At 60.7% G+C, this 228,139-nt stretch carries 206 protein-coding genes, 5 pseudogenes and 1 riboswitch; of the genes and pseudogenes, 112 read left to right on the top strand and 99 right to left on the bottom strand.

Annotated features, from left to right (window positions below):
* The first annotated feature begins 42 nt into the window (after positions 1 to 42).
* Positions 43 to 1,407 carry a TIGR00366 family protein gene (locus FFS45_RS05270; RefSeq protein WP_137953649.1) on the top strand — a complete coding sequence of 455 codons (1,365 nt, stop codon included), beginning with the start codon at positions 43 to 45 and terminating at the stop codon, positions 1,405 to 1,407.
* Between the two features lie 108 nt (positions 1,408 to 1,515).
* On the top strand, positions 1,516 to 2,835 hold the full coding sequence (locus FFS45_RS05265; RefSeq protein ID WP_137953648.1) for a 2-hydroxycarboxylate transporter family protein: 1,320 nt from the start codon (positions 1,516 to 1,518) through the stop codon (positions 2,833 to 2,835).
* 68 nt (positions 2,836 to 2,903) lie between these two features.
* Here the strand turns inward: FFS45_RS05265 and gcvA are convergent, their stop codons facing one another.
* On the bottom strand, positions 2,904 to 3,791 hold the full coding sequence (gene gcvA, locus FFS45_RS05260; RefSeq protein WP_137953647.1) for a transcriptional regulator GcvA: 888 nt from the start codon (positions 3,789 to 3,791) through the stop codon (positions 2,904 to 2,906).
* A gap of 235 nt (positions 3,792 to 4,026) precedes the next feature.
* Between gcvA and FFS45_RS05255 the strand changes: the two genes are divergently transcribed.
* Entirely contained in the window at positions 4,027 to 4,920 is an 894-nt protein-coding gene (locus tag FFS45_RS05255) for an alpha/beta hydrolase (protein ID WP_137953646.1), read from the top strand.
* A 64-nt stretch (positions 4,921 to 4,984) separates the two neighbouring features.
* Positions 4,985 to 5,746 (top strand): SDR family oxidoreductase, encoded by a 762-nt coding sequence (locus tag FFS45_RS05250; RefSeq protein WP_137953645.1) that lies wholly within the window; start codon positions 4,985 to 4,987, stop codon positions 5,744 to 5,746.
* A 78-nt stretch (positions 5,747 to 5,824) separates the two neighbouring features.
* Here the strand turns inward: FFS45_RS05250 and FFS45_RS05245 are convergent, their stop codons facing one another.
* Both FFS45_RS05245 and FFS45_RS05240 read right to left on the bottom strand, forming a co-directional pair.
* Positions 5,825 to 6,187, bottom strand: a complete 363-nt coding sequence (locus FFS45_RS05245; protein WP_137953644.1) for a translation initiation factor Sui1 — start codon at positions 6,185 to 6,187, stop codon at positions 5,825 to 5,827.
* Between the two features lie 42 nt (positions 6,188 to 6,229).
* Positions 6,230 to 7,192: a helix-turn-helix domain-containing protein gene (locus tag FFS45_RS05240; RefSeq protein ID WP_137953643.1), complete on the bottom strand. Its 963-nt coding sequence runs from the start codon at positions 7,190 to 7,192 to the stop codon at positions 6,230 to 6,232.
* A 98-nt stretch (positions 7,193 to 7,290) separates the two neighbouring features.
* On the opposite strand from FFS45_RS05240, the gene FFS45_RS05235 reads away from it, so the two are divergent.
* From FFS45_RS05235 to FFS45_RS05220, 4 genes are all read left to right on the top strand, one after another.
* Positions 7,291 to 8,007, top strand: coding sequence for a GNAT family N-acetyltransferase (locus tag FFS45_RS05235; protein WP_137953642.1), 717 nt, complete (start codon positions 7,291 to 7,293; stop codon positions 8,005 to 8,007).
* A gap of 121 nt (positions 8,008 to 8,128) precedes the next feature.
* Positions 8,129 to 8,737 (top strand): TetR/AcrR family transcriptional regulator, encoded by a 609-nt coding sequence (locus FFS45_RS05230; protein ID WP_137953641.1) that lies wholly within the window; start codon positions 8,129 to 8,131, stop codon positions 8,735 to 8,737.
* 118 nt (positions 8,738 to 8,855) lie between these two features.
* The gene (locus FFS45_RS05225; protein ID WP_137953640.1) at positions 8,856 to 9,665 is read left to right on the top strand and encodes an oxidoreductase; all 810 of its coding nucleotides are present in this window, start codon (positions 8,856 to 8,858) and stop codon (positions 9,663 to 9,665) included.
* A gap of 49 nt (positions 9,666 to 9,714) precedes the next feature.
* On the top strand, positions 9,715 to 10,716 hold the full coding sequence (locus FFS45_RS05220; protein ID WP_137953761.1) for an NADP-dependent oxidoreductase: 1,002 nt from the start codon (positions 9,715 to 9,717) through the stop codon (positions 10,714 to 10,716).
* Between the two features lie 206 nt (positions 10,717 to 10,922).
* Here FFS45_RS05220 and FFS45_RS05215 read toward each other — a convergent pair whose 3' ends face one another.
* The 5 genes from FFS45_RS05215 to FFS45_RS05195 all read right to left on the bottom strand — a co-directional run bounded on the left by FFS45_RS05215 (position 10,923) and on the right by FFS45_RS05195 (position 15,658).
* The gene (locus FFS45_RS05215; RefSeq protein WP_249362644.1) at positions 10,923 to 11,873 is read right to left on the bottom strand and encodes an SDR family oxidoreductase; all 951 of its coding nucleotides are present in this window, start codon (positions 11,871 to 11,873) and stop codon (positions 10,923 to 10,925) included.
* A gap of 149 nt (positions 11,874 to 12,022) precedes the next feature.
* Positions 12,023 to 13,543 carry a hypothetical protein gene (locus FFS45_RS05210; RefSeq protein WP_137953639.1) on the bottom strand — a complete coding sequence of 507 codons (1,521 nt, stop codon included), beginning with the start codon at positions 13,541 to 13,543 and terminating at the stop codon, positions 12,023 to 12,025.
* 1 nt (position 13,544) lies between these two features.
* Positions 13,545 to 14,441 (bottom strand): ABC transporter ATP-binding protein, encoded by an 897-nt coding sequence (locus FFS45_RS05205; RefSeq protein WP_137953638.1) that lies wholly within the window; start codon positions 14,439 to 14,441, stop codon positions 13,545 to 13,547.
* Positions 14,431 to 14,835, bottom strand: coding sequence for a GntR family transcriptional regulator (locus FFS45_RS05200; protein WP_212745701.1), 405 nt, complete (start codon positions 14,833 to 14,835; stop codon positions 14,431 to 14,433). Before FFS45_RS05200 ends, FFS45_RS05205 begins: the two co-directional genes overlap by 11 nt.
* Before the next feature lie 490 nt (positions 14,836 to 15,325).
* A complete protein-coding gene (locus FFS45_RS05195) occupies positions 15,326 to 15,658 on the bottom strand; it encodes a hypothetical protein (RefSeq protein WP_137953637.1) in 333 nt (110 codons plus the stop codon).
* On the opposite strand from FFS45_RS05195, the gene FFS45_RS05190 reads away from it, so the two are divergent.
* Complete coding sequence (locus FFS45_RS05190) at positions 15,642 to 15,866, top strand: hypothetical protein (RefSeq protein WP_137953636.1); 225 nt, start codon at positions 15,642 to 15,644, stop codon at positions 15,864 to 15,866. The two genes, FFS45_RS05195 and FFS45_RS05190, sit on opposite strands and share 17 nt — an antisense overlap.
* Positions 15,867 to 16,338: 472 nt before the next feature.
* Here the strand turns inward: FFS45_RS05190 and FFS45_RS05185 are convergent, their stop codons facing one another.
* On the bottom strand, positions 16,339 to 17,247 hold the full coding sequence (locus FFS45_RS05185) for a LysR family transcriptional regulator (protein WP_137953635.1): 909 nt from the start codon (positions 17,245 to 17,247) through the stop codon (positions 16,339 to 16,341).
* A 156-nt stretch (positions 17,248 to 17,403) separates the two neighbouring features.
* Here FFS45_RS05185 and FFS45_RS42255 point away from each other — a divergent pair.
* The 6 genes and pseudogenes from FFS45_RS42255 to FFS45_RS05155 all read left to right on the top strand — a co-directional run.
* Positions 17,404 to 17,493 (top strand): annotated as a pseudogene (locus FFS45_RS42255) (epoxyqueuosine reductase QueH); the annotation flags it as partial.
* 456 nt (positions 17,494 to 17,949) lie between these two features.
* Positions 17,950 to 18,933, top strand: a complete 984-nt coding sequence (locus FFS45_RS05175; protein WP_137953634.1) for a DUF1852 domain-containing protein — start codon at positions 17,950 to 17,952, stop codon at positions 18,931 to 18,933.
* A gap of 26 nt (positions 18,934 to 18,959) precedes the next feature.
* A complete protein-coding gene (locus FFS45_RS05170; protein WP_171029570.1) occupies positions 18,960 to 19,988 on the top strand; it encodes a methionine synthase in 1,029 nt (342 codons plus the stop codon).
* A gap of 189 nt (positions 19,989 to 20,177) precedes the next feature.
* Positions 20,178 to 20,687, top strand: coding sequence for a flavin reductase family protein (locus FFS45_RS05165; protein WP_137953633.1), 510 nt, complete (start codon positions 20,178 to 20,180; stop codon positions 20,685 to 20,687).
* A gap of 147 nt (positions 20,688 to 20,834) precedes the next feature.
* Positions 20,835 to 22,289: a methylenetetrahydrofolate reductase C-terminal domain-containing protein gene (locus FFS45_RS05160; RefSeq protein WP_137953632.1), complete on the top strand. Its 1,455-nt coding sequence runs from the start codon at positions 20,835 to 20,837 to the stop codon at positions 22,287 to 22,289.
* 339 nt (positions 22,290 to 22,628) lie between these two features.
* A complete protein-coding gene (locus FFS45_RS05155) occupies positions 22,629 to 23,519 on the top strand; it encodes a hypothetical protein (protein WP_137953631.1) in 891 nt (296 codons plus the stop codon).
* A 63-nt stretch (positions 23,520 to 23,582) separates the two neighbouring features.
* On the opposite strand, the gene FFS45_RS05150 is transcribed toward FFS45_RS05155, so the two are convergent.
* The 6 genes from FFS45_RS05150 to FFS45_RS05125 form a co-directional block, all read right to left on the bottom strand.
* Positions 23,583 to 24,560 (bottom strand): zinc-binding alcohol dehydrogenase family protein, encoded by a 978-nt coding sequence (locus FFS45_RS05150; RefSeq protein ID WP_137953630.1) that lies wholly within the window; start codon positions 24,558 to 24,560, stop codon positions 23,583 to 23,585.
* A 58-nt stretch (positions 24,561 to 24,618) separates the two neighbouring features.
* A complete protein-coding gene (locus FFS45_RS05145) occupies positions 24,619 to 25,143 on the bottom strand; it encodes a nuclear transport factor 2 family protein (protein ID WP_137953629.1) in 525 nt (174 codons plus the stop codon).
* Between the two features lie 99 nt (positions 25,144 to 25,242).
* Positions 25,243 to 26,991 carry an FAD-dependent oxidoreductase gene (locus FFS45_RS05140; protein WP_249362643.1) on the bottom strand — a complete coding sequence of 583 codons (1,749 nt, stop codon included), beginning with the start codon at positions 26,989 to 26,991 and terminating at the stop codon, positions 25,243 to 25,245.
* Between the two features lie 17 nt (positions 26,992 to 27,008).
* Entirely contained in the window at positions 27,009 to 27,401 is a 393-nt protein-coding gene (locus FFS45_RS05135) for an SgcJ/EcaC family oxidoreductase (protein WP_137953627.1), read from the bottom strand.
* Between the two features lie 107 nt (positions 27,402 to 27,508).
* Entirely contained in the window at positions 27,509 to 29,044 is a 1,536-nt protein-coding gene (locus tag FFS45_RS05130) for a GMC oxidoreductase (protein WP_137953626.1), read from the bottom strand.
* Positions 29,045 to 29,161: 117 nt separating this feature from the next.
* Complete coding sequence (locus FFS45_RS05125) at positions 29,162 to 30,103, bottom strand: LysR family transcriptional regulator (protein WP_137953625.1); 942 nt, start codon at positions 30,101 to 30,103, stop codon at positions 29,162 to 29,164.
* A 238-nt stretch (positions 30,104 to 30,341) separates the two neighbouring features.
* Between FFS45_RS05125 and FFS45_RS05120 the strand changes: the two genes are divergently transcribed.
* Positions 30,342 to 31,253, top strand: coding sequence for a LysR family transcriptional regulator (locus tag FFS45_RS05120; protein WP_171029569.1), 912 nt, complete (start codon positions 30,342 to 30,344; stop codon positions 31,251 to 31,253).
* Here FFS45_RS05120 and FFS45_RS05115 read toward each other — a convergent pair.
* Both FFS45_RS05115 and FFS45_RS05110 read right to left on the bottom strand, forming a co-directional pair.
* Positions 31,198 to 32,166, bottom strand: coding sequence for a LysR family transcriptional regulator (locus FFS45_RS05115; RefSeq protein ID WP_137953623.1), 969 nt, complete (start codon positions 32,164 to 32,166; stop codon positions 31,198 to 31,200). The genes FFS45_RS05120 and FFS45_RS05115 overlap by 56 nt on opposite strands.
* A 69-nt stretch (positions 32,167 to 32,235) precedes the next feature.
* Positions 32,236 to 33,447, bottom strand: a complete 1,212-nt coding sequence (locus FFS45_RS05110; protein WP_137953622.1) for an MFS transporter — start codon at positions 33,445 to 33,447, stop codon at positions 32,236 to 32,238.
* Positions 33,448 to 33,671: 224 nt separating this feature from the next.
* Here FFS45_RS05110 and FFS45_RS05105 point away from each other — a divergent pair, with 224 nt between their 5' ends.
* The 4 genes from FFS45_RS05105 (at position 33,672) to FFS45_RS05090 (ending at position 36,797) form a co-directional block, all read left to right on the top strand.
* A complete protein-coding gene (locus FFS45_RS05105) occupies positions 33,672 to 34,154 on the top strand; it encodes a cupin domain-containing protein (protein ID WP_349292309.1) in 483 nt (160 codons plus the stop codon).
* Between the two features lie 281 nt (positions 34,155 to 34,435).
* On the top strand, positions 34,436 to 35,182 hold the full coding sequence (locus FFS45_RS05100) for an SDR family oxidoreductase (RefSeq protein ID WP_137953621.1): 747 nt from the start codon (positions 34,436 to 34,438) through the stop codon (positions 35,180 to 35,182).
* Between the two features lie 153 nt (positions 35,183 to 35,335).
* Positions 35,336 to 36,190 carry a DJ-1/PfpI family protein gene (locus FFS45_RS05095; protein ID WP_137953620.1) on the top strand — a complete coding sequence of 285 codons (855 nt, stop codon included), beginning with the start codon at positions 35,336 to 35,338 and terminating at the stop codon, positions 36,188 to 36,190.
* Positions 36,191 to 36,314: 124 nt separating this feature from the next.
* Positions 36,315 to 36,797 carry a DUF4440 domain-containing protein gene (locus FFS45_RS05090; protein WP_137953619.1) on the top strand — a complete coding sequence of 161 codons (483 nt, stop codon included), beginning with the start codon at positions 36,315 to 36,317 and terminating at the stop codon, positions 36,795 to 36,797.
* Between the two features lie 92 nt (positions 36,798 to 36,889).
* Here FFS45_RS05090 and FFS45_RS05085 read toward each other — a convergent pair whose 3' ends face one another.
* Both FFS45_RS05085 and FFS45_RS05080 read right to left on the bottom strand, forming a co-directional pair.
* On the bottom strand, positions 36,890 to 37,837 hold the full coding sequence (locus FFS45_RS05085) for a helix-turn-helix domain-containing protein (RefSeq protein ID WP_137953756.1): 948 nt from the start codon (positions 37,835 to 37,837) through the stop codon (positions 36,890 to 36,892).
* 512 nt (positions 37,838 to 38,349) lie between these two features.
* Entirely contained in the window at positions 38,350 to 39,282 is a 933-nt protein-coding gene (locus tag FFS45_RS05080) for a LysR family transcriptional regulator (protein ID WP_137953618.1), read from the bottom strand.
* Positions 39,283 to 39,496: 214 nt separating this feature from the next.
* Here FFS45_RS05080 and FFS45_RS05075 point away from each other — a divergent pair.
* From FFS45_RS05075 to FFS45_RS05065, 3 genes and pseudogenes are all read left to right on the top strand, one after another.
* A pseudogene (locus FFS45_RS05075) lies at positions 39,497 to 40,273 on the top strand (putative hydro-lyase); the annotation flags it as partial.
* A 164-nt stretch (positions 40,274 to 40,437) separates the two neighbouring features.
* Positions 40,438 to 41,745 carry an MFS transporter gene (locus FFS45_RS05070; RefSeq protein ID WP_137953616.1) on the top strand — a complete coding sequence of 436 codons (1,308 nt, stop codon included), beginning with the start codon at positions 40,438 to 40,440 and terminating at the stop codon, positions 41,743 to 41,745.
* A 50-nt stretch (positions 41,746 to 41,795) separates the two neighbouring features.
* Positions 41,796 to 45,428 (top strand): hydantoinase B/oxoprolinase family protein, encoded by a 3,633-nt coding sequence (locus tag FFS45_RS05065; RefSeq protein ID WP_137953615.1) that lies wholly within the window; start codon positions 41,796 to 41,798, stop codon positions 45,426 to 45,428.
* A 492-nt stretch (positions 45,429 to 45,920) separates the two neighbouring features.
* Here FFS45_RS05065 and FFS45_RS05060 read toward each other — a convergent pair whose 3' ends face one another.
* From FFS45_RS05060 to FFS45_RS05050, 3 genes are all read right to left on the bottom strand, one after another.
* Positions 45,921 to 46,715, bottom strand: a complete 795-nt coding sequence (locus FFS45_RS05060; RefSeq protein ID WP_137953614.1) for a hypothetical protein — start codon at positions 46,713 to 46,715, stop codon at positions 45,921 to 45,923.
* Positions 46,716 to 47,246: 531 nt separating this feature from the next.
* The gene (locus tag FFS45_RS05055; protein ID WP_137953613.1) at positions 47,247 to 47,846 is read right to left on the bottom strand and encodes an NADPH-dependent F420 reductase; all 600 of its coding nucleotides are present in this window, start codon (positions 47,844 to 47,846) and stop codon (positions 47,247 to 47,249) included.
* Positions 47,847 to 48,014: 168 nt separating this feature from the next.
* Positions 48,015 to 48,749, bottom strand: a complete 735-nt coding sequence (locus FFS45_RS05050) for an SDR family oxidoreductase (protein WP_137953612.1) — start codon at positions 48,747 to 48,749, stop codon at positions 48,015 to 48,017.
* A gap of 133 nt (positions 48,750 to 48,882) precedes the next feature.
* Here FFS45_RS05050 and FFS45_RS05045 point away from each other — a divergent pair, with 133 nt between their 5' ends.
* Positions 48,883 to 49,458 (top strand): TetR/AcrR family transcriptional regulator, encoded by a 576-nt coding sequence (locus tag FFS45_RS05045; protein WP_137953611.1) that lies wholly within the window; start codon positions 48,883 to 48,885, stop codon positions 49,456 to 49,458.
* A 186-nt stretch (positions 49,459 to 49,644) separates the two neighbouring features.
* On the opposite strand, the gene FFS45_RS05040 is transcribed toward FFS45_RS05045, so the two are convergent.
* Entirely contained in the window at positions 49,645 to 50,112 is a 468-nt protein-coding gene (locus tag FFS45_RS05040) for an Lrp/AsnC family transcriptional regulator (protein WP_137953610.1), read from the bottom strand.
* Between the two features lie 147 nt (positions 50,113 to 50,259).
* On the opposite strand from FFS45_RS05040, the gene FFS45_RS05035 reads away from it, so the two are divergent.
* Positions 50,260 to 51,462: a PLP-dependent aminotransferase family protein gene (locus FFS45_RS05035; RefSeq protein WP_137953609.1), complete on the top strand. Its 1,203-nt coding sequence runs from the start codon at positions 50,260 to 50,262 to the stop codon at positions 51,460 to 51,462.
* 43 nt (positions 51,463 to 51,505) lie between these two features.
* Here the strand turns inward: FFS45_RS05035 and FFS45_RS05030 are convergent, their stop codons facing one another.
* On the bottom strand, positions 51,506 to 52,918 hold the full coding sequence (locus FFS45_RS05030) for an aldehyde dehydrogenase family protein (protein ID WP_137953755.1): 1,413 nt from the start codon (positions 52,916 to 52,918) through the stop codon (positions 51,506 to 51,508).
* A 100-nt stretch (positions 52,919 to 53,018) separates the two neighbouring features.
* Here FFS45_RS05030 and FFS45_RS05025 point away from each other — a divergent pair, with 100 nt between their 5' ends.
* On the top strand, positions 53,019 to 53,918 hold the full coding sequence (locus FFS45_RS05025) for a LysR family transcriptional regulator (protein ID WP_137953608.1): 900 nt from the start codon (positions 53,019 to 53,021) through the stop codon (positions 53,916 to 53,918).
* Positions 53,919 to 54,034: 116 nt separating this feature from the next.
* The gene (locus FFS45_RS05020) at positions 54,035 to 55,552 is read left to right on the top strand and encodes a diguanylate cyclase (protein ID WP_137953607.1); all 1,518 of its coding nucleotides are present in this window, start codon (positions 54,035 to 54,037) and stop codon (positions 55,550 to 55,552) included.
* 173 nt (positions 55,553 to 55,725) lie between these two features.
* On the opposite strand, the gene FFS45_RS05015 is transcribed toward FFS45_RS05020, so the two are convergent.
* Positions 55,726 to 56,526, bottom strand: a complete 801-nt coding sequence (locus FFS45_RS05015; RefSeq protein WP_137953606.1) for an alpha/beta hydrolase — start codon at positions 56,524 to 56,526, stop codon at positions 55,726 to 55,728.
* Positions 56,527 to 56,890: 364 nt separating this feature from the next.
* On the opposite strand from FFS45_RS05015, the gene FFS45_RS05010 reads away from it, so the two are divergent.
* The 4 genes from FFS45_RS05010 to FFS45_RS04995 all read left to right on the top strand — a co-directional run bounded on the left by FFS45_RS05010 (position 56,891) and on the right by FFS45_RS04995 (position 60,521).
* A complete protein-coding gene (locus FFS45_RS05010; RefSeq protein ID WP_137953605.1) occupies positions 56,891 to 57,568 on the top strand; it encodes a GntR family transcriptional regulator in 678 nt (225 codons plus the stop codon).
* A 53-nt stretch (positions 57,569 to 57,621) separates the two neighbouring features.
* Positions 57,622 to 58,905, top strand: coding sequence for a dicarboxylate/amino acid:cation symporter (locus FFS45_RS05005; protein ID WP_249362641.1), 1,284 nt, complete (start codon positions 57,622 to 57,624; stop codon positions 58,903 to 58,905).
* Positions 58,902 to 59,927, top strand: coding sequence for a GntG family PLP-dependent aldolase (locus tag FFS45_RS05000; protein ID WP_137953604.1), 1,026 nt, complete (start codon positions 58,902 to 58,904; stop codon positions 59,925 to 59,927). Before FFS45_RS05005 ends, FFS45_RS05000 begins: the two co-directional genes overlap by 4 nt.
* A gap of 138 nt (positions 59,928 to 60,065) precedes the next feature.
* The gene (locus FFS45_RS04995; protein WP_212745700.1) at positions 60,066 to 60,521 is read left to right on the top strand and encodes a hypothetical protein; all 456 of its coding nucleotides are present in this window, start codon (positions 60,066 to 60,068) and stop codon (positions 60,519 to 60,521) included.
* 170 nt (positions 60,522 to 60,691) lie between these two features.
* Here the strand turns inward: FFS45_RS04995 and FFS45_RS04990 are convergent, their stop codons facing one another.
* From FFS45_RS04990 to FFS45_RS04980, 3 genes are all read right to left on the bottom strand, one after another.
* Positions 60,692 to 61,318: a LysE family translocator gene (locus FFS45_RS04990; RefSeq protein ID WP_137953603.1), complete on the bottom strand. Its 627-nt coding sequence runs from the start codon at positions 61,316 to 61,318 to the stop codon at positions 60,692 to 60,694.
* A 124-nt stretch (positions 61,319 to 61,442) separates the two neighbouring features.
* Entirely contained in the window at positions 61,443 to 62,165 is a 723-nt protein-coding gene (locus FFS45_RS04985; RefSeq protein ID WP_137953602.1) for a site-2 protease family protein, read from the bottom strand.
* An 8-nt stretch (positions 62,166 to 62,173) separates the two neighbouring features.
* The gene (locus FFS45_RS04980) at positions 62,174 to 63,091 is read right to left on the bottom strand and encodes a DUF2167 domain-containing protein (protein ID WP_249362640.1); all 918 of its coding nucleotides are present in this window, start codon (positions 63,089 to 63,091) and stop codon (positions 62,174 to 62,176) included.
* Positions 63,092 to 63,509: 418 nt separating this feature from the next.
* Between FFS45_RS04980 and FFS45_RS04975 the strand changes: the two genes are divergently transcribed.
* Complete coding sequence (locus tag FFS45_RS04975; RefSeq protein WP_137953601.1) at positions 63,510 to 65,213, top strand: methyl-accepting chemotaxis protein; 1,704 nt, start codon at positions 63,510 to 63,512, stop codon at positions 65,211 to 65,213.
* Between the two features lie 489 nt (positions 65,214 to 65,702).
* Positions 65,703 to 66,272, top strand: coding sequence for a hypothetical protein (locus FFS45_RS04970; RefSeq protein ID WP_137953600.1), 570 nt, complete (start codon positions 65,703 to 65,705; stop codon positions 66,270 to 66,272).
* 37 nt (positions 66,273 to 66,309) lie between these two features.
* Here FFS45_RS04970 and FFS45_RS04965 read toward each other — a convergent pair whose 3' ends face one another.
* Positions 66,310 to 66,585, bottom strand: coding sequence for a DUF1427 family protein (locus FFS45_RS04965; RefSeq protein ID WP_137953599.1), 276 nt, complete (start codon positions 66,583 to 66,585; stop codon positions 66,310 to 66,312).
* A gap of 290 nt (positions 66,586 to 66,875) precedes the next feature.
* Here FFS45_RS04965 and FFS45_RS04960 point away from each other — a divergent pair, with 290 nt between their 5' ends.
* Complete coding sequence (locus tag FFS45_RS04960) at positions 66,876 to 67,562, top strand: hydrolase (RefSeq protein WP_137953598.1); 687 nt, start codon at positions 66,876 to 66,878, stop codon at positions 67,560 to 67,562.
* Positions 67,563 to 67,603: 41 nt separating this feature from the next.
* On the opposite strand, the gene FFS45_RS04955 is transcribed toward FFS45_RS04960, so the two are convergent.
* A complete protein-coding gene (locus tag FFS45_RS04955; RefSeq protein WP_137953597.1) occupies positions 67,604 to 68,524 on the bottom strand; it encodes a LysR family transcriptional regulator in 921 nt (306 codons plus the stop codon).
* A gap of 103 nt (positions 68,525 to 68,627) precedes the next feature.
* Between FFS45_RS04955 and FFS45_RS04950 the strand changes: the two genes are divergently transcribed.
* The 4 genes from FFS45_RS04950 to FFS45_RS04935 all read left to right on the top strand — a co-directional run bounded on the left by FFS45_RS04950 (position 68,628) and on the right by FFS45_RS04935 (position 73,273).
* Positions 68,628 to 68,795 carry a DUF1427 family protein gene (locus FFS45_RS04950; RefSeq protein WP_137953596.1) on the top strand — a complete coding sequence of 56 codons (168 nt, stop codon included), beginning with the start codon at positions 68,628 to 68,630 and terminating at the stop codon, positions 68,793 to 68,795.
* Positions 68,796 to 68,814: 19 nt separating this feature from the next.
* Positions 68,815 to 70,707, top strand: coding sequence for an amidohydrolase (locus FFS45_RS04945; RefSeq protein ID WP_137953595.1), 1,893 nt, complete (start codon positions 68,815 to 68,817; stop codon positions 70,705 to 70,707).
* Positions 70,708 to 70,776: 69 nt separating this feature from the next.
* Entirely contained in the window at positions 70,777 to 71,679 is a 903-nt protein-coding gene (locus FFS45_RS04940; protein WP_137953594.1) for a glyoxalase, read from the top strand.
* 88 nt (positions 71,680 to 71,767) lie between these two features.
* Positions 71,768 to 73,273: an alginate export family protein gene (locus tag FFS45_RS04935; protein WP_249362638.1), complete on the top strand. Its 1,506-nt coding sequence runs from the start codon at positions 71,768 to 71,770 to the stop codon at positions 73,271 to 73,273.
* Between the two features lie 73 nt (positions 73,274 to 73,346).
* On the opposite strand, the pseudogene FFS45_RS42250 reads toward FFS45_RS04935, so the two are convergent.
* Positions 73,347 to 73,502, bottom strand: a pseudogene (locus FFS45_RS42250) (VOC family protein); the annotation flags it as partial.
* 149 nt (positions 73,503 to 73,651) lie between these two features.
* Between FFS45_RS42250 and FFS45_RS04925 the strand changes: the two are divergent.
* From FFS45_RS04925 to FFS45_RS04915, 3 genes are all read left to right on the top strand, one after another.
* Positions 73,652 to 74,023 carry a hypothetical protein gene (locus tag FFS45_RS04925; RefSeq protein ID WP_137953592.1) on the top strand — a complete coding sequence of 124 codons (372 nt, stop codon included), beginning with the start codon at positions 73,652 to 73,654 and terminating at the stop codon, positions 74,021 to 74,023.
* A gap of 379 nt (positions 74,024 to 74,402) precedes the next feature.
* Entirely contained in the window at positions 74,403 to 74,681 is a 279-nt protein-coding gene (locus tag FFS45_RS04920; protein ID WP_137953591.1) for a metal-sensing transcriptional repressor, read from the top strand.
* A 9-nt stretch (positions 74,682 to 74,690) separates the two neighbouring features.
* Entirely contained in the window at positions 74,691 to 75,758 is a 1,068-nt protein-coding gene (locus tag FFS45_RS04915; protein WP_137953590.1) for a hypothetical protein, read from the top strand.
* A gap of 87 nt (positions 75,759 to 75,845) precedes the next feature.
* Here the strand turns inward: FFS45_RS04915 and FFS45_RS04910 are convergent, their stop codons facing one another.
* The gene (locus FFS45_RS04910; RefSeq protein WP_137953589.1) at positions 75,846 to 76,484 is read right to left on the bottom strand and encodes an XRE family transcriptional regulator; all 639 of its coding nucleotides are present in this window, start codon (positions 76,482 to 76,484) and stop codon (positions 75,846 to 75,848) included.
* Positions 76,485 to 76,589: 105 nt separating this feature from the next.
* On the opposite strand from FFS45_RS04910, the gene FFS45_RS04905 reads away from it, so the two are divergent.
* Genes FFS45_RS04905 through FFS45_RS04890 form a run of 4 tightly spaced genes read left to right on the top strand, consistent with a single transcriptional unit; the run spans position 76,590 to position 81,086 of the window.
* Positions 76,590 to 77,885, top strand: coding sequence for an MFS transporter (locus FFS45_RS04905; protein ID WP_137953588.1), 1,296 nt, complete (start codon positions 76,590 to 76,592; stop codon positions 77,883 to 77,885).
* 24 nt (positions 77,886 to 77,909) lie between these two features.
* Positions 77,910 to 79,436, top strand: coding sequence for an amidase family protein (locus tag FFS45_RS04900; RefSeq protein ID WP_137953587.1), 1,527 nt, complete (start codon positions 77,910 to 77,912; stop codon positions 79,434 to 79,436).
* 3 nt (positions 79,437 to 79,439) lie between these two features.
* The gene (locus FFS45_RS04895; protein WP_137953586.1) at positions 79,440 to 79,793 is read left to right on the top strand and encodes a RidA family protein; all 354 of its coding nucleotides are present in this window, start codon (positions 79,440 to 79,442) and stop codon (positions 79,791 to 79,793) included.
* A gap of 54 nt (positions 79,794 to 79,847) precedes the next feature.
* Complete coding sequence (locus FFS45_RS04890) at positions 79,848 to 81,086, top strand: FAD-binding oxidoreductase (RefSeq protein WP_137953585.1); 1,239 nt, start codon at positions 79,848 to 79,850, stop codon at positions 81,084 to 81,086.
* Between the two features lie 79 nt (positions 81,087 to 81,165).
* Here FFS45_RS04890 and FFS45_RS42880 read toward each other — a convergent pair whose 3' ends face one another.
* Together FFS45_RS42880 and FFS45_RS04880 are read right to left on the bottom strand one after the other, a co-directional pair.
* Positions 81,166 to 82,122, bottom strand: coding sequence for a GNAT family N-acetyltransferase (locus FFS45_RS42880; RefSeq protein ID WP_212745699.1), 957 nt, complete (start codon positions 82,120 to 82,122; stop codon positions 81,166 to 81,168).
* A 107-nt stretch (positions 82,123 to 82,229) separates the two neighbouring features.
* On the bottom strand, positions 82,230 to 83,201 hold the full coding sequence (locus FFS45_RS04880) for an SDR family NAD(P)-dependent oxidoreductase (protein WP_137953750.1): 972 nt from the start codon (positions 83,199 to 83,201) through the stop codon (positions 82,230 to 82,232).
* A gap of 102 nt (positions 83,202 to 83,303) precedes the next feature.
* On the opposite strand from FFS45_RS04880, the gene FFS45_RS04875 reads away from it, so the two are divergent.
* Positions 83,304 to 84,239, top strand: coding sequence for an AraC family transcriptional regulator (locus tag FFS45_RS04875; protein ID WP_137953584.1), 936 nt, complete (start codon positions 83,304 to 83,306; stop codon positions 84,237 to 84,239).
* A 38-nt stretch (positions 84,240 to 84,277) separates the two neighbouring features.
* Here FFS45_RS04875 and FFS45_RS04870 read toward each other — a convergent pair whose 3' ends face one another.
* Complete coding sequence (locus FFS45_RS04870) at positions 84,278 to 85,708, bottom strand: amidase family protein (RefSeq protein WP_137953583.1); 1,431 nt, start codon at positions 85,706 to 85,708, stop codon at positions 84,278 to 84,280.
* Positions 85,709 to 85,806: 98 nt separating this feature from the next.
* Here FFS45_RS04870 and FFS45_RS04865 point away from each other — a divergent pair, with 98 nt between their 5' ends.
* Both FFS45_RS04865 and FFS45_RS04860 read left to right on the top strand, forming a co-directional pair.
* Complete coding sequence (locus FFS45_RS04865) at positions 85,807 to 86,610, top strand: AraC family transcriptional regulator (RefSeq protein WP_137953582.1); 804 nt, start codon at positions 85,807 to 85,809, stop codon at positions 86,608 to 86,610.
* Positions 86,611 to 86,627: 17 nt separating this feature from the next.
* Complete coding sequence (locus FFS45_RS04860; RefSeq protein WP_137953581.1) at positions 86,628 to 87,659, top strand: 2-dehydropantoate 2-reductase; 1,032 nt, start codon at positions 86,628 to 86,630, stop codon at positions 87,657 to 87,659.
* Between the two features lie 300 nt (positions 87,660 to 87,959).
* Here the strand turns inward: FFS45_RS04860 and FFS45_RS04855 are convergent, their stop codons facing one another.
* From FFS45_RS04855 to FFS45_RS04845, 3 genes are all read right to left on the bottom strand, one after another.
* On the bottom strand, positions 87,960 to 88,718 hold the full coding sequence (locus FFS45_RS04855; protein WP_137953580.1) for a glucose 1-dehydrogenase: 759 nt from the start codon (positions 88,716 to 88,718) through the stop codon (positions 87,960 to 87,962).
* 197 nt (positions 88,719 to 88,915) lie between these two features.
* Positions 88,916 to 89,776 (bottom strand): class I SAM-dependent methyltransferase, encoded by an 861-nt coding sequence (locus tag FFS45_RS04850; protein WP_137953579.1) that lies wholly within the window; start codon positions 89,774 to 89,776, stop codon positions 88,916 to 88,918.
* A gap of 121 nt (positions 89,777 to 89,897) precedes the next feature.
* Positions 89,898 to 90,206 (bottom strand): hypothetical protein, encoded by a 309-nt coding sequence (locus FFS45_RS04845; RefSeq protein WP_137953578.1) that lies wholly within the window; start codon positions 90,204 to 90,206, stop codon positions 89,898 to 89,900.
* Between the two features lie 331 nt (positions 90,207 to 90,537).
* On the opposite strand from FFS45_RS04845, the gene FFS45_RS04840 reads away from it, so the two are divergent.
* From FFS45_RS04840 to FFS45_RS04820, 5 genes are all read left to right on the top strand, one after another.
* On the top strand, positions 90,538 to 90,831 hold the full coding sequence (locus FFS45_RS04840) for a GYD domain-containing protein (RefSeq protein WP_137953577.1): 294 nt from the start codon (positions 90,538 to 90,540) through the stop codon (positions 90,829 to 90,831).
* Between the two features lie 416 nt (positions 90,832 to 91,247).
* Positions 91,248 to 92,759 carry a sugar ABC transporter ATP-binding protein gene (locus FFS45_RS04835; RefSeq protein WP_137953576.1) on the top strand — a complete coding sequence of 504 codons (1,512 nt, stop codon included), beginning with the start codon at positions 91,248 to 91,250 and terminating at the stop codon, positions 92,757 to 92,759.
* Between the two features lie 19 nt (positions 92,760 to 92,778).
* Positions 92,779 to 93,804: an ABC transporter permease gene (locus FFS45_RS04830; RefSeq protein WP_137953575.1), complete on the top strand. Its 1,026-nt coding sequence runs from the start codon at positions 92,779 to 92,781 to the stop codon at positions 93,802 to 93,804.
* A 144-nt stretch (positions 93,805 to 93,948) separates the two neighbouring features.
* The gene (locus FFS45_RS04825) at positions 93,949 to 94,890 is read left to right on the top strand and encodes an ABC transporter substrate-binding protein (protein WP_137953574.1); all 942 of its coding nucleotides are present in this window, start codon (positions 93,949 to 93,951) and stop codon (positions 94,888 to 94,890) included.
* 114 nt (positions 94,891 to 95,004) lie between these two features.
* Positions 95,005 to 96,303, top strand: a complete 1,299-nt coding sequence (locus FFS45_RS04820; protein WP_137953573.1) for an L-fuconate dehydratase — start codon at positions 95,005 to 95,007, stop codon at positions 96,301 to 96,303.
* Between the two features lie 64 nt (positions 96,304 to 96,367).
* Here FFS45_RS04820 and FFS45_RS04815 read toward each other — a convergent pair whose 3' ends face one another.
* Positions 96,368 to 97,093, bottom strand: a complete 726-nt coding sequence (locus FFS45_RS04815; RefSeq protein ID WP_212745698.1) for an SDR family oxidoreductase — start codon at positions 97,091 to 97,093, stop codon at positions 96,368 to 96,370.
* A 100-nt stretch (positions 97,094 to 97,193) separates the two neighbouring features.
* Entirely contained in the window at positions 97,194 to 98,087 is an 894-nt protein-coding gene (locus FFS45_RS04810) for an SDR family oxidoreductase (RefSeq protein WP_137953572.1), read from the bottom strand.
* 102 nt (positions 98,088 to 98,189) lie between these two features.
* Here FFS45_RS04810 and FFS45_RS04805 point away from each other — a divergent pair, with 102 nt between their 5' ends.
* Positions 98,190 to 99,029: a helix-turn-helix transcriptional regulator gene (locus FFS45_RS04805; protein WP_137953571.1), complete on the top strand. Its 840-nt coding sequence runs from the start codon at positions 98,190 to 98,192 to the stop codon at positions 99,027 to 99,029.
* Positions 99,030 to 99,072: 43 nt separating this feature from the next.
* Here the strand turns inward: FFS45_RS04805 and FFS45_RS04800 are convergent, their stop codons facing one another.
* The 6 genes from FFS45_RS04800 to FFS45_RS04775 form a co-directional block, all read right to left on the bottom strand.
* The gene (locus FFS45_RS04800) at positions 99,073 to 99,699 is read right to left on the bottom strand and encodes a nucleoside/nucleotide kinase family protein (RefSeq protein WP_137953570.1); all 627 of its coding nucleotides are present in this window, start codon (positions 99,697 to 99,699) and stop codon (positions 99,073 to 99,075) included.
* Between the two features lie 95 nt (positions 99,700 to 99,794).
* Entirely contained in the window at positions 99,795 to 100,670 is an 876-nt protein-coding gene (locus FFS45_RS04795) for a sugar phosphate isomerase/epimerase family protein (protein WP_137953569.1), read from the bottom strand.
* Positions 100,667 to 101,695, bottom strand: coding sequence for an ABC transporter permease (locus FFS45_RS04790; protein ID WP_137953568.1), 1,029 nt, complete (start codon positions 101,693 to 101,695; stop codon positions 100,667 to 100,669). The genes FFS45_RS04795 and FFS45_RS04790 overlap by 4 nt, the downstream gene beginning before the upstream one ends.
* Positions 101,692 to 102,705, bottom strand: coding sequence for an ABC transporter permease (locus FFS45_RS04785; protein WP_137953567.1), 1,014 nt, complete (start codon positions 102,703 to 102,705; stop codon positions 101,692 to 101,694). The genes FFS45_RS04790 and FFS45_RS04785 overlap by 4 nt, the downstream gene beginning before the upstream one ends.
* Positions 102,698 to 104,266 carry a sugar ABC transporter ATP-binding protein gene (locus FFS45_RS04780; protein WP_137953566.1) on the bottom strand — a complete coding sequence of 523 codons (1,569 nt, stop codon included), beginning with the start codon at positions 104,264 to 104,266 and terminating at the stop codon, positions 102,698 to 102,700. The genes FFS45_RS04785 and FFS45_RS04780 overlap by 8 nt, the downstream gene beginning before the upstream one ends.
* 119 nt (positions 104,267 to 104,385) lie before the next feature.
* Complete coding sequence (locus FFS45_RS04775; protein WP_137953565.1) at positions 104,386 to 105,378, bottom strand: substrate-binding domain-containing protein; 993 nt, start codon at positions 105,376 to 105,378, stop codon at positions 104,386 to 104,388.
* Positions 105,379 to 105,624: 246 nt separating this feature from the next.
* On the opposite strand from FFS45_RS04775, the gene FFS45_RS04770 reads away from it, so the two are divergent.
* A complete protein-coding gene (locus tag FFS45_RS04770; protein WP_137953564.1) occupies positions 105,625 to 106,683 on the top strand; it encodes a LacI family DNA-binding transcriptional regulator in 1,059 nt (352 codons plus the stop codon).
* Here FFS45_RS04770 and FFS45_RS04765 read toward each other — a convergent pair.
* The 4 genes from FFS45_RS04765 to FFS45_RS04750 form a co-directional block, all read right to left on the bottom strand.
* Complete coding sequence (locus FFS45_RS04765) at positions 106,637 to 106,933, bottom strand: hypothetical protein (protein WP_137953563.1); 297 nt, start codon at positions 106,931 to 106,933, stop codon at positions 106,637 to 106,639. The genes FFS45_RS04770 and FFS45_RS04765 overlap by 47 nt on opposite strands.
* A gap of 217 nt (positions 106,934 to 107,150) precedes the next feature.
* A complete protein-coding gene (locus FFS45_RS04760; RefSeq protein ID WP_249362636.1) occupies positions 107,151 to 108,674 on the bottom strand; it encodes an efflux transporter outer membrane subunit in 1,524 nt (507 codons plus the stop codon).
* Positions 108,671 to 109,882: an efflux RND transporter periplasmic adaptor subunit gene (locus tag FFS45_RS04755; RefSeq protein ID WP_137953562.1), complete on the bottom strand. Its 1,212-nt coding sequence runs from the start codon at positions 109,880 to 109,882 to the stop codon at positions 108,671 to 108,673. Before FFS45_RS04755 ends, FFS45_RS04760 begins: the two co-directional genes overlap by 4 nt.
* 77 nt (positions 109,883 to 109,959) lie before the next feature.
* A complete protein-coding gene (locus FFS45_RS04750) occupies positions 109,960 to 113,190 on the bottom strand; it encodes an efflux RND transporter permease subunit (protein WP_137953561.1) in 3,231 nt (1,076 codons plus the stop codon).
* Positions 113,191 to 113,422: 232 nt separating this feature from the next.
* Here FFS45_RS04750 and FFS45_RS04745 point away from each other — a divergent pair, with 232 nt between their 5' ends.
* Together FFS45_RS04745 and FFS45_RS04740 are read left to right on the top strand one after the other, a co-directional pair.
* A complete protein-coding gene (locus tag FFS45_RS04745; RefSeq protein ID WP_137953560.1) occupies positions 113,423 to 114,097 on the top strand; it encodes a heavy metal response regulator transcription factor in 675 nt (224 codons plus the stop codon).
* Positions 114,094 to 115,485, top strand: a complete 1,392-nt coding sequence (locus FFS45_RS04740; protein ID WP_249362634.1) for a heavy metal sensor histidine kinase — start codon at positions 114,094 to 114,096, stop codon at positions 115,483 to 115,485. The genes FFS45_RS04745 and FFS45_RS04740 overlap by 4 nt, the downstream gene beginning before the upstream one ends.
* A 16-nt stretch (positions 115,486 to 115,501) precedes the next feature.
* On the opposite strand, the gene FFS45_RS04735 is transcribed toward FFS45_RS04740, so the two are convergent.
* Entirely contained in the window at positions 115,502 to 115,798 is a 297-nt protein-coding gene (locus tag FFS45_RS04735; protein WP_137953559.1) for a DUF4148 domain-containing protein, read from the bottom strand.
* Between the two features lie 263 nt (positions 115,799 to 116,061).
* On the opposite strand from FFS45_RS04735, the gene FFS45_RS04730 reads away from it, so the two are divergent.
* A complete protein-coding gene (locus FFS45_RS04730) occupies positions 116,062 to 116,463 on the top strand; it encodes a hypothetical protein (protein WP_137953558.1) in 402 nt (133 codons plus the stop codon).
* 27 nt (positions 116,464 to 116,490) lie between these two features.
* On the opposite strand, the gene FFS45_RS04725 is transcribed toward FFS45_RS04730, so the two are convergent.
* Both FFS45_RS04725 and FFS45_RS04720 read right to left on the bottom strand, forming a co-directional pair.
* Positions 116,491 to 116,790, bottom strand: a complete 300-nt coding sequence (locus FFS45_RS04725) for a helix-turn-helix domain-containing protein (RefSeq protein ID WP_137953557.1) — start codon at positions 116,788 to 116,790, stop codon at positions 116,491 to 116,493.
* A gap of 72 nt (positions 116,791 to 116,862) precedes the next feature.
* Positions 116,863 to 117,438: an AraC family transcriptional regulator gene (locus tag FFS45_RS04720; protein WP_137953556.1), complete on the bottom strand. Its 576-nt coding sequence runs from the start codon at positions 117,436 to 117,438 to the stop codon at positions 116,863 to 116,865.
* 337 nt (positions 117,439 to 117,775) lie between these two features.
* Here FFS45_RS04720 and FFS45_RS04715 point away from each other — a divergent pair, with 337 nt between their 5' ends.
* Together FFS45_RS04715 and mug are read left to right on the top strand one after the other, a co-directional pair.
* The gene (locus FFS45_RS04715; protein WP_137953555.1) at positions 117,776 to 118,747 is read left to right on the top strand and encodes a GlxA family transcriptional regulator; all 972 of its coding nucleotides are present in this window, start codon (positions 117,776 to 117,778) and stop codon (positions 118,745 to 118,747) included.
* A 53-nt stretch (positions 118,748 to 118,800) separates the two neighbouring features.
* On the top strand, positions 118,801 to 119,331 hold the full coding sequence (mug, locus tag FFS45_RS04710; RefSeq protein ID WP_249362632.1) for a G/U mismatch-specific DNA glycosylase: 531 nt from the start codon (positions 118,801 to 118,803) through the stop codon (positions 119,329 to 119,331).
* Here mug and FFS45_RS04705 read toward each other — a convergent pair.
* The gene (locus tag FFS45_RS04705) at positions 119,292 to 120,224 is read right to left on the bottom strand and encodes a LysR family transcriptional regulator (protein WP_137953553.1); all 933 of its coding nucleotides are present in this window, start codon (positions 120,222 to 120,224) and stop codon (positions 119,292 to 119,294) included. The two genes, mug and FFS45_RS04705, sit on opposite strands and share 40 nt — an antisense overlap.
* Before the next feature lie 259 nt (positions 120,225 to 120,483).
* Between FFS45_RS04705 and FFS45_RS04700 the strand changes: the two genes are divergently transcribed.
* The 4 genes from FFS45_RS04700 to FFS45_RS04685 all read left to right on the top strand — a co-directional run bounded on the left by FFS45_RS04700 (position 120,484) and on the right by FFS45_RS04685 (position 125,536).
* Positions 120,484 to 121,158: an antibiotic biosynthesis monooxygenase gene (locus FFS45_RS04700; RefSeq protein ID WP_137953552.1), complete on the top strand. Its 675-nt coding sequence runs from the start codon at positions 120,484 to 120,486 to the stop codon at positions 121,156 to 121,158.
* A 105-nt stretch (positions 121,159 to 121,263) separates the two neighbouring features.
* On the top strand, positions 121,264 to 122,919 hold the full coding sequence (locus FFS45_RS04695) for an MFS transporter (protein WP_137953551.1): 1,656 nt from the start codon (positions 121,264 to 121,266) through the stop codon (positions 122,917 to 122,919).
* Between the two features lie 2 nt (positions 122,920 to 122,921).
* On the top strand, positions 122,922 to 123,998 hold the full coding sequence (locus FFS45_RS04690) for an HlyD family secretion protein (RefSeq protein ID WP_137953550.1): 1,077 nt from the start codon (positions 122,922 to 122,924) through the stop codon (positions 123,996 to 123,998).
* On the top strand, positions 123,995 to 125,536 hold the full coding sequence (locus FFS45_RS04685) for an efflux transporter outer membrane subunit (RefSeq protein ID WP_137953549.1): 1,542 nt from the start codon (positions 123,995 to 123,997) through the stop codon (positions 125,534 to 125,536). The genes FFS45_RS04690 and FFS45_RS04685 overlap by 4 nt, the downstream gene beginning before the upstream one ends.
* Before the next feature lie 73 nt (positions 125,537 to 125,609).
* Here FFS45_RS04685 and FFS45_RS04680 read toward each other — a convergent pair whose 3' ends face one another.
* Positions 125,610 to 126,182 (bottom strand): lipid-binding SYLF domain-containing protein, encoded by a 573-nt coding sequence (locus FFS45_RS04680; protein ID WP_249362630.1) that lies wholly within the window; start codon positions 126,180 to 126,182, stop codon positions 125,610 to 125,612.
* A gap of 465 nt (positions 126,183 to 126,647) precedes the next feature.
* Here FFS45_RS04680 and FFS45_RS04675 point away from each other — a divergent pair, with 465 nt between their 5' ends.
* Together FFS45_RS04675 and FFS45_RS04670 are read left to right on the top strand one after the other, a co-directional pair.
* A complete protein-coding gene (locus tag FFS45_RS04675) occupies positions 126,648 to 126,908 on the top strand; it encodes a hypothetical protein (RefSeq protein ID WP_137953548.1) in 261 nt (86 codons plus the stop codon).
* A 136-nt stretch (positions 126,909 to 127,044) separates the two neighbouring features.
* Entirely contained in the window at positions 127,045 to 127,572 is a 528-nt protein-coding gene (locus FFS45_RS04670; protein ID WP_137953547.1) for a hypothetical protein, read from the top strand.
* A 41-nt stretch (positions 127,573 to 127,613) separates the two neighbouring features.
* On the opposite strand, the gene FFS45_RS04665 is transcribed toward FFS45_RS04670, so the two are convergent.
* Positions 127,614 to 128,069: a MerR family transcriptional regulator gene (locus tag FFS45_RS04665; RefSeq protein WP_137953546.1), complete on the bottom strand. Its 456-nt coding sequence runs from the start codon at positions 128,067 to 128,069 to the stop codon at positions 127,614 to 127,616.
* Between the two features lie 71 nt (positions 128,070 to 128,140).
* Here FFS45_RS04665 and FFS45_RS04660 point away from each other — a divergent pair, with 71 nt between their 5' ends.
* Positions 128,141 to 129,376 carry an NADH:flavin oxidoreductase/NADH oxidase family protein gene (locus FFS45_RS04660; protein ID WP_137953545.1) on the top strand — a complete coding sequence of 412 codons (1,236 nt, stop codon included), beginning with the start codon at positions 128,141 to 128,143 and terminating at the stop codon, positions 129,374 to 129,376.
* A gap of 79 nt (positions 129,377 to 129,455) precedes the next feature.
* Here FFS45_RS04660 and FFS45_RS04655 read toward each other — a convergent pair whose 3' ends face one another.
* Positions 129,456 to 130,355 carry a LysR family transcriptional regulator gene (locus tag FFS45_RS04655; RefSeq protein ID WP_137953544.1) on the bottom strand — a complete coding sequence of 300 codons (900 nt, stop codon included), beginning with the start codon at positions 130,353 to 130,355 and terminating at the stop codon, positions 129,456 to 129,458.
* A gap of 91 nt (positions 130,356 to 130,446) precedes the next feature.
* Here FFS45_RS04655 and FFS45_RS04650 point away from each other — a divergent pair.
* Together FFS45_RS04650 and FFS45_RS04645 are read left to right on the top strand one after the other, a co-directional pair.
* Positions 130,447 to 131,412: pseudogene (locus tag FFS45_RS04650) on the top strand (D-2-hydroxyacid dehydrogenase family protein); the annotation flags it as partial.
* Positions 131,413 to 131,976: 564 nt separating this feature from the next.
* Entirely contained in the window at positions 131,977 to 132,669 is a 693-nt protein-coding gene (locus FFS45_RS04645) for an aspartyl/asparaginyl beta-hydroxylase domain-containing protein (RefSeq protein WP_137953745.1), read from the top strand.
* Positions 132,670 to 132,737: 68 nt separating this feature from the next.
* Here FFS45_RS04645 and FFS45_RS04640 read toward each other — a convergent pair whose 3' ends face one another.
* The 3 genes from FFS45_RS04640 to FFS45_RS04630 all read right to left on the bottom strand — a co-directional run bounded on the left by FFS45_RS04640 (position 132,738) and on the right by FFS45_RS04630 (position 135,337).
* On the bottom strand, positions 132,738 to 133,646 hold the full coding sequence (locus tag FFS45_RS04640) for a proline dehydrogenase family protein (protein WP_137953744.1): 909 nt from the start codon (positions 133,644 to 133,646) through the stop codon (positions 132,738 to 132,740).
* Positions 133,647 to 133,981: 335 nt separating this feature from the next.
* The gene (locus FFS45_RS04635; RefSeq protein WP_137953542.1) at positions 133,982 to 134,365 is read right to left on the bottom strand and encodes a nuclear transport factor 2 family protein; all 384 of its coding nucleotides are present in this window, start codon (positions 134,363 to 134,365) and stop codon (positions 133,982 to 133,984) included.
* 30 nt (positions 134,366 to 134,395) lie between these two features.
* On the bottom strand, positions 134,396 to 135,337 hold the full coding sequence (locus FFS45_RS04630) for an aldo/keto reductase (protein ID WP_137953541.1): 942 nt from the start codon (positions 135,335 to 135,337) through the stop codon (positions 134,396 to 134,398).
* A 262-nt stretch (positions 135,338 to 135,599) separates the two neighbouring features.
* On the opposite strand from FFS45_RS04630, the gene FFS45_RS04625 reads away from it, so the two are divergent.
* Complete coding sequence (locus tag FFS45_RS04625) at positions 135,600 to 137,129, top strand: FAD-dependent monooxygenase (protein ID WP_137953540.1); 1,530 nt, start codon at positions 135,600 to 135,602, stop codon at positions 137,127 to 137,129.
* On the opposite strand, the gene FFS45_RS04620 is transcribed toward FFS45_RS04625, so the two are convergent.
* The 3 genes and pseudogenes from FFS45_RS04620 to FFS45_RS04610 form a co-directional block, all read right to left on the bottom strand.
* On the bottom strand, positions 137,093 to 138,568 hold the full coding sequence (locus FFS45_RS04620) for an efflux transporter outer membrane subunit (RefSeq protein ID WP_137953539.1): 1,476 nt from the start codon (positions 138,566 to 138,568) through the stop codon (positions 137,093 to 137,095). The genes FFS45_RS04625 and FFS45_RS04620 overlap by 37 nt on opposite strands.
* Positions 138,569 to 138,598: 30 nt before the next feature.
* A pseudogene (locus FFS45_RS04615) lies at positions 138,599 to 140,179 on the bottom strand (DHA2 family efflux MFS transporter permease subunit).
* Positions 140,176 to 141,264, bottom strand: coding sequence for an HlyD family secretion protein (locus tag FFS45_RS04610; RefSeq protein WP_137953538.1), 1,089 nt, complete (start codon positions 141,262 to 141,264; stop codon positions 140,176 to 140,178). The pseudogene FFS45_RS04615 and the gene FFS45_RS04610 overlap by 4 nt, the downstream one beginning before the upstream one ends.
* Positions 141,265 to 141,470: 206 nt before the next feature.
* On the opposite strand from FFS45_RS04610, the gene FFS45_RS04605 reads away from it, so the two are divergent.
* The gene (locus FFS45_RS04605; protein WP_137953537.1) at positions 141,471 to 142,007 is read left to right on the top strand and encodes a MarR family winged helix-turn-helix transcriptional regulator; all 537 of its coding nucleotides are present in this window, start codon (positions 141,471 to 141,473) and stop codon (positions 142,005 to 142,007) included.
* A gap of 87 nt (positions 142,008 to 142,094) precedes the next feature.
* Here the strand turns inward: FFS45_RS04605 and FFS45_RS04600 are convergent, their stop codons facing one another.
* The 3 genes from FFS45_RS04600 to FFS45_RS04590 form a co-directional block, all read right to left on the bottom strand.
* Positions 142,095 to 142,643, bottom strand: a complete 549-nt coding sequence (locus tag FFS45_RS04600; RefSeq protein WP_137953536.1) for a GNAT family protein — start codon at positions 142,641 to 142,643, stop codon at positions 142,095 to 142,097.
* Between the two features lie 43 nt (positions 142,644 to 142,686).
* Entirely contained in the window at positions 142,687 to 142,935 is a 249-nt protein-coding gene (locus tag FFS45_RS04595; RefSeq protein ID WP_137953535.1) for a hypothetical protein, read from the bottom strand.
* A 153-nt stretch (positions 142,936 to 143,088) separates the two neighbouring features.
* Entirely contained in the window at positions 143,089 to 144,480 is a 1,392-nt protein-coding gene (locus FFS45_RS04590) for an FAD-binding oxidoreductase (protein ID WP_137953534.1), read from the bottom strand.
* Between the two features lie 747 nt (positions 144,481 to 145,227).
* On the opposite strand from FFS45_RS04590, the gene FFS45_RS04585 reads away from it, so the two are divergent.
* Complete coding sequence (locus FFS45_RS04585) at positions 145,228 to 145,821, top strand: hypothetical protein (RefSeq protein ID WP_137953533.1); 594 nt, start codon at positions 145,228 to 145,230, stop codon at positions 145,819 to 145,821.
* A gap of 96 nt (positions 145,822 to 145,917) precedes the next feature.
* Here the strand turns inward: FFS45_RS04585 and FFS45_RS04580 are convergent, their stop codons facing one another.
* Positions 145,918 to 146,313, bottom strand: a complete 396-nt coding sequence (locus FFS45_RS04580; protein WP_137953532.1) for a MerR family transcriptional regulator — start codon at positions 146,311 to 146,313, stop codon at positions 145,918 to 145,920.
* An 86-nt stretch (positions 146,314 to 146,399) separates the two neighbouring features.
* Between FFS45_RS04580 and FFS45_RS04575 the strand changes: the two genes are divergently transcribed.
* A complete protein-coding gene (locus tag FFS45_RS04575; RefSeq protein WP_137953531.1) occupies positions 146,400 to 147,308 on the top strand; it encodes an alpha/beta hydrolase in 909 nt (302 codons plus the stop codon).
* A gap of 37 nt (positions 147,309 to 147,345) precedes the next feature.
* On the opposite strand, the gene FFS45_RS04570 is transcribed toward FFS45_RS04575, so the two are convergent.
* Positions 147,346 to 148,281, bottom strand: a complete 936-nt coding sequence (locus FFS45_RS04570) for a LysR family transcriptional regulator (protein ID WP_137953530.1) — start codon at positions 148,279 to 148,281, stop codon at positions 147,346 to 147,348.
* A gap of 120 nt (positions 148,282 to 148,401) precedes the next feature.
* On the opposite strand from FFS45_RS04570, the gene FFS45_RS04565 reads away from it, so the two are divergent.
* Positions 148,402 to 149,259 (top strand): oxidoreductase, encoded by an 858-nt coding sequence (locus FFS45_RS04565; protein WP_137953529.1) that lies wholly within the window; start codon positions 148,402 to 148,404, stop codon positions 149,257 to 149,259.
* 165 nt (positions 149,260 to 149,424) lie between these two features.
* A complete protein-coding gene (locus FFS45_RS04560; protein WP_137953528.1) occupies positions 149,425 to 150,294 on the top strand; it encodes an AraC family transcriptional regulator in 870 nt (289 codons plus the stop codon).
* A 65-nt stretch (positions 150,295 to 150,359) separates the two neighbouring features.
* On the opposite strand, the gene FFS45_RS04555 is transcribed toward FFS45_RS04560, so the two are convergent.
* From FFS45_RS04555 to FFS45_RS04540, 4 genes are all read right to left on the bottom strand, one after another.
* Entirely contained in the window at positions 150,360 to 150,785 is a 426-nt protein-coding gene (locus FFS45_RS04555) for a hypothetical protein (RefSeq protein ID WP_137953527.1), read from the bottom strand.
* Between the two features lie 49 nt (positions 150,786 to 150,834).
* Positions 150,835 to 151,800, bottom strand: a complete 966-nt coding sequence (locus FFS45_RS04550) for a porin family protein (protein WP_137953743.1) — start codon at positions 151,798 to 151,800, stop codon at positions 150,835 to 150,837.
* Between the two features lie 531 nt (positions 151,801 to 152,331).
* Positions 152,332 to 153,066 (bottom strand): hypothetical protein, encoded by a 735-nt coding sequence (locus FFS45_RS42095; RefSeq protein WP_212745697.1) that lies wholly within the window; start codon positions 153,064 to 153,066, stop codon positions 152,332 to 152,334.
* Positions 153,063 to 153,923 carry a DUF2092 domain-containing protein gene (locus FFS45_RS04540; RefSeq protein WP_137953525.1) on the bottom strand — a complete coding sequence of 287 codons (861 nt, stop codon included), beginning with the start codon at positions 153,921 to 153,923 and terminating at the stop codon, positions 153,063 to 153,065. The genes FFS45_RS42095 and FFS45_RS04540 overlap by 4 nt, the downstream gene beginning before the upstream one ends.
* 673 nt (positions 153,924 to 154,596) lie before the next feature.
* On the opposite strand from FFS45_RS04540, the gene FFS45_RS04535 reads away from it, so the two are divergent.
* Positions 154,597 to 155,001 (top strand): helix-turn-helix domain-containing protein, encoded by a 405-nt coding sequence (locus FFS45_RS04535; protein ID WP_137953524.1) that lies wholly within the window; start codon positions 154,597 to 154,599, stop codon positions 154,999 to 155,001.
* 155 nt (positions 155,002 to 155,156) lie between these two features.
* On the opposite strand, the gene FFS45_RS04530 is transcribed toward FFS45_RS04535, so the two are convergent.
* Positions 155,157 to 155,441, bottom strand: a complete 285-nt coding sequence (locus FFS45_RS04530; RefSeq protein ID WP_249362628.1) for a hypothetical protein — start codon at positions 155,439 to 155,441, stop codon at positions 155,157 to 155,159.
* A gap of 578 nt (positions 155,442 to 156,019) precedes the next feature.
* On the opposite strand from FFS45_RS04530, the gene FFS45_RS04525 reads away from it, so the two are divergent.
* The 5 genes from FFS45_RS04525 (at position 156,020) to FFS45_RS04505 (ending at position 160,492) form a co-directional block, all read left to right on the top strand.
* Positions 156,020 to 156,427, top strand: a complete 408-nt coding sequence (locus tag FFS45_RS04525) for a hypothetical protein (protein ID WP_137953523.1) — start codon at positions 156,020 to 156,022, stop codon at positions 156,425 to 156,427.
* Positions 156,428 to 156,849: 422 nt separating this feature from the next.
* Positions 156,850 to 157,503: an NAD(P)H-dependent oxidoreductase gene (locus tag FFS45_RS04520; protein WP_137953522.1), complete on the top strand. Its 654-nt coding sequence runs from the start codon at positions 156,850 to 156,852 to the stop codon at positions 157,501 to 157,503.
* 317 nt (positions 157,504 to 157,820) lie between these two features.
* Entirely contained in the window at positions 157,821 to 158,039 is a 219-nt protein-coding gene (locus FFS45_RS04515) for an HlyU family transcriptional regulator (protein WP_137953521.1), read from the top strand.
* Between the two features lie 207 nt (positions 158,040 to 158,246).
* The gene (gene iaaH, locus FFS45_RS04510; protein ID WP_137953520.1) at positions 158,247 to 159,698 is read left to right on the top strand and encodes an indoleacetamide hydrolase; all 1,452 of its coding nucleotides are present in this window, start codon (positions 158,247 to 158,249) and stop codon (positions 159,696 to 159,698) included.
* 50 nt (positions 159,699 to 159,748) lie between these two features.
* Entirely contained in the window at positions 159,749 to 160,492 is a 744-nt protein-coding gene (locus tag FFS45_RS04505; RefSeq protein ID WP_249362626.1) for a CDP-diacylglycerol diphosphatase, read from the top strand.
* Between the two features lie 3 nt (positions 160,493 to 160,495).
* Here FFS45_RS04505 and FFS45_RS04500 read toward each other — a convergent pair whose 3' ends face one another.
* Positions 160,496 to 160,990, bottom strand: coding sequence for a MarR family transcriptional regulator (locus FFS45_RS04500; protein ID WP_137953518.1), 495 nt, complete (start codon positions 160,988 to 160,990; stop codon positions 160,496 to 160,498).
* Between the two features lie 210 nt (positions 160,991 to 161,200).
* Here FFS45_RS04500 and FFS45_RS04495 point away from each other — a divergent pair, with 210 nt between their 5' ends.
* Entirely contained in the window at positions 161,201 to 162,169 is a 969-nt protein-coding gene (locus tag FFS45_RS04495) for a fatty acid desaturase (RefSeq protein ID WP_137953741.1), read from the top strand.
* A gap of 6 nt (positions 162,170 to 162,175) precedes the next feature.
* On the opposite strand, the gene FFS45_RS04490 is transcribed toward FFS45_RS04495, so the two are convergent.
* From FFS45_RS04490 to FFS45_RS04475, 4 genes are all read right to left on the bottom strand, one after another.
* Complete coding sequence (locus tag FFS45_RS04490) at positions 162,176 to 162,724, bottom strand: hypothetical protein (RefSeq protein WP_137953517.1); 549 nt, start codon at positions 162,722 to 162,724, stop codon at positions 162,176 to 162,178.
* Entirely contained in the window at positions 162,711 to 164,390 is a 1,680-nt protein-coding gene (locus FFS45_RS04485; RefSeq protein WP_137953516.1) for a hypothetical protein, read from the bottom strand. The genes FFS45_RS04490 and FFS45_RS04485 overlap by 14 nt, the downstream gene beginning before the upstream one ends.
* A gap of 170 nt (positions 164,391 to 164,560) precedes the next feature.
* Positions 164,561 to 166,327, bottom strand: a complete 1,767-nt coding sequence (locus tag FFS45_RS04480) for a hypothetical protein (protein WP_137953515.1) — start codon at positions 166,325 to 166,327, stop codon at positions 164,561 to 164,563.
* Positions 166,324 to 167,637, bottom strand: a complete 1,314-nt coding sequence (locus tag FFS45_RS04475; protein ID WP_137953514.1) for a hypothetical protein — start codon at positions 167,635 to 167,637, stop codon at positions 166,324 to 166,326. The genes FFS45_RS04480 and FFS45_RS04475 overlap by 4 nt, the downstream gene beginning before the upstream one ends.
* Positions 167,638 to 168,230: 593 nt before the next feature.
* On the opposite strand from FFS45_RS04475, the gene FFS45_RS04470 reads away from it, so the two are divergent.
* The 4 genes from FFS45_RS04470 (at position 168,231) to FFS45_RS04455 (ending at position 172,889) form a co-directional block, all read left to right on the top strand.
* Entirely contained in the window at positions 168,231 to 169,232 is a 1,002-nt protein-coding gene (locus FFS45_RS04470) for a hypothetical protein (protein WP_137953513.1), read from the top strand.
* Between the two features lie 667 nt (positions 169,233 to 169,899).
* Positions 169,900 to 170,664, top strand: coding sequence for a hypothetical protein (locus FFS45_RS04465; RefSeq protein ID WP_137953740.1), 765 nt, complete (start codon positions 169,900 to 169,902; stop codon positions 170,662 to 170,664).
* A gap of 67 nt (positions 170,665 to 170,731) precedes the next feature.
* Positions 170,732 to 171,334: a hypothetical protein gene (locus FFS45_RS04460; RefSeq protein WP_137953512.1), complete on the top strand. Its 603-nt coding sequence runs from the start codon at positions 170,732 to 170,734 to the stop codon at positions 171,332 to 171,334.
* Positions 171,335 to 171,431: 97 nt separating this feature from the next.
* Positions 171,432 to 172,889 carry a DUF1254 domain-containing protein gene (locus FFS45_RS04455; RefSeq protein ID WP_137953511.1) on the top strand — a complete coding sequence of 486 codons (1,458 nt, stop codon included), beginning with the start codon at positions 171,432 to 171,434 and terminating at the stop codon, positions 172,887 to 172,889.
* 16 nt (positions 172,890 to 172,905) lie between these two features.
* On the opposite strand, the gene FFS45_RS04450 is transcribed toward FFS45_RS04455, so the two are convergent.
* From FFS45_RS04450 to FFS45_RS04435, 4 genes are read right to left on the bottom strand one after another with little or no spacing between them, the layout of a single operon-like run.
* Positions 172,906 to 173,913 carry a xylose isomerase gene (locus tag FFS45_RS04450; RefSeq protein ID WP_137953510.1) on the bottom strand — a complete coding sequence of 336 codons (1,008 nt, stop codon included), beginning with the start codon at positions 173,911 to 173,913 and terminating at the stop codon, positions 172,906 to 172,908.
* A gap of 31 nt (positions 173,914 to 173,944) precedes the next feature.
* On the bottom strand, positions 173,945 to 175,183 hold the full coding sequence (locus FFS45_RS04445; RefSeq protein WP_137953509.1) for an FAD-dependent oxidoreductase: 1,239 nt from the start codon (positions 175,181 to 175,183) through the stop codon (positions 173,945 to 173,947).
* A gap of 2 nt (positions 175,184 to 175,185) precedes the next feature.
* Positions 175,186 to 175,515 (bottom strand): non-heme iron oxygenase ferredoxin subunit, encoded by a 330-nt coding sequence (locus FFS45_RS04440; RefSeq protein ID WP_137953508.1) that lies wholly within the window; start codon positions 175,513 to 175,515, stop codon positions 175,186 to 175,188.
* Between the two features lie 26 nt (positions 175,516 to 175,541).
* Positions 175,542 to 176,597 carry a fatty acid desaturase gene (locus tag FFS45_RS04435; protein WP_249362624.1) on the bottom strand — a complete coding sequence of 352 codons (1,056 nt, stop codon included), beginning with the start codon at positions 176,595 to 176,597 and terminating at the stop codon, positions 175,542 to 175,544.
* Between the two features lie 227 nt (positions 176,598 to 176,824).
* Between FFS45_RS04435 and FFS45_RS04430 the strand changes: the two genes are divergently transcribed.
* Together FFS45_RS04430 and FFS45_RS04425 are read left to right on the top strand one after the other, a co-directional pair.
* The gene (locus FFS45_RS04430) at positions 176,825 to 177,895 is read left to right on the top strand and encodes a LacI family DNA-binding transcriptional regulator (RefSeq protein ID WP_137953507.1); all 1,071 of its coding nucleotides are present in this window, start codon (positions 176,825 to 176,827) and stop codon (positions 177,893 to 177,895) included.
* A gap of 74 nt (positions 177,896 to 177,969) precedes the next feature.
* Positions 177,970 to 178,761: a PhnD/SsuA/transferrin family substrate-binding protein gene (locus tag FFS45_RS04425; protein WP_137953506.1), complete on the top strand. Its 792-nt coding sequence runs from the start codon at positions 177,970 to 177,972 to the stop codon at positions 178,759 to 178,761.
* Positions 178,762 to 178,777: 16 nt separating this feature from the next.
* Here FFS45_RS04425 and FFS45_RS04420 read toward each other — a convergent pair whose 3' ends face one another.
* The 4 genes from FFS45_RS04420 to FFS45_RS04405 form a co-directional block, all read right to left on the bottom strand.
* On the bottom strand, positions 178,778 to 180,799 hold the full coding sequence (locus FFS45_RS04420; protein ID WP_137953505.1) for an acetyl/propionyl/methylcrotonyl-CoA carboxylase subunit alpha: 2,022 nt from the start codon (positions 180,797 to 180,799) through the stop codon (positions 178,778 to 178,780).
* Positions 180,800 to 180,872: 73 nt separating this feature from the next.
* Positions 180,873 to 181,658, bottom strand: coding sequence for an enoyl-CoA hydratase/isomerase family protein (locus FFS45_RS04415; RefSeq protein ID WP_137953504.1), 786 nt, complete (start codon positions 181,656 to 181,658; stop codon positions 180,873 to 180,875).
* A gap of 33 nt (positions 181,659 to 181,691) precedes the next feature.
* The gene (locus FFS45_RS04410; RefSeq protein ID WP_137953503.1) at positions 181,692 to 183,299 is read right to left on the bottom strand and encodes a carboxyl transferase domain-containing protein; all 1,608 of its coding nucleotides are present in this window, start codon (positions 183,297 to 183,299) and stop codon (positions 181,692 to 181,694) included.
* 83 nt (positions 183,300 to 183,382) lie between these two features.
* Positions 183,383 to 184,564 carry an isovaleryl-CoA dehydrogenase gene (locus tag FFS45_RS04405; protein WP_137953502.1) on the bottom strand — a complete coding sequence of 394 codons (1,182 nt, stop codon included), beginning with the start codon at positions 184,562 to 184,564 and terminating at the stop codon, positions 183,383 to 183,385.
* A gap of 214 nt (positions 184,565 to 184,778) precedes the next feature.
* Between FFS45_RS04405 and FFS45_RS04400 the strand changes: the two genes are divergently transcribed.
* Positions 184,779 to 185,543 carry a TetR/AcrR family transcriptional regulator gene (locus FFS45_RS04400; RefSeq protein ID WP_137953501.1) on the top strand — a complete coding sequence of 255 codons (765 nt, stop codon included), beginning with the start codon at positions 184,779 to 184,781 and terminating at the stop codon, positions 185,541 to 185,543.
* Here FFS45_RS04400 and FFS45_RS04395 read toward each other — a convergent pair.
* Entirely contained in the window at positions 185,519 to 186,691 is a 1,173-nt protein-coding gene (locus FFS45_RS04395) for a 4-hydroxybenzoate 3-monooxygenase (protein WP_137953500.1), read from the bottom strand. The two genes, FFS45_RS04400 and FFS45_RS04395, sit on opposite strands and share 25 nt — an antisense overlap.
* 275 nt (positions 186,692 to 186,966) lie before the next feature.
* Between FFS45_RS04395 and FFS45_RS04390 the strand changes: the two genes are divergently transcribed.
* The 9 genes from FFS45_RS04390 to FFS45_RS04350 all read left to right on the top strand — a co-directional run bounded on the left by FFS45_RS04390 (position 186,967) and on the right by FFS45_RS04350 (position 196,040).
* A complete protein-coding gene (locus FFS45_RS04390; RefSeq protein ID WP_137953499.1) occupies positions 186,967 to 187,782 on the top strand; it encodes a DUF72 domain-containing protein in 816 nt (271 codons plus the stop codon).
* 37 nt (positions 187,783 to 187,819) lie between these two features.
* Entirely contained in the window at positions 187,820 to 188,728 is a 909-nt protein-coding gene (locus FFS45_RS04385; RefSeq protein ID WP_137953498.1) for a LysR family transcriptional regulator, read from the top strand.
* A gap of 139 nt (positions 188,729 to 188,867) precedes the next feature.
* Positions 188,868 to 189,302 (top strand): MarR family transcriptional regulator, encoded by a 435-nt coding sequence (locus FFS45_RS04380; protein WP_137953497.1) that lies wholly within the window; start codon positions 188,868 to 188,870, stop codon positions 189,300 to 189,302.
* A gap of 130 nt (positions 189,303 to 189,432) precedes the next feature.
* A complete protein-coding gene (locus FFS45_RS04375; protein ID WP_137953738.1) occupies positions 189,433 to 190,941 on the top strand; it encodes an efflux transporter outer membrane subunit in 1,509 nt (502 codons plus the stop codon).
* Between the two features lie 65 nt (positions 190,942 to 191,006).
* Positions 191,007 to 192,167 carry an HlyD family efflux transporter periplasmic adaptor subunit gene (locus FFS45_RS04370; protein ID WP_137953496.1) on the top strand — a complete coding sequence of 387 codons (1,161 nt, stop codon included), beginning with the start codon at positions 191,007 to 191,009 and terminating at the stop codon, positions 192,165 to 192,167.
* A gap of 87 nt (positions 192,168 to 192,254) precedes the next feature.
* On the top strand, positions 192,255 to 193,811 hold the full coding sequence (locus FFS45_RS04365) for a DHA2 family efflux MFS transporter permease subunit (protein ID WP_137953495.1): 1,557 nt from the start codon (positions 192,255 to 192,257) through the stop codon (positions 193,809 to 193,811).
* 333 nt (positions 193,812 to 194,144) lie between these two features.
* The gene (locus FFS45_RS04360; RefSeq protein WP_249362622.1) at positions 194,145 to 194,807 is read left to right on the top strand and encodes a DUF3331 domain-containing protein; all 663 of its coding nucleotides are present in this window, start codon (positions 194,145 to 194,147) and stop codon (positions 194,805 to 194,807) included.
* Positions 194,808 to 195,076: 269 nt separating this feature from the next.
* Entirely contained in the window at positions 195,077 to 195,472 is a 396-nt protein-coding gene (locus FFS45_RS04355) for a DUF427 domain-containing protein (protein WP_137953494.1), read from the top strand.
* A 73-nt stretch (positions 195,473 to 195,545) separates the two neighbouring features.
* On the top strand, positions 195,546 to 196,040 hold the full coding sequence (locus FFS45_RS04350) for a DUF3237 domain-containing protein (protein ID WP_137953493.1): 495 nt from the start codon (positions 195,546 to 195,548) through the stop codon (positions 196,038 to 196,040).
* A 32-nt stretch (positions 196,041 to 196,072) separates the two neighbouring features.
* On the opposite strand, the gene FFS45_RS04345 is transcribed toward FFS45_RS04350, so the two are convergent.
* The 3 genes from FFS45_RS04345 to FFS45_RS04335 all read right to left on the bottom strand — a co-directional run bounded on the left by FFS45_RS04345 (position 196,073) and on the right by FFS45_RS04335 (position 198,399).
* Complete coding sequence (locus FFS45_RS04345; protein ID WP_137953492.1) at positions 196,073 to 196,828, bottom strand: SDR family NAD(P)-dependent oxidoreductase; 756 nt, start codon at positions 196,826 to 196,828, stop codon at positions 196,073 to 196,075.
* Positions 196,829 to 196,886: 58 nt separating this feature from the next.
* Positions 196,887 to 197,288: a nuclear transport factor 2 family protein gene (locus FFS45_RS04340; protein WP_137953491.1), complete on the bottom strand. Its 402-nt coding sequence runs from the start codon at positions 197,286 to 197,288 to the stop codon at positions 196,887 to 196,889.
* A 181-nt stretch (positions 197,289 to 197,469) separates the two neighbouring features.
* Positions 197,470 to 198,399 (bottom strand): LysR family transcriptional regulator, encoded by a 930-nt coding sequence (locus tag FFS45_RS04335; protein ID WP_137953490.1) that lies wholly within the window; start codon positions 198,397 to 198,399, stop codon positions 197,470 to 197,472.
* Positions 198,400 to 198,693: 294 nt separating this feature from the next.
* A riboswitch (glycine riboswitch) is annotated at positions 198,694 to 198,807 on the top strand.
* A 41-nt stretch (positions 198,808 to 198,848) separates the two neighbouring features.
* Between FFS45_RS04335 and FFS45_RS04330 the strand changes: the two genes are divergently transcribed.
* The 3 genes from FFS45_RS04330 to FFS45_RS04320 all read left to right on the top strand — a co-directional run bounded on the left by FFS45_RS04330 (position 198,849) and on the right by FFS45_RS04320 (position 202,022).
* Positions 198,849 to 200,081, top strand: coding sequence for a D-amino acid dehydrogenase (locus FFS45_RS04330; RefSeq protein ID WP_137953489.1), 1,233 nt, complete (start codon positions 198,849 to 198,851; stop codon positions 200,079 to 200,081).
* 142 nt (positions 200,082 to 200,223) lie between these two features.
* Positions 200,224 to 200,757, top strand: a complete 534-nt coding sequence (locus tag FFS45_RS04325) for a MarR family winged helix-turn-helix transcriptional regulator (protein WP_137953488.1) — start codon at positions 200,224 to 200,226, stop codon at positions 200,755 to 200,757.
* On the top strand, positions 200,754 to 202,022 hold the full coding sequence (locus FFS45_RS04320) for an MFS transporter (RefSeq protein ID WP_137953487.1): 1,269 nt from the start codon (positions 200,754 to 200,756) through the stop codon (positions 202,020 to 202,022). The genes FFS45_RS04325 and FFS45_RS04320 overlap by 4 nt, the downstream gene beginning before the upstream one ends.
* A 31-nt stretch (positions 202,023 to 202,053) precedes the next feature.
* Here the strand turns inward: FFS45_RS04320 and speB are convergent, their stop codons facing one another.
* From speB to FFS45_RS04305, 3 genes are all read right to left on the bottom strand, one after another.
* Complete coding sequence (speB, locus tag FFS45_RS04315; RefSeq protein WP_137953486.1) at positions 202,054 to 203,019, bottom strand: agmatinase; 966 nt, start codon at positions 203,017 to 203,019, stop codon at positions 202,054 to 202,056.
* A gap of 132 nt (positions 203,020 to 203,151) precedes the next feature.
* Positions 203,152 to 204,639 carry an aldehyde dehydrogenase gene (locus FFS45_RS04310; RefSeq protein WP_137953485.1) on the bottom strand — a complete coding sequence of 496 codons (1,488 nt, stop codon included), beginning with the start codon at positions 204,637 to 204,639 and terminating at the stop codon, positions 203,152 to 203,154.
* A gap of 91 nt (positions 204,640 to 204,730) precedes the next feature.
* Positions 204,731 to 205,282, bottom strand: coding sequence for a cupin domain-containing protein (locus FFS45_RS04305; RefSeq protein WP_137953484.1), 552 nt, complete (start codon positions 205,280 to 205,282; stop codon positions 204,731 to 204,733).
* A 452-nt stretch (positions 205,283 to 205,734) separates the two neighbouring features.
* On the opposite strand from FFS45_RS04305, the gene FFS45_RS42235 reads away from it, so the two are divergent.
* The 11 genes from FFS45_RS42235 (at position 205,735) to FFS45_RS04250 (ending at position 218,631) form a co-directional block, all read left to right on the top strand.
* The gene (locus FFS45_RS42235) at positions 205,735 to 205,938 is read left to right on the top strand and encodes a hypothetical protein (RefSeq protein ID WP_090683315.1); all 204 of its coding nucleotides are present in this window, start codon (positions 205,735 to 205,737) and stop codon (positions 205,936 to 205,938) included.
* Between the two features lie 300 nt (positions 205,939 to 206,238).
* Positions 206,239 to 207,033: a gamma-glutamyl-gamma-aminobutyrate hydrolase family protein gene (locus tag FFS45_RS04295; RefSeq protein ID WP_137953483.1), complete on the top strand. Its 795-nt coding sequence runs from the start codon at positions 206,239 to 206,241 to the stop codon at positions 207,031 to 207,033.
* Positions 207,034 to 207,064: 31 nt separating this feature from the next.
* Positions 207,065 to 208,399 carry a glutamine synthetase family protein gene (locus tag FFS45_RS04290; RefSeq protein ID WP_137953482.1) on the top strand — a complete coding sequence of 445 codons (1,335 nt, stop codon included), beginning with the start codon at positions 207,065 to 207,067 and terminating at the stop codon, positions 208,397 to 208,399.
* Positions 208,400 to 208,434: 35 nt separating this feature from the next.
* Complete coding sequence (locus FFS45_RS04285; RefSeq protein ID WP_137953481.1) at positions 208,435 to 209,871, top strand: aspartate aminotransferase family protein; 1,437 nt, start codon at positions 208,435 to 208,437, stop codon at positions 209,869 to 209,871.
* 76 nt (positions 209,872 to 209,947) lie between these two features.
* On the top strand, positions 209,948 to 211,081 hold the full coding sequence (locus FFS45_RS04280; RefSeq protein ID WP_137953480.1) for a polyamine ABC transporter substrate-binding protein: 1,134 nt from the start codon (positions 209,948 to 209,950) through the stop codon (positions 211,079 to 211,081).
* A gap of 202 nt (positions 211,082 to 211,283) precedes the next feature.
* Positions 211,284 to 212,453, top strand: coding sequence for a polyamine ABC transporter ATP-binding protein (gene potA / locus FFS45_RS04275; protein WP_137953479.1), 1,170 nt, complete (start codon positions 211,284 to 211,286; stop codon positions 212,451 to 212,453).
* Complete coding sequence (locus FFS45_RS04270) at positions 212,450 to 213,421, top strand: ABC transporter permease subunit (RefSeq protein WP_137953478.1); 972 nt, start codon at positions 212,450 to 212,452, stop codon at positions 213,419 to 213,421. Before potA ends, FFS45_RS04270 begins: the two co-directional genes overlap by 4 nt.
* Complete coding sequence (locus FFS45_RS04265) at positions 213,418 to 214,326, top strand: ABC transporter permease subunit (RefSeq protein ID WP_137953477.1); 909 nt, start codon at positions 213,418 to 213,420, stop codon at positions 214,324 to 214,326. The genes FFS45_RS04270 and FFS45_RS04265 overlap by 4 nt, the downstream gene beginning before the upstream one ends.
* A 37-nt stretch (positions 214,327 to 214,363) precedes the next feature.
* Entirely contained in the window at positions 214,364 to 215,947 is a 1,584-nt protein-coding gene (locus FFS45_RS04260) for a DUF3138 family protein (RefSeq protein ID WP_137953476.1), read from the top strand.
* A 69-nt stretch (positions 215,948 to 216,016) separates the two neighbouring features.
* Complete coding sequence (locus FFS45_RS04255) at positions 216,017 to 217,327, top strand: FAD-binding oxidoreductase (protein ID WP_137953475.1); 1,311 nt, start codon at positions 216,017 to 216,019, stop codon at positions 217,325 to 217,327.
* Positions 217,327 to 218,631, top strand: a complete 1,305-nt coding sequence (locus tag FFS45_RS04250; protein ID WP_137953474.1) for an FAD-binding oxidoreductase — start codon at positions 217,327 to 217,329, stop codon at positions 218,629 to 218,631. Before FFS45_RS04255 ends, FFS45_RS04250 begins: the two co-directional genes overlap by 1 nt.
* Before the next feature lie 8 nt (positions 218,632 to 218,639).
* On the opposite strand, the gene FFS45_RS04245 is transcribed toward FFS45_RS04250, so the two are convergent.
* From FFS45_RS04245 to FFS45_RS04220, 6 genes are all read right to left on the bottom strand, one after another.
* Complete coding sequence (locus FFS45_RS04245; RefSeq protein ID WP_137953473.1) at positions 218,640 to 219,575, bottom strand: DUF4231 domain-containing protein; 936 nt, start codon at positions 219,573 to 219,575, stop codon at positions 218,640 to 218,642.
* Positions 219,576 to 219,711: 136 nt separating this feature from the next.
* Positions 219,712 to 224,004, bottom strand: a complete 4,293-nt coding sequence (locus FFS45_RS04240; RefSeq protein ID WP_137953472.1) for an AAA family ATPase — start codon at positions 224,002 to 224,004, stop codon at positions 219,712 to 219,714.
* Positions 223,973 to 225,436: a toll/interleukin-1 receptor domain-containing protein gene (locus FFS45_RS04235; RefSeq protein ID WP_171029566.1), complete on the bottom strand. Its 1,464-nt coding sequence runs from the start codon at positions 225,434 to 225,436 to the stop codon at positions 223,973 to 223,975. The genes FFS45_RS04240 and FFS45_RS04235 overlap by 32 nt, the downstream gene beginning before the upstream one ends.
* Positions 225,437 to 225,580: 144 nt before the next feature.
* Complete coding sequence (locus FFS45_RS04230) at positions 225,581 to 225,916, bottom strand: hypothetical protein (RefSeq protein WP_137953470.1); 336 nt, start codon at positions 225,914 to 225,916, stop codon at positions 225,581 to 225,583.
* A gap of 10 nt (positions 225,917 to 225,926) precedes the next feature.
* The gene (locus FFS45_RS04225) at positions 225,927 to 227,243 is read right to left on the bottom strand and encodes a hypothetical protein (RefSeq protein ID WP_137953469.1); all 1,317 of its coding nucleotides are present in this window, start codon (positions 227,241 to 227,243) and stop codon (positions 225,927 to 225,929) included.
* Between the two features lie 524 nt (positions 227,244 to 227,767).
* Positions 227,768 to 228,139: TetR/AcrR family transcriptional regulator (locus tag FFS45_RS04220; RefSeq protein ID WP_137953468.1), on the bottom strand; the 372-nt coding region annotated here is incomplete at its 5' end.

Genomic DNA, 228,139 nt, shown 5'->3' with positions numbered 1-228,139 from the left:
CGCACAGAACGCGCACTTCACGAAACTATCCGGAGACACCTGATGAAACCCGCGGCCGCTGCCCCAACCGTACGCAAGACGCGCTTCACCGAAGCGACGATCCGGTTTTTCGAGCGGACGATCCCTGACCCGTTCGTCCTCGCGATCCTGATTACCGTCGTGGTCGCGGTGCTGTCGGCGGCATTCGCGCCGCATGCCTCGGCGGCTCATCTGATTGGCGGCTGGTACAAGGGCTTCTTCGATATTCTGACCTTCGCGTTTCAGATCACACTGGTGCTGGTGACAGGTCATGCGTTCGCGCACGCGCCGCTCGTGCAGCGCATGTTCAAGGCGCTCGTGTCGATTGCGCGCACGCCTGTGCAAGCTGCAGCGCTCACGTTCGTTCTCGTCGCAGTCGCCTCATTCTGCAACTGGGGACTGGGGCTCGTCGTCAGCGCATTGCTCGCACGTGAAGTGGCCAAGCGCATGCGTGTGGACTTCGCGTGGATCGTCGCCGCGGGTTTCTCAGGCTGGGTCGTATGGGCCAGCGGCATTTCCAGTTCGATCGCACTCGCGCAATCCACGCCGGGCAGCGCGATGAACGTCGTGCAGAAGCTGACAGGCCAGGTGCTGCCGTTCAGCAGCACCGTGTTCACCAGCTTCAACCTCGTGCCGACCATCATCGTGCTGATCGCGATGCCGTTCGTGTTCGCATGGCTCAAGCCATCCGATGAGGACGCAGTGGTGCTCGACACCCAGAAGCATCCCGACGCGCCGACGCCCGAACGCCCCACCGGCAAGCTGAGCTTCGCGCGCTGGATCGAACATTCATGGCTCGGCAGTGCGTTTATCGGTTTGGCGGGGATCGCGCTTCTGGTGCTGGTGCGCACCGGGAATCTGCCGTTTTCAGGCGTAAACGCGGTGATCTTCGTGATGTTCATTGCCGGCGTGATCCTGCATGGCTACCCGCTGGCCTACGCAGACGCCGTCAAGAATGCGGCCAGGCAGACCGGCTCGATGATGCTGCAATACCCGCTCTACGGCGGGATCATGGGGATGATGGATGCGACCGGATTGCCGGACGTGATCTCGCATTTCTTCATCGCCATATCGAATGCGCACACGCTGCCGTTCTGGAGCTACGTGTGTTCGCTGATCGTCACGTTCTTCATTCCGAGTGGCGGCGGTCACTGGGCCGTGCAAGGACCGTTCGTGGTGCCCGCTGCGATTGCGCTGCACGCGTCGGTGCCGGCGACCACGATGGCCGTCGCGATGGGCGAACAGGTGTCGAACATGCTGCAGCCCTTCTGGGCCGCGCCGGTCGTGGCCATGGCCGGCATCGGCGTGCAGCGCGTGCTCGGCTTCACCGCGATGACCTTCGTCGTGGCTGCGCTCGTCTACGGCGCCGCATTGCTGTTCCTTGTCTGACGATCAGCAGCGCACGCCGCGACCACCCAAATGAACGGAGACGATTCGATGAAAGCAGTCAGCACGCAGCCTGTCCCGCATGAGCCGAATACCTCGCAGGAAAGAGCAATGAATTCGCCGTCCGGCCATACAAGCCTGAAGGATCGCTGGTGGGCGGTGTTCGATGCGCGTATCGGCTCGTTACCCGTGCCCGTCTACTTTGTGCTGCTCGCGGTACTCGCTGCCATGACGCTGCGCGGCAAGCTCGCGTCCGACCTGCCCACCGGTATCGCGCTCGTCGCAGTCGGCGGCTTCACGTGCGCCGAACTCGCGAAGCGCATTCCGTGGATTCGCCACATCGGTGCGACGTCGATCTTCGCGGCCTTCATCCCGTCCATGCTGGCGTATTACAAGCTGATGCCGACGCCCATCATCAAAGCCGTCACCGACTTCACCAGGACATCGAATTTCCTCTATCTCTTCATCGCGGCGATCATCGTCGGCAGTGTGCTGAGCATGGACCGCCGGACCTTGATCAAAGGCTTCGTGCGCATCTTCGTTCCGGTGGCGGCGGGTTCCGTTGCCGCGGCATGCGTCGGCACCGGCGTAGGCGTCGCGCTCGGCATGGACCTTCGGCACGCGCTGTTCATGGTTGTGGTGCCGATCATGGCCGGCGGCGTCGGCGAAGGCGCACTGCCGTTGTCGGCAGGCTATGCGCAGATTATGGGCGTTCAGCAGGGACCGCTGTTCGCGCAGGCGCTGTCTGCCGTGATGCTCGGCAATATCGCGGCCATCTGCTGCGCCGGCCTGTTGAGCTATCTTGCCACGCACCGGCCGGCGTGGACCGGCAACGGCCGGCTGACCGTTGCGGACCACCCCGGCGACGAGACGTTGCACCATGCGCCACAGTCATTCGAATTCGACGTGAGTTCGGTAGCGGCCGCCGGTGCGACGGCGATTGCGCTGTATCTGCTCGGCGTGCTCAGTCAGCAACTTTTCGGCTGGCCTGCGCCGGTGGTCATGCTGATTCTGGTCGTTGCAGCACAACTGTTCCAGGTCGTGTCGCCGCGCGTTCGCGGTGGCGCGCGCTTCATGTATGGCTTTTTCTCGACCGCCGTCACGTATCCGCTGATGTTCGCGATCAGCGTCGCGATGACGCCATGGGGCGAAATCGTCACGGCGTTTCACTGGGTCAACATCGTTACAGCGGTTTCAACGGTCTTGACGCTCGTCGTGAGCGGCTTTGTCGTCGGCAAGCTGGTCGGCATGTATCCCGTCGAGGCCGCGATCGTCAACGCGACACACAGCGGCCTGGGCGGCACTGGCGATGTCGCGATTCTGACCGCCGCCAATCGAATGGAACTGATGCCGTTCGCGCAGATTGCGACGCGCATCGGCGGCGCCGTCACGGTGATGGTGGCGCTCGCCGCCTTTGCATGGGTTCACTGACTTCGTGCGAAACAGCAGTGCCTATCGGGCGCTCAGTGAACTCGCATCCAGGCGGTAACCTCCGTTTATCAACCCATCCCCTCGCGCTTGAGCCATGAACGGAACAGCACGACCCGTTCATCGCCAGTCTTCCCGTTTGGAACGTAAGTGCAATAGCTGCGCGACGGTAAGCGAGGACCGGCAAACGGCGCGACAAGCCGGCCAGAGGCGAGATCGTCGGATACCAGCGCCGTCGGTCCCATCGCAATGCCGATTCCATCGATGGCGGCCTGCAAGCTCAGATAGAAGTGGTCGAAGGTCAATGTGGCGGCCGGTCTCAGGGCGGGAAGCTGTGCGCTCGCCAGCCAGTCGGGCCAAAGCCGCGGAAGACTCGAGGTATGCAGCAACGTGTGTTGCCGCAAGTCATCGGGCAATCGAAGCGGCACTCGCTGCAAAAGCGCCGGGCTACAGACCGGAAGCCGCTCTTCGGACAGGAAAGGCAGCATCGAGTAGCCGTAGAACGTGTCCGGGCCACCCCGGATGACGATGTCATAGTCTTCTTTCAGACTCTCCAGCGGCTCGTTCGATGTCTCCACGTTGACATCCACGTCGGGATGCCCGGCGCGGAATTTCGCCAGTCTCGGCACCAGCCAGCGCAATGTGAATGTCGCGGGCGCGTTCACGGACAATCTCTGAGAGACCGTTTCGGACACGCCATATCTCGCGGTTGCCTGCGAGAGCTGCTCGAACACGGGGCCGATCTTCTCCAGATAGGCCTTCGCCGCCGGAGTCAGCGTCACGCGCCGGTTGTGCCGTTCAAACAGGGATGCCCCAAGCCACTCCTCGAGCAGGCGCACCTGCTGGCTCACCGCACCGTGCGTCACATGCAACTCTGCGGCGGCTTCCTTGAAGCTGCCAAGCCGGCCCGCCGCCTCGAAGGCTCGCAAGGCATTGAGCGGGGGCAATACCCGTTTCATTCGCAATAGTTTATCTAACGCAATTCGTCAATTTATCTGGTTTGCCGCACGGCTACAAGATAGATATTCTTCTTGCCGCACCATTGATGACGTCCCCCGCTCACTTTTCGGCCCGAAACCCGCATGCTCGTTTATACCGGCGGCATCGTGCTCTTCGCTGACTAACGCAGATTCGCTAATTGGCGAGAATCCGCAGCCGAAAGCGGCCGGACGATTTCATGCAAAGGAGGACTCCATGCTTAAACGTATTGCAACCGGCCTGCTCGACATCGCCTATGACGAACAGGGCGATGCCGACGGATGGCCGGTCGTTCTGCTACACGGTTTCCCATACGACATCCATGCCTATGAGGACGTGGCCCCACGCCTGGTATCCCAAGGCGCCCGCGTCATCACCCCGTATCTTCGGGGATACGGGCCTACGCGCTTCCTTGCGCCCACGACACTTCGCTCAGGGCAGCAGGCGGCGCTTGGGGCAGACCTGTTAGCACTGCTCGATGCACTTCAGATTGACCGGGCCATACTCGGCGGCTACGACTGGGGCGGCCGGGCGGCATGCATCGTGGCAGCGCTCTACCCGTCGAGAGCTCGGGGACTGGTCTCTGTCAACGGCTACAACATCCAGAACATTGCCACCGCCTTGCAGCCAGCCGCCCCCGACAAGGAATACCGGATGTGGTACCAGTACTACCTTCATGGCGAGCGTGGCCGCGCTGGATTGACTGAAAGCCGGCGCGAGTTCTGTCGTCTCTTATGGTCGCTATGGTCGCCGACCTGGCGCTTTGACGGCGACACCTACGCGCGCTCGGCAGCGGCGTTCGACAACCCCGATTTCGTCGAGGTAGTCGTCCATTCTTACCGGCACCGTTTCGGACTGGTCGACGGCGATCCCCAGTTTGACGATATCGAGCGCCGCCTGTCCGCCATGCCGTCGATCACCGTGCCCACGATCACGCTCGAGGGGGACGCCGATGGCGTCTCGCCACCCGGGGGAAGACAGGCGAACTCAAAGCGCTTCACTGGACGCCATGAGAACCGCGTCGTGCCGAATGCGGGTCACAATCTTCCGCAGGAGGCGCCAGAAGCATTCACCGATGCAATTCTCGACATCAATGCATGGGCCGGTTAACGCTCCGGACATGGAGCGATGGCCACCGCAGCTGTTATCCCACCCCTACATGGAGGTTCGCTAAATGAATACCGTCTCGCAGGCCCCGCTCATTCTGATAACGGGCGGAGGCCGTGGCGTAGGCGCGGCAACTGCGCGGCTGGCTGCCGCAGACGGTTACGATGTCGCCATAAGCTTCGTCTCCAACGAATCTGCCGCGCTTGCAGTGGCGGCGGATGTGGAAGCGGTCGGGCGCCGGGCTTTACCCGTGCGCGCCGATAGCGCGAATCCGGAACAGGTCGCCCAGCTATTCGCCGCGATCGACCGGGAGTTCGGCCGGATCGATGTACTGGTGAACAACGCCGCGGTACTTGCGCGGCAGTCCCGGCTGGAGGACCTCGAATTTGAACGGATGCAGCGTATCTTCGCGGTCAACGCGATCGGCCCTATCCTCTGTGCACAGCAGGCGGTGAAGCGGATGTCCCGACGTTACAACGGTCAAGGCGGCTCCGTGATCAACATCTCGTCGGCATCGGCCAGGCTCGGCAGTCCTAATGAATATGTCGACTACGCTGCATCGAAGGGCGCCGTCGAAACATTCACTACCGGTTTTGCCAAAGAAGTCGCGCGGGATGGCATACGCGTCAACTGCATTCGCCCCGGGCACATCTACACGGACATGCATGCCAGCGGCGGAGAGCCGGGACGGGTGGATCGCGTCAAGGACTCGATCCCCATGGGAAGAGGCGGTCAGCCTGAAGAAGTTGCGCGGGCAATCCTGTGGCTGGCCAGTGCCGAGGCGTCCTTTATCACCGGCACGTTCCTCGATGTCACTGGCGGCAAGTGAGCGACGAGCTGCGACGATGAAGGCTGCGCTGCGCGGAAACGGCATTGGACGCGGCGTATCCGCCATTCATTGAGAGGATCAGCCTCCGGCCCGCTTCGCCTTGTGGCCATACTTGTTGAGCGCTTCGACGATTCGCTCGCCGTGGTCGCCCTGCACTTCAATCACGCCATCCTTGACGGTTCCGCCAGAACCGCAGAGCGTTCGCAATTGCTTGCCCAATGAGGCCAAGGCGAGAGGATCGAGTGCCAGCCCTTTCACGACCGTCACGCTCTTCCCGCCTCGGCCTTTAGTCTCGCGAGAGACTCGCGCCACGCCGTCACCTGCCGGGGGCTTTGCGGCAACCGTCTTGCAGATGCATTCCGCGAGCGTCTGCCGGCATTCGGGACACATCCGGCCACCATCGGTGGAGTAAACAAGGCCGCCTTTGGGACTACTCTTCATGATTGGCTTACTCAAAGAAATACAGATTCGGGTTCTTGACGATCAACTGGAGCGGAGTTCGCGTACCCCTCGACCGAGTCTGCGGCGAAGCAACGTTCGTAACGTTGCGCCGTCTGCATAGCCCACTTCGGCGGCAATCGAATCCAGATCCATTGAGCTTGTTTCGATAAGATGCCTGGCACGCTCGACCCGCCGATCCTGAAAGTACGACAAGGGAGATTGACCGAGTACGGCTTCGGCGCGCCTTTGCAACGTCCTCGGACTCGTTGCGAGCTCATGGGTGGCCTCCTGCAGCGAGAACCCGGTGGCCAGATTGGCGCGCGTCCATCGCTCGAATCGTTCGATGAGCGGATCGCTATGCGCCAGGTGGTCGGGAATAATGTACGGCGCCTGAGACACCCGCCCGTCCACCAGCATGTATCGCGCCACTAACGTGGCCAGTTCAGGGCTCGCTTGCCGAATGAGCCAAAGCACGAGATCCAGATGCCCCATCGCCGCGCCCGCTGTCACAAACGGTCCCGACGGGACGAGCATGCGGTCCCTGTCGAGGCGAACCTCGGGGTAGCGGATTCGAAATAGCGGGCTGAGCCACCAGGTCGTGGTCGCCTCCGCCCCGTCGAGCAGGCCCGATTCCGCGAGAAGGAAGGTGCCGATGCACGCGGCGGCGATTCGCACGCCTTGTTGCCGCCAATGGTGCAACTGAGCGCCGGCATCCCGTACGGCCGGACGTTCGAGACACTCCACCAGACCCTCAGGCGTTGCGGCACTGATCGCTGGCATGACGATCCAGTCGGGCGGCGGCATGGTACGCGCCTTCTTTACGACGACGCTCATGCCAAGGCCCGTTTTGATCCGGGTTCGCAGGCCGACCAGTTCGACCTCGAATGGCGGCGGCTCACCGGGATGCGCAACCGCGGACAGCCGGTTCGCCATCCTGAGGGCATCGAGCACCACGGCCATGCCCGTATCGAACACGCCATCGAGAGAAAACACAAGGATACGCATGGCGTAAATGATGCGAAAAATGTCATTTGCGATGCTACTTCTGCGGGGAGTTTAAGTCTATGCTCCGGGGCAGAAAACGTTCAACGCAGGAGCAAGCAATGTCTGAAGCAGCAGCAGGAAAAGATGTCGGTGGTACCCATCCGCTCGACCACGTGGTATGGAACGCGCTCACCAGCAAGCAGAGTCGCTTTGCGCTCGGGGATGACCGGGCAGTTCGGTTTCCGGCCGCCATCGCACCCTTTGCCGCCGTGGCCGATCCTGGTTCGGCGTCTTTCGAAGCCTTGCACGGACTGATCGGGGCGCAAGGTCCGGTTGCGTTGGTCACCGCGGACAAGGTCGTGCCGCCGGCTGGCTTCTCCGCGATCAGGCAGACGACGCTGCTTCAGATGATCTGGCAAGGCAAGCCCGACCCGGCAAATACATGGGAACACGTCAGGCTCGCCGAGGGCGATGTGCCGGAGATGATCGCCCTCACCAGCGCAACGCAGCCCGGCCCCTTCGGGCCGCGCACCATCGAACTCGGTGATTATCTTGGCGCGCGCAGGGAGGGCAAGCTGGCCGCAATGGCGGGCGAACGCATGAGGCTCGACGGATATACGGAAATCAGCGCCGTGTGCGTGGATGCCGCATTTCGGGGGCAAGGCCACGCGGGTGGGCTGATGAAGCTGCTGATAGCGGCAATCAGCGCGCGCGGCGAAACGCCCTTCCTGCACGTTCTCACATCGAACCACTCCGCCATCAAGCTCTACCGGACCTTGGGCTTTGTGGAACGTCGTGAGATGCATCTCACGGTGCTCGGAAAGGCGAAAGCGTAGCTGGGGGACCGGGGGCGGCGATGCTGGACCAGGGCGGCACGCAACTGGTAGCGCCCGCCCCTTATCAGCCGTTGCATGCCGCGTAGGCAGATGTGCCAAGCAAATTGCGCCAAACTGGTATATGATGACCATCATGCAAAAGTCATCATTCAATCGGAAACCTGCCAGCCGCAAGGAGATCACGCACGAGCGCATCGTCGAGGTTGCCGCGCGCGCGATCCGGCGCAGCGGCTACGACGGAACGGGTGTGGCCGACATCATGAAGGAGGCCGGCCTGACACACGGCGGCTTCTACGCGCACTTTCCGTCACGCGAGGCACTGCTTGCTGAAGCGGCTGACCGTGCAGGCGCGGAGTCGGTGGCCCTGTCGGAGCAAATCGCCGCCTCTGTGCCACAGGAGCAGGCATTGCCGTCGATGGTGCGCGCCTACCTGTCGAAGGAGCACCGTGAAGGCATAGAGACAGGCTGCCCGGTCTCCGCCCTTGGCTCGGAAATGCCGCGCCAGGCACCAGTCGTAAGGCGCGCGGCCACGCGCCGCATCAAGGAGATGATCGATGTCGTGGCGCGTCAATTGCCTGATTGGGGTCAACCGGGCGCGCATGAACAGGCGCTGATGATGGTTGCCACCATGGTCGGCACCATGGTGCTGGCGCGCGCCGTTGACGACCCCAAACTCTCGGATGGTTTTCTTGAAGCTGCATTGAAAAAATACGCGCCCACCGGGGAGTAAATCCGCTTATCCGGTGTGCGCTTTTGTTGGATCAAAAATATGATGAACATCATATTTTTTGTAGAAAATGCTTGGCTAACCATGTAAAGACATTCCTCACTAAGGGAAAACACAGACTATGAAAAGCGGAATAGCCCTCGTTACGGGCGCCTCATCAGGCATCGGCGAAGCCACGGCAAACCGCCTTAGCAAGGCCGGGTACAAGGTCTACGGAACTAGCCGGCGCGGCGCACAAGCCGGCCAGCGAACGTTCGAGATGCTGCCGCTTGACGTGACTAGCGATGCATCGGTCGAAGCGGCCGTCGAGGAAGTGTTGCGCCTGCACGGTCGCATCGACTTGCTGGTGAACAACGCTGGCTTCGGAGTCGCCCCTGCTGCTGCCGAAGAAAGTTCGCTTGAGCAGGCCCGTGCGATCTTCGATACCAATTTCTTCGGGATTGTCCGCATGACCCGTGCCGTGCTGCCCCATATGCGGCAACAAGGTCGCGGCCGCATCATTAACATCGGCTCGGTACTGGGTTTCCTGCCCATGCCTTATATGGCGCTGTATTGCGCCACCAAGCACGCGGTAGCGGGCTATTCGGAGTCACTCGATCACGAGCTGCGCACGATGGGCATCCGGGTATCGGTCATTGAGCCCGCCTACATCAGGACGGCGTTCGACGCGAACCTCATGGCGCCCGACGCTCCCCTCGACGCTTACCGCAAGGTGCGCACAGCCGTGGACAAGCGAGTCAAGGAAGTGGTCGAGAGCGCTGACGGCCCCGAGGTTGTGGCCGAAACCGTATTGCGGGCCGTGCTCGCGGCTCGGCCGAAACTTCGCTACGCGGCGGGAGGACTCGCCGGCCGTCTCCGGTTGCTACGCAGATTTGCGCCTGCGGGACTGGTGGACACCGGCATTCGCAAAGATCTGCGTCTCACAACATAGACGCTATTACTTCACACAACGAGCAACCGACAAGGAACAACGAACCATGATGAAGGCATTCGTCGTCGATCGATATGGACGCAAAAATGGCATACGAGCCGGCGATATGCCGGTCCCGGAACCGGGTGAGGACGACGTGTTGATCCAGATTCACGCAGCTGGCGTGAACCCGCTCGATGCGAAGATCAGGGACGGAGAGTTCAAGCTGATTTTGCCCTATCGCTTGCCACTGATTCTGGGCAACGACCTGGCCGGAACCGTTGTCCGCGTCGGAACACGCGTGCGGCGCCTGAAGCCGGGCGATGAGGTGTATGCGCGGCCGCCCAAAGATCGGATCGGCACTTTCGCGGAATTCATCGCGATCAGGGAGGACGCCGTGGCGCTCAAGCCCAAAGCGCTCAGTATGGAAAAAGCGGCTTCAATCCCGTTGGTAGGCTTGACTGCGTGGCAGGCTCTGGTCGAGCGAGCACAACTGAAGAAGGGGCAGAAAGTGCTCATACATGCCGGCTCGGGCGGCGTGGGCACCTTTGCCATTCAACTGGCGAAGCATCTGGGCGCGACCGTCGCCACAACAGCGGGCGCCGCAAATACCGGATTGATGAAGCAGCTCGGTGCGGACATTGTCATCGATTACAGGAAGGACGACTTTGCCGCTGTGTTGAAAGACTACGACGTGGTGCTGGATACGCAAGGCGGAAATACGCTCGAAAAATCACTGCAAGTGCTCAAGCCGGGTGGCAAGCTCATCGGAATCGCCGGTCCGCCGGATCCTGATTTTGCAAGGCAGATGGGTGCGTCGTGGTTTCTGAAAACGGTGATGCGCTTTCTAAGCTATCGCATCCGAAAAGCGGCGAAACGTCGCGACATCACCTATTCATTCCTGTTTATGCGTGCCGACGGAGACCAGTTAGCTCAGATTGCCAGGCTCGTCGACGCCGGTGCGATAAAGCCTGTGATCGATCGGACATTCCCGTTCGAAGCAACGGCGGACGCATTGACTTACGTTGAAACGGGACGTGCGAAGGGGAAGGTTGTTATCAAGGTGCGATAGAAGGACGGAACTCCGTCTGTTTCCTCGTAAAGGCAATGGCGCTTGTTCGACGCGAGCTTGTTGCAGCGTACAGCGCCAACTGTCTGTTGGCAGGACGAAACTGATTCCTCACTGAATCGCCTTTCCTGATTCACTTCCCCGACTGCCTGTCAGGTCCGGCCCAAGCTAATACAGCTTACACGTCAGCGACTTCGGGACGCGAAATCTCAGTGCGCTACGAAGCCACCGTCAACCGGCAATGCTACGCCGACAATCAGGCTCGCACCGGGGCTGCATAACCAGAGCACCGTCGCAGCGACTTCCTCGGGCTTGCCCATGCGACCGATAGGCTGATCTTTAAGGAATATCTTCATCGCCTCCGGATCAATCCCGTCGCCCATTGGCGTGTCGATGCACCCTGGGCATACCGCGTTCACGCGTATGCCTTGCGCCGCAACGTCCAGAGCCGCGCTCTTGGAGAGTCCAATCACTCCGTGCTTACTGGCATGGTAGGCTGCGCGCCCCGGCAAACCGACCAGGCCACCGAGCGACGAGCAATTCACAATCGCGCCGCTGCCCTGCCTCTTCATCTGCAGCAGTTCGTGCTTCATGAAGGTCCATATACCGCGCAGGTTTACTGCCTGCACTTCGTCGTAACCATCGGCCGACTCCGCGGACATCTCGCACATCGGGCCCAGAATACCGGCGTTGTTGTAGGCCATGTCGAGGCGACCGTACTCAGCGACGGTCCGATCGACCGCAGCCTTAGCCTGTGCTTCATCAGACACGTCGCACACGATCGCGATCGCCCTATGCCCGGAGGCGGTCAACGTCGCGGTCGCGGCATTCAGCTTCTCTGCATTCCGGTCCACCAGCGCGACAGCCGCACCCGCTTCGGCGAACGCCTTTGCGGTCGCCAGTCCCATTCCCGAACTGGCACCCGTAACCAGTGCGACCTGACCTTTGAAATCGTAAGTGGGGTTCATATGAGTTCTCTTGGGGCATGATGTCATTGTCAGAACATGCCGTTGAGCGTCAAGCCATGAGGCAGTCGCGATGCAAAACGACGTCCGGGAATTGCTTTGACAGAGTTGATAGTGCGCGTGGTCGAACTGTAGCGACCGGGTCGCGATCTGACTATCCGGCAAAAAGCGCAAAGACTCATGAATCCAGTTCATGAGTATGGCGCTTCAGCTCAAACGCATCTGTCCGCTGTACGGTGCGTAGTTGCGGGTTGAGCGTCTAGTCTGACTTCTGGACAAACAGGCTCTCGCCCTTCCACAAAAAACCGATCGTTTTTCCGACCGTATGACCCGCACATGCGTCATCACGAGGCGGCCGAGCCCGTCAAATCCGTAAGCCTCACCTCGGGAAGGACAACTGTCTGGGTGAAGTGACCCACTACCTTATAGGTCGTCAGGGCAAGCGGCCGAATACCGGCACCATTCGCCGCAGGGAGTTCCACCACCAACTGGCCGGGGCCGGTCAGAGCCGCCGTATTCAGGCCCCACTGCGTAGATGTCGTCGAACATCCTGTTTGCCGCACGCCGATCGAAGCACCGGCGGGATCGAGCACCGTTGCTGCGATGCACTTTGAGCTATTAGTGGCCGGAAAACAATAGAGGTCAACGACCTGGTCATTGATGGGATTGAGCCGTGTTTCACATACACCGAAACCAGCAACCTTTTGTGGGGCGCCAAAAAGCAGCGTGGCTTGAATGGTTGTGGCTGGGGCATAGGAGCTCAGTAGATAGGTCAGAGACAACCGCACCGGCGTGTTCTTGAATTTCTCGAATACGTCACTCGGCAGATTGACCGCTTGATAGTTCGATTTGTGGCCATTGCTTGCGCCGTCGAAGATGTCGCGCAGGACATTGCTGACCTGATGAGGCGGATAGCCGGACGCGAGCGATATGGTGTCGTGATATAACGGCCTGCCGTCGCCGCTGGCGATACTAAGGACAACGTTATTGATGGTGACGATACGGTTCGGATCGACCGCCACCTTAAGCGGAACGTAGATGACGGGGCCCATGAACTGCTGGGCTTTGCCAATCACATCGGCCTTGGACTGGTCATCGAACGACAGGCGGATCGGGCTGGTCGTCGCCACTTTGCCATCATCAATGACGCGTTGGATCACGTAGCCGGCTATTTTCGGCGTAAACATCACCGCAATCGCACAAATTGTTGCCACGGCGAAGACGCCACGCGAAGTCGCCGTGTTCCGGCGGCCGTACTGCAGGTAAAGGATGAGCGTGCCTGCAATGACAAGGATAGCCAGGAGCGCCAGTTGGACAGGCCAGTTGCCAAGGTCAGTCATCTCGCCGTTGGTCACGATGAAACCGGCAATCCATGCTAGAAAGATCACGAAAACGATGCCTGCCGCCTGCGGCCAGCTAGCCGTGATCGTACCGACGGCCAATGCGGGTAGACCGACACAGATGAATACGACGAGCGCCGTATAGGCCGACGCACCAATCGCCGGCAGCGCATCTAGCCCGTGCATAAGACCAACGCCAAGATCGAAAACAAAGGTCGGCAATAGAGTCACAAGGGCAGCGAAAGCAATCTTATCCAGCGCGAGGTCGCTTCGACGGATCGGCCGGATCAACCAGTCGTCATTATTCGACACGACGGGGTCGCTCTGTACGACCAAAATGATAGCGAGGCCTGCCACGCCAGAGAACGCGAGATCGATGAGTGCGTGTGGCAACAGCATTTGCAGCGGCTGGGCGAAAATCCCCATTTGCAGGATTATCCCGGCCGACGCGATCTTCAGGGCCAACACCGCCGCTACGTACGGCCAATGCAGTCTCAGATCTTTTTTCAAAATATGCAGCCACATATCATCTCCCCTTTATTTGTTCGGCCCGCGCGAACGCAGTAAATATCGACCTTAAGTCCAGCGGCTCGGCCTGAACGAACCTGACGTCGCCGAATACAGCGGCGATTTCAGACGCCAGCCGGTCTTCAGCAAACGCCGTATGCACAAAACTTAGAACATTGCCCGACGTGCCGGTATCGATCCATGTCTTGGGCAAAATATCGGGGGGACGTGCCGGCGATTGCAACGTGACGCGAATCAGGCGAACGCGCGCGTTCAAGGCCTCGATCGAGTCTTCGAACAGCAGGCGACCCTGGTCAAGAAAACCGACGTCGCTAACGAAACCCTCGATTTCGTTCAGTTCGTGCGACGAGATGAAGATAGTGAGGTCTTCGCCATGTCTCAGCACGCTTTCGACCAGGTCGTCGCGTACCAGCGGGTCCAGGCCGCTGAACGGTTCATCGAGCACCAGCAGCTTTGGTTTGAAGGCCAGGGCCGCGACAAGCGCGACCTTGATACGCATACCATGTGAAAGGCTTCGGATTTTGCGGTCCACCGGCAGCTTGAACCGCGCCAACACGGTTCTTTCGAGCGTCTCGTCCCAATTCGGATAAAACGGCCTCAGGTAGTCGAGATAGGCACCTACGGTCATTTGCCCAGGAAGCACCTGGCTCTCCGAAACATAGCCGATCTGGCTAAAGTGGTAGCTTGTCAGTTCACGTGATGGCGTCCCCATCAATGTGAGCTCTCCCCGTGTCGGCGCCAGAATGTTCAGCATCATCTTGATGGTGGTCGTTTTGCCCGCGCCATTGGCGCCAATCAGCGCATAGACGCTCCCCTCCGCGACCGAGAAACTCAAGCCACTGAGCGCCTCATTCAGGCCGAAGCGCTTCTCGATATTCCGGGCCTCAATCATCATTTTGTGTTCCCCGCGCTATGTCGATCCGGTTCCAGCGTTCAATGATGGCGCCGAGCAATTCCTCCTGCGTCAGGCCGACGCGACGTGCGCCAACCACCAGTGCCTCGACTTCGTGGCCCAGCAACTGCGCCTTTTCGCCCGGGCGCGCCTGGGGCGGCTCGCAGACGATTGTCCCGATCCCCGGCCGCGCCTCCAGCCAGCCTTCGTGGACCAGGTGCTGGACGATCTTGTGAGCCGTGTTTGGGTGAATTTTCAGGTCTGCCGCCAACGCCCTCACCGACGGAAACTCCTGTCCGGGCAGGTATTCGCCGCTGATGAAGGCGCGCTTGGCGGCGAAAACCACGGCGTCGAATATCGACTGACCCGATTGCGGTTTGTAATCGAATAGTGTCATATTCATAATGTGACACACGGTACACCAAGGCGTCAACGGAAATTCATCGTTGTCATGGAGGTCGTTTTTGGTCTGCTCGCATGGGGCGGGAAGCGGTCGAGTCTGCTGGCACTCGTGACCAATGCTTCAAAACGATTAGAAGGATGTTTGATCGTCCTGAACGCAAGCATTGAGGATCGCACGCGCCTCAGGTAGGCGAGGTTTTTAAAAGTAGAAACCGGCCGGTTTGAAACTGCAGTTCTGTTATCGGGCTGAAGCTCGGTTGGGCGATACCAGCAGACGGTGGGAACAGATCAAATTGTCCATGATCTTCATCGCGGCGCCGAAGGTCGGCTGTTGGGCGGGCGCTGCCTGACGCGGCCGGCTCAGCTCGACCCGTTTCGACCATTCCGCTTTACCTAAAACGGTCGCTCAAAACATGATCGGTGCGCCGCCGCAAGGCGGGTACACGGTTACACCCCAGATGCACGTAAAGCGCGCGGCTCATCGATTACATCTGATTATCAGGTTGGACCGCAAAGATCGATGGAAAGGGAACGGTAAAAGCAAATTCGTATCCCGTCGCAGCGGTAGTTTTGTCAGTGATATTCATCCCCGGCGTTCCCTTCTCAAAGATGGCGAAGCGCCAAAGTGAACCGACCGAACGACAACGCACTTCATGTATATCTTGCTCGACTGCAGCGCCGTCATACATAAACCCCGGGCGAATGTGGCGAGCAAATGAGGCGCAATCGAACAAACTAACATTTAACGGAGGCTTCTTATCTGAGTACTCGACAACGAGGTTGCCACTCGTTCCGTCAGCGTTGAATGAAGTCGTCATACGGGAAAATCCAGCCCTGCTTTTTACAGACTCCACCACCTTAAAAGATCCTTCCATTTCTCGTGAGAAGGAAACGGCCGAAGGCGTTCTTGCAAAAGGAGGCACTGTGCATGCTGTGATGGAAACGCACATCGAAACAAGGAGAACCACTTTCAGGGATTTTAACTTTGATTTAATCATTTTCAGTTTGATGACTAAAGGCGCGTGAAGAATGGAGCATGTTTATAAACACCGCGTGATTCGAAACCGCCCCCCGTTCATACTATCGGCCACACCTGCTTTTTCTTGAGCGGGTGTAGTGCCTCGAATGTGGGGACGCAAACTTGGGTTCTGCCCGCTTGTGAACTGATTCGGTCTGTTCAACTCGACTCGTTGTGGTTACTCGCATTGTTCGAAGCGGCTTAAAAGCGCACGGCCAACGTCGCTTGTTGGCCAGATTGCCGCCCGATGTTGCCGGCAAAAGTCGACCCACAGCGATCACCCATGCGACGTTTCAGTATCGCCGCTTTGGGCCGTCACTGCGGACGTTCATTGCCGCCTTATCCGCAACGCCTCAAACGATGATGGTTGGTCGCTGGCCCAAAGCGTTGAACCGGTACGTCCGGTCTTTCGTGGGTTTGTACAGCGCGCGATAGAGTTGGGTGCGACGCCTGCGCCCAGTGCCGCCAGGTCCACAGTGGTCAGCGCCGTACGCGCGGTGCCTGCCAGTTCGACTCGTGCGCGAACTCGACGAATGAATTCAGATAATCGACCACCGCATCGTCCTCGCGCGTGCCGAGGAAAATCTGCTTGGCGATGCCGTCCTTGCCGAGCTTTACGGTCGCGAGCGGCATGCGGTCCGCGTATTCTTCCGCGAGCCATTTAGGCAGCGCCGCCACGCCACGGTGGCTCGCGACCATCTGCAGCATGATGTCCGTCGTCTCGATCGTTTTGTGCCGTCGCGGAATGATGCCGGCGGGGCGTAGAAACTGGTTGTAGATGTCAAGCCGGTCGGTTTCCACGGGATAGGTAATGAGCGTTTCGTCGATCAGTTGTTCCGGTTTCAAATAGCGCTCACCTGCCAGCCGATGATTTTCCGCGACCACCAGCACCTGCTCGTAGTCGAACACCGGCTCGAAACGCAGGCCGGGGCGGTTGAGCGGATCGGGCGTCACCAGCACGTCGATGTCGTAACCGATCAGCGCGCCGATCCCACCAAACTGGAAGCGCTGCTTCACATCCACGTCCACATCGGGAAATCGCGCCAGATACGGTGAAACGACCTTGAGCAGCCACTGATAGCACGGCGCGCATTCCATGCCGATGCGCAGGGTGCCGCGCTCGCCCGCCGCGTACTGCTTCATGCGCTCCTCGGCGAGTTCGAACTGGGGCAAAAGCCGCTCGGCGAGCGAGAGCAGATACTGGCCGGCCTGCGTAGGGCGCAGGCTGCGCCCCTCGCGGTGCCAGATCGGGGTGCCGAGCTGCTGCTCGACCTTCTTGACCGTGTGGCTCAACGCCGATTGCGTAAGAAAAAGCGACTCCGCGGCCGCGGTGAGTGAGCCCTGACGGGCCACTTCGCGAACGATGACGAGATGAACGCGCTCGAGCATGGAAATGGATAAACCAGACAAGAATGAAGGAATCTAATGGACGGATAAAATAATGCCATTTTTCTTCATTGACGATAAGCCCTAAGATCGCTCCAACGTCTGAACGTTCTGCTCCGGGGAAGCCATGGTGGCGCCGGGCTTCGGCTTCACGATCTTTTTTATAACCCGAATATTCATCCGCTCAAGGAATACGAACTGCGCAAGGATGAAAAGATCCGCTTCGCTGAAAAGTTTGGCATCGCGTGGGCAGCGGCCGGGAACGCATCCAGTTGGGCGTGAAGTTCTACGGGGATGACGGTTCTGCATCGGAATCCTGAGCTCGCCATCTGTATCCGGATAAACAAGCCGAACGGCTTGAAGACACCGTATTCGGGCGAAACCGGCGCCGCGCTGCGTAACGTCCGGGGCATCTCCCAAATCGCCGCGGCGCCCTCCCCGTCACAGTTGACCGCCAGATTCGCTCCGAAGCGAGCGAACCGTCCTATCCCACAAGGTATTCGCCAAGCTCGCTCCGTGACCTAGCCTCCAGGCTATCGGCCAGGTCAAATCCGCAGGCAAGTCAACACGGACCGCATGCCATGAAAATATCTAATGGTTTCATGAAATCAATTCACTTTTATTCATGAATGACCTCGCATAAAATTCCGAAAAAGCAAGAAGTATTTGCTGACTTCATTTCAGAAATCAGGTTGCCAGATCACAATGAGTAAAGATTTTACATTTGCCATTAAAAGCATTTGTTTCGATGAAGACTATCGTCCTTCAGACAACACGCGCATCACAACCAATTTTGCCAACCTGGCTAGAGGAAACAGCCGCCAGGAGAACTTGCGCAACACCTTCAGGATGATTGACAATCGTTTCAATGCCCTGGCGCATTGGGATAACCCTAAAGGCGACCGCTATACCGTCAAACTTGAAATCATTTCTGTTGAGATGAATATTGATGGTGAGAGCAGTGGCAATACCCTCCCTTTGATCGAAATATTGAAAACGAGTATTTTTGATAAAAAAACCAACGAACTCATTGAGGGCATTGCAGGGAATAATTTCTCCTCCTACGTGCGAGATTATGACTTTAGCGTGCTATTGCTGGAGCACAACAAGAACCAGTCAGATTTCAGCACTCCAGAAAATTTTGGAGACCTGCATGGAAAGCTGTTTAAGTGCTTCGTGAATTCAAGCGCTTACAAGGATAACTTCAAGAAGCCGCCCGTCATATGCCTCAGTGTTTCGAGCAGCAGAACCTATCGTCGGACTGAAAATCAGCATCCTGTATTAGGCGTTGAGTATGAGCAGGATGAGTATTCGTTAACTGACGAATATTTCAAAAAAATGGGGCTGAAGGTTCGCTATTTCATGCCTCCGAATAGTGCTGCGCCTTTGGCTTTTTATTTTTCCGGCGACCTGCTTGGCGATTATGCCAATCTTGAGCTTATCGGCACCATCAGCACGATGGATACCTTCCAGAAGATTTATCGCCCTGAGATTTACAATGCGAATTCAGCAGCAGGAAAGTCCTATCAGCCAAGTTTGAAGCATGAGGATTTTTCGCTAACCCGGATTGTTTACGATCGAGAAGAACGTAGCCGGCTGGCTATTGAGCAGGGAAGGTTTGTTGAAGAGCAGTTTATCAAACCATATCAGGCTGTTCTTGAGCAGTGGTCTGCTAACTACGCTCTTTGACTAACCCAAACGCAAGGTCATCTATTGTGAAAAAATTGCTACCCACTTCAACTGCCGGCAGCTTGCCTAAACCCTCATGGCTCGCAGAACCCGAGAAACTTTGGTCACCGTGGAAATTGCAGGATGAGGGACTGATTGAGGGCAAACAGGATGCCTTGCGTTTGTCACTGCAAGAACAACAGCACGCAGGCATTGATATTGTCAGCGATGGCGAACAAACGCGTCAGCATTTTGTGACCACGTTTATCGAGCACCTGGACGGCGTCGATTTCGAGAACCGCAAGACCGTCAGAATTCGTGATCGCTATGATGCAAGCGTACCGACGGTCGTTGGTGCTGTTGCTCGCCGGAAACCGGTCTTTGTCGAAGATGCCAAGTTCTTGCGTCAGCAAACGAAGCAACCCATCAAATGGGCCCTGCCCGGTCCCATGACGATGATCGATACGCTTTATGACGATCATTATAAAAGCCGCGAAAAGCTGGCCTGGGAATTCGCCAAAATCCTCAATCAGGAAGCCAGAGAACTGGAGGCGGCTGGCGTTGATATCATCCAGTTTGACGAACCCGCATTCAATGTGTTCTTCGATGAGGTGAATGAGTGGGGCGTTGCCACGCTGGAAAAGGCGATCGAAGGGCTTAAGTGCGAAACGGCTGTCCATATTTGCTATGGCTATGGCATCAAGGCCAACACAGACTGGAAGAAGACGCTGGGGTCGGAGTGGCGGCAGTATGAAGAAGCTTTCCCCAAGCTGCAAAAGTCCAGTATCGGCATGGTCTCACTGGAATGCCACAACTCTCACGTTCCGATGGAACTCATCGAGCTTATTCGCGGCAAGAAAGTGATGGTGGGGGCCATTGACGTGGCTAGCAATACGGTTGAAACGCCCGAGGAAGTCGCCAATACCCTGCGAAAAGCGCTCCAGTTTGTCGATGCGGACAAGCTCTATCCTTGCACCAACTGCGGCATGGCTCCCTTGTCTCGCGCAATAGCGAAAGGCAAGCTGGAAGCCTTGAGTGCAGGCGCAGAAATCGTCCGAAGCGAACTCTCGATCTAATTCTGGGGCGGAAATGGCCGTCGTGAGCTGCTCGCGACGGCCAAACGCGGAGAATTGAGTGGGCGAATGGGTCAGTTTTGACCGATGGTTCGCTTTCAACATTGGCAAAGGCCGAAGTCAGTCAACCTTCCCCGACTACTTCAGGCCTTCCTTAACACTCTCGAGCTGCACCCAGTACCAATCCTTACTATGTCACTTTCCAGTACCGCTATCGAGCCATTGAGCTTTCGCGAAGCGCTTGGGCACTACGCATCCGGTATCACGGTGATTACGTCACACATTGATGGCGAGCCGATTGGCTTCACTTGCCAGTCGTTCTATAGCGTGTCGATGAGCCCGCCGCTGGTCTCATTCAGCGTAATGTCCAGTTCGGCCAGCTATCCCAAGATTCGCCAGGCAGGTCGATTCGTGGTCAATATCCTGTCAGATGACCAAGTCAAGATTTCCAACCAATTCGCTCGGCGAGGCACGGACAAGTGGCACGGAGTCGAATGGCAGGAATCGCCGCTGGGTAATCCGATCATTGTCGGCAGTCTTCACTGGCTTGATTGCGAAATTTACGCAGAGCACGCCGCAGGCGATCACCTGATCGTGATTGGTGAAGTGAAAGCGTTAAACCTGCAAGAAGCCGCTGCGACGCAGCCATTGCTATATTTCAAAGGGCAATATCGCAACATCGCCGCGCATAGCGCGGTTTGAGCGTTGACCTCGGCTGGGCGCCCGCGCAATTGTTCTTCTGCTATACCGCCCCATCTGCTGCTGGCTATCATCGCAGTCGTTGCTCTGCACTATCACCAAGAGGCTGCGGCAACGACGCCCCTCTGATTTACACGGTATCGAGCTGTCTTGAGTTCATTGAAACAGGCGCTGAACGAAGGACGCTTCGTCTGCGTGCTTGAGGTCGTTCCTCAACAGTCCTCCTCGCGCTTAGCCGCGCTTGAGCAAATCGTGCAACGCGCTCACCTGGCAAGCTGGCCGTTACTGCCAGCCTTCGCCGATCGTGTCGGCCTGCACTCGGACTTGAGCCCCTTGGAAGGCGCTGGAGCATTGGGAAATCCGGCCTCATCCTTGCTGCACTTTTCCGGCAAGGATCGCGAGCGTGCAGACTTGCTGCTCCAGATGGAGTCGATGAAGGCCCGTGGTCTGGAGCAATTGTTGCTGCTCAGTGGTGATCGCTTGCCAGGCCACCATCCCGGTCAGGCACCCGTGCGCTATCTGGAGTCGGTACCCGCGCTGCAGATTGCCCGTGAACACTGCCCGGACTGGCTGTTGGGCGCTGCGTTGAACCCGTTCAAATACCGCGAAGAAGAAGGCGGCGCACAGTATCTGAAGGCGCAGAAAAAGCTTTTGGCTGGCGCTGATTTCCTTACCCTGCAACTGGGTTTTGACGCCACCAAACATATTGAAGCCCAGACCTGGATGCGCGCTCAGGTTCGTATGAAACCCATGCTGGCCTGTGTAATGAGGCTGACCGAGAAACGCGCCGCGGTTCTGCAGGCCGTCCCCGGCATCGTCATTACCGAATCCATGCGCGAGCTGTTGGCCAGGGAGCAGCAGGTATCGCAGGCCTATGCCGGCGCGCGAAGCCTTGAGCGCCTGGCGCTGCAGATAGTGGGCCTGCAATTGATGGGCTATGCCGGTGTTCATGTGTCTGGGATGCATACGCTAGATGAACTGCTTTCGTTGGAACAGGCAATCACCGAGCAGCGGGATAGCATAGCCTCACTGACCGATTGGGCCGAACGATGGCACGCAAGTTGGCAAATGCCTGGTGCGCCCCAGGTATGCTTCGCTCCCGAAATCGGCGCATGGGAAATGGGGCAATCCGATGTCACCGCCACCCGCCGGGAGCGCCTGGGATACACGCTGCTCTCCACGGTACATGACCAGTTCTTCAGTCGCACGGGATGGCTCAGCAGAGCCTTTGGCTGGAGCGTGACGCGGCCGATCTGGAAGGTCGGCATGGCTGCGCATGCGCTGCATGCTGTCGAGCGGACGGTCAAAAGGCCACTGGTCGGCTGTGATACCTGCGGCCGCTGCCGTTTGCAGGACACCCTCTACGTATGCCCCGAAACCTGCCCCAAAGGCCTGGCGAACGGCCCCTGTGGCGGTACCCGGCTCAATCGTTGCGAATTTGGCGACCGTGAGTGCGTGCACAGTGTCAAATACCGGATTGCCAAATCTGCCAATCAGTTACCTGTGCTGGCGCAGACATTGATTCCTTGCATCGAAGCGGGCAACAGGCACCGCAGCTCCTGGCCTGAATGGTTCGAGCCAGAAAATTCGATGCCAGAGCGCTAAATCGAACCCCAGAGAATGATAGCTGGCCAGGCACCATTGGACCCCAGCGGGTAGCCCAGACTGATAATTAAGGCCGCCGCAATACCAAGAGTGATCGCTACCCCGACCCACCATTTGATGGATTTATGTAGTGCCACTTTGGCTACGGCGCCAGGATACGCCTGACCACAGCGGCAAGATACTGATCGAATGCCCGCAGTAGCTTTTACGGCCCCCGTGGAATAAAACCTGAAGCCTCGGCGTTCTGGATGAATCGACCACCATCGTCGAGCGCTGACCGATTTCCGGTATCAAACTGGCAACGCGCGGCGTTTGAGATTTCGAGGAGCATCGAGGCAAATGGCATTCACTGATATACAGCCGCTCGACTACTACTACGCACACGGCTACAAGGTTATGAATCCGTTCTACCGGATCATGGCAGCTCACCCTCAGTACAAGTATCTGGTGGACCGGGCAATCGGCAATGGAAATGACGCTGCGGTGAATAGCGTCATCACAAAGGTGCTGATGGATCTAAAGAATGCAGCCGATCCCAAGGGCTGGGACTTGATGCAACTCGACGAGACAACGATGGCCGCGATTTTGGGAGGCGATGCCATTATCGAACACCGCGAGTTGGTAAAGCACCTCGAACCCGGCGTAGCCGCGCCCTCAGAACGCGAAATAATGCAAGGGTACCGGCAGCAAGTGTCGAACAGATTGTCCCAACTGGTCGATTTGCTGGAAGACACGAGAGAGGCGCTTATATCGAAGCCGCGGCCCGAGTGCTCGTGGGTCATCCGTGGCGACTCGCGTGGGATGACCCAATATCTGAAGACGCAGGGAATCGAGTTTCCGGCGGACGTGGCTCCGTCCGGTCATTGCTATCGCTTCGGCAAAGACTGGCAAACCAACCAGTTCTTTTCAACGAGTACCGGCGATACGCTGGCTTCTCTTGCGCAGCGCGCGCTCGTGTGGATCATCCAGATCGACCCCAAGAGAACCAGTGGGCGTGAAGGAGGCGCCTATTTGTCGGAGAAAGAGGTGCTCTTCCCGTACGAGGTTCGATTGCACCTCGAGTGTGGAATCGATGTGGCCTCCGAAGACGATATCGGCAAACTGGACCTCAATGCATTTGGCCAGAAAGAAAAGGAGCTTCGCGCCAAATTGTTGACGGTGTATCAGGCGAACAAGTCATCGTGGCCGGCTAACAGAGCACGGTTCCTGGTAGCCCGGGAGTCGTATTAGGTGGAATAGCCTTGACTAAATCTGACAGTAGTCGGTCGCTCCCTAACGACGGCCGGTAAACATTCACACCAGCACCACAATCTTCCCCCCGCCCCGGTTCTCCTCCATAGCGCGATGCGCCTCCACGATCTGCGCCAGCGGATACACACTGCCAACAGGAAGCCGCAGCGTTCCGCCCTCCACCTGCTCCAGCAGCTTCGTGTACGGCGTGCTCATAAAGTCGGCCACGCCGCCATCATAGGTGGTCAGCCGCACCGTGCTCGGAATCGCCTCCATCGGGCTGAAGTCGTCGAACGACCATTTATTGCCCACCATCCCCATCATGCAGACCACACCCTGCGGCTTCGCGCAACGCAACGAGTCCAACAGCGTAGTAGTGCCGATCAGCTCCAGCACCTTGTCGACGCCGCCCGGCGACACCTCATGCAACTGCTCGGCGATGGCGCCTGAATCGACAAGCACCTGATCAGCGCCATTCTCACGCAGCGCGTCGCCTTTCGCTGGATTGCGCGTCGTTGAGATCACGAACGCTCCGCGTTGTTTCGCGATCGCCGCCGCCGCGAGCCCCACCGAGGTCGTCCCGCCTCGCAGTAGCAGACGCTCCCCGCTCTCGAGCGACAACGCCTTGAACAGTGCCCCCCACGCGGTTTGCAGCATCTCGGGCATCGCGCCGAGAACGTCCCATGGCAAGCTGCTCTCGATCTTCTGGACCTGGACGGCCGGGACGCACGTATATTCAGCGTAGCTGCCGTCGAACTGGCGCCCCATCCCGCCCATCGCGGTAAAGACCTTGTCCCCCTTCTCGAATTCGCCGCCCGGTGCGTCCTCGACGGTGCCCGCCGCCTCGATGCCGAGCACCCGTGGAAACCGCACCCCGGGCGATAGCCCCTGACGGGTAAACAGCTCGGACCGGTTGAGTCCGAACGCCCTGACCCGAATCAGGACCTCGCCCCGCTTCGGCGACGGTATTGGACGCTGCTCCAGCTTGAGCACGTCCGGGCCGCCCGCCTCATGAATCACCGCCGCCTTCATCGTCGACATCGCAATCCTCCGTCCATGCAGTTGCACGCCGGTGCGCGAAAAGCCGCTTCGCACGCCATCAGCCTTCCCCCTGCTTCGGGTCGGTGTTGAACGTATACAGCACGATCTTCCACGCACCGTCAATCTTGCGCAGCACGAATACCTCGCGATTGTAATCCGTCACCTTCTTCCCGTTCTCGATGACCGCGGCGCCCACGTGATGATGCGTGCGCACCACAGCCGTGTCGCCATAGACGCTGATCGCATCATAGGAAAATTGAGTCGAGAAATTCGCAATCCTGAACAGTGCGTCGTAGCCGGCAACCCTCTGCTCGCGGGTGGCATAGGTACGCTTGTTGTTCCACTCGGCCACGCTATCGTCCGCGAACAGCCCGACGATCGTGTTCGTGTCCTTGCCGTTGAGCGCATCCTGGTAGCGGTTCACGACGTCGTACACTTCGTGCTGCACGGCGCTCATCGTGGGATCAGACGAGTATGGGATGCTGTCTTCCGCTGCCGCAGCAAGCGGCGCCGACGAACACAGCACGAACGATGCGGCAACGAAAACACTCGCCGCATAGCCAACGATAACACGATGCTTCATGATTCACTCCTCCAGACAACGGTTGAAACGATGCGCGCGCCGGGGCTTCACGCACCAGGGAAAACTTGGGACCGCCCGGTCGCGGCGGGTGTGGTGTGTCTATCGCGCGCTGTCGCGCGTAGCGGCGAGGAAATCATGAACGTGCGCGACTACCGCCGCGCCTTCGCCGGCGGCGGCCGCAACGCGCTTGATCGAAGCGGAACGCACATCGCCGATCGCAAACACGCCTTGCACGCTCGTCTCGAGCGCTGCGCGATCGAGACCGGTGCGCGCCTGAAGCGAGGGCCCCGTCAGCACGAAACCCTTCTCGTCGGTCGCCACGCCACAGTCGTGCAGCCACGACGCGTTCGGCGTCGCGCCTGTGAAGAAGAAGAGATGCGCGGTCTTCAACGTATGCACGCCATCCGGCCCGGAACAACGCACGCCCTTGATCGACCCGCACCGTTGTTCGACGCCGCTCACCTGGGTCCGCGTGTGCAGTGTGACGTTCGGTAACGCGTCTATCCGCTCGATCAGGTAGCGCGACATGCTCGCTTCGAGGCCTTCGCCCCTGACCAGCACATGAACGTGCGCGACCCGCGATGCGAGATACACGATCGCCTGTCCCGCCGAGTTGCCACCGCCGACGAGGACGACTTCCTTACCCTTGCAAAGCTCCGCCTCGACCGGCGAAGCCCAGTAGTAGACCCCGCGTCTGGCGAACGCTTCGAGCCCGTCGATATGCGGCTTGCGGTACGTCGCACCGGTCGCGATCACCACGGTGTGGCATTGCACGCGGGCGCCGCTGTCGAGCGTGAGCACGCGCGGGGAGGATGCGCAGTCGAGCGAGCGGACGCGTGCAGGGATCACGATATGTGCGCCGAACTTCTGCGCCTGCACGAATGCGCGGGCCGCCAATGCCTGCCCGGTAATGCCCGTGGGAAAGCCGAGATAGTTTTCGATGCGCATGCTGGCTCCGGCTTGCCCGCCGGGCGCGCAAGCATCGAATACCGCGACCGAGAGGCCTTCGGAGGCCGCATAGACTGCGGTGGCAAGCCCCGATGGCCCCGCGCCGACAACAGCGACGTCGTACACACGTTCGGCATCAAAATGTGCCAGCCAGCCGAGCTCGGACGCGAGCTGCGCTTCACTTGGCGCGCGCAGCACGGTGCCGTCAGGGCAGATAACGAGCGGCAGATCCTGCTCGGATTGCATCAAGCGACGCAGCCACGCCGCGCTTTCAGGGGTATCGAACGCATCGATCACCGCATGCGGATGCGAGTTGCGCGCGAGGAATTCCTGCAACGCGACGACGCGAACATCGTCCGCGCGCCCGACGATGACCGGACCGCTGCCACCCTCGATCAAGCGCGCGCGGCGCAGGATCATCGAGCGCGTCAGCCGTTCTCCGAGCTCGGCATGGTCGATCAGCAGCTTGCGCAGCCGTTCGGGCGGAATGAGGATGGCCGTCACGTCGTCGATAGCGTACACGTCGACAAGGGACGGACATCCCGACAACTGACCGATCTCGCCTATGGTGTGCATCGGCGTCTGCTCGACCAGCACCCGCGTACGGCCGAGGCCATCGCGGCGGGACACGTGCGCGCGCCCCGCGAGCAACACGAACATCCCGGGCATCGCCTTACCGGTCTCCGCCATCCGTGTGCCCGCAGGATAGAACAGGACCCGGCCGTAGCGGTGCATTCTCTGCACATCGGAATCGGATAGCAGCGGATGCAACTGATGGTCCCGGCAAGTCGGGGGGTCGGGCATCGTCGCGAGCCCCTCGTGCTGCTCGCTGGCAAACGCCGCATACGCACCCTGCACAATCGATGCATTCGGGACGCTTCGTTCAAGTGACGTAACCATGATTAAATCCCTCGCCATCAGGCAGGATTGATCGTCGAGAACGCGTAACGCGCGATCTTCCAGGTTCCGCCCGCCTTCCGGAACAGGAACAGCTCCTGGTTCGCCTCGGCCTTGCTCGCACCTGTTGCATGGATCTTTACGGTGCCCGCCGAGTTGGTCCGCGCCAGCACCCAGCTTTCGCCGATCTGCTGGATCTCCTGTACCGCGAATTTCACCGTGAGCTGAATCGCCCCGAACACCGTGTCGTACGCTTGCCGGATCGCCTCTGCTCCGACGCTCGACGGAAAGTTCTGCGGCATAAACACGCCGTCGTCTGCGTAAAGGCGCATCACCGCCTCGGTATCCGAAGTATTGAGCGCCGTCTCGTATTGCTTCAGCACCTGGTCGACCGCTTTCTCTTCTGCGTTCATTTCAGTTTCTCCGTATATCGTGGATGACTTGATACATTAAGTACTACAAAACATAATCAATAGATATTCGTCTTCGCTACGTTGTGAAATCCGTCACGCCACCGAGCTCAGTCGTAGTAGCGTTCGGCGATGTGTTCTGCCACGGCGATTGTTGTCACGTTGGTGGCAACCGAGATCGCGTCCGGGAAAATCGATGCATCGACCACGCGCAGCCCTTCCGTGCCGTGAACGCGGCCCTCGGGATCCACCACGGCATGCGGGTCGCCGGCCAAGCCCATTGGCGCGGTCGAGGTCGGGTGGTGATAGGTATCGAGTGTCGCCATGATCGAAGCGATTATCTGCTCGTCGCTCTCGGCCGCCGTGCCGGGGGCGAGCTCCGTTTCAATCAGTGTCGCGAGCGGTTCGGTACGGCCGATCCGCCGCGCGAGCTTCACGCCTTCGAGCAGGCGCGCCCGGTCGCCCGGCGCTACAAGAAAGTTCAGATCGATGCGCGGCGCCGCTTGCGGATCACGACTCGCGAGGCGCAACGAGCCGGTCGACTCGGGGCGCGTCAGCGCGACCGCCAGCACGAAGCCGATGCCAGTCGGGCTCTGGTCGTGCGGAAACAGATGTGTCGCCGTGATGTGCAGGTCAAGCTCGCCCGGTTTCGCCGCCGAACTATGGGTCCACAGCTTCGCGCCGATCGCCGGCGACTGCCTGCCGATCCGCTCCGGCCGCGCCGCGTACGCGTTGTAGTAGAACGGATGATCCTTGAGCCGCTGGCCCACAGGCAGATCCGCGATCAGCGGGATCGACAGCGCACGCAGCTCCGCGCCCGGGCCGATGCCCGAACGCAGCAGGATTGCCGCGCTGCCATAAGTGCCCGCGCACAGGATCACTTCGCGTGCGTGGATTTCCTCCCCGTCCGCGAGCCGCACGCCCACGGCGCGCCCGTTGTCGAACACCACCTTGTCGACGAGCACGTGGTCACGAATATGCAGGTTATCGCGCGCCCTCACGCGGTCGCCGAGGTACGCCATGCCGGTGTTCACCCTGACGCCGTTGACGATGTTCATCGGATACGGGCCGACACCGTGCGGGTCCGAGCAGTCGAAGTCGTCGATCAGGCGGTAGCCGTGCTCGAGCGTGGCGTCGATGAACGCCTGCTGCATCGGCGTCGTTTCGCTGCGCGTCAACTGGCGCACGGGCAGCGGCCCGTCGTGGCCGTGCAGCGCCGTGCAACCGGCGTCACGCCGCTCGAGGCGCTTGAACGACGGCAGCATGTCCTCGTAACGCCAGCCCGGCAGATTCCAGTTCGCGAAGTCCTGCGGTCTTGCGCGGATGGCGACCGCGCCGTTGACCGCCGAGCTGCCGCCCAGCACCTTGCCGCGGATCGCGTTGACCGGATGACCGATATAGCCGGCGTCACTCCGGAATCCCCAGTCGTGGTCCGCGTCGCCGCCCACGGTATCGCTGCTCGCGATCACGTGCGGATAGGACCACGCCGGATAGGCCGGTCCCGCCTCGAGCAGCAGCACAGAGCGGCGTATGCGCTCGCTCAGGCGCGAAGCCATCACCGCGCCTGCCGAACCGCCGCCCACGATCAAGACGTCGGCAACCTGCGCGCTGCCTCGCGAACCGTTGAATGCGTCGGAATGGTGCATGGTGAACTCCGTGCGGGATCTGCTGATGTCCTGAACGATAGTCGCCGCAGCCCGCGCGCAACAGGTAGCGCGCGCCGAATCCGAAGTTCGGTTCCGGCGAACACCGCGATGACGCTATCAGCCCGCGGCGTGCTCGCCGATCAGTCCCGCCTTGACCAGCTCGACGTCCCAGCGTGAAGGATGGCCGATCTCGTCAGCCAGAAAATCGATGAGCACGTGAATCTTCGGCGGTGTGCGTACGGTCTTGCGATAGACAGCCGAAATTTGTCCGCCTGAAGGGGAATACCCTTGCAGCACCGCGACAAGCTCGCCTGCGAGCATCGGTTCCGCAGCAAGGAAAGTCGGCAGGATCGCGAGACCGAGCCCCGCTCGCGCACCTTCGAGCAGCAGATGCCCGGAGTCCGTGCGCATGCGCGTGCCGATACGGAACGACTGGCGTCTGCCGTCAAGCGGCAGGCTCCACATGCCGTTCGGCTCGCGGTTGTAATAGATGAGACCGTCGTGTTGAGCGAGCTCGCAGGGATGCGCAGGCGTGCCCTGCCGCTCCAGATAGGCCGGGCTCGCGCAGATCAGATGCCGGTTCACCGTGATGGTCCGTGCCACCAGACTGGAGTCCGATAGCTCGCCCATACGGATCGCCATGTCGTATTGGCCGTCCTGCAGGCTGACGACGCGATCCTGCGCCTCCACGTCGAGGCACAGGTCGGGATGCATTGCCGCGAATTTCGACAATATCGGCCCGAGGTGGCGTGTCATGAAGGCCATCGGCACGGCAATGCGGAATGTGCCGCGCAGGCCAGACTGCGCGTCCTGTACCGACTCCTCCGCGCGCTCCACGTCTTCGAGCACGCGCGACGCGCTTTCGTAGAACAGCACGCCAGCCTGCGTCATGCGCAGCGGACGACCGCGTTCGAGCAGCGCGCATCCGAGCCGCTTCTCCAACTGCTGGATGCGCTCGCTCACGATCGACTTGGTCGTACCCAGCCGTCGCGCGGCTTCCGAGAAGCTCGCTGCGTCCACCACCGTCACGAACGTGGTCATGTCGGTGAATTTGTTCATACGGATTCCTCAAAGCGCGTCATGCGGTCCGGCACTGGCCCGCATTGTCCGATGATGCGAACGGTATCGCAGCATCTCTGTCCCTGTTAGAGGAAGGAAACGGAAATCTGTTTTCCATTTCCGGGAAGATACAGCAATCGAAGCACCAGCCCGCGCGCTACCAGCCCCTCAAGAACCGCCGTTGCTTGTTGCCGGCGCGGCGATGGCGCACAATGAATTTTCCATTTATGGAAAAACGATGGCCGATCTCAACGCGCTGGTCGTCTTCGCCAGAGTCGTCGATGCGGGCAGCTTCTCCGAGGCTGCGCGCCGCCTCGACATGCCGGTCTCGACCGTGAGCCGCCGCATCGCCGATCTCGAGCAGGCGCTAGGCGTGCGCCTGCTCGAACGCTCCACGCGCCGGTTGCAGCTCACCGAACTGGGACGCGAAGTGTACGAGCATGCCGCGCGTACGGCTCAACTCGGCGCGGCGATCGAAAGCGTCGTGTCCGACCGGCTTTCCGACATCTCCGGGGTACTTCGGCTATCGTCTCCGCCCAGCATCGCCGATACGCTGTTGACGCCGCTCGTCATCGCGTTTCAGAAGCGCTACCCGAATGTGCGCATCCAGATTCTCGTCACCGATCGCCATGTCGATCACATCGCCGACGGTGTCGATCTCGTCCTGCGCGTCGGCGCGCTGCGCGACTCTTCACTGGTGGCAAGGCGGCTCATCGCTTACCGGCACCGGCTTGTCGCAACCCCTGACTATCTGCGCGGCAGCAAGCCGCCGAAAGAGCCACGCGATCTGCTCGGGCACCGGCTGCTCACCTTCTCGCAGTGGAAGCCGGAGAGCGTGTGGAACTTTGTGCATCGCAACGGCCGGGGTAAGGAGACGCTTACCTTCCAGCCGCACTTCAGCATCAACGACTTCGCCGGCCTCGCGCCTGCGCTGCTGACGTGCGGCGGTATCGGCGAGTTGCCGCCGCTCGTGCGGCCTGATCTCGTGCGCGAAGGCAAGCTCGTCGAGGTCATGCCTCACTGGCATCTGCAGACATTCAATCTTTCGCTCGTCCATCTCGGCAACCGGCATATATCAAAGCCATGCCGGCTGTTCAAGGATTTCGCCATTCAGATGGCGCCTTCGCAATTTCCGGATCTGCCGGAATAAAACCGGCCGGCAACGAGGCGAAGAGACCCGGCACCATCTGCGCGGCAAAGTCCCGGAAGATGCGAACCTGCCGCGGCAGATAGCGATCCCGCAGGTTGGCAATGGTCAGATCAAACACCGGCAGATGCCAGTCCGGCATCACCTCGACAAGCAGCCCTTTGCGCATCAGCTCGGGCTGCACAATGGGCGGCAGCTCGCCGATGCCATCCCCTTCCAGCAGCGCAACGACGATACCGGTGTAATCGTTCATCGCGATGGCCGGTTGAAAGGAAAGCGTTTCGGTATCCAGGCCATTCGCGTGCACGAAGCGCCAGCTATAGTCCGGCCGCCAGAACGAAAACGCGAACAGCCGGTGCTGCAGAAGATCTCGCGGTGTTTGCGGCGCCTCGCAGCGGGCCAGATAGGCTGGACTCGCGACCAACTGGTGCCGATACGTCAGCAGTTTGCGCGCATCGAGCGTCGGATCGGTGAAGGTGCCCACCTTGAGCGCGATATCGACGTCCTCCGCGATCTGGTCGACAATGCGCTCCGTGACGAACGCCTGCACCCGCACCTTCGGATACGCCTGCTGAAATGCACCGACGACCGGCACGACCAGCGAGTCGGAGATGCTGGGCGGCGCACACAGCCTGAGAACACCGGACACTTCCGGCAGCCGGTTGGAGATGACGTTGTCCACCGCCTCGCTAACCTCGGCGGTATGCCGTGCGAACTCGAATACCTCGGCGCCGAGATCGGTCAGCCGCAGATGATGCGTCGAGCGTTCGAGCAGGCGCACGCCAAGCTGATTCTCCAGTTCGGAGATGCGGCGGCTCACGGTCGAAATCGGCATCTTCAGACGCCGCGCGGCTTCAGAAAAGCTGCTGGCCTCGACAACCTTGGTGAATATCAGCAGGGCGTTCAGGTCTTTCATCACCGCTCCTCCCCCGCTTCTGTTTCGAGAATGCCGTTCCGGCGACTGGACGGGACGCGGCCTCGGATTTCACGCGGCCGACGCCGTGCTATCTAACGTAGGCCTGCGGCGCATGAGAATCAAGAGCAGAACCAACGCGGTTGCGGAGCACAGAATAGCGACCTCTAACAAGGCAGCGTCGCCGAACCTCGTTAACAGTGCAATGAAAAGTGGCGGTGAGGCGGCGCAAATCACGTTAAGAGGGAGCGCGATATGCGATGCCGCCAAGGCGTAATCCGCCTTGTCATAAAACACCAGGGGTATCGTTGCGCGTGCAACTGCGAATGCTCCGCTGCCCAAACCGTAGAGAACCACGAACACCGCAATGGCATGATGCGAACCGTGGTCCAGCATGAGCAGTACCATCGACAGCGAGAGAACAATGCCCGCAAAAATACCTGTCGATATTCCATCCCACCTTGCGCCGCCGAGAAAATCGACCGCACGCGCCCCCACCCGGATGACACCGAGCGCAGAGCCAAAGGCAACAGCTTGATTTGCCGGCAACCCCAAGGCCTTGAGCAACTCGATAAATATTGCGCTGAACCCGAATGTGACGAACGCATTCAATGTAATCGCTATCGCGATCAGGTAGAACGTGCCTGTCCGAGCAGGCGCGCGAGGCGTTGCTTCAGCGGTCTGTTGTGGAGATTGATTGTGCGGTGCTACAGACGCCGGAAGTCCAAACACGTGAAGCGGGAGGGATATCAACGCCATCGTTGCCGCGTAAATCGCACAGACCCCATGCCATCCAACCACCTTCTCGAGAAGCGATGCGACTGGCCAGAAAACACTGCTCGACAGTCCCGTAATCAGCATCAGGCCGCCGATCGCGCGTTTTGCACCCGGGCCGGCAAGCTCGTTGAGCATGATATAGGCAGCTGTCGAGAGCGTCGCGCTACCTGCCGTTCCTAGCACCACCCAGCCGGAGAAGTACAACAAAGGCCCACGACATACGGCAAGCAACAGGAAACCGAGGGCAAACAGAATGGTGCCGCCGATCATGACGCGCCTCGCACCAAACCGGGCAAAGACCTTGGCCAAAACTGGAGCCCACAGCCCCATGAGCACATAAAGTACAGAGTTGGCTGCGAAGACGGATGAAATGTCCATCTTCAGGTCGCTGGCTATCTGCCTTCCGACGATTGATGGCAAACCTACGGTTCCCCAGCCGATTACCTGCGTGACAGACAGTACGGAAAGTGGAATCGCAATCTTTTTGTCAGGGAAACGTATGCGCATCGACTGTCCGTGGTCGGAAGGGATCGAAACTGGTGTTGTATTTTAGCGAAGAGGCCATTCCAACTAGCCGTTATTCCTCCACTTGTACGGGGGGAATAAAAAGCCTGGGGTGCGCGTTATGTCATTGTCCCATTCACTTGACGATGTCACGAGGCCGTAGGCTCGTCTTGGCAAACTGGGAAGCATGATGATTCCGCCGTTCAAGGCCCACCCCGCCGCGATAAGTGACTTGCGTTCGACAATGCAGCGTTATCTGGAGAATTGATGAATACCCGTGCACACAAGCCCCTCCCCCCACCTGCCAGCTTGTGCAAGCAGGCCCGGAGTTCGAGGGCAAACAAGGACTCACCTACGCCGTCGGCATCTCAGCGGAAACCGTGGGATCGAAGCATGTACATCTTCAGCTAGCAACAATTCCGCCCGGTGGCCGCGCCAAAGCGCATCTCCACGCGGAGCATGAAACCGCTATCTACCAGCTGAGCGGTGTCTCGGGGTGCTGGTATGGCGAACGACTGGAACAACATGCGGTGGTTCGAGCCGGGGACTTTTTTTATATTCCCGCAGGGGTACCGCATGTTCCGTACAACGCGAGCCCGGATGAGCCTTGCGTTGCGGTTATCGCCCGAACGGATCCCAACGAACAGGAAAGCGTCACGATGCGGCCGGATCTTGACGCCCTGGTTCCCTGGGCCGGCGTTACGCCGTGACTGCTCCAGATCGGCTGACTGTCTGGCTCAGCCTGGCAACCGCAGAGCGGCGGCGGACGGCATTGTGCGGGATTTGTACAGACGTGCGATGCCGCCACTAAACGCCGAGATGCGTTAGTCATCAGTACAAGTTGAGTGGCGTTTTTTGAGGGTTATAAGACCTTTGAGCCATTTGCTTCACGTTCCATACTTCGTGTGGAAGATCATGCTGCGGAAAGCGCACAAACGCCATTGCGTTTTGAAGCTTCGGCCTGGTCAATAACACGTAAAAGGAATAGAAGATGAGGCTCAAGAACAAGTCAGCTTTAATCACGGGTGGTACCAGTGGCATCGGTCTTGCAACCGCGAAGCTGTTCATTGCAGAAGGTGCCCGAGTTGCGGTTACTGGCCGCGACAATGCCGTGTTTGAGCGTGTGAAGGCCGAGCTTGGCGAGAATGCGCTCGTTCTCAAGGGCGACGTACGTTCGATCACGGACATGCGAGCGATTGCCGCTGAGGTAAAAGAGAAGTTCGGCGGCCTGGATGCCGTGTTCGCCAACGCTGGCTGGGCTTTCCCATCGGCAGTCAACGACATCGATAACGATCTCTATAACGAGATCATGGACATCAACGTCAAGGGCGTGGTGTTCACGCTTCAAGCTGTGCTGCCATACTTGCGAGAAGGTTCATCAGTTATCCTAAATACATCATTTGTCGCGCAGACCGGCAAGCATGGCATCTCGTTGACTGCTGCGGCGAAGGCTGCCGTGCGATCGCTTGCCCGCAGTTGGTCCTACGAGTTTCTCGACCGGAAGATCCGCTTTAACGCGATCGCTCCCGGCGCGATCAATACGCCTCTGATCACCAAGTGGGGCATGCCCGACGAATGGGTACGCGACCGTAAGGCCGAATTCGCCAAAGCTATTCCGGTGGGCCACATGGGCAAGGCCGAGGACATTGCCAACGCGGCACTCTATCTCGCTAGCGACGAATCCTCCTACGTTGTCGGCACCGAACTGATCGTCGACGGCGGCGCCTCGCAGCTTTAAGCCTGCGATTCCCGCTTCCAGAGCCCTACACGTCATCCGGGCTCATCCACATCTTGATCTCACGTCCACCACGTTGTTCGTCGTGGTGGTATTTCAATCTGGCCCAGCCTGGTTGCGCTCGCAGAGGGGGCCGAAGTGCAAGGAGAAATTATCTTGACCGACAGTAGCGAAAGCAATGCTTCCGGAGAGCAACTCACCAGAGCAGGTCGTTCGCGCCGCGATGTTCTCAAGTTTGGAAGCGTCGCCACCCTCGGCGCCGTCCTGGGTGGTGGAGCCCTGCTTGGGCATGCCACTCCCGTTTTTGCGCAGACCGGCAGCGAGGGGGCACTTGCCCCGAATGATCCCCTCAATATTTTGATCGTCAATTACGATGGAGGCACACTTCTCGACTTCGCCGGTCCCAGCGAGATTTTCCACCGGCTACCGAATACGAACGTTCGCTACGCGAGCCTCAATGGAGGCAACGTGACCCTCGAATTTGGAGTCGTGTATGGCAAGACTGAACGGCTGGCCGATATCGAGAAAACAGACATGATCCTGGTCCCCGGCGGGTCCAATTTGACAGCGCCGATGCAACCAGAGTATCAAGCGCAGATCCGGCGTCTGGCAGAAAGCGCCAAACACGTTACGTCGGTTTGCAACGGATCACTTGTGCTCGCCGCAACGGGCGTTCTCAAGGGTAAGCGCAGCGCCTGCCATTGGGCCTTCGTCAACAAGCTGTCCGAATACGGCGCCATTCCCGTTCCCGATCGCTTCGTAGAAGACGACAACGGCCGGTTCATGAGCGGCGGCGGCGTGACGGCGGGCATCGACTTCGCACTCCGCGTTGCAGCGAAGCTACGCGGTCAACAGGCCGCTGAATTCACACAACTCGTGATCGAATATGATCCCGCTCCGCCGTTCCACTCCGGTCATCCCAGAGACGCGCGGCCGGAAATAATCGCGATGGCCGACAAAGAATTGCCCGGTGCATCCAGAGGGCTCGCACGAATCCCAGGCGTTCTCTGAAACGCTTGCGAGCAACGTGTGCGGCCATCCGCTGGCCTCGATGCAGGCCGCAGCCGACATGGCCTCCTCCACCTGCGCATTTGGCGCAGCCCTTTCAATTTAAGCCAGGATCAGGAATCACTCGATGCAACAAATCCGTCTTTGTGCTGCTGCTCTTGCAGCCTGCGTCTCCTTTTTCATGTTTACGGGGCCGGCCACTGCCGGTGATTCGCAACGTCCGCCCGAAGCGGCCATCAAAGCCGAAAACGCGCGATGGGCGGATGCCTTTGGACGAGGGGACTACGAGGCGATAGGTCACCTCTATACAAACGATGGCACACTCTTGCCACCTGGAGGCGACAAGGTAACGGGGAGTAGCGCGATCACCGGCTACTTCACCAAGGGATATGCCGGATCCAAGCCTGACACTGTATCGTTCAGCAATTACGAGTTCTACGGTAATGATCGAATCGTGACCGAGGTTTCGGATGCGGAGATTCGTGACCCGGGTGGAAAGCTCAAATTCCGCGGTAAGCAGATTCTCATCTTTCTGAAGCAGGGCGACGCCTGGAAGTTGCACCGCGACATCTGGAATGATTACGCAGCCCTAAAAACTGACGGTCATTGATCGTCCGGCGAAATAGATAGTCGCGTACCGAAAGCGCCACCGGGCCATTAGACGGACGTTGGCCAGACAGCGCGCTGATCGGCGGCGGCCGATCAGCGCGCTCCGTTAGATCGGCTCTCGCGTCGGATCGCTTGCGGTGGGTGCCCATGCAGTTTGATGAAGGCCCTCCGCATCCGTTCTGGATCCGTGAATCCCACGGCCAGGGCAATCTGTTCGATCGGTTCGCTACCGCCCTGCAGGCGCAGCCTCGCAGCTTCGACTCGCAAGCGCTCGACCGCCTTGGCAGGTGTTTCACCGGTTTCACGGCGAAAAGCTCGTCCGAACTGTCGCAAACTCAATCTTGCGGCGTCGGCAAGTCGTTCGACAGGTAGCGCTTCAGCCAGATGTTCCCTGGCAAAATTCAGGGCGATGCGGATACGATCCGATTCCGGCTCCATCTGCGACATGGCAGAGAATTGAGACTGACCTCCTGGCCGACGATACGGAACAACCAAAAGCCTGGAAACAGCGCGCGCAATCTCCGCGCCCATGTCTTTTTCAATCATGCCGAGCGCCAGATCTATTCCGGAAGCGATGCCCGCCGACGTCCAGATGCGGCCATCCACGATATAGATACTATCGCCCTCGACCCTGATGCGAGGGAAGCACGACTGCAATAGAGCAGCGTATCGCCAGTGCGTCGTCGCTCTCAAGCCATCCAGCAAGCCGGTTTCCGCAAGCAGAAACGCCCCGGTACACACGCTTGCCACCCGCGAGGCCCTGACTCCCAATTTCCTGGCAGCGGCGATGTTCTCCGGCGTCTGCATCGGATCTATATCACCGCCCACGAAAACAACGGTGTCAAACGTACGCCTTCCGATCGGCTTTGTCTCGATCGAAAGGGCGGTATTGCCAGGAACCGGGCCTCCGGACTCCGAGATTACATGAAGATCATATGGAGTATGGCCAGCGGCTGTGATCACCTGATTGAACGCGGAAAGTGGTCCACCAAGATCAAGAGCATCGTGGCCACGGCAAACGAAGAATCCAATTCGATGCATGACGAAGTCGTTCGCTGAAAACCCCAGAAAGGCGCATTTTACGGGGAACCCTCGAATAGTGCCATTTGACCTGAAATGAGGGAAAAATGTCATTTACGCCCTCATCAAATACCCGTACAGCCGATGCCCGGAACAGCGCAGGCAAGTCATACAGATCGAAGAGGTGGACGTTCATTCTGAACGTCAGCGTAGCTACCACGCGCTTATTGGCTGCAAGAATTGCGTTCGCAAAGTCCGACAAAAATACAGAATAAGTGGGATCAAAACCAGAGGCCTGTAGTGTCTTCCGCGTCGATCGACGCTCTATCGACGAGAACTTCCATTGTCGACCCGCTGCTGCCATTCGCGCCGTTCGGGTCCAAGGGCAGATATCCGAGCGAAGCGGTCGTATAAATGACACTAATCCAGCAATGGCGAGCGGCGCTCGTGGGCGCATAGCGCCGTATTTGACACACTGATCCGCAGGGTCATACTATCGCATCTCCTCAACGGATGTCGGCAAGGACCCAGTTTTACAAGCGCTCAATCAAGCGCCGATCCTCCAACTCGCAATACCCATGACATGCCGCACGCGCCGCGTTCGCCGCGCCGTGTACGAGCAACGGTGCATCCGCGCGGCGTGACATCGACACCACGATGGACGGCGGCGAAGGCTGCAACGGCAACTCCACCACCTCGCCGCGGGCGATCAGATCGTCGACAAAGAGACGCGGAATCGCCGCCACGCCAAACCCATCGCGCACGAGTCGCACGATCACCGAAATCGACGGGGAGCCCGTGATGCGCGTATCCGAGAGCGGCACGCCATTGGCGAGCGCCAGCTTGCCGACGATGTCCTCCAGCGCGCGATGCGGCGCCGTTCCGCGCCCGAACGTCAGGATCGGATGACGCAGCACGCGTTTCGCGAGCCCGCTGCGCGAGAGCGGCAACAGACCCGCGCGCGCTACCCAGTGCACCGGATAGTTCGCGAGCGCGTCGCACACCACGGATTCCTCGTCGCTGCCTTCCACGCGAATGATGAGATCGAGTTCGCCCGCTATCAGCCGCCGCTGCAAAACAACGCTCACGTCCACCGCCAGCTCGACTTCGAGTTGCGGGAAGTCGTCCGCGAGACGCCGCATGTAATCGGCGAGCCAGCTATGCACGACCGTCTCGATCACGCCGAGCCGCAGTTTGCCGCGCATCGCGCCTTCATGTGACGCGGCGGCCTGCAACTGGCGCGTCGCTTCCACCACGGCCTTCGCATAGCCCAGCAGATATTCGCCGTTCGCCGTAAGCCGGAAATCACGGCTCTCGCGATCGACGAGTGTGGTCCGCAATTCGTCTTCCAACGCTTTCAGACGCTGCGAGATCGCCGCGGGCGTGGCGTGCAAAGCTGTCGCCGTGGTGCGAAAACTGCGCAGCTTGGCCAGCGTGACGAAGGTTTCGAGAAAGCGCGTGTTCATAGGCCGAAGGTGGCAAAAGCGACTGGGAGAACTGCTCCAAAAAACTCATCGTGATTCGGGAAAACCCGTGATTTCGTTAAGAAATTCTATTCACTTTTCGCAAATAAAACTAGTTGGCGTCATATTTTCTTCTTTTCTATGCTTTGTCTGAGCGCACAAACATCGCACGCCGCCCTTAAAGGCGACCCAGAGCCACCCGCACGAGCACGCTGACACCATGACGCCATTCGAATTCCGCCAAGCCGTACGCCATCGCGACTTCCGCGGCCCGACGGCCGGCCATTGCGGCGACTACGCGCAAGCCAATCTCGCGATCCTGCCGGCCGCGTACGCGCACGATTTCCTGCGCTTCTGTCATGCGAATCCGAAGCCGTGTCCATTGCTCGGCGTGGGCGAGCCCGGCGACTTCCGCGTGCCGGTGCTCGGCCGCGACATCGATATCCGCACCGATGTTCCGGCCTACAACGTCTATCGGGATGGCGAGTTGAGCGCATGCGTCGAATCGATCGAAGCACACTGGCAGGACGATTTCGTCGTGTTCGCCATCGGCTGCTCGTTCTCGTTCGAACACATGCTCGCGAAGGAAGGCATCGGACTGCGCCACGTTGAAGAAGGCCGAAACGTGCCGATGTATCGCACGAACATTCCGAACCAGCGCGCCGGTGTGTTCGGCGGCGAACTCGTCGTGTCGATGCGTCCGCTCCGCGGCGCCGACGCGATCCGCGCCGTGCAGATCACGAGCCGCTTTCCGGGCGTGCACGGCGCACCCGTGCATATCGGCGATCCGGCGGAACTCGGTATTGCCGATCTCGCGCGCCCCGAGTTCGGCGATGCGGTGACGATCCACCCGGGCGAACTGCCGGTCTACTGGGCCTGCGGTGTGACGCCGCAAACCGCGTTGATGGCCGCGAAGCTACCGCTCGCCATCGCCCACGCGCCGGGACATATGTTGATGACGGACATCACCAACGCATCGCTGGCCATCTTCTGACCGTTCCTGCGTCGCGCGTGGCCTGACACCGTGCGGCCGGGCCACAACCCAATCACAGCATCCCGAAGCCATCCGGCGGCCAATCGGCCCGGAGGGAAAGACGCATCCCTAAGCTTTTGCGTGGCTTCGCTCGTTACTCATGCGTCTATTCACAGGAGCAGCAGATGGACAGCAAGACACTCACGGCAAGCGTCGACGATGCCACCAACATGACAGCAGCGGCAGACAGTCCGCAGCTTTCCTGGTACGCGGAAGCCGGTCCGCGCGCACGCCGCGCGTTCTGGAGCTGCAAGGTCGGCTATATGCTCGACGGCATGGACACGCAGATGCTGTCCTTCGTTATTCCGACGCTCGTGGCCACCTGGGGCATCTCGCTTGCCGACGCCGGCTTCATCGGCACGATGACGCTGCTTTCGTCCGCGCTGGGCGGTTGGATCGCGGGGATACTCTCCGATCGCATCGGCCGCGTACGCACGTTGCAACTCACCGTGCTGTGGTTCGCGGTGTTCACGGCGTTGTGCGGTCTCGCACAAAACTACGGCCAGCTGCTCGCCGCTCGCGCGCTCATGGGCTTTGGCTTCGGCGGCGAATGGACGGCGGGCGCCGTGCTGATCGGCGAGGTGATCCGCGCACGCGATCGCGGCAAGGCGGTCGGTCTCGTGCAATCCGGCTGGGCGCTCGGCTGGGGCATGGCCGCCCTGCTCTACGCCGTGCTGTTCTCCGTGATGGCGCCTGAAATCGCGTGGCGCGCGTTGTTCCTGATCGGGCTCGTGCCGGCGCTCCTCGTGCTCTTCATTCGCCGATACGTGAAAGAACCCGAAGTATTCGAGCAAGCGAAGGTTGCGCAGCAGGACGCGCAGGACACACCCCGCTTCACCGAAATCTTCGCACCCCGGCTGCTTTCGACAACGCTGCGCGCCGCACTCCTCACCACTGGCGCACAAGGCGGCTACTACGCGATCACGACATGGCTGCCGACGTACCTCAAGACCGAACGACATCTCACGGTGCTGGGCACAGGCGGCTATCTGGCGATGATCATCGCCGGTTCGTATACGGGTTATCTGTGCAGCGCGTGGCTCACGGACCGCATCGGCCGCAAGCCGAACTTCATCCTGTTCGCGCTCGGCTCGATGGCGATTGCTTTCGCGTACACCTCGTTGCCGTTCACGAATGCGTCGATGCTGTGGCTCGGCTTTCCGCTTGGCTTCTTTGCGTCGGGCATTTTCTCGGGCATGGGCGCATTCCTCACCGAACTCTTTCCGACCCGCGTACGCGGCTCAGGCCAGGGCTTTTGCTACAACGTCGGCCGCGCGATCGGGGCGCTGTTCCCCGTGCTGATCGGCGCCCTGTCGAGCCGGTTTGGCCTTGGCACGAGCATCGGGATATTCGCGGTAGCCGCATACGGCGTGCTGATCATCGCCGCGCTCACGTTGCCCGAAACGCGCGGCCGCGAACTCGAATCGGCCTGATTCGCCTCTCTCGCATCTCTTACACCTTTCGCATCAAAGACCTCGACACCATGACGCACGATCACAGCTCCGATGTTTGCACGCCGTCCCGCTGGCAGTTCTGGATAGACCGCGGAGGCACCTTTACCGATATCGTCGCGCGCCGCCCGGACGGCACGCTCACTACGCACAAGCTGCTCTCTGAAAACCCGGAGCAGTATCGCGATGCGGCCGTCGCAGGGATTCGTCATCTGCTCGGGTTGCAAGCCGGTGAAGCGATCACCCCGCACGACGTCGAAATGGTCAAGATGGGGACAACGGTCGCGACTAACGCCTTGCTCGAACGCAAGGGCGAACCGGTCGCGCTCGTCACCACACGCGGCTTTCGCGATGTGTTGCGAATCGCGTATCAGAACCGCCCGCGCCTCTTCGATCTCGACATCGCCTTGCCGGAAGCGCTCTATGAGCGCGTAGTCGAAATCGACGAACGCGTCAGCGCGCAAGGCGAAGTCGTTGCGCCACTCGATTGCGTTGCGGCAGAACGCGCACTGCGCGAAGTTTACGACGCGGGGATTCGCGCGCTCGCCATCGTGCTGATTCACGGGTATCGGCACACGTCGCATGAACGTGAGCTGGCCGATCTGGCACGTCGTATCGGCTTCACGCAGATCTCCGTGTCGCACGAAGTTTCGCCGCTGATGAAAATGGTCTCCCGCGGCGATACGACCGTCGTGGACGCGTATCTGTCGCCGATCCTGCGGCGTTACGTCGATCAGGTTGCGCACGAAATGCCCGGCGTGAACCTGCAGTTCATGCAGAGCAGCGGCGGACTGACACGCGCCGATGTCTTCCAGGGCAAGGACGCAATTCTTTCCGGTCCGGCGGGTGGCATCGTCGGTATGGTGCGCGCGGCGCAGGCGGCGGGCTTCGAGCGCGTGATCGGCTTCGACATGGGCGGCACGTCCACGGACGTCTCGCACTTCAACGGCGAGTTCGAGCGCGTGTTCGAAACCCAGGTAGCCGGCGTACGCATGCGCGCGCCGATGATGAGCATACACACGGTAGCGGCTGGCGGCGGTTCGGTGCTCGGCTTCGACGGCGCGCGGCTGCGTGTCGGCCCCGACTCGGCAGGCGCGAATCCCGGCCCCGCCGCGTACCGGCGCGGCGGCCCGCTCGCGGTCACCGACTGCAACGTGATGCTCGGCAAGATCCAGCCCGACTATTTCCCGCGCGTGTTCGGTCCGCATGCAAACGAGCCGCTGGATCGCGATATCGTCGCGCAACGCTTTCAGGCGCTTGCTGACGAGATTTTCACGGCGACGGGGCAGCGCCGCACGCCCGAAGAACTCGCGGAAGGCTATCTGGAGATCGCCATCGGCAGCATGGCGAACGCGATCAAGAAAATTTCCGTGCAGCGCGGCCATGACGTCTCGCAGTACGTGCTGACGACGTTCGGCGGCGCAGGCGGTCAGCACGCCTGCGGGGTGGCCGACGCGCTCGGCATGACGCGCGTGTTCGCGCATCCGCTCGCAGGCGTGCTCTCCGCGTACGGCATGGGGCTCGCGGATCAAACCGCCATGCGCGAACGGGCGCTGGAAATCAGGCTCGACGCAGCCTCGCTGCCAACCCTCGAAGCCGCACTCGATGCCCTCGCGGACGACGCCACTCGCTCCCTGCTCGAACAGAGCGTCGACGCGGCGCGCATCACGACCGAGCGGCGTGTGCATCTGCGTTATCAAGGCACCGATTCGTCGCTTGCCGTGCCCGCGGGCAGCGTCGACGCAATGCGCGCCGCGTTCGAAGCGGCGTATCGGCAACGCTACGCGTTCCTGATGGCGGATACGCCCCTCATCGCGGAACTTGCGTCCGTCGAAGCCATTGGTCATTCCGATGCGCCCGTCGATGCAGGCAACCTGTCGCCGCGCGCGGCAGACGACGCGCTTCGTGCGCAGACGGTCGTGCGCCTCTATTCGGGGGGCGCGTGGCACGACGCGTCGCTCTACCAGCGCGACACGCTGTGCGCCGGCGACACGATAGATGGCCCGGCGATCATCGCTGAAAAGAACGGCACCACCGTGGTCGAGCCGGGCTGGCAAGCCGTTCTGACCACACAGGGCAACGTGGTCATGACGCGTGTACAACCGCTGCCCACTCGCCGTTCGATCGGCACCGAGGCCGACCCCGTGCGCCTCGAAATCTTCAACAACCTGTTTATGTCGATTGCCGAGCAAATGGGTTTGCGCCTGCAAAACACGGCGTATTCGGTCAACATCAAGGAGCGTCTAGACTTCTCGTGCGCGATCTTCGACGACGCAGGAAGCCTGATCGCCAACGCCCCGCACATGCCGGTGCATCTCGGCTCGATGGGCGAGAGCATCAAGACGGTGATCGAGCGCAATCGCGGCGCGATGCGCGACGGCGACGTGTTCATGCTGAACGACCCGTATCACGGAGGCACACACTTACCCGACGTGACCGTCATTACGCCCGTGTTCGCGGACGGTTCGTCCGAGCCGCTCTTTTACGTCGGCTCGCGCGGTCATCATGCGGATATCGGCGGCATTACGCCAGGCTCGATGCCGGCGGCCTCCTCGCATATCGAAGAAGAAGGCGTCCTGATCGACAACTGGCAGCTCGTCTCGGCGGCCGTGCTGCGCGATGCCGACACGCGCGCGCTGCTCGCGTCCGGTCGCTATCCCGCGCGCAACATCGCGCAGAACATGGCCGATCTACGCGCGCAGATCGCAGCGAACCAGAAAGGCGTGGACGAGTTGCGTCGCATGGTCGCGCAATTCGGCCGAGACGTGGTGCTCGCCTTCATGCGTCACGTGCAGGACAACGCGGAGGAAGCGGTGCGCCGCGTGATCGGCGCGCTCAAGGACGGCAGCTATCGCTACGAACTCGACAATGGCGCGGTGATCGAGGTCGCGATTCGTGTCGATGCCGCGACGCGCAGCGCCACGGTCGATTTCAGCGGCACGTCTGCGCAGTTGCCCAATAACTTTAACGCGCCGAAGGCGGTCTGCATGGCGGCGGTGCTCTATGTGTTCCGTACGCTAGTTGGCGACGATATCCCGCTCAACGCAGGTTGCCTCAGGCCGCTGTCGGTAATCGTTCCCGACCGCTCGATGCTCAATCCGGTGTATCCGGCGGCGGTGGTATCGGGTAACGTGGAAACGTCGTCCGCAATCACCAATGCGCTGTATGGCGCGCTCGGTATCGTGGCATCGAGCCAAGGGACGATGAACAACTTCACCTTCGGCGACGCCCGCTACCAGTACTACGAAACGATTGCGGGCGGCAGCGGCGCGGGCAACGGTTTCAGCGGCGTCGATGCTGTGCAGACACACATGACCAACTCGCGCCTGACCGATCCCGAGGTGCTTGAATGGCGCTACCCGGTGCGGCTCGAATCGCATGTGATCCGCGCGGAATCGGGTGGCGCGGGACGCTGGCGTGGAGGTAACGGTGCGATCCGGCGCATTCGCTTTCTCACGCCGATGACGGCGTCGATTCTGTCGAATAACCGCATTCATGCGCCTTTCGGCGCGGGTGGCGGACGGGCGGGAAGATGCGGCAGCAATCGCGTCGAGCGCGTGGACGGTCAGATCGTCGCTTTAGGTCATATCGCGAGCGTCGAGATGGAGGCGGGAGATGTGTTCGTGGTGGAAACGCCGGGGGGCGGCGGTTTCGGGGAAGTTTAACTCCCATACAGCGAGGCCTGCGTCCAACCTGGGCTCGTCGTGCCACACTGGTATGGTTGACCGGCCAGCCGAGGGTAGGACGCCTCCCAGAAGTAAAGCAGCCGTTCGAGGGTCCCGGGCGCCGCCAGTGCGAACGGCCGTTCATGGCCGAACCCGGCCCGGCGGCGATCGGCTCAGGTCGACCCGGACCCCCCCAAAAAGCAGCTTTGTGAACGTCCGCTCTTCGACGGACATAGGACGCTTGGCAACGGACGACCTCGTGACAGAACCGGATAAGCGCGACGTCTCGCGAGTTAAGGTCGAAAATGGCGGCTACGTGCCGATAGTGTGACAGGAGGCGAATTTCTCGCCTGTCGGATCAGCGACGCCATTCGATTGCCGGAACACTCTACGGCAAGCGGAGAGCGCCTGGCCATTGCCTTTGACCAGGATCAGAGTCGCATCCAGAGCGTCGAAAATAGCACGTTGCCCGGGATTCCCGTTTGCGGACCATTATTTGCCGTCTGAGCCTTTCACGAGTTTCTCAGACAATTTGAAGAGCTTAGGTGGCAAGAGTCGCTCCGCTGCCCCGAGGAGAATTCCGAAGACAAGCGCAGCGAGCACATTCGTATGGATAGCTTTCGTTGAGAAATCACTATCCCCGACCGACACTTTAATCCAACCCTGGTCGAACACTATTCCAAAAAATAGGATCGAAATGCCGTAGAAAACAAGCTTTGCCCACGCTGGCCCAAGGTCAGCCTTTGGGGTGATCAGGTTTTCATACGTTGGTGTGACATTGCGCGATAACGTCGAGAACAAAAGTCCAATCATTCCTCCGCAAAGTAGCATTCGCAGTGCATAAATCGACACTCTTACTTCCGGGTCGTCCTCGCGGCGCATCGCGAAGAAGGCCACAAGAAGGATCAGCACAATGGCAATCGCTGTAGCAAGTAAATAATTTCCGAGATATGCGTTACGTAGACGGTTGCCTGCTTTGCGCACAATAGCTTCCCTCATGTTCTCCAGATCATCGAGTCCCTCCGGGTTGAAGCTCTGCGGGCTAAAGGTCCCCTGTGCAAGCAACAGGACAATATCGAAACGACCATCGAGTTCCGTTGGATCCTTCTCAAAGGCAAATCTCAGTACACCGGTAAAGTCTTCGAATTCGTTGCGTGCCTTGAGCTGATCTTTCGGTTTATCGCCTTGCCATTCTGGCGCCGGATAAAAATAGATGTGATGAGGAGCGTTCGGAGTGCCATTCCGACCGTCACAACGCGCGGCCCTAAACGCCGATTGAGCTGGCATGGCAATGAGCGCTACAAAGCACGTCCGCACCCGGGGCAGACTCCCGGGGTCGGACCTAGAAATTGCATGCCCGTTGGCAAACGCTCGCGGGCCAGGTTACGAATCATCTCACTGCTATTGACCGCTTCGACCAGAACAGCGTCCAACGCGCCCAGTTCGGCCTGCAGGGCTTCCAACTCTGGATCAAGCCTCCTGTCCATTGATAACGTATCCAGCCGCGATTTTATGGCGCTAAGGCGTGGAGGCAACATGGCTTTCTCCTTTGAATTGTCTTCCTTCGTTTAACTCACCTGGAAAATAATAGTTCAGCCGTCTTGCACAAATGGGAAAAGAACATAGGTGCTTTCCCGGGGTGATTCTCGAAAGCCTAGCCCGAACGAGACGTATCCCGATTTGCCGCAGTTCGGGAATAGTCCGCTTTAGCTGCTAAGACAGACGTTTGAAGAGTCCGAGAAAATGGTAGCTCCTGGCCGACTACAAGCCTGCCGCGGCAGACCGCGATCCATCCTGAGCCGTCATTCGGGTCACCAGCTACCTGAACCTGACGAGATCTTTAAAGATCAGTTCACCCCAGCTATTGCCCCTGGCCTGCACCAGCGCACCGCCATCCTTAAGCGGTCCTAGTGCAACCGGCGCGAAACCGAGTTGTTCGGCCAACGCCGCGACCGGTGCCACCGCGGTTTCGTCATCGCTCGAGAGAAACACCACGCGGCTGCCGCCATTCACGTTTGGATCAGCGGCCAGAACGGCAGCCGGCAAATGGTTAAAGCCCTTGACGAACCTCGCGCCGGTAAACGCTTTGCCGACCACTGCGGACGACGGCAGACCACCCAGGTCTGCAACGGGAACACCGTAAGCATTGGTCGCATCGATAATCGTCTTGCCCTGCCAGGTCGCGATCTGCTTCGCGACTTCGCGATGTTCCCAGAACGGAACCGCGAGGAAGATCGTGTCGGACTCGATTGCCTCCTGCCGTGTCCTGGGGACAACGGAGGGGCCGATCGCTCGTGCCTGCTGCATCAACGCCTCGGGCGGGCGCCGGCTGGCGACGGTCACATTGATGTTCTTTCGTGCAAACGCACGGGCGAGGGCCTGACCTATTGCGCCAAAGCCAATAATCGAATAGCTCATACGAACTCTCCATTCGAGGGGGGATCAACCGCGGACTCATGTCACAACACCCGCTGGACAATCATCTAAATCAACCCCGCCCATTAATTAGGATTACATATTTAACAGCGGATACCGAATCGTCTCTGTCAAGCTAAAAGCCCCCGCTACACGCCTTTCGGCATGATTTCAGATGGCCGAGAAACCGCCGTCGACCGACAACTCCACCCCATTCACGAAGCTCGAATCGTCTGAAGCAAGAAACAGCGCGGCCGCCGCAATTTCCTCAGGACGACCCATCTTTCCCCGCGGGATCAGGGACTCGAACATCTGCTTCGCCTGTTCGTCGAGAATCTGGTCCTGCATCGGTGTGGCGATCGGCCCCGGGCTCAGCACGTTCACCCGGATATTCCTGCCCTTCAGCTCGTTAAGCCAGGTGCGTGCGAATGAGCGCAACGCTGCCTTGCTCGCCGCGTACACGCCGTAACCAGGAAAACCTTTCACCGAAGCAACTGACCCGGTCATGAAGATCGATCCGCCATCGTTGAACAGCGGCAACGCCTTCTGAACCGTGAACAGCGTGCCGCGCGCATTCAGGCCGAAGGTTGCATCGAAGTGCTGCTCGGTAATCTCGCCTAGTGGGACGGATTCGCCAATGCCAGCGCTCGCGTACAGAATGTCAATCTTGCCCTTTTCGCGTTTGACCGTATCGAACAGGCGATCGAGGTCGTCGAGACTGGCCGCGTCGCCGCGCACGCCGGTCACGTTCCGGCCAATCAGCTCGACAGCCTCGTCGAGCACCTCCTGCCTCCGGCCCGTGATGAAAACGTACGCACCTTCCTCAACGAACCGCTTCGCGCTCGCCAGCGCCATGCCGCTCGATCCGCCCGTGATGACCGCAACCTTACCCTCAAGCTTTCCCATGACATCATCTCCTTTCGTGGTGTCGGACAGCGTCTCTGTTCCCATTCGGACAAATCCGCTGTATCTTGTGGATCAGTGATCCACATCCCGATTGGCAATATATGGATCACTGATCCATTTGTCAAGGAAACCCATGCGAGCCGATGCCAGAAAAAATTACAGCCACCTGCTTGCAGTCGCGCGAGACGTCGTCGCCGAGCATGGCGCGGACGCGTCAATGCGAGACATCTCCCGCCGGGCCGACGTCGGTCTGGCCACACTGCTGCGTCACTTCCCGACGCGAGAAGCGCTGTTCGAAGCGTTGCTGTGTACGAATCTGGACGCGCTGACACAGAAGGCACGCGAACTCGAAACGTCGAGTCCGCCGGGCGAAGCGCTCGTGTCCTGGTTTCGCGAAGGGGTAGCATTCGTCCACAGCTACAGTGGCGTTGTGGCCTTGATGGTGAGCGCCCATTCAGACCCGGAGTCCGCGCTTTATGCTTCATGCGCAACGGTGCACTCGGCGGGAGAGCGGCTACTGCTCCGTGCTCAGGCCGAGGGAACGGCGCGTGCCGATATGGATGGGGTCGACCTGTTCGCCCTGATGTCGTCGCTCGGCTGGCTCGTCGACCAACCCTCGTTCGCGCCGCGGGCCGATCATCTTTTTGACATTATCGCGGGCGCCATCCTGACAAATCGGTCGAGCGACGATGTCAAGAAAGCCACATAGCAGAGTGCGGCTGGTCATGTCGGGGGATTTGAGCGACTGTTGTTGAAGGCGATGAGACGTTGAAGCGGCTGGTATCGTACTACCCAGCGACCGCACATGGCCGAACCCAGCCCGACAGCGACCGGCTCAGTTCGACCCGCTACGAAACCCTCAGGATTGCTTGAAACAATCGACCAACTCCATCTGCTATTTCAACGGCAGCCGGCTCCCCCCTTGCCCATGTGAAGTCAACTGCAATTGCCGGCACACGATCGCGCTACTGGTCTCCAGAATGCCGCAGGCACTACGCAATTCCTCGATTATCCGGTTGAGGTGTTCCGGGTCCGAACACGCCACGCGAAGTCTCGCGTCGAACGTCCCCGTAAGAACCGTACCCTCAAGAACACTGTCCATGCGCTGGATCGATTTCTCGAAGGCCGCCATGGTAGTTCCGGGCTGCAAGCGTACGTCGATGAAGGCTTGCAGACTGAGACCCATCGCGACCGCAGGTATTTCGATCGAGAACCTGGAAATCACGCCGGTTTCCACCAGTCGTTGCACCCGCTCGGCCGTCGCGTTGGCACTCAGGTTCGCCACTTCGCCAAGTTCACGGAAGCTGATGCGGCTGTTTCCCGCAAGAGCACTGAGGATTCGTCGGTCGCGGTCGTCGAGCACGGGGGTTCCTTGCGAATTTATCGGTCATTTTCACTTTTAACAGATTTTAATCACAAAGTTTGCCCGACAGCCGCGATAACAAATGGAGTCACGATAACTTGTAGAGAATTCAAGCAAGCCGAGAATCGAACCCTGCGAGGCCAAATAATGTCGCACACGAATCCGCTGTCGCGCCTGTCCACCCGTCTGGAACCGTCAGGTATCCGGAAACTCGAGCAACTGGCCAAAGACGTGCCTGGCCTCATTTCGTTGGGGCCAGGGCAACCCGATAGCACGCTCTTCCCTTCCGCCGAGATTTTCAGCGCGTTAAGCGTTGTGTTCGACAATCCGGGCACAGCCGCACGCGCTTTGCAGTACGGCCAGTCTCAGGGCAATCCGGAACTGCTGGAGCTTTTAGCGCAGCACATGCTCGACCGGGGTGTCACATGTAACGCGTCGAACATCCTTGTGACCGCGGGCGCCCAGCAGGCAATCGACCTGATTACCCAGTTGCTCGTAGACGATGGAGACTCCGTACTGGTCCAGCCCAACACCTATCCCGGCGCATTGCAGGTGTTTCGAGCCCGTGGCGCAAAAATCGCATCGCTCGCGGATCAAGATGACTTGATGCGCGGGAGCGACGCGAAGTGTATTTATGCCATGACCGATTTCCAGAATCCCACTGGCGAGATTCTCAGCGTGGACGAGCGCGCGACGCTCCTGGCCACTGCACGCCGGTGTGCCACGTATCTGGTTGAAGACAGCCCGTATCGTGAGATCAGATTTTCGGACCGAGTCCTTCCGCCTACACTTCTCGAGATGGATTGCGGCAACGCATCGCCCGATACAGGAAGAACACTGTTTATCGGTTCATTTTCCAAGATCATTGCCCCGGGACTTCGGGTCGGCTGGATTGTGGGTCCGGCAAACGTTATCTCGCTGCTAACGCTCCTGCGGCAAGGCAGCGATCTCCAACCGAGCACGCTCTCGCAGGAGATTGTGGTCAATCTGCTCAAGCGCGGGATAGACGGGCACGTGGCGCGCGTTCGACGGCGATACCAGGAGCGGCGCGATGCAATGCTCGACGCATTGCGAAGACACCTGGTTCCGTACGCGAGGTGGAACGCGCCAGAGGGCGGATTCTTTGTATGGGTACAACCAAGCGTCCCGATAGATGCACGAGCGCTGCTGGACACAGCGATTGAGAACGGAGTTGCGTATGTGCCCGGCTCGGAATTTCACCATGACGCACATGGCTCGTCGCATCTTCGTCTGAGCTTTTCGACCGCAGATCCTCAGCTCATGGACGAAGCAATTCGCCGCCTTGCCGACACCATCGCCGCCGTACTCAGAAGCAAAACTTCTGATTGAATCACGCCCATCATTTTCCCTGCGCTCGCTGCGCAGAAGCTGGTCAGCTCACTACTGCGCGCGGTTCGAGAAACGCATCGAGCCCGAAAGCGCCGTTCTCGCGCCCGATGCCCGATTGCTTGCAGCCGCCAAAGGGGGCCAGCGGCTCGAACGGTGCAGAATTGATGGTGACCCGTCCTGTCTGAAGCCGTGCAGCGACCCGCTTTGCACGATCGACATCGGACGAGAACACATAGGATGCCAGCCCGTAGTCCGTGTCGTTGGCGATTCGAATCGCGTCTTCCTCATCGGTATAGGGAATGACACACAGAACCGGGCCGAAGATTTCCTCGCGTGCGATCCGCATCTGGTTGGTCGCCCTGAACACTGTCGGCCGCACAAACCAGCCGCGTTCCAACCCATCGGGCCTGCCCTCGCCGCCGATCAGCAGCGTCGCGCCTTCCTCCTGGCCTAGGCGAATATAGGACTGAATGCGCTGCCACTGCTTCTCGCTCACCATAGGGCCGACCTGCACCCTGGATTCGGTCGAAGCACCGACTTCCAGGCTCCCGACCAGCGCCTTTAAGCGGGCGAGTATGTCGTCCAGCCGGCTGCGCGGTGCGAGGATGCGGGTTCCCGCGATACAGGCCTGCCCGCTATTGGCGAAACCATAAGCCACCGCGAGAGGAAGCGCGGCGTCGAGGTCCGCATCCGGCAGGATGATTTGCGGACTCTTGCCACCCAACTCCAGCGTCACCCGCTTGAAGGTCTGCGCCGCAGCGGTCAAGATCGCACGCCCGGTCGCGGTCGAGCCGGTGAAGCTGATTTTTGCGACGTCCGGATGGTTGCTGAGTGCGGCGCCTACGACATTGCCATAACCGTTGACGGCGTTGAATACGCCCTCCGGCAGGCCGGCCTCGTGCATCGCTTCCAACATGACCTGCGTCTGGATCGCACTCATCTCGGATGGCTTGACCACGATCGTCGATCCTGCAGCCAGCGCAGTGGCAACCTTGGACGCAATAAACGGAACGTTGTAATTCCACGGAATAATGGCGGCAGCCACGCCAAGCGGCTCCATCGTGACCTCAGCGTTGCCGACAGTGCGGCGGAAGTCGTAGGTCTCCACAGTCTTTGCCATGTCCTCGAAGATCATGGTGATGTGGCGCAACGCAAAACCGATGAAATCTTGTGGCGCGCCATATTCCTCGGCGATGGCTGCGGCGAGAGCGTCGGCACGTGCCGCAACCGCATCACGGATGCGACGCAGCATTGCGGCACGCTCGGCGGGCGTCGTACGCGCCATCGCCGGGAAAGCCCGCTTCGCCGCTGCAACAGCAGCATTAACGTCTTCCGCATCGCCAAGGCGAACCTCGCCGATCTGCTCTTCGGTAGCAGGATTGAAAAGCGGCGCTCGTTCGTGGCCGTGCGGTGTGACAAACGCACCGTCAATATAGATCTTGTCGATGATACGCATGACATTGCTCCCTCTATTGGTTCGGGAGGCCATTATGTGCGTTACCCTTTGATCTGATAACCATACTGCAACCGGACATACTGATGAGGAGAATCGATCAATGAGCAAGGCAACCCTGGCCGAACTTGAGGCGGTTTCCGCAGTGGCCCGCTGTGGCGGATTTCGTGCGGCTGCGCGGGAACTGGCTGTGTCTTCGTCGGCGCTCAGCCACGCCATCGCCGAGCTGGAGAATCGCCTTGACGTGCGACTGTTCAATCGCACAACGCGCAGCGTTGCGCTGACCGAGGCAGGTGAGCGATTCGTAGCGGAAATCGCCCCAGCGCTCGCAGCGATTGATAGCGCACTGGAAAATATGGGCGAAAGCAGCACGGAGATATCGGGGCTGCTTCGCATCAACACGTTCCGCGCTGCGAGTCAGATGCTGCTGCCGTTATTCCTCGACTATATGAGGCGCCACCCGCACGTCGAACTGGAAATTGCCACCGAGGAGGCGCTTGTCGACGTACTGGGCCAAGGTTTCGATGCAGGCATCCGTTTTGGCGACACGGTGCCGCCCGACATGATCGCCGTCCCGATCACATCGACAATGCGCGCGGTCGTAGTAGGAGCGCCCGCCTACTTCGCGGGGCGCGATCGGCCCGCCGTCCCGGCCGACCTGATGCGGCATCGATGTATTCGCGGTCGCATGCCAACGGGAAAACTCTACCGTTGGGGCTTCGAAAAGCGGAGTCAGGCTGTGTTGATTGACGCGCCCGGCCCCCTGACGCTCGACGAGTCCGGCCTGATCCTCGAGGCGGCGCTGGAAGGAGCCGGATTGGCCTATGTTCCCGAGCCGTCGGTCACGGAGCATATTTCGTCAGGACGGCTCGAGTCCGTACTGGAGGACTGGACGCCGCCCTATCCAGGCCTGTCGCTCTACTTCGCTGGACGGCGGCATATCCCTGCCCGATTGCGCGCGCTGATTGACCTGATCCGCGAACAAGGACACGCTCTCGACTAGCATAATGATGTGGGAGCGAGGCGAATTGCCGCCGCAAGAAACCTGTCCGGTTTTCAAGTTGGCAATTGGCTTTCTGAATACTTCCGTATGCCCTTCCGAGATCCGGGATCTGAACCGTGCGCCAATCAACGAAACTGAAACATCTCGCGCTGTTCGCTGTCTCTTTCGTGATCCTGCATTTGATACGCATGCTGGCGTTTTCCGCACAGGCCACAGCCGTTAGCTATCCGTTTTTACTGCTGGCACCGTCGATAGCGTTAGCCTGCTCATGCTGGCGAGCCTTCACCGAGAGAGACGAGTCGCGCTCACACTGGGTGTTGTTCAGTGCCGGACTGTTTTTGTGGACATTCGGTATGTTCCTCAGTGCATGGGAGGACATTTTTCAACACGCTCCGCTAAGCGCCGCGTGGTTCTCCGATTTTTCCTTCTTCATCTACGGCGTGCCAGTTCTACTCGCCATCTCTTTGGCTTCAACGAAACAACGCATTCCCTTCCTCGTATGGATGGATGCAGCTCAGGCACTGCTAGCCGGCTTCCTCGCGTACGTCAGCATCTTTTCCGTGATGCCGTTTTCGGATGCCCCGCCCGCGCCAGCCGAAGTTTCAACCCTTGTTCTGACCTATAACGTCGAAAACGTCGTCCTCGCGATTGCCGCGAGCTTACGTCTGTTTGCCGAGCCGCGCGGTCCGCAGCGCCGGTTCTATGCGATCCTGTTTTGCTTTCTGTGGATCTATGCGGTAACGGCCTGGGTATATAACAGTTGGGTTGCGGTGTCCAGCGGGGCCTCCAGCATGGACGTACTCGTCGATCTGCCGTTTCTCGTCCTCGCTGTTGCGATTGTGATGCCGCATCCGCAACGCGATGCAGCCAAGGCTGTATCGCGCCAGCCCACTCTATCGTTGCTCATAGAGAACGTCAGTCCGATGTTCTATACGCTGGCTTTGCTTGCGCTTAGCATCTCACTTACGGGCCGGCACTTCTACGTGGCAATCGTGGGGATATTGACGGCTCTGATCGCCTACGTTACCCGTTCGATACTGCTGCAACTGCGTTACGTCCTTGCGCAACGCCAGCTTGATGAAGCGGGAGATCGCCTCCAGCAGATGGCACTCACCGACGCATTGACTCATACGGCCAATCGCCGCCGCTTTGACGAAACGTTAGTACTCGAATGGAATCGCGCCATTCACAATCGGCATCCACTTGCACTGCTGCTGATCGACATTGATTACTTCAAGATCCTAAACGACCGCTACGGCCATCCCGCAGGAGACCGTTGCCTGATCTCCGTGGCGCGCGTGCTTCAATCCGCGCTACCTCGGAGCGGCGATCTGCTCGCCCGCTACGGTGGAGAGGAGTTCGCGGCGATTCTGCCTTCGACCGACGAAACCGGCGCACGAGTCGTGGCCGTCGCGATGCAGGAAGCACTTCGCTTGCTTGAAATCCCCAATGACACCGCGACGGGACCCTTTGTCACGATTAGCGTGGGAATTGCCGTGAGCGATACGCCGCGAGTCAGCACGGCCGGGATCATCGAGCTTGCCGATCAGGCGCTCTATCGGGCAAAACAGCACGGCCGCAATCGCATCGAATTGACTGCCGAGCGCGATTTCTTGTGCAATGGCGCACGGTAGTTCTCGTCAAAGCGGTTCAGCCCAGGCGCCCACCTTCCCCTTTTGCTGAACTGGTAGCGTTGGCGGGTCTTAAGATCAGCCTGACGGGGAGTAAGCGCAACTCCCCGCCGGCCGAATATTGTCGAGCCCGGGCCCGAATATGTCCGCTCGCAGCTTGCCTTCGGCCATTCAGGTCAAATAGCTTTGCGCTTCAAGAAGCTCTCGATAACGGTTGCAAAGTATGGCGGGCACTCCTGCATCGGGTAATGACCGCAGTTAGGAATAACGTGCAGTTCTGCATTCGGGTGCCACGCAAGAAAGGTGCGCTCCATTGCCTCCGAATCGATCCCGGGATCCTTGTCACCGACAATGACCAAATAGGGTGTTTCAAGGCCCCGAACGTCATCGACGAAGTTAGCCGTGACCAGCATTTCGAGGTATCGCTCCCGGCAGCCAGGCGCCACCGTGTCGCGGTTTTGCCGCACCTTGCGATCAGCCCATCCATCGGAAAGCCGCCCCCCAGTGACGAATCTGAACAGCCGGCGAAGCGCGTCGTCGTCTTCTATCGTGCTGGCAAAGAAAGCTCGAGCCTCGGGGCTCAACCGATTTCCAGCAGCAGAAACGGGACAGACGGCGATCGCACTCGAGATGCGAGACGGAGCGTCTGCAGCGATGCGTTGTGTGATCATCCCGGTCATCGAGTGGCCGACTATGTGGAAGCGCGTCCAACCGAGCTGGTCGGCGAGCAAGAGGCAATCGGCGGCAATCTCCTCTATCGTGAATTCGCCGGCCAATTCGATGGATTGCCCGTAGCCACGCAAATCGACAAAAACATATGTGAACGCGAGGCTATCGAGCCAGGGCATGACTCCATCGTAGCTGGAGTGGTCGCCGAGCCAGTCATGCATGACCAGGACGCGAATAGGGCCATTGCCATACTGCACATATCCGAGGCTGGCGTCAGATCCTGAGCGGATTTCAACGGGTGCTTTCATTCCAAGGTTCCATTGGGATTGTAGGAACCAAAACGAAACGCCCTCCCGGCGAACCGGGAGGGCGTTTTGAAAGTGGCCCCATCCTATCAATCACTTGAACGCGGGTCAATAGGCGGGCGCGCCGATGGGCGCCTGGCCGGACTACGGCGCCAACACACGCGCCTCCGCGCCATACTGACAAGTGTCCTGCCAAGACGCGGTTCCGACTTCATTCGCAATCAAAACTTAGCCACAGCGAAGCGGCTCGCAACCGTGCGGCTGCTTTGCGCCGGGTCGCCACTGGCCCCAAGCGATCCGTCACAAGAATGCAAAAAACATCAAAAAAGCCTTGCAGGCCAGTTTTTGTCATGCTGGTATACCAGCTATGAACCAGACGCAAACCAGTGAATCCGACGAACCATACGAGCGCCTTCGCGCGTTGATCGTCAATGGCTCGCTTCGCCCCGGCGAAGCGCTTTCCGAACGCAGTCTTGCTGAGCGGTTGCAGGTTGGCCGCACGCCAATTCGCGAGGCAGTCAAATGGCTCGCGCGCGATGGCCTGCTCGAAATCGTGCCGATGCGCGGCACGTTCGTGCGTGAGATGTCGGTAGGCGATCTGCGCGAAATCCATGAAATGCGGATTGCGCTGGAGGGAATGGCCGCATTCCTCGCAGCCCGCCGCGGCTCATGCGCTTCGCTTGATGACACAGCCGCGCGCCTGGAGGCGCTCGCCGAGGGGATCGCGGCAGAACAGGCGCTCGACGTCGACGAAGCGCAAAGCATTGGCTGGGCGTTCCACGAAGCCATGTTCGAATGCGCCGACAATCAGCGCCTGCGACAGGCCTACCAGAACTTACGCGCTCAGAGCGGGCTCGCACTGCGGCGCGTTGAACGCTATAGCGTCGAGCGGACCAGAGAGGCGGTGCTCGAACACCTTGAGATTTGCACGGCCATCAAGGCTGGCGATGGCGAGCAGGCGCGCCGTCTCGTCTATGCGCACCTCGAGCGGGCGTTGCAGATTCGCCTGAAGTTCCTTGCGCACCTGGGCGAGGAGCGGACGTAACCCCGCTCGCACAAACTTACCACCTGCCGTCACGCGGTTCCGGGAGAATAACCATGCAATTGCAGCACGGTCGTCGAAGAATCCCTTTGCCTGTCCAGATGCTCCTCGGGCTTGTGCTGGGGTGCGCTGTCGGGTTTCTGTTTCCGCATTTCGCCAAGACGCTCGAACCTATCGGAACGGCATTCGTGCAGGCGATCAAGATGATTGTCGTGCCGCTGGTGTTCACAGCAATTACGCTCGGAATCTACCAGATGGGCAATCAGGCCCGCTCGCTCGGGCGGGTATCGGCGATCAGCCTGGGCTACTTCTTTGTGGCGACGGTGCTCTCCATCTTCGTCGGCCTGGCGCTCAACGCGCTGTTTCATCCCGGCCTCGGCGCGAACCTCGCCGCAGCAGCCAAACCCGGCAAGGTCATCGCAACCAGCGTGGACTGGACGAAGTTCTTTCTCGACATGATCCCGAGCAACATCGTGGCCGCGATGTCCGGTGGCAATCTTCTGCCCGTGCTGTTCTTCGCGGTGCTTCTCGGGCTCGCGCTCGCCTCGCTGGGCGCCCGCGCAAAGCCACTGATCGACGTACTCGACGCGTTGATGGGTGCCGTCTTCAAGGTAACCGACTGGATCATTTCGCTCTCGCCGATCGCCATCTTCGCGATTATCTCGTGGCTGTTCGCCACCCAGGGACTGGCGACACTGCTTTCGCTTGTCAAGCTGGTGGGTGTGATGTACCTCGGCCTTGCGGTGCTTCTCGTGTTTTTCGCTGTCATTCTGAAGGCGATCGGCGAAAATCCGCTGCAAGTGACCCGCCAGATCAGTGAGCCTGTGCTGCTCGCGTTTGCGACCCGCTCGTCGGAAGCGAGCCTGCCGGTGCATATGGAGAAGCTCGTCGAAATGGGCGTGCCGAAAGCAGTAGCATCGGTGGTGCTACCGCTCGGCTACGCATTCAATCGCGACGGCTCCATCATGTACTTTGCGCTCGCAGTCGGTTTTCTGGCTGACGCGTATCGGATTCCGCTCGACTGGCACACGCTGCTGTCTATCGTGATCGTTACTACGCTCGCGAGCAAGGGCAGCGCAAACGTGCCGTCGGGCGGCCTAGTGGCCGTTGCAATGGTGCTGACCACGATTGGGGTTCCGGTTGAAGCGCTCGCCATCATCGCAGGCGTTGATGCGTTTCTTGACATGGGCCGTACTGCGATCAACGTTTACAGCAACACAGTGGCCGTCAAGTTAGTGATGAAACTGGCACATGTTGCCTATGAGCAGCCAGAGACCGTTCGCATACCTGAACAAAGCGCGCCCGAGAGCGGGGCCACCAATCCCAGGGGACTAGCATGATCGATCTGCGCAGCGATACGGTGACGCGCCCCACTGACGCGATGTGGGACGCCATGCGCAACGCGTCGCTCGGCGACGATACGCTGGAGGGAGACGCGACTGTCCAGGCGCTGGAACAGGAAGCAGCAACATTGCTGGGTAAGGAGGATGCGCTCTTCGTATGCAGCGGCACGATGGGCAATGCCATCGCCACGCTGGTCCACGCACATCGCGGCGGTGAAGCCGTGCTGGACCAGGACGCCCACATGGCCAACTCGGAGGGCGGCGGTGTCTCGCGCCTCGCGGGCCTGTTCTGCCGCACGGTTGCCTCGCGCCGCGGGGAAATGGACCTGCAGATATTGAGCAATAGCATCCGCGGCGGATACTCGCGCTACGGCGAGCCGACTGCGATGGTGGCGATCGAGACAAGCCACAATGCGGCAGGCGGCTGCGTTCAGAGTCTCAACTATCTGGCGCAGGTGGCCGGCGTTGCACGTAAGCGAGGCGCCGCGGTCCATCTGGACGGAGCCCGTCTGTTCAACGCGGCGGTCGCTCTAGGTATTGATGCCCGCGATATTGCGCAGTACGGAGATAGCGTCACGTTTTGCCTGTCAAAGGGGCTAAGCGCTCCAATGGGCTCAATCTTGCTCGGCTCTCATGAATTCATCGAGCGCGCGCGAACCTTTCGGCGAACGATTGGCGGCGGACTGAGGCAAGCGGGCATTATGGCTGCCGCCGGTCTGGTCGCGCTAAGGACGATGCCTGCCAGGCTCGCGGAGGATCATCGGCGCACGTTGCTGCTTTGGGAGCGCCTACGGAATACTGCGCTAGTGGAAGTTGACCGATATCCGCCTCAGACCAATATTTTGCGGCTGAAGGTACCGGACGGCAAAGCGGAAAGCCACGTGCGGCAGCTTGCGCTTCACGGCATTGCAATTCGCGCGAGTGGTCCATATGCGCTGCGTCTTGTGGTTCACCGGCATATCGACGACGCAGCGATTGACGCGGTAAGCAATGCGTTTGAGGCACTGGCGGCAGGGTGAAGCTTTGCTTTGCGCGGGACATGGCGGCATACATCGTCGCGTTGCCGTAGTCGTGCTGTGTCTTGCAATGCGAAAAGGATTCGAGCCCCGATGTGCCGGTGCATCGGGCTGCGATTCGACGCGGAACGGCCCTCCGCAGTGATGGTTACGATCAGTTTCGGTCTGGTAAGCTGGGCGCAACTCCTCTCTATGAGCGTCAGAATGCGCCGTGCATCGATTGTCATTCGCACGCTATTCGCACTATGCCTCCTTGCTGCAACCTTCAATCATGCCCGTGCCATTCTGCAGCATGGCATGCTTTGGGACTATGGCTACGGAAGCAAGATTGCCCTTACCAGCCGGGTATACTGGGCTATGCTAACTATTCTTGATCCGCTTGCCGCCGTTCTGTTGTTCGTTAAACCGAGGGTGGGCATCGGGTTAACCGTTGCGATCATCGTGAGCGACGTAATCCATAACACGTACTATGTCGCGGCGAACGATCAGTGGCTTGCACCATTCTATTTGGCCCAAGTCGGATTCCTCGTGATTGTGCTGGGTCTCGCACCGGTCGCAGCGAAGGCGGCTCCATCTCGACGTCAAGCGCCGGTTTGACAGACTGCCGTAAATCACGTCCTCCTCATTGATTGCTCACACTCTTGGTCAATAAGGTCCGGAGAGGTGACGGATGGCGACAACTGACCGTCCACTGTCGGACGCGCTCGCCAGGAGACGGCCCCGGCGCGATCATTCAACTCTCCGGGGAACAGCCATTGACCAACGGTTTATCGATGTTGAGTAGCGACTTTCAATCCCAGTGTGATAAAGATGCTACCTACGATCTTCCCTTGCCAACGACTAATCCATGACAGACGCCTCGCAACTCGACCTAATGAACGTATCGAAAGTGCGATCAGCGTCGTATACAACGAACTCAACACGACAAAAATAAGCCCCAGAATCGCGAACTGCAAAAACACAGACCCTCTTTCAGGATGCACAAATTGAGGCATGAAGGCGAGGAAGAATAGCGCGGTCTTAGGGTTGAGGACTTCCGCCGGCACGGCTTGCAAGAAAGCCTTTCCAGGCGTGACGGCGGCGACCTTCGGCAACGAAGCGTCCCCCTGCTTTTCAAGGATCGCACGAATGCCGAGATAGATTAGATACGCCGCTCCGATGAACTTGACTGCGTTAAACGCGAGTGCAGAAGTCATCAGCACCGCCGACAGACCGACTGCGGCAAAGACGGTATGCACAAAGTCTCCCGTCGCTATACCGAGGCCTGTCATGATCCCAGTCCTGCGGCCAGCCTGAACAGTACGACTGAGTACGAGAAGTACTGCAGGACCCGGAATGAGGAACAGCCCCAGAACGACAGCAACAAACGTGCTCAGCGTGGAAAGGTCGAACATTGCGGCTCCTGCCTTAAGGTAAGGACACGACGATTGTCATCCATCTGGATTCAGATGTCGAATGTCCGTTTTAGCCGTCCGTTGCCGCAGACCTAATCGGTTCCGTCAAATTGTCATGTAGCGGCTAACCCCGGTGAACCGCCGCCAACATGTCATGGACGCCAAAAGTCATCAACGAGAGAAACGCCAGCAACCCCAGGTAATAGAACGCGTAGGTCAGCTTCACCGAGGTGGCCACTTCGTAGTAGCGGACGTTTTCCGGATCGCGCGGATCATAGTGCCAAGCCCGCTTTAATTGCGGGATCGCGAGAATCGCCATTACTATCAGGAGTGGGCTGGGATGATATAGAAACAGCGCAATCAACACCGGAACGCCAGCAAACCAGATGCGCGGAGACAAAACCGCCGTAATCCTGCCACCGTCAAACGGCGACAGCGGAATCAGATTGAAGAGATTCAGGAAGAATCCCGCGTAGGACAGTGCAAGCAGCAAGCCGTTATCGGCATGACGTGCGGCGAAATAGCAAACGAGCGCACCCACCGTACCCAACAGCGGCCCCGCCAAACCGACATAGGCTTCCGTCTCAGCGTCGTGTGGCAACTCCTTGAGCTGAATCCAGGCGCCCACGAACGGTACGAACGTCGGCAAACTCACGGCAAGACCACGCTGCCGCGCCGCGAGGTAGTGTCCTGCTTCGTGGACGAATAACAGCGCGACGAAGCCCGCCGCAAATCGCCATCCGTAGAAAACGGCATACACCGCAATCGACAACAGCATTGAGCCAGTTGTCATTAGCACCTTGCCCAGCTTCAATCCGCCGAGCAGTAACACGAGTAATTTGCCCATGACGATCCTTAGCGGGGCTCCTGGCGACCCTGCGGCGACGCCGCCTTGCGCTTGCCAAAGCGTCTGACGACGGCCGCCACCATGATCGAGATAACGGCACCGAGCTTTGAGAATTTCGCGGCAAACGCGATAAGCATAGCGATCAGGCCAAGCTTCTTGGCCGCAACACCGACGACCAGTGCGGCAAGGCCGTACTCGGCGACCCGGTCGGTGAACTTGTCGAAATCGGCGTAGCGCTTGCCCGGAACATAGTCGATGTCTGCAAGCAGCGCATTCGCAATGGCCTTGTCGGCCGCAAACGAGCTCAGGCGCGAAGCCACTGTCAACTCAAGGTGGCCATCGCGGCCTAGCGCCACTGTCTGGTAGTTCACCGCCTGATGTGCGTCGTCATCGGGCCCATCTTCTTTGCGCACAATGGCTCCCCATACCAGACGGTGCGTCGCCGCATCGTAGGTGGGCGCCTCTGCCCACCCGCGTACCTCAAGCTGGGGAAAACCGTGTGCCTTGCGTGCAGCATTGGATTGCGTGACGCTTTCCGTCAGCCTCCGGAGCATCTCATCGGCCTTCCAGTGTTGCGCATCGTCGTCGCGTATGTAGCCATCCTTTGTGAACATGACGATGGCAACCCAGTTGCCATCCTCCTCCGCCGGGGTGACCATGCCGACGAGCCTTCTGTCATCGACCGTTTGCCCCATTGATCGCAGCAAGCGAGCTGCTGCGGCTGCTGGCACAAACTTGTCGCCCGCCGGGAGCGCAAGCGTAGCCTCGTCGAATATCTGGATGTTGCGCGGACCTGACAATGCGGCTTTATCGAACTCTTCGGAGGCCGCCTTAAACTCCGCCTTCGCCGAATCAGCTTGCGCGTTTGCAAAAGAAGCCATCAACAATGCGAACAGACAAAATCCAACCCTGGCAAATGCTTTCACATGCCCTCTTTATTCATCTAATTGAAATTTATGTTCTTTCGCCCCCGCCGATCGACAAACTACCGTTCGCGACCGGTTGCGAAAATGCTTCAAGACTATCTGAAACAGTCTGTTTTTGGCAATTGATCAGACGCGCGCCTGCGCCACGCGAACATCTCTTCATGGCCGTCGCCCGCCCGTTGCGGTCGGCTTAGTTATAAATCGTCACTCTCGGGGTATGCCCTCCCCTAAAGCTCGCCAATCCATAGCCGATATAACCATGATGGCTAAGTCCCGCAGATATTGAAATGATTTTGAAAACTGACGGACGCCGGCCGCGCACCGCCGTAGCTTCCAATAAGCTATAGATCCCTTGGCGATCCGGCCCGGCGCGAGTTTTACCCGCTCATGACATGTTCAATGGAAGGATTCCATAGGTATGAAACTGTCTTTTGCCCAGAAGCTATGGTTGCCGCTCATCCTCAGCCTGCTATGTCTTGCCGGAATATCGGTCTACGACGCCTACCAGACGAGGGAAACGCGGCTCGAAGAGCGCAAGGCGGACCTGAGACACGCGTCGGAGGTCGCGCTGAGTGTCGTCAAGATGTATGGCGATGAGGTGACTGCCGGAACCTTGCCAGAAGCAGAAGCCCAGAAGCGGGCCATGGACAGCATCCGGCATATCCGCTACGGCGAAGACGGCTATTTCGTCCTCTCCAATTCACAGCCGATCGCCCTGATGCATCCGACGAAGCCCTCGTACGATGGCAAAGATGTCAGCGACTTCAAGGACGCAAACGGCGTCTACGTGTACAAAGAGATGGTCGCTGTGGTCAAGCGCGACGGCAAGGGTTTTACTGCGTATTCCGCTCAGAGGCCGGGTGCCACCGAAGCCTCGCCCAAGATCTCTTACGTCGTAGCGTATCAGCCTTGGGATTGGATTCTCAGCACGGGGGCTTATGTCGACGACATTGATGCGGCATTCCGCTCGACCTTGTACCGCAGCCTTGGAATTCTGCTGCTCATCGCAGCGGCCCTGTCGGGTGTGGTGGTACAGCTCAACCGCGGCATTCTGCGCTCATTGGGCGGCGACCCGTCGTACGCCGCCGAAATTGCTAACCAGATTGCCAGCAACGATCTGACTGCCGTCGTGAAGACCGCGCCGGCCGATCGTTCGAGCCTGCTGTTTTCAATGAAGCGCATGCAGGAGCAACTCACGCATACGATCGGCACAATCAAGGTCTCGGCCGATTCGATTGCCACTGCCACGCACCAGATTGCGGCGGGCAACCAGGATCTGTCGCAGCGCACTGAAGAGCAGGCCGCCTCGCTCGAGGAAACCGCATCCAGCATGGAGCAACTGACCTCGACCGTCACCCAGAATGCCGACAATGCCAGTCAGGCCAATCAGCTCGCAGCACAGGCTGCCCAGGTGGCGGAACAAGGCGGTACGGTGGTGTCACGCGTGGTGGAAACAATGGAGGGCATCAACGCCAGTTCGGACAAGATTGCGAACATTGTCGGCATCATCGAGGGTATCGCCTTCCAGACCAATATCCTGGCGCTGAACGCGGCTGTGGAAGCCGCACGGGCAGGCGAACAGGGGCGCGGCTTCGCGGTGGTCGCCTCGGAAGTGCGTTCGCTGGCGCAGCGTTCCTCGGCGGCAGCCAAAGAGATCAAGGAACTGATCCACGATTCCGTGGAGCGGGTCCGGACCGGCGCCGGCCATGTGCAGGAAGCCGGCTCGAAGATGAGCGAGATCACTCGCGAAATCAGGCGCGTGACCGACATCATGGGGGAAATTACCGCCGCCTCGCAGGAACAGAGCAAGGGCATCGGCCAGGTCAGCCAGGCTGTCACGCAGATGGACGAAGTCACGCAACAGAACGCGGCCCTGGTCGAACAGGCGGCGGCCGCCGCGAGTTCGCTCGAATCGCAGGCAGCCGACCTGAAAGCGTCCGTCTCGATGTTCAGGCTGGACGCCTCGCGCAGCGCCGAAGCGAGCCGCCCTGCCGCGCAAACACGCAGCGCTGCGACTCCGGCGCGCGCCAGAGCTCCTGTCACGCCAGCCCCGAAGCGGCCCGCATCGCAAACCGTTCGGGAAGTGGAAACCGCCGGCGCCGGCGAATGGGACAGCTTTTAGACGCAGTCATAAGCCCATCGCAGTCGTGCGCTACCCGGCGGTAGCGCACGGTGCCCATCACACGGTGCTGAATGCGCCTGCCTTTTGTCCGATATTTATCCGGCAGCCGTGAATATCGTGGATTAAACTATTTTTTGCTATGCGACCTTAAAGCGTAGCCGACTCACGAAGTCACAATTGCGCGGGCTTTCGTGCACTCCTTCCGCACGTGCCCACCGGCACCGGGCGAAAAATAACCGCCTGGTGAAGCGTTTCGCCATTCATTTACTTGGCCCACGCCTGAGCTTTCGCGCCTCGTACCCCGGAACAACCGGCCGCACCGACGGCCCCTCATTCGCTCATCGCTTGCTCCGCAAACAGCGGTGGCCGGATGTTCCTGTGGCCAATTTTTATTTTGCCTGTTTGAACTGAACGCCTGGTCCCGCCAGGCGATAGCTCCGCTTGCGGGCTGTGATGTTAAGCGCCTGATTCGGTAACAAGGAGATAACCATGAAGATCAAGCATTTGAGCATCTTGTCAGTCACCGCCGTTGCTCTTCTCTCGCTCAGTGGTTCCGCGCAGGCCGCCGCTGGCCTTTGCTCGAACGCAACGCTAAAAGGACCCTATGGATTTAGCGGCCACGGAGAAATTCTTGGACTGCTGGGCCCGGATAATCAGGTTCATGCGTTCGCCTCCCCGTCGATCCTCGATGACGTCGCTCTGGTGACGTTCGATGGCGCGGGCCATTTTTCACGGACCGATTACGGGGTGATCGGCGGGCTGCCGAAAGGCGGGCAGACTACATTCAATCCGGATCAGACTGGAACCTACACGGTGAACCCCGATTGCACCGGCACCATGCAGATCACATACACCGCCGGCGGTCCCGTTCCGGCCGGCGTCGAGACCGACCTGCAAATCGTCGTCGCTGACGACGGGACGCTCATCGAATCGGTTGTCTCCAAGGCGATCAGCGTATCAGGCACGACCCCGGACGGCGTAACGTGTCCACCGTATTGCCAGCAAGGAGTGCAGGAAAGATTTGAGGGCAAAAAGGTCTTGGTCTACGGCTTCCGTTAGCCGAATCCCCATCTATCGCAGTACGCAGACCGCCCCGTCACGGCGACCGCTGATCTTGCGTTGCAGCATCAGGGAGTTTGCCTCCCGGCAGCCGGCCGAACATGTGCTGGCTGCATTTCGCCTCGCGCCACGCAGCGTTGAGTTTATTCCCCTCCATCATCCGTCGCGCGAGCGGCAGGATCTGCTCGCCGGCCAGCATGCCGAGCAGGCCGAGCAGCGCAATGGTCGGCGGCGCCGGCGAATGCACACCGATCACGCCGTAGATGGTACCGGCAAGAATGCCGGCGAGCAGCGAAAGGACATACGGTTTCATGGCAGGCATCTCGGGTTGACAATGAAAATGCAGACCGGCAGCGAACAGCGTATCGTCAAAACTGTGGGAAGCGTAGCAGGTCCACATGAAAAGCAGAAGGCTAGACCACCGCTTTCTCACACCGCTTTTTGGAATCGAATCGATTCCGTTTTTTGGATGGTCGCATCGCCTGATTGTGTATTTAATTACGTCGCGTCAGATGACGGTCCGACGCAACGCATATCGAGCGCCTCCCGCTTGCGCGAACGAGGCACGCTCACCCCTGCACTCCTCAAAGGATGACACGCGCCATGAGCAATCCGAAGCTTGAAGTACTCACTCCCCAGAACAGCCAGTTGATCTTTATCGATCAGCAGCCGCAGATGGCTTTCGGTGTGCAGTCAATCGACCGGCAGACGCTGAAGAACAATGTCGTCGGGCTCGCGAAGGCCGGCAAGGCATTCAACATCCCGACCACCATTACGACGGTTGAAACAGAGAGTTTCTCGGGCTTCACCTATCCCGAGCTGCTCGACGTGTTCCCGGATTCGAAGCTGCTTGAACGCACCTCGATGAATTCATGGGACGACCAGAAGGTTCGCGACGCGCTCGCCGCGAACCGCAGAAAGAAAGTGATCGTGTCCGGCCTGTGGACGGAGGTCTGCAACACGACGTTCGCACTGTCCGCGATGCTCGAAGGCGGCTACGAGATCTACATGGTGGCCGATGCCTCGGGCGGCACGTCGAAGGACGCGCATGACTATGCGATGCAGCGCATGGTGCAGGCCGGCGCGGTTCCGGTCACGTGGCAGCAGGTTGTGCTCGAGTGGCAGCGCGACTGGGCGCACCGCGAGACCTACGACGCGGTCATGGCGCTGGTGAAGGAGCACTCGGGTGCGTACGGCATGGGTGTCGACTACGCCTACACAATGGTGCACAAGGCGCCGCAACGCACCGCGGCGCCGCACGAGGCGCTCGCAGCCGTACCGGCCAAATAGGCGCGGCGTATGCGGTCCGCCGCGCCGTACCCGATGTATGCTCAACGTTCGGAGGCAGCCCAGGGCACATGGGCAAAATGGCCCGCGAAATAGTCGAGCAGCACGGTCACGCGCGCGGCCCGCAGCATGCCGGGCGGCGTGACGAGATTGACGTTGATGTCGGCGATCTTCCAGTCGCGCATCACTTCCTCAAGCTCGCCGCGCTGCAACGCGTCCCACACCACGAACTCCGGCTGGAGAGCCAGGCCGTGCCCGGCAATCAGTGCCGGCATGATCACTTCGGCATTGTTCGTACGGATGCGGCCACGCACCTGTGCCCCGGATTCCTCGCCCGTCACGTGATGGAAGCGCCAGTACCCCGGCGTCGGCAGGTTGGTGTAGATCAGGCTCGCGTGCGCTTCGAGATCGCGCGGATGATCAGGCCGGCCGTGCCGCTCGAGGTACAAAGGCGACGCGACGAGCGGCCGGCGCACTGCGCAAAGCTTGCGCGAGCGCAGCGAAGAATCGGTCAGCTCGGCGATCCGGATCGCAACGTCGAAGCCGCCGGACACGATGTCGACGATGTGATCGGTGAGCACGAGGTCAATGTCGACCTTCGGATAACGATCGAGAAACGCGGGCAGCAACGGCGACAGATGCTGCAGGCCGAACGACATGGGCGCATTCACGCGCACCAGTCCGTGCGGCTCGAGCGCCTGCGCAGACGCTTCGCTCTCGATCAGTTCGGCATCGGCGAGCAGGCGGATCGCGCGGTCGCGCAGCAGTTCGCCCGTCGGCGTGAGCGAAAGCTTGCGCGAGGTCCGGTACAGTAGCATCGCGCCGAGCCGCTGTTCAAGACGGGCAATCGCTTTCGAAACCGTCGGTTGGGATACACCGAGCAGTTCGGCGGCTTTCGCGAACGAGCCAGCCTCGGCGACGCGCGCAAACGTGGCCCAGGCTTCGAGATCGGGAAGGGTTGACATGGTCGGAATGAAGTAGTCCAAATGGATGCGGAAAGAACGGCAAGCGCGATGTGCCGCGCGTAAACGGTGACGGGCATTCCAGTCCCGTCCGGAGACGGATCGCATGGAATCTTATCTACTTTCGTTGGGCGCCGGCGTACTGATCGGCGTTGTGTACAGCGCGATCAGGGTGCGCTCGCCTGCCCCGCCCCTGATCGCCCTCGTTGGCCTGCTCGGCATGTTGATCGGCGCGCAGGCCATTCCCTCCATCAAGCAATGGTTCGGCTTCTAGCCGTCATGAGGATACGCGCATGAACGACATTGATACTCTACCCGACCTGATTCTGCATAACGGACGCTTCACCACACTCGACCGTTCGAACCCGATCGCGAGCGCCGTGGCAATCGCCGGCGGCCGCTTCCTGGCCGTCGGCAGCGACGCCGACGTGATGCCGCTCGCCGGCCGCACGACGCAAGTCGTCGATCTGCAGGGCAAGCCCGTGCTGCCAGGCCTGATCGACAACCACTGCCACCTTATCCGCGGCGGTCTGAACTACAACATGGAACTGCGCTGGGACGGCGTACGCTCGCTCGCCGTCGCGATGGAAATGCTGAAGCGGCAGGTAGCGATCACGCCCGCGCCGCAATGGGTACGCGTGGTCGGCGGCTTCACCGAGCATCAGTTTGCGGAAAAGCGGCTGCCGACGATCGACGAACTCAACGCAGCGGCGCCCGATACGCCAGTCTTCATCCTGCATCTGTACGACCGTGCGCTGCTGAATGCGGCCGCGTTGCGCGTCGTCGGCTACACAAAGGATACGCCCGAGCCGCCCGGCGGCACGATTCTACGCGACCGTGCGGGCCATCCGACGGGCCTGCTGCTGGCGAATCCGAACGCGACGATCCTGTACGCGACGCTCGCCAAGGGACCGAAGCTGCCGCCCGAGTATCAGTACAACTCGACGCGTCACTTCATGCGCGAACTCAACCGCCTCGGCGTGACGGGTGTGATCGACGCTGGTGGCGGTTCGCAGAATTATCCTGACGATTACGAGGTTGTCCGCAAGCTGCACGAAGCGGGCGAGATGACGGTGCGCGTTGCATACAACCTGTTCACGCAGAAGCCGAAGGGCGAGAAGGAGGACTTCGTGAACTGGACGCGCAGCGTCAAGTACCACGACGGTACCGACTATTTCCGCCAGAACGGTGCAGGCGAAATGCTGGTCTACTCGGCGGCGGATTTCGAGGACTTCCGCGTCGCGCGTCCGGACATGCCGCCGCAGATGGAAGGTGAACTCGAAAGCGTCGTGCGCGTGCTCGCGCAAAACCGCTGGCCGTGGCGCCTGCATGCAACCTACGATGAAACGATCAGCCGCGCGCTCGACGTGTTCGAGCGCGTCGACAAGGACATTCCGCTCGCCGGCCTCAACTGGTTCTTCGATCACGCGGAAACGATCTCCGAGCGTTCGATGGACCGCATCGCGGCGCTCGGCGGCGGCGTCGCCGTGCAGCACCGGATGGCCTATCAGGGCGAGTACTTCATCGAGCGTTACGGTGCGAAGGCGGCCGAAGCCACGCCGCCGGTCGCGAAGATGCTCGAAAAGGGCCTCAAGGTATCGGCCGGCACGGACGCAACGCGCGTCGCCTCGTACAACCCATGGGTATCGCTCGCGTGGCTGGTGGCGGGGAGAACGGTCGGGGGCCTGCGCCTGTATCCGCAGCGCAATCTGCTGGACCGCGACACCGCGCTGCGCATGTGGACCGAGTACGTCACGTGGTTCTCAAACGAGGAAGGCAGGAAGGGGCGCATCGAGGTCGGGCAGCTCGCCGACCTGGTGGTCCCGGACCGCGACTTCTTTGCGTGTGCCGAGGACGATATCGCCGACACGACCGCGTTGCTCACGGTGGTCGGCGGCAAGATCGTCTGGGGCGCGGGGCCGTTTGCGAGCTACGACACACCGGTGCCGCCCGCGATGCCGGACTGGTCGCCGGTGCGCGAGTATGGCGGCTATGGGGGCTGGGGCGCGACGCGGCAAGAAGGCGCACCGTTGCAACGTGCAGCGGCGGCAGCCGCGGCATGCGGCTGCGCGAACGCATGCGACGTACACGGACATGGGCATGCGAGCACATGGGGCCGCGCGTTGCCGACCTCGGATGCACAGGGCTTCTGGGGTGCACTCGGCTGTTCCTGCTGGGCCATCTGAAAGCACGCGGCCGGCAGCGGCCGCGTGTGAGCGACACGAACTTAACTAAAACCACAAGGAAAACTTGCCATGAAAGCCCTTCGCTCGATACTGCTCGCCGCGACTATCGCGGGTAGCGTTGCCGTTCCACTGACGTCGTTCGCGAAGCTGCCCGCGACGGCCTCCCTCGCCGTCGGTCCGCAGTACGACACAACCCACGTGTACGTTGCGCCGGAAGATTTCGATCGCTTCACCGACAGCTTCGCCGCAACGTTCGGCGGCAGCAAATCGCAACAGGGTGTGTTCCAGGTCACGCCGACACCGAGCCAGACGATGTCGCAACTCGTGTTCACGCCCGCTGGCACGATCTCGGTGTTCGGCTTCAAGACGCCCGTGCCCTATCCGTTCGGCGCGGAACGCACGGGCTACCTCGTCACCGACATGGACGCGGCAATCAAGGCCGCGCGGGCACACGGCGCGGACGTGATCGTCGAGACATTCCCGGACCCGATCGGGCGCGATGCGATCATCACATGGCCGGGCGGCGTGAACATGCAGCTCTACTGGCATACCAAGGCGCCGCACTACGACTCACTGCAGACCGTGCCCGAGAATCGCGTGTACGTGTCGCCGGAAAGCGTCGACAAGCTGGTCCGCGACTACGTCGCGTTCTCGCACGGCAAAGTCGTGTCCGACGTGCACGACGCGCCGGGCATCGAGATCGGCCGGCCAAACGATACATATCGCCGGGTACGTATCGAGTCGGGGTTCGGCAAGATGACGGTGCTCGCAACGGACGGCCACCTGCCCTACCCGTTCGGGCGCGAGATGACCGGCTATGAAGTGGCGAATCTCGAAGAGACGCTAGACAAAGCGAAGACGGCCGGCGTGACCGTTCTCGTGCCGCCGTTCACGTCGGACGGCCGCGCAGCGGCAATCGTCCAGTTCCCGGGCGGCTATGTCGCGGAGATTCACGCGAACGCAGCACAATGAAGTGCGAGGACACGCGCATCGCACCCGGCTTGCACGGCATCGGTTTTGGGACATTGCTCTTGAGCGCTAGCGCGTAATGCTGTCTGCCATGAGACTCCGCCCGCGGACCCGCAAGGCCGCGGGCGTCCCGGTCGTCACGGCCGTATTGCTGACGCTCGCGAGCACCGTGTTTGCTGCACCTGACCCAGAACCCGCGAGTGATACCGGCGGGGCCGCCGGTGCGACGCCTGCCGCGGCTGGTGGTGCAACCACGGACGACGGCGCCGAACCGGCCGCATGCAGCGTGAAGCGCCCCACCGTGATGTTCAATCGCTGGCAGGAAGACTGGTCGGTACTGGCCTACCCATGCGTGCCGCATGCACCGCTCGACGGTTTGAAGTACGTTCCGCTGGGTGACAATCCGAAGTCGTGGCTGTCGCTCGGCGCGAACCTGCGCGAGCGTATCGAATCCAGTAACGCGCCGCTGTTCGGCATCGGTTCTGCGCAGTCCAACACGTACCTGATTCAGCGCGCTGAGGTCGACGCGGACGCGCATCTCGCCGAGCATTGGCAGTTTTTCGTGCAGATCGAGGATGCACGCGCGTACAGCAAGAACGTCGTCACGCCCGTCGACAAGAATCCACTCGACCTCGAACAGGCGTTCGTCGCTTACGTGCAGGCACTTGGTGACGGCACGCTGAAGTTGCGCGTCGGCCGTCAGGAGATGGCGTTCGACCTGCAGCGTTTCATCGCGGTGCGCGACGGCCCGAACGTCCGTCAGGCGTTTGACGCAGTCTGGGCCGATTACGAATACCATCAATGGCGCTTCATCGGCTACGCGACGCAGCCCGTGCAGAACCGCAGCGTGTCCGCGTTCGACGATGTCTCGAACCGCGATCTCACGTTCAGCGGCGTGCGCTTCGAACGCAAGTCGGTAGGACCGGGCGACCTGTCAGGCTACTGGTCACGCTACAACCGCACGAACGCGCACTTTCTCGACGCCAGCGGCACCGAGCATCGCGACGTCTGGGATCTGCGCTACAGCGGCGTGCAGCAACACTTCGACTGGGATGTCGAATCGATGCTGCAGACGGGTACGGTCGGCAACGATACGATCGGCGCGTGGGCCGTCGGCTCGATTGCGGGTTACCGGTTCGCCATGCCGTGGTCGCCGCGCATCGCGCTGCAGCTCGACGCGGCATCGGGCGACAGGAATCCGCACGATGGCCGGGTCGGCACCTTCAATCCGCTGTTTCCGAACGGCTACTACTTCACGCTCGCCGGCTACACCGGCTATTCGAATCTGATTCACCTCAAACCGTCGATTACGCTGGCGCCTACGACGAACCTTGTGCTGCTCGGCGCGCTCGGTCTTCAGTGGCGCGAGACGACCGGCGATGCCGTCTATCAGCAAGGCAGCCAGGCCGTGCCGGGCACCGCTGGCAAGGGCAACCTGTGGACCGGGATGTATGTGCAGTTGCGCGCGGACTGGACGATCGCAGCGAACCTGATCGGCTCGGTCGAAGCTGTGCACTTCCAGGTTGGAAACTCGATCCAGCAAGCGGGTGGCCACAATGCCGACTATGCTGGCGTCGAACTCAAGTATGGCTGGTAGGGATGCCGATATGGCGCGCTCAACGTTCGGCATGAGAGGCGGCCTGGCCTCTCATGTCCGCCCAATTGAATACTTAGGCTTCGGGTTGGTGGCAAACCGCTTCGATGTTGTGCCCGTCCGGACCAATCACAAACGCCGCATAGTAGTTCGCGTGGTAGCGCGGGCGCAGACCAGGCGCACCATTGTCTTTGCCGCCCGCCTCCAGAGCCCCGCGATAGAAAGCTTCGACGAACGACGGGGCCGCAATTCGACACCGTTCGTATACATCCTTTATCAGGAAACTCGCACTCTTTACAAAGGATTTAGGTTAAGGCCGATATGATCGCTCCGCCTGACGAAGCTGGGCTTTAGTCAGGCGTTATTGTCAGGAGCGAAATCATGTTTGAAATCGGAAAAGAATATTCCCGGGAAGATATTCATAGTGTGACAGGTGGATGCAAGCAGGCTTTCCTGCCCATAAAAGGTGGCAAGGTAGTCGCCGCGCGATTGCGTCAGGATCTTAATCCTTACGCCCCGGACGTCATTGTTTGCGACAGTAGCGCGGCGGCACGCGCGGCTGGGCGAACGCTTGCGCGTCAAGTCGACCCTATACCTGTTTTTGTGCGCACCGCATCCGATCGATTTCGCTATATGGGTGAGTACGTCACGGATGAATCGCTTACCGCACCGCTCGACTACGAAAAGTACATCAAGAACAGTGGCTTTACACTAGGCCAGATCTCTCGCGTACTGAAGATGAAGCGTCGGTAACTCAACACGCTTCCTGCGCTGAGCCATTCGTGTCCGGTCGATCGCTGCTGCTGGCGCCGACCGGACACTTCAGGCAATAAGTCTATCCGGTACCGGCTATAGCCTTCCAGAGAGAGCCCTGGCCCCCCCGCGCGGCACCATAGCCAGCGCGAAAGTCATTCGACGATACCCAGCCCGTTGCAACCGTTTCCTGCTGAAGGAGCGGCAGTACCACGCGGCCGCCACTTCAAACGACCTTTTGCCAGTTTCGACTCAAGGCGTTCGTCCCGCTCACGATCCGAAAGAACTTCAACGCCTGCGCATCCCCCCATAGGGGATAGATACCACCAGGCCTTATATGCCTTGTTGACATTACCTATCCCCCTGGATAGGATACGCCATGGACAAAAAAACTCTCCACAAATCGCATCCCGACATCGTGCTTCGCCTGAAGCGTGCCGAGGGCCATCTGCGTAGCACGATCGCCATGATCGAGGCGGGTCGGAATTGTGTCGAAGTCGCGCAACAGCTTCACGCAATCGAGAAGGCCGTCACTAACGCCAAGAAGGCACTTATTCACGACCATGTGGACCACTGTCTTGATGCGCAGTCCGGCTCCGACGCCGCGGCTGCCAAAGCGGCACTCGCGGAATTCAAGGCAATCAGCAAGTATCTTTAGGATCTTCCGATGGGTTTTCTTTCTTTCCAGCAGCTAGAGACAGGCTCGGCTGCTCTGTTGGTCGGCGCCGTCCTGGTCGTCGGTGTCTTGCATACCATCGTTCCAGACCATTGGGTTCCCATCACGCTCATTGCGCGCCAGCGAGAATGGACCAAGGGGCAAACCGCACGCGCTGCACTCCAGGCCGGGACGGGGCACGTCATCACGACCCTTATCCTTGCCGCCATCGTATGGCTCGCGGGTGTCGCTGTCGCAGCGAAGTTCGGTCACTGGGTCGATACGATTTCGAGCATCGCGCTCGTTGCCTTTGGGCTATGGATTGCGATTTCCTCATGGTATGAACTGCGCTCGGGCGATGGGTACGGACATAGCCACGGTCCTCACGGACATACTCACGATTTTTCGCATCTCGCTGGAGCCAACAACTCTGCCGATTCTATTCATGGCCCCGAGTTGCAGCGAATGTACGGGGAACACGGCGTTCTCGAACTGTCCATCTACGAGTTCGGGCAGCCACCGCGTTTCCGACTTACCGCGACGCGGCCACAGACGGTCGAGACCTTGACGGTCGAAACCCTCCGGGAAGACGGTAGCCGCCTGACCTTTCCATTCCAACGACGCGGTGCATACTGGGAATCGCTGGACGACATCCCTGAACCGCACGGATTTGACGTCAATGTCACTGTCGGCCACGAAGGTCACACACACTCATATCAAACCGCTTTTGCTGAACATGAGCATCATCACGGTGACCATGACCATCACGAGCACAACGACCAAACGACTGTAAAGAAAACCTCGTCGCGAACCGCGTTACTGTTGATTCTGGGTTCTTCGCCAATGGTGGAAGGCATCCCGGCATTCTTCGCGGCTGGGAAGTACGGGTTGAGCCTTATCCTGGTCATGGCGCTCGTCTTTGCGGCGAGCACTATCCTGACCTATGTTCTGCTCTGCGTCTATTCGGCAGCCAGCCTGCAGCGCGTGAAGTTTGGTGCTCTCGAACGTTACGGCGAGGTTCTTAGCGGCGCTTTCATCGCTGCGGTCGGCCTGACTTTCTGGGTCTTTCCAATTTTGTAAAAGACGGACTTTCGGTCCGGGCGGTCAAAGGCTGCCCAAGGCGATGCGCTCACCAGAGAACGTCTTCATCCTTGCAGGCCCGTCGTACTAAATTGCTCCGTTTGGCCGTTCGTTGTCCGTATCAACGCAGCAGACCAGTACTTCCGCGTCGGCGTCGCCCACACTGATGTACACGTGGCCGACCGAACTGTCGAAGTAGAGGCTATCACCAGGGCTCAGTTTGAACACCTTGCCGTTCTCGAAGCGCAGTTCCAGCACGCCAGCAAGCAGAAAGACGAACTCTTCACCCGCATGACGGATGTAATCGGGAAAGTCTGCCAATGCACGCGCGCGCACGTGCGCGCGCATTGGCACCATGCGCTTACCCGTGAGGTCGTTCGCCAACATGCCGTACTCGTAGTTGGGCGTGTCGTAAATCATCTGCTTGCCGGAAGCCGTGAACGAGGGTTTCATTGGACTCACGGATGCACGCTTCGGCCGTCCAAAGACCGCATCCAGGTCAAGTTTCAGCGTGTGTGCGAGCGCTGCAAACTTGTCGTAGGTCAACGCAATATCGCCGCGCTCCCCCTTCGAGATGGTCGACACCGCAATGCCGGATTGCTCGGACAATTGCGCCAGCGTCAGCCCGCGCGCCTTGCGGGCGCTGCGAAGGCGCGCGCCGACAACCCGGTGATCGATCTGCGGCGGCATGGCGGCTAAAGAGTCGGCAGCGACTGTTTTTGGCATGGGGTTGAATCCAGACACGAGCTAGAGCGGGTTTTTTCGTATACGAGAATTTATTTTTTCTCGTATATGATAACTCACGTCAATCCACCCATCTGGGGAGCGCATGTGTCAACCCTCGCACTAGACAAGGCAAGCCTTTCCAGACGGCAGGTGATCGTCGCGACGACCCTCGGGACCGCGCTCGAATTCTACGATTTCACCATTTACAGCTTTTTCGCAATCCAGATTGGCCAGCTATTTTTTCCGGGCGCGTCGCCGGTCAATCAGTTCCTGCTGTCGATCGGCGTATTCGGCGTCGGCTTCGTCGTGCGGCCGCTCGGCGGAATCGTGATCGGTGCATACGCGGATCGTGCCGGCCGCAAGAAAGCGATGGTGCTCACGATCATGCTGATGGCGCTCAGTTGCGCGCTGATCGCCGGCGCGCCAACCTACGCGGTGGCGGGAATCGCGGCGCCGTTCATCGTACTTGCCGCGCGGCTGATCCAGGGTTTCGCCGCGGGCGGCGAATTTGGTCCGGGCACGACACTGCTCGTCGAATACGCGACCGATAACACACGCGCCTACTTTGCCAGCTGGAATTTCGCCGCAACCGCGCTCGGGCTGGCGCTCGGCGCCTTCGTCGCGACACTCGTGAATGTCTCGTTGCCGAAGGAAGCCGTGCTCGAATGGGGCTGGCGCTTGCCGTTCCTGCTTGGCATCGTTGCCGCGCCGGTCGGCATGCTGATCCGCCGGCGCCTGGAAGAAACGCTGACTCACAAGCGCGAGCTTTCATCTGAGAAGAGGCCGGCCAGCGGCGCGCTCAAGGCTGCCCTCACTACCCATCTGAAGCTCACGATCCTCGGCACCTTTGCGGAATTGGGCGGCTCGGTGTCGGTGTACATCACCGCGTTCTTTTTGCCGAGCCACGCGGTGCGCACGCTGCATCTCTCGCCAACGGCGGCGGTCGTCTCGGGGATTGTCAGTTCGCTGACGCTTTTTGCCGCCGCGCCACTCGCCGGCCGCCTCGCGGACCGCGTAAGCCGCAAGCACGTGCTCGTGACATCGCGGATCGTCCTGCTGCTGTCGGTCTATCCGGCCTTTGCGCTGCTCGGCGCTTACCCTTCGATGCTGACGCTTTGCCTGGTCTCTGCATTTCTCGCAATCTTCGTCGCCGGACAGATTGTGCCGGTGCTCGTGATGATCCCCGAACTCTTTCCGAGGGAGGTGCGCGCGACCGGCATTGCGTTGACCTACGTCGTAAGCGCGTCTTTTTTCGGCGGCTTCTCACCTTTCATCGCGAGCTGGATCGTCGCGCAAACCGGCAATCCGCTCGCGCCCGCATGGTACGTGGCGGCGGCCTGCGCGGTGTCGCTCGTGCCGGTGATCTGGCTGCGCGACCGAACCGGCCAAGCGCTCGATTAAACCTTGCCAGGAGAACATCCAGTCATGAACGAACCCACCGATCTGGTCAGCCATAGTGCCGTCGAATTACGCCGCATGATCGGGGCGAAGGAGATCTCGCCGGTAGAACTGCTCGACGCCTGTATCGCACGCATCGAGGCCATCAACCCGGCCGTGAACGCCGTGACGGCCACCTGTTTCGACGCGGCGCGCAAAGCCGCGAAGGACGCGGAGCGCGCTGTATTGAACGGCGAGCCACTTGGCCTGCTGCACGGCCTGCCGCTCGGTGTGAAGGATCTTGAGGATACGGCGGGTCTTCTCACCACCTACGGCTCACCGATGTCGCGCGGCAATGTGCCTTCGCGCGATGTCGTGCTGGTCGAGCGCCTGCGCGCGGCCGGCGCGATCCTTGTGGCAAAGACCAACGTGCCGGAACTCGGCGCGGGCGCCAACACGCGCAACCCGGTGTGGGGCGCGACCGGCAATCCGTTTAATCCGGAACTGAACGCGGGCGGCTCGTCAGGCGGATCTGCGGCCGCGCTCGCCTGCGACATGCTGCCGGTCTGCACCGGCTCGGACACCGGCGGCTCGCTGCGCATTCCGGCATCGAAATGCGCTGTGGTCGGCTTCCGGCCTTCCGCGGGACTCGTGCCCAATTCGCGGCGCCTGCTCGGCTGGGCGCCAATCTCGGTCGTCGGGCCGATGGGCCGCACCGTCGCCGAAGCCGCGTTGCAACTGGCTGCAACCGCCGGACTCTCGACGGCCGATCCGCTCAGCTACGAAGTCGATCCGCTTTCGTTTGCGATGCCCGCGCCGCTGGACCTGTCGTCACTGCGCGTGGGCTACACCGAGGACTTCGGCAGTTGCGATGTCGACGACGCGATCCGCGCCACGTTCCGCTCGCGCATCGCGGCAATCGCCCCGATGGTCCACACGTGCGAGGCGGTGAGTTTCGATCTCGGCGACGTGCATCGCTGCTTCGATGTGATTCGCGCGGAGAGCTTCGTCGCCGGACTGCGCGATGCGTATGAGCGCGACCCGAGCATGCTCGGACCCAACACTCGCGCGAACTACGAGATGGGCGCGAAGATGACGCTCGCGGACAGCGCGTGGGCGCAAACGGAACAGACGCGTATTTTCAGGCGTTTTCAGGCCGCATTCGAACGCTACGACGTGATTCTCTCGCCGACCACGCCCGTCTCGCCGTTCCCATGGCAGGAACTGTACGCGGCGCAGATCAACGGACGTGCTCAGGAAAACTATTACCGCTGGCTCGCCCTCACCTATGTCGTCACACTGACAACACACCCCGCGCTCACGTTACCCTGCGGCGTCGATCAGGCCGGCATGCCGTTCGGCTTGCAGATTGTCGGTCCGTTTCATGGCGACCGCAGGACGCTCTCGGTAGCGCACGCGTTTGAAAGGGCGTTCGATGCCGTGCCCGCACTGCGCCGCCCGCGTCCCGATCTTACGAAGCTCACGCAGCCGACGCCATCGCTCAGGTCGATTGTCACTGCGCCCCCCATCCTTGACTCCACCGGTGAAATTGGTGCCGGTATTTCGACGGTTTAAATCATGTCCAGTGAAATCAAACGCCTCCAAACCAATGCCCGCATGAGCCAGGTCGTGATCGCCAACGGCATCGTGCACCTGGCGGGACAGGTTCCCGACACGGCCGGCGCGTCGATCACCGTGCAGGCAACGGAAATCCTCACGCGTATCGACACGCTGCTCGCATCGGCCGGCGTCGACAAGACGCGCCTCATCACGGCCAATATCTGGCTAAGCGACCCGAAACACTTCGACGAATTCAACGCTGTGTGGGACGCATGGGTGCCGGCAGGCGCCGCACCGACCCGTGCATGCGTGCAGGCGTTGCTGATGAAGCCCGGCCTCGATGTCGAAGTGGCCGTGACAGCGCTATCGTGAGCGCGGAAATCATCCGGCGCATATCGTGACCAGCGCGGTCAGAGGCAAGCAAATATGGCAAACAGATTCGATACCGTCGTGCTCGGTGGCGGCATTGTGGGCGTGTCGATCGCCGTGCATCTGCAGCAGCGCGGTCAGTCGGTTGCGCTCGTCGACCGCAAGCGCCCGGGCAACGAAACATCGCTCGGCAATGCAGGGCTGATCCAGCGCGAGGGCGTCTATCCCTACGCGTTTCCGCGTGGGCTTGCCACATTGATGCGATACGCGCGCAACCGCTCGCTTGATGTGCGCTATCACCCACGGGCGATGCCTACGTTCGCGCCATTTCTCTACCGCTACTGGCATCACTCGCATCCCGCGCGTCACGCAGCCATTGCGCGTTCATATGCGACGCTGATCGAACATTGCGTAAGCGAGCATCGCACGCTAGCCGCAGCCGCCGGTGCGAGCGCATTGATCCGCCGGTCGGGCTGGATGAAGGTGTTTCGCAGCGCCGCGACGCAGGACGAGGAAACGCGCACGGCGCAGCGCTGGAACGATGAATTTGGCGTCGCGTTCGAGTCGCTCGACGCCGCGCAATTGCGGCAGATCGAGCCGGGGCTTCGAGGATCGTTGCTGGGCGCCTTGCACTATACGGCCTCCGATTCGGTTAGCGACCCTAATGCTCTCGTTACCGCGTATGCGCGTCATTTCGAGCAGCTCGGCGGACAGTTTCTGATCGGCGATGCAGAGACGCTCGAACCAGGCTGGAAAGTCAGCACGGAACGAGGCTTGATCGATGCGCACTCCGCCGTGGTCGCAATGGGCCCGTGGTCCGACGTGGTCAGCACGAAGCTCGGTTACCGGTTGCCGCTCGCGGTCAAGCGCGGCTATCACATGCACTACGCGGCCGACGGCGATACGCGCCTCAATCATCCGGTGCTCGATGTCGAGAACGGTTATCTGATTACGCCGATGGCGCGCGGCATCCGGCTCACGACCGGTGTCGAGCTGGGGCATCGGGACTCGCCCAGGACGCCGCATCAGCTTGCAGCCGTCGAACCGATTGCACGCGAGCTTTTCCCGCTCGGCGCGCGTGTTGATGACGAGCCGTGGCTGGGCCGCCGTCCGTGCACGCCCGACATGATGCCGATCATTGGCCCGGCAAAGCGGCATAAGGACCTGTGGTTCGCGTTCGGCCACGCTCATCATGGCCTGACGCTCGGGCCGATAACGGGGCGCATGGTTGCGGAGATGATGACGGGCTCGGAGGTCATTGTCGATCCGTCGCCGTTTCGCGTCGACCGGTTCTAGTGGAGGCTGCCACCGGCCTGCCTGAAGGCTGGTGGCTAACGCATTTTGAGCCGGCAACGAAGGGGATATAGGACGGGTCTCAGCCTGCGATATGTTTCTGCATGAACACACTCAGCGGGTCGTTCGCGTAATGGCCAAACGGTCCCCGGCGCTCGTAGCCGGCTGAGGCATACAAAGCCAGCGCCTCATGTTGGTACGGCCCGGTTTCGAGCTTGAGCAACTGACAGCCCGAACCTATGGCCCGAGACTCGAGCAGCGCCAGGAGTTTCCTTGCGACGCCTTGCCCTCGACCGGAAGGACTGACATACATGCGTTTGAGTTCGCCAAATTCAGGGCCGAGGACTATCCCCCCACAGCCGATTGCCCTGCCCGTACCATCCCTCGCAACGGCAAACAGCACATTGGCTCGTTCCAACGACGCGAGGTCAAGGCTGTGCCTGCTCTCTGGCGGGTACAGCGTGTCCTGATAGGCGTCCAGCTCAGCAATGAGGGCGATCACGTCAGGTTGATCGGGAGATTCGAAGTCGATAGCCACGGCTGAAGACGCACATCGGTCGAACCGGTACAGCGTCGCATTGCACTCGTCTATGCGCAGCGAGTGGACGGCATATTTTCCGCCGGACACAAGTGGGACAGCCTTTGCCCAGAATGCAGCGGCTCCCAGGTTTTCCTTGACATGCCATATTTGCCAACGGCCGGGGAATTTGCCCAGCAAATCGGACACGACCTGCGTTCCCACGCCTAGACCGCGATAACGCCGCGCTACGAAAAAGTAGCCGATATTGTGCTGTGCCCCTTCGACATGAACCTCGTCGTCGACGATCACGAAGCCGGCAATTTGATCGTCCACGAGAATGAGAAGTGGAATCGTCTTTGGACTCGAAAGATACTCAAGCTTCGGACGGATAGCGAAGAATCCGTCTTCTGCAAACGAAAGCGGTATCCACTCGCTGAAGTCATAGTTGTAGAACTGCATCAGGTTCACGATGAGCGGGTGATCCGATGTCTCAGCCTGCTTCAATTCGATTTTTGGCATGTGAAAACTCGATACGGACTGCGTGTGAGCTGCTCAAAGGAGGCAGCAGCGCAGATTGTCGACGATTCATCCTCCAATGTCGAATGTCCGAAATTGGCTGCACACCGTCAGCTAAACCGTTCACCGACCATCTCTTCACTCTTTGTCCAGAGCGCCTGAGCGTTCTCCGGATTCACCGCGTACGCCGCGACGCCGGGACTCATCGGATCAGGACTCCCTTGAACGATCTTCGATACCTGGCAGTCCTCGCAGTAGCGGCCGCCGATTTCCTCGCTCCCGGCAACGAAAGCAGCCCACACGGAGGTCGCCGCCCCTTGGGGGATTGTCTTGAACCGGAAAGGCGGTCGCCCTTCAGCGGCCAACTGGGCATTCATATGTTCCAGGAAATTGTCGAGCTCATCAGCTTGCATATGACGGTCGAGTTCGGTCCTGATCACACCCGGATGCACCGCGGCCGCCCGAACGCCGCGTGCCCGATGCCGGCGATCAAACTCCACGGCGAACAGGATATTGGCAGTCTTCGAGCGGCCATACGCGATCCGCGGATCGTACGGCGTGCGCTCGAAATTGGGATCATCGAGGTCGACATCCGCGTTGCGGTGGCCTGTGGATGCCAGAACCACCAGGCGTCCACCCGGCGCAATCAGCGATGCTATGCGATTCACAAAAGCGAAATGTCCGAGATGATTGCTGCCGAACTGCGTCTCGAAACCATCGACGGTATGCCCGAACGGCGTCCGCATCACACCGGCATTGGCGATAACGACATCGAAGGACTGCCCCTCGGCGAGCAGCGCATCAGCACAAGCGCGCACGCTCGCAAGCGAGGCGAGATCCAACTGGACCAGCGCGAGTCCGCCGCCGTTCGCGGCCTGCGCCTGGATCCCGGCAGTCGCCCGCTCTGCCTTGGCGAGATCGCGTGCGGTACCGACAACCTGCGCTCCGTGCGCGGCCAGGGCGCGAGCCGTCTCTACCCCGAGGCCTGCCGATACGCCCGTGACAAGCACGCGCTTGCCGCCGAGATCCACGTTCAAAAGCACATCATCCGTAGTGGACGTCGTCCCGAATCGTTCTGTCATTGCAACTCCTTCACTAATTGGCTGGTTGTGCGCCAGCATAGCGAGCCTGATTCAGACGTAGAATGCCTAGAAATCTCTAATACATGTGCAATAGTCTGACCCATGAATCCCGAACCCCTCTCCGACATGCTCCAGTTACTGGGTGCCGAATCCGTCCTGGCCGGAGTGCTGATAGCCGGCGGCGCCTGGTCGATCGGTTATCCCCCGCCGGATCGAATCAAGTTCTGGGGTGTCGTGAAGGGACGCTGCTGGCTGCGAATGGACGATGACGGCACCGTCATTCCGCTTCAGGCCGGCGACGTGCTGCTGATATTGCGATCGGCGCCCATGACATTGGCGACTGATTTCGCTGCTGCGAGCGTCAGCATCGACGAGCTACTCTCCCGGGCAAAAGGCGAAGTCTGCAGGATCGGCGACGGCGACGACTTCATGTTGCTCGGCGGCACGGTCATGCTGGATTCGCGCGGCCGCTCGCTGCTGTTCGACGCATTGCCCCCAACGATCCACGTCAACGGCGGCGCAGCACAGGGCGAGCCGCTGCGCTGGATTCTCGATCAACTGATGAGGGAGGGAGTCAATCGTCTACCTGGCGCCGGCGCCGCGTCGACCCAGCTCGTCCAGCTCATGTTTATCCATATCCTCCGCGCCCATTTGCAGCAACAGGGTTCGATAGCCCCGGGCTGGCTGCGCCTCGCCGGCGACCGGCGTTTTGCGTCGGTGCTCGCCTTGATGCACGAACAGCCGGGCAAGGACTGGAGTCTTCTCGAACTGGCGAAGGCCGCGGGCATGTCGCGCGCGACCTTCGCGCTTCATTTCAAGGCGGCCGCCGGCGTTGGCCCATTCGGCTATCTGACCGAGTGGCGCATGCGCCTGGCAGAGCGCGCCCTTTGCCAGGACGATGTGTCGATCGCGAGGCTTGCGGAATCGCTCGGCTACGCGAGCGAGAGCGCCTTCAGCCATGCGTTCAAGCGCGTCACCGGTCGCGCACCCAAATGGGTTCGCCGCAAGAAGGACGCTGCTGAAAGCATGTCAAACTGATATTGAGCGAGCCGGATTCCATTCCCAACTCCCGAGCCTCAACCCGCAATCCCGGGCCGGCGTTGCGCCCAGGGCACTGCCTCTTCTAGTTGCGCCGCGAGTTGCAGAAGCGTCATCTCGTCACCATAGCGCCCGACAAAGTGCGCGCCAATCGGCAGACCGGCCTCGTTCCAGTGAAGCGGCAGATTGATCGCGGGCTGTCCCGTCACGTTCTGCATCGCGGTGTACTGCACGTAATCGATCAACGGCGCAAAGGCCTTCTCAGGATCGCGCTCGTCCAGATCGAAGGTGCCAAGCCTCACCGGCGGCGAGCCCAAGGTCGAACTGAGCCATACGTCGTAATGCTGGTGGAATGTTGCGGTCTGACGGGCCGCGAGTTGCATGGCGCCTTTGGCGAGCAGATACTTGCTCGCCGTGATGCGCTTGCCGGCTTCGTAAAGCCCCCAGGTGAGCCCTTCGAAGCGATCGGCGGACGGCGTCTGTCCGCTCAGGTGCGCGATGTGATCGATGCCCGCGGCGAGATGACCGGCCCAGAACGTCATGAAGGCCGGGATGAGCGCTACCACATTAAGATCTGGCGTCGCTTCTTCGACGATATGGCCGAGGCTTTCGCATAACCTCGCAGCGTGTTCGATCGCGGCGACGCAATCGGGGGGCAGCGAGCGTCCGTCGATCTTTTTCGTCGAGAAGGCGATGCGCAGCCGTTTCGGCCTGGTTGCCATTGCGGCGAGATACGACAGTGGAGGTTCCGGCGCCCAATAAGGATCGCCTTCAATGCATCCGGCCGTCGCATCGAGCGCCGCCGCGGTATCGCGCACACTGCGTGATACGACATGATCGTTGGCGAGACCATCGAGCACGTCGCCGAAATCGGGCGCATAGCTCATCCTCCCACGAGTCGGCTTGAGACCGACCAGCCCGCAGCACGACGCTGGTACACGGATCGAGCCGCCGCCATCGTTGGCATGGGCAAGCGGCACGATGCGCGCCGCGACGGCGGCAGCCGCGCCGCCCGACGAACCGCCCGGCGAGTATTCGAGATTCCAGGGGTTGCGCGCAGGCCCATAAAGCCTGGATTCCGTGGTCGGCACGAGGCCGAACTCGGAAACGTTGGTCTTGCCGAGAATAACCAGCCCCGCGGCCTTGTAGCGAGCTGTCAGCAGCGAGTCGTGCGCGCCGGGAAACGGCGGCACGAAGCGCGCGGCGAGGCGCGTGGGCATGCCCTCGGCGAAGCCGAAGATGTCCTTGAGCAGGAACGGAACGCCCGCAAACACGCCTTTGGGCAAGGCGCCCTGAGCCGTGGCGCGCGCTCGTTCGTAGTCCTGGAACACCACGCAGTTGAGTTTGGGGTTGAGCGTTTCCGCGCGGCTGATCGCTTCCTCGACCAGTTCGGAGGGTTTGACGTCCTTGTTTCGCACCAGTTCGGCGAGACCCAGCCCGTCGTATTCGGCATACTCTTTGATCGTCATGATGCTGTTCTCCGCGTTTGCTTAAACTTCGGTTTCAGCGTCACCTCATGTGCAATCGAAATTCGCACCCAGGTTTAGCGCTCAAGACATGAGCATGCATGCGGCAATACACAGCGAACTTGAATAAACTGGCTGACATGTCTCCAACTCCGTTTCATCTCTATGTCTGGCCGCAGCGTCTGCTGATGCTGGCGCCCGCCTACGCGTCTGCCCAGCATCGGCACCATGTTGCGCAAATTGGTTTCGGTCTGGATGGGCCGGTCGTCTATGAGTCCCCGCAAACCGGCCCGCTCCGCGCGGATCTCCTCCTCGTCCCGCCGGACACCTTGCATGCGCATCCCGCGTTCGGGGCCACGGCGGTGCTGTACCTGGAGCCCGAAAGCAGTGAGTGGGCGCGTTTTCCCGGCCGCGAGAGTCCCGTTGTGGTCTCCCTGCCTTTCAATCCGCAACTGCGTTCCTTCGCTCGCTGCGCCGCCGCCGGAGACACTGTTGCGGCGCAGTGGATAGTGGACACTTTGCTGGGACAGGCGGCGAACAGCGGCTCGAGCGACGATGAACTGGTCTCGCAGGTTTGCGCGCTAATCGGGCAGCGTCTGGACGGCCCGATCACCCTGGCGGCGCTGGCGAATGCTGTGCACCGCTCTCCCAGCCGGCTGGCGCACCGTTTTCGCGAAGCGACTGGCGTGCCGTTGCGGCGCTATGTCTTATGGCGCCGTTTGCGCACGGCGGTGGAGGTGACCATGCGTGGAGCGAGCTTGACCGACGCAGCTCATGTGGCGGGATTCGCGGACTCGGCCCACCTGTCGCGAACCTTTCGCTCTACCTTCGGTATTGCCCCGTCGTTTATGTTCGAGCGTAGCCGCTTTAGTGTTACGTTCTGCGAATCAACTGCAAACAACTAATCACCCCGGAAAACGGTATGGCAAAAATCTGTATCTACGGCGCGGGTTCCATTGGCTGCTATGTCGGCGGACGGCTTCTTGCGGGAGGCAGCGACGTCGGTTTTATTGGGCGTGCACGCATTGCCGACCAGTTGCGCAGTAAAGGCCTGACACTCTCTGACTACACCGATCGCCGCTGGTCCGTGCCGCCGGAGCGGATAGAGGTGTCTACAGATGCGGCAGCCGCAGCAGCAGCCGATCTCGTGCTCGTCACTGTCAAGTCGGCAGCGACACTGACGGCTGCGGCCGAACTGGCGAACCTGCTTCGCCCCGACACCATCGTCGTGAGCTTCCAGAACGGCATCGGCAATACCGAGGTGCTGCGCGCCGCACTGCCTCACAACCCGGTGCTGGAAGGCATGGTGCCGTTCAATGTGGTCGAACGCGCCCCTGGCGCATTTCATCAAGGCTCAGCGGGCGAGCTGGAAATCAGGTATTCGCCTGCGATGCAACCATTTGCCGAAGAATTCAGAAAGGCAGGCCTGCCCCTCATCCAGCACGCGGACATGTTACCGGTGCAGTGGGCGAAACTGCTGCTCAATCTCAACAATGCCATCAACGCGCTGTCGAACCGCCCGTTGAAGGAGGAACTCTCGCAACGGGCCTACCGGATTTGCCTCGCCGTGGCACAGAGAGAAGCGCTTGCGCTGCTGAAGCGGGCCAACCTACGACCGGCCAGACTGACCCCGCTTCCACCCGCCTTGATACCGCTCGTACTCGGCGTTCCCGACGCATGGTTCGAGCGGCTGGGCCGCAAGATGCTGACGATCGATCCGCTTGCGCGTTCGTCGATGTCCGACGATCTGGCTGCGGGACGCGCCACAGAAATCGACTGGATAAATGGCGAAGTTGTGCGCCTCGCCCAACGCCTCGGGCGCAAGGCGCCAGTGAACCAACGGTTATGCGAACTCGTGCGGGAAGCCGAACGAAGCGACGTGCGGCCATCATGGTCGGGCGAGGCGCTGCTGGCTGAGGTTCGGGCTGCAGCGGGTGCTTCGTCGGGGCAATAACCGTCATACCCCTTCAACCCGTCCACACCTCATGAACCGAAGTCTGAAACACACCGCCATTCATTGGGCCACCTCCTGCCACATGAATCGCGTCCGCGATCACCGCTGCGCCCATGCCATTTCGCTGCGCGGCAGCGATAGTGGCGGCGCGCCGGCCCAGTGCCCAGCAAGGCTGGCGCCTCCACTGCACGCGGCGAGTTCAAGAAATCCACGTCTGGGCAGTCTCATCGCTCACCTCGCACCTTGCGCGATCCGGTGATCGTACTACCAGCACACGTGGCTACGTCGATGAGGGATTCGCTAGCCTTGAACCGAATAGCCGCCATCCACCGGAATGACGGCGCCGGTCACGAAATCGCACGCGCTGGAGCACAGTGCCACCGCAATGCCAGCCAGATCTTGCGGTTTGCCCCAACGGCCCTGAGGCGTGCGGCTCAGCACGGCGTGTTCGAGATCGGGGAAAAGCCGCTTGGCTTCGGCGGTCAGTTCCGTTTCAATCCAGCCGGGCAGCAATGTGTTGACCTGGATATTATGCGGCGCCCACTCGACCGCCCAAGCCTTGCCGAGTTGCACGATGCCGCCTTTGCTCGCCGCATACGCCGATCCGTAGGTCGTGCCGAACAGCGACAGCATCGAACCGATATTGACGATCTTGCCCCCGCCGGCGCGCACCAACGCGCCATGAATTGCTTGCGCACAAAAGTGCGCACCGCTCAGGTTCGTATCCACGATGCGATGCCAGTCTTCGACCGTTAGCTCATGCCCTTGCTTGCGGATATTCATTCCCGCGTTGTTCACGAGGATATGCAAACTGCCGAAGTGCCGCTCCGCCTGTTCGATGGCCTCGACACACTCGCCATGCTTCGTAATGTCGGCTTGAATAAACCGGCCGTTTGAACTGCCGCCCGGCAATGCTGCGAGTGCCCTGCGGCCCTTCTCAGCGTCGCGTCCGAGCAGAGCGACGCGCGCGCCGGCCGCCACCATGCCTTGGGCTATGCCAAACCCGATGCCACTTGCACCGCCAGTGACAACGGCCACCTTGCCCGTCAGATCGAACATGTCTGTCTCCGATTGAAATTAGCGTGATGAACTTCGCGTAAGCGTAGCCTGAACCATCGGGCACGTTAAGCGAGCTCTTCACGATATTTTCGAAGACTCGACGCGAGTTTTGGGAATGTTTTGGGGTGCCCCTGGCGAAAGCGCGAGCACCGTGCCGCGTTCACCAACGGAAGCAGCCCATGGAAATGCTCGGGCAACTACGTACTTGCCACCAGCAGTTCCTCCGCATTGCCCGGTGGGCGCAAACCGTCTGTTCTGCCAACGAAGTAGCGCTGCGTCAGGTCCGCTGCCGAAACATGACGTACCTCTCCAAAGCCCGCCTCGCGAGCCAGCGCCAATATCTCCTGCGGCGTAAAGAAGCTGAGGAACGGCGTCCCGCTCGCGCGTGCGCCCTTCTCCGCCATCTCCAGCGCGGGACGCACCTCAGGGTCCGCCAGTTCCAGCGGAAGCAGGAACGTCATGGCGAGCGTCGATCCCGGCGCAAGCGATGCGACCTCGCGTAAGCTGGCCGCGTTCGCCTCCTTCGTGAGATACATGCTGACGCCCGTGGAGACCACGATTGCCGGCTTGCTGTTGTCGAAGCCGGCAGTTACAAGCCCCTCTTGCCAGGAGCCGCCCGCCTCGAAGTCGACCGGCACGAAACGCAGCCAGTCCGGCACGCCGAAACCGAGTTCGATCAGGCGCTGGCGTTTCCATGCCTGTGGGCCCGGCTGGTCGACCTCGAACACCTTGAGATGGGAGGCCAACTCCGGCCGGCGCTGGGCGAAGCTATCGAGACCGGCGCCGAGGATCACGTACTGGCTCAGCCCGCGGCATGCTTGCTCCACAACCAGATCCTCGATGAAGCGCGCACGAGCCACGATCGAGGCGCGAAAGGGACGCGTGAACTGCGGGTCCATGTCGCCGCGTTGGCGCCAGCCTTCATCCGGGGATAGCAGCTTAAGGCCGATTCTGTCGTCCAGCACATGCGGCGCAGGATCGGCCTCCGTATGTAAAGCTCGCCACAGGGCGACTCGTGCCGCGGTGCTCTCGGGTGCAACATCTTGCTTGCCGGTCATGACTCTCCCAATTCTCGCCTTTCAGGTCTGTGGCGCTTTCCTGGCATCTTTGCACATCGCATCGCACTCCATATTAACTGTTCCGAGCATGTGCCGAGCAACAACACTTTCTGACGATCGCTCAAACAGCCGGCAGATCATCAATGCATTTTTCGACGTGGCCATCCGGAACGTCCGTGTCGATCCCGTCGCGGCCATTCGTGTGGGCAACAGCCTTGATCTTCGGCCCCAGAAATCGTCTGCCGCCGAGAGTAAAAACGGACCAGACCACATCCCCGGCATGGATCGCATTGACTGCTTCAGCCACCTCGACGATTGCGGGTGGCGCCGACCACTCGTTCGTCTTCGGATCGATAAGCGCCCAGCGCACATGCGTGACGCGGTCGCTTGCGGGGTCAATGCGTACGCCATCAATCGCATACGTAGCCATTTCACCTCCCTCGTTCTCGAACAGAAATCGAAGCCGTGTAACTCATCATACTTCTACGAGTGCGCTTTCGTTTCCAGCGCAAGTCGTAATGCGACGGTATTGCTTTGAAACAGGTTATCAGATTCGGCGAGCCTGTCCGTGTGTTCGGCGCCTGGTGCACGGCGCAGCGCGAACGCGCCGGAACGAAGCTGGCAAACATCCCATCGGGCGCGATGCCCATTGCCTAAAATCTAAAGGCGCACGAAACGGTCCTGCAAACAGCCCGCTACGACGCTCGTGGTATCGCTCGGTGTATGAATACCGCCACGTTTCAATCGCAAGGAGAATCGTCATGGCAACTTATGTGGTTCTTTCACAATTCACGGATCAAGGCATCCGCACCATCAAGAACAGCCCGCAACGGGCCAGTCAAACAGCGGAATTGGCGAAGAGTTTCGGCTGCGAGATGAAGCAGATCTATTGGACAATGGGCCAATACGACATTGTCTCAGTCGTCGAAGCCCCCGACGAGCAAAGCTTCGCGGCATTCGGCTTTGCGATCGGCGCCGCAGGCAATATCCGTACTCAGACGCTGCGCGCTTTTAACCATAGCGAAGTCGGCGCGATTCTGGGCAAGCTGTCATAGAGCACGCGGCGAGCATGCGAACTGCTTCCTGGAGGCCGGCGAAAGAAAACGAATAAGCAGACGAATAGAGAGAAACTCAGACAAAACCTCAGACAGAAACGCAGACAGAAAAGCGGGGCACGCACCCGCCGGCAAAACGCCTTCAATAGCAAATAGTGGGAAACCAGCACAAAACAGGTTCACATACGATGAACAGGTTTACCTATGATATTAGGGAATGCCTAATTGAGGCGTTGCCGTCCGGCGACGTAAAATCGTGGCACATCGGTTTGGGGGGCACCAGGCATGTGTCTGGCTTCTCGTTGCGATTTCCGCCGCACTCTGCGGCGACACCCGGCGTCTCACCCGGCGTCCATTTACCCCGCATCTCGCGCTGAGGTTCGCGGTCGCAGGGGCATTGTCGTTCACTGCGCGCCATGACCCCACTCATTTCCGTCAAAAAGCTCAGCAAGAGCTTTCCCGGCGTGAGGGCGCTTCACGAAGTCCAGTTCGACCTCATGGCGGGTGAAGTCCACGCGCTAATGGGCGAAAACGGCGCCGGCAAATCGACGCTGATGAAAATCCTTGCCGGTGTCTACACCCGCGATTCCGGCGAATTCCTCTATGACGGCCAGCCGGTGGCGTTCGCAAGCCCGCGCGAGGCGCAGGCCGTGGGCGTATGCATCATTCATCAGGAACTCCAGTTGATGAACCATCTGAGCGTCGCCCAGAATATGTTCATCGGCCGCGAACCGCGTGGACGCCTTGGCGTGTTCCTCGACGAAGACCAGCTCAATGCGCAGGCACGCGACATCCTGGCCCGCATGCATGTGAATCTCGACCCGCGCGCCGTGGTCGGCACGCTGACCGTCGCCCGGCAGCAGATGGTGGAGATCGCCAAGGCCCTGTCCTTCGATTCGCGCGTCCTGATCATGGACGAGCCCACCTCGGCGCTCAACGACGCCGAAATTGCCGAGCTTTTCCGCATCATCGGGGAGTTGAGAAGCCGGGGCGTCGGCATCATCTACATCTCCCACAAGATGGATGAGCTGAAGCAGATTGCCGACCGCGTCACGGTGTTGCGCGACGGCGAATATGTGGCCACCGTCACCGCAAAGGACACCAGCGTCGAAGCGATCATCGGCATGATGGTCGGGCGAACCCTCGCCGACGTCGAGCCTTCGCACGGCGCCCCGGAAAAAGGCGAGGTCGCGCTCGAAGTCAGCAATCTGAACGCCGGTCCGCTCGTCAGAGATGTGAGTTTTGCATTGCACAAAGGCGAGATATTGGGCTTTGCCGGCCTGATGGGCGCGGGCCGCACCGAGGTCGCCCGCGCGGTGTTCGGGGCTGACCCGGTCGAATCCGGCGAAATCGTGGTGAAAGGCGTGAAGGCGACCATCAGGCGACCGAGCGACGCGGTGGCGCGCGGTATCGGCTACCTCTCGGAAGACCGCAAGCGCTTTGGCCTCGCCACCGGCATGGACGTCGAATCGAACATCGTGATGTCCAACCTGCGCAAATTCCTCTCGCTCAATTTCTTCTTGCGCCGCGTCCAGATGCGCCGGACCGCCTCGCATTTCATCAAGTTGCTGGCCATTCGCACGCCTTCGGCGACGCAGCAGGTGCGGCTTCTTTCGGGCGGCAACCAGCAGAAGATCGTGATTGCGAAATGGCTCGAGCGCGACTGCGACGTGCTGTTCTTCGACGAGCCGACGCGCGGCATCGATGTCGGCGCCAAGAGCGAGATCTACAAGCTGCTGCGCTCGCTCGCCGCGCAAGGCAAGGCGATCGTCATGATCTCGTCGGAGTTGCCCGAAATCCTGCGCATGAGCGACCGTATCGTGGTGATGTGCGAGGGCCGCATCACCGGCGAGCTTTCGGCACAGGAAGCCACGCAGGAACGCATCATGCATCTGGCCACGCAGCGCGAAACCCTAAAAGCGGCATGAACCTCACGAGGTCCGTTTCATGACACTGCCATCGGATACATCGGCACTGGGTAACAAGGAAAGATCTTCGGGACTGCGGGAGCGAATTTTTGCGCCGGCCGCCCTGCAAAAGCTGCTCGCCTTCGGCAGCCTGATCCTGCTGCTGGTGTTTTTCAGCTTCGCGTCGCCCGCTTTCATGCAGATGGACAACATGCTCGGCATTCTGCAGGCGACAGCGGTCAACGGCGTGCTGGCGATTGCCTGCACCTTCGTCATCATCACCGGCGGCATCGACCTGTCCGTCGGCACTTTGATGACCTTTACGGCGGTCATCTGCGGCGTGTTTCTGACTTACTGGCATTTGCCGATGTGGACCGGCGTGCTCGCCGCGATTGGCACCGGCGCGCTCTGCGGAACCGTTTCGGGCACCCTCACGGCGAAAATGAAAATCCCGCCGTTCATCGCCACGCTGGGCATGATGATGCTGCTAAAGGGGCTTTCGCTGGTCGTCTCGGCCGACAAGCCGATCTATTTCACCGACACCGAAAACTTCTTCATGATCTCGCAGGATTCGCTGATCGGTTATGTGCTGCCGAGCGTGCCCATTCCGAACGCGGTCCTGATCCTGTTTTTCCTGGCGGTGGTGAGTTCGATCACGCTCAATCGCACGGCGCTCGGCCGCTATACGTTTGCGCTCGGCAGCAACGAAGAAGCCGTGCGCCTGTCCGGTGTGAACGTCGACCGCTGGAAGATCGCCATTTATGCGCTGGGCGGCGCCATTTGCGGCATCGCCGGGCTGCTGATTGCCTCGCGGCTGAATTCGGCCCAGCCCGCGCTCGGGCAAGGCTATGAACTCGAAGCGATCGCCGCCGTGGTGATTGGCGGCACGTCGCTGAGCGGCGGTTCGGGCACGATTCTCGGCACGATCATCGGCGCGTTCATCATGAGCGTGCTGACCAACGGCCTGCGCATCCTGTCCGTCGCTCAGGAATGGCAGATCGTCGTGACCGGTCTCATCATCATTCTTGCGGTCTATGCGGATATTTTGCGGCGCAGGAAAAGCTGACTTCACGCGGGAGACGCGCAAGCGAGGAATCGCGCTCAGGTTTCAAGCTCATGCTTCAAGCTCATGGTTCAAGAAAAGGGAGCGCCATAGGCTCCCCCAACAACGGCTGAAGGTTGAATGGCCCACCTTAGGAGGAGATACCCCATGTTGAAAAGAAAACTTATCGGCGTCGTGCTCGGCGTCGGCGCGCTCGTTGGCGGCACAAGCGTTACGCTCGCGGACGAACCCTACATCCCGCTCATCTCGAAGGGCTTCCAGCACCAGTTCTGGCAAGCCGTGAAAGCCGGCGCCGAGCAGTCGGCGAAGGACCATAACGTCAGGATCTCCTTCGAGGGTCCGGAAACCGAGGCTATGGTCGACAAGCAGATCGACATGCTCTCGGCCGCGCTCGCCAAGAAGCCTCAGGCGCTCGGCATCGCGGCACTCGACAGCAAGGCGGCGATTCCGCTATTGCGGCGGGCGCAGTCCGAAAAAATCCCCGTCATCGCCTTCGACTCAGGCGTCGATAGCGACATTCCGCTGACGACCTGCGCCACCGACAACCTGGCCGCGGCCGCCCTCGCCGCCGACAAGATGGCCGAAGCAATCGGCGACTCAGGTGAAGTCGGCCTGATCGTGCACGACCAGACGAGCCGCACCGGCGTCGATCGACGTGACGGCTTCCTCAACGAAATAAAGGCCAAGCATCCGAACATCAAGATCGTCTCGGTGCAGTATGGCGGCGGTGACCACCTGAAGTCGGCGGAAATCGCCAAGACGATGATTCAGGCCAACCCCAACCTGAAGGGCATTTTCGGCTCAAATGAAGGTTCGGCGGAAGGCGCGGCAATCGGCGTCAAGGAATCGGGCAAGAAGCTGGTCCTGATCGGCTACGACTCAGGCAAGGAGCAAAAAGAGGACATCACGTCGGGCCTGATGTATGGCGCGATCACGCAGAACCCGATCGGCATCGGCAAATGCGTGGTCGACTCCGCGGTGAAGGCGATGAAAGGCGAGACGCTGCCCAAGAAAGTCGACACTGGCTTCTACTGGTACGACAAGAGCAATATCACCGATCCGAAGATTGCCGCCGTGCTCTACGATTAACCGCTGCTGCCGCTACAGTGTAATAAGTGAGGCGGGGCCGCGGCGCCTTTGAGCGCCACGGCCCGCCTCGTGCATAGCCGCATGCCGTTAGCAGTCGCCCCGGAGGGTGCCCAGATGACCACGATCACAAGGCTGTCGGTTCGCGATATCCGGTTTCCGACCTCACGGTCGCTCGACGGCTCCGATGCGATGAACGCCGCACCGGACTACTCCGCCACTTACGTCACGCTCGAAACCGATTCGCCACACTCGCTGACGGGCCACGGCCTTACCTTCACGATTGGGCGCGGCAACGAGATCTGCGTGACGGCGGCACAGGCGCTTGCTCCGCTTGTGGTCGGTAAAACGCTCGAAGAGATCGCCGCCAACATGGGTGCGTTCTGGCGCGCACTAACCTCGGATAGCCAGTTGCGCTGGATTGGCCCGGACAAGGGTGCGATTCATCTGGCGACGGCGGCGGTCGTGAATGCAGCCTGGGACCTGTGGGCGAAAGCGCAAGGCAAACCGGTGTGGAAGCTGCTGGTCGACATGAGCCCCGAAGAACTCGTGCGGTGTCTCGACTTCCGTTACGTGACCGATGCGATCACACCACAGGAAGCCATTGCCATGCTGCGCCGCCATGCCAGCACACGGAGCGAGCGCGAGCAGGAAATGCTGGCACACGGCTATCCGGCCTACACGACATCGGCCGGTTGGCTCGGCTACGACGACGACAAGATCCGCCGGCTCGCACGCGAAGGCGTCGCGCAGGGCTGGACACACTTCAAGCAGAAAGTGGGTGGCAATCTTCAGGAGGATATGCGCCGGGCCCGCATCCTGCGCGAAGAAATCGGCGCAGACCGCAAGCTGATGATGGATGCAAACCAGGTGTGGGATGTCGACGAAGCCATCGCGAACATGCGCTGCCTGGCCGAATTCGACCCGTGGTGGATCGAGGAACCCACGAGTCCCGACGACATTCTCGGCCACGCGGCGATCCGGCAGCGGCTACATCCGGTCGGCGTCGCCACCGGCGAGCATTGCCAAAACCGCGTGATGTTCAAGCAGTTGCTGCAAGCGCATGCCATCGACTTTTGCCAGGTGGATAGCTGCCGCCTGGGCGGCCTCAACGAGGTGATCGTCGTTTTGCTGATGGCGGCGAAATACGGCGTACCGGTGTGTCCGCATGCGGGCGGCGTCGGTCTGTGCGAGTATGTCCAGCATATTTCGCTGTTCGACTATATCTGCGTGTCGGCCTCGCTGGAAAACCGCGTGCTCGAATACGTGGACCATCTGCATGAACACTTCGTCGACCCTGTCGTGATTCGCAACGGCCGTTACATGCCGCCGCAGCGTCCCGGCTATAGCATCGAAATGCATGCGGCCTCGCTCGATCAGCATCGCTTTCCGGATGGTCCTGTCTGGAAACCCTAATCCGGCGGCCTTGAAACAGCGTGCATCGAGCCGCTGCCGTTAAGGCGTGGCGGCATCGCACGACTCAGACCACCAGCCCACCACCATCGACGGGCAAGATCTGCCCAGTCGCATAGCCGTTGAGCATCAGATACACATATGCCTTCGCGGCCTCCTGCGGCGTCGCGCCCCGCGGCACGGGCAGAGGCTCCACCATCGACTGCAACATGGCCGAGGGCATCTGCTTCACGTGCTCGGTCAGCACGAGGCCCGGGCATACGGCGTTGACGCGCACCGGCATGAGATCCACCGCGAGACCGCGCGCAAGATGCTCGATGGCACCCCCAAAAGCCGTCGCCATGGGAGCGCCTTTGCGCGGCCGGTGCGCGAGCATGCCGCTCGTCAGCGTAATCGAGCCGTCCTGGGCAATTGTGCGGCAGCCGTGTTTGACCACCGCGAGCACGCCCCAGAAGCGGACGTCGAGGAGTTGCCGTGCCTGCGCCAGGTCAAGGTCGCGGGAGGATACGAACATCGGTCCGCCCCAGTCTCCGGCCGTGATCGCCAGATGATCGAATGCACCCAACTCGTCGAAGAAACCGGCGACGCCAGCCTCGTCGCGCAGATCGACGGTGCTGCCGGTCGCACCCGGCAGGCGCTCGAGCGCGGCCTTGACCTTCGCCGCATTGCTCGAGGCGACCACCACCGCAGCGCCCTGTAAACGCACCAGCTCGGCAACCGCAAAGCCGATTCCCGACGTGCCGCCAATCACCACTACGCGCTTTCCTTCCAGGGACATCGCGGGATCAGTCATTCCTGCTCTCCCATACGGTTGAGGACCGTTCACCGACCGCCGTGATGGCGGTCCTGCCCACGCCGACGGTTAGGCTTGCCAGGTATTTCCCTACCGGACATCACGCAGGCACGTAATAACCAGGCTGAGCGATGTCGCTCAGAAGATCCGGCCCGTCTGCCTGCCAGCCCAGCAGTTCCTGCGTCCGTTGACTGGAGGCGGGAACGTCCATGCCCACGAACATGCCGAACCAGCCGAAATGCTCGCCGACCTCCTCGGGGTGTTTGCTGACGACCGGCACGTTCAGTTGGCGGCCGATCACCTCGGCGATCTCCCTGAACGGCACCCCCTCTTCGGCGACCGCGTGATATCGCGCTCCGGCCTCACCCTTTTCCAGGGCGAGACGGAACAGATGAGCCGCATTGAGACGATGCACGGCGGGCCAGCGGTTGAGCCCATCTCCGACGTAAGCCGAGACGCCTTTCTCGCGTGCAATGGCGATCAGCCTCGGCACGAAGCCATGGTCGCCTTCGCCGTGCACCGAGGGTGCAAGGCGCACCGCACTGGCACGCAGGCCGCGCGCCGCCAGCGCGGTGGCCACCTCTTCCGGCGCACGAGGAAACGCAGGGTTAGGAGCGCGGACATCTTCCTCGTTCGCGACGCGGCCCGGCGTCAGAAGCGCGACCCCGGAGGTCACAATCAGCGGCCGGCTGGAGCCTTCGAGCGCGTCGCCCAGAGCCTCGAGGGCGCGCCGTTCCGTCGCGGCGTTCTCGGCAAATTTCGAAAAATCGTGGTTGAAGGCCGTATGGATCACCCCGTCCGCCGCAAGCGCACCGCGGCGCAGGCCGTCGATATCTTCGAGCGTGCCGCGATGCACCTGCGCCCCCGCTGCGGCAAGCGACGCCGCCCCTGCCTCCGAGCGCGCAAGACCGAGTACCTGGTGCCCCGCATCGAGCAATTCCCTGACGACTGCAGAACCGACGAAGCCGGTTGCACCGGTCACAAAAACTTTCATGGAAACTCTCCTGATCCCAAGTGGACAGGAGCGATTCTTGGCGCGTACTCTATACGGGTAAAGTAGTGACGTTATACAGGTATACCGACTAACAGGGTACGCATGCCGGACGAGAACGAAAATCTGCTTGGAGCCTACCTCAGGGATCGCCGCACGAAGCTAGACCCCGCGGCCTTCGGCTTTGAGTCGACGCGCCGGCGCACACCGGGGCTGCGGCGCGAGGAAGTCGCGCAGCGCGCCAACGTCAGCGCAACCTGGTACACGTGGCTTGAGCAAGGTCGTGGCGGGGCGCCATCGGCTGAAGTGCTCGACCGCATCTCACGCGCGTTGCTGTTGACAGAAGTCGAACGCGAGCATCTGTTCCTGCTTGGCCTCGGCCGTCCGCCCGAGGTCCGCTATGAGGCACGGGACACGGTTACGCCGCGGCTCCAGCGCATACTCGACGTGCTGGAGCCCAGTCCTGCGTTAATCAAGACCGCCACGTGGGACGTCGTCGCATGGAACCGCGCCGCTTCCGCGACGCTGATCGACTATGACGCGCTGCCGCCCGGGCAACGCAACATCCTGCGCCAGGTCTTTTGCGACCCGCGCATCCGCGCCGCCCAATTCGATTGGGAAAGCGCCGCCCGCTTTGTGGTGGGATCGTTCCGGGTAGATGCCGCACGCGCCGGCGCCACGGGCCAGGTGGCCGCGCTCGTTGAGGAACTGTGCCGGGTGAGCCCGGAATTCGCAGCACTGTGGCGCGATCATGACGTGCGGGCGCCCGGCGAAGGCGTGAAGCATCTCCGGCATCCGATCGCCGGGACGATTGCCTTCGAATATTCGGCCTTCGCCGTCGACGGCCGGCCCGATCTCAGCATGGTGATCTACAACCCAGCAACGCCGGCCGATGCCGAGCGGGTGAGTTCGCTGATCCGGGCGCGCTCTAAACCAGAAGCGTGATGCGTGCGGGCGTCCGATTTATTCGCCTACTGCCTGCGCCTTCTCACAGCCCCCGGAACACCAGGTCGGCGCGCGCTCGCGTGGATTCGATCAGCGCTGCGTTAACCTCGTCGGTATGCTGAACCCAGCTTCTCGCCGCGGCTTCATCGCGGCCAAACTGCACATGGCGGTAAACAAGGCGCTGCCTGCGCACTTCCGGATCGAGATCGACATACCACGCTTCGTCGAGCAGCGGCCGGACGGACTTCCAGTGGCCGCGATCGAGCAGCAGATAGTTGCCCTCGGTAATCACCAGTGGCACATCCGGCGTGACGGCAATCGCTCCGGCCACGGGTTCTTCAATCTCGCGCCGAAACGTGGGAGCGTAAATCACCTCGTCGTCGCGCTGCGCACGCAGACGGTCCAGCAATGCAACGTAACCCGCGCTGTCGAAGGTATCTTCAGCGCCTTTACGGGAAGCGCGGCCCAGACGTTCGAGTTCGACATTGGCAAGATGAAATCCGTCCATCGGCACAACAACTGCACGGCCGGGTAGCGCTTCGAGAATGGCCTGCGCCAGCGTCGATTTGCCGGCGCCCGGCGCTCCGGTCAACCCAAGGATGCGGCGTTTTCCGCCAGCGATAAGCTGTTCTAGTCTGGACAAGAAATGATGTTCGATCATCGGGACCATCTGGTTTGTATGGGTTAGTTGTTTCCAGCACGCAGCAGGCAGCAAGCGCCGCCCGCCTCGCCCAGGCAGATTGGCGGCGCATCCCTCTGCTGCTTCTAATGATGCGCCCTCGCCTTGGCCGCGGCGTTGATCCCTCCTGCGATAAAGCTTCGCGCATGAGTGGCCAGGTCCATGCCGTCGTCCCACAGGTTACGCCAGATCGCGAGCGCATTGGACAATTGCTCGTTCACCACCGTCGATGAAAAGCTCTCGAACGTGATCACGCCCTGGTAGTCGATCATCGCAAGCGCATGGAAGAACTGCGCAAAATCGATAGTGCCCGAGCCCAGATAACCCCGGTTGCTTTCGCCTATATGGACATAGCCGAGACGTTTTCCGCAGGCCAGAACCGGCTGCATGAAATCGGACTCCTCAATATTCATGTGATACGTATCGAGGTGCACGACGACATTGGGCGCTCCCACCTCGTCCAGCATCGCGAGCGCTTGCGAGGCAGTATTGAGCAGATTGCTCTCGTAGCGGTTCACCACCTCGAGACCCAGTGTGATATTTCTCTTGAGCGCAAAGTCAGCCACGCGCTTGAGCGCATCGACCGCGTTGCGGCGTCCTTGCGCGGTAAGCGGCGCGGCATACTTCCCCATCGCACCGTAGAGGATGCCGCCGAAATAATTGCCGCCGAGTTCGGCGGTAATGCCGATACCTTCCTCCAGCAGCGACAGCCCACGTGCAACAGAAGCCGGATCGTCGCTGGACACGTCCGCATCGAAAGTCAGGCCGCGTGAGCAACCCAGTTTCAACCCGTGCTCCTGCAGGAGATCACGAGTGAGCCCGAGGTCCATCACCTTCGGCCCATGTAACGACAGTTCGACGAGGTCGAAGCCGGCCGCTTTGGTCTGACTGATCACCTTGCGGGTCGACTCCGGCGTCAGATCGCCGGACCATACCAATGCATGAACCCCTAGCGTATTCATTGAGTGACTCCTCCTGATGCGGTCACGCGTGTGCGGACCATGGACTGAAAAGAGCCGTGCGCCCAAGCCCAGCGGATGAGCATGACGGCAAGCAGAAACACACCCCACAAGGCGGTGGCCAGGTGCTGGCTGGCGCCGAGCAGGTTGAGGCCCGAGGCGATCACCTGCAGGATGACCAGCGCAATCACCACGGGCACCACGCGTCCGAACCCGCCGAACGGGTCGACGCGTCCGAGGAAACATGCGAGCACGGAAATCAGCAGGAACGCCTCGCCATGCCCAACCCGCACCGAGTTAAAGCTGGCGAGCATCACGACGCCCGCGACACCGCACATCAGGCCCGAGAGCATATAGATCCGGGTGACCGCACGCGTAGTCGGGATGCCCGAATAGCGGGTCGCCTCAAGGTTCGAGCCGATCATGCGGGTCGCAAAGCCGAGCCGGGTACGCGTCATGACCACATGCCAGAGCACCGCGCAGGCGGCGAAAATCCACAACGGCACAGGAACGCCCAGGATCAGCCCGTTGCCCATCGTCAGCACAAACGGTGGAAAGCCCGAGATGTCGCCGCCGTGGGTAAGAAACTCACCGAGCCCGCGCAGGAAGATCATCATCGACAGGGAGACCAGAATCGGGCTCGCGCCAGTGCGCGCGATGATGGCGCCCATGACCCATCCGGAGGCGGCGCCCGTAGCCAGCGCAGCGGCGATTCCTGATGCGATAGCGCCTGCGCCGGCGTTCACCCCGCCGTGCGAATGCAACACCCAGGCCATGGCGAGGCCGGCAATATTCGCAGTAAAGGTCACCGCCAGGTTGAAGCCGCCGGAAACCAGCGGCATCAGCATGGCCAGCGTGAACAGCCCGAGTTCCGGCAGTTGAAAGGCCACTGAGACAAAGGTGTCCGGAGAGAAAAAGTGCGGCGCCGCCAGGCTCATGCCCGCGACCACGAACACGAGAAATCCGAGCAGGCCGAGCACGTCGGCAGGCACGTGTGGCACAAACGGGCGTTGCGAGGACGATTTCATGGCGAGACCTTTGGGCGTTGCGGCGTGAAGCGCGATTCGACCAGCCGGGCGAAGCCTCCACTCGACAAGGTGATGGCGCTCAGGATGATGGCGCCGATAATCATCTTGAACGCGTAAGGCGAGATTCCAAGCAGGTTCAGACCATTGGCGGTAATCGCGGTAAGCATGATGCCGAGAATGGCGCCGAGGATCGTGCCGCGCCCTCCCCCCAGTCGCGCGCCGCCAAGCACCACCGCTGCGAGAACTTCGAGTTCACGTCCGTAGAGCGCATTGGGCACGACTTCCTGGACATAGTGAGCCTGCATCAGGCCCGCCACGCCGGCCATCATGCCGAGCCAGCCGAACGCCACGTAATGCATGGTGCCGAGGTTAATACCGACGCGACGGGCTGCCTCCGGGTTGTCGCCCATCGCATAGAGTTGCCGCCCGGTGGTCGTGCGCCGGAGCAAAAACCACGTGGCGAGGACCATGACGGCCATCACTGCAACCGGCAGCGCGAGATCGGCGACACCGCTGGCGGTCTTCACCTGTATAAGAGAGACCCGGTTCATCCACCAGTCAGGCAGATCGTAGATCGACACCCCGCCCGTGAGGAACATCAGGCCGCCGAAAAATATGTTGAAGGTAGCGATGGTTACTACAATCGAGACGATCCGGAAGCGGTAAATGAAGGTGGCGTTGATGGCCCCGAGCAGAAAGCCGAAGCCAGCGGCTGCGATAAAGCCGATCACCCAGTTGCCGCCGCCAAGGTGCATGACCGTCAGCGCAGTCAGGTACTGAACCACCGATGCGCCAACCGCAAACGAGATGTCGATCCCACCCGCGATCAGCACCACCAGCAATCCGACTGCGAAGATGATGTTCACCGCGCTCTGGTTGAGCAGGTCGAACAGGTTGGGCAGAGTCAGGAAGGTGGAAGTCGACACGCTGAGGCCGATCACCATCACGGCGATGACGAGAATCAGCAAGGCCTCGGTCGTACCGATTCCCCATTTGCGCAAGTCAGGCATGGATGTCTCGCTCAATCTGCTCGATGGTTGTAGCGCCCGGCACGTATTGCGCCACGAAGCGGCCGTTGCGCATATGCAGGATACGGTCGGCGTTGAAATAGACCTCTGGGATCTCGTCGGAGATCAGCAGGATGGCCATGCCTTGTTCGGCGAGTGTGTGGATGATCGCGAAGATGCCCGCGCGGGCGCCCACGTCCACCCCTACCGTAGGCGAGTCGAGAATCAGCAGCTTCGGGTTGGTTGCGAGCCACTTGGCGAGCACAATGCGCTGCTGGTTGCCGCCGGAGAGTGTCGACACCGCATCGTCGGGCGTGCCGATCTTGACCGCGAGTTTCCCGATCCAGCCGCGAATCAGATCGTCCCGTTTGCCCGGTGCGATCAGATGGGCGGCGTCCAGCAGGTCGTCCAGTACCGCAGCCACGGTGTTGTCGCCAATGGATTGTTGCTGCACCAGCCCGAGCTGAAGACGATCCTCGGACACATAGGCAATGCCGGCCCGGATCGCGTCGCGGTTGCCGCGCAGTGACAACGGCTTGCCATCGAGCGTGATGACGCCCGCATCCGGCCGCGTCATTCCGAACAGCGACAGCGCAAGCTCCGTGCGCCCTGCGCCCAGCCGGCCGGTTACGCCAAGAATCTCACCTCGCTTTACGCTGAACGACAGCGAGTCATATTCACCGCGTCGCGACAGCCCTTCGACTTGCAGCACGACGGGCGCAGCCGACAGATCCGTCGTGCGCACCGCATAGTCGAAGGTGCGCCCGGTCATGAGCTCCGTGAGGCGCGTTTGCGTCATGCCGGCGGTCGGGAAAGTGCCGACGAACTGCCCATCGCGCAGCACCGTCACGCGCGTACAAACGTCGAGCACCTCCGCAAGCCGGTGGCTGACGAAGACGACGGCAATTCCGTCCGCCGAGAGGCGGCGGACAATCTTCAGGAGTGCTTCCGTCTCGGCGTGACTGAGCGACGCCGTCGGCTCATCCATGAATACGAGGCGTGCCTCGGCCACCAGTGCGCGGGCAATCGCCACCACCTGGCGCTGGGCAATCGACAGCGAGCGCACGGACCGATTGAGGTCTATATCCACGCCCAGCCGCTCAAGGATGCGCCGCGCCGCAATTTTCATCTGGCGGTAGTTGACGAGCCGCGGACGCGGGCCCAGGTTCTGCTCGAAGGCGATATTCTCCGCCACCGTCATCTCGGGAAACAGCGCGAGGTCTTGCCAGATCACCTGAATGCCGAGTTCCCGCGCCTTCGCCGGGTCCAGCCCTTCGATCGACTGGCCATCCATCAGCATCACGGCGTCCGGCTCCGGCTGATAGACGCCGCTGATGACCTTGATAAGGGTGCTCTTGCCGCAGCCGTTTTCGCCGGCGAGGCATAGCACCTCTCCTGGCATGACTTCGAACTTCACCGCCTGCAATGCTTTGACGCCGCCGAATACCTTGGAGATATTGTCGAGCTTAAGCAACGCGGCGCGGCCGGTGCCGGAGACGAGCGCGGCATCGCTCGTGCGGTCTCGCTCGGGCGCGAGGCGAGCCGTGGAAGCGGATGGATTCATGGGAACACTCCAATGCTGCGGGCAAAGCGAGGCGATCCGATACACGTTCTATCGGCCAGTGAAGGGCGCGCGCTTGCGGCCCTTCACGCCCCTTCACGCCCTGCCCGATCGCGTCACGCTCAAAGACCCGACTTGGCGAGAGCGTCAACGGTATTCGCGTTGAGATCCACCAGTTGGTCGACGATCAGGTTATGACCAACGGGATGAACGACACCGAGACCCGGGATATTCGTGCCGTCCTTGATCGGCTGGCCCTTCGCCACCATCGTCCCCAAGGTCACGAACACTTCGCCCGCCTGTTCCGGGTTCCACATATAGCCACCGGTCAGGATGCCATCGTGCACAAGACGCTTGCCCTGCCCCGGCGAGAAGGGTCCCAGTACGACGACCTTCCCTTGCGCGTGATTTTCTGCCACGGCGCGCGCCGCCCCAATCGGGCCCTGGCTGCCGAAGGCAAGAATGCCCTTCAGGTCGGGATGAGCCCGCATCAAATCGAGCGCAGTCTGACGCGAAGCGTCGACGTTCTCCGCTACGCCGTAGCGGTCGCCGACCAGTTTCATGTCGGGATCGTTGGCCTTGAGATAAGCGATGGCAGCGTCGGCCCATGCGTTGTGCAACGGCACCGTGAGCGAGCCGACAAAGACCGCGTACTCGCCCTTGCCGCCAAGCGCGGTGGCGAGGCGCTTCGCGTAGGCTTCGCCGAAGCCCTTGACCGAAGCAAGCTCAAAGTCCCAGTCCGCATTCTCCTGCTTCGGAGACTCGTGCGTGATGACCTTGATGCCCGCCGCCCGCGCACGCTGCAACACCGGCTCCAGCACCTGGGCATCGTTCGGCACCACACCGATCACATCCACGTGCTGCGCGATCAGGTCTTCAATGGCCCGCACCTGCAACGCCGGGTCCGCACTGGTCGGGCCGACCATGAAGGCTTTCACGCCCAGTTGATCCGCCTGCTTCTTGATCCCTGCCTCCATGGCGTTGAACCAGGGAATGCCGCCGATCTTGACGACAACACCGATCACGGGATGGTCAGGCGAAGCCAGCGCTGCGCCCGTGCTGATCGCAAACGCGACGACGCCTGCGCACAACGTGCGCACAAAACTCTTTGACATGTCTCCTCCGCTGGAGCGCTGGCAGCCGGCACCAGTCGTCCAAGTAGGTTTTGGAAAATTCGCTGCCCGCTCGGTGCTGTACTTTGCTGATTCATTTGCTGAATCCATTCAGCAATCGAGTGAGAGAAATGCTGAATCCATTCAGCAAATGCGTCAACTCAGTGAATACCCTAGGCTGGCTTTCTGCGGCGAAAGGACTACCTTCTGCGCAGCGTGAACAAAAGTGCTTTTTGGAGTGAACCGCAGATGGCCCGTACCAACCCGAACCGCAAGTCCACGATCTACGACATCGCGAAGGCGACCGGTTCTTCAATCTCCGCGGTAAGCATGGTGCTGAACGGCACCTGGGCGCGCTACCGGATCAAGGAGGAAACGGCTAACCGGATCCTCGCCAGCGCCGAGCAACTGGGCTACAACGTCAACATGAAGGCCCGCGGGCTGCGGCTGTCCCGCTCGGGTCTGGCCGGCATGATTCTTCCGCACTACCGCAACCGCTTTTTCGCCGGGCTGGTCGAGAATTTCGAGGACTACGCGAGAAGCCGGGGCCTGTGCCCCATCGTCGTCAGCACCCAACGCGATCCGGCCGTGGAACTGAGCGTGACGGAGACGCTCATCTCGCAACAGGTCGAGCTGTTGTTCATTGCCGGCGTGCGCAATCCGACACCGCTCAATGACCGGTGTGCATCGGCGGGTATTCCCTGCATCAATGTCGATCTGCCTGGGCCGGCTGCGCCGTCCGTCGTGTCGGACAATCGCGGCGGCGCGCGTGCGCTGACCGACGTGTTGATGGACAAGATGACGGCGCGCGGCGCCTCTGCGGACGAGCTGCTCTTTCTGGGCGGCGTCGTGGACGAGTATGCGACGGATATGCGTATCGCCGGATACCGCGACGCCTTCGCGGCGCGCGGCATCACTCCGGCAGCCGACGCCGTTGACTGCTTCGGCTATGACGCGTCGTCTGCACGGCGCGCGCTGGCGCGCCGCTATGAGAGCCTGGGGCGCCTCCCCGCCGGCCTGCTGATGAATTCGATCACCGCGTTTGAGGGCCTGGTTCAGTTCGCGTCGAGCTTGCCGCGCGACGCCTGGCAGTCGAGCGTTGTGGGGTGCTTCGACTGGGACCCGTTTGCCGCGCACCTGCCGTTCGAAGTGACAATGATGCGTCAGGATGTGCGCAAGATCATTGCGGAGGCTTTCGCCCTGGCTGACGCGCAAGACACCGCGGCTCACCCGCTTGTGATCGTGCCGACGGGCTTTGGGCCTATGTCCGGCGAGGACGATCGAACCGTCGAACCCAGCGTTGCGTGAAGACACCGAGGAAGGACGCGTAGCGATGCAACAAGGTTGAGAGAAATGCGGCGTGGGCCACGAGTCTTGTGAGCACTACGACACCCGCAATCGCCACCACGGTTGCTGCGCGAAATGCCGGCAACGCGAACACGTCTTCTGAAACGCCAAACAGACTGATTGCCAGCAGCGCCATGACTTCTATCGCCATAGCAGCGCATGACGCTGTCAGCAGATAGACGCGGAGCGTTTTGATCGTGGATGATTGCATGGCGCAACTCGTCGATATGGATGGACGGAAATATCGAAGGCGCTTTCACCGTTCTGACATCTTCAACCTTGTAATAGTTCGAATCCGGTTTACTCCCCCGGCGGCACCCATGGCAATCTGTTTCAGCGCGCCGCCAAGGGAATTCTCCCTGTCGAAGATGACGATTTGATTGGCGGCGTAATTAGCAATGTGATTAGCTGCGGCGTCGGGCCAGGCATCACCAGATGCCGCCCAATGCTTTCACCAGCAACACGCTCGCGTCCATCTGCCGGCGCGAAAGATCGACCGCCGTGCGCTCGTTCGCCAACGCCGTACTCTGCGCGGCGACCACCTCCAGATAGCCCACCGTTCCGATGCGGTACTGGTCGAGTTCGAGCTGCAAGGTCTTCCTGGCCGATGCAACCGCCTCGTTCTGCTTGCTGACCTCCTGCTGAAGGATGCGCAAGGATGCGAGGTTGTCTTCGACTTCCTGAAAGGCTGTCAGCACGGTTTGGCGATAGTCCGCCGCACTCGCGTCGTATTGCGCCTTAGCCTTCGCGGTCATCGCTTCACGCCGGCCGCCGTCGAACAGCGTGCCGATCAGGGCCGGTCCAATGGTCCACATCCGCGACGGCGCAGTGAGCCAGTTCGTCAGCGTCGAACTTCCTATGCCGCCGGTGGCCGACAGCACCAGGTCCGGGTAAAACGCGGACTGGGCGATGCCGATCTGGTCGTTGGCAGCGGCCGCACGGCGTTCCGCAGCGGCGATATCGGGCCGCCGCTCCAGCAGTTCGGAGGGCACGCCCACGGGAATCGCCGGCGGCGTGAAGTCCGTCACGGCCGGCGGCAACGAGAACGTCGAGGCGGGAACACCGGTCAGCGTGGCAATGGCGTGCTCGTATTGCGCGCGGGCAACGCCCAGATCGATATCCTGCGCTTCGGTGGACTGCAACTGCGTCTGGGCCTGGGTGACGTCAGCCTGCGACGACACGCCAACGGTAAAGCGGCTTTGCGTCAGATCGAGCGTCTGCTGATAGTCCTTGACGGTCTGGTCGAGCAGGCGCTTCGACGCATCGAGTCCACGCAGGTTGAAGTAATCAACCGCAAGTTCGGCCTGCACGCCAAGCCGCACGCTTTCGAGATCGGCGGCGCTGGCTTGCGCACCGGCGCGCGCCGCGTCGTTCTCGTGCGCGATTCTGCCCCACAGATCCGGCTCCCAGCTCGCATCGAGCGCGACAGCATAGTCGTTGTACGACTTGCCGGCGGTCCCCTGATGGCCGATCACGTTTGCGGAATCGTGCTCGCGGGTTGCGCTCGCCCCCGCGCCTATCGTCGGAAGATAAGCGGCGTGAGCCGATTGCACCATCGCGCGCGCCTCCTGAAGCTGCGCAACCGCCTTCTGGACTGTCTGGTTCGAGACGCTCACGCTTGCTTCGAGCGTGTTCAGTTCGGAATCGCCGAAGCGCGTCCACCACGCGCCGCGCGGCTTGCTATCGGCGGGCGCGGCGCTGGTCCAGCCAGGGGCTGCCTGTGCGGGCGCGGCCGGCCCGGTGGTTGAATTGGCAGCGCTTGTCGAGAGCACGCCGGCGCCAGACGCCCCGCCGTTTTCCTTATAAGCCGTCGGCACCCTCACGGCGGGTCGCACATAGGCCGGCCCGATCGAGCAACCGGTCATGCCCAGCAAAGCCGCCGCGCAGACGGCGCCGAGCAGTGGCGCTCGGGTTAAGCGCCATGGCATACGCCCAGGTTGGCCAGGTTTCATGAGTGGCTCCCCGCGGCGCTTGCCGTCGCTGCCGACGAACTGGCAACCTTCACAGCCTGACCGTTCGTAATCGAGTCGGACGGATTGAGGACCACCCGGTCGGTCGCGACCAGACCTGAAGCCACTTCGATACGCGTGCCGAAGTCACGGCCCGGCTTGATGGTCTTCAGCAGCACCTTGTTCTGCGCATCCACGGTGGCCACCTGCAAGCCCTCCGGCCGGTACAACAGCGTGTTCACTGGCAGCGACAAGCCCGGCTGAGCGGCTTTCACGGACAGATGCACTTGCCCATACGACCCTGGCAGCACCGCCCCATTCGCGTTAGGCACGTCAACTTCGATGCGCAGCGTGCGCGTAACCGCATTGATGGCCCCCGCATTGCGCACCACCGTTCCCGGCAGACACTTGCCGGGGCTTTGCGAGACTTCGAGGCAGGCCGAGGTGCCGTCCAGCGAGGCGCCTACGTTGTCCTGCGGCACGTCGGCATAGACGCGCAGCACACCCGTCTGCGCCAGATCGAACAGCTCTTTCGCCGGACCGCCCGCGCTACCCGCGTCGATCAACGCGCCGACGTCGATGTTGCGCGCGGTAATCACGCCGTCGAACGGCGCATAAACCTTCTCATAGGACTGCATCTGCGCGAGGCGAGCCACGTTCGCTTGCGCCGCGAGAAACGCCGCGTGCTTCGCCTTCGCGTCGCTGTCTTTCATGTCCGTATCCTGCTGCGAGACCGCGTGCGTCTGCACCAGTTGTTGCCAGCGCGCCGCGCTTACCTGGGCAAACTGATCGTTCGCCTGCGCCTGCTGTTCATCGGCGCGCGCCTGGCCCAGCGCGGCGTCCACCTCGGGCGCATCGATCGTTGCCAGCAGTTGCCCGGCTTTCACATGGGCGCCGATATCGGCGTACCAGGCCTTCAGATAACCATTGGTGCGCGCGAAAATCGGCGTCTGCTGATACGCCTCGATGTCGCCCGGCAACACCAGCGTCTGGTCGGGCGGCGCGACGGCGGGCTGCGTGACCTGCACGGTGGGTACCGCGAGCGCCGCGGTCTGCTGTTGCAGCGCGGCGCTCGCATTGAGTCGCGGCACGATGGCCACCGCGAGCACGACGGCGAGGCCGGCTGCGATCAAAACGACACGCACGGCGCCGCTGCTGCGCTGTGGTGCGGGCGGGCTGTCCGGCGCGGACTGGGGAGATTGAGTGGACATGCGGCGTACTCCGGTCAATTCAGGTCAGATCAGGTTATGGACGCTCGGCGGCGAGACGAGACGAAACGCCGCGCCGCTTATTTGAGAAGATCGAGTTCGGCTTGCGTGAGACCGCGTGGAGCACGCTTCGCGAGCCAGCCATGCACTACCGAGAAGACGACGGGCAGGAACATCAGCGTCGCCACCGTGCCGATCATCAGACCGCCGATGACCGCACGGCCAAGCGGCGCATTCTGCTCACCGCCGTCGCCCATGCCGAGGGCCATCGGCACCATGCCGATCATCATGGCGAGCGCTGTCATGAGCACCGGACGGAAGCGCCCGGCGCCAGCCGCGAGCGCCGCCTGCAGCGGCGCCATGCCTTGCGCCAGCCGCTCGCGTGCAAAGCTCACCACAAGAATGCTGTTGGCCGTCGCCACGCCGATACACATCATGGCGCCGGTCAACGCCGGCACGCTCAGCGTGGTGTGCGTCAGGAACAGCATCCAGACGATGCCGGCCATGGCGCCCGGCAGACCGCAGATGATCACGAGCGGATCGATCCACGACTGGAAATTGATCACCATCAGCAGGTACACGAGCAGCACCGCGAAGGCGATACCCTCCAGCAAACCGCTGAACGAGCTCTGCATGGTCTGGACCTGGCCGCGAATCACCACCCGGGCACCGCGCGGCAAGTTCGCTTTAGCGGCGTCGACGATGCGCGAGACGTCCGATGCCACTCCGCCCAGATCGCGCCCCTGCACGGAGCCGTAGATATCGATCACCGGTTGCACGTTGTAGTGCGTCACCACCGCCTGCTGCGTCGTGCGCGAGAACGTGCCGAGCGAGCCAAGAATGCCGTCGACGCCGCCCGCGTTGCTGCCCGAGCCGCCGGTGCCCGGCGTGAACGTCGCGCTCAGCGGAATATTGGCCAGCGCCTGCAGCGAGTTGACGTCGTACTGCGGAATCTCCGTCATCACCGGATAGCTCACACCATTCTGCGGATTGAGCCAGAAGTTCGGCGAGGTCTGCGAACTGCCGGACAGCGCAATCAGCAGGTTTTGCGCGACATCCTGCTGCTGCAGGCCAGCTTGCAGCGCCTTGGTGCGGTCCACGTTGACCGCGATCGCAGGCTCATCCGCGGGCTGCTGGATACGCAGGTCGACGAGTCCCGGGACATTGTGCAGTTTCGCCATCAACCCATCGGCGAACCGGCGATTGTCGTCCAGACTGACACCCACCACCTGGATGTCGATTGGCGCCGGCAATCCAAAGTTGAGAATCTGGCTGACCATATCGGCCGGCAGGAACGAGAACGTCACCGCCGGGAACCGCTCGCCAAGCAGTTGCCGCAGCTTCACCACATACTGCGCGGTCGGTTTGTGTTTCTCGTTCAGCGTGATCAGGATGTCGGCATCAGCGGAGCCGATCGGCGCGGAACTGCTATACGACAGGTTGATGCCGCTGGTCGGCAAGCCAATGTTGTCGACGATGGTCATCAGTTCGTTGGCTGGGATCACCGTGCGGATGCTGTTCTCGATTTCATCCGCGAGGCGCGCCGTCTGCTCGATACGCGTGCCGGTCTTCGCCCGCATATGCAGGCGGATCTGCCCCGAGTCGATTTGCGGAAAGAAATCGCGGCCAAGCAACGGCAGCAGCGCAAGCGAGCCGATGCACGCAATCAGGAACACCGCGATAAAACGCCGCGGTGCAGCGAGCGCCCCTTGCAACAGCCGCTCGTAGCGGCTGCGCAGCGCCTCGAAGCGTCGCTCGAAGCCTTGCTGGAAGCGCACCAGGCGGTTCGCAGGCCGTGCGGGGTGAGCCCCCTCTTCACCCGTCGGGTGAGCGCCGCGCAGCAGATACATCGCCAGCGTCGGCACCAGCGTGCGCGACAGGAAATACGAGGCGAGCATCGCGAACACCACGGCTTCGGCGAGCGGCGTGAACAGATAGCGGGCGACGCCGGACAGCAGCAGCATCGGTACGAAGACAATGCAGATCGACAGCGTCGAGATCAAGGTAGGCACGGCAATCTCGCCGGAACCCTCAAGGATCGCCTGTAATAACGGCTGCCCCTGCTCGATGTGATGGGTCATGTTCTCGATCGCAACCGTCGCGTCGTCGACCAGAATCCCCACCGCCAACGCCAGACCGCCGAGCGTCATGATGTTGATCGTCTGGCCGAGCACCGACAACATGATCAGCGACGAAATCATGGCGAGCGGAATCGAGATCGCGATGATCAGCGTCGCACGCCAGCTGCCGAGAAAGAGCAGGATCATCACCGCCGTCAGGCCGGCGGCGATCAGGCCTTCGCGAATCACGCCCTGCACCGCCGCCTTGACGAAGACCGACTCGTCCGTGACGGTCTGGATGTTGAGGGCCGTCGGCATCTGCGAGCGAATCCGCGGCAGCAGGCTCTTGATATTGGAAATGATATCGAGCGTCGAGACACTGCCGCTCTTTTCCACCTCGAGCAACGCGGCCCGCTGGCCGTCATGGCGCACGATGTTGGTCTGCGGCGCATAGCCGTCGCGCACGGTCGCGACGTCGTGCACATACGTCACGGTGCCGTCCGGTTGCGTGCGCACCGGCAGGTTGTTGAGTTCCGCCACCGAGAGCGCCGCACCGTTCATGTCGACGTTGTATTCGAACGTGCCGATCTTCGCCGTGCCGCCCGGCAACACGAGGTTCTGCGCATTGACCGCCTTGACCACATCGGCAGGGGTCACGTGCTTCGCCTGCATCGCCTGCGGGTTGATATCGACCATGATCTGGCGTACCTTGCCGCCGTACGGAATCGGTACCGCGGCGCCCTGCACCGTCGCCAGTTGCGTGCGAATGAAGTTGTTGCCGAGGTCGTAAAGCGTCTGTTCCGGCAGGGTCTTGCTCGACAGCGCCAGTTCCATGATCGGCACGGTCGACGCGTTGAACGTCAGCACCATGGGCGGCAGCGTGCCGGGCGGCATGACTTTCAGCAGCGACTGGGCGCTCGTCGAGGCTTCCGTCTCGGCTCGCGTGATGTCCGCGCCGGGATGGAAGAACACCTTGACGACGGCCACGCCGTTGAGCGACTGTGATTCGATGTGCTCGATATCGCCAACATCCGAGGTCAGGGCACGCTCATAAGGCGCGATGATGCGATGCGCCATATCCTCAGACGTCATCCCGTTGTAGCTCCATACGATGCTGATCACGGGGATGTCGATGTTTGGAAAGATATCGACGGGCGTGCGCATGATCATCAGCGGCCCGATGATCAGGAGCAGCAGCGCCAGCACGATAAACGTGTAGGGACGGCGAAGAGCGACTTTGACGATCCACATGAGAAGACCACGCCTGAATGGGAACAATGGCGGCAGTCTATGAGGGCGGCCTTTGCGCCGGGATTGCGTCCAGATGACAAACTCGTAATGAACTGGCGCGCTTCTCGCAGGTATCATCAACGTATCGGCGAAGTGCAGGCCACGAAGTGCAAGCCGCGAAGTACAAGCCGCGAAGTACAAGCCGAACCGCAACCTCCGGCAAACCGATGCCAACCGAAATAAGGCGACTGCGATGAGGATCCTCGTAATCGAAGACGAACCGAAGGCCGGCGACTACCTGAAGAAAGGCCTGGAGGAATCCGGCTTTGTGGTGGACGTGGCGCGCAATGGCGTGGATGGCCTGCATCTGGCGCTCGAGGAATCGCACGACGTGATCGTGCTCGACGTGATGCTGCCCGGCATGGACGGCTGGCAGGTGCTGCAACAATTGCGCGGCCGCAAGGATACGCCGGTGTTGTTTCTGACAGCGCGCGACGAGATCGAGGACCGCGTGCACGGCCTGGAGCTCGGCGCCGACGACTACCTGATCAAACCGTTCGCGTTCGTCGAGTTGCTGGCCCGGGTGCGCACGCTGGCGCGCCGCGGCCAGGCCCGCGAGAGCGACACGCTGACGATCGGCGACCTCGAAATCAACGCCAGCCAGCGCAAGGTGCGGCGTGCGGGCCAGCGCATCGACCTCACGCCGCGTGAGTTCGCCTTGCTGCATCTGCTGGCGCGGCGCAGCGGCGAAGTCCTGAGCCGCACGCAGATTGCCTCTTATGTGTGGGACATGAACTTCGATAGCGACACCAATGTCGTCGACGTGGCGATCCGCCGCTTGCGCTCGAAGATCGACGACAACTATCCGCTCAAACTGGTGCACACCGTGCGCGGCGTCGGCTACGTGCTCGAAGTGAAGGACGTATGATGCCGCGGCTCTCGCTGACCGCACGGCTCGCGGCCTGGTTCGCCGTCATCACCGTGCTGGTGTTCGGCGCCGGCGGCGGCATCCTGTATCGGGCGCTGGCCGCGCGCATCCACGCCCAGGCCGACCTCGAACTGGTGCTGACGGCCCGCCATCTGCGGCGCCTCGCCAGCGAGCTGGACTCTCCGCAAGGCATTACGCTTCACGAGTCCCGCCTCGATAGCCTCGTGCTCGGTAACCAGTCCTACTTCCTGAGAATGCAGGATGCGAATGGGCGCGTCCTGCTCGAGCGTAATCCGTCGCACTTCGCCATTGGCGAGCTGCCGAAAGTCAAGCCGTCGAACCGGATTGTCGAACACGACGTGCAGGAGTGGCGCACCGCCGACGGCCTGACAATGCGCGGCGTCGCCACAGGTATCGCGCTGACCGACGGCTCGGTGGTCGACGCAGTAGTGGGACGCGAGATGAGCGGTCCCGAAGCCCTGCTCGCCGGCTACCGCGACACGCTCTACATCACGACACTCTGCGCATTGCTTGCGGCAGCGGCACTAGGCTATCTCGCCGTGCGCAGATCGCTGCGTCCGCTGCGCGACATTGCCAGCAGCGCCGCTCACGTGACCATAGGCAAACTCGATACCCGCATTCCGTCCGGGCGCGCACCACTCGAACTCGAAGCGCTGACCGAAGCGCTGAACTCGATGCTCGCGCGCCTCGAACTTGGCTACCAGCGGCTCTCGCAATACACCGCCGATCTCGCGCACGACCTGCGCACGCCGCTTGGCAACATGCGTGGCGCGAGCGAGGTAGCGCTCGCGCGCTCACGCTCAAGCGAAGAATATGAGGCCGTGCTGGTGTCGAATATCGAAGAATGCGAACGTTTGTCGCGCATGGTGGAGAACGTGCTATTTCTCGCTCGCGCCGACAATCCGCAATACATGATGACCGCGCTCGACTTTCCCGTGCGGGACGAGCTCCAGCGTGTGGCCGAATACTTCGAAGGCATCGCCGACGACGCCGGCATTGCGATTCGGGTCGATGCGAGCGGCACGTTACACGCCGACATTGATCTGTTTCGCCGTGCCGTCAGCAACCTGCTGGCGAACGCTCTACGCTATACGCCGCGCGGCGCGGCCGTTTCCATTGCGGCACACGAGGCACCGGAGGGTGTCACCGTTACAGTCGCCAATCCCGGCAATCCGATCGCGCCCGAACATCTGTCACGGCTTTTCGACCGCTTCTATCGCGTAGACGAATCGCGCAGCAATTCCTCCGATTCGACCGGCCTCGGCCTCGCCATCGTACGGACCATCATGGAACTGCACGGCGGCAGCGCCAGCGTCGAGAGCGACGCGACCGCCACGCAGTTCCATCTGCACTTTCCAGCCCGCTGAGCATCCGCAGATGCCTTTAGTTCGACGCGCTGATGACGTGATCATCCATATGGCTGGACTGATATTCCGCGCGGTTGCGGGCAATGGTCAGCGGCGTCGGCGGATAGTCGTTCTTCGAGATCGGCACCAGTCCTTGTGCTTCGGCCTGGACCAGCTCGGCGCGGACCTCGGCACGCGTCTTGCCGGCATTCTGCGAAACGGCGGGAGTGGTCGCGGTGGCATCGGAATACGCGCTCTGCGCGAACGCTGCCTGACCGAACGAGAACATTGCACCAACGACGGTGGCGAGCACGGCATAACGAATGGATTTCATGAGAGGCTCCTGAGAAAGGTTGTGCCGGTCTCGCGCTTGCAACGCCTGGCACCGGCTCCACGTAGCAGTGAGGCTACGAAACCATTCTGGGCCGCAGTCGCTTGCGCTGCGGTTACGCGTCCATGACGAATCTGTAATGTTCCTGGGAGCTGGGGAAAGCCACGCCCGCACGCTTGCACTCGCCGGCACGGTGCGCTCTCCGACCACATCGGCAAGATGCCGCTACAATCCAGAACTTCGATCCGGCAGCCATGAATTGCGCTATGAAAACTCTTCTTGCATCCATACTCGTGGCGGTCATCGCGACCGCCGGCACGACCGTGTACGCCCAGACATCCGGGAGCGGCAATACGCCCAGGCAGGATTGCGACATGGGGTATGTCACCGGCGTGGGTGGATCGGCGCAGAGCATTCGCGAATACCTTTCCATCCCGGACCGGGACAAATACCGCTACATTGCCGACAACCCGATTCAATGCCAGATCTCGGACGAGGGTCGTGCATCGGCCTGTACGGGCATCACAACGCTTAGCCACGACAAAGTCAGCGTGTACGACGACAGCGACAGCACGACCACGACCGTGGTCGCACGCGTGGAACTCGAGCACGGCACCTACCCCGTGATCATTGTGGTGCCCAAGAAGGATGTGCAATGCGGGGAGTGAACTGCGTTTGAATCGCGAGGCCAGCGGCTACAGATTCGACCTGATCTGTTCCGCGAAGGCGCGAATCACGTCTTCGTTTCGCGCCAGAAACATCCACTGGCCCACGCGGGTCGGAACAAGCAGCCCCGCCTCGACCAATGCCGCGACGTGTGCCGACACGGTAGATTGCGACAGCCCGCTGCGCGCCACAATAGCGTTTGACGGCACTCCGCAACCGAGATCGATGCGTTCGCGCGCAAAGTAATCGTTTGGCGTCTTCAGCCAGCGCAGGATCTCACGCCGGAATGGGTTTGCGAGCGCCTTATGAATTGAATTCTCGTCAACCATGGCTTTCGTCAAGTACCCCGATAGAAGCTGAACAATCGGGCGAGAGGCAGCCATGGAGCAGATAGCCTTGCGTCATGACCAGCTCTGCAATGACTTCGTAATGCGGCTTGCCAACTCTGCGCCAAGATCCTCGCTGACGAGAGCGAGAGCCACCCGGATCCCATCACTTACGCCGCTCGACGAGTACAGGTTGCCATCCCTCACGTAGCCTTGTTTGCCTGTCACGCGTACCAACGGATGCTCAGCCGAAAGACGCTGCGCGTCGCGCCAATGCGTGGCTAACGCGCGATGGTCGGCAAGACCGGCACGGGCGAGCAAAAACGCGCCGTTGGACACCGACGCGAGCCTTCGCACGCTGCGTCCGGCATTGCTGAGCCAGTCCACCAGTTCGCCATGCTCAGACCCCGAACTGGCGAGCGGAGAGCCTGGGACGACGACGATATCGAGTGAAGCACTCAAATCCAGCAGACACTCGGTCGTATCCACCGCCACACCGTTCGAGCAGAGAACCGGCCCCGGGAACGGCCCCACCAGATGCTGCTCATAGAACCTTGCGCCGGACAGGCGGTTCGCTTCGTGGAAAACATCCATCGGTCCGGTCACTTCGAGCAGCCGAAATCCCGCGTACAACATCATCGCAACATGCATGTGCCTTTACTCCGTGAACAGGTTGCGAACGAGGGCCGTGCGCCTCGCCGCATTCATGCAAGCCAGTCTAATCAGCCGGCCCGGGCGAGGAAACCGGTGGTTGGCGCCATGTCCGGCCAAATAAGGTGTAATTTGGGCCAGAGGGCGACGCTAGGCGGCTCATTACACGGACGCAAAAGACAATTACCGGCTAGTGCGTCCCTGTTTTCGGGCCATTGCGGTAAGCTGCGATACCGCTCGTGAATACCGGTTAGCGGGCCTGGCCGAGTCGCTCGGGCCAAGCCAGGCGGAGCGCCGGCATCGGAAACGGGCCCATTCACTCCACCAGGGTCACGGCATGAAAGTCGCGATTGTCATATTCGATGGTGTGCAGGCGCTCGATGTTGCGGGCCCTCTCGACGTGTTCGCGGAAGCAAACACGCTCCTTTCCGCTGAGCAGAAATATGAAGTCTCTCTGGTGGGGCTTCGAGCCGGCAACGTCATCTGCTCGAACGGAATGGGGCTTTCCGTGCCGTTTGCCTATGCGGATATCGACACGAAATGGGACCTGCTGCTGATCGCGGGCGGACCGCAATTGCCCGACGTGCAACAGCCCGACGAGTTTCTGGGGTGGCTGCAAAACCAGACAAGAAACGCAACACGATTCGGCTCTGTCTGCACGGGTGCATTCGTGCTTGCCCGTGCGGGACTGCTCGACGGCAAGGACGTAACGACTCACTGGGCGGACGCGAGCCGACTTGCCAACGAGTTTCCGCAGGCGCGTGTGCAGCCCGACAAGATCTTCGTTCGCGACGGCCAGCTCTTTACCTCGGCAGGCGTGACGGCCGGCATCGATCTGTGCCTCTCGCTTGTCGCGGAAGACTGGGGGCACGAACTGGCGGTGCGTGTCGCCAAACGTCTCGTCGTTTATATCCAGCGCGAAGGCGGCCAGTCCCAGTACAGCCCGTATATGGGAACAGGGCGGGACGAAGATCCGATTATCGGCAAGGTGCACCGTTATGTGACCGAGCATATAACCGACGCGCTCTCAATCGAAGAGCTTGCCGGCGCCGTTTCGGTCAGCCGGCGGACTTTTTCGCGCGTATTTGCGAAGCATGCAAAGGTGACGCCTTCGGCGTTTGTCGAGCAGGTTCGCGTCGACACCGCGAGGAAGCTGCTCGAAGACTCGGACGCCCCGTTAAAGACCGTCGCATTCAAATGCGGCTTTCGCAGCGCTACGCATATGCGCACGACTTTCTCGCGGCGGCTAGAGGTAACGCCGAAACAATACCGCCAACGATTCCGTGGCGACGTGGTCCAGCAGGCCTGAACGAATCACCACGCCGGCAGCAAACAGGTCCATTTTCAAGGGGTATTTTCTCTGTGACTGAGGTTGACTCCCTTCCGGCTCTCCCCGATCTCATCGAGCCGGGTTTGTCGCTGATATTTTGCGGAATCAATCCAGGTCTGCGTGCAGCGTCGAGCGGTCATCACTTCGATGGCAGAGGCAACCGGTTCTGGCGAGTCATGCATCTGGCCGGTTTTACGCCCGAACAGATTCGTCCCGAAGACGACCGCACGCTGCTTCGCTACGGCTGCGGCCTCACTACGGTGGTCCCGCGCGCCACCGCGCAGGCCGCCGAGCTATCGCGCTCCGAGATTGAACTGGCCGGGGATGCATTCCGGCAGAAGATAGAGCACTACGCGCCGCGGCACATTGCCTTTCTTGGCAAGATGGCGCTCTCCGCAATCTCCGGCACGCGTGATATCCACTGGGGCTTGCAAGCCGAACCATTCGGCGGCGCTTGCGCGTGGGTCTTGCCCAACCCAAGTGGACTGAACAGGGCTTTCGACCTCGATGCGCTCGTGTCCGCTTACCGCGAAGTCCGCGTTGCCGTAGCGTCCGCGTCCTGAAGGTGCGCATTTTTGCGCAACGTCTCAGTAGCGAATTCCACGAAAGCGCGAATCTTCCCGCTGGTGCTGCGCCGCTCCACATGAAGCAGGTTCACCGGCGTCGATTCGGGCTCGAATGATGTCAGGACAGCTTGAAGCCGGCCTGCCTCGACCTCAGGCGCCGCCTGGTACGACAGCAACTGGATGATCCCCACTCCGTCGACGGCGGCGAGAACGGCAGCCGGCCCCAGATCGACAATCATTCGAGGCTGGAGCCTGACCGGTAATCTCGAACCGTTCTCGTTGAACACCCACTCGAGCGGAGAGGAAACCCCGGTGAAGGATACGCATTGATGCTGCGCCAGGTCCCTGGGGTGAAGCGGTTCGCCATGTGCCGCGATATAAGAAGGCGCCGCGTATGTTTTACGCCGCACAAAACCCAACGGCATCGCGAATGTCGATGAGTCTCCGAGATGGCCGATACGGATAGCGATATCCACGCCCTCCTCCAGAAGCCGCGTGGTTCGATCGACATACACCGCATTGATATTCACGTCCGGATAACGTAGCGCAAAGGCGTTGACCAACGGAGCCACATAGCGCTGGCCAAACAGGACCGGCGCGGAAACAGTCAACGTACCGACCGGATTGAGCTGGTCGGCCGCAATGTTTGCTTCTGCATCCGTGATGGCGTCCAGCACCTTGCGGCAGGCTTCGAGGTAGGTCATGCCTGCATCCGTCGGACGAACGCTTCGGGTTGTCCGCGCGAGCAGATGCGTGCCGAGACGGGACTCCAGCGAATTGACCGCCCGCGAAACCGCCGCCGCCGACATGCCAACTTTTTCGGCCGCGCCCGTAAAGCTACCCCGCTCGACGATGGCCACAAAAATCTCCATCTCACGCAATTTGTCCATTCCACCTCCCATCCCGATTGACTCATCTGCAAGACGCCATTTTATGCGCTGCGGTCCGCACGGTGATGATTCGAGTCCTCGCTTAACCGCTTCGAAAAAGACTCTTTCACCCGGTGCAGGTTATCAGGACATCAAATCGCCAGTTGGCAAAAATCGTTCACTCATTGGCCCAATATCAACTCGCACGGGCCACGAAAAATTAAGGCTTTCCACGACAATTACTACACGCCGCAAGGCTAACCCAACCATAGAGGTACACATGTTCACCGCAATGCTCGAAGTCCACCCGATTCCTGAACAGTTCGATGCTTATCTCGGCATGGCCAAAATGCTGCGCCCCGAACTCGAGAAAATCGACGGGTTTATCGACAACAACCGCTATGCCAGTCTCACTCGCGAAGGATGGCTGCTTTCGCTGTCGAGCTGGCGCGACGAGAAGTCGCTGATCCGCTGGCGCAGTCAGGAGAAGCACCACAAGATCATGCAAGCCGCGCGCGATCGCGTCTTTTCCGACTATCGCCTGCGCATTGGGCAGACCGTCAGCGATACCCATGTCCCCGCGGGACAGGTTCTGCTCGAGCAGCGCCTGGATGTCACCGAAGTGGGACAAGGCACGGCGGTGACACTGCATGACGGGAAATTCCCGCCGGAGTGGGTCAAGCAAACTAGCGCAGAAGCGCTGGCGAAATCACTGGGAATCGATCCAGACGCCCCCGGCCTCGTTTCGTGGGACGTGTTCGATGCATTGATGGCGCCTGGCGATGTCATCGCAGTGGTGACGTGGCGCGACCAGGCGGCAACTGAAGCATTTAACCTCAACGTGGCAACCGCTGATGGCTTGCGCCTGCGCAACGTCCGCATTATCAGGGAATATGGAATGTTCGATCGCCGGGAAGCACCGCAATACTTTAAAGAGGCAGAACAGAAGGCCTGAAACGGCCAGACTCCTTAATTGGCGTTGGAGCACTCGCTTTTTTCCTTCGGATTCCAACGCCAATATTTAGGTTACCTATTCAATATCACTTGCAACGAGACTCTTATGACAACAGGCAACTATTTAACCACTGGAGCGGACACGCCGACCGTCGTAGAGTCGCCGTTGCCCGTGCCCGTGCCGGCACCGGCGTCGGCGCAAGCCCCGGCGCCCAGTGCTCCGCCGCAAGCCGCAGCCGCGCAGGCGCTTTCGCTTCGTCTCGCGATCGGCCTTGTCGGAATGCTGCTGGCGTCGCTGCTCGCGATTCTCAACGAACAGGTCACGGCACAGTCGCTGGCGGATATTCAAGGCGCCCTCTCGATTGGACATGACGACGGCACCTGGCTGACCACGCTGTTCGAGGGAGCGAATGTCGCCTCGATGGTGTTTGCCCCGTGGTTCGGGATCACGTTCACGCTCAAGCGATTTACGATCGGCGCCGTGATTGCAACCATGTTGTTCGGGCTCCTTTGCCCGTTCGCACCGAACCTGGCTGCACTCTATATGTTGCGCGTCCTGCAGGGGATTGCCGGCGGATGTCTTCCCCCGATGTTGATCATCGTGGCGCTGCGCTATCTTCCGCCCAAAGTGAAGCTATACGGGCTCGCCGGATATGCGCTCACCGCCACCTTTGGACCGGCGCTCGGCACACCGCTCGCCGCGTTGTGGACGGAGTATGTCGGCTGGCAAATGGCGTTCTGGCAAATCGTGCCGCTTGGCATCCTGAGTTGCCTGGCAATCCAGCAGGGGCTTCCGGCAGATCAGCCCAAACTCGAACGGCTCAAGGCCTTCAACTGGACCGGCTTTGTGACGGGATTTCCCGCCGTCGCGATGCTCGTGATCGGACTGCTGCAAGGTGATCGTCTCGACTGGCTCAATTCCGGGTTCATCCGCGTGATGTTCATTGGCGGCGGCCTGCTGCTGTTGACGTTCTTCACCAACGAGTGGTTTCACCCGCTGCCGTTTTTCAAGCTGCAGATGCTTTCGCGCAGAAACTTTTCGCACGGACTGACCACCCTCGCGGGCGCGGTCATTCTGCTGGCCGGCGTGGCTGCCATCCCCGGCCAGTATCTCGCGAAGATTCATGGCTACCGGCCGCTGCAAACCGCCCCCCTCTCGTTGCTGGTGGCGTTGCCGCTGCTGATCGTGCTGCCGCTTACCGCTGCCGTGCTGAATATGCGGCGGGTCGATCACCGCTGGGTGATGGCGATCGGATTGTGCCTCATGGCGAGCACTTGCCTGATGGGAAGCTTCATGACGTCCGAGTGGATTCGCGACAACTTCTACCTGCTTCAATCGATCCAGATCGTCGCGCAACCGATGGTGATTCTGGCGATCCTGATGGGCGTGACAACCGGCTTGCCGCCAACCGAAGGGCCGTTTGCTTCGGCGATGTTCAACACGCTCAAGACGTTTTCCGCAGCTGCGGCCACCGGTCTCATCGAAGGGCTGGGTACGGATCGCGAACGTCTCCACTCGAACATGCTCGTAGACCACCTGGGCAATTTCCCCCTTGTGACGAGCCAAAGCATCGACGCGGCCCACAGCCTCGGCGAACTTGCACAACGGATCCACGTGCAGGCAGTAGTACTGGCCTCGGCGGATCTCTATCGCGTGATGGCAGGTGTTGCCATCGCCCTTCTTTTCCTCGTGCCAGTGCTACCTGTGCGGATTTACCCGCCGTGGTACACCACGCCCCCTCTTTCAACTAAGGGACGTTAATCATGTCATCCATTGCTCGTTCTCCTCTCAAGATTATTCGTGTTGCCGCGCTGGCTGCTGCGCTCGGCGTCGGCGCATGGGCTTGTACAAGCCTCGTAGGCAGCTCGAATACCGAATCCACCAACGACGCCTACGTAGAGGCTGATTTCACGCTCGTGGCGCCGCGTGTTGCCGGCCAGATATCCGATGTGTTCGTCGACGACAATCAGTCGGTCAAAGCCGGACAACTGCTGGTGCGTATCGACGACCGTGATTTCAAGGCCGCGTTGATGAGTGCCGAAGCCGACGTCACCGCGGCAAAGGCATCGGTCGCGAACTTCGACGCCGAGATCGCGCGGCAGCCCTCGCTCGTCGACCAGGCCCGCGCAACGCTTAAAGCCGACGATGCATCCATCGCGTTTGCACGAGAAGACGCCTCGCGGTACCAGAATCTCTCCGATGCCGGCGCGGGAACGGCTCAGGAGCAACAGCACGCTTCGAGCACGCTCGCCGAGCAGCTTGCGCAGCAGGCTCACGATCAGGCCGCGCTGGCGTCGACTGAGCAGAACCTGGAGATCCTGCGCACCCAGCGGGACAAGGCGGCCGGCGCGCTCGCACGCGCCGAGGCGGCGCTCGAGCAGGCCAGGCTCAATCTTTCTTATACGGAGATTCACGCGCCGGTCGACGGCAAGGTTGGACGGCGTTCCGTGCGGGTTGGCGCATTCGTGACACCCGGTGCGCCGCTGCTCGCGATCGTGCCGCTCTCCGATGCCTACGTCGTCGCCAACTTCCAGGAAAACCAGATCACCAAGATGCGGCCCGGCGAAAGCGTGCGGATCAAAGTGGACAGCTTGCCCGGCGTGGTGATTCGCGGTCATGTCGAAAGTCTCGCCCCTGCAACCGGCGTGAGCTTCGCACCTATCGCGCCCGACAACGCAACCGGCAACTTCACGAAGATCGTCCAACGCGTGCCGGTCAAGATCGCTATTGACCAGGGGCAAGAAGCAGCATCTGCGTTGAGCGTGGGACTTTCCGTCGAAACGGAAGTGGCCCTCGGTCAGCATGGCGATACCCAGCCCGAAACGGGAGAGAAAAAATGAAGACGAACTACATTTACCTGCGCGCATTGGTGTTGGAAATACTGGCGTGCCTCGTCATGGCGGGCTGTACCGTCGGGCCGAATTTCGAACGCCCTGCGACCACTCCGCCGCCACAGGTCTTTGAACGCACCCAATCTGCGCAAGCGCCGAGCAAGGCCGTCGAGTCCAGCTTCAATCCCGACTGGTGGACGCTCTTTAACGATTCCACATTGAACTCGCTCGAGCAGCAACTGGCCGCTGCGAACCTCGATGTGGCCGCGGCGTCGGCACGTCTGCGGCAAAGCCGGGCTGAACAGCGCGTTGCGGGCGCGGCGGAATATCCGACGCTGGATGGCGCAGCCTCGTATGACCGTGAGCGCGGAAGCCCGAACGGCATTCTGGGTCTGCTTGGGGTCAGCCCAACCGGCAGCCAGTCGCAATCCGCTTCGGGTGATACACCGCTGGGTGTGGCGCCGTTGCCCGGCTCCAAGGGTTCGCCGGCTTACAACCTCTATCAGGCCGGCTTCGATGCCTCATGGGAACTCGATATCTGGGGCCGCAATCGACGCGGTGTCGAAGCCGCTACTGCCCTGAGCGAAGCTTCGTACGAAGATAGAAACGCAGTGCTGCTGTCTGCCCGCGCCGAACTGGCACGAGACTATATCGAGCTGCGCGACACCCAGGCGTTGCTGCAGATCGCGAAGCAAAACCTTGAGATTGCCCGCGACACCGAGAAGCTCACGCAAGTCCGGGCACGTCAAGGCGTGACGACGGATCTGGACGTGGCCAACGCTTCTGCGCAGGCAGCGTCAATCGAAAGCCTGATTCCGACGCTGGAATCGCGCTGCGAGACCACCATCAACGCGATTGGCGTGTTGCTTGGCGAAGAACCCGGCACGCTCAAGCAAACGCTCGACGAGCCTCGGGACGTGCCCGAGTTGCCTGGACAGGTGCCTATCGGCTTTCCGTCCGAGCTTGTGCAACGCAGACCCGATATCAGGCAGGCGGAAGCGCAACTGCATGCGGCCACGGCGTCGATCGGCATGGCAAAGGCCGACTTCTATCCGCGCATAACGCTGAACGGCAGCGCGGGCTTACAGAGTCTTCAGCTTTCGAGTCTTGCCAACTGGGCATCGGGACAGTTTGTTGTCGGACCGTCCATCACGATGCCGATTTTCGAGGGCGGACGCCTCAAGGGAACGCTGCAACTGCGCGAGGCGCAACAACAGGAAGCTGCAATCGTCTACAAGCGCACTGTACTTGACGCCTGGCGCGAGGTGGACGACTCACTGGTGGTCTACGACGCCGAGCAACAGCGGCGCGACAAGCTAACGGCGGTGGTTGCCCTGAACCAGCGGGCGCTCTCGGTAGCGCAGCAGCGCTACAAGGCCGGGGCACTTGACTATCTTGATGTGCTGAACGTGCAGAAGCAACTGCTCGACGCCCAGAGCAACCTTGAACAAAGCAAGGCGACCGCTGCGGCAAATCTCATCACGCTCTGCAAGGCGCTCGGCGGGGGCTGGGAATCGACTTATGCCGATCCGCAGGCCTCGCGCTAAAGAGAAGTCAGGATGGCGGTGGCTCTTGCGGTTGCAGCCCCGCCATCACTTCAACGCCCTCACCGGCATGACCTCAAGGATTCTGTCTGGTGATTTTCTGGCCCTGCACGCCGAGCCCAGCCATCAAGCCTGACTGACCGAAGATGAACGCGTAGACATCGGAACGCGCGGTCGTGCTTGAAACGTCTGATGCCATTCCTGAGTCCGCAACGACTACGCTTGGTCCTGCGCCGACCGACCATCCGTCACTGGTGTTATTCAGGTAGTCGAGCGCCGATGGTTTCATCAGCACCATGGCTTCGGAAAAGCTCTGCGCGCCCGCCTGCAGCCCATACGATAGCGAGGTCACATTGTAGTAGCCGAGCACATGTCCATCAGGCGCAAACAGAACGCCATTGCCGCCGGAGCCGCCAACCAGAAGACCGGCTTTCAGGATGTCCGGAAACACGAGGACCCCCACCGAATGCGCGGCCAGTTCCTTCGACCGGGGCGTTGTGGTGTACAACGTATTGAGCGCTTTGCGCGCGTCCCGTTCGAGGTCGGCCCGTGACGACGCGCTGCCGGACGACCCGCCCATGTCCGAGCAGGCTGCGACAAACAGAAGAGCGAACAATGCGGCAATGCGAAGGGACTTGATGAACATCATGAGCGCTCCCGATTTTATTAGACTGCGCTTCCTCGCATTGGAGGTATGAGGGCCAGCAACAAGATTAATCGTAGACGATTTTCTTGTTTAACCGCAAGAACAGGCATTTCATTGCATAGGCGATATATTTATCAAAACATTGAGCATCATAATTTCGAAAATCTCATACAAAATAAATATCCAGCCATTTCACGGCCTTTTGTCTCATGCGCTTTCGAGGCAATGACGTAAATTGTTGATCATATTGATAGTCAATGAGGCGATTGTTCCGGGTTCCGATTCAACCGTTATTCGTGCAGACAAAGCGCTACGCCATGACAGCCCTTGTGCGACGGGTTGCTTCTGTGGCGAGTGAGTGCTATACAAACTGATATGCCAACGTTACAACGTATGCTTACGTAAAATCCACTTCTTCCGGTCGCATCGCGATCACTAACGCAATCTGTTCATTAACAGGAGAAAAACATGAAGAAATTCATGGTGGCGGCTCTGTTGGGCAGCATATCCATTGCATCCACGGGCTGGGCGCAAAGCGCCTCGGATGCGACAACGCAAGGCGGCAGTAACGATGCAATTGTACAAATGCATCAGCAGATCGCCGCGGCCAATCGCGTCTATGACAAGAAGGTCGCTGCGGCAAGAAAAGTATACGATCAGAAGAAGGCCGCCGCGGCCAAAGAACGCGATGCAGCTGTCGCTCTGGCCCGAAACGGTACAAGCCAGTAGGAACCCTGGCGGTGTCTGCCGGGCAAACGCGGTAGGCTCAGCAGCACCGTTTTGTTCAACGCTGCATTGCGCACAGTGGGATCAAATCTCCTGCAACCAGCGGATACAGGCGAAATGGGTGCACCGGGAGGGGAACATGAGCAAGCTGACCGCCACGATCAAACATGAATTCATGGAGATCTTGCCGCCCACGATTTTTTTCTTCGTCATCCTTCACATTGTCGCGCTCATTCGCACGCTCACCACCGTTGGCACCGGCATCACGCTGCCAACCTCGGCCTCCGTCACCATCGCCGCCCTGATTCTCGGTAAATCGGTTCTGGTCGCCAACATGCTGCCGTTCATCAATCGCTTTCCGGAAAAGCCGTTGATATGGAATGTCGGATGGAAGACCGCGATCTACACGTTGGTGGCACTGTTCGTGCATTACCTTGAACATCTATACGATTACTGGAAGGAGACCCCCAACCTGCTTTCGGCCAACCAGAAGTTGCTCGCCGAGCTCAACTGGGCTCACTTCTGGGCCATCCAGCTCCTGCTGGTGACGCTCATACTCAACTACTGTGTCCTTGCTGAGCTGGCACACCTGATTGGACGTGACAAGTTCACGGCGATGTTTTTCGGGCCCATGCCTGCGAAGCAGGCGGGTCAGTCTCAGGGGTAAGTTGACGAAGCTTAAAAAGGCCGCGAAAAGGTTCGCCATCCTCATCTGATTCTTGCGGGACGCGCATACCCTTTCTTGGACGATCGCCCAACCGGCTCCTGACGCAGTTTGTCGAGCACGCGCCTTGCCGCCCCCTCGCAGTCCTCGCCCTCCAACCTGTTCGTGATCTCTTCAACCAGCGCGGCCAGGTGACGCTTGCTCTGTGCCAGATGCTGCTCCAGCGATTCGATCTCGCCGATCTTGCGCTGAAGTGCCTGAAGCAGGGTGTCGTGGGACCACGAATTCAGATCGGACGGTAAGAACGCGCGAATTTCTTCCAGGGAAAACCCCGCGCTTTGCGCACGCCGGATGATCTCCAGCCGGGTCAACGTCTCCGAATCATATTCGCGGTAGCCGTTGGTTTGCCTCTGTGCGGGCTGAAGCAAGCCATGCGCTTCGTAGAAACGGATTCGCGAGGCGGCAAGGCCGCTTAGTCTCGCAAGCTCGCCAATCTTCATCTCGCTCTCCTGGACGCTTGACATTAAAGCTAACTTTAAGGTTAGTCTGCCGTCAACCATGGATACGCACGATGAAGCTGTTCACGCCCCTTAGCCTGCCCAATGGCGCCACGATTTCGAACCGTCTGGCCAAGGCCGCGATGGAAGAAAATATGGCGGATGCAGATCATGCGCCGTCCGATGCGCTTCTGCGCCTTTACGATGCCTGGGCTCAGGGCGGCGCTGGCCTGATCCTGACCGGCAATGTCATGGTGGACAGCCGTGCGATGACCGGGCCGAACGGCGTGGTCATCGAGGATGACTCGCACCTCGACCGCTTTCGTCGCTGGGCGCAGATCGCGCGTGCGCATGGCGCCCATATCTGGATGCAGATCAATCACCCCGGCCGTCAGATGCAGGCGGCGCTTGGCCAGGCCACGCTTGCGCCATCTGCTGTGGCGCTGGAGCTGGGGGCTTTGTCCAGACAATTTCCCGTGCCAAGAGAAATGACCGAAGAGGACATCGCCGACGTGCAGCAGCGCTTTACGCGTAGCGCACAGCTCGCGGAGCAAAGCGGCTTCAATGGCGTACAGGTTCACGCGGCGCACGGCTATCTGCTGAGCCAGTTCCTTTCACCGCTAACCAACAAGCGGCGCGACCAGTGGGGCGGCTCCATCGAAAACCGCGCACGCCTGCTTGTCGAAATCGTCCGCTCGGTGCGCGGCGCCGTCGCGCCCGGGTTCGTGGTCGCGGTAAAGCTGAACTCGGCGGATTTCCAACGCGGCGGATTCAGCTCCGAGGATGCGAAGCGTGTGGTCGAGATGCTCAATGGGCTCGGTGTCGATCTCGTGGAACTGTCCGGTGGAAGCTACGAGGTGCCGGCCATGCAAGGACAGGCCCGCGACGGCCGCACGCTTGCGCGTGAAGCGTATTTCCTTGAATTCGCACGCGACATTCTGGATGTTGCGCATATGCCCTTGATGGTAACGGGCGGCATTCGGCGCCGCTCGGTGGCCGAAGAAGTGGTCGAAAGCGGCATCGCGATGGTTGGTATCGCAACGGCGTTATCCATCAATCCGAGTCTGCCGCGCGACTGGCAGGACGGCAAGGACAACGCACCGACGCTGCGGCCGATAGGATGGAAAAACAAGGCGCTCGGTTCGCTCGCCAATATGGCGGTCGTCAAGTTTCAGTTGGGGCGGCTCAGCAAGGGGCGCGCGTCCAACCCGGGCGTCTCGCCGCTCAGGGCGCTGGTGTTGCAGCAGATCACGGCCGCGTGTCAGACGCGCCGTTATAAGCGGTGGATGGGATGGAGAACGCAACGCTAGCGCCAGCGCTGCTGGTTTTTCTATACCTACCCGATTTCCATGATGTTAGCAGTCCGACTGATAATCAAGGGGCGTGGCCTCAACCAAGGGGGAGCGTGGCCTGCTCACGGATCATGTCGTAAAGCGCTTGTGCCGCCGGCGACAGGTGGGCGGTCTTTCGTGCAACGAGAACAAGGGTTCGCGAGACCGCCGGATGCGTGAGCTCGATGGTGCGCACCGTGGGATAGGCGCCCTTCTGGATCGCCAGTCGCGGCACCACCGCAGCACCCACGCCTTGCGCAACCAGCCCCACGGCGGTCGAACTGCGCTGCACCTCGTAGAATGAGCGCAACGCGAGGCCGCTCGTCTCGAGCGCGAGATCGAGCAAGGCGCGGTTGCCGCTCACCTCGCCGGCAAAGATCAGCGGATACGGCTGCAACTGCTTCCAGGCAATACGTTGCCGGTGTGCCAGGGGATGATCCTCATGGCAGATCAATACGAACCGGTCCTTGGTCAACGGCACGCTGAACAGTTCAGGGTGATGCTCCCCGGCGATGTTGATGCCAAATTCCGCCTCACGTCGCAGCACCGCCTCCACGACGGCAGACGAGGCGTGATCGAGAATCTTGATGCGATTGTGCGGGTAACGCGCAGAGTACGCCTGCATGATGCGCGGCAGGTACTGTACGCCCACGGTCGGCACGCATGCAATCGAAACGTCGCCGCGCCGGGCAATACCGGTCTCACGAATCTCGACCAGGGCATCGGCCAGTTCGCCGAGCAGCCGCCGTGCCTGCGGGAGGAAGTCGCGGCCGGTTGGTGTGAGTGCGATCGACCGTGTGGTGCGCTCGATCAGCGTTACGCCGAGAAAATCTTCCAGCTTGCGCAAACGCTGCGTGATTGCTGTTTGGGTCACGTGCAAGGCATTGGCGGCGCTTTGAAAGCTGCCACGATCAGCAATGGCGATAAATGCCTGCACACCGAGGGTGTCGATTTTCATAAGAAAAATGCACCAATTGCTGAAATAATTTCATTTTACTGCTGACCGTGCGGCGCTCAAGATATGAGCATAGCAAGGAGACGGCCCCACCATGAACATCACCATTCTGGACGATTACTTCGACACGCTGCGCGGCCTGCCCTGCTTCGGCAAGCTGGAAGGTCACACAGTCACCGTATGGAACGATCACGTGCAGGAGGTGGATGCGCTAGCCGAACGCCTGCGCGATACCGAGGTGCTGGTATTGATCCGGGAGCGTACCCAGATCCGCGCGCCACTCATCGCCCGGCTGCCGAAACTGCGGCTGATCAGCCAGCGCAGCGTCTTTCCGCATATCGACATTGAGGCCTGCACTGAACACGGCGTGATCGTTTCTTCGAACCAGCATGCCGGCAGCCCTTCCTATGCTGCAGCCGAACTGACCTGGGGCCTGGTCATCGCAGCCATGCGCCAGATTCCGCAGCAAATGCAGGCGCTGCAGACCGGCCGCTGGCAGATCGGCGTGGGCCGCAGCCTGCGCGGGCGCACGCTGGGCATCTACGGGTATGGCCGCATCGGCGCGGAGGTGGCGCGCTACGGCGCTGCCTTTGGCATGAAGGTGCTGGTCTGGGCCAGAGAGGCCTCACTGCAGCGGGCACGCGAAGACGGCTGGGAGGTCGCACCCGATAAGCGCCGCTTCTTCGAGACTTGCGACGTGCTCTCGCTGCATATGCGTCTGGTGAAGGAAACGCGTGGCATCGTCACCGCGGAAGATCTGGAAAGAATGAAACCCAGCGCCCTGCTGGTCAACACCAGTCGCGCCGGACTGATTGCGCCGGGCGCGCTTGAGCAGGCACTGCATGCCGGGCGGCCCGGCATGGCGGCGCTAGACGTCTATGACGAAGAACCGTTGCGGGATCCGCAGCATCCACTGCTGCTTATGCCCAACGTAGTTTGCACGCCGCATATCGGCTATGTCACAGAGGACGAATATGAAATCCAGTTCTCCGACATTTTCGATCAGATCGTGTCCTATGCTGCCGGCAAGCCTATCCACGTTGTCAACCCGGAGGTGCTGGCGCGCGCAATACCCGACCATTGCGCTCACACCGAGACGGACACGCACAGTCTCATCGAGCCGCTGATCCTGGACCTGCTGGAATGGATTGGGCCGGAGGCCCGGCCTTACAGTGAAGTAATCGAAGCCTGGCGCACCTCCTGTCCGCGCCTTCCGGTCTGGGAAGAAGCCAACGCGCAAGGCTATCTGACACGCACTCATTCGCCCGAGGGCGTGGCCGAAGTGATGTTGAGCCAGGCCGGCGCCGCCCATCTGCGCGCCAGCCGCAGCATGCCAAAGGTGAATCCGTAGAGAAGTGATCCGTAAGCAAGGCAGTAAGCTTCGAGTCAAAATGCGTAACACATGTGAGTACGCGTGAAACCTCATACGCGACGTATCGATCTACACTAGGCGTGTGCGTCGCCCGTCGCGGAGGCGCTTTATCTATCTTCTTGCCTTGGGCCGCCTTCGCAGGTGCGCCGTTTTTGCGCGTAGCCATGCGCAGCGGGAAAAGATCATAAATCGCCAATGTATATCGAAGACTGCTCAGCTACCAAGACCCTGACCGCCGCCGCGACAAGAGCAATGGACCGGCTCTACGACAGCGGCGCGAGACTGATGCGCCGCGTCTACGACCGGCGCCTGCATGATACGGCGGTGCTGGACGCTGCACGCCATTTCCCCGACGCCGAACGCTTCCAGTCAAACTGGCGGACAATTCGCGCCGAGGCGCTCGAGGTCGCGGCAGGCCTTGCCCGCATCCCGCGCTTTCATGAAGTCATGCGCGAGCAGGCCGATATCTCCGCCAACGACGGACGTGACTGGCGCATGTACATCATGCAAGCCTATGGCGTGCGCTTCCCGAGCAACCTCGCGCGCTGTCCGGCGCTCGCCGCACTCGTCGCCCAATCGCCTGACGTGCTCTCGGCCTCGTTCTCGTTTCTTGCCCCGGGCAAATACATCCCGCCGCATCGAGGCCCGTTTCGCGGCATCCTGCGCGGCTATCTGGTCCTGTCAATGCCGCTCGATGCCGAAGGCATGCCGGCTGCAACGCTTAGCGTCGACGGTCGCGCGCATCGACTGCACGACGGCGAGTTCATGCTGTGGGACGACACGTTCGAGCATGAAGTGCGCAATGCAAGCGACGAGGTGCGCATCGTGCTCTTGCTGGATATCCGCCGCCGCCGCATGCCGCTCGACTTGCGGCTCCTCTCGAACGCAGTGATTGCGCTGGTGCGGCTAGGCATCCGGTTGCGCGGCTCGAGGATTGCTGTTTAGCTGCCTAGTGAAAGCCGACTTGCATTGAAGTAGCGTGCAAGCCGGCGTCAACACACGCGCGGTCAGTATCAGCGGTCAAACATCGCTTTTATCACATGGCCCGCAATACTCGGATTCTCCTTGATTCGCCGCGTACTGTAGCCGTACCAGTCCTTGCCGTAGGGGACATAGATACGAACGTTGAATCCCATGCCGAGCAACCTGTCACGCAGCGGCTCGCACACGCCAAGCAGCATCTGGAATTCAAATTTCCTACGGTCCACTTCTTCGCGATCCACGAGTGAGACTATTTCATTCACTAGCGCCGTGTCGTGCGTCGCGATGCCGACGAATGCCCCCGCTTTGAAACAGCGTGACACGTGGTTGATAAAATGCGGGTTGATCGCCGCCCGGTCCTCGCGCGCAAGGCCAACAAGGTGCACTGGATTCTCCATGTAGATTCCCTTGCAGATACGCACCGTGCTCCTCACATGCGGAAGCTGCCCAATGTCCTCGTAGGTGCGTTTCAGATAGGCTTGCAAAGCCAAACCGACGTTGTCATGGTTTGACTCCAATCTGGCGAAGAGGTCGATTTCCTTCTGCGTACAACTGACATCTTCCATATCGATGCAAGCGAAGTTTTCATCGAGCGACGCTGCGTTCAGAATGCGTTTAACCAGACGCTCGCACGCCGCCTCGTCAACGAGTAACCCAAGGGCGGACGGCTTGATCGATATTTCCGCGTTCAGGCGATGCACGCGGATCGCATCGAGTACCTTGATGTACTCGCTGGCCATGATTTCCGCCTCATCTAGCGATGAGACGGTTTCGCCCAATACATCGAGCGTGGCGCTGAACCCTAAGGCGTTAAGCTGCTGGACTCGCTCGATCGCGCGGTCCAGTGACTCACCGGCAATATAGCGTCGCGAGATTTTTCGGACCAGTGCATGAGGGATAAACGGAATGGCGAGCGCCGCCACCGTATTGAACATACGCATGTTGTCATCCATGACGAAGAACAGCCGGCCCACCCGGTACATATATCTGTGCAAATGGGCTAGGCATCACAGCCCATCCCGAGTTTGTCGAAATGGGCGCGGATAGCCGTACTCCCGCCAACTGCGCGGCGGCAAGTGCGGTCTAGTTCAGAGGATCGTCAGTGGAGGCCAAGCTGCTGCGTACATTTTCGTGCTGGGATTAGATGGCTTTCAGAGGTCCGGCGATAATACCACGCCGCTTTACGCGAGCTCCGCCACGGTGGAGCCTGAAATTTGTTTTGGGTTTGAACAGTGCAGTCATCGAGCAATTAAGCCCATCCCGCTGCAACGTCACGTCATGAGATCTTCTGAACCCATTGACTCCGCCAACCCGGTGCTTCGAAGGGATCCGAAAAATACTGGGTCTCGTGAACCACCTTGCCGTTGCGAAACTCCATGATGCTTACTGTGTAAGCCGCTCGCCCCTGATAGGTGATGGCATATTCCGTGACCCAAAGACTGCCCTCCCCTTGAATTCGCCTGACATCGAAACCTGACGGCTTGCCTGGATGATGACCCCGCAACGCCTGCAAATTGGCGCGCCCCAGGATGCGCTCACCTGACTGGGGATAGTCACAGATGGCATCGTCATCGTAAATGTCGTGTTCCGCGTCGAGATTGCCAGCCGCCGACGCCTGCCAGTGTGCATTCAAAGCTTCATGTATTTTTTCGTCCTGCATGGCGTGCCTCCGGATAACGTTCGGATCCAGCTATTGGGTACGTCGCGGAATAAACCCGGGGCTGCCCGTCTTGACGACTTCGTTGAACCTCTGCCTTGTCTCGATCCGGTTAATCTCGTCGAATGCGTCTGCGGGAAGCGCCGAGATATCGAAATTCTCGCGCGCACGGTCAGCCGTTTTTGGGGTGGTAAGCAAAGCTCCGCCGCGCTGGATCGCCCAGGCTAGCAGCACCTGTGCCGGTGTCTTGCCAATGCGCCCGGCAATCTGCGAGACGACCGGGTCTTCGAGCGGCCCCGGCCTGATTCCGTGACCCAATGGCGCGAAGGCCAAAAATACTATTTCGTTGTCCTTGCAAAATTCAAGTAGTTCAGTTTCCGGAAGATAGGGATGGGCTTCCACCTGCACTACCGCTGGCTTGATTCGTGCCGATTCATAGAGGGGTCGCAATTCGTTCAGGCCGATGTCAGACAGTCCGATGGCGCGGCAGCGCCCACGGTCAACGAGCGCTTCCATCGCCCTCCACGTGTCTGCCAGAGTCACACCTTTGTCATAGATGACGTCACCGTTTTCATCGCGTGGGTCCTGCTCGTCTCCCGGTTGAAATGCAAACGGAGTGTGTATCAGATAGAGATCCAGATAATCGAGCCCGAGCCTTTCAAGACTTGCCTCGAAAGCCGGTTCGACACGCTCGGGCCGATGGTTGGAATTCCACAATTTTGTGGTCACGAAGATGTCTTCGCGCTCGATCTCGCCGGCAGCAAGCTCGATGCGCAACGCCTCGCCCACCTCGCGTTCATTCCGGTATCGCTCGGCACAATCGATGTGCCGATAACCGGCTTTCAGCGCGTCGGTGGTAGCACGGCGAGTCGTAGCCGCATCGGGAATCAGCGTGCCAAATCCGAGCGCGGGCATACGTCCGCCTCCATGACCAAGCACTATCCTTTTGCTCGGGAAATCGGAAGACTCAATCATGGTGACACCTCCGCATGACTTCATGCCTTGCGACGAAGGACCAGCGTGTGCGCCTGCAATTGCGGCGACAAACAGATCCGCTTGCTGAACCAGTGTAGCAAATGAATGACGAAGCGGCAGCGGAGCGTTCCGGGAGGGACAGACAAGCCGCTCAAAGCGAACCTCATTCGGGTACGGACCCACGAGTGTATGATCCTCAGCGAAACCGCCGCCTCTTTTGGCATTGAATGGAAGCGGTCAACGCGTTTAAGGGACTTTCGCCTTGATCTATGACGTCGTGATTGCCGGTGCCGGCCCCGTCGGCCTGTTTCTCGCCTGTGAGCTGCGCCTCGCAGACCTCTCCGTGCTGGTGCTGGAACAGGCCGAGGACCCGGACTCACCCTTGAAGCGGCCTCCGTTCGGCAGGCGCGGTCTTTCGGTACCCACCATCGAAGCCTTTTACCGTCGCGGGTTGCTGAACGACATTGCGGCTCCCCAACGTACGAAACATGACACGGCCGGCAGCAGCGCTTCGACGGCGGGGCAAGGAACGCAACAGCCGCACCGTCAGGGCGGCCATTTCGCCGGCATCCCTTTCGACTATGACAACGTTGATGTCTCGAAGTGGCCATATCGCCTGCCGGGCCCCGGGGGCACCAGCATGGCAGCTGATATGGAGCAGATCGAGTCCGCCCTGGGTGCACGCGCCAGTGCAATGGGAGTGCAGATCAGGCGCGGCCTCGGCGTTGAAGATTTCGAGCAGTCGCAGGACGAAGTGGCGATTCGCGCCGGTGGCGAGACTTTTCGCGGACGCTGGCTCGTGGGTTGCGACGGCGGCCGCAGCACCGTGCGCAAGGTAAGCGGCTTTGAGTTCGTGGGCACCGAACCCGAACTCACGGGCTATTCCGTTCAGGTCACGATGGCGGATCCCGACAAGCTCGCCCAGGGGCGCAACTACACGCCGACGGGCATGTATTTTCAGTCGCAGCCCGGCACCATTGCCATGGTCGAGTTCGACAAGGGCGCTTTCCACCGTACCCAGCCGATCACACTTGAGCACGTGCAGGCAGTGTTGCGCCGCATCTCCGGCACCGACGTCACCTTGACGGCCCTGCTGCTGGCCACCACCTGGACGGATCGCGCCTACCAGGCGACGGCATACCGCAAAGAACGCGTGCTGCTCGCGGGCGACGCCGCGCACATCCATTCTCCTTTGGGTGGCCAGGGGCTCAACCTCGGGCTTGGCGATGCGATGAACCTTGGATGGAAGCTCGCTGCCACCATCCGTGGCGACGCGCCGGCCGGTCTGCTCGACAGTTACCGGAGCGAACGGCATCCGGTGGGAGCACAGATTCTTGACTGGTCGCGCGCCCAGGTTGCCCTCATGCGGCCGAGCCCGCATTCCCGCGCACTCGAAGCCATCATCCGTGATCTCATCGACACGCGCGACGGCGCGACATACTTCGCCGAACGCCTGTGGGGTGTTTCGCTGCACTACGATTCTGGTAGCGGCCACCCGTTGGTGGGCCGCAGCGCTCCCGACTTCGAGCTGCTCGACGGGACGAAGCTCGGTGAGCTCATCGGCAACGGCAAAGGCTTGATTCTCGACTTTGACGCTCGTCCCTCGCTTGAAGCGCTCGCACGGCGCTGGAGTGGCCGGATCACGTATGTCGCAAGTGACGCCAAAGACCGGCTCGGATTAAGCGCAGTGCTGGTGCGCCCGGATGGCTTCGTCGCCTGGGCTGGCGATGCTGCTTCCAACCATGAGGAAGCCGCTCAGGCGGCGTCGCGCTGGTTTGGCGAAGCCGGATAGGTGGACTCCCAACCACCGCCCAGTGCCTTGTAAAGGGAGACGAGCGTCGTGGAAATGCCGGTGACGTTGTCGTTCAAGTCCCTTTGCCCCGAAAGCAACGTCCGCTGCGCATCGAGCACCTGCAGGTATGATCCGGTGCCGCTAGTGTATTGTGCCCGGGCCAGTCGGAGTGCGTTTTGATCTTCACTCACGGCCGCTTGCAGTTCATCACGCCGTAGCTGTTGCGACGAATACTGCGTCAGAGAATTGTCGATCTCGTGCCAGGCCGAAAGCACCACGCTCTGGTATTTGACAGCGGCTTCCTGCTGCTGCAACGTCCGCAGGTTAAGCGTACCCTTCAAGCGTCCTCCTTCGAAGATCGGCCAACTGATGGACGGACCAATCGAAAACTGATGGGACGCCCAGTCACCCAGTTGACTGAATTCCAATGCCTGCACGTTCGCACTGCCGGAAAGCGTGATGGTCGGGTAGAAGGCTGCCTTTGCCACACCGATCTCCGCCGTTGCCTGGTGCAGGCTTGCCTCAGCCTCGCGAATGTCCGGCCGCCGTCGCGCCAGTTCGGATGGAATGCCAATCGGCACGACCGGTGGCGTCGGCGGCACCGGCTGGCTGGTCTTTAGTTCGGTGCCCAACGCACCGGGTACCTCGCCTAGCAGGAAACTCAGACGATTGATGGTCTCATCCTCCTGTTGCTGCAATTGTGGCAGCAGCGCAGCCTCGCTCGACACCTGGGACGCCGCCTGCGCAACGTCCAGGCCGGTCGCGAGCCCGTGCGCTTTCTGCTCGCGCGTGACCCGTTCGATGTCCTTGGCCGTGTTCAGATTTTCGAGTGTAATGGCATAGTCGGATTGAATGCCGCGCAACTGAATATAGTCACGCGCCACTTCGGCCATCGTGGACAACAACAGGCCGCGGCGCTCGTCGGCCTGCATCTCCACCGATGCATCGGCCGCTTCGACCTGGCGGCGCACCTGGCCCCAGAGGTCCAGTTCCCAAGACGCGTCAAAGCCCGCCTGGTAGACGTTGATGGGAGGGATGCCGTTGCTCTGACCGGGAGCCAATGCGCTCAGCAGGCCATTGGCACTCGCCTGCTCGCGCTTGGCGTCGGCATTGGCTTCGACGGAAGGATACTGGCCTGCCGCCGTGACCGTGCGTGTCGCGCGACTTTCTGCAAGGCGCAGCGAAGCGACCTTGAGATCAAGGTTGGAGTTGGCGACAGCATCCTCGAGCTTCGCCAGTTCAGGATCGTTGAACGTAGTCCACCATGCCGGATTCACCGGTTGCGCGCTCACGTGACTCGGTTCCGAACGGGCTGCATCGCATGCCGACGTGCACCAGGTCTTCGGCACCGACGCATCAGGCTGCACGAAGTTCGGGCCGACGGTACATCCGGCGAGCAGCGTGACTGCTGCGGCAATTTGAAATTTACGGATATTCATGATGTCGATTCTCGAAAATGGAACATGCAATCAATGCATCGGCGCGGACTGGTTGCCGCTATCCTTGACGGGCGACAGCAGCATTGCCAGCGGGATCATTGCGGCAGCCAGGACAGCGCCATAGATGAACACGTCGGTGTACGCCAATACGGCGGACTGAAGCTTGAGCGTATTGAACACAAGCGAAACCGCCTGGTCATGCAAAGTGCTGGCAGCCCAACCCAGCGAGCGCAGCGCGGCCTCGTTCTGGGCAACGAGTTCATTGAAGGGCTTGTTGAACGGCGTGAGCCACGTCGACAGATGCGCCTGGCGAGCTTGCGTGCGTTCCGTGACGAGCGCGGTGCAGGCCGAGATGCCAATCGAGCCGAACACGTTGCGCAGCATCACGAACAGGGCCGCGGCGTCGGCGCTCAATTCCTTTGGCATGCTGTAGTAGGACATGATGCTGATCGGGACGAACAGGAATCCTAATGCAGCGCTCTGCAGGCAACGCATGATCGCCAGCGTGCGGAAATCAATGGAAGGCGTCAGCGTGTAGCTATAGCAAAGCGCGAGCATCATGACGCCGAAACCCGCTGCGATCACATAACGCAGTTGCACGACTTTCAGCAGGCGGCCGACCGGCGGAATGAGCAGGATAATCACCACGCCACCGGGCGCGAGCACAAGTCCGGCCCATGTCGCCGTGTATCCGATCGTCTGCTGGGCGAACTGTGGCATCAGAACCGACGTGCCATACAAAATGACGCTCATGCCGACGATCAGGATCGAGCTGACCGCGAAATTGCGATCCTTGAACACGCGCAGATCGACAACCGGTTTCTTTGCGCGCCACAGCCAGATGACGGCGCATACGAGTCCGAAAGCCGCAAGGATGGCCAGGTGAACGATGAGCGACGACCCAAACCATCCCTCGTCTTCGCCACGATCCATCATGACCTGCAGGCACCCCAGGCCGATTGTGATCAAAGACAACCCGACGTAATCGACCGATTGCTTCTTGCGGACCGCCCACGGTGGATCCTCCACGAGCGCGGCCACGGCAAAGCAGGCGAATGCGCCTACCGGGATGTTGATGAAGAAGATCTAGCGCCAGGAGGCGTGATCGGTAATATAGCCGCCGAGCACCGGGCCAAGCACGGGCGCCACGATGGTTGCAATCGCGGTGATCGCAAAGGCCGCGGCGCGCTTTTCGGGCTCGAACGAGTCGAGCAAGATCGCCTGCTGGTTCGGTTGCAAGCCTCCCCCGAAAAAGCCCTGCAGCAACCGGAACACGATCAGTTGCGGCAGGCTGTGCGCGACGCCGCACAGTAGCGAGCAGACCGTGAACATCGCGATGCAGATGAGGAAATAGCGCTTTCTGCCGAACACGCTTCCGAGCCATCCCGAGATGGTCAGCACGATGCCGTTGGCCACCAGGTACGAGGTAAGCGCCCAGGTGGCGTCGTCGGAACTGATCGAAAGACTCCCCGCGATATGCGGCAAGGCGACGTTGACGATGGTCGTATCGAGGATTTCCATAAAAGCCGCGAGCGTCACCACCACCGCAATCAGCCAGGGATTGGCGCGCGGCTTCCACGTCGGGGTCTGGGTCTGGATAGCCGCGTTCATCGCAACTCCACCGACGGCTCGACCGATAGATTGAGAGGCAGCGGCCGGTTCGGATTCATGCCCGAGTCGATTACGATCTTCACCGGCACCCGCTGCACGATCTTGACGAAGTTGCCGGTGGCGTTCTCGGCCGGGAATGCAGTGAACCTGCCGCCCGAACCGAGCTGGATGCTATCCACATGTCCTTTGAGCTTCAGATCCGGATAGGCATCGACGGCGATCGACACACTCTGCCCCGCGCGCATATGCGTGAGTTCGTTCTCCTTGAAGTTCGCCGTGACCCAGACTTCGGGACTGACAATGGAGAACAGTTGCTGCCCCACCTGAACGTAGTCCCCTTTCTCCACCTGCCGTTTGGTGACCCAGCCGTCCTGCGGGGCGCGGATGTCGCACCAGCCGACGTTGAGGTTCGCCTGATCGAGGTCGGCCTGCCCGGTCTTCACATCACCCTGGAGCTGCTGGACCCGGGCCGCGGCGTCGGCAATATGCAGGTCGACCGGCTCGGCCTGGCGCTGCTGTGCCTGAGCTTCCTGCACTTGCGATTCCGCGGCGTTGCGGTCAGCGGTCGCATAGTCGACGTTATGTGAGGTCGTGGCCTCGGCCGGGATTTCGTGCTGACGATCGAACTCCGACTGCGTCTTGAAGAGGTTGGCGCGCTGCGTAGCGAGCGTTGCCTGCGCTTCCGCCAGCTTGGCGGGATACGTAATCCTCGCGATCTGCAGTTGTGATTGCGCCGAGGCAAGCTGCCCTTCCGTCGATTCCAGACTGCCTTGCGCATGTGCGCGCGCCGCCATGTAGTCGGTGCATTGCACCCTGACGAGGAGTTGTCCTGCATGCACGAACTGGTTGTCGGTCACGTCGAGCGTCTCGACATAACCGGCGACGTGAGGAGCGACCGTGATCGCCCGTCCGTCCGTGTAGGCATCGTCAGTGGACACGTCCTTGCCACTCGTCAGGGAGTACGCGATACCAGCGGCGGCCAGAGCGGCACCGGCAATCGCCGCGACCAGAATCTTGTGCTTGCGGGGACGCGGCGCGCGCCTGGTTTGCGCCTGAACGTCTTCCTGCGTCTCTACGTCACTCATGGGGAAAGCTCCTGTTTCGAAGGACCGGCTCGCGCCCACCGCAAGCCCTGCATCCCTACTCGGAGCGGATATTATTGTTCGTTGACATACAAGTCAAGAACTAGACAATATGTTATTAGACTGTATGGTATAAGCATATCGTGTCGTAAGTTTTGTCTGGTACCATATCGTCTAGAAACAGATAGTTAGCATGAAAGGAAGAGACTATGGACAAGACCGATTCCTCGGAAGAAATGGTTTTCCCGCCCCCCGAGTTGCGCGACGCATGGCTTCGCCGGTTTCAGGAAGCGTCCGTCCAGCGGTTGCAAACCGTGTTCACGTTGAAAGCCGCCACGCAGCAGATGACCAATGTGATGAACGAGTGGCTTGAAGAATGGGCGGGGTCGCCCGCAAGATTTCAGGCACTCGCGTTGCTGTGGGGAGCGGGCGAACGCCTCGTGCCCCATCAGGAGATCATCGCGGCACTGCAGGTCAAACGCGCGAGCGTCTCTGCGATGATGTTCTCGCTGGAACAGGACGGACTGGTTCGCTCAGTTGGCGATCAGGAAGACCGGCGGCGTTTGCTGGCCACGCTCACGCCAAAGGGTAAGGAAACAATCGAGGCGGCAATGAAGACGTGTGATATACAGCACCGCAAGGCACTCGCAGGCATATCGCGCGACGAACTCAGGTTGTTTCAGGAACTGCTGATGCGTATCAATAGCGGCTATGCCAGTGTTGCCCTGCAAAACGTAAAACCTTGAGCGGTCGCCCCGGCCCAGGCCGGCGGTACGTATTCACCAGGGGCCGGTTATTCGAGCCCACGTTGGGCGAAAAAGCGCTCAGCCAGATCACTGCGTCCATTCCCGCCTGAGAAGCCCATACACCCAAGAGTCCGATACCTCTCCATCCACAATGCAGTCTTCTCGCAGCGTGCCTTCGCGTACAAACCGGAGTTTCTCGAGCACGCGGCTCGACGCCGTGTTGCGTGTGTCGGTCTCGGACTGCACACGGTTCAGGTCCAGCGTGTTGAAGGCCCATTGCAGCAAGGCGCCTGCGGCTTCGGTGGCAAAGCCTTGGCCCCATGCCGTGTCATCGAGGCAGTAGCCCATCTTCGCGCTGCGATAGACCGGGTCCCATTTGACCAGACAGCACCAGCCGATGAACGCACCATCGGCGGCGCGCTCGATGGCCAGCCGCGCACCGCTGCCTTCCTGCTCAATCTGGCCGCAAACCGCGATAAAGCGCTCTGCTTGCGCGCGCTGCTTCCAGGGCGGCGAGTCCCAGTAGCGCAACACGCGGGGGCTGCTGTGCAGGGCGAAGATGGTATCCGTATCGGCTTGCGCGAAGGGGCGCAATAGCAGGCGAGCCGTGTGCAGCGTCGGGGTTGGCAAGGTCATATGTGCAGTGTGCAATGCGCAATGTGTATGGGTCCGCGTTCCGTTAGTCTTTACCCCATCGCCAGCGAGGCGGCTCGCCCTTGAGCCAGCACACGGCCACAAGGGCGAGACTCAGCACCGTCACGAGCAGGCCGAAAGCGAACGGATGGCGAGCGGGTTGAAAAAGTACCACGACTACACCAAGCAGCAGAAAGTATACGATGAGCGCCATCCATCCCTGCCAGCTCACAGGAAATCCCCAGCCCCAACCATAGCGTTTTGCCGGAAACCAGTATTCGCGTGTGGGTGACATTACACAACCTCCAGACTCGGGCGCTATCTGCGATCTTGTCCTATCCCGGGTAGCAATTGCCTCACTCGTTGCCGTCCGTTCTGCCTCACGGGCCGCATGCGCACCCGAACTGCCGATTGAATATCTCGACGACGGGTGCGCAGCGGATGCTTGTTACACCGCAGAAGGCTTGATGTTCTGGTTGTGACGGAACAGGTTGTGCGGATCATACCGGGTCTTCACAGCGACAAGACGATCATAGTTCGGGCCATAGGCCGCACTGATGCGCTCGCTCTCGTCCTCCGTCAGGAAGTTGACGTACACGCTGCCCAGTGCAAAAGGCGTAACCGCCTCGAAGAACGCGCGCGCCCAGCCGATGCAGCGCTCGTCTTCGCTCGCGTCGCTCCAGCGTCCGTGCACATTCATGACATACTTCGCGCCGCGGCTCGGATAGGCAGTGGCCTCGACCGGAACACGAGCCATTTGCCCGCCAACCTGACCGAAGAAGATTTCGCATTGCGGCGAGGGCAACTTGCCAATGGCGTCAATCAGCACGTCCAGCAGCCCATCCGGCAGCTCCGCAAGATTGTGCGATTTCCAGTAATTGCGCGCGCCGGGCGTCAGCAGCGGATCGAACGCGCGTTGCCACATCGCATACGGCATTGGGCCCAGATGTTCGCCGTACGGGGTACCGAAACCGCGCACCACGTCGACTGCGCCCGGTCCGTCGGCAACTGCGCCGGTGTAGCAGCTCGCGAAAGCGATGATCGGCTTTCCGTGAACCTCCTGCGGCAGAAACGGCAGCGGCGGCGCGAAGCGCAGCACAGCCCATACGGAGAGCTCGTCCGGCATGGCGTCGACTGCGGCGCGATATTTCCTGAGCGCCTCTTTTGCCTGTTCCAGCGGCAATACCACGAGCCCGCCGAACACCTCCGGCCCCACCGGGTGCAAACTGAATTCAAACATCGTGACGACGCCGAAATTGCCACCGCCGCCGCGAATCGCCCAGAACAGGTCCTCGTGCGCATCAGCAGCGGCATGAACCAGTTCACCGTTCGCCGTGACAACATCTGCCGAGACGAGATTGTCGACCGTCATTCCGTATTTGCGGCTGAGCCAACCGAAGCCCCCGCCGAGCGTCAGCCCCGCTACGCCGGTCGTCGAATTGATGCCGAGCGGTGTCGCGAGCCCGAAAGCCTGTGCTTCATGGTCGAAATCGGCCAGCGTGGCGCCTGGTTCGACATAGGCGCGGCGCGCAACCGGATCGACCCGGACCGATTTCATCGGCGACAGGTCGATCATCAGCCCGTCGTCACAGACGGCGCTCCCCGCGATGTTATGCGCGCCGCCGCGCACAGCCAGCAGCAGGTCGTTATCGCGCGCGAAGGCCACCGCGCGGCGGACATCGGCAACGCCCGCGCAGCGCACGATCACTGCCGGGCGACGGTCGATCATCGCATTCCATATGGAACGCGCTTCGTCGAAACCGGGATCGGCAGGCAGCAGCACTTGCCCTCTGGTCGAAGCTCTCAGTTCTTCGATTGCATTGCTGGATAAGCTGGTCATGAAACACCTCCTGGGACTCGGACGACACTTGAGGCAATCGTTAGGGGAATGTGCAAATCCTGAAGGCTTCGCCTTCTTCCAGGGGGACGACAACACTCGTCGCAATCGATGAACCCGTGCAGGCAATGTTCGGAAAAAGCGCCGTTATGGCGAGATGCACAGCTAGGGTCAACGCAAATTCGTTGTTAGCAGATGGACGTCGTCAGGTGATCGCCGCGCTTCAAACGGCCGGGCCGGTCGATGTATTGGCGCGTCGCGCCGATCTCCTCATACAAAAGCAACCACAGTCCCGCGTAAATCACCCCACGGGATGCCGCGCGGAGCACATAGGGCACGCTTGCGCCTCCTCATCGCAAACGAAATAGCTTTGAAAGTATAGGCCGCGTGTAGTGGATTGGAGGTGGGGCATCGCCCGTTCAACAACAAGTTTTAGCTATGGACCCGGCTCATGAAGCGCAGCTCAGCCGGGGAACTCCGTCCTGTGACGGCGGCTGTGCCGATCAGCACATGGTTTCGCGTAGCGCCCACGCCTACGCTTGTCTCCACGGCAGCGAACAACGACGGACGTGCGAACGTGATCTTCGCCTTCACGCGCGGCATTTCTTCGTCTGCGTGGATGCTGCCGGCACCCGCCCGCGTGCCGCGGGTACCCGTTCCTCCCGGATGTCTCGCACCCGGAAGGCGCTTTAGACAAGAGGGAGAAGGTTTCCCATTTCGACGATCCAACCAAGCAGGAAGATATAGATCATGGATATAACGCAAGCTTCTGTCATTGCCGGCAACCTGGTTGCCATCATCAAACGGGATTTTTACAACGGCGGCGCATTTACGGCACTTGGCGGCTGTCCGGTAATCGGGAGCGTCAGGATAGATAATGGCGAACTCGGCAACGCCTTTCCCGACTCTACGCTTGGCACCGACGACCACGGCAACGTGCTGATCGATGTGAATGACCGTTTGCTCAAGCTCGACGACAATTCCATCAAATTCGCCCTCGCCCACGAATTGGGCCATGCCTTCAGCGGCAAGCTGGCGGCGGATCTGGGATATGACGACAACAATCCCCTGGACGGACCGCGCACGGAAATTATCGCGGACCTGGGCGCCGCTTATCTTCTGAGGCAAGCCGGTGTGAGCTGGGATGACATTGGCGACGTCGTCAACAACGGTGTTGCTACCGGGATTTTCACTGCAGGCTGGTCCGGCGACCACCCGCCGGGCGCCAAACGGGCCGAGTGCGTGAAAAGCCTGGCAGACCTGATGAAGGCCGGCCATAGTTTCAAAGACGCCCTGAAGGGTCTGCTGCTCAGCCTGGAGGGGTATAACCAGGGTCATGCGTGACCCGCGGCTGCAACGTCCAGCGGCAAAGATGGGAAAAGCTTGAGATATAGAGACGCGCGGATCGAATTCGCCTGCTTCGATCCGCCGCGTTCAATGCTAGTCCAAAGGCGGAACCGTTCCTTCGGCCAGCGTCTTCAAGAGACGTGCGCGACGGCGTTCGAGGTCCGCAATCTGCCGCTCGATGGAAGCGAGGCGTTTGCGTTGCGCATCGGTTGTTTCGGTGCAGGCATTCGCACCTTCTATCATGCGCATGCAGTCCGGAAAGGAACGGATATCCGCCAGGCTGAAACCTGTCGCGATCATGCGCTGAATCTGCCTGACCTGCGTGACAGCCGCAATCGGGAATGCCCGGTAACCATTGCTGGTGCGCACGGACGTGAGCAAACCGTGTTCATCGTAGTGACGGATCGAACGCACGCTGGCGCCGGTCTCGCGCGCGAGCTCGCCAATGGTAAGCAGGGTCAGCAGGTTTTGCTCGATGGACTGGGTCATGGAAAAAGCATAGCACTTTTCGCTTGACCCTCACATCAGTGTGAGGGTTGACACTGGGGTGTCTCAACCCTCCTGGAACCTTGCTCATGTCCCGCAGCACCTTTCGTCACGCGCTCTACGCCCTCGTCGCAACGGGCGCCATGCTTTTAGCGTCGTCAGCCGCCGTCGCAGAGACCCAAAGCTATAACGTCACCACGCCGGACGGCGTCACGCTGGCCGTGCAGGAATCGGGAAACCCGGATGGACCCGCGGTCGTTTTCATTCATGGACTGCTCGGCAGCCATCTGGACTGGGACCCTCAATTGAAAAGCCCCGAGCTTCAGCGCTACCGCCTCATTACCTACGACCTTCGCGGCCACGGCCTGTCCGGCAAGCCAACGGACGCCGCCGCGTACCGCGACGGGCAACATTGGGCCGACGATCTGGCAACCGTTATCCAGTCGTCACATGCGCGCCGCCCTGTGCTCGTGGGCTGGTCGCTGGGCGGCGCCGTCATATCGAACTACCTGGCGGCGTATGGCGATGGCCAGATTGCCGGTGCGCTCTATGTGGACGGCGTGATCGAACTGAAGGCGGATCAGATCGTGGCTCACCCGGCGGTGTATCGCGACATGATTTCGCCTGATCTGAAAACACACCTCGATGGCGAGCGCACATTTCTCGGCCTGTGTTTCCACGCGCAGCCGGACAAGCCCACCTTCGAGCGTCTGCTCGCGAACGCGGCAATGGCGTCGTGGGACATGCAAAGCGCAGTTCAGTCGATGAGCGTCGCCGCGTCCGAGGGCTTGAGCAAGACTCACGCGCCCATCTTGCTGATCTATGGCGCAGGCGACGCGCTGGTGAAAGCCCAACCCGCGATTGCTCGCGCGAAGGAACTGAATCCGCACATACAAAGCAAGCTGTACGCGAACTCAGGCCATGCCCCGTTTATCGAAGAACCGGATCGCTTCAATCACGATCTCTCCGCGTTCGTCGATTCCGCATCGGCACACTGAGCGCGCCGCCGCAACGAGGGGCATACGCGCATCCGGCTCAACGGGCGGCACGAAGCTCCTCCGGCTCGAAATAGAAGTTCCTGTTCCCGGCGACCCGCTCGACCATAAAGTCGATAAACGTCCTCACCCGCAGCGGTTGCTCGGTCCGGTGCCGGTAGTAGACATAAACCGCTTCGCGCTGCGTCACGTGCTGCACCAGTAAGGGAACAAGCTGGCCGTTTCTGATGAGCGCAGTGGCCGAGAAGCTGCCGAGCTGGCCCACGCCGAGTCCGGCGAGCACGGCCTCGGTCTCGGCCTCCGTGTCGTTGACGCATAGGCTCGTGGCAATGTCGCGATAGACGATCTCATCTCCGATCAGAAATTCCCAGGGAGCCTGCTTGCCCGTGTTGGCGCGCCGATAGCCCGTGCAGCGGTGCCCGTCGAGATCGTCGATGGTCTGCGGCGCGCCGTGGCGCTCAATATAGGCGGGCGCTGCACAGACAATCAACTGGATCGGCAGGAGCCGGCGCGCGATGGTGCCGCCCGAGGGCGGCGAGCCGCCACGAAAGCCCACATCGGCGCGATCGCTGATGAGGTCGGTGAAGTGGTCGTCGAACTGCACATCGAGCCGCACGTTCGGATGCAATCTGGCGAACTCCAGAAAATACGGACTCAGCACCGTGCGACCGACCGCCCTCGGCGCACTCACCCGTAGCGGTCCCGCAATCTCCGCCTTCGAGCGGCGCGCATCGTCGAGTGCCGACGACAGCACGGCCAAGGCAGGCTTCACGCTGTCCAGCAGCCCCTGCCCCTCCTCGGTCAAGCTGAGCTTGCGGGTGGTCCGATGAAACAGCCGCACACCCAGTTCCTTTTCCAGTTGCATCACCGCATGGCTCGCGGCCTGCGGCGAAATCCCCTGGTCCACCGCTGCCTTGCGCAGGCTGCCGAGCGTCGCAGCCCGGACAAATATGGTGATCGCGCGCACTTCATTCACGGCCGCCACTCCCAATTAGCAAATTTTTCTTGATTATCAGTCTAGCAATATACGGCTAGTTCATGCCAATCCAGGCTCCTATGATTTGCTCACACCCACCCCATACGTAGGAGAAACATCATGGCTCAGCATCCGAACAACAGCTTCAAGCGTGTCTGGTTCATCACCGGCGCATCGCGCGGCCTCGGAGCCCTGATCGCCCAGGCGGCGCTTGCCGAAGGCAACGCAGTCGTTGCTGCCGGCCGCAACGTTGCGGCGATAGCCGAGCGCCTCGGCGACTCGCCGGCACTGCTGCCGGTCGCGCTGGACGTCACAGACGAAGCGCAGGCAAAAGCCGCCGTTCAGGCGGCGCTCGAAAAATTCGGCCGTATCGACGTTCTGGTCAATAACGCGGGCTTTGGCCTGCTTGGCGCCATCGAGGAATCCAGCGATGCGGACGTGCGCCGCATGTACGACACCAACGTGTTCGGCCTGCTGACCGTCACGCGCGCAGTGCTGCCGGCAATGCGCGCGCAGCGCTCGGGACATGTCATCAATATGTCGTCGATCGGCGGATATCGGTCGGCTGCGGGATTCGGCGCCTATTGTTCGACCAAGTTTGCTGTCGAAGGCCTGACGGAAGCGTTGCACGCTGAATTGAAGCCGCTCGGCATTCATGCAACCGTCGTCGAGCCGGGTTACTTCCGGACTGACTTTCTCGACGCGTCATCGCTCGCCGTTGCCGGCGAGGTGATCGCCGACTACGACTCGACCTCGGGCAACGTGCGCCGCATCGCCGGCACCCTGAATCACAACCAGCCCGGCGACCCTGCCAGGCTTGCGGCCGCCATGCTCGAACTGGTCGACGCGCCAACCCCGCCGCTGCGCTTGCCGCTTGGCACCGACACGTTGAAGGCCATCGCCGAAAAGAATACCTATGTCGCACAGGAAACTGAAAGCTGGAAGACGCTCTCGGCATCGACCGACTTTCCTGCCTGATGCGGAGGGATTTTTCAGGCCCGAGGCGCTGCTTTACCGGATGAAGCGGCGCCTGCACAGACGCAACGTCAAACGGCCATTTAACGTTGCTACCAGCCGCGCCGAAGGCGATGCTAACCTTAAGCAAGCAGCATTGAAGTCTCAGTGTGGGAATGGAACGAGGCTATGGACAGGTTCGATGTCTGGGACGGCACCCGCCCCGTCTCCGAAAGAGTCGTCATCAGGCGGCGGCAGTTCTCCACCGATGGCATGAGCGCGGCGCTCTGCACCGAAAATATCGAATCGCCAACCGACTGGTGCTTCGAAGAATCGCACCATACGCTGGTGGTCCACCTGGCCGGTCAACTGCGCCGTATGGAATCGACTTTCTCGACGGCGCCGTCGAGCAACGCGCTGCCGCGAGTGGGCGATATCTGGGCCATCCCCGCCGGCTGTCGATATGCCGCGCTCGCGCATGGCGACGAAGTGCGGTTTGCCGAATTCAGTTTGCCCGCAGGCGTAACGGGAATAGGCGACTTGACCGCGCGGGTAGGACACCGCGACGCGTTCCTCTATCACGCAGCGGCGAAGCTCTCCGAACTCGCGATGCGGGATGACGATCTCGCGAGGATGGCCAGCGATTCGCTCTTGCAGGTGCTGCGGTTTCATATCGAAGATACTTATCTGCGCGGCGCTCGTGGTCCGCAAAAAGCGAATCCCGAAGGTCCGCGGCGCTTCTCGGAGCGCGAGACGCAGATACTGACCGCGCGGATTGTCGGCGCCATGCACGATCCGCTGACTGTCGAAGAGCTCGCCAGCCTCGTCGATATGTCGGTTGCGAGCCTGATCAAGGGCTTTCGGGTCAGCTTTGGGACCACACCGTGGCAGTATGTGCTGAAGATGCGGCTTGCCAAGGCGATGCAACTGCTCAAGGTCTCGGAAGCCAGCGTCACTGAGATCGCCACCCTGACCGGCTTCTCGAGTCCCAGTCACTTTGCCACGGCGTTTCTGAAGGCCTTTGGGCTGACGCCATCGGCTTACCGCCGGCGCAAGTAGCAAAGGTCGCGCCCGTCCCTCGACGACGGCCCAGCGGCGCAAGCGGTGCGGCCGTTACCGGGTTACTACGGGCTTGCTGCGGGTTCGCTGACGGGGCCCCCGCCCGGTGCTCCGCTCTTCCCCGCAGGCGTTTGCAGCCGCTTGCCCGCATTGCGCAACCTCGCGCAAACGAGGCGAACACGAGATTCGTAGTCCTGTGGATCACCTGCCTTCAATGATTGATATTGAAGCAGGACAGACTGCGCCTGTTTCCATCCGTAGTCCCAGTCCGCGTCGAAGTTGGCCGGATTGGCAAGCGATCGTTTCAGATTCGCCTTGTAACGCGCGACTTGCTCAGGGGTGTAGCCGCACAGATCGTGTCCAAGGTGGGCTGCGCGGGCGTCCGACTGAATCCGCTCGGTCAATGCGTCGTCATCGGCATAAGCGCTGGCCGCGCAAGCGCAGCCTATAGCAAGACACAGCGTAATGACGCGTGAACCTGATCTGCTCATCGGCTGCCTCCTTCGTCAATGCGCCTTCGACGGTTGCGGGAAGTCCCACTCAGAATCGATAACCCACACCGGCAAAAATCACATCGGTATCGCGGTCATAACGGGTCACCACGCGATTCCATTCAAGCCGCGCATCCCAATGACGGGTAAAACGATAAGACCCGGCGATCGTCACAAGGCCTGAGAATTTGCCTGCTCCCGGCCCCGGCGATTCGCTGTTCTCATTCTCATTGATCGCGTAATAGGCGCCGGCGCCCACGCCGAGCGTCACCTTGTCGTTCAGGAACGCACGGGTCGCCCATAGCTGGCTGGTAATGCCGTCGCGGCGCGCCAGCTTGCTGCTGCCCTCGTGCAGATAGCCCACCGTCACGTCGAGATATTTAGCAAGGCCGCGCCGGTATTCGACGGCGCCGCCCAGCGCCGAGGGCGAGCTCGTCGAGTTGACGATCGTCTTGCCCAGATACACCGCTACTTCGTTGTTGGTCACATTGGTCGTGCTGCTGGCCGCCCAGTCACGTGGGCCTGGGGTATCCGGTGCGTCCAGTTGATATCCGACGCCGAACATCACACTGGTCGCATCCGGTCCGCGCTGCACGTGGACGCGATTGAGCTGCAATTGGGTCACCCAGCGGCTGGATGCATAGTACGCGGCGCGCACGCTGTAGACCACACCCCAGCCGTGCGTGTCGGAATAGCTTCCGCCCTGCTCGGAGGTAGTGGTGTCGAAGTAGCGGTATGGGCCCAGGCCCGCCTGCAGAACAAACTTCGGACTGCCGACAGGAATTCTTCCCCATAGCTGAATCAGCTGACCATCACGATGATGATCGGGAATATGCCCTTCGTTAAGCCACGTAAAGCTGCCGGCAAAGTATTGGCCCAGGCCTTCCTGATAGTTGAAGGCCCACGTATAAGTATTGGTGCTGCCCGCACGCGAGCCGCCGCCGAATAGCGAGAACTCTTGTGCGTCGGCCGCCGGAGCGGCCAGCAGACCGCTTGCGACCACGACGGCCCCCAGCACCGCGTTAAGAACCCGACCCGGCTGAGGACGCTCAGCGGCGCCTCTCGCCGGCTCGGGCAACCCGGTAGCCGCCGCGTCTGCGGAAGGTTCTGCTGTGCTCGCCGCAGCGGCCGAGGCTCGAGCATGCCGATACACCTGCTGCCGAACCTGGTGTGCAAACGTCTGCTTCTCCACCAGCCTGAGCTTGCGGTTGCGATCCGCACCTAGTACCGCGTAATAGCGCTCGGCGTGCAGGCGCTTGAAGCGCGCATAGAAGTCAGGGCCCGGCAGGCCGGAATCGGTACTCAGAAGCGCCGCATAGTCTGCCAGTTGCGGTTCGCAGATTCCCGAGGCGGCGTGTTCAAGCGCGACATAGCGCCGGCCCAGTGGCAGGTCAGGTGGAAAGAGCGCGTGGAACGCGCCGTACGGAACGAGTTTTCTGCGCCGCGCCGCACGCAACAACAGTTGCGCGATCCGTGCCTCGAGTTCGACTTCCATATCCAGTCCAGGTCATTAGCGGTGAAGCAGGTACGATCCGGCTGTCTGCGCTTACCTGGGTGCGGTGACCACCACGTATTGCACCGTCGGGCCGACATATTGAGGCTGGTACCACGTCGCGCCACATTGCTGGTACACCACGCCGCCCACCATCACGCTCGTGCAGCTCGGCGGCAGACTCGCGACAACCGTTCCCACCACCACCGCGGTGGTCACACCCACTGCCACTCCGACCGCGACCGGATCGACGTACCAGTCATCGTGGTGATAATGGTCGTCGTCATGGTGGTCATCGTGGTGGTCATCGTCGTGATGGTCATCATCGTGATGATCGTCGTGGTGGTCGCTGCCGCCGCCGTTGTGGGAACTGCCGCCGCCGTTGCTGGAGCCACCACCTCCGTTGTGGTCGCTGCTGCTGCCGTTGTTGTGGGAGCTACCGCTGTTGTTGCTGCCTCCGCCGCCGTTGTGGGAACTACCGCCATTGCTGCTACCGCCACCGCCGTTGTGGGAGCCACCGCCGTTGCTGCTACCGCCGCCACCGCCGCCGTTATGGGAGCCGCCACCATTGCTGCTGCCTCCATGGGACGAACCCAGTCCCGGCGCCCCGCCAGGCGCGCCGCCATGAAAGCCGCCCCCTCCGCCGCCCTGGAAGCCACCGCCTCCGCCACCGCCACCGTGAATACTGGTACGTGCCGCGCCACGAATCCCGAAAGCATAGGTCGTGACCGAAGTCGCCGAGAACACAACGGCGAGCGCAATGCAGGTCATTCGCGTCAGTGGTTTCATTGCGCACCTCCCTGTTGGTCGTCACCCGAGGCCAAGGGCGGTCGCATCGGTATCTGCCTCGCGCCGGGGCCGGGATGGAAGACGAAGGTTGCTGCGTCGAAAGTGGGGTTCAGGGTCCACTGATAGTTGACCGCATGCTGTGGCCGCGACGGCTGCGTCGTATCCGTGACGACGAAGCGGCACGGCAGCGGTCGCGGGCCGGTCTGGATCCACAGTTCCCAGTCGAGGCCCGGCTGCTGGTAGGCGTAATGGTTGCACCACTTGCCCTCGACCTTGTCGAGCCCGATAAAGAGCGCGCTCGTGAGCGCCTTCTCGTCGTCCGATTGCTCGCCCCAATAAAACAGGTCGACCAGCGGAAGCTGCACGCCGTACTTCTGGTCAGCATCGGCAGCCAGTTGACGCAGGGTGGGCGGCGCCGGCACCCTGCTGTAGTAATGAAGCGTGTCGTTGAACAGCACGAAACTCTGACCGTCATACACCAAGCCTTTCGGCGCGTGACTACCGGTGATCACCACCCTGAGCTTGTTCGGGCGTTGCACCGACATCTCGGTGCGATGCAGGAAACCGACGTTCTGCCCCGTGGTCAGCACAGCGTCCGTCACGCTGTCCGCCTGAATGCGAAAGCTCTTCAGGCTGCGCAGATAGTTGCCGAGCTTGTTCAGGGCATCCACGGCCTGGGGTTGCATCTCTGCCTGCCCTTGCTCCTGTGCCTGCACCGGCTCGTCGCTGCCTGAACCGGCGGCTTGAGCCATGACGGCCGAGGTGCCGGCCATTGCAGCCAGCGCAGAGCCCATGAGCACGAGCCGCCTCACCCGCAAAGCGCTGTTGCTGCCATGACGCGAAATAGATAGTTTCACTATGCTCTCCTAAATCACTCAAACGTTGCACCGACTGCAGATACGGCTGCCTTGCGTTGCCTCGTATTTCCCTGAGCGGAGGCAATAGCCGTCCTCACGCAGCCTTCTCTGCATGAAATTCGAAAAACCCACTTTCTCTATTTCGGAGTAGCAATCAGCGGATTATTGCGTGGCAGAAAATTCTTAAAACTCCGGCACAGAATGGCCCAACATGATTTCCGCATCAAGATAAAGGATTCTGCAATGAATCGCCATACGACGCTCCTCCCAGAGACGTGGCAGGCACACGGCGAGCCATGTGTTATATGAGTTCGCCAGCTATCATCAGACCGCTTGAAGATGTTAAGGAATGCTAGCAAACGTCTGAGGCAACATCAAGCGCCAGCAGGGGAAATTGCGAATTACGAAATGATCAGGCCGATTATCTCGATAAACGCACGTGCGACGCTGTGCCAATCAACGCCATAGGATAAATAGGTTAAATCGCAAGCCCAATTATTTTTTCACTGCGCTCCTACACATTCAATTGAAAATCATTTATTACTAGGGTAATCACGCAAGCCTCACCGGGTTTTTGTCGCCCGGACATCTGCGCCGATCCCGCAGAGGAACGATGGCAAGCTGGAAGGGTATGCCCTCCGGTTGCCCCACAACTTAACGAACGCTTGATCTCATGCCCTCCCGAAGCCAAGAGCTGCCGACCGTTACACGGCGCATGAACGCGGGCCACATGTTGATGGCGGGCTCGACTGTCAAGGCAGTGGCCGAAGCGCTGCATCTGTCCACGGCCACGGTTAAGCGCTACAAGGCCGTTCTGGAAAACGGCGGACTCGACGCGCTGAAGAAGATGAGCGTGGGAGGCCGCGCCTCGGCGCTCGACGCTGCGGCGCTGGAATGGGTCGCGGCCGCCTTGCGCGGTTCGGCGCGCGAACACGGCTTTTCCAGTGATGCGTGGACCAATGCACGCCTACGCGAGCTGATCGAAGCGAAGTTCGGCGTCCAGTATTCCCGTGTCTACGCCTGGCAGATCGCCACCAATCTGGGTCTGGGAGATCGCCTTTCGAAATCGAGCCGCTAAAAGCGCCGGCACGCCGACAGCGGTGACCGCGCTCACGCCTCGCTCCCCAAAAAACAAACGCGGCCGGAAACTCGGGCCGCGTTTGCAGCCGGCGCCAACTTCAAAGCCGACGCCGGGCGTGTTATCCGTCTCTGTCTCTGTTCAGCAACCTCTCCTCAGGAGCGCCAGACTTCTTTCAGGCGGCCAAACTCGGCAGGCCGGGTATAGGAGCGGTACAGCTCCCCGACGGTGCCGAAAGCCAGGGCAGGCTTGAGGGTCGCGCCGGGCAACGCCTGGGTAATCCAGTCGTAAGCATTCATATCCCGCTGCTCGGCATGCACCGCGTCGGTTAGCGCGATCAGCGCCTTGTCGGCGGAGTGACTTCCGAGGTCCACGAAGCAATTCTCGAACGGGTGTTTCGCTGTAATCATGGGGCGCAAATCAGAGGCTCGGTTGCTCACATCAATCTCCTACACGGGTTATCCCCTCCCATGTATCAGATAGATGTGACAGCGCATCGAATCGTGCGCAGAAATTCGCCTCTGTTACATGCAGGCCGGAGAAAGCAGGCAGGACGGTCGCACGCGGCAAGTGTTTGCCCCTGCCTCCGGAGGACGCCATACGTCCTCGCCGCCTGACTGGTGCAGATAATCCGGATCGAACGCCGCCGCTTATTTACAAGTAGCCGACAATGCGTATCGGTCTGCGAATTGACATTTATGCGGCACGAAATCGCGTATTTCATATACCAGCTAACATGCATATCGCATGCAAATTCGACCCACCCGCCGCATATACTGCCCGCCAGATCCAAAATACTCGCCACCTGAACCAGCCGATAATCCAGCGCACCGAGTACCGCGCACCCTCCGATGATTTTCCGGCGAATCATTAAAAATTAAAAAATTAAATCGTTCTGACTTCAGACACATATAAAATCGCGACTCGAAATCCAGCAAGCCTGCGAGTTTTAAGCAAAATGAATAAAGGAAAGCGTCCGCTCCGGCGTATCTCCGCCGGAAAATCGGCGGCGAAAGCCATGCTGTTACCGCCCACGTTGCAATCATTTCGCGCACAGTCGTTGCGCGGTCATCTCGCGCTGGAAACATTGCGTACCGGATCGGGAAACGGTCATCTGCTCAGCGAGCTGATTCAGGTGCTGTACGTTGCCTGGTATCTGCAGGAAGCGGGCTTCGGCTCGGCCGATTCCGCGCTCTATGCCCATGCGGAGCAAGCGCTCGAACGCAGCGCGGCGCGCGGCCAGGCCAACGACACCTGGGCGCTCGACAGCGACGAGGCGCTCGCGCTGCAACGCTTGCTGGCGCTGCACGACGAACAGCTCCTGCAGACCCCGCTCAACACCATGCGCGAAGTGCACAAGCGCCTCGCCCGTTTTGCTCAAAGCGACCGGCCCACGCCATGGCCCAAACTGATCGAAACGGAATAAGCCGGCGCAACAGCCGCTTGAATCCCGCCGCCATGCCGTTCTCGCTTGACGCAAAAGAGACCTTGCCGGCCCCGCGTTAATCCCACATCGAACTGACGCAAAAAAAATGGCCCCACTATCTTTCGATAACGGGGCCTAGTCCCATGTCAAGGAGTAGTCATGGAGGAGACGAGCCAATCTTAGCCGCGCCCCCTGCCACTTTCCAACCAACGGTTTTCGCTTTGCTTATCGAGCGCCGCGTCAGGTGCATTACACGCCGGCTCTGCGTGGATAACCCTGCCAGCGTATATCGTTAGAACGAAAAGTCGCTTCGTGCTGCTACTATCGGTCACTAATATGGCGGTTGAAGTCCAGTTTGCCCGGGCAAACTCGCGCGCAGCCCCGCGCCACGCCCCGGCAGCCGCTACCGAAGGAGCATTTCGTTGACCAGTTTGGATCATCATCGCCGGCCGCTCGTTATCGGCATTGGCGGCACGACGCGTGCGGCGTCCTCCACCGAGCGTGCCCTCGGTTTCGCCCTGCGCGGCGCCGAAGCCGCCGGTGCCCGTACCCGCCTGTTCGGCGGCACCTTTTTGCATAGCCTGCCCCACTACGCCCCGGAAGATCCGCAACGCACCGAGGCACAACTCGAACTGATCGAAGCGGTGCGCCACGCGGACGCATTGATTATCGCCACGCCGGGCTATCACGGCGGCGTCTCCGGTCTCGTCAAGAACGCGCTCGACACGCTGGAAGAACTACGTGAAGACGAGCGTCCGTACCTCGACGGCCGCGCGGTCGGCTGCATCGTCACGGCCTACGGCTGGCAAGCGGCCGGTTCGGTGCTGACCTCGCTACGCTCGATCGTGCACGCCTTGCGCGGCTGGCCCACGCCGTTTGGCGCCGGCATCAATACGCTCGAGACGCGTTTCGAATCCGTGGATAGCTGTTCCGATCCAAAGGTTGCCGGCCAGCTCGCCACGGTCGGCCAGCAGGCCGCACAATTCGCGTTCGCGTTCAACACGCACCTCACGCCCGCGCATCTGCCCGCCACGCCCGAAGCACGCACCTCCAAGGTGCTGACGCTCGCCAACTAGGCGCAGCCCTCCCTACGCTCAGTATCGGAGCACCGCGCGCCGCACCCTGCGGCGCGCGGCGGCGTAGTGTTGCGCTGCGTGGTCCAAGCAACAGACAGGCTAGGCGACGCGCCGGATAGTGGCGATAACGCATCCGGGGCCGCTTCAGCCAAATCCGCGAAGACCGTTCAAGGTCCACCGTAATTTGCTTGCGACGAATGATTGGTTCACGCGCGAGGCCACCCGGCCTACGCTTGTCCCTGCCCGTCCGCTATCCGGCGGGCAGTATGCGCCGGATTCCTTTCGCAACGCATGCGGACACGTTCATCGCTATCACCATGAATCGACAACCTATCCAGTACAAGGGCTATCAGGTCGCCCCGGCCGCACAACAGCTGCCTAACGGGCTGTTTGCCGCGAACCTGACCATCGGCAAAACCGCGCCTGATTCGAGCCGGACCCACTCGTTCGACGCGCTCGACTATTTCTTCGACGAAGAGCACGCCGTCGCCTACGCGTTCCGCTGGGGACGCATGTGGGTCGACAGCCATCAATAACGGCGCTTGCCGTTCATCCCCGCAAGCCCCGGCCCGCCGGGGCGCGATCGATCTCCAGACCAGCCCAGCCGGTATGCGAGCCGGCAACGTGCTTTAAAAGGCTGTGACAGAATAGGGAGCGCGCGTGGCGCCTGTTACGCTACGCGCTGCGCGCCGCACTCACAGCGAGGCGCGTGACCTGACTGGGCACCCGAGGAGATCTCCCGCATGACATGGACCGTCGACGAACAGTTGGCCCTGACGGCATCGGAAGCCGTGGTTGCGATCCAGACCGGCCGGCTGAAAGCCACGGACTACGTCGCCACCTTGCTCGCACGCGCTGCGGCGCTGTCCACGCTCAACGCCCTCACGGCTCTCAACATGGAAGGCGCCCTCGCCGACGCCCAGCGGATCGACGCGATGACGCCAGACGCGCGCGCAGCCTTGCCGCTCGCCGGCCTGCCGATTGTCGTCAAGGACAACATCAACACGCGCGGCCTGCTCACCTCGGCGGCCACCCCCGCACTGGAACACTTCGTACCGCGCGATAACGCCCCCACCGTGCAGCGCCTGCTCGACGCCGGCGCGATCGTGCTCGGCAAGGCCAACATGCACGAACTGGCATTCGGCATTACCAGCACGAACCTCGCCACCCACGCGGGAACGGTACGCAACCCGTACGACCCGGGACTGATTCCGGGCGGCTCGTCGGGTGGCACCGCTGCCGCGATTGCCGCGCGCATCGTGCCGGCCGGACTGGGTACCGACACCGGCGGATCGATCCGCATTCCCGCTGCCTTGACCGGCACGGCGGGCTTGCGTCCGTCGGTCGGCGACGGCGGCGCGGAGCGGCGCTATCACGATCCCGACGCCGTCGTGCCCATCAGCCACACGCGCGACACCGTCGGCCCGATGGCGCGCAGCGTCGCGGATCTCGCGCTGCTGGACGGCGTCGTGACCGGCGCCGGGCCCTTGCCCGCGGTGAGCCTGAACGGCTTGCGCGTGGGTCTGCCCGCGCCGCTCTGGGACGATCTGGAATACGCCCTGGAAGACGTCGTGCGCGATGCGCTGACGCGGCTTCAGGCTGCCGGCGTGGCGCTCGTGCCGGTGGAGATGAGCGGCCTGCTCGATCTGACCAGCAAGGTCGGCTCAACCGCGATTCACGAGGCTCATGAGGACGTGCCCGCGTGGCTCGCCGCCAACCAGGCGCCGGTCCGGACGATCGCGGAGGTTGCCGCGCGCATTGCCAGCCCGGATGTGCGCAGCATCTACGACGTGATCCTTGCCGACCCTTACGCCAGCCAGTACCAGACCGCCCTGACCGTGTGGCGGCCGCAGCTTCAGCAACTGTACGCGCAGACCTTCGCGGCAAACCGGCTCGACGCGCTCCTGTTCCCCACCACGCGCCTCAGCGCCGTGCCAATCGACAATCTGGCCTGCTCGTCCGCGGTAACCATCAACGGCAGCGCACCCATCGACGAAATGAACGCCTTCCTGCGCAACACCGATCCAGCCAGCAACGCCGGCATTCCCGGCCTCTCGCTACCCGCCGGCATGACGGCCGAAGGCTTGCCGGTCGGGCTCGAACTGGACGGCCCGCTCGGCAGCGACCGGCGGCTGCTTGCGATAGGCGTAGCGTTCGAGCAGTTGCTCGGCACCCTGCCGGGGCCGACGCTATGATCGGCGCACGCAAGGTTTTACCGGGCAAAAGCGCGCGCAGAAGCTGGTTCGTGATCGGCAGGGCCGCGACCCTCGCCGCTGTCGCCGTGGTGGCGAGCAGTTGCGCGCAGATCGCGGCCGCCGACCCCGACGCGCTGTGGAAGATAGTCGGCGGACAATGCGTGCCCGAGGAGCGCTCGATCGGCCGGCCCGGTCAATGCACCAGCGTCAACCTGGCCGGGCACTACGCGATTCTCAAAGATATCAACGGCCGCAGCCAGCACCTGTTGATTCCCACCGAGCGCGTCACCGGCATTGAAAGCCCGAGCGTGCTCGATGCCGACGCGCCCGAGTACTGGGCCGACGCCTGGAACTCGCGCAACGTGGTGGACGCTTCGCTCAAGCAGCCGCTCAAGGCCGATCAGTTCGGACTGGAAATCAATTCTGAATTCCGCCGTTCGCAGCAGCAACTGCATATCCATATGGACTGCATGCGCACCGATATCATCGACGCGCTCGCGGCCTACCGGCAAGCGCCGGTGGGCCAATGGCAGTGGGAAACGATCGACGGCACGCGCTACCGGATCATGCGGGTCACGAGCCTGACGCAGGAGAACGATCCATTTCGGATTGTCGCGCGTGACCACCCGGATTCCCAGGCCATGGCCACGCAGACGATTCTCGTGACGGGCGCCGGGCCGTCTGCCGACCAGGACGGCTGGCTCGTGCTCAATAGCGGCCTGAACGTGCAGGACGGCACCGGCACCGCCGAAGGTCTGCTCGATCACGCCTGCCGGCTGGCCGATAACCCATGACGCTTATTCCGTCTCGCTGGCGCTGCCTTCCACTGCAAGACTGACCAGCCAGCGGCGGATCACGCTTTCCTCATCCGCGTTAAAGCCCGCAAGCATCTGCTGCTCGATGGTCCGCACGCGCGAGCGGCATTGCTTGAGCAGCGCCTTGCCGTCCTCCGTGACGTCGATATGCTGGATTCGGCCATGCACCGCATGCGGCCGCCGCGCAATCGCCCCGCTGCGCAGCAGGTTGGCGACAATCACGCTGACGGTTTGCGGCGTAAGCATGGCAAGGCGCGCGACGTCCGCATTGGAGAGGCCCGGATAGGCGACCAGCATGGTCAGCACCATGAATTGCGGCGGCGTCACCCCCACGTCGGCCAGTGCCCGCTCCATGCGCAAGCGGTGCGCCGCCCCCGCCTGGCGCAGCAGATAGCCGATATACCCCTCCTCCCCGCGTTTGCCCTCGCCCACACGAGGGATGTCCTGCCGCTCCGGTGCTACAGAATTCTTGCGCATGATTATCAGAACTCGAATATTTAACGTTCGTGCTCTGATATTAACCGGTATTGAGCGGCAGCGGCACTGCCGGGCGGCCTGCGCGTGCCTCTCGCCGGGCTAAGCGCAATTCTGCAGAAGCTTTGCGCAACAAATTGGTTCATTGCCGGCATGACGGCTCGTAGGATCGGGTTTAATGCGTCCAATGGCGCCTATATCCCTTTTTTGCCGATGGCGCGCTACCTCGACGATACGCAACGCAACAGCCTGGTCCGCCTGGGCACGAGCTGGACATGGCGCACGGAATGGCCGACCTGGGCGCTGATCGTCACGATTTACGGCAGCTGGTTTGGCGTCGCGAGTCACGCTCGCAGCCTTGGCTTGCCGCTCACCGCTGCGCTACTGGGGCTATCGAGCACCTGGTACATGTCGTTGCAGCACGAGCTGTTGCACGGCCATCCGACCCGCTCGCGCTTCTTCAACGCGCTGCTCGGTTTCGCGCCGCTCGCGGTCTGGTTTCCCTACGGCATCTATCGCGATCTGCATTTGCGGCATCACGACGACGTTCACCTGACTCGCCCAGAGCACGATCCGGAAAGCTACTTCGTGTCCGTCGACGTGTGGCAACGTGCCGGCGCCGCGACCCGTGTGCTGTTGCGCCTGCGCAATACGTTCGCGGGCAGGCTGCTGGTGGGACCGGCCTTTGCGATTGCCGTAACAGCCAGCGAGGCCGTGCGCAAGGTTGGGCGTGGTGACTGGTCTGACGTGCCGCTGTGGCTTGCTCATGGCGTGTCGGTTGCAGCGCTTGCGTGGTGGCTGCAGACGGTCTGCGCCGTTCCGGCGTGGCTGTTTGTGCTCGGTGTCGGCTACATCGCGTTGTCGCTCGGTTCGATCCGCTCGTTTCATGAGCATCGCGCAGCCGATGCGGTCGAGCATCGCACGGTGCTGAATGAAGCCGGCTGGTTCTGGCGTTTGCTGTTCCTCAACAACAACTATCATTTGGTCCACCATGACTTGCCTCACGTCCCCTGGTATGCGCTGAGAGGAGTCTATGAAACGTCCCGCCAGCAATATATCGAGCGCTCGGGTGGGTTTCTGGTGAAGGGTTATGGCGAATGGTTAAAGCTTCATGCCGTGGCTCCGGTTGCGAGTCCGGTTTACGGGAATAGCTCTGCATCAAATCGCGAGCTTTTCGACTAAAGCGGTTCAGCCCGGCGCCATCGAAAATTTTTCGTGCTTGAGCACTAGTCCATCTTCCAGTTCAACTATGCCGAGCGATTCAAGCACGCCGAGTTGAAGCACGATATCCGATGCACTCAGCCTATTGCTAAATGAACTGATCAGCTCATCTTCGGGGACGCTCTCCAGACCAGCATTCTTTACCCAAAGATAGTAGACAATTTCCCCGAGTATAGGGCTCAGTTCAATAGATCGCGCATGCCCCAGCGCATATAGCGCTTGCAGTGCCGGAACGAGCAGCGAAACATGTCCTCCGGCGGGAAGCGTCGGTGTCTTCGCGATGATGTCCGCCAACCGCTCGACAATCTGGAGCCAGTTGATCCGGATGTTCATCACGCGCGTTGACGTGACAACGAATTCGCCATCCACATGCTTGCCCTGTAACGCGTCAAGGGACATCTGGCGCACCTCGCCTGGCGGCACGTCCTCAATGCCGGCAGCGATGATGTTGGCAACCTCGGCGGGAACACGATTATGGTGGTCATTCAAAACCTGGATGGCTTCATTTCGCGACATTTGTTGCTCCTGGCCGGAGGGCCGTGATAGTGGTGAGGTCGGGAAGTAGTTCATTGAACGAACCTCCCCCGAAGTGTGGGCGGTCAAAGATCTCGGTGAGCCGGTCGACGACGTCGGCATCGAGCCGGCCATCCAGGTGGAAGTACGGGTGTGCACACCAGTCAGCGAGCGCGGCACGCGACGCCGACGTCAGGAACGGGTTCAGGCGGCCACTCCGCGCAACAAGCTGATGTTCAGGGTTCGACACAAGCGCCTCAAGAAGGAACTCATTGGCATAGCCGCGAGCCGCGTTTTGGACATCGGAGACACGCAGGCTACGCGCAACGGCAAGACGATAATCCGGTGAGAGCATCAGGCCGGTAGTCGTGATATCAAATTCTTCGATGTCCACCTGATTTTCGAGCAGCGAGAACGGTATGACGTTCTTGATTTTTCCGTCTACCCAGAGTGCCGTGCCGTGAATCCCCTTCGTGAGAGTTAGATAGTTACCGACAGTGATCCGCGAACCTGCTGCCGCCTGCCTGGCATGTTCGAGGACGCTTTCGTCCAGCGCCTCGAGCTTTGCAAACGCATCCTCGCCAAGGCCCTTGCAAACCGTCTCCACGCGACTATAAAGAATCAGTTTCACATCGCGAGTGGGTCGGTCGCCGACACCACCGGCCAACCGAAAGCGAACGTGCGTTCCCTCATCCACGGCTTCGATCAACGTGCCCGACGTCCAGCTGGTCAGATGAACGGAAGTAGACGCGCGCAGCACCACGTAGGTGGAGAGCGTCTCTTGTGCATTGTCCAGATCGTCGTGGTGGTCGTTATGAGGAAAAAGCGGATTGCTCTCTGAATGAAGGATAAACTGCGCCGTCTCACCTGCCTGCAGTTGCGCATGAATGTCCCAGTTATCGAAATTCGCACGCAGCCACTCATTGCGCAACATTCGATCGAGCATCTCGACGTGAGCGCAGGTAAGTCCGCGAAGCGAGGAGTGAACGGCCCCAAGAATATCCTCCGCTTTCAGCTTGCCGTCGACGGCCCGCTCGATTGCCGGATGATCGCAGATAAGGCGAATCAGCAGCGGAAGCAGAGTAGACGGGGCTCCGAGTTCCGGCGCGAAGCGGGCAATATGCGCGGCTACCGCCTTGACATACAAATAGCCGATGAAATAGTGAGCAGTCTCGCCAATCTTACGGACAAAGAGCTCGGTCAACAGGCCATCGGAAACAGCCATGAGTTTTGCCCCGCGCAAAGCCGCCAACGGCCCCCCATGAAAACTCGCTGCGGCATTGTTGGTTGTGATCTTGTTCAGCGGGAACGGTAAAACGGCTTCGGTATTGTCAGCGTCATAATCGAGTTGGCCGTAAATCGCAAGGCCCTCAAGAAGCGGAGCGAACATGCCGAGAAGCGTCTGTACGCTATCTGGAATATCCGGCGTCGCCTCTCCGATTTGCGTGCGAAACAGGGGGGTGGCAATACGGGCAATCCAGAAGCCGAGCCTTGTGGTCCTGAAAGATGCGACATGCGTGATCTCATGAAGCACCCTTGACACCCTGACGTGGTTGTCTGTGGGATCGAAGCCCATGAAAAGATTTGCACTCAGTTCTTCTGCTCCGCTTTCGACTAGCGACGCCAACGTGTGATAACGCTCGCAACCATCAAGGGCAAGAAGCTGCATAGGTCACCTTTTGCAAATCCGGAAAGCGAACTGTTTTCGCACCCGGTGTGAACATCTACGACTCTGGATTTCACAATAGCATGGCGGCCGAAAGACAGCCCCCTGCAGAATGACTCCCCCGCCCTTTCCGCACCAGCGTCATAGTTGACCCGCAGGCGGGGGATATCACTTCACTCGAAGTACGACACTTGTGCGCGAGCCGCTTCGACCTCTAAATATTTGCCAATGAACAGATCGAAGTAGTTCCGCAGCGATGTTCCCGATTGGTCAACAGCGCCCGGGGTCGCGAAGTCGAACTGATAGCCAAGGCCACCGGAGAAAGCTAGCCAGGCAAGCATTTCCTTGTCGTCTGGACTGTTCTCGATGGAAATCGTTCCATTGCCTCCGGCGTTGAACCCGTAAAGATTGTGGTCCGGAAAATGAGGAATGAGTTCGAGTGCGAATGAACGTGTTGGCCCACCGATCTGAGGGTTGACGCCCTGCGGGGAGAGAACATTGGTCGACTGTGTGTAGGTGCTGCCACAATCGTCCACAGGAGGGCCTCCTCCTTGCGATTGAGCTCCCTGCGATTTACACACACCGCTCAACGCACAAAACAGCGCGAACAACCAGTACAGGATTTCCACCACGGCAACGACCGCGGCTCCAACAGCCGCACCAATAGGCCCTGCAATCAGTCCAACCGCCGCTCCCGCGCCAATGGCGCCAAGATACTCGCCCCAGGCGGCACCCGCGGATTGGCCGCGCGTAAAGTAGTTGCTAAATGTGGCTTCCCAGCCAGCAGGAGACATGTTGGCGAAATAGACGTTGGCGTGCGTGCCGGCCGGATCGATGACGCCCTTGTCATTCACCATCTTGAGTGCGGGATGATCAAGCGGGAACATCCGTATCGTGTCAGGACCGGTGCACGCAAACAGGAACCCATTTCGCCGCGACTCGATAACCGCGTCAGAGTCTTGCGGCTCCGGCGGCGGCGCCATAAGCATCACCCCGAATCCGAGATGATGAAATTCGCGGTTGGTAGCCGTAAAGCCGGGTTGCCGTCGCGCCTCGTCATCGGCAGGGTAAAAGCCGTGATAGACAATCATAATCGGTTGTCGCGGAGCCGCAATGTCATTTCCTCCAATCGCAGTAAGAGGCGCCCCGCCCCCCGCGGGTAACGGATCTGTATGAATGCGGTTGTTACGCAAGGGTGCGTATTGGCCACCGGTCAGCGCCGCAGCCTCGTAGGCCTGGTTAAGCCGCAGCGCGCCAGCCACACCTTTGATTTCTGCATATAAGGTCGGTGCAAGCGGCCCGGGGCCAAGACGGCCAAGCGCCGGGCCAAGATTGAGCGCCCCGGTATCGAGCGCATCAGCCGGAAAGCCGGTAACCGGAGGAGCACAGCCTATGGTGGCAGCAAACGGTTGGCGCGATTCATACAGAGGGGCGGCTATGTTGGGATTGTTGAATACCTCAGGGTTCTCGAAAAGCAGAGGATAGACCTGGCCGGACAAGGGTTGCTGTCCGGCCGCCGAATAGAACCGGGCGGTTAACGCAGCGTCTGCGTAATTGAGCAAGTCGTGCATGGATACGGGAAAAAAATCCTGCCCGTCCGGATGGTTTACGACGGGCGCCCATAGCGTCGAGATCTGCTCCCCCCATGAACTCGTCCAGTTGGCAAGCCCTGGAAGTATCGCCGCAAGTGCATCGAGTTCGATTGCACGAAAAGTTTGCAGATCGGGCTTCTGGCTGTTGGGCGCAGTGGCAATAAGCTGATCGAGACTGGCGACGGTAGGAATCTGCGTGAGACCGGAAACCGTTGACGGAACAGCGAAGTGCCCAACGCTGCTAAAGAGTTCTGCAGGGTATTGCAACGTCGCCATCCGCGGGTCATTGATCAGGGTCGAGAAAAACTGATCCACAAAATATGACCTTATGCTGTCGAGCCGAGTCATGTCGATTCCCCTTGATCACAATGGACATGGATGTGGATGCCTCCCCCGGAGCAAGGCTCCGTCGAAGCGCACGATCCCTGCGGAGGCCGGGTCTTGCAGCCGCAGGGGGAGCCGCCGCCCGCCCCCTGCCCATATCCACCGGTACTACCTCCACTCCCCTCTCCTCCTGATGGCCGCCCGCAGAGTCCACACAGGCCATTTAGAATGGGACCGAATATGATCGGCAGGCTCCTATTGGGATCGAAACCATTTGTGGATGGCGCGGTAAGACATAAATCCGGATACAGCGCTCGTAGTTGCGCGACCCGCTCGGGAGGCATGCTGCCTTGTGCCGCGAGCTTCAATGCCTGCATGACTAACGTGTCGCGCGCATTTGCGGACACCGACCAGACCAGATTCAATCCTTCATTCAGAAGGGGCACTAACTTTGGATCACTGAATACATCGACGCCTGCCGACTGGTCTGCCAAAGTCAGTTGAGTAACCCTGTCATGCAGGCTGCTAAACGCCGCGATAGTGCCGGATTGGTTCCCCGAGGTGCCAAGAGCGGCAGCGATGACCGCATTGATCCCGTTCAGCAGAGTGGTGGCGGTCTGCTGACACTGGGTCTGCTCAGCAACGGTAAGCGAGTTGACATAGATCTCCTGCAACGTTTTAAGCTGATACGTTCCACCTGAACAGACCAGCTTGCCCGCTACGGAGGCGAGATCACTTTGAGGTGTAAGAGTATCGATGGAGACCGGCCCCATCAGCCCGAGGAAAGTATAACGATCATCGCCGCCCGGCCAGTATCCGATCTTGATACCAACCGGGCCGACCGGCCTCACTGCGTCACCATGGGTAATCACGATGTCCACGATCTCATCGTTCAAACGCAGGACTAGCGAAGTCGCCGGGTTGTACTCGAAGTCCGCTGCGTACCAGACGTTTGGCGCAATGGCGTTCGGCTGGCTGGTCACGCCATACCACGTCGTGCCATCGAAAATCGTTCCCTGAAGACTGGCATCCTTTTCGACAAACAGCGCGAAAGCCAGATCGCCTTCCACCAGATTTATCCGGCGGTTGAACGCCGTGGGAGAAAATACACATCGAACCCGAAAGCCTGCCCAGCCACCCAATGTCGGCGCAGCCGGCACCGTTACCTGGGATTGAGGGTTGTCGAAGCGGATTGCGGTCGCGACTCCAGGGACAGGATTGTCGACCCAACATGATGCATTAGGAATGCTTACTATTCCAGTATGTCCGTTGCCCGTATCATCGATAGCAACGTGATTATCAAAATCATACTGCAGCAAAGGGTTCCATGTCATACCGCCTCCTGATCTGGTCGGCAAGGCATAAGTTGGCTGAATTTCGAAACAGGGAATCGCTTCACCGGCCGGATAATTTTATTTTAGTTAGATACCGTTCCAGCGCAGTACATTCTCGCTAAAAAGCGTGCCCCAGCAAGAGCGTCAATAAATCACCGGCACCGCTCTGATCTCTGGTCGGAACGGTCAATGAAATTATCTATGATATTTTTGTTATTTTTAAATCCGCAAAAAAAATCCACCAGCACTCAAAGAGTGTCGTGACTGTCAACAAAAATCAACATTTAACCTGCAGCCTGTCAATGGATTAACTAATAAGTCTTGAAATTCATCAACAAAGATATGTTCAATCCTGAAAAAGTCAAGCCATTCCGATGGCTGGCGGCTTCGTCGAGTGTTATGGCGGATACGGAGGATAAGTGCAACATGGTGAATTCATGACAGCCCTGCAATTTCTCGACTATAGTTGCCTTATAAGAAATTCCAAATTTATAAGCAGCAGGTAGGGTCTGACCACGATCAATTACATTTCAGCGTGGCCTACGTGTCTTGCGCACTGTCGAAACGATCCACACCTTTTAAAGGAGATATCGATGGCCACCCAATCACAAAATGGCCCTGTCAATTTTCCCGCTGTTGCCGGAAAGGCAAATACATCAATCACTGCAGAATTAAGTCAGAAGATCGGCGCTCAAGCCTGTGCCACTATTGACAAACTATTCGGAGATTATTTACTCAATCGAAATGAGACCCGGGATATCGGTGCGGAACAGCAACGTGTCATCGAAGCTCTGGTTCGCGCATCTCTCTCGGGCACTCAGCCTTCGGAGGTTCAGCGGATTGAGTTCTTAATGCCTGAAAAAATCGAGAAGATGAAAAAGGCACGCGATCTGGCAACTTCTCGCCATCGTCTGCCTCAACTCTCCGCGAAGGCGCTGACGCTACGTCCGCTAGGTGGGATGACATTTAATGACGGCGTACAAGTCGCCGAGGATACGAAGCTGCAAATTTTTGCCGCCCCGTATGTGGCCACGTGGACATCTCATACTCCTGAGGGAAACGCCGAGTCCTCCGCGAATGCCAACGCCCAGAACGGGTCATTTGGATTCTTTATAGGCGCGGCCGGTGGGTCTGCAACTGCAGGCGCCGGAGTTTGGGTTCAGTTTATTCCAGACCCTCCCTTGCCACGCCTCGTACAGGTACGCCCTTACGTCCCTTATGACTATCAGTGGGACGATCACTCTGACAACGGCTATACAGCGCATAACGACGGCGGATTTGGAGTCTATGTCCTTAGCTGGGACATGCAAGGTGCTGACCAGCGACTCGAGCAGGATTTCCGATATGGCATCTGGTCCGACGGCACCGGATGGTGGGAACATCATCATAATCCCAGCGAGCCAAATCCAGATTATGGGAATGCATTCCTGTATGGAAATGAGGCCCCCTATTTTGAAGCGCAGGAAGATCGAATCTATCAGGCGTGCATCTGGTGCTTCGGATCATGCGACTCTGGCAGCGGCTTCTTCGGTAACTCGCTCACTGCTAGCGATATCAATGCGGAAGTAGGATTTGTCGTCATCGGAGAGCAGTGAGCGATTTTCGAGATTAGCGAATTTTTGAACGCTCCGAAGCGCATCATGAACATGGTAAGCAAACGAATTTTATGTGCTTCCATTTACTGGCGAACGGCGAACTGCTTTCATCGATTCCTTTCGTTGTTCGCTCCTGGCTCGCCCCGTCGGCCGCGCCAGAACACCGTTTTGTTCACCCTCTGAAACGACGCGCTGCCAGAACCACCTGCGAACGGTTAGCGAATCGATGCACGCACTCATTGGTGCAGTCCATGGAATTACATAATTTGAAAATCGATGAGCTATTGGTTCGTTAGTTGAAACAGTTCGAAATAACTCAATCCTAGGATAGCCGAATTCTATACAGAGAGTCACCTGCCCTGAGGCTCGCATCGCAATTTCCGATTACGGGCAAGTCCTTATCACACACATTTCTGTTAACTTACATTTCACCTTGCGATTTCATCTGACGTTTGCTAGCATCCAATCGTCGAACGTCTCATGAATCCCGTTGAGACTGATTTCCCTTAGCATACCTGTTTTTCGTACGTCTGCTTCACTCCTGCAGATGTAGTGGCATTTTACGCGCCCTCAAACCCGCATTGATGAATTTGCGGTGAGTACGCTCGCCCATGGCATTTCATAGGAAATCGCTATGCGAACCGGACGAATGCGCATTGAATATTTAATGCTGCTTTTCATTTTATTTTCCTTTTGCAGATATGCATTCTGCCAGAGCGAAGCCGATGATGCCAATAAGAGCAACAATCCGCTCAATCTTGCCGCTTCATTCAACATTCAGGATTATTTCACGCCGAGCCTTTACGGCGTAAGCGCGCATACCAATGATTTCCTGCTGAGACCCACAATCCCGCTTGGTGCAAACGGCATTGTCCCCGTACCTGAAATTTTCCGGCTGACTGTGCCCATCAGTACGCGGCCCGACCCGGCTGGAGGCTACAACACGGGGCTGGGTGACCTGAACCTGTTCGATATCTTCCTGCTGAGCCAGAGCGACATCCAGATAGGTGTCGGGCCGCTGGTGACCGCGCCGACGGCGACCGACCCAACCCTCGGCACGGGCAAATGGCAGGCGGGACTGGCGGCGGTCGCCATCAGCGCGACGCCGGCACGTCTGCTAGGCGGACTAATCCAGTGGCAGCACTCTTTCGCCGGCCAAAGCGCCCGCCCTTCCGTGCAGTCGCTAACCGCGCAGCCGTTCGGAATATTCAATCTGCCCGGCGGTTGGTACATACGGTCCACCGGAATCTGGACATTCGATCTGCAGCACGGCGACTACTACATTCCCGTCGGGCTCGGTGCTGGCAAGGCTTGGAAGTCGGGGTCGATCATCTATAACACCTTCCTCGAACCCCAGTACTCGGTTGCCCATTCGGGAAGCACACCAAAGTGGCAGATATTTGCAGGGCTAAACATGACGTTTGGCAAATAGAAGATGGACGGAATGCGCGGCCTGCATGGCGGCAATCCGAACGGAGATGAACATGACCGAGGACAGCATGAAACAGACAAAGCTATCGAAACACCTGGCGACGCTTTTTGTTGCCGCAGCGCTTGGCGGGATACCGCTTCAGCAAGCCGTTGCACAGGCGTCTTCACCCGACGCGCTCCAACCGGCAGTCAGCGCGGACGCACTGGTCCACACGCAGGCGATCGTGGTTGGCATCGACGCTAGCGCCAATACGGTGACGATAAAAGGCCCGCGCGGAAACGTGGTAGACATCGCGGTCAATCCCGACGTCGCAAACGTTTCGAATCTGCAAATTGGCGATGTTCTGAATATTGCCTATCGTGAGGCGTTCGTTGTCGGGCTGGACAAGGTCGCAACCCGCGGCGTTCGCGAACGCACGGAGTCAGCGGCGGCGCTGCCCGCGTCGGACGGCGTCGTGGCGGCGGCACGACGAGTCGAGGTTATCGCAACGGTGCAGAACATCAACGCGAAGACCCGTCGTGTCACGCTGCGGGGCCCCCAACATACCGTCACGCTCAATGTCTCCCCAGACATATCGCTAAGCGGCATCAAGAAAGGCGATTCCGTGCGCGTGGTGTTTGTGTCTGCCGCGGCGGTCCAGGTTCTGCCTGGTGGGACCACGTCGCAGTGAGGGGTGCATCTTCGCGCACAAGGAAAGTCTCCTTAAGCGCGCGGACCGGCGCGCCTACCTGGGCCGATACCAGACAGGGCAAATCATGGAGCTTCGGATGAACCTGAAAATAAAATCTCTTATGACGCTGCTTGCCTTCGGCCTGTCAGTCACGGCAACGGCCGCACGGTGCCAGACCGTGGATACACACATCGGGCAGATCGGGCTGACCGAAGGCGTACCCGCCGACCTCGCCACCGTGCAGAAGCTCTTTGACGAGTCGGATTTTCAGCGCGCTTGCCAGGCTTATGTTTGGGCTCTCCCGATTGTCGGCTTCGCGCAGTGGCAATACGAGCATCAAACGGTCTTCGGCGCGAAGGATACGGATATGGTCATCTACGTCTCCGTTCCCGACAAGCTCGGCATCCTGACCGCGAATGCCACGACACCCTATACCCTCGGCTTTCCCGATCTGTCGAAGACTGGCCCGCTCGTAGTGGACTACCCGGCCGGCAGTTCCGCCGGGGGGGTAGGCGATTTCTGGCAGCGACCACTAACCGATATGGGTGAAACCGGGCCGGACCATGGCAAAGGCGGCAAGTACCTGCTTGTCGGACCGGGACAGGAAGTGCCTGCGAATACGTCCGGCTATCGTGTGGTGAAATCCCCGACCTTTAACGTGCTCGTCGCATTCCGTGCGCTGGATGCGGACAAGGAAAAGGCCAATGCACTGATTCACCAGTTCCGCATGTATCCCTACGCGAAGCGAAACGCCCCCGAGCCCAGCCGTTTCCTTACACCGGAAGGACGTCAGTGGTCCCAGGTACCTCCACGCGGCATGGCGTACTGGGAGCGTCTCGCAGACATCATCAACCGGGAGCCTGTGGAAGAACGCGACCGCGAGATGATGGCGTTCCTGCGCCCATTGGGCATCGAGAAAGACAAGCCGTTTTCGCCGGACGACAGGCAGAAGCGGATTCTGACTGACGGCGCACAGGTCGGCGAACTGTTCGCGCAGGCCAATGCGTTCAACAGCCGGACTACCGGCTCTCAATACCGTCCGGACGCGCAGTGGCGTTACGTCATTCTGTTTGACCCGTCCCAGGAGGCGAAATACCACACTCAGATCGACGAGCGGGCTGACTACTTCTACGAGGCCGTCACGACGTCAAAGGGCATGGTAACCAGAAGCCCAGGGGTCGGCCAGGCGTACCTTGGTGCGTACCGTGATGGAAGTGGACACGTACTCGACGGCAACAGAAGCTATGTCCTGCATGTGCCGCCCAATCCGCCGGCAAAGCTGTTCTGGTCACTGACGGTCTACGACACCGACCAGCGCGTCATTATCGACAACCCGCAGCGGGTCGTCGACAAGTCGTCCCGGCAAGACCTTTTGAAGAACCAGGACGGTTCCGTGGATATCTACGTGGGACCCCAGGCGCCGGCCGGCAAGGAACAGAACTGGATACCGTCAATACCAGGGAAAGCCTGGTTCGCCTATTTCCGGCTCTACGGACCGCTGCAACCGTACTTCGACCATGCGTTTGCGCTGCCCGATTTTCAGCAGGTTCAGTGAACAGTCACAGCGTGCGTCACGCCCCGCCCGCATTCGCCTGGCTCGCGAGCGAATAAGTGTCGCGCAACCACGCCGCGCAGGCCACGTTGTTTTCGAAGATCGAATACCCTGCTCCACCGCCATAGTCGGCGAACGGAATGAATTCACAACTGATCTGCTGCGGCGTAGAAACGCAATTCCGCGCGCATGCATCGAGCAGGTGCCGCACGGCATCCTTCCAGGGAGCGAGTGCAGCCTCCTCCCAGTCGCCATCCCATTGATCCGCAGCAGGACGCACGAACGGATATTGAATCCCGCGGCCAGGTCTGCCGTCGGATCGGCGCATGCGAGGATTGCGCGGATTGTTCGGTATGACGCTGCGCGCGTGGGCGTGACGGACCCAGCCACGCGCGATCCACTGCTTGAAGATCGCATCCGGCGAAGCGGGATCGAGCACGATCTCGCCGGCTTCGACCAAGGGACGGATTCGTGACGCGTCGAGTTCCTCTGCGTTGCCGATCTTGAAGATCAAATGCGAATGATCGAGCGTGAGACGCAAGGCGATGCCGTCCCTCGCCAGTAGTTCACCCACCGCCGCCACGCGGCGGAAATCTTCGTTCCACATATCGACGTGCACTTCGAAAGACGGAATGCAATCCGTCGAGGCCGCCCATTCGCAAGTCTGCACGTAGAATCTCACGATCTCGGTGTCGGTGAGGCGATGTCCGTCCACATGATTCGCGTAGAGCTGGCAATTCAGCACCTTCGAGCCGAAGCGCGGTGCCCACTCGATCAGGCGCCGCAGATGCGCTTCGTCACGTCCCGCACAAAATATGCCGCCGATCACGCGAACCGGCAACGCGTAACGCTCGCTCAATTGAACGTAAGGTGCAAGCGCTACGCCTTCGGGTGGATTCATCTCGACATAGTCGAACACGCCCGCGTCGGCGATCATCTGGAATTGCGTGTTCGCGTCGACGGCTGGCAGGTCGTCTCGATGCAACACGCCGTCTATGTTGACGCCGATATGCAGATTGGAATTCATGGTTCGCTTTTGATGGCGCGATAGACGTTGTTCAAACCGCTTCAGCAATAAGCAGCGATTTAAGCTTCACTGACGGATCTGCGAGTTCTTCTGCGGAAATACGGGCGTTGCGAGCCATCAGCATCTGCGCAATGCGGATGTCGCGTCCCACTGCCCGGCCGACGCCGCTTGCGGCAATCAACGTACCGTCCGCCGACAGATGAAACAGCAGCAGCGCATCGGCCGTTTCGCGCACAACGGTCGCACGGCTGAATGCGGGCAGCCCTGCGATCTGGATCGACAATTCATACTGATCGGACCAGAACCACGGCATATCGCCGTACGCAAGGTCTTCACCAAGCATGTTGCGCGCGGCAATGCGCCCTTGGCCGTCGGCGTTCTTCCAGCACTCCAGTCGCACACGGCGGCCATACAATGGATGCGGGAACGAGCAGACATCTCCGGCTGCGAAGATCGCAGGATCGCTCGTGCACAGACGCTCGTTGACTACGATGCCGTCCGCGACCTCGATTCCCGCGGCCTGAGCAAGTGCGGTACGGGGCGCGGCGCCAATGCCTACGACAACAGTATCGCAGCGGATAATTTCACCGTCGGCAAGACGGATTTCCTCGGCTGCACTATCACCGGCGATAGCAGCCAATTGCGCACCGAAACGAAACTGCACACCGGCATCACGGTGACGCGCTTCGATACGCGCGGCGATTTCCCGTGGCACTGCGCGCATGAGCAGACGCTCGCCGGCCTCGATGACCGTCACACGGCATCCCGTCGCAACGGCACTTGCCGCTACCTCAAGGCCGATAAAGCCGCCGCCGACAATCGCAATGTGCTGCCCGTCACGCAGACGCGCCGCGAGGTAACGAGCGTCGTCGGCAGTACGCAGGGTCATGACGCCAGGCAATGTCGAACCGGGCGTATTCAATGTTCTGGGCGATGCACCGGTCGCGAGCAAAAGCCGGCTGTAGCCAATCCGTTCGCCGTTGGCGAGCAGTACCGCCCTACCCTCCCGGTCGATCTCGACCACCTCGGTGGAGCGCATCAGATCGATCGCGTGATCGTGAAAGAACGTGTCCGCGAACAGCGCGCAATCTCCGGGCGACTTTTCCCCCAGCAGGACCGCTTTCGAGAGCGGCGGCCGGTCGTATGGCTCGTGCGGTTCGTTAGTAATGAGCGTCACCCGGCCAGCGAAACCCGCCTCGCGCAGTTCAGCACTGGCACGGGCGCCCGCGAGACCGGCCCCGACGATAACCATGTGTGCGTCGTCAGCCATGCTCACTCCGCCACCGGCACGCCGATCAGCACCGCGTCGCCCTCAATACGCACCGGATGCGTTTTCAGTTGCTGACAGACCGGCGCGCAAAGCGGCTTGCCCGTTGCAATATCGAAGCGCCCCTGATGCCGTGGACATTCGATCGCGTTGCCCAACACAAAACCATCGGCAAGATGAGCCTTCTCGTGCGTGCACCAGCCGTCGGACGCATAGAACCTGCCATCGACGCGGTAGACAGCGAAGGTTGCAGCGCCATGGTCGAAACGCACAACGTCTTCTTCATCAATGTCGCCGGTCCGGCACGCGACAACCCATTCACGTTGATCCACCATTTCAGATACTCCCTCTTCCGGACGTTTCAGATTGCCGAGCGCATCGATTCATGACGCGGGACCTGGCGATGGATAAAGTGAGAGCGATCCCGTCTCTGGCGGATCAGTGTTGGAACCATCTCCCTGTAGACCGACCAGAGGCCCGGATACGCAGGCGGCGTCTCCGCCTTGATTGCCTCGTGCAGTTTCGGCAACGCGTGGTACGGCACCATCGGCAGCAGGTGATGTTCAATGTGATACTGCATGTTCATGTAAAGGAACGCGAACACCGGATTGATATAGACCGTGCGCGTATTGAGCCGATGGTCGGCAACGTTCATGGCCATGCCGGCATGCTGCGTGAGACCCAGCGTCTGGTGGAACCAGCCACAGTAAAAGCGCGGCGTCCAGACGAACAGCAGCGGCAAAATGCTATGGATGACGAAACACCAGCCGATCATAGCGGCCATCACGGCAACGTAAAGACGACTGATCCAGATCATCTTGCGGCGCTCTGTCACCGGCACAAAGTCCGCCACTTCCGGGCTGATCGAGGCGCAGGCATGGCGCACAGTTTTAGCAATCTCAGTGCTGCCGCTAATCAGATAGAAGAAATCCAGCAGGATCGTGATGAGCTGCGGCGGACGGCATACCTGGATTTCCGGGTCGCGGCCAACCATGATCGTATGCGTGTGATGCCGGGCGTGACTCCAGCGCCAGAGCGTCGCCTCGCGGATCGTCATGAACGAACAAAGCTGATAGAAGACCGAGTTCAGCCGCGGCGTCTTGAACGGCGTGCCGTGCGCAAGCTCATGCCAGCGGGCGTCGCTTGAACAGTAGATCGTCCCGTAGACGAAAAATGCCGGAACCGCCCACCACGTGCCCCACGAATAGAATGCCGCGGCGCCAGAAGCGAGCAGCAGGGCGATCCACAGGCCAAAGTTCTTCAAGCCTTCAGCGTCGCTGCGCTTCATCAGTTGCTTGAGTGTCTGGCGGGGGATGTCGGGGCGATACCAGTGCTCTTCCGGATGTGCGGCCAAAGCGTCACCACCGGTGTTTGCATGACCGCCCGTGCATGGCATGTTCAGAGGCGATTTGGGCACCTGAGTCTCCTTTGCTTTTCAGATCGGCTTATCCCGGCTGCCGCACAGGACAGGACCACGGGAGGCGATAGCTGCACGATAAGAGACGGCCGTGTTCCCCTCAACGAAAAGATTGACGTTTTTTCGTCAATCCCATAGCGTTAAAAAAGCACGAAATAATGCTGCGCTGCGTCATTCCAGCGAGCACCGCGCCAGGCGAAACCTGCAGGTAAACCGGAGCCAATGATATGACCGACGCCGCCAGGGCACCACGGCGCAAGCGCACAGCGCGCTTTGTCGAAATTGCGGAGGCGGCCGGCGTGAGTCCGGCAACCGTCGACCGGGTACTCAACGAACGCGGCAGTGTCTCGGCCGCAACCCGGGCGCGCGTAGTGGCGGCGGCAAGGCAGTTGGCCGTGCCGCGCGTTCTGCCCGATGCGCGGCACGGGCTGATGCATATGGATGTGTTCCTGCCGCAAAACAGCTCGCCATTCTTTGGCCGTTTGAATCTCGCCCTGCAGCGCTCGATGCAGATGCTGGACAAGCGGGTCGTCATGCACCGGTCGGTCCTTCCGGAGGCCGATGACGACGTGATTACCGAAGCCATCCTCCGTCCGCGCTACCCACGATCGGGTCTGATCGTGACGACTCACGACACGCCACGCGTACGCGATGCCTTACGCACCGTGATCGAACGCGGCGAACCGGTCGTCACGATGGTCACCGACGTGCATGACGTGGCGCGCTTGCACTATGCAGGAATCGACAACCTGTGTGCCGGGCGCACTGCGGGCTACTTCCTCGGCCGGCTTGCAAAACGGCCTGGACGCGTGCTGATGTTGTGCAGCCGCAAGGACTATCGCGCACATATCGACCGCATCGGCGGTTGCCGTGAACAGCTTGCGGCGTCGTTCCCTGAGATCGTCTGCGATAGTGCGGAAGCGGAAACCGGGGATGACGCGGACAGGTGTTATCACGCCGTCGTCAGTGCATTGAAGCGGGGCGACCTGGTCGGCATCTATAACAGCGGATATGGCTCACCGGGTATCGAAGCCGCCTTGCGAAAGTTCGGCGCTGCCGGGCAGGTCGTATGGGTAGGTCATGAAATGCTCGATTTGCATCGCAAGTGCATCGAAGAACATACGATGGATATCGCCATCGACCAGGACCCGGACGGACAGGTGATATCGGCGCTGCAGCATGTGCTGCATGCGTGTGGAGTGGTCGAAGATGCGCCTCTGCCAGGGCCGGTGGAATTTCGCATCTTCTGTCCGGCGAACGTCAGGTCTACTGCATATCTGCCTATGCTGCCGGACTGATCACAGAAAACGATAGCGCCCCTGCCCAACCTTCTCCATCACACGAACTCCGTCGATATGCCAGAATCGCAACCATGAACCGCATCGCCACCCTCCCCATGTACAACGTCTCCCCAGCTCTCGCCGCCGAATGGCGCGCCTGGCTGGGCAACGTCCTGAGTTTGGCCGGCGCGCACGCGTCCATCGTCGAGCCAGACGACGACCTGCATGCGCTATGGCGCCGCTCCGATCTGCTGATCTCGCAGACCTGCGGCTATCCTCTCGTCAACGGCTTGCAACAGAAGGTTCAACTGATCGCAACGCCACAGTTCGATGTCCCCGGTTGCGCTGGTGCGGAATATTCAAGCGTGCTGATAACACGAGCCGATGCCCCGTTCGACACGCTCGCCGCCTGCCGCGGCGCACGTGCGGCCTACAACCAGGACGATTCGAATAGCGGCATGAACGTGTTCCGCCATGCAGTCGCGCCGCTTGCTCAGAATGAGAGATTTTTTGCTGAGGTGATACGCACCGGTTCGCATCTCGGCTCATTGCGGGCCGTTGCCGACAACCTTGCGGATGTGGCAGCGATCGATTGCGTCACCTTCGCGTTCGTGCGTGACGAATTGCCGGAACTCGCAGAGCGCGTGCGCGAGATCGGCAGGACTGCATCTTCGCCAGGTTTGCCGCTGATTGCCGCGCATGACGTGCCGCAGGACGTGATCGAATCACTGCGCGCGGCTTTAGATGAAGCCGTAGCCGCAAGCCCTGAACGGGCGGCACGACTACGCCTGAAGGGGTTCGCGAGCCTGTCGTTCGACGACTACACTCGCATCACAGAACTGGAAAACAAGGCACGAGCCTTAGGTTATCCGCGCCTCGCCTGACCTAAAGCGCACTACATCAGCCAACATCAAGCACCAGCAGTTGCGCGCCGTCGGCCACCTGATCGCCCACCGCATACAGCACTTCCGACACCGTACCGGCCGCGGGCGCGCCGATGGTGTGCTCCATCTTCATCGCCTCCATAACGATCAAGGGCGTGCCCTTCTCAACCGCCGTACCCGGCTCCACCAGCACGGCGATCACCTTACCCGGCATGGGCGCGGTAAGGCGCCCTTCGCCATGCTCCGCATCCGCGGCATGAGCAAGCAGGTTTTGCCATTCGAAGGCCAGCGCCTCGCCAAGGCAAAACACATGGAACACATCACCGTCGACAAACACGCGGCCCGTCACGCGCGAATCGCCAAGCGTCGCGCCGAACTCATGCGCGCCGGCGCCGCTCCACCAGCTAAAGCCATCACGCTGGCCGCCGAATTCCAGCGTCTGCGCCGCGCCGTCACGCGCAAAAATCGCTGCAAAGGAAGATTCGTTTTCAACGTCGCGCCATGCTAGTGTTTGCGTATAGCCGCTATTCAGCCGCCAATGTGAGAGCGCATCCCACGGCGACGCGCCATGCGCCGTGCCGCCTTCCCGCGTGAGCAAGGCGGCGCAGGCCAGCGCCAGCGCTTCGCGGAACGGCTTCTGAACGGGCGCAAACAAGGCAGCGTGATGCCGTTCGATCAAACCGGTATCGAGATCGCCGCTCGAAAACGGCTCGCTCGTCACAATGCGCTGCAGAAACTCCACGTTGGTATGCGGGCCGACCACTTCGCAGGCGCGCAAGGCGCGGCTCATCCGCGCCAGCGCTTCCGCGCGCGTCGCGCCGTGGACGATCAGCTTGGCGATCATCGGGTCATAGAACGGCGTGATCGTGTCGCCTTCGCGCACCCCGCTATCGATCCGCAGCGCAGCGCGTGAACCGGGCGCACCGGCCGCACTGATCGTGAACTCAACACCTTCGGGCATACGCAAATGCTTGAGCGTGCCCGTCGACGGCAGAAAGCCGCGCGCCGGATGCTCGGCATAGATACGCGCTTCAATGGCGTGTCCTTCGAGTTTCAGTTGCGTCTGCGTGAGCGGCAACGGTTCGCCGGAGGCCACGCGCAATTGCCACTCCACCAGATCGAGACCCGTCACCATTTCGGTGACCGGATGCTCGACCTGCAAGCGCGTGTTCATCTCCATGAAGTAAAAATCGCTCGCGCCGGTCATGATGAACTCAACCGTGCCTGCGCCGACGTAATTCACCGCGCGCGCCGCCGCCACCGCCGCCTCGCCCATCTCGCGGCGCAGCTCGGCGGACAGGCCGGGCGCCGGCGCTTCTTCCAGCACTTTCTGATGGCGGCGCTGCACCGAGCAATCGCGGTCGAACAGATATACCGCACCGCCGTGCTGGTCCGCAAACACCTGCACTTCGACGTGGCGCGGACGGGTCAGATACTTTTCGATCAGTACGCGGTCGTTACCGAAACTGCTCGCCGCCTCGCGCTTGCACGAGGCCAGCGCTGCAGCGAAGTCTTCACTGCGCTCGACCACGCGCATGCCCTTGCCGCCGCCGCCAGCACTCGCCTTGAGCAACACCGGGTAGCCCATCGCATCCGCTTCGCGTTGCAGCAGTTGCGCATCCTGATCGTCGCCGTGATAACCGGGCACGAGCGGTACCGCTGCGGCGTGCATCAGCGCCTTGGCAGCCGCTTTCGAGCCCATCGCCGCAATCGCTTCGACCGGCGGTCCGATAAAGACAATGCCCGCTTCCTTGCAGGCCTGCGCGAAGTCTTCGTTCTCCGAGAGAAAGCCGTAGCCCGGATGCACCGCCTGCGCGCCCGTCGCACGCGCCGCCGCGATAATGCGCTCATAGCGCAGGTAGCTCTCGGCCGCCGTCGAGCCGCCGATATGCACGGCTTCATCGCACGCCGCGACATGCTTGGCGCCGGCGTCCGCGTCGGAGTAGACCGCCACGCTCGCAATGCCGAGCCGCTTGCAGGTTGCCGCAACCCGGCAGGCAATCTCGCCGCGGTTGGCGATCAGGATCTTGTTGAACATAAGCTGTCTCGCTGAGGTGTCCCGTTCAGGGCTGTTGTTCTGCGGGAGTTGCGGATAATCGTGAGTGGCGGCATCAGTTGCGCCACGCAGGCGTGCGCTTTTCGAGGAACGACGCCACGCCTTCGCGGCCTTCCGCGCTCGCACGCACCTTTGCGATACGCGTGGCCGTGTCGGCAATCAGCGCCTCGTCCAGTTCGCGCCCTGCTATGTCCTGCACGAGTTGCTTGCACGCGCGCACCGCATGCGGGCCGTTGGCGCACAGCGTTTCGGCCAGCTGCTGCACTGTCGCATCCAGCTTGTCTTCGCTCACCGCCTCGCTGACCAGGCCCAGACGCAGCGCCGTCGCGCAGTCGAACAGTTCGGCGGTCGTGAAGTAGCGGCGCGACGCCTGCTCGCCGAGCGCACGAATCACGTAGGGGGCAATCGTTGCGGGAATCAGGCCGAGGCGCGCCTCGGAAAGGCAAAAGCGTGCGGTATCCAGCGCCACCACGATGTCACAGGCGCAGATCAGGCCCATGCCGCCTGCGTAGGCGTCGCCGTTGACGCGTGCGATCACCGGCTTGTTGCATCGGTAGATAGCGGACAGCATGGCGGCGAGGCGCATGGCGTCGGCGCGGTTCTCCTCGTCGGAGTAACCGGCCATCTTCTTCATCCAGTTCAGGTCCGCGCCCGCGCAAAACGCCTTGCCGTTGGCCGCCAGCACGACCGCGCGCACGTCGTCACGCCCGTTGAGCGCCGCGAACGCCGCGGTCACATCGGCGATCATCGTTTCGTTGAACGCGTTGCGCACATCCGGGCGGTTCAGCGTGACCGTCGCCACCTGGCCCGTCACCGTCAGGCTCAAAGTTTCGTATTGCATGTCGATCGACTCCTTCGCGTGGTGCCTGCCGCGTTACATTCTGAACACGCCGAAGCGCGTGTCTTCGATCGGTGCGTTCATCGAGGCCGACAGCCCCAGACCAAGCACATCGCGAGTCTGCGCCGGATCGATCACGCCGTCATCCCACAGTCGCGCACTTGCGTAGTACGGGTGCCCCTGGTGCTCGTATTGCTCGCGGATCGGCTGCTTGAACGCATCTTCCTGCTCGGCGCTCCAGGTACCGCCCTTGCCTTCGATGCCGTCGCGCTTGACGGTAGCCAGCACCGAGGCCGCCTGTTCGCCGCCCATCACCGAAATACGCGCGTTCGGCCACATCCATAGGAAGCGCGGCGAATAGGCGCGGCCGCACATGCCGTAGTTACCGGCGCCGAACGAGCCGCCAATGATGACGGTGAATTTCGGCACCTTGGCGGTTGCCACCGCGGTCACCATCTTCGCACCGTTGCGCGCGATACCTTCATTTTCGTACTTGCGGCCCACCATAAAGCCGGTGATGTTCTGCAGGAACACGAGCGGAATCTTGCGCTGGCAGCACAGTTCGATAAAGTGCGCACCCTTCAGCGCGGACTCGGAAAACAGAATGCCGTTGTTGGCGATGATGCCAACCGGATGTCCCCATATATGCGCAAAACCGGTGACGAGCGTCGTGCCATAGCGGGCCTTGAATTCGTCGAAGGCGGAGTCGTCGACGATGCGCGCGATCACCTCGCGGATATCGAACGGCTTGCGCGTATCCACCGGGATCACGCCGTAGATGCTCTTCGGGTCGTAGCGCGGCGGCTTCGGTTCCTGCAGCGCGACCGGCGCCTGCTTGACGCGATTCAGGTTGCCGACAATGCTGCGCGCAATCGCGAGCGCATGCGCATCGTTTTGCGCCAGATGATCGACCACGCCCGACAGGCGCGTATGCACGTCGCCGCCGCCGAGGTCTTCCGCGCTCACCACTTCGCCGGTTGCGGCCTTCACCAGCGGCGGCCCGCCGAGAAAGATCGTCCCCTGGTTCTTGACGATGATCGATTCGTCGCTCATGGCCGGCACATAGGCGCCGCCCGCCGTGCACGAGCCCATCACCACCGCAATCTGCGGAATGCCGGCTGCGGACAGGTTCGCCTGGTTGAAAAAGATGCGTCCGAAGTGATCGCGATCGGGGAACACCTCATCCTGATTCGGCAGGTTCGCACCGCCGGAGTCCACCAGATACACGCACGGCAGATGATTCTCCGCCGCAATCTCCTGGGCCCGCACGTGTTTCTTCACGGTGATCGGGTAGTACGTGCCGCCCTTCACGGTGGCGTCGTTACAGACGATCACGCATTCCTGCCCGGCAATGCGGCCGATCCCCGTGATCACACCGGCGCCCGGCGCATCGTCGTGATACATGCCGAACGCCGCCAGTTGCGACAGTTCCAGGAACGGCGTGCCCGGATCGAGCAGTTGCGCGATGCGCTCGCGCGGCAGCAGCTTGCCGCGGCTCACGTGTTTGTCGCGCGCGGCCTGGCCGCCGCCCAGGGCGAGTTTTTCGATTTTGGCGCGCAGGTCGGCAACCAGTGCCTCGAGCGCAGCCGCGTTATTGCGGAAGTCGTCCGAGCGCGGATTCAGCTTTGTTTCGATGATCGGCATTGCGTGGCTCTCCTGTGCGCCGCTGTTCTCGCTGTTCTATTCACCGCCTGGTTGCACCCGGCGGGCTGAGTGGCACGAGTCGATCAGGCTGTTTCGGCAAACAGCTCGCGGCCAATCAGCATGCGGCGAATTTCGCTGGTGCCTGCACCGATTTCATAGAGCTTCGCGTCGCGCCACAAACGGCCCACCGGATATTCGTTGATATAGCCGTTACCGCCGAGAATCTGGATCGCTTCGCCGGCCATCCACGTGGCCTTTTCCGCGGTATAGAGAATCACGCCCGCGCAATCCTTACGCATCTGGCGCACGTGCTCCGAGCCCAGCGTGTCGAGCTGACGGCCGACTGCATACAGATACGCGCGGCAAGCCTGCAGCGTGGTGTACAGATCGGCCACCTTGCCTTGAATCAGTTGAAACTCGCCGATCGACTGGCCGAACTGCTTGCGGTCGTGGATATACGGGACCACTGAGTCCATCACCGCGACCATGATTCCGGTCGGGCCGCCCGCCAGCACGGCGCGCTCGTAATCGAGCCCGCTCATCAGCACCTTCACGCCGCCGTTCAACTGGCCAAGAATGTTTTCTTCCGGCACTTCGACGTTGTCGAACACGAGTTCGCCCGTGTGCGAACCGCGCATGCCGAGCTTGTCGAGCTTCTGCGCCACCGAAAAACCCTTCATGCCTTTCTCGACGATGAAGGCGGTAATGCCGCGCGGGCCGGCTTCGAGGTCCGTCTTCGCATAGACCACCAGCGTGTCGCAATCCGGGCCATTGGTGATCCACATCTTGGTGCCGTTCAGCACATAGCGCTCGCCCTTCTTGTCCGCGCGCAGTTTCATGCTCACCACGTCCGAGCCGGCATTCGGCTCGCTCATGGCCAACGCGCCGACATGTTCGCCCGATACCAGCTTGGGCAGATACTTCCGCTTTTGCGCCTCGGTGCCGTTGCGGTGAATCTGGTTCACGCACAGGTTCGAATGCGCACCGTACGACAAGCCGACCGAAGCCGACGCCCGCGAAATCTCTTCCATCGCGATCATATGCGCCGTGTAGCCCATATTGGCGCCGCCGTATTCCTCCGAGACCGTCATGCCGAGCACGCCCAGGTCGCCGAACTTCTTCCACAGATCCATCGGAAACTGGTCCGTGCGGTCGATCTCGGCAGCGCGCGGCGCAATTTCCTTTGCCGCAAAGCCCGCGAGGCTGTCGCGCAGCATTTCGATCTCTTCACCAAGCGGGAATTGCAAACCGGGCAGGTTACTCATTGCGTGTCTCCAGGAATTCGTAGGCCATCGTAGGCGGTAAGCGGTGCTTGCGGGCGCGGCCGCACAAGCCGAATTTCACGCCAGATTTCCGTATACGTCAATAGGTATTTTGAGTGATACTCAGAAACGTTATGGACGGCCGTCAGCCTTATACCAACGTGCTAAACTCGCCACATCCGGTCTTCACCGTGACACAAATCTGACCTTTACTCATATGACGGCCATCTCCAGCGCCCCAGGCAAGGCGGAAGCACCCGCTTCGCGCCGCCAGCCGGCGGGACGCAAGTCGCAACAGCGCGTGAAGGAAATCCTTCAGGCCGGGCGCGATGTGTTCTCGGAAAAGGGTTACGAGCGGGCCACCACCGCTGAGATTGCGCAGCGCCTGGGCATTTCCGAGGCGACGGTGTTCAGCTATTTCCGCGGCAAGCGCGAGCTATGCGCGCGGGTGATTGGGGACTGGTACGACGAAATCATCGAGGCGATCGAGACGGGCCTGCCGCGCGACGGCAGCGTGCGCCAGCAATTCGCTTTTATCGTCAGGATGCATTTGCGGCTGATGCTGGTGAACGGCACGGACCTGTGCGCGCTGGTGCTTTCCGAGGGCCGCGCGCGGCATCACGAGCTGAGCGAGACATTGACGGATATGCAGCGGCGCTACACGGCGCCGCTGATGCGCGTGCTCGCGCACGGCCGGGAAACCGGCCAGATTCGCGCAGATGTGCCGCTACGGCTGCTGCGCTCCATGGTGTTCGGGCCAATGGAGCATGTGCTGTGGGATGCGACGCTCGCCAATCGCCAGATTGATATTGAAGCCACCGCAGATAGTCTGATCGAGGTGCTGTGGGCGGCGCTGCAACCGCCCGATGCGGCGCTGACCGCCCTCGTCCAGTTCAGGCATGAGGTGGCTGAAGCCGGCCGCCGGCTCGAACGGGCCGAGGCGGCGCAGCGTGCCGCTCAAACCGCGGCCACGCCCACGTAGTTCTCCGCCATTGCAGTCGCCGCCGCCCGCGAGGTGGTGACATGCTCCAGCTCAGCGATCTGAAGCTGCTGCTCGAACGGCGAGGCGTCGTCGAGCCGGTGCATCATGCGCGTCATCCAGTAAGAGAAATGCTCGGCGCGCCAGATGCGCTTGAGCGCCGTCGCACTGTAGCTGTCGAGCAGGTCCAGGCGGTTTTCCGCGTAAAAGGCCTGCAGCGCGGCGCTCAGCACGCGCACGTCCGCCACCGCCAGGTTCAGGCCCTTGGCGCCGGTCGGCGGCACGATATGCGCCGCGTCGCCCGCGAGGAAGAGCCGGCCATGCTGCATGGTGGTCGAGACAAAGCTGCGCATGCCGACAATGTTCTTCTGGAAGATCTTGCCGTCCACGACCTTTTGCCCGTCCGCGGAGTCGACCCGTGCGTGCAGTTCGGCCCAGATGCGGTCATCGGACCAGTTCTCGACGGATTCCTTCGGGTCGCACTGGAAATACATCCGCTGCACGTTCGCCGAGCGTGTGCTGACAAGCGCAAAGCCGCGTTCGTGGCGGGCATAGATCAGTTCGTCGGAAGACGGCGGCCCTTCGCTCAGAATGCCGAACCAGCCGAACGGATAGACGCGCTCGTAGTCCTTGCGCAGTGCGGCGGGAATCGATGCGCGCGAGACCCCTTGCGAGCCGTCGCAGCCAATCACGAAGTCGCACTGGAGTTCGCGCGCTTCGCCACCGTGATTGAAACGGATCGAAGGCGCCGCTGTCTCGATGCCGTGGATCGAAGTGCCGGACACGCTGAACAGCAATTGACCGCCCGCGTCCATGCGGGCGGCAACCAGATCCTTGATCACTTCGTGTTGCGCGTAGACCGTGATCGAATGACCCGTCAAGCCGGTGAGATCGATGCGCCGGCGCTTGCCGTCAAAGGCCAGCTCGAAGCCATGATGCAGCGCGCCCTCCGCCTTCATGCGGGCGCCGACTCCCGTCTGGCTGAGCAGATCCATGGTGCCCTGCTCCAGCACACCGGCGCGGATGGTGGACTCGATCTGCTCACGTGTGCGCGATTCGAGCACGACCGACTCGATGCCGCGAAGATTAAGCAGATGGGAAAGCAGCAGGCCCGCTGGCCCGGCGCCGATGATACCGACTTGAGTACGCATGAATGTCTCCTGTATCTCCTGTGTCGGCCAGCGTTAGCGCTGTGGCGCTAACGCTGGCCCGTGCAACGTAGTTGCGAAAGCGGCGATTGATTTGTGAGCTAAGTGTGCCGACCAGTCGCCATATCGCGCAACGCGATATGGCGGATAACAACTATCCATTTTTTAGATAAACCACGAGCCCCGCGAGGAAGGTTGTGGCGTGAGCCGGTACAACCCAAGGCCGCTCAGCGACGGCTGCGTTAAGCTATGCGGCACGAAAAGGAGGGCAACCGCATATGGCAACGCGCACGGCACCGCAAATCAGAGTGGGAATTGGTGGCTGGACGTATGCCCCGTGGCGCGGGGTGTTTTATCCCGAGGACCTGGCGCAAAAGCGCGAGCTCGAATACGCGAGCCGGCACCTGACTACCATCGAGATCAACGGCACGTTCTACGGCCTGCAAAAACCCGAGAGCTACATGAAGTGGCACGACGAGACGCCCGACGATTTCGTCTTCGCCCTCAAGGCGCCGCGTTACGCGACCAACCGGCGCGTGCTGGCCGAGGCCGGCGACAGCATCGAGCGCTTTTTCGCCAGTGGCCTCACGCATCTGAAGCGCAAGCTCGGCCCGGTGAACTGGCAATTCGCTACCACCAAGCAATTCGATCCAGAGGACTTCGAAGCATTTTTGGCGTTACTGCCCAGGAAACTGGACGGCCAAACGCTGAAGCATGCCGTCGAGGTCCGGCACGAGAGTTTCCGCAGCGAAGCCTTTGTCGCGTTGGCGCGCAAATACGACGTCGCCATTGTGCTCGCGGCCGATAGCGAGTATCCGCAAATCGCGAACCTCACCGCGCCGTTCGTCTATGCGCGAATCATGGGAACCAGCGAAACGCAGGCGCAAGGCTATTCGAAGAAGGCGCTCGACGCATGGGCGGAGCGGGCACGCCAGCTCGCCGCAGGCAGCGTCCCGGCCGATCTCGAACCGGTCGCGGCTCAGGCCGCCGCTCAGGCCGCCGCAAAGCGCGGCGCCGATGTTTTTCTCTACGTGATCAGCGGCTTCAAGGAACGCAATCCGGCAGCGGCGCAAGCGATCATTGAACGGCTTTGATACCTGTCTTGATGCAGTTCATCGAAGAGATCTCACCATGGAATATGTCGAAAGCCTGCGTGTTTTCCGCTCAGTGGTCGAATTGAAGAGTTTCACCCGCGCGGCGGATACGCATGGGCTGGCCCGCCCGGCGGTGTCGCGGGCGATAGCGGCGCTGGAAGAGCGGATGGGATGCCGGCTGTTAAACCGCACCACCCGGCAGATCTCGCTCACCGAGGCCGCGGAACGGTTCTACGAAGGCTGCGTGCGCATCCTGGACGATATCGATGCCCTCGAGGCGGACGTAGCAAACCAGACACGGGAAGCGAGCGGCGTCTTGCGCCTGGTCGCTCACACAACGGCGACGGTAAGCCGGCTGGTTCCCCTGATTGCCGGATTCAAGCGGGCGCATCCGAAGGTCACGCTCGACGTGACGCTGACCGAGCGGTCCGTCGACCTGGTTGCCGACGGCTATGACCTCGGCATCATTCTTCCGTACATGCTGACAAGCGAAACGACCGTCGTGCGTCTGCTCGAACGCATTGCGCTTGTGATCGTCGCAACGCCGCAGTATCTGCAGGCGTCAACGGCGCCTGGACATCCCTCCGAACTGGCCGATCATCTTTTCGTACCGATGTCGCCGTCCATCCGCCGCCCCGCTATTGGCTTCCGCATTGGCGAGGACGAACTGAGCATTCCCCTGCGCTTCGATATCTCGTCGAACAGTCCCGCCTTCAACCTGGAAATGGTGCGGCAGGGCTTCGGAATTGGTGTCGTGCCTGAAACCCTTGTGGAAAACGAACTGGCCTCGGGGAAGCTCGTGCGCCTGTTCACCGATTTGCCGCTTGTCGACGACAGCATCGAAATCCAGCTCGCTTACAGCAACCGGACACTGCTGCCAGCGAAGGTGCGCGCGTTTATCGACTATGCGGCGGACTTTTTCACAGCATTGGCGGCATCGCGCTAGTCAGGCGAGCGGCCTGCAAGGTGGCCTGCAGACGGGCGGCAAAACCGCCCGCGCAGCGCGTCATTGGTGCGAAAAACGATAACAAACTGATAACGCTCCCCGTATCGCTTCCGGGCGGGCGCCGCCTTATTCTGTGCACATGCACTCAAATGACCTTACGGACGACGATTGTTTCGCCCTTCGCCAGGCCTCTCGACACATTTCGAAGCTTTACGAGCGTCATCTGTCCGAGGCCGGTATCACGCCCACGCAGTTCAGCATCCTCAGAATCCTCGGGCGCTGCCCGAACCTGACGATGGCTGAACTGGCCAAGGCGATGGTGATGGACAGAACGACCCTCGTCCGGCTGCTCAAACCCCTGCTCCGGCGTGGACTGGTGGCGGCTCCTGCCGAAGGGCAAAGCAACCGGCGGCTAAGTTTTGTACTCACCGGGAAAGGACTGACGAAGCTCGACGAAGCGGCCGCTTACTGGGCGGCTGCGCAGGCGAGTTTCGAACATAGCTTTGGGCAGCAACAGGCAGCCTATCTGCGAAGCGAACTGTTCCGCATGACGGGCGACCTGTCCGACAGGTAATCGCCAGGCAACAAACTGATGCGCTTGCACGTATCGATAAGTGAACATCTGAACATTAATGTGTGTATATGCACCGTCAATCGTGCGAAGCCAAATTGACCAGATTAGCCAAAGGAAAATCGAAATCATGATGAACCATCATCGGCCCGGGTTGCGGGTCAACACATGGGCGGCCTCGATAGCCGCGGCGCTCGCCGCACTGAGCCTCGCCGGATGCGTCAACTACGCCGGTATCAAGAGCGACAAGCAGATCGAGCCGCCCACCAGGTTTGAGACGCAGCAGAGCTTGCCCGCCGAGGGCGGACAGTGGCCAGGCATGGATTGGGCCGGTCAGTTCGGCGATCCGCAACTGCCCGCATTGATCAACGAAGCCCTGCAGGCCAATCCCACCATCGATCAGGCACGCGCCCGCATCGAGAAAGCCACCTCATATGTCGGCAGCGCCAACTCGACGCTCTACCCGAATGTCACCGGCAGCTATGCCTGGACGCGGCAGCTTTATACCGGCAACGGCATCGTTCCGCCTCCGTACAACGGCACGTGGCAAAGCGAGAACAACGTGCTCGCCAGCGCTTCGTGGGACCTCGACCTGTGGGGCAAGAACCGGCAGAAGCTCGCTCAGGCCATCTCGGAGGAAAAGGTAGCGGACGCCGAAGCCGAAGAGGTGCGCATCTCGCTCGCGGCCTCGGTGGCGAGCACCTACAACCATCTTGCGCAGCTCTACGCGTTGCGCGACATCGAGGTTCGCGAAGTCAGGAATCGCGAGGACATCGGCCGGATCACGGATGGGCGCGTCGGCGCCGGACTCGACACCAACGTGGAACGGCAGACCGCATACGGCGAAACCTCGACGAGCCGATCTAGCGTCAGCGACCTCGACGGACAGATCACAACCGTGCGCTATCAGCTGGGCGCACTGCTTGGCGCGGGACCGGATCGTGGTCTCAGGATCGCCAATCCCGTGCTGGGAGACAGCGCCAGCGTCGCGCTTCCCGACAACCTGCCCGCCGATCTGCTCTCGCGCCGTCCGGACATCGTTGCAGCTTACTGGCAGGTGGATGCAGCCATCCACGATGTGAAGGAAGCCAAGGCCGAGTTCTATCCGGACGTCAATCTCTCGGCAGCGGCGGGACTCGATGCCTTTGGCTGGGGACGGCTGCTGACGGCCGGAAGCCGGCAGATCCAGGCGGGACCGGCGATTCACCTTCCCATCTTCGATGCCGGCGCACTGCGCTCGCAACTGAAGGGACGCTATGCGGATTTCGACTACGACGTCGCCACCTACAACCAGACGCTGATCAACGCGTTATCCGACGTTGCCACCCAGGTCACGCAGATTCACTCGGCCGACCGCCAACTGGTCGACGCGCAGCAGGCACTGGATGCGCAAACCAAGGCGTATCAGCTCGCGCTCGTTCGCTACAAGGCCGGGCTGAACCAGCAACTGCAGGTGCTGGACGCGGACAACAACCGGCTCGCCGCTGAAACGGCCGTCGTCAATCTCCAGATGGGCCGCCGCAACATGCAGATCGGACTGATCAAGGCAATGGGCGGTGGCTTCGACGCCTCGCATGCGGGCCTTGCAGCGGCTGCGGAGACACCGATTCCCGCGCCGGCCAACGGCACGGCCACTCAATGAATAACCCGATTCACCGCGAGGCGTAAGCGCCAAACGGCATCCAGCACATTCTTTAGGAGCTAGTCATGAACACACCTCAAACACCGTCGGCCGAAGCGCCGGCAAAGAAACCCGGCAAACGTAAACTGCTGCTCGCGCTGCTTGTGGCTTCCCTTGGAATCGCAGGCGCTGCATATGGTGCCTACTATTTCCTCGACGCCCGCTATCACGTGGATACCGACGACGCCTACGTCAACGGCAACGTCGTGCAGATCACGCCTCAGATCACAGGCACCGTTATCGCGGTCAATGCCGACAACACACAGGTCGTGAAGACGGGCGAACCACTCGTCCAGATCGATCCGGCCGATGCAAAGATCGCCCTGCAACAGGCCGAGGCCAACCTGGGGCAGACCGTGCGCCAGATCCACGGCCTGTATGTCGACGACGACAAATACCGCGCAGATATCGCCGAGCGCCAGTCCGATCTTTCGAAAGCCCAGGACGATTTGCAGCGCCGGCTCTCCACCGGCATGACAGGCGCCGTGTCGGCCGAAGAAATCTCCCATGCGCGCGACGCCGTCAGGTCCGCTCAGGCTGCACTCGATGCAGCCCGGCAACAGCTTGGCGCCAATCGCGCGCTGACAGCCAATACGTCGGTTGCGAACCATCCCGATGTACAGGCAAGCGCGGCTCACGTTCGCGACGCATACCTCGCCTATGCGCGCACCACCTTGCCGGCGCCGGTGACCGGATATATCGCACAGCGCACGGTCCAGGTCGGACAGCGCGTGTCTCCCGGCACGCCGCTGATGTCCGTCGTGCCGCTCGAACAGGTGTGGGTGGATGCGAACTTCAAGGAATGGCAGCTTCGGCATATCCGCGTTGGGCAACCGGTTGAGCTGACCGCCGACGTCTACGGCTCTTCTGTCGTCTATCACGGCAAGGTGGTGGGCTTTACGCCGGGCACCGGATCGGCACTGGCGCTGTTGCCGGCGCAGAACGCGACCGGCAACTGGATCAAGGTGGTGCAACGGCTGCCGGTGCGCATCGAAATTCCCCCCGCGGAGCTGGAAAAGCATCCGTTGCGCGTGGGTCTTTCAATGAACGTGGATGTCGACGTCAAGGACCCCAACGGCGCGCAGCTCGGGACGGGCTCTCCCTCGACCTACAAGACCGACGTATTCGCAAAGTATGGCGACGAAGCAGATGCCGCGATCGCCCAGATCATTGCCGAAAACGAATGACCGCTCCTCGCCGGCGAGGGGCATGCGAAGCGCGCCCCGCCCCTGCCGTGCCTCTTTCGCCATATACACCATTGCCGGATTATCACCATGGACACCAACCATCAGAATCCGCCCCCGCTGACGGGGGCGACACTCGCCCTAGGCTCGCTCAGTGTGGGCCTCGCAGGCTTCATGACCGTGCTTGACTCGTCGATCGCCAACGTTGCCATTCCGACCATCTCGGGAAACCTGGGCGTATCGGTTGACGAAGGCACGTGGGTTATCACCGTATTTGCCGCCGCCAACTCCGTAGCGATACCGTTGACAGGCTGGCTGACCCAGCGGCTGGGTCAGGTTCGCCTGTTCGTCGGTTCGATCCTGTTGTTCGTATTCGCGTCGTGGCTGTGCGGGATTGCGCCAACCTTGCCGATCCTGCTGCTTGCGCGCGTATTGCAGGGCGCCGTGGCCGGGCCGCTGATTCCCATGTCGCAAGCACTCCTGCTCAGTTCGTGGCCAAAGGCGAAGTCGTCGCTGGCGCTATCGCTGTTCTCAATGATTGTCGTGACCGGACCCATCGTGGGGCCGGCACTGGGCGGCTGGGTCACGGACAGCTATAGCTGGTCGTGGATCTTCTACATCAACATCCCGGTCGGTCTGTTTGCCGCGGCGATGGTCTGGATTCTCTACCGCAAGCGCGATACACCCGCTAAAAAGCTGCCAATCGACATTGTTGGACTGGTGTTGCTGATCGTCTGGGTCGCCTCGCTTCAGATCATGCTGGACAAGGGCAAGGATCTCGACTGGTTCTCTTCGAGCACGATCGTCATTCTGACTATCGTTGCCGCGGTGGGTCTTGCGTTCTTCATCGTCTGGGAGCTAACCGACAAAAACCCAATCGTCGACCTTACACTCTTCAAACAGCGCAACTTCCTTGGCGGCACGATTTCGATTGCGGTCGCCTATGCCATCTTCTTCGGAACGCTGGTGTTGCTGCCGCAGTGGATGCAGGAATACCTGGGCTACCGCGCAGTAGACGCCGGGCTGGCGACGGCGCCGCTCGGTATTTTTGCGGTGATCGGCGCACCGATCATGGGCAAGATCCTGCCGCGCTCCGACGCCCGCATCATTGGCACGTTCGCGTTCATCGGCTTTGCGATCGTCTACTACATGCGCTCGTATTTCTACACGGATCTCAGCGAAGGCTACATTGTCCTGCCGACCCTGCTACAAGGAATTCCGATGGCGCTGTTCTTCGCGCCGCTGACCGTGATCATCCTGTCGGGGCAACCGCCCGAAAAGGTGCCCGCCGCGGCCGGCCTGTCCACCTTCGCACGCATGTTCTTCGGCGGTATCGGCACGTCGCTCGCGGGTGTGGTGTGGAACAACCGGACCATCATGCACCATGAAATCCTGACCCAGCAGTCGAGTCCGACCAACCCGCTGTTCAACGCGCAGATCAGCACATACCACTCGGTGCTGGGCCTCGGCCAGCAGGCATCGTATGCATTGTTCGATCATACGGTGCAGACACAGGCCGCCATGCTGGGGCTAAATGACGTGTTCTACGGCGCGGCGATCGTCATGATCATCATTATCCCGCTCATCTGGATCACCAAGCCCAGCAAGGCCGGCGGCGCAAGCGACGCGGCCGCGGCTGCGCACTGAAGACGGCTGGGGCGCCTGCCCGTCGATGGGGCCGCGCATCGCCCGCGCGGCCCCATTGGCCCGATTGGCCCGATTGGCCCCATTGTTAGCCGAACCCAAACGGTGTTTTCAGGGACGGCGCATTTATCTGGCCTAGGCAAGTAGATAAGATCCCTTCCAAGGTGTTATCAACAACACCAACCCTCCGCCTCTCGCTACCCGTTGTGCCGCGCGACGTCACGACGGGCGTTCGCGTCTTCGCGACGCGCTGCGTGCAGCGGGGCGCCCCGTTGCCGCGTCACGCCGCGACGGGTGCCCGCAGCCCCGAGGACGGACCCAAACAGAGGATTCCACGTGAACGTTACAGGACCCGAGCCAGACTTCGCAGCCACGCTGAAGACGCCCACAGCACGCAATCGGCGCCTGAAGGCCAACGAGGCGCAGCGTAACGACGTCGTCGAGCGTGCCTTTGTGCCCGCTGGCGATCCCAACGCGCCGAAAGTATCGGCGCTCACGCCTCCCCGCCTTCCCGACCCGTGGGCGGTTGTGATTGCCGGATTGAAAGAAAGTGCAGCGCCTGTGCAGAACGGGATCAGCGAAAGCGATTCGAAAGACTCGCAGGACGCAGCCAGTTGTGGCAGGCACGCGTCCAGCGGCGTACGCAAGCCCGCGCCCCGCCCTGGGCGCGACTGCGCCAATCAGGCACGCAGAGGTGCGGCGGCGGATCGCGCGCGGGCGCCCGCCGGTAACGCGAAGAACGTGGTTGTCACGTTTGTCGAGCGTTTCAGCCCGAAGTCGGTTTCGATCACATGGCGCGACGCCACCGCCGCCAACTACTGCGAGCAGCTCTGGATTCGCAGAATCGCGCGGTCACAAGGGGTCTGCGCGCTCACCGGCAGCAGCATCGTGCGCGGCGATGCGGTGTATGGACCTGCGGGCCGCACGGCGGCGCGACCGGCTAACGCCGCGCAGATGGTGCTCGCCGACGCAATCGAAGAGCTCGAAGCCGCCGCTTGACGCGGCATATCGGCCGGTTCAGCGTGGCCCGGTGCAAGGCCGGGTCACGCCGAACCGGCCCTTCCCACAGCGTCACAGACGCAGCCTCCCTCCCGCCTCCTACGACGCCCGCCTTGCGACCGACGACATCCTGCACGTCGTCAGCGGCGCGAAGCTTTAATCTATAGACTTGACTCCATGTGCCGCCCGAGGCCACCTGAGCGGCGGCGGTCCGCAACACCGGTTTCGCCCCGCTTCAACGCGGGCGGCTCAACCCAAGGAGCGTTCCCATGTCCACTAACGTCAATCAGGCAGTCAAACCCGTCAAGGTTCCAGGGCCCGATCATCCGATCACCATCGAGCCGAATCCGGCGCACATCGTGGTGAAGCTCGGCGGCAAGGTGATCGCGGATACACGCGAGGCGCTGACGCTGCGCGAAGCCGCCTACCCGCCCGTGCTGTACATTCCGCGAAGAGACGTGGACATGACGCTGCTCGAACGCACCGAGCATGCCACCTACTGCCCCTACAAGGGCGATTGTGCGTACTTCTCGATCCCTGCGGGCGGCGCGCGCTCGGTCAATGCGGTCTGGACCTACGAGAAGCCCTACGCGGCGGTCGCGCAGATCAAGGATTATCTCGCCTTCTACCCGGACCGCGTGGATGGCATCGAGGTGCACGCCTGATTGCATCGGGCCGGTCAATTTCGGCGCGAGTGAGCGGATGGAGCGTTCGCGCCGACCAATCAAGGTGAACACAATGCCCACTCCCGCTTTCGACTCGCTTCCCGCCAATCTCAAGAACCTGCAAACGCGTCCGCTGTTCGTGCTGCGCCTCGATGTCAAGCCGGTCGTGGTAGTGGGCGCGACGCCGGGCGCGGTGCGGCGTATCGGCGTCGTGCCGTCCGGCACCTTCACCGGCGAGCGGCTCTCGGGTAAGGTACTCGACGGCGGCAGCGATTGGCAGACCGTGCGCACGGACGGCAGCACCACGCTCGACGTGCGCCTGATTCTGCAAACCGACGACGGCGTCCATCTCACGATGGCCTACCAGGGCATCCGTCACGGCACCGCCGATGTCATGCAACGGCTGGCCAACGGCGAAGAGGTCGACCCCGCCAGTTACTACTTCCGCATGAGTTCGACTTTCGAAGCCCCGGCCGGCGAGTACGAGTGGCTAAACCGCGTAATTGCAGTCGGCACGGGGCATCGGTTTCCGGATGGGCCGGTTTATAGCGTGTTTGAAGTGCTATGAGCCGCAGGCATGCAGTGCTTTGGCTGATATCTTCATCCGCCAAACACCGCAGCCATCTGCGCATTGAACCCATTCACGAACTCATGCTCCCCCGGCCCCGGATTGCCGCGGAACTGCTTCGCCCCTTCCACCAGAATCTCATCCGCATCAGTGCCGAGGACAGCCATGGTTTCGTCGATGAAGGCGTCCAGCGGCATAGCCTGTTCGGCCTCGCGGCTGTTCATCAGGTCCGTGCGCACCCAGGGCGGTGCAATTTCCAGCACCCGCACCTTCGTATCGCGCAGCAAGAAACGCTGCGACAGAATGTACGAATGCAACGCCGCCTTGGTCGATGAATACACCGCCGTCGGCGCGAGCGGCACGAATGCCAGCACCGAGCTGGTGTAGGCCACCACCGCATCGTCCTTCGTCTTGAGATGGTCGATCAACGCCGAGGTCATGCGGATCGGTCCGAGCAGGTTCGTCGTGACGGTGGAGACGAGCAACGCGTCATCGATCCGGCCCGCGGCGGTATCCGGCAGCATGATGCCGGCGTTGTTGATCAGCACATTGACATCGGGATGGTCCTTGATCAGTTGCGCCGCCGCCCGCGCAATGCTCGCCGGGTCGGTCATATCCAGCTCGATGGCCGCCATGCCGGGGTTTGCCGCCACCACCTCGTCGAGATGGCCGCGGCGCCGCCCGCTAATAATCACCTTGTTGCCGCGCTGGTGCAGTGCCTCGGCCAAACCGCGCCCAATGCCTGAACCGCCGCCCGTGATAAAAATCGTGTTTCCGCTGAGTTTCATGATGGTGTCCTTGAAGATGCTGTGATCGGAGATATTCCGGTAGTCAATCTGTCCGGCGTCAAGCCGGGAAGCGGTCACCGAACATCGGCAAGCCGCTCACCGAATCCGCCTGGGTTGCTTCGTCCTGCAAAACATCCCAATGTTCAGCAAGCTTGCCGTCTTCGAAACGAACCACGTCGGCCGCAATCCATGCCGCCGGCCGGCCGTGCCCGGAGAAGCGGCCATGTGCAATCACATAGTCGCCTTCGGCCACGATCAACTGGTTCTCGTAGCGCAAGGTCTCCGGCAGCGTGCGGATCAGGTTGAACAGGCCATTGCGTCCTGGTGCGATGTGCGCGCTGTGCTGGATATAGCGGTCTGACCAGAAACGCTGCGCGGCCGCATAGTCGCGCTTGTTGAAAAGCGTGTCGAAAGCCTCGAGTACGAGGGCCTTGTTTTGCTCAGGGGTGGTTTTACTCATGTCAGCCTCGATAAAAATGGCGTGTCGGCCGTGGCAATCGGCATGCCGCGGAAGACCGGCCGGAAGTGGCGAAACGTGCCATCGCTCATCGGCTGCACAAGTACCGTGCCGTTAGCGTGTGGTCGCGTTGTGAAGGGAAAGATAGTGGCGGACAGGCGGAGCCGGTAGCCGTCCGTTTTCGCTATCTCTTATGCATGGGATGCATAGATGAGGCGCCGTCGCGCTGTTCGCGCCGGAAATCCGCGGTGAGATGCTCCACCACTGCGCGCCCCGCCGCACGCGTCGCCCGGCCCATCGGAAAGTAGGCATGCACGGGGATATCGGCGGTCTGCCAGTCGGCCAGCAGCCGCACCAGCGAACCGTCGGCCAGTTCGCGGCGGCAAGCCCATTCGCTCGTCGACGTAATGCCGACGCCTGCCACGGCCGCGGCAACCGCCCCTTCGTTCTCGTTGGTCGAGAAATGCGGCTCGAGGTCCACCGCCAGTTCCTCGCCGCCGGCGCTTGTAAACCTCCAGCCGCTCGCCACCACCGAGGCGGGTCCGTCGACGATGCGATGGCGCGCCAGTTCCTCCGGTGTCGTGGGCGCGCCATGGCGGTTCACGTAGTCGCGCGAGGCGACGATCACCCGCGGAATATGGGTAATCAGCATGGCGGTGGCGCTCGAATCGACGAGACGCCCGAGCCGGATAGCCACATCCACCGCTTCCTTGACGAAGTCCCGCGGCCGGTCCCCCAGCAACATCTGCAGACGCAGTTCGGGATGCCGCTCGAGAAACGGCGCAAGACGCGGAATGATCTCGCGAATCGCCACGCTGCTCGGCATGCTCATGCGCAACATGCCGCGCAACTCGCTGCCTTCGCGCACGCTCTGCTCCGCATCCTCGAGGGCAATGAGGATCGGATCGAGGCGGGAGAGGAACTCGGCGCCCGCATCGGTCAGCATGACGGCGCGGGTGGTGCGTGTGAGAAGCCGTGCCCCCAGGTCGCTTTCGAGCTCGGCGATGATGCGCGATACCTGCGATTGCGACAGCCCGCATTCGCGCGCCGCAGCCGAGAAGCTGCCGAGTCGCGCGACGCGGGTATAGAGCCTGAGCGAAAGAATGTCCTTCACGGCGCCGGAGTGTCAGGGTGAATGAACCTGAGCAAGGCTATACGATTGATGCGTGTTGCGCAAATAAGCGGGAGCGCCGCCAGCCACAAAATGGCGTCTCCAACATGGCCCGCCGGGAGGCGCGCGCCACGGCCAGAAGACAGTTCACGCAAAAAACCGCTTGCCGGATTTTTTGGTAACGGCTACCTTTACGCCGTTCTACACGCTGTCGCGGGAGAGACCGTCACGCAGAAATGCGCTGGCGGCGCCGACGGAGCAACCGCCCCGGAAACTCTCAGGCACAAGGACCGCCCAGCGGGAACATCTGGAGAGCGGCGTTTGACGCGCCCACCGAAGGGGATTTTCGTCCGCCCGGCAGCGGGTTGCGCACGGAAAGAAACTCTCAGGTAAATGGACAGATGGGGCATGGAAGCCGGAAACGGCCGTGCTCACTTACTCTGGACCATCACATGTCACGCATCGCCATCATCGGCGCCGGCATTACCGGCGTCACGACCGCTTACGCCCTCGCGCAACGCGGCTTTAACGTCACCGTGTTCGAACGCCACCGCTACGCCGCGATGGAAACCTCGTTCGCCAACGGCGGCCAATTGTCCGCCAGCAACGCGGAGGTGTGGAACAGCACCGCCACGGTCCTCAAAGGCCTGCGCTGGATGCTGACGCGCGACGCCCCGCTGCTGCTCAATCCTCTGCCGAGCTGGCACAAGTACTCGTGGATGGGCGAGTTTCTGCGGCAGATTCCGCACTATCGCGCCAACACCGTTGAAACCGTGCGCCTTGCCATCGCCGCGCGGCAGCATCTGTTTGCGATGGCGGCAAACGAGAAGATCGATTTCGACCACGAGCAGCGCGGCATCCTGCACGTGTACAAGACCCGCAAGGAATTCGACACGGCGGCCAAGGTGAATGCGCTGCTCAAGGAAGGCGGGCTCGACCGTGAACCGGTGAGCGCGGCCGAAATTCGCCGCATCGAACCCACGCTTGACGGCGTCTTCCACGGTGGCTTTTTCACCCCATCCGACTCCACCGGCGACATACACAAGTTCACCCGCGGTCTCGCGCAAGCGTGTGAGCGTCACGGCGTCAATTTTCTCTACGACACGGAGATCGCTTCGATTACGCGTGACGGGACGGGGGCGTTCAGCATTACCGCCACCCAGGCAGGTGAACCGTTTCAGCAATGCTTTACGCAGGTCGTGGTCTGCGCGGGGGTGAAGAGCCGCGAGTTCGCTTCGATGCTCGGCGACCACGTCAACATCTACCCGGTCAAAGGCTATTCGATCACCGTCTGCCTCGACGATGCGGCGAGCCAGCAAGGCGCGCCCTGGGTCAGCCTGCTCGACGACAGCGCCAAGATCGTCACCAGCCGTCTGGGCGCCGACCGCTTCCGCGTGGCCGGAACCGCCGAGATCAACGGCTTCAATCGCGATATCCGCGCGGAACGGATTGCGCCACTGACCGAATGGACGCGGCGCTACTTCCCGCAGGTGAACACGTCGCGAGTCATCCCCTGGGCGGGCTTGCGGCCCATGCTGCCGAGCATGTTGCCGAAGGTGGGCAAAGGACGCCTGCCCGGCGTGTTCTACAACACCGGCCACGGCCATCTTGGCTGGACGCTGTCCGCTGCCACCGCCGCCGGCGTGGCGGACGTGATCGAGCAGACCAGCCGGCGCGCGGCGTAGCCGTTTCAATCGAGTACAGAAGCGGGGGACAAAGGCGGGATACAAAAGCGGGGTACAAAAGCGCTGCCGAAAAGAAACTTGCAATATCGCCCCAATGTGTGCAACATGAATATATGCACACTGCACACATTGGGGCATTGTCATGACACAGCGCACAGAAAACCTGCTTGGCGTGCTCGCCTTGCTGGTGACAGATGAGATGAACGCGCAGAACACCGTGCCGGCGCTCGCCGGCGCCACGGCGCGCGCCATGCTCAATGCGGTCGGCCAGTATCCGGACTCGTCCATTGAAGTGCTGCGCGATGCGGTGGATCTCTCGCATCCGGCCGCGGTACGCGCGGTGGCGGGACTCGTCGAAGCGGGCCTGATCGAAAAGAAGCCCGGCGCAGATAAGCGCGCTGTGGCGCTCGCCCTCACCGCCAGCGGCAAGCGCGAAGCAAAGCGCCTGCAAACAGCGCGCGAACGCATGCTGCAACGCGTGGTGGGCCGCCTTGATGAAAGCGAACGCGTCGTTTTCGAAGACCTGTTGATCAAGATCCTCTGGCACGAAACGCGCGATCCGGCACATGCCATGCAACTGTGCCGCCTGTGCGACGAGGGCCCTTGCCTCAAGGCAGGCTGTCCGGTCGAATGCCGCGAAACAGGCTTGCCGATGCCGCAGCGGAGTGGCACATGAATCCCGCCGCGCCGGTGCGCTGGCATGCCATCGCCGCGCTGACCGCCGTGTCTGCGCTGACGCAGATCGGTCAGTTCGGCATCGGCTTTATGGTGTTGCCCGTGTGGCTGGCTCATCAGGGACTCGATGCGCCGCGCGCAGGCCTCTTTTCCGCGGCTCAGTGGGCGGGTATGTTCGCGGGATTGCTGGCGGCCCCGCGGCTGGTCGAACGGTTCGGGGCGAAGCGAACCGTGGCAATCGCGCTGGCGGCAACGGTCCTCGCCTTCATCAGCATCCGCGCGCTGCTGTGGCCGTTATGGATGGCGCCAGGCTTCCTGATCGGACTCGGCATGGGGCTGCGCTGGATCGCCAACGAGACCTGGCTCTACCGGATGGTTCCTGCGCAGGCTAGCGGACGCGTGGTCGGCCTGCACGAGACCTTGATCGCAGTTGCGGGAGTGATTGGCCCCGCGCTTGCCGCCTGGTACGGCGTCGACGGTCCGCTCGTCTTCGCGGCGGGCGCGGCGTTCACACTTGCCGCGGCTATTCCGCTTTGGCTGGCCGGTTCCGACGCGGAGAATCACGCGTCAACAGCGGCTACCCAGGATCGGGCCGCGGATCTCGCCTACAGCAGCGAATCAGCGAACGCCGTTGATGCCGCACATGCCAGGCGTCCGGCCCAATACCCTGCCGGCGAACCGGGAAAGGCTATCAATCCGCTGGTCGCACTGGGGATGGTGGTGGTCGTGGTGGGCGGTCTCGGCGACGGCGCACTGTTCGGCCTGTTTCCGCTCTTCGCCGACGGACGCGGCCTAAGCGTCACGCAAACCGCAACCTTGCTCACATGGTTCGGGCTTGGCGGCATGGTCCTGCAGTTCCCGGTGGGCTGGTTCGCCGATCGCGCCGGATTGAGCACGGCGGTTATCGTGTGTGCGGCACTCAGTACGCTCGCCGTTGTTTCGTTCGGACTCGCGGCACCGGCCTCGTGGCTGCTCGGCGCAAGTGCGCTGGTGCTAGGCGGTCTGAATAGCGCTTTCCTCACGCTCGGCGTCTACGCGGCCGCCTGTAGCGACAAGAGTGCGCTGATCCGCAACATGCGGCTGATTTCGCTGACGTTCTGCGCCAGTTCGATTGCCGGTCCGTTGTTAGCCGGCTTCGCAATGAAAGCGCTCGGCAACGACGTGCTGATCTGGCAACTGGCATTGGCGAGCGGCGCGCTCGCCGTTTATACGCTCGGCCTGCTGGAAGGCCGGCGTCAGCCGCGTGGAGCGTCCTCCACGGGCTAACGCCGTCTTTCATCGCCTTGGATTTAGGCCATCACCGTGCCCCGGCCACCTTGCGTTGCCGCCACAGGCACAGCACATCGCACGCAATATGGGCCGCCGCAATCGCGGTGATTTCGCTCTGGTCATAGGCAGGCGCGACTTCCACGACATCGGCGCCTATCAGGTTGACTCCGCCGAGGGCGCGCACGATCGCCAGCCCTTGTGCCGACGACAAACCTCCCGCGACCGGCGTGCCCGTCCCCGGCGCGAAAGCCGGATCGAGGCAGTCGATATCGAAGGTCAGATACGCGGGACGCTCACCGACAATCGACAAGATCCGCTCCACCGCGGCCCGCGTGCCGTGTTCATGCACCCACGCGGCATCGAGAATATTGATGCCCATGAAGTCATCGTTCCACGTGCGGATGCCAATCTGCACCGAGGTCTTCGGATCGATCAGGCCGTCTTTAACCGCCTTGTAGAACATCGAACCGTGGTTCAGGCTGTCCGGACTGTCATCGGCCCAGGTGTCGCAGTGGGCGTCGAAGTGAATCAGCGACAAGGGCTTGCCGTACTTCTCCGCGTGCGCAATCAGCAGCGGATACGTAATGTAGTGATCGCCGCCGAGCGTCAGCATCTTCGCATCCGAGCGCAGGATCGTGCGGGCATGCTCGACGATAGACGGTTTGATGGTCAAGGGATTGTGCGCGTCAAACCAGCAGTCGCCATAGTCGGTCACGGCAAGATCGTCGAACGGATTGAAGCCCCACGGATAGGGATGCAACTCGGACAACTGCACGCTCGCCGCCCGCACCGCGGCGGGGCCGAGGCGCGCGCCGGAGCGGAACGTGGTGGCCAGATCGAGTGGAATGCCGGAAATCGCCACGTCGACACCGTCGAGCTCGCGCGTGTACTTGCGTCGCATGAACGACAGCACGCCCGCGTAGGTGTTTTCGATCGAGGAACCGTAGAGGGACGGACGGCGGATTGCGCCGTCGCCATAGAGGAGTTCAGTCATGGGATGACCTGATAAAACATGCCGGCAACACGCGCGGGTTTCCTGAGGTTGTGCACGTATCGCCCGGCTTCGGATTCATTGGGAACGCGACGGTGCCGCTGTGGCACACCGCCGCGCTGGCTTGCGAATCCTTTAGCGCAGCCGCACCAGCGTAGACTTCAGCTCGGTGTACTTCTCCAGCGCGTGCAACGACTTGTCACGGCCGTTGCCCGATTGCTTGTAGCCACCGAACGGGAAGTTCATGTCTCCCCCTTCGTCGTAGCAGTTGACCCACACGGTGCCGGCGCGCAGACTGCGCGCCATTTCGTGGGCCGTTGTCAGGTTGGCGGTCCAGACCGCCGCGGCGAGGCCGTACTCGCTATCATTGGCAATCCTGACGGCTTCTTCGGCCGTATCGAAGGTGATGACCGACAACACCGGTCCGAAGATTTCTTCGCGGGCAATTCTAGCATTCGGCGCGGTGTCGAAAATGGTGGGCTCGATATAGTAGCCACCGCTGTCCTGCTTCACACGGCCGCCGCCCAGCAGCAGTTTCGCTTCGGCACGCCCCGCTTCGATATAGCCCAGCACACGCTCCAGTTGCACCTGGTCGACAATCGCGCCCATCGAGGTCTTCGGGTCGAGCGGGTTGCCCGGCGTATAGCTGCGCGCCGCGGCAATCAGCTTGTCGAGAAACACGTCCTTGATGTCGCGATGCACGAGCAGGCGCGAACCGGCCGTACACATCTCGCCCATGTTGTAGAAGATCGCGCCTGCGGCGGCGTTAGCGGCACGGTCGAGGTCCGCGCAGTCGGGCATCACGATGTTCGGCGACTTGCCGCCCAGTTCGAGCCACACGCGCTTGAGATTCGACTGACCGGCATACTGCATGATCAGCTTGCCGACGTTGGTCGAACCCGTGAAAGCGAGGCAATCCACGTCCGGATGCAAGGCCAGCAGCTTGCCTGGTTCACCTGCGCCCGGCACGACGTTGAACACGCCCGCCGGAATGCCCGCCTCGTGAGCGAGTTGCGCAATACGAATGGCCGTCAGCGGCGACTTCTCGGAAGGCTTCAACACGACGCTGTTTCCCGCCGCCAGCGCCGGGCCGAACTTCCACGACGCCATCAGGATCGGAAAATTCCACGGCACCACGGCCGCCACCACGCCAATCGGCTCGCGCGTCACCAGCCCGACCAGATGATGGTCGGCCGGCGCCACTTCGCCGCCGATCTTGTCGATGGCCTCGGCAAACCACTCGACGCAATACGCGGCGCCCGGCACATCCACCGAGGTGGTGTCGCTGATCGGCTTGCCGGCATCGAGCGTTTCGAGCAGCGATAGCTCGTCGAGATGCTCGCGCATCAGACCGGCCCAACGCAGCAGGATCGCTTTACGCTTGCGCGGGTTGAGGCCCGACCATACGCGCGCATCGAACGCACGCCGTGCGGCAACCACCGCGGCGTTCACATCCTCGGCGGCACTCTCGGCCACTTTGGCGAGCAGCTTGCCGTCGATTGGGCTCAGACAATCGAAGGTACGTCCGCTTGCGGCATGGCGATATTCGCCGTCAATAAACGCACGGCCTTCGATTGAAAGCGTTGCGGCCAGGTCTTGCCAGTAAGCCAGAGTCTTTTCCATCAGGATGCCTCAATGTTATGCGTTCGACGTCCAGCGCGAGAGCTGCCCTTGCAACCATCGTTGGCGTCGTAACGGCGTTGACGCGGAGAGTCTAGAAGCTCGGCGGCGAATTCGCCGAGACGATTTCGCAGACGTGTTCCGCGCTGGGATTGCGAAAACGATGCGGCAAGCGGCTTTCGAAGTAGTAGCTGTCGCCGGGGTCGAGCAGCCACGTGGCGCCATCCACGGTCAATTCGATCTGACCGCTGACGATCACGCCGCCCTCGTGTCCGGTATGCACGAGCATTTCGGGCCCGGTATCCGAGAGCGGCTGGTAGACCTCGCGCAGAATGCCCATGTTGCGGTCCTTCACACCTGCACCGGCGAGATAGAACTCAATCGACTCGTTGCCGAGGTTAGGCATGTCGGCACGGCGCGACACCACGGAGCGGTCGGCCTCCACCTCGAAGGTAAAGAACTCGGCAAGGCTCATCGGAATGCACTCAAGCAGCTTCTTGAGCGAGCCAACCGATGGACTCACGCGATTTTGTTCGATCAGCGAAATAGTGCCGTTGGTGACGCCCGCCCGCTTGGCCAGCTCGCGCTGAGACAGGCCATTCTTCTTACGGATGTACTGCAGGCGGGTCGCAACTTCGATGGACATCGCTGCACTCTCGGAGTGGATGAACCAGGTTGAAGGAACCAGCAAAGGTACCCGGGAATCGCGCAAGCGTTGCGCGAGTGTTGAATATTCTAATCACTTTATTGCCGCCGCTGCTGGGGAAAACCCTGAAAGGAATTCGAAATACTGGCTATTGCAACACGCATACCCGACCCACGGGTTTTGGCCTATTGCCTCGGGTAAGCCCTGATAAATCTTTTATAAAAATGATTTGACGGCATTTTTGGCTCGTATATGCTGATTCACAGGCGATCGTCATGCCACCGTCACAGACCTCAACCGAGGACTTTTGCGGCACAGCGAAGCAGGTTCGCTCCGGCACCCGGCGATCATCCCGCGTCACGTTTCTTTAAACGCACCGTGCGTTTGCTGAGCGAGGCGTTCAATACTTTCAACGTCGCTAGTCGAGTGTAATCGTGAGAGTCCGAGGCCCTTTGGTTAGGTGGGAACGCAGTCAGGCGAGATCGCTTCGTCCTGAAGGCGCCATCGCCGACGGCAGCAACGGCAGCCTTGCGTTTCGCCGCTTTCTGTCCGTCTTCACGATCCTGTCCCGCCGTTCTGTCCGACGTCACAATTCCGTCTCTGCGCGCGCCTTCATTGCGGTGCGCACGGACGAAGTCGCCTCGCTACTGCCGTAGCGCCTCCCCCTAAATTCGCCGTTCGTTCCACCCGTTTGCCTGAGCGCGCCTTTTCTGGCGTCTGCGCTCGAGCACGCGCGCTAGCGCCTGTCACATGGGCATGTTGTGCTGGTAGCGCCATGCGGGCGGTTGAATCGAACGGTCTGCATCACGGCAAGGCGTGGCAGGGTCCGCTTACGACCTCCGCCTGCATTTCCGGTGGCTTTGCGCCCTGCGCACGGCTGCGGAATTCTGTCGCGCCTGTTTTAACGTTGTTCGCGCCGCGTCCAGCGGGGAACAAACACGTCCATTAGATTAGTCATGCGAACCAGACCTCTGGTCGGCATCAGCGCCGACAGAACGATGATGGGAGTGCATCCGTCGCATACGGTCGGCGAGAAATACATCGCCGCCGTGGTCGATGGCTCACAGGCGCTGGCGATGCTGCTGCCTGCGCTCGGCAACCGTCAATCCGCCGCCGAGATTCTGGCGACGGTCGACGGCCTGCTGTTCACCGGCAGCTATTCGAATGTCGAGCCGCGCCACTATGGTGGCGAGGCGAGCGAGCCGGGCACGCTGCACGACGCCGCACGCGATGCGACGACGCTGCCGCTGCTGCGCGCCGCCGTCGACGCCGGTGTACCGGTGCTGGCGGTCTGTCGCGGCTTTCAGGAAATGAACGTGGTGTTCGGCGGGACGCTGCACCAAAGCGTTCACACGGTGGCCGGCTTGAACGACCACCGTGAGAGCAAGGAAGATGAACTGGACGTGCAATATGCACCGTCGCATTCCATCGCGCTGACTCGAGGCGGCCTGCTGCAGCGCCTTGCAGCAGGCGCGCAGGAAGCGCGTGTGAATTCGCTGCACGGCCAGGGCGTCGAGCGGCTGGGCAACGGCCTCGTGGCCGAAGCCACTGCGCCGGACGGGTTGATCGAAGCGGTGAGCGTCAAGCAGGCACGCGCCTTCGCTCTGGGTGTGCAGTGGCACCCCGAGTGGAAGCATGCCAGCGACGCGCTCTCCACCGCGATCTTCCGCGCGTTCGGCGATGCATGCCGCGATCGAATGCGCACCAGGGCCGGCTACGGCGCGGCATCCGCCGCCGCCACCCAGGCTTGAACCGGCCCGCGCAAAAACTGAGAGAACAATCATGCAAGACATCGACGAATTTCTGAAGCAACACCGCATCACCGAGATCGAAGCAATCATTCCCGACATGGCCGGGATCGCGCGCGGCAAGATCATTCCGCGCAGCAAGTTCGAATCCGGCGAATCCATGCGCCTGCCGCAAGCGGTGATGATCCAGACCGTCACAGGGGACTATCCGGAGGACGGCACCCTGACCGGCGTCACTGATCCCGACATGGTCTGCGTTCCCGATGCTTCGACCATCCGCATCATCCCGTGGGCGGTAGACCCCACCGCCCAGGTGATTCACGATTGCGTGCACTTCGACGGCACGCCGGTCGCCATCTCGCCGCGCCGCGTGCTGCGGCGCGTGCTCGAACTGTACAAGGCCAAAGGCTGGACGCCGGTGATCGCGCCGGAACTCGAGTTCTACCTGGTCGACATGAACAAGGACCCGGACCTGCCGCTGCAACCGCCGATCGGCCGGACCGGCCGGCCGGAAACGGGCCGCCAGGCCTACTCGATCGAAGCGGTCAACGAGTTCGACCCGCTTTTCGAAGACATCTACGAGTACTGCGATATTCAGGAGCTTGAAGTCGACACGCTGATTCACGAAGTCGGCGCGGCGCAGATGGAAATCAACTTCATGCATGGCGATCCGCTCAAGCTCGCGGATAGCGTGTTCCTGTTCAAGCGCACGGTGCGCGAGGCCGCGCTGCGTCACAAGATGTATGCGACCTTCATGGCCAAGCCGATGGAAGGCGAGCCGGGCTCGGCCATGCACATGCATCAGAGCCTCGTCAGCGAGGAGACCGGCCACAACCTGTTCACCGGCCCGGACGGCAAGCCGACCCAACTGTTCGACGGCTATATCGCCGGCCTGCAGAAATACACCCCCGCGTTGATGCCGATTTTCGCGCCGTACATCAATTCGTATCGCCGCCTGTCGCGCTTCATGGCTGCGCCGATCAACGTGCAGTGGGGTTATGACAACCGCACGGTGGGCTTCCGTATTCCGCATTCGGGACCGGCCGCGCGCCGCATTGAAAACCGCATTCCTGGCGTGGACTGCAATCCCTACCTCGCGATTGCCGCAACGCTCGCAGCCGGCTATCTCGGCATGACGCAAGGCCTGCGCCCAACCGAACCGCTGATCAGCGACGGCTACGAATTGCCTTATCAACTGCCGCGCAATCTCGAAGAAGGCCTGACGCTGATGGGCGCCTGCGAACCAATTGCCGAAGTGCTCGGCGAGAAGTTCGTCAAGGCCTATCTGGCACTGAAGGAAACCGAGTACGAGGCGTTCTTCCGCGTGATCAGTTCGTGGGAACGCCGGCATCTGCTGCTGCACGTTTAAGGCGCGGTGAGGCAAACAGAACTACTGGAGGCAACATGAGCTACAGAACAGAAGAAGTCGCGTACGTGCAACCGGCCCAGCCGGCTGCCGCCGCACAGGTTTCGCAACAACGCAGCACCGCCGAGTATCGCGCGCTCGACGCGGCGCACCACATCCATCCGTTTTCGGATATGAGTTCGCTCAACAAGATCGGCAGCCGCGTGATCGTCAAGGCCAAAGGCGTGTACCTGTGGGACTCCGAAGGCAACCAGATCATCGACGGCATGGCCGGACTCTGGTGCGTGAACGTCGGCTACGGCCGCAAGGAACTCGCCGACGCCGCTTACCGGCAATTGATGGAGCTGCCCTACTACAACACCTTCTTCAAGACCACGCACCCGCCGGTGATCGAACTGTCCGCCTTGCTCGCGGAACTGGCGCCGGCGCCGTTCAACCACTTCTTCTATTGCAACAGCGGCTCGGAAGGCAACGACACCGTGCTGCGCATCGTCCATCAGTATTGGGCGACGCAAGGCAAGCATGCCAAGAAGGTGGTGATCTCGCGCAAGAACGGCTATCACGGTTCAACGATTGCCGGCGGCACGCTCGGCGGTATGGGCTACATGCATGAGCAGATGCCGTCGAAGGTCGAGAACATCGTACATATCGACCAGCCGTACTACTTCGGCGAGGCCGAAGGCAATCTGACGCCGGAAGAGTTTGGCCTCGCCCGCGCGCAGCAGCTCGAAGCGAAGATCCTCGAGATCGGCGCGGAGAATGTCGCCGCGTTTATCGGCGAGCCTTTCCAGGGGGCGGGCGGCGTGATCTTCCCACCGTCGACCTACTGGCCGGAAATCCAGCGCATCTGCCGCAAGTACGACATTCTGCTGGTCGCAGACGAAGTGATCGGCGGCTTCGGACGCACCGGTGAATGGTTCGCGCATCAGCACTTCGGGTTCGAGCCCGACCTCATCACGCTCGCCAAGGGTTTGACGAGCGGCTATGTGCCGATGGGCGCAGTTGGCCTGCATGACCGCGTCGCCAAGGCCATCATCGAAAACGGCGACTTCAATCACGGCCTCACCTACTCCGGCCATCCGGTCGCGGCCGCAGTGGCGGTGGCCAACCTCAAGCTCCTGCGCGACGAAAAAATCGTCGAGCGCGTCAAGAACGATACCGGCCCGTACTTCCAGAAGAAGCTGCGCGAGACCTTCGCGAACCATCCGATCATCGGCGACATCGCCGGGGCCGGGCTGGTGGCCGGCCTGCAACTCGCGCAGGAACCGAAAACGCGCAAGCGTTTTGCCAACGGGGGCGATGTCGGCACGATCTGCCGCGACTTCTGCTTCAACGGCAACCTGATCATGCGCGCCACCGGCGACCGGATGCTGCTGTCGCCGCCGCTCGTGATCACGAAGCAGGAAATCGACGAGATCGTCTCGAAGGCGAAGAAAGCCATCGACGCGACCGCACAACAACTCGGAATTTCGTAACGGCAGTTCTTTTCCGGCGTGGGCGTACCCCAACACGCGCTCATGCCGGGACTTCAACTTCAAGGGAAAATAAGCCATGAGCGCTAGTCATACTGGACGTCATCTTCGTCATGCGGTCGCGGGGGCCGCGCTTCTCGCCGTCACGAGCTTTACTGCGCTGTCGGTCTCACCGGCGCTTGCGGCCGACACCGAACTCAACGTGTACAACTGGTCGGACTATATCGCCAAGGATACGATTCCAAACTTCGAGAAGCAGGACGGCATCCATGTGAAGTACGACAACTACGATAGCGACGATACGCTGCAGGCCAAGCTGCTCGCAGGCAGTTCCGGCTACGACATCGTGGTGCCGACGTCCAACTACATGGCCAAGCAGATTCAGGCCGGTGTTTACCAGAAGCTCGATAAATCAAAGCTGCCGAACCTGACGAATCTCGACCCGGTTCTGATGAAGATGATCACCGACGCCGATCCCGGCAATCAGTACGGCGTGCCCTGGGCATACGGTACCGACGGTGTGGGCTACAACGTGCAAGCCGTGCAAAAGGCGCTTGGCGCCGACGCACCGGTGGATAGCTGGGCGCTCGTGTTCGACCCGGCCAATCTCTCCAAGCTGAAGGGCTGCGGCGTGTCGTTCCTCGACCAGGCCGTGGACGTCTTCGCAGCGGTGCTGCAATACATGCATAAGGATCCGAACAGCACGAACCCGGCCGACTACCAGGCAGCCTTCGAAGTGCTGAAGAAAGTCCGCCCGTATATCACCCAGTTCAACTCCTCCGGTTACATCAACGACCTTGCCAATAACGACGTGTGCGTCGCCGTGGCATGGTCGGGCGACGTCGGCATCGCCAGCCGCCGCGCGGCTGAAGCAAAGCGCTCGTACACGGTCAAGTTCTCCAACGTCAAGGAAGGCGGCCTGCTGTGGTTCGACGTGATGGTGATCCCGAAGGATGCGCCGCACCCAGAAGCCGCACTCAAGTGGATCAACTACATCGAAGATCCCAAGGTCAACGCCGCCATCACCAACGAAGTGTTCTACCCGACTGCCAACAAGGCCGCACGCCAGTTCGTGACGCCGGGCGTCGCTCAGGACACCACGGTTTATCCGGGTGACGACGTACTGAGCAAGATGACGCTGATGAAGCCGATGCCGAGCGACATCCTGCGCCTTGAAAACCGCCTTTGGGCTCAGCTCAAAACCGGCCACTGATTTATTAATCACGCATATAAGCATCCATAACCGCGGAGCAGGGATCGCTCGATCCCTCTTCGCCTGAAACGGCAATAAGGCAGTCAGCCTGCGCCTTGCAAGCGCAGTCCCATGTTTCCCGATCGCAGCAGACCTCTGTGAGCCGCCTCCGCGCCTCACACGGGGACGCTTACGCCCGCGATCCGCAAGGAATGGTTACACCATGAACTCGACGACCTCAACAAATAGCGCCGCCCAGGTAGCCCGCAATGCGGCGAGACCCGCAGTTACGACTAAAAGCAAAACGGACGAGTTTGTCCGCATTGAAAATGTCGTAAAGAAGTTCGGCGACAGCACCGCTGTCGATAATGTCAATCTGACCATCGCGAAGAATGAACTGTTCGCGCTGCTCGGCAGTTCCGGCTGCGGTAAATCCACGCTCCTGCGCATGCTCGCCGGACTGGAAACGGCTACCTCGGGACGCATCTTCGTCGACGGCGAAGACCTTGCGGCCATGCCGCCGTACAAGCGCCCCGTCAACATGATGTTCCAGTCGTATGCGCTCTTTCCGCATATGACCGTGGAGGCGAACATTGCCTTCGGTCTCAAGCAGGAAGGTACGCCGAAGAACGAGATCAAGGAACGCGTGGCCGATGCCCTGCATCTCGTGCAGATGAGCAAGTTTGCGGGCCGCAAGCCACATCAGCTCTCCGGCGGCCAGCAACAGCGTGTGGCGCTGGCCCGCTCGCTCGTCAAGCGGCCCAAGCTGCTGCTGCTCGACGAACCGATGTCCGCGCTCGACAAGAAGATCCGCCAGAAGACCCAGCTCGAGCTGGTCAACATCATCGAGAAGGTCGACGTGACCTGCGTGATGGTTACGCACGATCAGGAAGAAGCGATGACGATGGCCGGGCGCCTTGCCGTGATGAGCGAAGGGCGCATCGTGCAGATCGGCACGCCCTCGCAGGTCTATGAGTTTCCGAACAGCCGCTTTTCGGCCGAGTTCATCGGCTCGACCAACATGTTCGAAGGTGTGGTGGTGGAGGACGAACCCGATCACATCTTTGTCGAGAGCGAAGACCTCGAAGCGCGCATGTATGTGAGCCACGGCATTACGGGACCGCTTGGCATGCCGGTGGGCATCTCGGTGCGTCCGGAGCGTGTGAAGGTCTCGCTCGAAAAGCCTTCGACGCCGCATAACTGGGCCCGCGGCGTGGTCTCGGATGTCGCCTATATGGGCAGCTATTCGCTCTACCACGTGCGCCTGCCGAGCGGCAAAACGGTCGTGTCGAACCTCTCCAGCTCGCATCTGATGAGCGAAGGCGCGCCCGCCTACAACGACGACGTGTTCGTCTACTGGTCGCCCGCTAGCGGCGTAGTGGTGACGCAATGAGCAATCCCACTACCTCCTCCGCGGCGCTCGGCGCGCCGCACGCGAACCGCTTGATCGCCACGTTGAAAAAGCGCCTCGGCGCCCTGCTGCCTTCGGGTCGCACCACGGTGATCGGCGTGCCGTTCCTGTGGCTCACGCTGTTTTTCGCGCTGCCGTTCGTGCTGGTGCTGAAGATCAGCTTCGCCGATCTGCGCCTGGGCATTCCGCCGTACACGGATCTCCTGAGCGTCAAAGACGGCGTCGTGCACTTTGTGATCCAGCTCAGCCATTACGCGTTCCTGCTGCAGGACGATCTGTATATCGCCACCTACATCAGCTCGCTGAAGATGGCCGCCATCTCGACCTTCTTCTGCCTGTTGATCGGCTATCCGGTGGCGTACTACATCGCCCGCTCGGAGCCGGCCAAACGCAACCTGCTGATGATGGGCGTGATGCTGCCGTTCTGGACGTCGTTCCTGATTCGCGTCTATGCATGGATCGGCATCCTGAAGGATGACGGTCTGCTCAATCACACGCTGATGGCCATCGGCATGATCCATTCGCCGCTGCGGCTCTACCACACCGATATTGGCGTCTATATCGGCATGGTCTATTCGTACCTGCCGTTCATGGTGATGCCCCTGTATGCGCACCTGGTGAAGATGGACCTGACGCTGCTCGAAGCCGCCTACGACCTCGGCGCCAAACCGTGGACCGCCTTCACGCGCATCACTTTGCCGCTTTCCAAGAACGGCATTATCGCCGGCAGCCTGCTGGTGTTCATTCCGGCGGTGGGCGAATACGTGATTCCCGAACTGCTCGGCGGCGCCGACACGCTGATGATCGGCCGCGTCATGTGGGACGAGTTCTTCAACGATATGGACTGGCCGATGGCATCTGCCGTGACGGTCGCAATGGTTCTGCTGCTGCTCGTGCCAATGGCCGTGTTCCAGTACTACCAGGTCAAGGAACTGGAGGGCACGAAATGATCAAGCCAAACCGGAAACTGTCCAACACCGTCCTGACGCTCGGGTTTCTGTTCCTTTATATCCCGATCATCAGCCTCGTCGTGTACTCGTTCAACGAGTCGAAGCTCGTCACCGTATGGTCCGGCTTTTCTCTCAAGTGGTACGGCGCCTTGCTGCAAGACGACGAACTGCTCAGCGCGGCATGGCTGTCGCTGAAGATCGGCTTGCTGACGGCATGTGCTTCGGTCGTGATCGGCACGTGGGCGGGTTTCGTGCTCGCGCGCTTCGGCCGCTTTCGCGGCTTCACGCTGTTCGCCGGCATGATCAATGCGCCACTGGTGATTCCCGAAGTGATTCAAGGCATTTCGCTGCTGCTCCTGTTCGTCGCGCTCGAACAGATGCTTGGCTGGCCGAAGGGACGTGGTCTGCTGACGATCTGGATCGGCCACGTGATGCTGTGCGTGTCCTACGTGGCGATCATCGTGCAGTCGCGCGTCAAGGAACTGAACAAGTCGCTCGAAGAAGCCGCGCTCGATCTTGGCGCCACGCCCTTCAAGGTGTTCTTTCTGATCACGCTGCCGCTGATCTCGCAGGCGCTGATGTCAGGCTGGCTGCTCTCGTTCACGCTGTCGTTCGACGATCTGGTGTTGTCGGCGTTCCTCTCCGGGCCCGGCTCCACCACGCTGCCGCTGGTTGTGTTCTCGCGCGTGCGGCTCGGCCTGAACCCGGAAATGAATGCGCTCGCAACGATCTTCATCAGCGTCGTGACAGTGGGCGTGATCGCCGTGAACCGCTGGATGCAGGTTCGCGAACGCAAACGCACCCGCGACATGCAGATGGCCTTCGCCGTAGCGGAAGCCGCCGATGCCGCCCCCGCCCCCCAACCCGCTACCGCGCGCAAGTCGCTCGGGACCGTCCAAGTTTAAGCAGTTCCTGGCAATACGACTAACAAGGAGAATGTGCATGAGAAAGAAACTCATCTGCCTGCTAGTGGCGGGGAGTCTGCCAGGCATCGCCATGGCGGACACCACTAGCGACGAGATCAAGGCGCTGCAGGCGCAACTGAACTCGTTGCAAAAGGAAGTGAAACAGTTGCGGGCAGAGGTCGCGGCCAAACCCAAGACGGTAGCCGCCGCGCCGGCGGCGGCGCCCGCTGCAGCGCCGGCGGTGGCTGCGGCGCCGGTGGATATTTCGTCGCCCGATTACGGCAAGGCGCAGGCCACGCTGACCAACGATCAGGTCGACGCGATGAAGCAGCAGATCGCCAATCAGCAGTTGAAGGTCGATTCGCTGGTTGACGCGCAGAACACGGGGCCGATTGCCGGCCTTTCAGTGACGGGCTATATCGACCCGACCTACGTCTATAACCGCGATCTGAGCAGCTCGTCGTTCCTGTTCGCCAACCACGAAAGCAGCTACGACTACTTCAACAGCACGTTCGGCGACATCTACCTCGACATCAAGAAGACCTTCGGTGTCGGCCCGATGGCGCCGTCGGCTGAAATCACCTTGATGCCGAACCGCGGCAACGGCATCACGCTGCTGCAGAACGAGCACGGCAGCACCGGGCTCGACATCCTGAATACGGCTGTCGTCACGGTGCCTGTCACGGCCACGACCACGTTTGTGGCTGGCTTGATGCCCAGCTTCGGCGGCTACGAGGTGCAGCAGTCGAACCAGTTGCTGACGCTCACGCACAACCTGCTCTATGACTTCTCGGATCCGGGCAGCTATGTGGGCGCAGGCGTGAACTACACCGGCGACAACAGCAACTGGGCATGGAAGTTCATGCTGGGTAATGAGCAGTACCGCACGTATGGCTCGGTGGTGCAGACGGGCACGAATGCGCTGGGCGACCCGATCACGACCAGCAACAAGATCCCGACCTTCACGGCCCGCGTCGACTACACGTGGTCCAGCGCGCTGGATATTGGTGGCTCGTTCAATATCGGCAGGCAGACGCTCGCCTCCGCCATCAACTCCAGCGGCCAGGCTGTGTACGGCGTGGGCGGTGCGGCGCCGAACGCTTTCGGGACGTTCTTCTTCGCCGAAGCGGACGCGGCCTACACCCTCGCCGACGTGCAGTACAACGCCGAGCTCGATTACGGTCAGCAGCAGAACGCAGCGTTCAACGGCGGCCAGGCACAGTGGTACGGCATCTCGCTGCTCGCCCACCGCAAGTTCAGCTTGCCGACGGTAGGCCGCATGGGTGTCACCGCGCGCTACGATGTGCTCGCCGACACCAAGAACGGCGGCGGCGGCGGTGGGATTGCGCTGAACTCCAACGGTATGGATCCGACCAACGGCTTCGGCATCGGTGCGGACTGCCTGGCAAATTCGAAGGCCAATGGCGGCCTGGGCTTCGAGTGCAAGGGCGCGGTCCACCAGGACGTCGCGCTGGACCTGTTGTTCTATCCGACCCAGCAGATCACCGTCAAGGTCGAATACCGCCACGACTGGGCGACCCAGGACGTGTTCCTGCACAACAGCGGCTCGTACGGCAAGTCTAACGACATGCTGGCCACGCAGTTCATCTACGCGTTCTAACCTGTACCGCCGAAGTACGGCGCCACGCAGCACGGCGCCGTACCTCGGCATCTAGTGTGTTTTCTGCCTATGCTCCGGTTTGCAAACCAGCCTCACGCCGCGTCGTACTATGCGGCCACGCTCAACGATACGACCCGTCACGCCCCGCTCAACGGCACGCTAAAGGTGGATGTCTGCGTGATCGGCGCCGGCCTCACCGGCATCTCGACGGCGCTGAACCTTGCCGAGCGCGGCTATTCCATCGCGGTGCTCGAAGCATCGAAAGTCGGCTGGGCTGCGAGCGGGCGTAACGGCGGCCAGTTGATCGGCGGTTTTGCGTGCGATATGGATACATTCGCCAGGCACATGCCGGCGGAAGACGTCAAACGCATGTGGGAGATGGGTCTCGAGACGCTGGAAATCGTCAAGGATCGCGTCGCGCGGCACCAGATAGACTGCGACCTGCGCTTCGGCTATTTCCACGCGGCGAACAAGCCGCGCGATGCCGCGGCGCTGCGGCAATGGCGCGACGAGGCTCGAACGCGCTTTGGCTACGACCGCTTCCGCTATATCGAGCAGGACGGCTTAAGCCACTATATCCAGTCGACGCGCTATCTGGGCGGCTTGTTCGACCCGGACAGCGGACATTTGCATCCGCTCAATTACACGCTGGGCCTCGCTCGCGCCGCGAGCGCCGCAGGCGTGCAGATTTTCGAAGACAGTTGTGTGACCCGCATCAGCAATGCTGGCAGCAAGAACAACGGGAGCGGTGGGCATGTGATAGAAACCACCCACGGCCAGGTACAGGCGCAATTCGTTGCGCTCGCCTGCAACACCTGGCTCGGTGAACTGGCGCCGGATGTGTCGCGCAAGATCATGCCTGTGGGCACTTATGTGATCGCCACCGAGCCGCTTGATCCGGCCCGCGCACAGGCCTTGATGCCGGCGCAAGCGGCCATCTGCGACAGCCGCTTTGTGCTCGACTATTTCCGGCCGGCCCCCGATCACCGCGTGCTGTGGGGCGGCAAGGTCAGCTACTCGAGGTTCGCGCCGCGCAATCTCGGCGAAGCGATGCGCCGCGATATGCTGAAGACTTTCCCGCAGTTGGCCGACGTGAAGGTCGATTATGCGTGGGGCGGCTTTGTCGATATCACGATGAATCGCGCGCCGCATTTCGGACGGCTCTCGCCCACGGTATATTTCGCCCAGGGTTTCTCGGGACATGGGGTCAACACCACAGGACTCGCCGGCAAGCTGATCGCCGAAGCGATCGACGGCCAGGCCTCGCGCTTCGACCTGTTCGGCAAGATTCGCCACCGCGACTTTCCGGGCGGCGCTACCCTGCGTACCCCTGCCCTCGTCCTCGCGATGGCCTGGTATCGAATGAAGGATTTGCTCTGATGACTGACAGCCTCGACCGCCGCGCGGATGCGCTCATCCGCAACTCTTATTACGAAGCAAGCGCCGCGCGCCCGCTCGTCGACGACCCGATGCTCGAGGGCGCGCTCGAGGCCGACGTGTGCGTGATCGGGGCAGGCTTCGCCGGGCTATCGGTGGCGCTCGAATGCCGGGCGCGAGGTTTGTCCGTGGTGGTGCTCGAAGCGCACCGGCCCGGTTGGGGTGCGTCGGGTCGTAACGGCGGACAAACCCTGGTGGGTTTCGCGAAAGACGAAATCATCGAAAAGCAGCTCGGCCTCGACGGAGCGCGTGCGGCCTGGGCGATGTCGGTGGAAGGCGTCGCGCTGGTGCGCGAACGCATCGAGCGTTACGGGATCGATTGCGATTTCACCTCAGGCTATCTGACCGTCGCGACCAAACCCAAGCGCGTACCCGATCTGCGGACGTGGATGGATCAGGTGTCGTCGCGAATGGGTTACACGAAGCTCTCCTGGCTCGATACCGACGAGATCCGCACCCGCGTCGCGTCGCAACGCTATCTGGCGGGTGTCTACGATCCGTTCTCCGGCCATCTGCATCCGCTCAAATACTGCCTCGGTCTCGCCGACGCGGCGCGGCGCGAGGGTGCGCTATTGTTCGCTCACTCGCCGGTCATCGAAGTCGTGCGCGGCGCACGGCCGGCGGTACGCACGGCCAACGGCGAAGTGCGCTGTCGCTTCGTGGTTGCATGCGGCAACGCGACCGCCGGCGATGCGCTGCCTGCGGCAATCGCCGCACGCATTGCGCCGATCGCCTCGTATATCGTCGCTACCGAGCCGCTTGGCGAGGCGCGTGCCTCTGCACTTATCGCAAGACGCGAAGCGGTGTGCGATAACAATTTCTTCCTCGATTACTTTCGTGTCTCGGCGGATCACCGCGTGCTGTTTGGTGGCCGAGCCAGTTCGACCGGTGCTGCGCCCGCGCAGTTATCCGAGCAGATTCGCAAGCGGATGGTGGATGTGTTTCCGCAAGTGGCCGACGCGAAAGTTGAGTTCGCATGGGGCGGGTTTGTAGACGTCACGCGCAACCGGGCGCCGGATTTTGGGTCGATCGATCCGAATTACTTTTATGTGCAGGGGTTTTGCGGGCATGGTGTCGCGTTGACCGGGATTGCTGGGCGCGTGGTTGCGCAGGCGATTGTTGGGGATACGGCGGCGTTCGATCTGTTTGCGAGGCTACGTCATGCGCGCTTTCCGGGCGGGCCGGCGTTGCGCGGGCCGGCGCTTGAGTTGGGGATGTTGTATCACCGGATTCGGGAGATTTTGTAAGGCAACCGTCAGACCGTATCTCCCGTTGCGACGGGTTTTGGCGTTGCCGTCGCCTGCGTTAGGAAATCGGTTGCCCAAGTCTGGTTCTCGCCGTTCAAGATATTCTCAGCATCGCTGACAAACGATTCGTCCGCGGCAGGATCGCCATCCGAGGTTTTCGCAAACTCCCATTCCGCTTTGCGTCGTCGGAGCCGTTCAGCGGCGAGCCGATAGGTGGCAGCGAGACGCTGGTAACGTTTCGCCATCGCGTAACTACCGATGGAGGCGGACACTGTGCTAAGTACGGCGACCCAAGCCTCGCCATTCATGCCCCGCATCGACGCGCCAATAACGGCTAGCAAAGCGGAAAGCAGACTAAGTGTCTGCACGGCCCGCGTGCATAGAATCCCATGTCGCTCGTTGGCGGCAGCATTCGGTTCGAAGAAGCCTGTGATCTCTTGCTCTACGCGGATCACCGCGTAGTCTTCGACGGACAGCGTCGATGCAGGCTTGTTTCGGCTTGCTTCCTCGTCTGTCAAATCGCAAGGGGGCACGTCCTGCCCCTCGCTCGTCAATGCATCGATTCTCGCGAACAGCTTCTTGGCGCCATCGGGGCCGTCATACGGCGCGCTGTGAGTCGCATAACGATAACTCTCCGATTTGGCACGCTCGGCAAGTGCTCGTGCCCGAATCCATTGCTTCTCGCGCATTGGATCGAGCATCGTACGCGCGGTCCATGAGGCAGCGGCCATCGATGCCGCACTGACAAGACTCAGCACGCGCGCAACCGAAAGCACATCATTGGCGCCGCTCGGGAGCTGTGACGCCAGGGTCGCGACGAGAGCCCCACCGACCGTCAAGCCGAGCGTGATTAGCCGCCAGCGGTCGAGGTTGGAACGTATCCCAGCGGCTCGCATCGCCCAGCCCCGATATTGTCGCCACATCAAATCGAATGCAGGATCCATTTTCTCACCAGTTAGAAAAAGCAGGTACGACGCATCGCAATGCAGCGATGAGTGGTAGCGTTCAAGCTTGCACCCGTCATTTGATCTACTCTGTTGCCGATACCCGTGGTGAAACAAACCGAAGCGCGATACCCGATCATATGGGAAGGTATTTCCTGCGTTCAGCATCAGTCAGCTTACGTCCGAGTCCGTCCATTCGCGCCTCGGCAATGCTCCTTAGTTTGTCTGGGTCTACACACTGCGCGCAGTGATATTCGCGGACCGAACCGTCGCCTCCGACACTCCTGATCAGACTCTCGCTTCCGTCAAACGTAACGCCGATCACCGGTGCTGTGTGGCCATAAAATTCGGCGACGGCCCGGCCAGTTTTGACATCCCACACGCGCACTGAGTGATCGTCGCTTCCAGTGACGAGCCAGTGGTTACCCGGACTAAACGCCAGCGCTCTGACTGTGCCTGTGTGACCGCGCAATTCCGTAAGCGAAACCGGATTGCCCGTGCTCGTATCGAATACGCGAACGGTGTTGGACGAATCGATTGTCGCAGCGCGCTTGTCGTCGCCGCTCAGCACCGCTGCAACAACGATCGAATCATGACCTGTGAGCTTGGAAACCGGCTTCCACGTAGCGGTTTCCCATACGATCGCAGTCTTGTCGTAGCCTGCGGAAACGGCGAATTTCCCGTCGCTACTAAAGAAAATATCCTTGACTTCTCCGGTATGTCCGTTAAGCAGGGTCCTCTGCGGCTGTCCCGCGACGCGAAGGTCATACACTCTGATTGCCGCTGGAGAACCCTTCTGCACGTCCGAGGGTGCAGTGCTGCCCTGGCATACCACCAGCCAGTGTCCATCTGGACTGGGGGTAACACACCGTGTTGGCGCCGGAAGATTGATATCGAGTGGTGGGGCGGTCAATGCGTTCCTGGCGTCGAGCGTCCACACCTTCACCTTGTCCCCCGTGCTCCGGTTGTACCATCCAAATACTTGGTTAGGTGCGCCGAACATGGGAATAGACAACTTATCCGCGGGTGTCCTGAATTGCTGAATCGCATCGCCTGTCTGCGCATCCCAGAGCGTAGCACCGTACTCATCGAAGTCCTTCGTGAGGATATATCGCCCATCGGCACTGAAGGTCGCCCGCTTTGCTTTATATGCGCCGTGGCCTGGCCTAGCTTTCAGTTTTCCCGTCACGAGATCCCAGACTCCAGGTACATTATCGGCATCAATCGCAAGTACCGTTTTGCGATCTGGCGAAATCGCGGGTTCATAGTCGGAATTGGGTGCTTGAACCCAACCAGTTGGGTCGGCCACGCTGGTATGAACGTCGGAAAAGTTCGCTCCGGTGCCGATGTCTACCGTGTCCCAGATGCGCATCACTTTGTCACTGCTCCATGTGAGGAGTCGGCTGGAATCATTGCTGATGACCGATAACAAAACATCGGAGCCTGCTGGATAGCTCGCGATCACCCGGTGCGATGACGCATCCCAAAGCCTAACTCGCCCATCCTGGCTGATTGATGCAATCCAGCGCCCGTCGTTGCTGAACCACGCACTTCGCACAGGCACATCGTCGCCGACCAGTTTGCTCGACGACTCCTCGCCCCCCGCGTTGCGAGACTGAAGCGGATTCGGCCATAACCGGGCCACTCCTCCGGCAATCGTCACGATTTGCGTGCCGTCTGGACTGAAAATCGCCGAGCACAGTGGCGCCTCATCTTTCGGAAGCGGCAGATTGGCGACCTTGTCTGGGTTATCAACTGAACGAATCTGTGCGACGGGGGCGTCACTCGAGGGAAGCTTGATATTCAGCCGGCACATCGTCTTCACAAGAGAAGAGGCTTGATCCGTACTTAGAATCTGTTTGTGGTCGGCACTGAACACACTGTACGAAACTGCATGGCCGGCATCGCCGATCGTGGCGAGGACAGCGCCGGAAGACGTGCGCCGAAGCAGCTCGCGACCAGGCGTTTGCGGCGTCACTATAAATTGACCGTCGGGGCTCAACGTAGCGGTCTGACTTTCTACGGCCTCATTGTTGTTAACCGATACGATCTTGTTGCCCATGACAATTGTGATGAAGTTCGGGCCATGCGTGGATGGTGGCGTCACCCTCTCACTGGCACCTGACTTGAACGCCAGCACCTCGCTACCAGTGGTTGTATCCCAGATATTCCAGTTGCCGTCGCGGCCCAGAGTAGCCAGTTTTGTCCCATCGTCGCTGAATTCCGGTCGCCCCCCTTCGACCGAAGTCGCGCCATGCATCTCAAGTGGCCGCCACGACGCCGTGTACCAAACGTGCAAGGTGCCATCACCGGAAACCGCAGCCAGCGTTTTGCCATCAGGTCCAAAGAAGGCGTCTTTTGCATTCACCTCGAACGTCTGAACAACCTTTCCCTTCTGGTCGACGAGCCGGAGTGTTCCTAAGCTATCCACAAACAGTAGCAGCGTGCCATCTGGGTTTGAAATCGGCTCGTGCTTTTCTGTTCTGTTTGTTTCGATCTTTATCGGTTTAGTATTGGGATCGAGGCTGCGAACCTCGGCAGCCCAAGTATTCTGGCCGTTGGACACAGTTCGCCTGTAAATCATCACTTTGCCATTGGCAAGTGGAACAAGATCATCGCCAGCATCAACCAGATTCTGCAGCCGAAGCTTGCTTCTACGAGTTGCCTCTTCGAGAGCCGCGTCCGCCTGATCGATATTGTCAATTCGCTCAGCTTCCACGGCCAGCAAAACACCGAGTTCCGGATCGTCCCCCTGTGCAGCAACCACCGCGTTGGTTGCAACTTCGCGGGAGCTTGCAATCTTCGCAAGCCGATCGGCGCGCCTCTCCTGAACCACAGCAAAGCATGCAAGCAAGACAGCAATTACAATACCAACCAGCAATACTGCGTACCAGATTAACGACCACTTTTCACGGATGCGCTGGGCAATTTCCCGCTCAACCGCCTCTTGTTTTTGTGCTTCTGCTCGTTCCGCCGCCTCCACACTCGCATCAACAAACCTGATCGCGAGGTCATATTCATCATCGCTGCCATAGCGGGTTGCCCAAGCCTTGCTTGGGTTGCGACTCTGCTTCCAGCGCAACGCCTCATCAATGTCGGGATGCACCCATAGCCCGGACTTGAATCCACGTTCCTTCCACGCCTGCGCCGATTCAGAAATCCTGCGGTAAATCGCGGCGGAGGCCGCTTCCTCATCAGTCCAGCGATAAAGCCGGTCCCATTTGCGAATCAGACTTTCGTGGCCGATATCGAGCATCGTGCCAGGGCTGAGCGGAGCAGGCGGTGGGGGTGTCAGAAAACTCCGTTCGGGCAGACGCAATTGCTCGGCAACCTCGATCACCTCCGCCGTCGAGACATTCGCGACGCTCGCAATGTCTCGGATACGAGCCGGGTGGCGAATGTCGCGCTTTCCCACTCCGCGTTCGGTCAGCCTCGACATCATAACGCGCACAATTTCCTGCTGCCGTTTAGTCATCAGGCCGACAACCTCATCCGCGTGACTGGCCAGCGCATTGGCCAGCGAACCCACGGCGTCATAGTCAGACATTGTCGCCACCAGTTCGGTCGAAGAGTCCTCCCCCGCTTGGTGCTTCTTTTCGACGACGCGATTCCACATTCGCATCAAAACGTGCTGGAGCAGCGGCAACTGGTCCGGGTCAGGCCCAACCTCGTTGACAAGATGATTCACGAGTGCAGGTTCGATTTCGCCTTCGAACAGTTTCGCGGGACCGATAATCGCGGCCCGGATTTGCTCGCGCGTAAGGCGTGGCGTCAGGTACTGACTCTCGTTGATGGCCTCTGGCAATCCGTAAAACAACGCACATTCGCCAAGGAAATCCGAGCGCATTGTCACGACAACGTAGATTGGCAAATCGCGTTGCTCAGCGCTCGCCAGCAAAAGTGCGACAAATGCGTCAGCGTCGTCTGCGTGTCCCTGATCACGAAAACGAAAAATCTCCTCGAACTGGTCAACGAACAGCAACAGATTGTGGTGCTCCGGGAGCCGTGCTTCCCGCACAGCCTCGACAAGCCCCAGTGGTCCTCGTCGTAGCACCGCCCTCATCACGGCAGCGTCGCTCGCATTTGCCGAACGATGCGCGCCTAGCGCGGCAGGCTCCAGCAGCGCTGCCGCCAATCTTTCGAATGGCTTGCGGCCGGGTCGCATTTCGGCCAGCCTCCACCGCGCGCCGGCCTCCGATAGAAATCCCGCTTCGAGAGCAGCGATCAGCCCCGCGCGGACAAGAGACGACTTTCCGCAGCCAGACGGTCCAACAGCGGCGATGAAGCGAGAGCGTTGAAGCCTCTCGAGCAACTGATCTGTCTGCTGGTCCCGCCCAAAGAAAATATCCGCCTCGTCGTAGCGAAATGGACGCAGCCCCGGATAGGGTCCAGCGATTTCAGTCAGGGCAGAGAGGAGTATCGCGCTCATGGAGTTCTTTAAGAAGCGCAGTCACGAACCCGTTCACGATGTCTGGATGGAGTCCGTCGCGGCAATTGAGGGTATGCATCTTTGGCAAAACGAAGCTAACGTTCTCCTTGAACGACGGCGGCCCCTCAATCAAGCCAAGCAGGCTCAACGGCTGTTCTCGCTCACTCAGGATTCTTAGCCAGTAAGCGAGTTGGCGCCGCACCCAGAGCACCGAACTAGTGGCATAGACCACGATCAGACCGTGGCACGTCAACAGATTGAGGTTAAGGTCTTCACGTAAGTCTTTGGCACTCAGACCAGCACCGGGAAGCGGCAACGAATAGCCCACCCCTTCGGCCCGCAGCATCTCGCCAAGAGACTCCGCAAACTTTCGGTCCTGGGGATCCGTATTCAGAAAGACGAGAATGTCTTTCGACGGCACAGGTTTTACAATTTCGCGCCGTTGTACCTCATCGACGATTGCCCGCTTGAACTCTTCTATGCCGCACGCGCGCACATGCTGCCCGACAAGCATGTCGAAATGCTCAGATGCCGACGACCTTATCTTTTCTAGGTCGAGGTCCCGGCTGCGCCACTGAAGAATCGGCAATCCCGCCGCACTCGCTTGTTGGAACTCAACCATGAGCGGGCGAGCGTTCCAACCTACCCGTTTGCGACCGGAATATGCGCCGAGCAGTTGCACAAAAGCTCTGCTCTGCTTCAGGTCGTCCATCATGCGACGCTCATATTCCGCCTGATTGTCGCGTGGATACGCGGTGTCGGGAAGGACGCGCAGCCCCGCCTGCGTCACGTATTCTTCCACCTGCTCGCGGTAATCTTCCACGTCGTCCGTGACTTCGGCAAGAAAGATCGCCTGGCGGGGCGGTCGTTGAGCCTGTGGAACATGATCCAATCGCTCAAGCTCCTCCGCAAGTTCACGCCTCAGTTTATTCAGCCATACGAAGTATTCAGGTTCTTTCAAGCCGTCAACCACCGGCACCCCATAGGTTTTCGGCTCTTCGTTTTCGTCCAGTTTCCAGAAAGGGTAGGCAATCCGGCTTCTGAAGACTTCGGGCAATTTATTTCTATCAAGCCTGTCAATTTCGACAATAAAAATACGTGATCCTGAGCGCTCTTTTTTTTCTACAGCTTCTAGAAACGCATTGTATTCGCGCTCACACCATTTCGACTTCAGATAGCCCGTTGAACTGATGACAACAAGCGTTGCACTTTCACGCAGCGCCGCCTCTATTTGAACGGAAAACTCCTCGTTCCCGTTTAATTCTTTGTCCATCCAGATAGAAGCGGACCGCCGCCCTAGGATTTGATTTAGATACGTGCTCAAATTGCGTTGAAAAGTTTCGACCCAACGCTGCCCCGATACCAGAGCGACATTGTCGACATGGGCATAGCTGATAAACACGTCGTGCGTGTAACCCTGCACGTAAGGCATAGTTGACTCCCGCATCGCTCAACGTTGACTGAATTCAATTCAATCTTCGGCATCGCAATTGCTTTACATAAATACACAACGTGACTAATGTATCGACTCTACGGGCGGCAAGGGTTACTTCATCATAGTTCAAAAATCGCTCAATTACGGCAGATTCAGGCCAATTTTTACCGCGTTGTCGATCTGAGCCACTACCAAACCAGCGCTTAATCCGCCTGGAGTACCATTGCCGATCATCGCCATCGAAGCGATTGCCGTGTCCAGGGCCGACGAGCACGAGTCGATATGCGGCTGCTGCACAACAGTCGCCTGCTGTACAAGATCGTTGATGTAATCCTGCGCGTTTATTGAATCCTGCGCCTTACCATTCAGCGCTTCCGCATCAGAGCCTGCGAAAGGAGGGACGGGACTGCCTGCAGCCGATGTGCAGTAGGCACCTAGCGTTCCGTACTTCGAAGACAGGTCATTCAGTGTTGTCATGGCCACATCCTCATTTGTAGACAGCGATAATGGCTGATATTTCCGCTACTAGTTCCTTGATGTTCTTCAACCCTGCCTCCAGTTTCTTGACTTCATCATCTCTTGTCGGACTATCTAGCATCTGCACAAGAGTATTGTGTGCATCAATTATATTTTTAGTGACATCTTTTATATCGGCGTCGAGCAAAACCGTCAAAGCATGACCTTGATCCGGTGCTGGATATTCAGACATTTCCTTGAGAATCGCCGCGCGGTCAATGGAACTCTGTGCGCTCGAAAATTTAATCTTGTAGGCTTGACGGATAGAGTTGTTCGCAACCCCCTGCTCTACGAACGATCGCGTTGCCTGCAACGACAAATCTGCTCCTATATCGCTTACATCACTATTTAACTGACCCTTGTGCGCCTCAACTACCTTTTTTATTTGCGCCGCAGAACCATCTGTGCTCGCTATGGTATTCAGAGTATCGGCCAAGGCGCCAAACACACCAACCTCCTTGTTCAGGTTGGCATCTGCTACGCCTCCAATGGTTGGAACATCCGAAATTTTCTTCGCAACATCGTTATATCCCGAGCGAACAGATTCAATCTTCCCTGCAAGCCCGACTGCATTTTGTGTGATGGATTGCTTTAGATCAAATCCTAGAGAATCACGAACCTTGTCGAATCGCGTGGGCTGCGGTGTTGCAGCAGTTTTAAGGAGATCAAGATACTGCGAAAAATAAGAGAGAGCATCCGACAATGCCTTGTTACTGACGCTCTGCGTTTCAGGATATCGCACTGCCTGTAATGCACTACTTATATATGTTAGATCCGATGGCGCCCATCCATTGGAGTTTTTTACCTTAACGGCAGCAATTCCGATTTGATCGAGACAGGGGACCTCTTCGTCCGTATAGCATATGCTGCTGCACTGGCGTCCGTGCGCTAAAGGATCACTTTCGCAATCCTTCAAAAACTGACAGCTTTCCGGAAGCTGCCCACCGTTCGCATTCTTAATAGATTGCTCGACACCAAGACGACCTTCGATAAATTTCGTGGTCGGCTGAGATGAAGTGTCGGATAGTCGTCGAACATACACTGTTGCGTATTGGACTGGACAAGACGCATCTTTGGAAATGCGGGTGAACTTTAGAGTATTCTCGGCGTTCAATTGACTCTCGTCCGCCTGCTGGACCAAAGGACCTAGCTTCCCTGCTGTGGCTGTAAAATCATTTGCAGCGTTTACATAATAGGTTCCGCAGCCAGAAAGCATCCGAATTGCAAGGGCTGAGAGACATAGAATCCTCAGCGCAGTCCCCGCAAAGGGAATCGTCCTTGATACCATCGTGTTCTCCCGGATCTTGGGATGACCATTTTGCGAAGAGTGCGCTGGCGAAATCTAGTATTACGCTAAAGCTGCTTAGGTTTTATACGAAGAAAGCGATTAACCGTAGTTATCGTTTACCAGTGGCGCTGCCGTCGCAACCTGAGCGGCTTTTGTCATATTAATCGTGCAGATAACGTTGGCGGATTACTATGTCGCCGTTCCTCTTGTGCACAAAGAAACGGCATGCGGTTAAGAGCGGGTTGTCTTCACAAAACCTGTCCAAAGGGAGCGTGTCCCTGCAATGACAGCGACAATCGCGTCACAGGCATCGGCCAAGATCAAGCCTTAGTCCGACATCCCACCGAACCATCTCACTAGAGACTAGAAACAACCGAGGGTAGCGAAACCGTCCAGGCCCAGACGAAAGCGATTCGTGAGAGGCTCGCGCAAGTCGCAAGATGACGTCATCAAAATAATCGAGCGAAAGCCACCTGACACAGACTTTATTCCGGCTACCCAGATGACATCGCCCCCGCCGTACATCACGTGGCTCGTCCCCGTTTCCGCCCCTTCACCATCCTTTCCAGCAGCCCACCGGTCACATCCCTAAACAGCGCAACATTCCCATAAGCCCGCGCAGCAAGCATGGCGCCGTAGACCAGCGACACGAGCGTCGCAGCCTCGGTTTGAACCGATGAATCCAGTTTGATGAGGTCGTTCTTCACACCCGACTCGAACACCTGTTCGAGCCACAAGGTCAGGCTGTCGAAGAACGTTTTCACCACCTGTGCCACGTCCTCGGGCAGCGAAGGGAGCTCGGCGCCAAGCATGCCCGCTACGCAGAACGGAGCCGTGTCGTCCGCAATGCAGCGCTCCCAATGGCCGATGTAGGCACGCAGCTGGGCGATAGCGTC

The organism is Burkholderia sp. 4M9327F10 (assembly GCF_005503145.1).
GTDB lineage: Bacteria > Pseudomonadota > Gammaproteobacteria > Burkholderiales > Burkholderiaceae > Paraburkholderia.
The sequence above is the reverse complement of the archived record's forward strand: the minus strand, read 5'-3'. Positions and strand labels throughout refer to the sequence as shown.

What these genes read in the sequence shown, in the direction of transcription:
- FFS45_RS05270 (WP_137953649.1), top strand. Translation starts at nt 43, where the DNA reads ATGAAACCCGCGGCCGCTGCCCCAACCGTACGCAAGACGCGCTTCACC.
- FFS45_RS05265 (WP_137953648.1), top strand. Translation starts at nt 1,516, where the DNA reads ATGAATTCGCCGTCCGGCCATACAAGCCTGAAGGATCGCTGGTGGGCG.
- gcvA (WP_137953647.1), bottom strand. Translation starts at nt 3,791, where the DNA reads ATGAAACGGGTATTGCCCCCGCTCAATGCCTTGCGAGCCTTCGAGGCG.
- FFS45_RS05255 (WP_137953646.1), top strand. Translation starts at nt 4,027, where the DNA reads ATGCTTAAACGTATTGCAACCGGCCTGCTCGACATCGCCTATGACGAA.
- FFS45_RS05250 (WP_137953645.1), top strand. Translation starts at nt 4,985, where the DNA reads ATGAATACCGTCTCGCAGGCCCCGCTCATTCTGATAACGGGCGGAGGC.
- FFS45_RS05245 (WP_137953644.1), bottom strand. Translation starts at nt 6,187, where the DNA reads ATGAAGAGTAGTCCCAAAGGCGGCCTTGTTTACTCCACCGATGGTGGC.
- FFS45_RS05240 (WP_137953643.1), bottom strand. Translation starts at nt 7,192, where the DNA reads ATGCGTATCCTTGTGTTTTCTCTCGATGGCGTGTTCGATACGGGCATG.
- FFS45_RS05235 (WP_137953642.1), top strand. Translation starts at nt 7,291, where the DNA reads ATGTCTGAAGCAGCAGCAGGAAAAGATGTCGGTGGTACCCATCCGCTC.
- FFS45_RS05230 (WP_137953641.1), top strand. Translation starts at nt 8,129, where the DNA reads ATGATGACCATCATGCAAAAGTCATCATTCAATCGGAAACCTGCCAGC.
- FFS45_RS05225 (WP_137953640.1), top strand. Translation starts at nt 8,856, where the DNA reads ATGAAAAGCGGAATAGCCCTCGTTACGGGCGCCTCATCAGGCATCGGC.
- FFS45_RS05220 (WP_137953761.1), top strand. Translation starts at nt 9,715, where the DNA reads ATGAAGGCATTCGTCGTCGATCGATATGGACGCAAAAATGGCATACGA.
- FFS45_RS05215 (WP_249362644.1), bottom strand. Translation starts at nt 11,873, where the DNA reads ATGAACTGGATTCATGAGTCTTTGCGCTTTTTGCCGGATAGTCAGATC.
- FFS45_RS05210 (WP_137953639.1), bottom strand. Translation starts at nt 13,543, where the DNA reads ATGTGGCTGCATATTTTGAAAAAAGATCTGAGACTGCATTGGCCGTAC.
- FFS45_RS05205 (WP_137953638.1), bottom strand. Translation starts at nt 14,441, where the DNA reads ATGATGATTGAGGCCCGGAATATCGAGAAGCGCTTCGGCCTGAATGAG.
- FFS45_RS05200 (WP_212745701.1), bottom strand. Translation starts at nt 14,835, where the DNA reads ATGACACTATTCGATTACAAACCGCAATCGGGTCAGTCGATATTCGAC.
- FFS45_RS05195 (WP_137953637.1), bottom strand. Translation starts at nt 15,658, where the DNA reads ATGACGACTTCATTCAACGCTGACGGAACGAGTGGCAACCTCGTTGTC.
- FFS45_RS05185 (WP_137953635.1), bottom strand. Translation starts at nt 17,247, where the DNA reads ATGCTCGAGCGCGTTCATCTCGTCATCGTTCGCGAAGTGGCCCGTCAG.
- FFS45_RS05175 (WP_137953634.1), top strand. Translation starts at nt 17,950, where the DNA reads ATGAGTAAAGATTTTACATTTGCCATTAAAAGCATTTGTTTCGATGAA.
- FFS45_RS05165 (WP_137953633.1), top strand. Translation starts at nt 20,178, where the DNA reads ATGTCACTTTCCAGTACCGCTATCGAGCCATTGAGCTTTCGCGAAGCG.
- FFS45_RS05155 (WP_137953631.1), top strand. Translation starts at nt 22,629, where the DNA reads ATGGCATTCACTGATATACAGCCGCTCGACTACTACTACGCACACGGC.
- FFS45_RS05150 (WP_137953630.1), bottom strand. Translation starts at nt 24,560, where the DNA reads ATGTCGACGATGAAGGCGGCGGTGATTCATGAGGCGGGCGGCCCGGAC.
- FFS45_RS05145 (WP_137953629.1), bottom strand. Translation starts at nt 25,143, where the DNA reads ATGAAGCATCGTGTTATCGTTGGCTATGCGGCGAGTGTTTTCGTTGCC.
- FFS45_RS05140 (WP_249362643.1), bottom strand. Translation starts at nt 26,991, where the DNA reads ATGGTTACGTCACTTGAACGAAGCGTCCCGAATGCATCGATTGTGCAG.
- FFS45_RS05135 (WP_137953627.1), bottom strand. Translation starts at nt 27,401, where the DNA reads ATGAACGCAGAAGAGAAAGCGGTCGACCAGGTGCTGAAGCAATACGAG.
- FFS45_RS05130 (WP_137953626.1), bottom strand. Translation starts at nt 29,044, where the DNA reads ATGCACCATTCCGACGCATTCAACGGTTCGCGAGGCAGCGCGCAGGTT.
- FFS45_RS05125 (WP_137953625.1), bottom strand. Translation starts at nt 30,103, where the DNA reads ATGAACAAATTCACCGACATGACCACGTTCGTGACGGTGGTGGACGCA.
- FFS45_RS05120 (WP_171029569.1), top strand. Translation starts at nt 30,342, where the DNA reads ATGGCCGATCTCAACGCGCTGGTCGTCTTCGCCAGAGTCGTCGATGCG.
- FFS45_RS05115 (WP_137953623.1), bottom strand. Translation starts at nt 32,166, where the DNA reads ATGAAAGACCTGAACGCCCTGCTGATATTCACCAAGGTTGTCGAGGCC.
- FFS45_RS05110 (WP_137953622.1), bottom strand. Translation starts at nt 33,447, where the DNA reads ATGCGCATACGTTTCCCTGACAAAAAGATTGCGATTCCACTTTCCGTA.
- FFS45_RS05100 (WP_137953621.1), top strand. Translation starts at nt 34,436, where the DNA reads ATGAGGCTCAAGAACAAGTCAGCTTTAATCACGGGTGGTACCAGTGGC.
- FFS45_RS05090 (WP_137953619.1), top strand. Translation starts at nt 36,315, where the DNA reads ATGCAACAAATCCGTCTTTGTGCTGCTGCTCTTGCAGCCTGCGTCTCC.
- FFS45_RS05085 (WP_137953756.1), bottom strand. Translation starts at nt 37,837, where the DNA reads ATGCATCGAATTGGATTCTTCGTTTGCCGTGGCCACGATGCTCTTGAT.
- FFS45_RS05080 (WP_137953618.1), bottom strand. Translation starts at nt 39,282, where the DNA reads ATGAACACGCGCTTTCTCGAAACCTTCGTCACGCTGGCCAAGCTGCGC.
- FFS45_RS05070 (WP_137953616.1), top strand. Translation starts at nt 40,438, where the DNA reads ATGGACAGCAAGACACTCACGGCAAGCGTCGACGATGCCACCAACATG.
- FFS45_RS05065 (WP_137953615.1), top strand. Translation starts at nt 41,796, where the DNA reads ATGACGCACGATCACAGCTCCGATGTTTGCACGCCGTCCCGCTGGCAG.
- FFS45_RS05060 (WP_137953614.1), bottom strand. Translation starts at nt 46,715, where the DNA reads ATGCCAGCTCAATCGGCGTTTAGGGCCGCGCGTTGTGACGGTCGGAAT.
- FFS45_RS05055 (WP_137953613.1), bottom strand. Translation starts at nt 47,846, where the DNA reads ATGAGCTATTCGATTATTGGCTTTGGCGCAATAGGTCAGGCCCTCGCC.
- FFS45_RS05050 (WP_137953612.1), bottom strand. Translation starts at nt 48,749, where the DNA reads ATGGGAAAGCTTGAGGGTAAGGTTGCGGTCATCACGGGCGGATCGAGC.
- FFS45_RS05045 (WP_137953611.1), top strand. Translation starts at nt 48,883, where the DNA reads ATGCGAGCCGATGCCAGAAAAAATTACAGCCACCTGCTTGCAGTCGCG.
- FFS45_RS05035 (WP_137953609.1), top strand. Translation starts at nt 50,260, where the DNA reads ATGTCGCACACGAATCCGCTGTCGCGCCTGTCCACCCGTCTGGAACCG.
- FFS45_RS05030 (WP_137953755.1), bottom strand. Translation starts at nt 52,918, where the DNA reads ATGCGTATCATCGACAAGATCTATATTGACGGTGCGTTTGTCACACCG.
- FFS45_RS05025 (WP_137953608.1), top strand. Translation starts at nt 53,019, where the DNA reads ATGAGCAAGGCAACCCTGGCCGAACTTGAGGCGGTTTCCGCAGTGGCC.
- FFS45_RS05015 (WP_137953606.1), bottom strand. Translation starts at nt 56,526, where the DNA reads ATGAAAGCACCCGTTGAAATCCGCTCAGGATCTGACGCCAGCCTCGGA.
- FFS45_RS05010 (WP_137953605.1), top strand. Translation starts at nt 56,891, where the DNA reads ATGAACCAGACGCAAACCAGTGAATCCGACGAACCATACGAGCGCCTT.
- FFS45_RS05005 (WP_249362641.1), top strand. Translation starts at nt 57,622, where the DNA reads ATGCAATTGCAGCACGGTCGTCGAAGAATCCCTTTGCCTGTCCAGATG.
- FFS45_RS05000 (WP_137953604.1), top strand. Translation starts at nt 58,902, where the DNA reads ATGATCGATCTGCGCAGCGATACGGTGACGCGCCCCACTGACGCGATG.
- FFS45_RS04990 (WP_137953603.1), bottom strand. Translation starts at nt 61,318, where the DNA reads ATGTTCGACCTTTCCACGCTGAGCACGTTTGTTGCTGTCGTTCTGGGG.
- FFS45_RS04985 (WP_137953602.1), bottom strand. Translation starts at nt 62,165, where the DNA reads ATGGGCAAATTACTCGTGTTACTGCTCGGCGGATTGAAGCTGGGCAAG.
- FFS45_RS04975 (WP_137953601.1), top strand. Translation starts at nt 63,510, where the DNA reads ATGAAACTGTCTTTTGCCCAGAAGCTATGGTTGCCGCTCATCCTCAGC.
- FFS45_RS04970 (WP_137953600.1), top strand. Translation starts at nt 65,703, where the DNA reads ATGAAGATCAAGCATTTGAGCATCTTGTCAGTCACCGCCGTTGCTCTT.
- FFS45_RS04965 (WP_137953599.1), bottom strand. Translation starts at nt 66,585, where the DNA reads ATGAAACCGTATGTCCTTTCGCTGCTCGCCGGCATTCTTGCCGGTACC.
- FFS45_RS04960 (WP_137953598.1), top strand. Translation starts at nt 66,876, where the DNA reads ATGAGCAATCCGAAGCTTGAAGTACTCACTCCCCAGAACAGCCAGTTG.
- FFS45_RS04955 (WP_137953597.1), bottom strand. Translation starts at nt 68,524, where the DNA reads ATGTCAACCCTTCCCGATCTCGAAGCCTGGGCCACGTTTGCGCGCGTC.
- FFS45_RS04950 (WP_137953596.1), top strand. Translation starts at nt 68,628, where the DNA reads ATGGAATCTTATCTACTTTCGTTGGGCGCCGGCGTACTGATCGGCGTT.
- FFS45_RS04945 (WP_137953595.1), top strand. Translation starts at nt 68,815, where the DNA reads ATGAACGACATTGATACTCTACCCGACCTGATTCTGCATAACGGACGC.
- FFS45_RS04940 (WP_137953594.1), top strand. Translation starts at nt 70,777, where the DNA reads ATGAAAGCCCTTCGCTCGATACTGCTCGCCGCGACTATCGCGGGTAGC.
- FFS45_RS04935 (WP_249362638.1), top strand. Translation starts at nt 71,768, where the DNA reads ATGAGACTCCGCCCGCGGACCCGCAAGGCCGCGGGCGTCCCGGTCGTC.
- FFS45_RS04925 (WP_137953592.1), top strand. Translation starts at nt 73,652, where the DNA reads ATGTTTGAAATCGGAAAAGAATATTCCCGGGAAGATATTCATAGTGTG.
- FFS45_RS04920 (WP_137953591.1), top strand. Translation starts at nt 74,403, where the DNA reads ATGGACAAAAAAACTCTCCACAAATCGCATCCCGACATCGTGCTTCGC.
- FFS45_RS04915 (WP_137953590.1), top strand. Translation starts at nt 74,691, where the DNA reads ATGGGTTTTCTTTCTTTCCAGCAGCTAGAGACAGGCTCGGCTGCTCTG.
- FFS45_RS04910 (WP_137953589.1), bottom strand. Translation starts at nt 76,484, where the DNA reads ATGCCAAAAACAGTCGCTGCCGACTCTTTAGCCGCCATGCCGCCGCAG.
- FFS45_RS04900 (WP_137953587.1), top strand. Translation starts at nt 77,910, where the DNA reads ATGAACGAACCCACCGATCTGGTCAGCCATAGTGCCGTCGAATTACGC.
- FFS45_RS04895 (WP_137953586.1), top strand. Translation starts at nt 79,440, where the DNA reads ATGTCCAGTGAAATCAAACGCCTCCAAACCAATGCCCGCATGAGCCAG.
- FFS45_RS04890 (WP_137953585.1), top strand. Translation starts at nt 79,848, where the DNA reads ATGGCAAACAGATTCGATACCGTCGTGCTCGGTGGCGGCATTGTGGGC.
- FFS45_RS42880 (WP_212745699.1), bottom strand. Translation starts at nt 82,122, where the DNA reads ATGCCAAAAATCGAATTGAAGCAGGCTGAGACATCGGATCACCCGCTC.
- FFS45_RS04880 (WP_137953750.1), bottom strand. Translation starts at nt 83,201, where the DNA reads ATGACAGAACGATTCGGGACGACGTCCACTACGGATGATGTGCTTTTG.
- FFS45_RS04875 (WP_137953584.1), top strand. Translation starts at nt 83,304, where the DNA reads ATGAATCCCGAACCCCTCTCCGACATGCTCCAGTTACTGGGTGCCGAA.
- FFS45_RS04870 (WP_137953583.1), bottom strand. Translation starts at nt 85,708, where the DNA reads ATGACGATCAAAGAGTATGCCGAATACGACGGGCTGGGTCTCGCCGAA.
- FFS45_RS04865 (WP_137953582.1), top strand. Translation starts at nt 85,807, where the DNA reads ATGCGGCAATACACAGCGAACTTGAATAAACTGGCTGACATGTCTCCA.
- FFS45_RS04860 (WP_137953581.1), top strand. Translation starts at nt 86,628, where the DNA reads ATGGCAAAAATCTGTATCTACGGCGCGGGTTCCATTGGCTGCTATGTC.
- FFS45_RS04855 (WP_137953580.1), bottom strand. Translation starts at nt 88,718, where the DNA reads ATGTTCGATCTGACGGGCAAGGTGGCCGTTGTCACTGGCGGTGCAAGT.
- FFS45_RS04850 (WP_137953579.1), bottom strand. Translation starts at nt 89,776, where the DNA reads ATGACCGGCAAGCAAGATGTTGCACCCGAGAGCACCGCGGCACGAGTC.
- FFS45_RS04845 (WP_137953578.1), bottom strand. Translation starts at nt 90,206, where the DNA reads ATGGCTACGTATGCGATTGATGGCGTACGCATTGACCCCGCAAGCGAC.
- FFS45_RS04840 (WP_137953577.1), top strand. Translation starts at nt 90,538, where the DNA reads ATGGCAACTTATGTGGTTCTTTCACAATTCACGGATCAAGGCATCCGC.
- FFS45_RS04835 (WP_137953576.1), top strand. Translation starts at nt 91,248, where the DNA reads ATGACCCCACTCATTTCCGTCAAAAAGCTCAGCAAGAGCTTTCCCGGC.
- FFS45_RS04830 (WP_137953575.1), top strand. Translation starts at nt 92,779, where the DNA reads ATGACACTGCCATCGGATACATCGGCACTGGGTAACAAGGAAAGATCT.
- FFS45_RS04825 (WP_137953574.1), top strand. Translation starts at nt 93,949, where the DNA reads ATGTTGAAAAGAAAACTTATCGGCGTCGTGCTCGGCGTCGGCGCGCTC.
- FFS45_RS04820 (WP_137953573.1), top strand. Translation starts at nt 95,005, where the DNA reads ATGACCACGATCACAAGGCTGTCGGTTCGCGATATCCGGTTTCCGACC.
- FFS45_RS04815 (WP_212745698.1), bottom strand. Translation starts at nt 97,093, where the DNA reads ATGACTGATCCCGCGATGTCCCTGGAAGGAAAGCGCGTAGTGGTGATT.
- FFS45_RS04810 (WP_137953572.1), bottom strand. Translation starts at nt 98,087, where the DNA reads ATGAAAGTTTTTGTGACCGGTGCAACCGGCTTCGTCGGTTCTGCAGTC.
- FFS45_RS04805 (WP_137953571.1), top strand. Translation starts at nt 98,190, where the DNA reads ATGCCGGACGAGAACGAAAATCTGCTTGGAGCCTACCTCAGGGATCGC.
- FFS45_RS04800 (WP_137953570.1), bottom strand. Translation starts at nt 99,699, where the DNA reads ATGGTCCCGATGATCGAACATCATTTCTTGTCCAGACTAGAACAGCTT.
- FFS45_RS04795 (WP_137953569.1), bottom strand. Translation starts at nt 100,670, where the DNA reads ATGAATACGCTAGGGGTTCATGCATTGGTATGGTCCGGCGATCTGACG.
- FFS45_RS04790 (WP_137953568.1), bottom strand. Translation starts at nt 101,695, where the DNA reads ATGAAATCGTCCTCGCAACGCCCGTTTGTGCCACACGTGCCTGCCGAC.
- FFS45_RS04785 (WP_137953567.1), bottom strand. Translation starts at nt 102,705, where the DNA reads ATGCCTGACTTGCGCAAATGGGGAATCGGTACGACCGAGGCCTTGCTG.
- FFS45_RS04780 (WP_137953566.1), bottom strand. Translation starts at nt 104,266, where the DNA reads ATGAATCCATCCGCTTCCACGGCTCGCCTCGCGCCCGAGCGAGACCGC.
- FFS45_RS04775 (WP_137953565.1), bottom strand. Translation starts at nt 105,378, where the DNA reads ATGTCAAAGAGTTTTGTGCGCACGTTGTGCGCAGGCGTCGTCGCGTTT.
- FFS45_RS04770 (WP_137953564.1), top strand. Translation starts at nt 105,625, where the DNA reads ATGGCCCGTACCAACCCGAACCGCAAGTCCACGATCTACGACATCGCG.
- FFS45_RS04765 (WP_137953563.1), bottom strand. Translation starts at nt 106,933, where the DNA reads ATGCAATCATCCACGATCAAAACGCTCCGCGTCTATCTGCTGACAGCG.
- FFS45_RS04760 (WP_249362636.1), bottom strand. Translation starts at nt 108,674, where the DNA reads ATGAAACCTGGCCAACCTGGGCGTATGCCATGGCGCTTAACCCGAGCG.
- FFS45_RS04755 (WP_137953562.1), bottom strand. Translation starts at nt 109,882, where the DNA reads ATGTCCACTCAATCTCCCCAGTCCGCGCCGGACAGCCCGCCCGCACCA.
- FFS45_RS04750 (WP_137953561.1), bottom strand. Translation starts at nt 113,190, where the DNA reads ATGTGGATCGTCAAAGTCGCTCTTCGCCGTCCCTACACGTTTATCGTG.
- FFS45_RS04745 (WP_137953560.1), top strand. Translation starts at nt 113,423, where the DNA reads ATGAGGATCCTCGTAATCGAAGACGAACCGAAGGCCGGCGACTACCTG.
- FFS45_RS04740 (WP_249362634.1), top strand. Translation starts at nt 114,094, where the DNA reads ATGATGCCGCGGCTCTCGCTGACCGCACGGCTCGCGGCCTGGTTCGCC.
- FFS45_RS04735 (WP_137953559.1), bottom strand. Translation starts at nt 115,798, where the DNA reads ATGAAATCCATTCGTTATGCCGTGCTCGCCACCGTCGTTGGTGCAATG.
- FFS45_RS04730 (WP_137953558.1), top strand. Translation starts at nt 116,062, where the DNA reads ATGAAAACTCTTCTTGCATCCATACTCGTGGCGGTCATCGCGACCGCC.
- FFS45_RS04725 (WP_137953557.1), bottom strand. Translation starts at nt 116,790, where the DNA reads ATGGTTGACGAGAATTCAATTCATAAGGCGCTCGCAAACCCATTCCGG.
- FFS45_RS04720 (WP_137953556.1), bottom strand. Translation starts at nt 117,438, where the DNA reads ATGCATGTTGCGATGATGTTGTACGCGGGATTTCGGCTGCTCGAAGTG.
- FFS45_RS04715 (WP_137953555.1), top strand. Translation starts at nt 117,776, where the DNA reads ATGAAAGTCGCGATTGTCATATTCGATGGTGTGCAGGCGCTCGATGTT.
- FFS45_RS04705 (WP_137953553.1), bottom strand. Translation starts at nt 120,224, where the DNA reads ATGGACAAATTGCGTGAGATGGAGATTTTTGTGGCCATCGTCGAGCGG.
- FFS45_RS04700 (WP_137953552.1), top strand. Translation starts at nt 120,484, where the DNA reads ATGTTCACCGCAATGCTCGAAGTCCACCCGATTCCTGAACAGTTCGAT.
- FFS45_RS04695 (WP_137953551.1), top strand. Translation starts at nt 121,264, where the DNA reads ATGACAACAGGCAACTATTTAACCACTGGAGCGGACACGCCGACCGTC.
- FFS45_RS04690 (WP_137953550.1), top strand. Translation starts at nt 122,922, where the DNA reads ATGTCATCCATTGCTCGTTCTCCTCTCAAGATTATTCGTGTTGCCGCG.
- FFS45_RS04685 (WP_137953549.1), top strand. Translation starts at nt 123,995, where the DNA reads ATGAAGACGAACTACATTTACCTGCGCGCATTGGTGTTGGAAATACTG.
- FFS45_RS04680 (WP_249362630.1), bottom strand. Translation starts at nt 126,182, where the DNA reads ATGATGTTCATCAAGTCCCTTCGCATTGCCGCATTGTTCGCTCTTCTG.
- FFS45_RS04675 (WP_137953548.1), top strand. Translation starts at nt 126,648, where the DNA reads ATGAAGAAATTCATGGTGGCGGCTCTGTTGGGCAGCATATCCATTGCA.
- FFS45_RS04670 (WP_137953547.1), top strand. Translation starts at nt 127,045, where the DNA reads ATGAGCAAGCTGACCGCCACGATCAAACATGAATTCATGGAGATCTTG.
- FFS45_RS04665 (WP_137953546.1), bottom strand. Translation starts at nt 128,069, where the DNA reads ATGAAGATTGGCGAGCTTGCGAGACTAAGCGGCCTTGCCGCCTCGCGA.
- FFS45_RS04660 (WP_137953545.1), top strand. Translation starts at nt 128,141, where the DNA reads ATGAAGCTGTTCACGCCCCTTAGCCTGCCCAATGGCGCCACGATTTCG.
- FFS45_RS04655 (WP_137953544.1), bottom strand. Translation starts at nt 130,355, where the DNA reads ATGAAAATCGACACCCTCGGTGTGCAGGCATTTATCGCCATTGCTGAT.
- FFS45_RS04645 (WP_137953745.1), top strand. Translation starts at nt 131,977, where the DNA reads ATGGACCGGCTCTACGACAGCGGCGCGAGACTGATGCGCCGCGTCTAC.
- FFS45_RS04640 (WP_137953744.1), bottom strand. Translation starts at nt 133,646, where the DNA reads ATGCGTATGTTCAATACGGTGGCGGCGCTCGCCATTCCGTTTATCCCT.
- FFS45_RS04635 (WP_137953542.1), bottom strand. Translation starts at nt 134,365, where the DNA reads ATGCAGGACGAAAAAATACATGAAGCTTTGAATGCACACTGGCAGGCG.
- FFS45_RS04630 (WP_137953541.1), bottom strand. Translation starts at nt 135,337, where the DNA reads ATGATTGAGTCTTCCGATTTCCCGAGCAAAAGGATAGTGCTTGGTCAT.
- FFS45_RS04620 (WP_137953539.1), bottom strand. Translation starts at nt 138,568, where the DNA reads ATGAATATCCGTAAATTTCAAATTGCCGCAGCAGTCACGCTGCTCGCC.
- FFS45_RS04610 (WP_137953538.1), bottom strand. Translation starts at nt 141,264, where the DNA reads ATGAGTGACGTAGAGACGCAGGAAGACGTTCAGGCGCAAACCAGGCGC.
- FFS45_RS04605 (WP_137953537.1), top strand. Translation starts at nt 141,471, where the DNA reads ATGGACAAGACCGATTCCTCGGAAGAAATGGTTTTCCCGCCCCCCGAG.
- FFS45_RS04600 (WP_137953536.1), bottom strand. Translation starts at nt 142,643, where the DNA reads ATGACCTTGCCAACCCCGACGCTGCACACGGCTCGCCTGCTATTGCGC.
- FFS45_RS04595 (WP_137953535.1), bottom strand. Translation starts at nt 142,935, where the DNA reads ATGTCACCCACACGCGAATACTGGTTTCCGGCAAAACGCTATGGTTGG.
- FFS45_RS04590 (WP_137953534.1), bottom strand. Translation starts at nt 144,480, where the DNA reads ATGACCAGCTTATCCAGCAATGCAATCGAAGAACTGAGAGCTTCGACC.
- FFS45_RS04585 (WP_137953533.1), top strand. Translation starts at nt 145,228, where the DNA reads ATGGATATAACGCAAGCTTCTGTCATTGCCGGCAACCTGGTTGCCATC.
- FFS45_RS04580 (WP_137953532.1), bottom strand. Translation starts at nt 146,313, where the DNA reads ATGACCCAGTCCATCGAGCAAAACCTGCTGACCCTGCTTACCATTGGC.
- FFS45_RS04575 (WP_137953531.1), top strand. Translation starts at nt 146,400, where the DNA reads ATGTCCCGCAGCACCTTTCGTCACGCGCTCTACGCCCTCGTCGCAACG.
- FFS45_RS04565 (WP_137953529.1), top strand. Translation starts at nt 148,402, where the DNA reads ATGGCTCAGCATCCGAACAACAGCTTCAAGCGTGTCTGGTTCATCACC.
- FFS45_RS04560 (WP_137953528.1), top strand. Translation starts at nt 149,425, where the DNA reads ATGGACAGGTTCGATGTCTGGGACGGCACCCGCCCCGTCTCCGAAAGA.
- FFS45_RS04555 (WP_137953527.1), bottom strand. Translation starts at nt 150,785, where the DNA reads ATGAGCAGATCAGGTTCACGCGTCATTACGCTGTGTCTTGCTATAGGC.
- FFS45_RS42095 (WP_212745697.1), bottom strand. Translation starts at nt 153,066, where the DNA reads ATGAAACCACTGACGCGAATGACCTGCATTGCGCTCGCCGTTGTGTTC.
- FFS45_RS04535 (WP_137953524.1), top strand. Translation starts at nt 154,597, where the DNA reads ATGCCCTCCCGAAGCCAAGAGCTGCCGACCGTTACACGGCGCATGAAC.
- FFS45_RS04525 (WP_137953523.1), top strand. Translation starts at nt 156,020, where the DNA reads ATGCTGTTACCGCCCACGTTGCAATCATTTCGCGCACAGTCGTTGCGC.
- FFS45_RS04515 (WP_137953521.1), top strand. Translation starts at nt 157,821, where the DNA reads ATGAATCGACAACCTATCCAGTACAAGGGCTATCAGGTCGCCCCGGCC.
- iaaH (WP_137953520.1), top strand. Translation starts at nt 158,247, where the DNA reads ATGACATGGACCGTCGACGAACAGTTGGCCCTGACGGCATCGGAAGCC.
- FFS45_RS04500 (WP_137953518.1), bottom strand. Translation starts at nt 160,990, where the DNA reads ATGCGCAAGAATTCTGTAGCACCGGAGCGGCAGGACATCCCTCGTGTG.
- FFS45_RS04495 (WP_137953741.1), top strand. Translation starts at nt 161,201, where the DNA reads ATGGCGCGCTACCTCGACGATACGCAACGCAACAGCCTGGTCCGCCTG.
- FFS45_RS04490 (WP_137953517.1), bottom strand. Translation starts at nt 162,724, where the DNA reads ATGTCGCGAAATGAAGCCATCCAGGTTTTGAATGACCACCATAATCGT.
- FFS45_RS04485 (WP_137953516.1), bottom strand. Translation starts at nt 164,390, where the DNA reads ATGCAGCTTCTTGCCCTTGATGGTTGCGAGCGTTATCACACGTTGGCG.
- FFS45_RS04480 (WP_137953515.1), bottom strand. Translation starts at nt 166,327, where the DNA reads ATGACTCGGCTCGACAGCATAAGGTCATATTTTGTGGATCAGTTTTTC.
- FFS45_RS04475 (WP_137953514.1), bottom strand. Translation starts at nt 167,637, where the DNA reads ATGACATGGAACCCTTTGCTGCAGTATGATTTTGATAATCACGTTGCT.
- FFS45_RS04470 (WP_137953513.1), top strand. Translation starts at nt 168,231, where the DNA reads ATGGCCACCCAATCACAAAATGGCCCTGTCAATTTTCCCGCTGTTGCC.
- FFS45_RS04465 (WP_137953740.1), top strand. Translation starts at nt 169,900, where the DNA reads ATGCTGCTTTTCATTTTATTTTCCTTTTGCAGATATGCATTCTGCCAG.
- FFS45_RS04460 (WP_137953512.1), top strand. Translation starts at nt 170,732, where the DNA reads ATGAAACAGACAAAGCTATCGAAACACCTGGCGACGCTTTTTGTTGCC.
- FFS45_RS04455 (WP_137953511.1), top strand. Translation starts at nt 171,432, where the DNA reads ATGAACCTGAAAATAAAATCTCTTATGACGCTGCTTGCCTTCGGCCTG.
- FFS45_RS04450 (WP_137953510.1), bottom strand. Translation starts at nt 173,913, where the DNA reads ATGAATTCCAATCTGCATATCGGCGTCAACATAGACGGCGTGTTGCAT.
- FFS45_RS04445 (WP_137953509.1), bottom strand. Translation starts at nt 175,183, where the DNA reads ATGGCTGACGACGCACACATGGTTATCGTCGGGGCCGGTCTCGCGGGC.
- FFS45_RS04440 (WP_137953508.1), bottom strand. Translation starts at nt 175,515, where the DNA reads ATGGTGGATCAACGTGAATGGGTTGTCGCGTGCCGGACCGGCGACATT.
- FFS45_RS04430 (WP_137953507.1), top strand. Translation starts at nt 176,825, where the DNA reads ATGACCGACGCCGCCAGGGCACCACGGCGCAAGCGCACAGCGCGCTTT.
- FFS45_RS04425 (WP_137953506.1), top strand. Translation starts at nt 177,970, where the DNA reads ATGAACCGCATCGCCACCCTCCCCATGTACAACGTCTCCCCAGCTCTC.
- FFS45_RS04420 (WP_137953505.1), bottom strand. Translation starts at nt 180,799, where the DNA reads ATGTTCAACAAGATCCTGATCGCCAACCGCGGCGAGATTGCCTGCCGG.
- FFS45_RS04415 (WP_137953504.1), bottom strand. Translation starts at nt 181,658, where the DNA reads ATGCAATACGAAACTTTGAGCCTGACGGTGACGGGCCAGGTGGCGACG.
- FFS45_RS04410 (WP_137953503.1), bottom strand. Translation starts at nt 183,299, where the DNA reads ATGCCGATCATCGAAACAAAGCTGAATCCGCGCTCGGACGACTTCCGC.
- FFS45_RS04405 (WP_137953502.1), bottom strand. Translation starts at nt 184,564, where the DNA reads ATGAGTAACCTGCCCGGTTTGCAATTCCCGCTTGGTGAAGAGATCGAA.
- FFS45_RS04400 (WP_137953501.1), top strand. Translation starts at nt 184,779, where the DNA reads ATGACGGCCATCTCCAGCGCCCCAGGCAAGGCGGAAGCACCCGCTTCG.
- FFS45_RS04395 (WP_137953500.1), bottom strand. Translation starts at nt 186,691, where the DNA reads ATGCGTACTCAAGTCGGTATCATCGGCGCCGGGCCAGCGGGCCTGCTG.
- FFS45_RS04390 (WP_137953499.1), top strand. Translation starts at nt 186,967, where the DNA reads ATGGCAACGCGCACGGCACCGCAAATCAGAGTGGGAATTGGTGGCTGG.
- FFS45_RS04385 (WP_137953498.1), top strand. Translation starts at nt 187,820, where the DNA reads ATGGAATATGTCGAAAGCCTGCGTGTTTTCCGCTCAGTGGTCGAATTG.
- FFS45_RS04380 (WP_137953497.1), top strand. Translation starts at nt 188,868, where the DNA reads ATGCACTCAAATGACCTTACGGACGACGATTGTTTCGCCCTTCGCCAG.
- FFS45_RS04375 (WP_137953738.1), top strand. Translation starts at nt 189,433, where the DNA reads ATGAACCATCATCGGCCCGGGTTGCGGGTCAACACATGGGCGGCCTCG.
- FFS45_RS04370 (WP_137953496.1), top strand. Translation starts at nt 191,007, where the DNA reads ATGAACACACCTCAAACACCGTCGGCCGAAGCGCCGGCAAAGAAACCC.
- FFS45_RS04365 (WP_137953495.1), top strand. Translation starts at nt 192,255, where the DNA reads ATGGACACCAACCATCAGAATCCGCCCCCGCTGACGGGGGCGACACTC.
- FFS45_RS04355 (WP_137953494.1), top strand. Translation starts at nt 195,077, where the DNA reads ATGTCCACTAACGTCAATCAGGCAGTCAAACCCGTCAAGGTTCCAGGG.
- FFS45_RS04350 (WP_137953493.1), top strand. Translation starts at nt 195,546, where the DNA reads ATGCCCACTCCCGCTTTCGACTCGCTTCCCGCCAATCTCAAGAACCTG.
- FFS45_RS04345 (WP_137953492.1), bottom strand. Translation starts at nt 196,828, where the DNA reads ATGAAACTCAGCGGAAACACGATTTTTATCACGGGCGGCGGTTCAGGC.
- FFS45_RS04340 (WP_137953491.1), bottom strand. Translation starts at nt 197,288, where the DNA reads ATGAGTAAAACCACCCCTGAGCAAAACAAGGCCCTCGTACTCGAGGCT.
- FFS45_RS04330 (WP_137953489.1), top strand. Translation starts at nt 198,849, where the DNA reads ATGTCACGCATCGCCATCATCGGCGCCGGCATTACCGGCGTCACGACC.
- FFS45_RS04325 (WP_137953488.1), top strand. Translation starts at nt 200,224, where the DNA reads ATGACACAGCGCACAGAAAACCTGCTTGGCGTGCTCGCCTTGCTGGTG.
- FFS45_RS04320 (WP_137953487.1), top strand. Translation starts at nt 200,754, where the DNA reads ATGAATCCCGCCGCGCCGGTGCGCTGGCATGCCATCGCCGCGCTGACC.
- speB (WP_137953486.1), bottom strand. Translation starts at nt 203,019, where the DNA reads ATGACTGAACTCCTCTATGGCGACGGCGCAATCCGCCGTCCGTCCCTC.
- FFS45_RS04310 (WP_137953485.1), bottom strand. Translation starts at nt 204,639, where the DNA reads ATGGAAAAGACTCTGGCTTACTGGCAAGACCTGGCCGCAACGCTTTCA.
- FFS45_RS04305 (WP_137953484.1), bottom strand. Translation starts at nt 205,282, where the DNA reads ATGTCCATCGAAGTTGCGACCCGCCTGCAGTACATCCGTAAGAAGAAT.
- FFS45_RS04295 (WP_137953483.1), top strand. Translation starts at nt 206,239, where the DNA reads ATGCGAACCAGACCTCTGGTCGGCATCAGCGCCGACAGAACGATGATG.
- FFS45_RS04290 (WP_137953482.1), top strand. Translation starts at nt 207,065, where the DNA reads ATGCAAGACATCGACGAATTTCTGAAGCAACACCGCATCACCGAGATC.
- FFS45_RS04285 (WP_137953481.1), top strand. Translation starts at nt 208,435, where the DNA reads ATGAGCTACAGAACAGAAGAAGTCGCGTACGTGCAACCGGCCCAGCCG.
- FFS45_RS04280 (WP_137953480.1), top strand. Translation starts at nt 209,948, where the DNA reads ATGAGCGCTAGTCATACTGGACGTCATCTTCGTCATGCGGTCGCGGGG.
- potA (WP_137953479.1), top strand. Translation starts at nt 211,284, where the DNA reads ATGAACTCGACGACCTCAACAAATAGCGCCGCCCAGGTAGCCCGCAAT.
- FFS45_RS04270 (WP_137953478.1), top strand. Translation starts at nt 212,450, where the DNA reads ATGAGCAATCCCACTACCTCCTCCGCGGCGCTCGGCGCGCCGCACGCG.
- FFS45_RS04265 (WP_137953477.1), top strand. Translation starts at nt 213,418, where the DNA reads ATGATCAAGCCAAACCGGAAACTGTCCAACACCGTCCTGACGCTCGGG.
- FFS45_RS04260 (WP_137953476.1), top strand. Translation starts at nt 214,364, where the DNA reads ATGAGAAAGAAACTCATCTGCCTGCTAGTGGCGGGGAGTCTGCCAGGC.
- FFS45_RS04255 (WP_137953475.1), top strand. Translation starts at nt 216,017, where the DNA reads ATGCTCCGGTTTGCAAACCAGCCTCACGCCGCGTCGTACTATGCGGCC.
- FFS45_RS04250 (WP_137953474.1), top strand. Translation starts at nt 217,327, where the DNA reads ATGACTGACAGCCTCGACCGCCGCGCGGATGCGCTCATCCGCAACTCT.
- FFS45_RS04245 (WP_137953473.1), bottom strand. Translation starts at nt 219,575, where the DNA reads ATGGATCCTGCATTCGATTTGATGTGGCGACAATATCGGGGCTGGGCG.
- FFS45_RS04240 (WP_137953472.1), bottom strand. Translation starts at nt 224,004, where the DNA reads ATGAGCGCGATACTCCTCTCTGCCCTGACTGAAATCGCTGGACCCTAT.
- FFS45_RS04235 (WP_171029566.1), bottom strand. Translation starts at nt 225,436, where the DNA reads ATGCCTTACGTGCAGGGTTACACGCACGACGTGTTTATCAGCTATGCC.
- FFS45_RS04230 (WP_137953470.1), bottom strand. Translation starts at nt 225,916, where the DNA reads ATGACAACACTGAATGACCTGTCTTCGAAGTACGGAACGCTAGGTGCC.
- FFS45_RS04225 (WP_137953469.1), bottom strand. Translation starts at nt 227,243, where the DNA reads ATGGTATCAAGGACGATTCCCTTTGCGGGGACTGCGCTGAGGATTCTA.